The 230686-nt window shown below is 76.2% G+C and carries 199 protein-coding genes, 4 tRNA genes, 4 pseudogenes and 1 riboswitch (1 of these 208 running past the window's edge); of the genes and pseudogenes, 103 read left to right on the forward strand and 104 right to left on the reverse strand.

What is annotated here, in order from left to right; genetic code table 11:
- Positions 1 to 2392: right-handed parallel beta-helix repeat-containing protein (locus tag WDV86_RS00015; RefSeq protein WP_339565540.1), on the forward strand; the 2392-nt coding region annotated here is incomplete at its 5' end.
- A 13-nt stretch (positions 2393 to 2405) separates the two neighbouring features.
- Here the strand turns inward: WDV86_RS00015 and WDV86_RS00020 are convergent.
- From WDV86_RS00020 to WDV86_RS00050, 7 genes are all read right to left on the reverse strand, one after another.
- A complete protein-coding gene (locus WDV86_RS00020) occupies positions 2406 to 3563 on the reverse strand; it encodes a glycosyltransferase family 4 protein (RefSeq protein ID WP_339565541.1) in 1158 nt (385 codons plus the stop codon).
- Positions 3556 to 4890, reverse strand: a complete 1335-nt coding sequence (locus WDV86_RS00025; protein ID WP_339565542.1) for an O-antigen ligase family protein — start codon at positions 4888 to 4890, stop codon at positions 3556 to 3558. The genes WDV86_RS00020 and WDV86_RS00025 overlap by 8 nt, the downstream gene beginning before the upstream one ends.
- Positions 4887 to 6224, reverse strand: coding sequence for a hypothetical protein (locus WDV86_RS00030; RefSeq protein ID WP_339565543.1), 1338 nt, complete (start codon positions 6222 to 6224; stop codon positions 4887 to 4889). The genes WDV86_RS00025 and WDV86_RS00030 overlap by 4 nt, the downstream gene beginning before the upstream one ends.
- Entirely contained in the window at positions 6221 to 6640 is a 420-nt protein-coding gene (locus tag WDV86_RS00035; protein WP_339565544.1) for an adenylyltransferase/cytidyltransferase family protein, read from the reverse strand. Before WDV86_RS00035 ends, WDV86_RS00030 begins: the two co-directional genes overlap by 4 nt.
- A gap of 158 nt (positions 6641 to 6798) precedes the next feature.
- A complete protein-coding gene (locus tag WDV86_RS00040) occupies positions 6799 to 7188 on the reverse strand; it encodes a DUF4232 domain-containing protein (protein WP_339565545.1) in 390 nt (129 codons plus the stop codon).
- A gap of 284 nt (positions 7189 to 7472) precedes the next feature.
- Positions 7473 to 8240: a CDP-alcohol phosphatidyltransferase family protein gene (locus WDV86_RS00045; RefSeq protein ID WP_339565546.1), complete on the reverse strand. Its 768-nt coding sequence runs from the start codon at positions 8238 to 8240 to the stop codon at positions 7473 to 7475.
- Positions 8241 to 8245: 5 nt separating this feature from the next.
- The gene (locus WDV86_RS00050; RefSeq protein ID WP_339565547.1) at positions 8246 to 9424 is read right to left on the reverse strand and encodes a DUF1972 domain-containing protein; all 1179 of its coding nucleotides are present in this window, start codon (positions 9422 to 9424) and stop codon (positions 8246 to 8248) included.
- Positions 9425 to 9772: 348 nt separating this feature from the next.
- Here WDV86_RS00050 and cysC point away from each other — a divergent pair, with 348 nt between their 5' ends.
- Positions 9773 to 11137, forward strand: a complete 1365-nt coding sequence (gene cysC, locus WDV86_RS00055; RefSeq protein ID WP_339565548.1) for an adenylyl-sulfate kinase — start codon at positions 9773 to 9775, stop codon at positions 11135 to 11137.
- Here the strand turns inward: cysC and WDV86_RS00060 are convergent.
- Both WDV86_RS00060 and cysD read right to left on the reverse strand, forming a co-directional pair.
- Positions 11121 to 12425 (reverse strand): sulfate adenylyltransferase subunit 1, encoded by a 1305-nt coding sequence (locus WDV86_RS00060; protein WP_339565549.1) that lies wholly within the window; start codon positions 12423 to 12425, stop codon positions 11121 to 11123. The genes cysC and WDV86_RS00060 overlap by 17 nt on opposite strands.
- Positions 12425 to 13333: a sulfate adenylyltransferase subunit CysD gene (gene cysD, locus WDV86_RS00065; protein WP_445262883.1), complete on the reverse strand. Its 909-nt coding sequence runs from the start codon at positions 13331 to 13333 to the stop codon at positions 12425 to 12427. The genes WDV86_RS00060 and cysD overlap by 1 nt, the downstream gene beginning before the upstream one ends.
- A 183-nt stretch (positions 13334 to 13516) precedes the next feature.
- Here cysD and WDV86_RS00070 point away from each other — a divergent pair.
- Positions 13517 to 13873 (forward strand): annotated as a pseudogene (locus WDV86_RS00070) (sugar phosphate nucleotidyltransferase); the annotation flags it as partial.
- A 16-nt stretch (positions 13874 to 13889) separates the two neighbouring features.
- Positions 13890 to 14339, forward strand: a pseudogene (locus WDV86_RS00075) (dTDP-4-dehydrorhamnose 3,5-epimerase family protein); the annotation flags it as partial.
- A gap of 40 nt (positions 14340 to 14379) precedes the next feature.
- On the opposite strand, the gene WDV86_RS00080 reads toward WDV86_RS00075, so the two are convergent.
- The 8 genes from WDV86_RS00080 to WDV86_RS00115 form a co-directional block, all read right to left on the reverse strand.
- On the reverse strand, positions 14380 to 15966 hold the full coding sequence (locus tag WDV86_RS00080) for a sugar transferase (protein ID WP_339565551.1): 1587 nt from the start codon (positions 15964 to 15966) through the stop codon (positions 14380 to 14382).
- A 182-nt stretch (positions 15967 to 16148) separates the two neighbouring features.
- Positions 16149 to 16727, reverse strand: coding sequence for an aminoacyl-tRNA hydrolase (pth, locus tag WDV86_RS00085; protein ID WP_339565552.1), 579 nt, complete (start codon positions 16725 to 16727; stop codon positions 16149 to 16151).
- Positions 16728 to 16849: 122 nt separating this feature from the next.
- The gene (locus tag WDV86_RS00090; RefSeq protein WP_339565553.1) at positions 16850 to 17497 is read right to left on the reverse strand and encodes a 50S ribosomal protein L25/general stress protein Ctc; all 648 of its coding nucleotides are present in this window, start codon (positions 17495 to 17497) and stop codon (positions 16850 to 16852) included.
- A 263-nt stretch (positions 17498 to 17760) separates the two neighbouring features.
- Positions 17761 to 18690, reverse strand: coding sequence for a sulfite exporter TauE/SafE family protein (locus WDV86_RS00095; RefSeq protein ID WP_339565554.1), 930 nt, complete (start codon positions 18688 to 18690; stop codon positions 17761 to 17763).
- Between the two features lie 139 nt (positions 18691 to 18829).
- Complete coding sequence (locus tag WDV86_RS00100) at positions 18830 to 19294, reverse strand: RrF2 family transcriptional regulator (RefSeq protein WP_339565555.1); 465 nt, start codon at positions 19292 to 19294, stop codon at positions 18830 to 18832.
- A gap of 31 nt (positions 19295 to 19325) precedes the next feature.
- Positions 19326 to 20303 carry a ribose-phosphate diphosphokinase gene (locus WDV86_RS00105; RefSeq protein WP_339565556.1) on the reverse strand — a complete coding sequence of 326 codons (978 nt, stop codon included), beginning with the start codon at positions 20301 to 20303 and terminating at the stop codon, positions 19326 to 19328.
- On the reverse strand, positions 20300 to 21820 hold the full coding sequence (glmU, locus tag WDV86_RS00110; RefSeq protein ID WP_339565557.1) for a bifunctional UDP-N-acetylglucosamine diphosphorylase/glucosamine-1-phosphate N-acetyltransferase GlmU: 1521 nt from the start codon (positions 21818 to 21820) through the stop codon (positions 20300 to 20302). The genes WDV86_RS00105 and glmU overlap by 4 nt, the downstream gene beginning before the upstream one ends.
- A gap of 114 nt (positions 21821 to 21934) precedes the next feature.
- Positions 21935 to 22006, reverse strand: a tRNA-Gln gene (locus tag WDV86_RS00115).
- Positions 22007 to 22173: 167 nt separating this feature from the next.
- Here WDV86_RS00115 and WDV86_RS00120 point away from each other — a divergent pair.
- Positions 22174 to 23133, forward strand: coding sequence for an acyl-ACP desaturase (locus tag WDV86_RS00120; protein ID WP_339565558.1), 960 nt, complete (start codon positions 22174 to 22176; stop codon positions 23131 to 23133).
- A gap of 116 nt (positions 23134 to 23249) precedes the next feature.
- Positions 23250 to 23888 (forward strand): TetR/AcrR family transcriptional regulator, encoded by a 639-nt coding sequence (locus WDV86_RS00125; RefSeq protein WP_445262884.1) that lies wholly within the window; start codon positions 23250 to 23252, stop codon positions 23886 to 23888.
- Here the strand turns inward: WDV86_RS00125 and WDV86_RS00130 are convergent.
- Complete coding sequence (locus tag WDV86_RS00130; protein ID WP_339565560.1) at positions 23858 to 25198, reverse strand: acetyl-CoA C-acetyltransferase; 1341 nt, start codon at positions 25196 to 25198, stop codon at positions 23858 to 23860. The genes WDV86_RS00125 and WDV86_RS00130 overlap by 31 nt on opposite strands.
- Positions 25199 to 25277: 79 nt before the next feature.
- Between WDV86_RS00130 and WDV86_RS00135 the strand changes: the two genes are divergently transcribed.
- The 6 genes from WDV86_RS00135 to WDV86_RS00160 all read left to right on the forward strand — a co-directional run bounded on the left by WDV86_RS00135 (position 25278) and on the right by WDV86_RS00160 (position 30043).
- Positions 25278 to 26762 (forward strand): 3-oxoacyl-ACP reductase, encoded by a 1485-nt coding sequence (locus tag WDV86_RS00135; protein ID WP_339565561.1) that lies wholly within the window; start codon positions 25278 to 25280, stop codon positions 26760 to 26762.
- Positions 26759 to 27685: a MaoC family dehydratase gene (locus WDV86_RS00140; protein WP_339565562.1), complete on the forward strand. Its 927-nt coding sequence runs from the start codon at positions 26759 to 26761 to the stop codon at positions 27683 to 27685. The genes WDV86_RS00135 and WDV86_RS00140 overlap by 4 nt, the downstream gene beginning before the upstream one ends.
- Positions 27686 to 27844: 159 nt before the next feature.
- Positions 27845 to 28570 (forward strand): hypothetical protein, encoded by a 726-nt coding sequence (locus tag WDV86_RS00145; protein ID WP_339565563.1) that lies wholly within the window; start codon positions 27845 to 27847, stop codon positions 28568 to 28570.
- 8 nt (positions 28571 to 28578) lie between these two features.
- Positions 28579 to 28752: a hypothetical protein gene (locus WDV86_RS00150; protein ID WP_339565564.1), complete on the forward strand. Its 174-nt coding sequence runs from the start codon at positions 28579 to 28581 to the stop codon at positions 28750 to 28752.
- Positions 28753 to 28811: 59 nt separating this feature from the next.
- The gene (locus WDV86_RS00155) at positions 28812 to 29363 is read left to right on the forward strand and encodes a MarR family winged helix-turn-helix transcriptional regulator (protein WP_339565565.1); all 552 of its coding nucleotides are present in this window, start codon (positions 28812 to 28814) and stop codon (positions 29361 to 29363) included.
- A 155-nt stretch (positions 29364 to 29518) separates the two neighbouring features.
- Positions 29519 to 30043: an antibiotic biosynthesis monooxygenase gene (locus WDV86_RS00160; protein WP_445262885.1), complete on the forward strand. Its 525-nt coding sequence runs from the start codon at positions 29519 to 29521 to the stop codon at positions 30041 to 30043.
- Between the two features lie 54 nt (positions 30044 to 30097).
- Here WDV86_RS00160 and WDV86_RS00165 read toward each other — a convergent pair whose 3' ends face one another.
- From WDV86_RS00165 to metG, 7 genes are all read right to left on the reverse strand, one after another.
- Entirely contained in the window at positions 30098 to 31933 is a 1836-nt protein-coding gene (locus tag WDV86_RS00165; protein WP_339565567.1) for an ABC-F family ATP-binding cassette domain-containing protein, read from the reverse strand.
- Positions 31934 to 32057: 124 nt separating this feature from the next.
- A complete protein-coding gene (locus tag WDV86_RS00170; protein WP_339565568.1) occupies positions 32058 to 32837 on the reverse strand; it encodes a MerR family transcriptional regulator in 780 nt (259 codons plus the stop codon).
- A 190-nt stretch (positions 32838 to 33027) separates the two neighbouring features.
- Positions 33028 to 33990, reverse strand: a complete 963-nt coding sequence (locus tag WDV86_RS00175; protein WP_339565569.1) for a 4-(cytidine 5'-diphospho)-2-C-methyl-D-erythritol kinase — start codon at positions 33988 to 33990, stop codon at positions 33028 to 33030.
- 9 nt (positions 33991 to 33999) lie between these two features.
- Complete coding sequence (gene rsmA / locus WDV86_RS00180) at positions 34000 to 35016, reverse strand: 16S rRNA (adenine(1518)-N(6)/adenine(1519)-N(6))-dimethyltransferase RsmA (protein ID WP_339565570.1); 1017 nt, start codon at positions 35014 to 35016, stop codon at positions 34000 to 34002.
- A gap of 114 nt (positions 35017 to 35130) precedes the next feature.
- The gene (locus WDV86_RS00185; RefSeq protein WP_339565571.1) at positions 35131 to 36495 is read right to left on the reverse strand and encodes a transglycosylase family protein; all 1365 of its coding nucleotides are present in this window, start codon (positions 36493 to 36495) and stop codon (positions 35131 to 35133) included.
- Positions 36496 to 36789: 294 nt separating this feature from the next.
- Entirely contained in the window at positions 36790 to 37794 is a 1005-nt protein-coding gene (locus WDV86_RS00190) for a TatD family hydrolase (RefSeq protein ID WP_339565572.1), read from the reverse strand.
- Positions 37787 to 39595, reverse strand: coding sequence for a methionine--tRNA ligase (gene metG / locus WDV86_RS00195; protein WP_339565573.1), 1809 nt, complete (start codon positions 39593 to 39595; stop codon positions 37787 to 37789). Before metG ends, WDV86_RS00190 begins: the two co-directional genes overlap by 8 nt.
- A 77-nt stretch (positions 39596 to 39672) precedes the next feature.
- Between metG and WDV86_RS00200 the strand changes: the two genes are divergently transcribed.
- The 3 genes from WDV86_RS00200 to WDV86_RS00210 are packed head-to-tail and all read left to right on the forward strand — an operon-like array spanning position 39673 to position 41750.
- Entirely contained in the window at positions 39673 to 40122 is a 450-nt protein-coding gene (locus WDV86_RS00200) for a PadR family transcriptional regulator (protein ID WP_339565574.1), read from the forward strand.
- Positions 40109 to 40816 (forward strand): hypothetical protein, encoded by a 708-nt coding sequence (locus WDV86_RS00205; RefSeq protein ID WP_339565575.1) that lies wholly within the window; start codon positions 40109 to 40111, stop codon positions 40814 to 40816. The genes WDV86_RS00200 and WDV86_RS00205 overlap by 14 nt, the downstream gene beginning before the upstream one ends.
- Before the next feature lie 46 nt (positions 40817 to 40862).
- Positions 40863 to 41750 carry an alpha/beta fold hydrolase gene (locus WDV86_RS00210; protein WP_339565576.1) on the forward strand — a complete coding sequence of 296 codons (888 nt, stop codon included), beginning with the start codon at positions 40863 to 40865 and terminating at the stop codon, positions 41748 to 41750.
- Between the two features lie 33 nt (positions 41751 to 41783).
- Here WDV86_RS00210 and WDV86_RS00215 read toward each other — a convergent pair whose 3' ends face one another.
- The 3 genes from WDV86_RS00215 to rsmI all read right to left on the reverse strand — a co-directional run bounded on the left by WDV86_RS00215 (position 41784) and on the right by rsmI (position 47389).
- Positions 41784 to 45137: a DEAD/DEAH box helicase gene (locus WDV86_RS00215; RefSeq protein ID WP_339565577.1), complete on the reverse strand. Its 3354-nt coding sequence runs from the start codon at positions 45135 to 45137 to the stop codon at positions 41784 to 41786.
- Between the two features lie 80 nt (positions 45138 to 45217).
- Positions 45218 to 46408 carry an aminotransferase class I/II-fold pyridoxal phosphate-dependent enzyme gene (locus tag WDV86_RS00220; protein WP_339565578.1) on the reverse strand — a complete coding sequence of 397 codons (1191 nt, stop codon included), beginning with the start codon at positions 46406 to 46408 and terminating at the stop codon, positions 45218 to 45220.
- 126 nt (positions 46409 to 46534) lie between these two features.
- Positions 46535 to 47389 (reverse strand): 16S rRNA (cytidine(1402)-2'-O)-methyltransferase, encoded by an 855-nt coding sequence (rsmI, locus tag WDV86_RS00225; protein WP_445262886.1) that lies wholly within the window; start codon positions 47387 to 47389, stop codon positions 46535 to 46537.
- Between the two features lie 180 nt (positions 47390 to 47569).
- On the opposite strand from rsmI, the gene WDV86_RS00230 reads away from it, so the two are divergent.
- Complete coding sequence (locus tag WDV86_RS00230) at positions 47570 to 49177, forward strand: dolichyl-phosphate-mannose--protein mannosyltransferase (protein WP_339565580.1); 1608 nt, start codon at positions 47570 to 47572, stop codon at positions 49175 to 49177.
- A 100-nt stretch (positions 49178 to 49277) separates the two neighbouring features.
- Here WDV86_RS00230 and WDV86_RS00235 read toward each other — a convergent pair whose 3' ends face one another.
- The 8 genes from WDV86_RS00235 to galU form a co-directional block, all read right to left on the reverse strand.
- Positions 49278 to 50072, reverse strand: coding sequence for an aldo/keto reductase (locus tag WDV86_RS00235; protein ID WP_339565581.1), 795 nt, complete (start codon positions 50070 to 50072; stop codon positions 49278 to 49280).
- A 217-nt stretch (positions 50073 to 50289) separates the two neighbouring features.
- Positions 50290 to 50362, reverse strand: a tRNA-Ala gene (locus tag WDV86_RS00240).
- Between the two features lie 82 nt (positions 50363 to 50444).
- Complete coding sequence (locus WDV86_RS00245; RefSeq protein ID WP_339565582.1) at positions 50445 to 51692, reverse strand: hypothetical protein; 1248 nt, start codon at positions 51690 to 51692, stop codon at positions 50445 to 50447.
- Between the two features lie 159 nt (positions 51693 to 51851).
- On the reverse strand, positions 51852 to 52445 hold the full coding sequence (locus WDV86_RS00250; protein ID WP_339565583.1) for a GNAT family N-acetyltransferase: 594 nt from the start codon (positions 52443 to 52445) through the stop codon (positions 51852 to 51854).
- An 88-nt stretch (positions 52446 to 52533) separates the two neighbouring features.
- On the reverse strand, positions 52534 to 53058 hold the full coding sequence (locus WDV86_RS00255) for a MogA/MoaB family molybdenum cofactor biosynthesis protein (RefSeq protein WP_339565584.1): 525 nt from the start codon (positions 53056 to 53058) through the stop codon (positions 52534 to 52536).
- Positions 53051 to 53521, reverse strand: a complete 471-nt coding sequence (gene moaC, locus WDV86_RS00260) for a cyclic pyranopterin monophosphate synthase MoaC (protein ID WP_339565585.1) — start codon at positions 53519 to 53521, stop codon at positions 53051 to 53053. The genes WDV86_RS00255 and moaC overlap by 8 nt, the downstream gene beginning before the upstream one ends.
- Complete coding sequence (locus WDV86_RS00265) at positions 53518 to 54999, reverse strand: molybdopterin molybdotransferase MoeA (RefSeq protein ID WP_339565890.1); 1482 nt, start codon at positions 54997 to 54999, stop codon at positions 53518 to 53520. Before WDV86_RS00265 ends, moaC begins: the two co-directional genes overlap by 4 nt.
- Positions 54909 to 55832, reverse strand: a complete 924-nt coding sequence (gene galU / locus WDV86_RS00270) for a UTP--glucose-1-phosphate uridylyltransferase GalU (protein WP_339565586.1) — start codon at positions 55830 to 55832, stop codon at positions 54909 to 54911. The genes WDV86_RS00265 and galU overlap by 91 nt, the downstream gene beginning before the upstream one ends.
- Positions 55833 to 55934: 102 nt before the next feature.
- Here galU and WDV86_RS00275 point away from each other — a divergent pair, with 102 nt between their 5' ends.
- On the forward strand, positions 55935 to 56567 hold the full coding sequence (locus WDV86_RS00275; RefSeq protein WP_339565587.1) for a 5-formyltetrahydrofolate cyclo-ligase: 633 nt from the start codon (positions 55935 to 55937) through the stop codon (positions 56565 to 56567).
- A 37-nt stretch (positions 56568 to 56604) separates the two neighbouring features.
- Here WDV86_RS00275 and WDV86_RS00280 read toward each other — a convergent pair whose 3' ends face one another.
- Positions 56605 to 59280 (reverse strand): penicillin acylase family protein, encoded by a 2676-nt coding sequence (locus WDV86_RS00280; RefSeq protein ID WP_339565588.1) that lies wholly within the window; start codon positions 59278 to 59280, stop codon positions 56605 to 56607.
- A gap of 158 nt (positions 59281 to 59438) precedes the next feature.
- Between WDV86_RS00280 and WDV86_RS00285 the strand changes: the two genes are divergently transcribed.
- From WDV86_RS00285 to mscL, 3 genes are all read left to right on the forward strand, one after another.
- Positions 59439 to 59837, forward strand: a complete 399-nt coding sequence (locus WDV86_RS00285) for an FmdB family zinc ribbon protein (protein ID WP_339565589.1) — start codon at positions 59439 to 59441, stop codon at positions 59835 to 59837.
- Positions 59838 to 59972: 135 nt separating this feature from the next.
- A complete protein-coding gene (locus WDV86_RS00290) occupies positions 59973 to 60674 on the forward strand; it encodes an SAF domain-containing protein (RefSeq protein ID WP_339565590.1) in 702 nt (233 codons plus the stop codon).
- 183 nt (positions 60675 to 60857) lie between these two features.
- Positions 60858 to 61313 carry a large conductance mechanosensitive channel protein MscL gene (gene mscL, locus WDV86_RS00295; RefSeq protein WP_339565591.1) on the forward strand — a complete coding sequence of 152 codons (456 nt, stop codon included), beginning with the start codon at positions 60858 to 60860 and terminating at the stop codon, positions 61311 to 61313.
- Between the two features lie 369 nt (positions 61314 to 61682).
- Here mscL and WDV86_RS00300 read toward each other — a convergent pair whose 3' ends face one another.
- Together WDV86_RS00300 and WDV86_RS00305 are read right to left on the reverse strand one after the other, a co-directional pair.
- The gene (locus tag WDV86_RS00300; RefSeq protein ID WP_339565592.1) at positions 61683 to 65717 is read right to left on the reverse strand and encodes a hypothetical protein; all 4035 of its coding nucleotides are present in this window, start codon (positions 65715 to 65717) and stop codon (positions 61683 to 61685) included.
- Between the two features lie 305 nt (positions 65718 to 66022).
- Positions 66023 to 67276: a baeRF2 domain-containing protein gene (locus WDV86_RS00305; RefSeq protein WP_339565593.1), complete on the reverse strand. Its 1254-nt coding sequence runs from the start codon at positions 67274 to 67276 to the stop codon at positions 66023 to 66025.
- Between the two features lie 130 nt (positions 67277 to 67406).
- Between WDV86_RS00305 and WDV86_RS00310 the strand changes: the two genes are divergently transcribed.
- The 4 genes from WDV86_RS00310 (at position 67407) to WDV86_RS00325 (ending at position 70112) form a co-directional block, all read left to right on the forward strand.
- Positions 67407 to 67479, forward strand: a tRNA-Arg gene (locus tag WDV86_RS00310).
- Positions 67480 to 67555: 76 nt separating this feature from the next.
- The gene (locus WDV86_RS00315; protein WP_445262887.1) at positions 67556 to 68548 is read left to right on the forward strand and encodes an aldo/keto reductase; all 993 of its coding nucleotides are present in this window, start codon (positions 67556 to 67558) and stop codon (positions 68546 to 68548) included.
- Between the two features lie 30 nt (positions 68549 to 68578).
- On the forward strand, positions 68579 to 68824 hold the full coding sequence (locus WDV86_RS00320; protein ID WP_339565595.1) for a DUF6343 family protein: 246 nt from the start codon (positions 68579 to 68581) through the stop codon (positions 68822 to 68824).
- 22 nt (positions 68825 to 68846) lie between these two features.
- Positions 68847 to 70112 carry an MFS transporter gene (locus WDV86_RS00325; RefSeq protein WP_339565596.1) on the forward strand — a complete coding sequence of 422 codons (1266 nt, stop codon included), beginning with the start codon at positions 68847 to 68849 and terminating at the stop codon, positions 70110 to 70112.
- Positions 70113 to 70127: 15 nt separating this feature from the next.
- On the opposite strand, the gene WDV86_RS00330 is transcribed toward WDV86_RS00325, so the two are convergent.
- From WDV86_RS00330 to WDV86_RS00345, 4 genes are all read right to left on the reverse strand, one after another.
- Entirely contained in the window at positions 70128 to 71204 is a 1077-nt protein-coding gene (locus WDV86_RS00330; RefSeq protein ID WP_339565597.1) for a glutathione S-transferase family protein, read from the reverse strand.
- A 94-nt stretch (positions 71205 to 71298) separates the two neighbouring features.
- Positions 71299 to 72000 carry an SDR family NAD(P)-dependent oxidoreductase gene (locus WDV86_RS00335; RefSeq protein WP_339565598.1) on the reverse strand — a complete coding sequence of 234 codons (702 nt, stop codon included), beginning with the start codon at positions 71998 to 72000 and terminating at the stop codon, positions 71299 to 71301.
- Between the two features lie 127 nt (positions 72001 to 72127).
- Positions 72128 to 73486 carry a cryptochrome/photolyase family protein gene (locus tag WDV86_RS00340; RefSeq protein ID WP_339565599.1) on the reverse strand — a complete coding sequence of 453 codons (1359 nt, stop codon included), beginning with the start codon at positions 73484 to 73486 and terminating at the stop codon, positions 72128 to 72130.
- A gap of 94 nt (positions 73487 to 73580) precedes the next feature.
- On the reverse strand, positions 73581 to 73787 hold the full coding sequence (locus tag WDV86_RS00345; RefSeq protein ID WP_339565600.1) for a hypothetical protein: 207 nt from the start codon (positions 73785 to 73787) through the stop codon (positions 73581 to 73583).
- 180 nt (positions 73788 to 73967) lie between these two features.
- Here WDV86_RS00345 and WDV86_RS00350 point away from each other — a divergent pair, with 180 nt between their 5' ends.
- The gene (locus tag WDV86_RS00350; RefSeq protein ID WP_339565601.1) at positions 73968 to 74150 is read left to right on the forward strand and encodes a hypothetical protein; all 183 of its coding nucleotides are present in this window, start codon (positions 73968 to 73970) and stop codon (positions 74148 to 74150) included.
- A 46-nt stretch (positions 74151 to 74196) separates the two neighbouring features.
- Here WDV86_RS00350 and WDV86_RS00355 read toward each other — a convergent pair whose 3' ends face one another.
- A complete protein-coding gene (locus tag WDV86_RS00355) occupies positions 74197 to 75243 on the reverse strand; it encodes an App1 family protein (RefSeq protein WP_339565602.1) in 1047 nt (348 codons plus the stop codon).
- A gap of 193 nt (positions 75244 to 75436) precedes the next feature.
- On the opposite strand from WDV86_RS00355, the gene WDV86_RS00360 reads away from it, so the two are divergent.
- The gene (locus WDV86_RS00360) at positions 75437 to 76327 is read left to right on the forward strand and encodes an alpha/beta fold hydrolase (protein WP_339565603.1); all 891 of its coding nucleotides are present in this window, start codon (positions 75437 to 75439) and stop codon (positions 76325 to 76327) included.
- A 13-nt stretch (positions 76328 to 76340) separates the two neighbouring features.
- Here the strand turns inward: WDV86_RS00360 and ku are convergent, their stop codons facing one another.
- Positions 76341 to 77414, reverse strand: a complete 1074-nt coding sequence (gene ku / locus WDV86_RS00365; protein ID WP_339565604.1) for a non-homologous end joining protein Ku — start codon at positions 77412 to 77414, stop codon at positions 76341 to 76343.
- Between the two features lie 94 nt (positions 77415 to 77508).
- Here ku and ligD (WDV86_RS00370) point away from each other — a divergent pair, with 94 nt between their 5' ends.
- Both ligD (WDV86_RS00370) and ligD (WDV86_RS00375) read left to right on the forward strand, forming a co-directional pair.
- Positions 77509 to 78525, forward strand: a complete 1017-nt coding sequence (ligD, locus tag WDV86_RS00370; RefSeq protein ID WP_339565605.1) for a non-homologous end-joining DNA ligase — start codon at positions 77509 to 77511, stop codon at positions 78523 to 78525.
- Entirely contained in the window at positions 78522 to 79493 is a 972-nt protein-coding gene (gene ligD / locus WDV86_RS00375; RefSeq protein WP_339565606.1) for a non-homologous end-joining DNA ligase, read from the forward strand. Before ligD (WDV86_RS00370) ends, ligD (WDV86_RS00375) begins: the two co-directional genes overlap by 4 nt.
- Positions 79494 to 79525: 32 nt before the next feature.
- Here the strand turns inward: ligD (WDV86_RS00375) and WDV86_RS00380 are convergent, their stop codons facing one another.
- The 4 genes from WDV86_RS00380 to pdxH all read right to left on the reverse strand — a co-directional run bounded on the left by WDV86_RS00380 (position 79526) and on the right by pdxH (position 85179).
- Complete coding sequence (locus tag WDV86_RS00380; protein WP_339565607.1) at positions 79526 to 80044, reverse strand: HNH endonuclease; 519 nt, start codon at positions 80042 to 80044, stop codon at positions 79526 to 79528.
- A gap of 491 nt (positions 80045 to 80535) precedes the next feature.
- The gene (locus tag WDV86_RS00385) at positions 80536 to 81309 is read right to left on the reverse strand and encodes a C40 family peptidase (protein WP_339565608.1); all 774 of its coding nucleotides are present in this window, start codon (positions 81307 to 81309) and stop codon (positions 80536 to 80538) included.
- Positions 81310 to 81440: 131 nt separating this feature from the next.
- Positions 81441 to 81621: riboswitch (cyclic di-AMP (ydaO/yuaA leader) on the reverse strand.
- A 201-nt stretch (positions 81622 to 81822) separates the two neighbouring features.
- On the reverse strand, positions 81823 to 82563 hold the full coding sequence (locus WDV86_RS00390) for a metal-dependent transcriptional regulator (protein WP_339565609.1): 741 nt from the start codon (positions 82561 to 82563) through the stop codon (positions 81823 to 81825).
- Positions 82564 to 83184: 621 nt separating this feature from the next.
- On the reverse strand, positions 83185 to 85179 hold the full coding sequence (pdxH, locus tag WDV86_RS00395) for a pyridoxamine 5'-phosphate oxidase (protein ID WP_339565610.1): 1995 nt from the start codon (positions 85177 to 85179) through the stop codon (positions 83185 to 83187).
- Between the two features lie 183 nt (positions 85180 to 85362).
- Here pdxH and WDV86_RS00400 point away from each other — a divergent pair, with 183 nt between their 5' ends.
- The 4 genes from WDV86_RS00400 (at position 85363) to WDV86_RS00415 (ending at position 89825) form a co-directional block, all read left to right on the forward strand.
- On the forward strand, positions 85363 to 86298 hold the full coding sequence (locus tag WDV86_RS00400) for an ABC transporter substrate-binding protein (protein WP_339565611.1): 936 nt from the start codon (positions 85363 to 85365) through the stop codon (positions 86296 to 86298).
- Positions 86295 to 87404, forward strand: a complete 1110-nt coding sequence (locus tag WDV86_RS00405) for a FecCD family ABC transporter permease (protein WP_339565612.1) — start codon at positions 86295 to 86297, stop codon at positions 87402 to 87404. The genes WDV86_RS00400 and WDV86_RS00405 overlap by 4 nt, the downstream gene beginning before the upstream one ends.
- A 5-nt stretch (positions 87405 to 87409) precedes the next feature.
- Positions 87410 to 88522 carry a FecCD family ABC transporter permease gene (locus WDV86_RS00410; protein ID WP_339565891.1) on the forward strand — a complete coding sequence of 371 codons (1113 nt, stop codon included), beginning with the start codon at positions 87410 to 87412 and terminating at the stop codon, positions 88520 to 88522.
- 121 nt (positions 88523 to 88643) lie between these two features.
- Complete coding sequence (locus WDV86_RS00415; protein WP_339565613.1) at positions 88644 to 89825, forward strand: Fic family protein; 1182 nt, start codon at positions 88644 to 88646, stop codon at positions 89823 to 89825.
- 103 nt (positions 89826 to 89928) lie between these two features.
- Here the strand turns inward: WDV86_RS00415 and WDV86_RS00420 are convergent, their stop codons facing one another.
- Positions 89929 to 90504, reverse strand: coding sequence for a PIN domain-containing protein (locus tag WDV86_RS00420; RefSeq protein ID WP_339565614.1), 576 nt, complete (start codon positions 90502 to 90504; stop codon positions 89929 to 89931).
- Positions 90505 to 90542: 38 nt separating this feature from the next.
- Positions 90543 to 91094 (reverse strand): helix-turn-helix domain-containing protein, encoded by a 552-nt coding sequence (locus tag WDV86_RS00425; RefSeq protein WP_339565615.1) that lies wholly within the window; start codon positions 91092 to 91094, stop codon positions 90543 to 90545.
- Positions 91095 to 91755: 661 nt separating this feature from the next.
- Here WDV86_RS00425 and WDV86_RS00430 point away from each other — a divergent pair.
- From WDV86_RS00430 to WDV86_RS00450, 5 genes are all read left to right on the forward strand, one after another.
- The gene (locus tag WDV86_RS00430) at positions 91756 to 92769 is read left to right on the forward strand and encodes a Fic family protein (protein ID WP_339565616.1); all 1014 of its coding nucleotides are present in this window, start codon (positions 91756 to 91758) and stop codon (positions 92767 to 92769) included.
- Entirely contained in the window at positions 92766 to 94310 is a 1545-nt protein-coding gene (locus tag WDV86_RS00435; protein WP_339565617.1) for a type I restriction-modification system subunit M, read from the forward strand. The genes WDV86_RS00430 and WDV86_RS00435 overlap by 4 nt, the downstream gene beginning before the upstream one ends.
- Positions 94311 to 94362: 52 nt before the next feature.
- The gene (gene serC / locus WDV86_RS00440) at positions 94363 to 95511 is read left to right on the forward strand and encodes a phosphoserine transaminase (protein WP_445262876.1); all 1149 of its coding nucleotides are present in this window, start codon (positions 94363 to 94365) and stop codon (positions 95509 to 95511) included.
- Positions 95512 to 95618: 107 nt separating this feature from the next.
- Positions 95619 to 96434: a lysophospholipid acyltransferase family protein gene (locus tag WDV86_RS00445; protein WP_339565619.1), complete on the forward strand. Its 816-nt coding sequence runs from the start codon at positions 95619 to 95621 to the stop codon at positions 96432 to 96434.
- 5 nt (positions 96435 to 96439) lie between these two features.
- Positions 96440 to 98200, forward strand: a complete 1761-nt coding sequence (locus tag WDV86_RS00450; protein WP_339565620.1) for an FAD-binding oxidoreductase — start codon at positions 96440 to 96442, stop codon at positions 98198 to 98200.
- A 46-nt stretch (positions 98201 to 98246) separates the two neighbouring features.
- On the opposite strand, the gene cydD is transcribed toward WDV86_RS00450, so the two are convergent.
- The 3 genes from cydD to WDV86_RS00465 all read right to left on the reverse strand — a co-directional run bounded on the left by cydD (position 98247) and on the right by WDV86_RS00465 (position 104459).
- Entirely contained in the window at positions 98247 to 101798 is a 3552-nt protein-coding gene (cydD, locus tag WDV86_RS00455) for a thiol reductant ABC exporter subunit CydD (protein WP_339565621.1), read from the reverse strand.
- A complete protein-coding gene (gene cydB / locus WDV86_RS00460; protein WP_339565622.1) occupies positions 101795 to 102820 on the reverse strand; it encodes a cytochrome d ubiquinol oxidase subunit II in 1026 nt (341 codons plus the stop codon). Before cydB ends, cydD begins: the two co-directional genes overlap by 4 nt.
- Positions 102821 to 102893: 73 nt before the next feature.
- On the reverse strand, positions 102894 to 104459 hold the full coding sequence (locus tag WDV86_RS00465; RefSeq protein WP_339565623.1) for a cytochrome ubiquinol oxidase subunit I: 1566 nt from the start codon (positions 104457 to 104459) through the stop codon (positions 102894 to 102896).
- 145 nt (positions 104460 to 104604) lie between these two features.
- On the opposite strand from WDV86_RS00465, the gene WDV86_RS00470 reads away from it, so the two are divergent.
- Together WDV86_RS00470 and WDV86_RS00475 are read left to right on the forward strand one after the other, a co-directional pair.
- Complete coding sequence (locus WDV86_RS00470) at positions 104605 to 104982, forward strand: BlaI/MecI/CopY family transcriptional regulator (protein ID WP_339565624.1); 378 nt, start codon at positions 104605 to 104607, stop codon at positions 104980 to 104982.
- 19 nt (positions 104983 to 105001) lie between these two features.
- Positions 105002 to 105940 (forward strand): M48 family metalloprotease, encoded by a 939-nt coding sequence (locus WDV86_RS00475; protein ID WP_339565625.1) that lies wholly within the window; start codon positions 105002 to 105004, stop codon positions 105938 to 105940.
- A 60-nt stretch (positions 105941 to 106000) separates the two neighbouring features.
- Here WDV86_RS00475 and WDV86_RS00480 read toward each other — a convergent pair whose 3' ends face one another.
- Positions 106001 to 107332, reverse strand: coding sequence for an MFS transporter (locus tag WDV86_RS00480; RefSeq protein WP_339565626.1), 1332 nt, complete (start codon positions 107330 to 107332; stop codon positions 106001 to 106003).
- Positions 107329 to 107784 carry a MarR family winged helix-turn-helix transcriptional regulator gene (locus WDV86_RS00485; protein ID WP_339565627.1) on the reverse strand — a complete coding sequence of 152 codons (456 nt, stop codon included), beginning with the start codon at positions 107782 to 107784 and terminating at the stop codon, positions 107329 to 107331. Before WDV86_RS00485 ends, WDV86_RS00480 begins: the two co-directional genes overlap by 4 nt.
- Positions 107785 to 107852: 68 nt before the next feature.
- On the opposite strand from WDV86_RS00485, the gene WDV86_RS00490 reads away from it, so the two are divergent.
- Together WDV86_RS00490 and WDV86_RS00495 are read left to right on the forward strand one after the other, a co-directional pair.
- Entirely contained in the window at positions 107853 to 108152 is a 300-nt protein-coding gene (locus WDV86_RS00490) for a DUF2530 domain-containing protein (RefSeq protein WP_339565628.1), read from the forward strand.
- A complete protein-coding gene (locus tag WDV86_RS00495) occupies positions 108149 to 109021 on the forward strand; it encodes an LLM class flavin-dependent oxidoreductase (RefSeq protein ID WP_339565629.1) in 873 nt (290 codons plus the stop codon). The genes WDV86_RS00490 and WDV86_RS00495 overlap by 4 nt, the downstream gene beginning before the upstream one ends.
- Positions 109022 to 109046: 25 nt before the next feature.
- On the opposite strand, the gene WDV86_RS00500 is transcribed toward WDV86_RS00495, so the two are convergent.
- The gene (locus WDV86_RS00500) at positions 109047 to 110330 is read right to left on the reverse strand and encodes an acyltransferase family protein (RefSeq protein WP_339565630.1); all 1284 of its coding nucleotides are present in this window, start codon (positions 110328 to 110330) and stop codon (positions 109047 to 109049) included.
- Between the two features lie 251 nt (positions 110331 to 110581).
- Between WDV86_RS00500 and WDV86_RS00505 the strand changes: the two genes are divergently transcribed.
- On the forward strand, positions 110582 to 112216 hold the full coding sequence (locus WDV86_RS00505) for a peptide chain release factor 3 (protein ID WP_339565631.1): 1635 nt from the start codon (positions 110582 to 110584) through the stop codon (positions 112214 to 112216).
- 175 nt (positions 112217 to 112391) lie between these two features.
- Entirely contained in the window at positions 112392 to 112754 is a 363-nt protein-coding gene (locus WDV86_RS00510; RefSeq protein ID WP_339565632.1) for an SdpI family protein, read from the forward strand.
- A 93-nt stretch (positions 112755 to 112847) separates the two neighbouring features.
- On the opposite strand, the gene WDV86_RS00515 is transcribed toward WDV86_RS00510, so the two are convergent.
- Positions 112848 to 114242, reverse strand: a complete 1395-nt coding sequence (locus WDV86_RS00515) for a hypothetical protein (RefSeq protein ID WP_339565633.1) — start codon at positions 114240 to 114242, stop codon at positions 112848 to 112850.
- Positions 114243 to 114427: 185 nt separating this feature from the next.
- On the opposite strand from WDV86_RS00515, the gene WDV86_RS00520 reads away from it, so the two are divergent.
- Complete coding sequence (locus WDV86_RS00520; RefSeq protein WP_339565634.1) at positions 114428 to 114697, forward strand: alpha/beta fold hydrolase; 270 nt, start codon at positions 114428 to 114430, stop codon at positions 114695 to 114697.
- Positions 114698 to 114772: 75 nt separating this feature from the next.
- On the opposite strand, the gene WDV86_RS00525 is transcribed toward WDV86_RS00520, so the two are convergent.
- The 3 genes from WDV86_RS00525 to WDV86_RS00535 form a co-directional block, all read right to left on the reverse strand.
- Positions 114773 to 118294, reverse strand: coding sequence for a hypothetical protein (locus WDV86_RS00525; protein WP_339565635.1), 3522 nt, complete (start codon positions 118292 to 118294; stop codon positions 114773 to 114775).
- Positions 118295 to 118467: 173 nt separating this feature from the next.
- Positions 118468 to 119241, reverse strand: a complete 774-nt coding sequence (locus WDV86_RS00530; RefSeq protein WP_339565636.1) for a DUF3027 domain-containing protein — start codon at positions 119239 to 119241, stop codon at positions 118468 to 118470.
- Between the two features lie 3 nt (positions 119242 to 119244).
- The gene (locus WDV86_RS00535) at positions 119245 to 119625 is read right to left on the reverse strand and encodes a cold-shock protein (RefSeq protein WP_339565637.1); all 381 of its coding nucleotides are present in this window, start codon (positions 119623 to 119625) and stop codon (positions 119245 to 119247) included.
- 317 nt (positions 119626 to 119942) lie between these two features.
- Here WDV86_RS00535 and WDV86_RS00540 point away from each other — a divergent pair, with 317 nt between their 5' ends.
- The 3 genes from WDV86_RS00540 (at position 119943) to WDV86_RS00550 (ending at position 122579) form a co-directional block, all read left to right on the forward strand.
- Complete coding sequence (locus WDV86_RS00540; RefSeq protein ID WP_339565638.1) at positions 119943 to 120224, forward strand: hypothetical protein; 282 nt, start codon at positions 119943 to 119945, stop codon at positions 120222 to 120224.
- A 157-nt stretch (positions 120225 to 120381) separates the two neighbouring features.
- A complete protein-coding gene (locus WDV86_RS00545) occupies positions 120382 to 121743 on the forward strand; it encodes a carboxylate--amine ligase (protein WP_339565639.1) in 1362 nt (453 codons plus the stop codon).
- Positions 121740 to 122579: an aspartate/glutamate racemase family protein gene (locus WDV86_RS00550; protein ID WP_339565640.1), complete on the forward strand. Its 840-nt coding sequence runs from the start codon at positions 121740 to 121742 to the stop codon at positions 122577 to 122579. The genes WDV86_RS00545 and WDV86_RS00550 overlap by 4 nt, the downstream gene beginning before the upstream one ends.
- A 10-nt stretch (positions 122580 to 122589) precedes the next feature.
- On the opposite strand, the pseudogene WDV86_RS00555 reads toward WDV86_RS00550, so the two are convergent.
- A pseudogene (locus WDV86_RS00555) lies at positions 122590 to 123231 on the reverse strand (HAD family hydrolase); the annotation flags it as partial.
- A 250-nt stretch (positions 123232 to 123481) separates the two neighbouring features.
- Between WDV86_RS00555 and WDV86_RS00560 the strand changes: the two are divergent.
- The 13 genes from WDV86_RS00560 to WDV86_RS00620 all read left to right on the forward strand — a co-directional run bounded on the left by WDV86_RS00560 (position 123482) and on the right by WDV86_RS00620 (position 141025).
- Complete coding sequence (locus WDV86_RS00560) at positions 123482 to 126505, forward strand: S8 family serine peptidase (RefSeq protein ID WP_339565641.1); 3024 nt, start codon at positions 123482 to 123484, stop codon at positions 126503 to 126505.
- A 738-nt stretch (positions 126506 to 127243) separates the two neighbouring features.
- Positions 127244 to 127480, forward strand: a complete 237-nt coding sequence (locus tag WDV86_RS00565; protein ID WP_339565642.1) for a hypothetical protein — start codon at positions 127244 to 127246, stop codon at positions 127478 to 127480.
- Positions 127481 to 127694: 214 nt separating this feature from the next.
- Complete coding sequence (locus WDV86_RS00570) at positions 127695 to 130187, forward strand: helicase-associated domain-containing protein (RefSeq protein WP_339565643.1); 2493 nt, start codon at positions 127695 to 127697, stop codon at positions 130185 to 130187.
- Between the two features lie 122 nt (positions 130188 to 130309).
- Positions 130310 to 131152: a hypothetical protein gene (locus WDV86_RS00575; RefSeq protein ID WP_339565644.1), complete on the forward strand. Its 843-nt coding sequence runs from the start codon at positions 130310 to 130312 to the stop codon at positions 131150 to 131152.
- A gap of 94 nt (positions 131153 to 131246) precedes the next feature.
- Positions 131247 to 132911 (forward strand): DNA repair helicase XPB, encoded by a 1665-nt coding sequence (locus WDV86_RS00580; protein ID WP_339565645.1) that lies wholly within the window; start codon positions 131247 to 131249, stop codon positions 132909 to 132911.
- A 288-nt stretch (positions 132912 to 133199) separates the two neighbouring features.
- Positions 133200 to 134138 (forward strand): hypothetical protein, encoded by a 939-nt coding sequence (locus WDV86_RS00585; protein WP_339565646.1) that lies wholly within the window; start codon positions 133200 to 133202, stop codon positions 134136 to 134138.
- Between the two features lie 269 nt (positions 134139 to 134407).
- Entirely contained in the window at positions 134408 to 135139 is a 732-nt protein-coding gene (locus WDV86_RS00590; protein WP_339565647.1) for a response regulator transcription factor, read from the forward strand.
- Positions 135136 to 136842: a sensor histidine kinase gene (locus tag WDV86_RS00595; protein ID WP_339565648.1), complete on the forward strand. Its 1707-nt coding sequence runs from the start codon at positions 135136 to 135138 to the stop codon at positions 136840 to 136842. Before WDV86_RS00590 ends, WDV86_RS00595 begins: the two co-directional genes overlap by 4 nt.
- 103 nt (positions 136843 to 136945) lie before the next feature.
- Positions 136946 to 138364 (forward strand): S1C family serine protease, encoded by a 1419-nt coding sequence (locus tag WDV86_RS00600; protein ID WP_339565649.1) that lies wholly within the window; start codon positions 136946 to 136948, stop codon positions 138362 to 138364.
- Between the two features lie 188 nt (positions 138365 to 138552).
- Positions 138553 to 138843, forward strand: coding sequence for a WXG100 family type VII secretion target (locus tag WDV86_RS00605; protein WP_339565650.1), 291 nt, complete (start codon positions 138553 to 138555; stop codon positions 138841 to 138843).
- Between the two features lie 139 nt (positions 138844 to 138982).
- Positions 138983 to 140161 carry a GTP 3',8-cyclase MoaA gene (gene moaA, locus WDV86_RS00610; RefSeq protein ID WP_339565651.1) on the forward strand — a complete coding sequence of 393 codons (1179 nt, stop codon included), beginning with the start codon at positions 138983 to 138985 and terminating at the stop codon, positions 140159 to 140161.
- Entirely contained in the window at positions 140158 to 140529 is a 372-nt protein-coding gene (locus tag WDV86_RS00615; RefSeq protein WP_339565652.1) for a MoaD/ThiS family protein, read from the forward strand. Before moaA ends, WDV86_RS00615 begins: the two co-directional genes overlap by 4 nt.
- Positions 140522 to 141025: a GNAT family N-acetyltransferase gene (locus WDV86_RS00620; protein ID WP_339565653.1), complete on the forward strand. Its 504-nt coding sequence runs from the start codon at positions 140522 to 140524 to the stop codon at positions 141023 to 141025. The genes WDV86_RS00615 and WDV86_RS00620 overlap by 8 nt, the downstream gene beginning before the upstream one ends.
- Before the next feature lie 100 nt (positions 141026 to 141125).
- Here WDV86_RS00620 and WDV86_RS00625 read toward each other — a convergent pair whose 3' ends face one another.
- Entirely contained in the window at positions 141126 to 141716 is a 591-nt protein-coding gene (locus WDV86_RS00625; RefSeq protein ID WP_339565654.1) for a maleylpyruvate isomerase family mycothiol-dependent enzyme, read from the reverse strand.
- A 38-nt stretch (positions 141717 to 141754) separates the two neighbouring features.
- On the opposite strand from WDV86_RS00625, the gene WDV86_RS00630 reads away from it, so the two are divergent.
- Positions 141755 to 142642: a helix-turn-helix domain-containing protein gene (locus WDV86_RS00630; protein ID WP_339565892.1), complete on the forward strand. Its 888-nt coding sequence runs from the start codon at positions 141755 to 141757 to the stop codon at positions 142640 to 142642.
- Between the two features lie 96 nt (positions 142643 to 142738).
- Here the strand turns inward: WDV86_RS00630 and WDV86_RS00635 are convergent, their stop codons facing one another.
- The 6 genes from WDV86_RS00635 to WDV86_RS00660 form a co-directional block, all read right to left on the reverse strand.
- On the reverse strand, positions 142739 to 143230 hold the full coding sequence (locus WDV86_RS00635) for a molybdenum cofactor biosynthesis protein MoaE (protein ID WP_339565655.1): 492 nt from the start codon (positions 143228 to 143230) through the stop codon (positions 142739 to 142741).
- Positions 143231 to 143261: 31 nt separating this feature from the next.
- Positions 143262 to 143990 carry a DUF4031 domain-containing protein gene (locus tag WDV86_RS00640; RefSeq protein ID WP_339565656.1) on the reverse strand — a complete coding sequence of 243 codons (729 nt, stop codon included), beginning with the start codon at positions 143988 to 143990 and terminating at the stop codon, positions 143262 to 143264.
- Positions 143991 to 144291: 301 nt separating this feature from the next.
- A complete protein-coding gene (gene groL / locus WDV86_RS00645) occupies positions 144292 to 145923 on the reverse strand; it encodes a chaperonin GroEL (RefSeq protein ID WP_339565893.1) in 1632 nt (543 codons plus the stop codon).
- Between the two features lie 364 nt (positions 145924 to 146287).
- A complete protein-coding gene (locus WDV86_RS00650) occupies positions 146288 to 146491 on the reverse strand; it encodes a cold-shock protein (protein WP_339565657.1) in 204 nt (67 codons plus the stop codon).
- Positions 146492 to 146731: 240 nt separating this feature from the next.
- Positions 146732 to 146908, reverse strand: coding sequence for a hypothetical protein (locus tag WDV86_RS00655; RefSeq protein ID WP_339565658.1), 177 nt, complete (start codon positions 146906 to 146908; stop codon positions 146732 to 146734).
- On the reverse strand, positions 146905 to 147243 hold the full coding sequence (locus WDV86_RS00660; RefSeq protein WP_445262888.1) for a DUF3263 domain-containing protein: 339 nt from the start codon (positions 147241 to 147243) through the stop codon (positions 146905 to 146907). The genes WDV86_RS00655 and WDV86_RS00660 overlap by 4 nt, the downstream gene beginning before the upstream one ends.
- 174 nt (positions 147244 to 147417) lie before the next feature.
- Here WDV86_RS00660 and WDV86_RS00665 point away from each other — a divergent pair, with 174 nt between their 5' ends.
- Positions 147418 to 148137, forward strand: a complete 720-nt coding sequence (locus WDV86_RS00665; protein ID WP_339565660.1) for a uracil-DNA glycosylase — start codon at positions 147418 to 147420, stop codon at positions 148135 to 148137.
- A 30-nt stretch (positions 148138 to 148167) separates the two neighbouring features.
- Here WDV86_RS00665 and WDV86_RS00670 read toward each other — a convergent pair whose 3' ends face one another.
- From WDV86_RS00670 to WDV86_RS00685, 4 genes are all read right to left on the reverse strand, one after another.
- On the reverse strand, positions 148168 to 149847 hold the full coding sequence (locus tag WDV86_RS00670; protein WP_339565661.1) for a threonine/serine exporter family protein: 1680 nt from the start codon (positions 149845 to 149847) through the stop codon (positions 148168 to 148170).
- 34 nt (positions 149848 to 149881) lie between these two features.
- Positions 149882 to 150949 (reverse strand): VWA domain-containing protein, encoded by a 1068-nt coding sequence (locus WDV86_RS00675; protein WP_339565662.1) that lies wholly within the window; start codon positions 150947 to 150949, stop codon positions 149882 to 149884.
- A complete protein-coding gene (locus WDV86_RS00680; RefSeq protein WP_445262889.1) occupies positions 150946 to 151992 on the reverse strand; it encodes a DUF58 domain-containing protein in 1047 nt (348 codons plus the stop codon). The genes WDV86_RS00675 and WDV86_RS00680 overlap by 4 nt, the downstream gene beginning before the upstream one ends.
- An 86-nt stretch (positions 151993 to 152078) precedes the next feature.
- On the reverse strand, positions 152079 to 153137 hold the full coding sequence (locus WDV86_RS00685; RefSeq protein ID WP_339565664.1) for an AAA family ATPase: 1059 nt from the start codon (positions 153135 to 153137) through the stop codon (positions 152079 to 152081).
- 102 nt (positions 153138 to 153239) lie between these two features.
- Here WDV86_RS00685 and WDV86_RS00690 point away from each other — a divergent pair, with 102 nt between their 5' ends.
- A complete protein-coding gene (locus WDV86_RS00690) occupies positions 153240 to 154526 on the forward strand; it encodes a hypothetical protein (RefSeq protein WP_339565665.1) in 1287 nt (428 codons plus the stop codon).
- 158 nt (positions 154527 to 154684) lie between these two features.
- The gene (locus WDV86_RS00695; protein ID WP_339565666.1) at positions 154685 to 156982 is read left to right on the forward strand and encodes an EAL domain-containing protein; all 2298 of its coding nucleotides are present in this window, start codon (positions 154685 to 154687) and stop codon (positions 156980 to 156982) included.
- 126 nt (positions 156983 to 157108) lie between these two features.
- Here the strand turns inward: WDV86_RS00695 and WDV86_RS00700 are convergent, their stop codons facing one another.
- A complete protein-coding gene (locus tag WDV86_RS00700) occupies positions 157109 to 157429 on the reverse strand; it encodes a hypothetical protein (protein ID WP_339565667.1) in 321 nt (106 codons plus the stop codon).
- A 111-nt stretch (positions 157430 to 157540) separates the two neighbouring features.
- Here WDV86_RS00700 and WDV86_RS00705 point away from each other — a divergent pair, with 111 nt between their 5' ends.
- From WDV86_RS00705 to WDV86_RS00715, 3 genes are all read left to right on the forward strand, one after another.
- Complete coding sequence (locus WDV86_RS00705) at positions 157541 to 158164, forward strand: RsiG family protein (RefSeq protein ID WP_339565668.1); 624 nt, start codon at positions 157541 to 157543, stop codon at positions 158162 to 158164.
- Positions 158165 to 158380: 216 nt separating this feature from the next.
- A complete protein-coding gene (locus WDV86_RS00710) occupies positions 158381 to 158788 on the forward strand; it encodes a helix-turn-helix domain-containing protein (protein ID WP_445262890.1) in 408 nt (135 codons plus the stop codon).
- Between the two features lie 104 nt (positions 158789 to 158892).
- Positions 158893 to 159957, forward strand: a complete 1065-nt coding sequence (locus tag WDV86_RS00715; RefSeq protein ID WP_339565670.1) for a hypothetical protein — start codon at positions 158893 to 158895, stop codon at positions 159955 to 159957.
- Positions 159958 to 160052: 95 nt separating this feature from the next.
- On the opposite strand, the gene WDV86_RS00720 is transcribed toward WDV86_RS00715, so the two are convergent.
- The 10 genes from WDV86_RS00720 to WDV86_RS00765 form a co-directional block, all read right to left on the reverse strand.
- Entirely contained in the window at positions 160053 to 160829 is a 777-nt protein-coding gene (locus WDV86_RS00720; RefSeq protein WP_339565671.1) for a hypothetical protein, read from the reverse strand.
- Positions 160829 to 161338 carry an FABP family protein gene (locus tag WDV86_RS00725; RefSeq protein ID WP_339565672.1) on the reverse strand — a complete coding sequence of 170 codons (510 nt, stop codon included), beginning with the start codon at positions 161336 to 161338 and terminating at the stop codon, positions 160829 to 160831. The genes WDV86_RS00720 and WDV86_RS00725 overlap by 1 nt, the downstream gene beginning before the upstream one ends.
- Positions 161339 to 161415: 77 nt before the next feature.
- Positions 161416 to 161544 carry a hypothetical protein gene (locus tag WDV86_RS00730; RefSeq protein ID WP_339565673.1) on the reverse strand — a complete coding sequence of 43 codons (129 nt, stop codon included), beginning with the start codon at positions 161542 to 161544 and terminating at the stop codon, positions 161416 to 161418.
- A gap of 9 nt (positions 161545 to 161553) precedes the next feature.
- Entirely contained in the window at positions 161554 to 161844 is a 291-nt protein-coding gene (locus WDV86_RS00735; RefSeq protein ID WP_339565674.1) for a hypothetical protein, read from the reverse strand.
- A 75-nt stretch (positions 161845 to 161919) separates the two neighbouring features.
- Positions 161920 to 163044 carry a CAF17-like 4Fe-4S cluster assembly/insertion protein YgfZ gene (ygfZ, locus tag WDV86_RS00740; RefSeq protein WP_339565675.1) on the reverse strand — a complete coding sequence of 375 codons (1125 nt, stop codon included), beginning with the start codon at positions 163042 to 163044 and terminating at the stop codon, positions 161920 to 161922.
- A gap of 88 nt (positions 163045 to 163132) precedes the next feature.
- On the reverse strand, positions 163133 to 163819 hold the full coding sequence (locus WDV86_RS00745; RefSeq protein ID WP_339565676.1) for a response regulator transcription factor: 687 nt from the start codon (positions 163817 to 163819) through the stop codon (positions 163133 to 163135).
- Positions 163816 to 165075: a hypothetical protein gene (locus WDV86_RS00750; RefSeq protein WP_339565677.1), complete on the reverse strand. Its 1260-nt coding sequence runs from the start codon at positions 165073 to 165075 to the stop codon at positions 163816 to 163818. The genes WDV86_RS00745 and WDV86_RS00750 overlap by 4 nt, the downstream gene beginning before the upstream one ends.
- Complete coding sequence (locus tag WDV86_RS00755) at positions 165072 to 166499, reverse strand: sensor histidine kinase (protein WP_339565678.1); 1428 nt, start codon at positions 166497 to 166499, stop codon at positions 165072 to 165074. The genes WDV86_RS00750 and WDV86_RS00755 overlap by 4 nt, the downstream gene beginning before the upstream one ends.
- Before the next feature lie 3 nt (positions 166500 to 166502).
- The gene (locus WDV86_RS00760; RefSeq protein WP_339565679.1) at positions 166503 to 167168 is read right to left on the reverse strand and encodes an arsenate reductase/protein-tyrosine-phosphatase family protein; all 666 of its coding nucleotides are present in this window, start codon (positions 167166 to 167168) and stop codon (positions 166503 to 166505) included.
- Positions 167165 to 167920, reverse strand: a complete 756-nt coding sequence (locus WDV86_RS00765; protein ID WP_339565680.1) for a hypothetical protein — start codon at positions 167918 to 167920, stop codon at positions 167165 to 167167. Before WDV86_RS00765 ends, WDV86_RS00760 begins: the two co-directional genes overlap by 4 nt.
- 275 nt (positions 167921 to 168195) lie before the next feature.
- Between WDV86_RS00765 and WDV86_RS00770 the strand changes: the two genes are divergently transcribed.
- The 8 genes from WDV86_RS00770 (at position 168196) to pstB (ending at position 178035) form a co-directional block, all read left to right on the forward strand.
- Positions 168196 to 168906, forward strand: a complete 711-nt coding sequence (locus WDV86_RS00770; protein ID WP_339565681.1) for a winged helix-turn-helix transcriptional regulator — start codon at positions 168196 to 168198, stop codon at positions 168904 to 168906.
- Positions 168907 to 168977: 71 nt separating this feature from the next.
- Positions 168978 to 169946, forward strand: coding sequence for a mycothiol synthase (mshD, locus tag WDV86_RS00775; RefSeq protein ID WP_339565682.1), 969 nt, complete (start codon positions 168978 to 168980; stop codon positions 169944 to 169946).
- Positions 169947 to 170062: 116 nt separating this feature from the next.
- Positions 170063 to 172429 (forward strand): RNA degradosome polyphosphate kinase, encoded by a 2367-nt coding sequence (locus WDV86_RS00780; RefSeq protein ID WP_445262877.1) that lies wholly within the window; start codon positions 170063 to 170065, stop codon positions 172427 to 172429.
- Between the two features lie 146 nt (positions 172430 to 172575).
- On the forward strand, positions 172576 to 173700 hold the full coding sequence (locus WDV86_RS00785; RefSeq protein WP_339565684.1) for an NUDIX hydrolase: 1125 nt from the start codon (positions 172576 to 172578) through the stop codon (positions 173698 to 173700).
- 243 nt (positions 173701 to 173943) lie between these two features.
- Positions 173944 to 175071, forward strand: a complete 1128-nt coding sequence (pstS, locus tag WDV86_RS00790; RefSeq protein WP_339565685.1) for a phosphate ABC transporter substrate-binding protein PstS — start codon at positions 173944 to 173946, stop codon at positions 175069 to 175071.
- A gap of 14 nt (positions 175072 to 175085) precedes the next feature.
- The gene (gene pstC, locus WDV86_RS00795) at positions 175086 to 176021 is read left to right on the forward strand and encodes a phosphate ABC transporter permease subunit PstC (protein WP_339565686.1); all 936 of its coding nucleotides are present in this window, start codon (positions 175086 to 175088) and stop codon (positions 176019 to 176021) included.
- Positions 176021 to 177160, forward strand: coding sequence for a phosphate ABC transporter permease PstA (gene pstA, locus WDV86_RS00800; protein ID WP_339565687.1), 1140 nt, complete (start codon positions 176021 to 176023; stop codon positions 177158 to 177160). Before pstC ends, pstA begins: the two co-directional genes overlap by 1 nt.
- 95 nt (positions 177161 to 177255) lie before the next feature.
- Positions 177256 to 178035 carry a phosphate ABC transporter ATP-binding protein PstB gene (gene pstB, locus WDV86_RS00805; RefSeq protein ID WP_339565688.1) on the forward strand — a complete coding sequence of 260 codons (780 nt, stop codon included), beginning with the start codon at positions 177256 to 177258 and terminating at the stop codon, positions 178033 to 178035.
- Positions 178036 to 178054: 19 nt separating this feature from the next.
- On the opposite strand, the gene WDV86_RS00810 is transcribed toward pstB, so the two are convergent.
- The 3 genes from WDV86_RS00810 to WDV86_RS00820 all read right to left on the reverse strand — a co-directional run bounded on the left by WDV86_RS00810 (position 178055) and on the right by WDV86_RS00820 (position 180206).
- The gene (locus tag WDV86_RS00810) at positions 178055 to 179092 is read right to left on the reverse strand and encodes an inorganic phosphate transporter (RefSeq protein WP_339565689.1); all 1038 of its coding nucleotides are present in this window, start codon (positions 179090 to 179092) and stop codon (positions 178055 to 178057) included.
- On the reverse strand, positions 179093 to 179710 hold the full coding sequence (locus tag WDV86_RS00815; RefSeq protein WP_339565690.1) for a DUF47 domain-containing protein: 618 nt from the start codon (positions 179708 to 179710) through the stop codon (positions 179093 to 179095).
- Positions 179711 to 179894: 184 nt separating this feature from the next.
- A complete protein-coding gene (locus WDV86_RS00820) occupies positions 179895 to 180206 on the reverse strand; it encodes a hypothetical protein (RefSeq protein WP_339565691.1) in 312 nt (103 codons plus the stop codon).
- 273 nt (positions 180207 to 180479) lie between these two features.
- Here WDV86_RS00820 and WDV86_RS00825 point away from each other — a divergent pair, with 273 nt between their 5' ends.
- Positions 180480 to 181643, forward strand: a complete 1164-nt coding sequence (locus WDV86_RS00825; RefSeq protein ID WP_339565692.1) for a PHP domain-containing protein — start codon at positions 180480 to 180482, stop codon at positions 181641 to 181643.
- Between the two features lie 84 nt (positions 181644 to 181727).
- Here WDV86_RS00825 and WDV86_RS00830 read toward each other — a convergent pair whose 3' ends face one another.
- Entirely contained in the window at positions 181728 to 183164 is a 1437-nt protein-coding gene (locus WDV86_RS00830; RefSeq protein WP_339565693.1) for a mechanosensitive ion channel family protein, read from the reverse strand.
- 195 nt (positions 183165 to 183359) lie between these two features.
- Between WDV86_RS00830 and WDV86_RS00835 the strand changes: the two genes are divergently transcribed.
- Complete coding sequence (locus WDV86_RS00835) at positions 183360 to 184325, forward strand: glycosyltransferase family 2 protein (protein ID WP_339565694.1); 966 nt, start codon at positions 183360 to 183362, stop codon at positions 184323 to 184325.
- Between the two features lie 9 nt (positions 184326 to 184334).
- Here WDV86_RS00835 and WDV86_RS00840 read toward each other — a convergent pair whose 3' ends face one another.
- Complete coding sequence (locus WDV86_RS00840) at positions 184335 to 186035, reverse strand: PP2C family protein-serine/threonine phosphatase (RefSeq protein WP_339565695.1); 1701 nt, start codon at positions 186033 to 186035, stop codon at positions 184335 to 184337.
- Positions 186036 to 186406: 371 nt separating this feature from the next.
- Here WDV86_RS00840 and WDV86_RS00845 point away from each other — a divergent pair, with 371 nt between their 5' ends.
- Genes WDV86_RS00845 through mnhG form a run of 6 tightly spaced genes read left to right on the forward strand, consistent with a single transcriptional unit; the run spans position 186407 to position 192585 of the window.
- Positions 186407 to 189427: a DUF4040 family protein gene (locus tag WDV86_RS00845; protein ID WP_339565696.1), complete on the forward strand. Its 3021-nt coding sequence runs from the start codon at positions 186407 to 186409 to the stop codon at positions 189425 to 189427.
- Positions 189424 to 189897, forward strand: a complete 474-nt coding sequence (locus tag WDV86_RS00850) for a sodium:proton antiporter (protein WP_339565697.1) — start codon at positions 189424 to 189426, stop codon at positions 189895 to 189897. The genes WDV86_RS00845 and WDV86_RS00850 overlap by 4 nt, the downstream gene beginning before the upstream one ends.
- Positions 189894 to 191483 (forward strand): monovalent cation/H+ antiporter subunit D family protein, encoded by a 1590-nt coding sequence (locus WDV86_RS00855; RefSeq protein ID WP_339565698.1) that lies wholly within the window; start codon positions 189894 to 189896, stop codon positions 191481 to 191483. Before WDV86_RS00850 ends, WDV86_RS00855 begins: the two co-directional genes overlap by 4 nt.
- Positions 191480 to 191938, forward strand: a complete 459-nt coding sequence (locus WDV86_RS00860) for a Na+/H+ antiporter subunit E (RefSeq protein ID WP_339565699.1) — start codon at positions 191480 to 191482, stop codon at positions 191936 to 191938. Before WDV86_RS00855 ends, WDV86_RS00860 begins: the two co-directional genes overlap by 4 nt.
- Positions 191935 to 192228, forward strand: a complete 294-nt coding sequence (locus WDV86_RS00865; RefSeq protein WP_339565700.1) for a monovalent cation/H+ antiporter complex subunit F — start codon at positions 191935 to 191937, stop codon at positions 192226 to 192228. Before WDV86_RS00860 ends, WDV86_RS00865 begins: the two co-directional genes overlap by 4 nt.
- A gap of 3 nt (positions 192229 to 192231) precedes the next feature.
- Entirely contained in the window at positions 192232 to 192585 is a 354-nt protein-coding gene (gene mnhG / locus WDV86_RS00870) for a monovalent cation/H(+) antiporter subunit G (protein WP_339565701.1), read from the forward strand.
- Positions 192586 to 192610: 25 nt separating this feature from the next.
- Here mnhG and WDV86_RS00875 read toward each other — a convergent pair whose 3' ends face one another.
- Positions 192611 to 194245 carry a carboxylesterase/lipase family protein gene (locus tag WDV86_RS00875; protein ID WP_339565702.1) on the reverse strand — a complete coding sequence of 545 codons (1635 nt, stop codon included), beginning with the start codon at positions 194243 to 194245 and terminating at the stop codon, positions 192611 to 192613.
- Positions 194246 to 194502: 257 nt separating this feature from the next.
- Between WDV86_RS00875 and WDV86_RS00880 the strand changes: the two genes are divergently transcribed.
- A complete protein-coding gene (locus WDV86_RS00880; protein WP_339565703.1) occupies positions 194503 to 194874 on the forward strand; it encodes a DUF3817 domain-containing protein in 372 nt (123 codons plus the stop codon).
- A gap of 130 nt (positions 194875 to 195004) precedes the next feature.
- Here the strand turns inward: WDV86_RS00880 and WDV86_RS00885 are convergent, their stop codons facing one another.
- Positions 195005 to 196780: a DEAD/DEAH box helicase gene (locus WDV86_RS00885; RefSeq protein WP_445262891.1), complete on the reverse strand. Its 1776-nt coding sequence runs from the start codon at positions 196778 to 196780 to the stop codon at positions 195005 to 195007.
- A gap of 399 nt (positions 196781 to 197179) precedes the next feature.
- Here WDV86_RS00885 and WDV86_RS00890 point away from each other — a divergent pair, with 399 nt between their 5' ends.
- The 6 genes from WDV86_RS00890 (at position 197180) to WDV86_RS00915 (ending at position 201727) form a co-directional block, all read left to right on the forward strand.
- The gene (locus WDV86_RS00890) at positions 197180 to 197383 is read left to right on the forward strand and encodes a hypothetical protein (protein WP_339565705.1); all 204 of its coding nucleotides are present in this window, start codon (positions 197180 to 197182) and stop codon (positions 197381 to 197383) included.
- A 77-nt stretch (positions 197384 to 197460) separates the two neighbouring features.
- Positions 197461 to 198855, forward strand: a complete 1395-nt coding sequence (locus WDV86_RS00895; RefSeq protein ID WP_339565706.1) for a 5'-3' exonuclease — start codon at positions 197461 to 197463, stop codon at positions 198853 to 198855.
- 100 nt (positions 198856 to 198955) lie between these two features.
- Positions 198956 to 199603 (forward strand): hypothetical protein, encoded by a 648-nt coding sequence (locus WDV86_RS00900; RefSeq protein WP_339565707.1) that lies wholly within the window; start codon positions 198956 to 198958, stop codon positions 199601 to 199603.
- Positions 199600 to 199944: a transcriptional regulator gene (locus tag WDV86_RS00905; RefSeq protein ID WP_339565708.1), complete on the forward strand. Its 345-nt coding sequence runs from the start codon at positions 199600 to 199602 to the stop codon at positions 199942 to 199944. Before WDV86_RS00900 ends, WDV86_RS00905 begins: the two co-directional genes overlap by 4 nt.
- Positions 199941 to 200927 carry an ABC transporter ATP-binding protein gene (locus WDV86_RS00910; protein WP_339565709.1) on the forward strand — a complete coding sequence of 329 codons (987 nt, stop codon included), beginning with the start codon at positions 199941 to 199943 and terminating at the stop codon, positions 200925 to 200927. Before WDV86_RS00905 ends, WDV86_RS00910 begins: the two co-directional genes overlap by 4 nt.
- Positions 200924 to 201727, forward strand: coding sequence for an ABC transporter permease (locus WDV86_RS00915; protein WP_339565710.1), 804 nt, complete (start codon positions 200924 to 200926; stop codon positions 201725 to 201727). Before WDV86_RS00910 ends, WDV86_RS00915 begins: the two co-directional genes overlap by 4 nt.
- Here WDV86_RS00915 and WDV86_RS00920 read toward each other — a convergent pair.
- Together WDV86_RS00920 and WDV86_RS00925 are read right to left on the reverse strand one after the other, a co-directional pair.
- Complete coding sequence (locus tag WDV86_RS00920; protein ID WP_339565711.1) at positions 201694 to 203013, reverse strand: hypothetical protein; 1320 nt, start codon at positions 203011 to 203013, stop codon at positions 201694 to 201696. The two genes, WDV86_RS00915 and WDV86_RS00920, sit on opposite strands and share 34 nt — an antisense overlap.
- Positions 203014 to 203098: 85 nt before the next feature.
- Entirely contained in the window at positions 203099 to 203317 is a 219-nt protein-coding gene (locus WDV86_RS00925; protein ID WP_339565712.1) for a hypothetical protein, read from the reverse strand.
- A gap of 260 nt (positions 203318 to 203577) precedes the next feature.
- Between WDV86_RS00925 and WDV86_RS00930 the strand changes: the two genes are divergently transcribed.
- From WDV86_RS00930 to WDV86_RS16145, 3 genes and pseudogenes are all read left to right on the forward strand, one after another.
- A complete protein-coding gene (locus tag WDV86_RS00930; RefSeq protein ID WP_339565713.1) occupies positions 203578 to 204897 on the forward strand; it encodes a polysaccharide pyruvyl transferase family protein in 1320 nt (439 codons plus the stop codon).
- A 63-nt stretch (positions 204898 to 204960) separates the two neighbouring features.
- Positions 204961 to 205033, forward strand: a tRNA-Lys gene (locus tag WDV86_RS00935).
- Positions 205034 to 205162: 129 nt separating this feature from the next.
- A pseudogene (locus WDV86_RS16145) lies at positions 205163 to 207177 on the forward strand (BCCT family transporter).
- A 117-nt stretch (positions 207178 to 207294) separates the two neighbouring features.
- On the opposite strand, the gene WDV86_RS00950 reads toward WDV86_RS16145, so the two are convergent.
- Positions 207295 to 208200: an SUMF1/EgtB/PvdO family nonheme iron enzyme gene (locus WDV86_RS00950; protein WP_339565895.1), complete on the reverse strand. Its 906-nt coding sequence runs from the start codon at positions 208198 to 208200 to the stop codon at positions 207295 to 207297.
- A 61-nt stretch (positions 208201 to 208261) separates the two neighbouring features.
- On the opposite strand from WDV86_RS00950, the gene betC reads away from it, so the two are divergent.
- Positions 208262 to 209797 carry a choline-sulfatase gene (gene betC / locus WDV86_RS00955; RefSeq protein ID WP_445262892.1) on the forward strand — a complete coding sequence of 512 codons (1536 nt, stop codon included), beginning with the start codon at positions 208262 to 208264 and terminating at the stop codon, positions 209795 to 209797.
- A 16-nt stretch (positions 209798 to 209813) separates the two neighbouring features.
- On the opposite strand, the gene WDV86_RS00960 is transcribed toward betC, so the two are convergent.
- The gene (locus WDV86_RS00960) at positions 209814 to 209939 is read right to left on the reverse strand and encodes a hypothetical protein (RefSeq protein WP_339565715.1); all 126 of its coding nucleotides are present in this window, start codon (positions 209937 to 209939) and stop codon (positions 209814 to 209816) included.
- 230 nt (positions 209940 to 210169) lie between these two features.
- On the opposite strand from WDV86_RS00960, the gene WDV86_RS00965 reads away from it, so the two are divergent.
- Both WDV86_RS00965 and WDV86_RS00970 read left to right on the forward strand, forming a co-directional pair.
- Entirely contained in the window at positions 210170 to 210985 is an 816-nt protein-coding gene (locus tag WDV86_RS00965; protein ID WP_339565716.1) for a class I SAM-dependent methyltransferase, read from the forward strand.
- 192 nt (positions 210986 to 211177) lie between these two features.
- Positions 211178 to 211786: a GNAT family N-acetyltransferase gene (locus WDV86_RS00970; RefSeq protein WP_339565717.1), complete on the forward strand. Its 609-nt coding sequence runs from the start codon at positions 211178 to 211180 to the stop codon at positions 211784 to 211786.
- A gap of 130 nt (positions 211787 to 211916) precedes the next feature.
- Here the strand turns inward: WDV86_RS00970 and WDV86_RS00975 are convergent, their stop codons facing one another.
- Positions 211917 to 213149 carry an oxidoreductase gene (locus WDV86_RS00975; protein ID WP_339565718.1) on the reverse strand — a complete coding sequence of 411 codons (1233 nt, stop codon included), beginning with the start codon at positions 213147 to 213149 and terminating at the stop codon, positions 211917 to 211919.
- A 209-nt stretch (positions 213150 to 213358) separates the two neighbouring features.
- On the opposite strand from WDV86_RS00975, the gene WDV86_RS00980 reads away from it, so the two are divergent.
- The 4 genes from WDV86_RS00980 (at position 213359) to WDV86_RS00995 (ending at position 217703) form a co-directional block, all read left to right on the forward strand.
- Positions 213359 to 214099 (forward strand): FadR/GntR family transcriptional regulator, encoded by a 741-nt coding sequence (locus WDV86_RS00980; RefSeq protein WP_339565719.1) that lies wholly within the window; start codon positions 213359 to 213361, stop codon positions 214097 to 214099.
- Positions 214100 to 214213: 114 nt separating this feature from the next.
- Positions 214214 to 215701 (forward strand): four-carbon acid sugar kinase family protein, encoded by a 1488-nt coding sequence (locus tag WDV86_RS00985; RefSeq protein ID WP_339565720.1) that lies wholly within the window; start codon positions 214214 to 214216, stop codon positions 215699 to 215701.
- 120 nt (positions 215702 to 215821) lie between these two features.
- A complete protein-coding gene (locus tag WDV86_RS00990) occupies positions 215822 to 216775 on the forward strand; it encodes an NAD(P)-dependent oxidoreductase (RefSeq protein WP_339565721.1) in 954 nt (317 codons plus the stop codon).
- A 103-nt stretch (positions 216776 to 216878) separates the two neighbouring features.
- The gene (locus WDV86_RS00995; RefSeq protein WP_339565722.1) at positions 216879 to 217703 is read left to right on the forward strand and encodes a class F sortase; all 825 of its coding nucleotides are present in this window, start codon (positions 216879 to 216881) and stop codon (positions 217701 to 217703) included.
- Positions 217704 to 217747: 44 nt separating this feature from the next.
- Here the strand turns inward: WDV86_RS00995 and WDV86_RS01000 are convergent, their stop codons facing one another.
- Positions 217748 to 219643, reverse strand: a complete 1896-nt coding sequence (locus WDV86_RS01000; protein WP_339565723.1) for a glycoside hydrolase family 15 protein — start codon at positions 219641 to 219643, stop codon at positions 217748 to 217750.
- Positions 219644 to 219828: 185 nt separating this feature from the next.
- Between WDV86_RS01000 and WDV86_RS01005 the strand changes: the two genes are divergently transcribed.
- The gene (locus tag WDV86_RS01005; RefSeq protein ID WP_339565724.1) at positions 219829 to 221352 is read left to right on the forward strand and encodes a methyl-accepting chemotaxis protein; all 1524 of its coding nucleotides are present in this window, start codon (positions 219829 to 219831) and stop codon (positions 221350 to 221352) included.
- A gap of 87 nt (positions 221353 to 221439) precedes the next feature.
- Here the strand turns inward: WDV86_RS01005 and WDV86_RS01010 are convergent, their stop codons facing one another.
- Positions 221440 to 222429 (reverse strand): LLM class flavin-dependent oxidoreductase, encoded by a 990-nt coding sequence (locus tag WDV86_RS01010; RefSeq protein WP_339565725.1) that lies wholly within the window; start codon positions 222427 to 222429, stop codon positions 221440 to 221442.
- 261 nt (positions 222430 to 222690) lie between these two features.
- Between WDV86_RS01010 and WDV86_RS01015 the strand changes: the two genes are divergently transcribed.
- Positions 222691 to 223926 (forward strand): MFS transporter, encoded by a 1236-nt coding sequence (locus WDV86_RS01015; protein WP_339565726.1) that lies wholly within the window; start codon positions 222691 to 222693, stop codon positions 223924 to 223926.
- A gap of 15 nt (positions 223927 to 223941) precedes the next feature.
- On the opposite strand, the gene WDV86_RS01020 is transcribed toward WDV86_RS01015, so the two are convergent.
- From WDV86_RS01020 to WDV86_RS01035, 4 genes are all read right to left on the reverse strand, one after another.
- Positions 223942 to 224457: a GNAT family N-acetyltransferase gene (locus WDV86_RS01020; RefSeq protein WP_339565727.1), complete on the reverse strand. Its 516-nt coding sequence runs from the start codon at positions 224455 to 224457 to the stop codon at positions 223942 to 223944.
- A 98-nt stretch (positions 224458 to 224555) separates the two neighbouring features.
- Positions 224556 to 226193 (reverse strand): catalase, encoded by a 1638-nt coding sequence (locus tag WDV86_RS01025; protein ID WP_339565728.1) that lies wholly within the window; start codon positions 226191 to 226193, stop codon positions 224556 to 224558.
- Between the two features lie 151 nt (positions 226194 to 226344).
- Entirely contained in the window at positions 226345 to 226851 is a 507-nt protein-coding gene (locus tag WDV86_RS01030; protein WP_339565729.1) for an ankyrin repeat domain-containing protein, read from the reverse strand.
- A gap of 94 nt (positions 226852 to 226945) precedes the next feature.
- Complete coding sequence (locus WDV86_RS01035; protein WP_339565730.1) at positions 226946 to 229009, reverse strand: PhoX family protein; 2064 nt, start codon at positions 229007 to 229009, stop codon at positions 226946 to 226948.
- A 135-nt stretch (positions 229010 to 229144) separates the two neighbouring features.
- Between WDV86_RS01035 and WDV86_RS01040 the strand changes: the two genes are divergently transcribed.
- Complete coding sequence (locus WDV86_RS01040; RefSeq protein ID WP_339565731.1) at positions 229145 to 229504, forward strand: hypothetical protein; 360 nt, start codon at positions 229145 to 229147, stop codon at positions 229502 to 229504.
- An 18-nt stretch (positions 229505 to 229522) separates the two neighbouring features.
- Here the strand turns inward: WDV86_RS01040 and WDV86_RS01045 are convergent, their stop codons facing one another.
- Positions 229523 to 230071 carry a glyoxalase superfamily protein gene (locus WDV86_RS01045; protein WP_339565732.1) on the reverse strand — a complete coding sequence of 183 codons (549 nt, stop codon included), beginning with the start codon at positions 230069 to 230071 and terminating at the stop codon, positions 229523 to 229525.
- Positions 230072 to 230292: 221 nt separating this feature from the next.
- A protein-coding gene (locus WDV86_RS01050) for an SDR family oxidoreductase (protein ID WP_339565733.1) crosses the window boundary here: on the reverse strand, positions 230293 to 230686 show its final stretch. The gene runs 602 nt beyond the window's last position; only the last 394 of its 996 coding nucleotides appear in the window; its start codon lies off the right edge, out of view; it ends in the stop codon at positions 230293 to 230295.

A 230686-nucleotide genomic window follows, 5' to 3' on the forward strand; every position in this document is an offset into this window, starting at 1 on the left:
CACCTCCCCCGTCGGCGGCGCCTACACCCTCGGAACTCCCAAGGACTTCCGCGTCGGCCCGGAGGTCGCCACCGTGTCCCTCCCCTTCGGGGGGGCGACGCGCTCGGCGTGGTTGCAGGAGGCGACGTCCGTCGACACCGTCGTCGGCACGACCTTCGCCGTCCCGGCCCTCCCGACCCGCGGTCGCCTCACCACCGCCGTCGTCCTGCGCCAGACGAGCACGATGGCCTCTTACCAGGCCCGCGTGCACGTCTCTCCCGACGGGGCCGCCGTCCTCGAGCTGGTCCGCCGGGCCGCCGACGGCACCCTCACCCAGCTGGCGCCCCCGACCTCCGTCGGCCGCCTCAGCGCCGGCCAGTGGTACCGCGTCGAGAGCCGGGTGACCGGCTCCGACCCCGTCACGCTGCGGGCGAGGTCCTGGGTCCGCGGCGCCGCCGTGCCGGACTGGCAGGTCTCCACCAAGGACTCCAGCGGCGCCCGGCTCACCGGGGCCGGCTCGGTCGGCTTCTCGACCCTCTCCACCCGAGACGCCGCGAAGGCCGAGGTGCTCGCCGACAACTTCGCCGCCACCTGCCTGGACGTCCAGGCACCTGCCCCGGCGCCGCCGGCCCCCGCCCCCGAGCCGGCGCCCGCCCCGGTCCCAGCCCCGGTCCCGCCGGCCCCCGCCCCGGTCCCGCCGGCCCCCGCACCCGAGCCGGCCCCGCCGGCCCCGGCCCCCACCGAGGGGCGCGAGGCGGCGAGCGCCGGCACGGAGGTCGGCTCCACCCGGTACCCCGTGCCCGCCAACGCCGTCGTCGTGGCCCCGAACGGCGACGACTCGGCCGCCGGGACCGCGAGCGCCCCCTTCAGGACGGTCGCCCGCGCGATCGCCGCGGCACCCTCGGGCGCCACAGTCGTCCTGCGCGCAGGCAGCTACCACGAGTCCGTCGCCATCCGCAAGCAGCTGACCATCCAGTCCTGGCCCGGTGAGCAGGTGTGGTTCGACGGCAGCCGGGTCGTGTCGAGCTGGAGCCAGCGCGGCAGCGCCTGGACCGCGCCGTGGACGCCCGACTTCGACGCCTCCCCCACCTACACCTGGGGCGCGAGCGAGGCTGGCGCCGCGTCGGGCTGGCGCTTCGTCGACCCGAGCTACCCGATGGCTGCCCACCCCGACCAGGTGTGGGTCGACGGGGTCGCCCAGAAGCAGGTCGGGTCCCTCTCCCAGGTGACACCCGGCTCCTTCTACCTCGACCGGGCGGGTGACGTGATGCACCTCGGCACCGACCCGCGCGGGAAGGAGGTCCGCGTCAGCGACCTGCAGCAGGTCATCAACGTCCGGTCGGCCGGCACCGTGCTCCGCGGCTTCGGCGTCCGTCGCTACGCACCGTCCGTCCCCCACATGGGAGCCCTCACGGTCGAGCAGCCCAAGGTGACGCTGGAGAACCTCGCGGTGCTCGACTCGGCGACCACCGGGATCGCGATCGCCTCGACCGCGGCGAACGTCCGGGACGTGACGATCGCCCGCAGCGGCCTGCTCGGCATGACGGCCACCTACTCCGACGGACTCGTCGTCGACGGGCTCCGCTCGGAGGGCAACAACGTCGAGCGGTTCAACATGTCGCCCGTCTCGGGCGGTCTGAAGATCGCCCGCAGCCGGGGCATCACGGTGAAGAACAGCGCCTTCCTCGGCAACCGAGGACCTGGCCTGTGGCTCGACGAGTCCGTGTACGACGTCAAGGTCGTGAGCAATGACATGCGGGACAACGTCGGCCACGGGACCTCGCTCGAGCTGTCCGCCAAGGCGGTCTTCGCGGACAACGTCGTGGCGAACAACGGCCGCGACGGCGTCAAGGTCAACAACACCAGCGACGTCAAGATCTGGAACAACACCTTCACCGGCAACGGTCGGAGCATCAACCTGGTGCAGGACGGCCGGCGCGCCAGCCAGCGCAGCACGCCCGGGCACAACCCGCGCCGGCCCTACCCGGACCCGACGATGACCTGGGTGCTCGGGCCCGTCAGCGTGCACAACAACGTCGTGGCCAACCCCCGGTCGGGCAACTGCCTGCTGTGCGTCGAGGACTACTCCAAGGAGCGCAGCGCCGAGCAGATCGGCGTGACGGCTGACGCCAACGTCTACAACCGGGCGAGCAGGACCGCCCCGACGTGGGCCGTCGTGTGGTCGCGCGGCCCGGGGAACCCGCAGGTCTTCACCGAGCTCGGGCCCTTCACGTCCGCGACGGGCCGCGAGAAGGGCGGTGTCCTGATGACCGGCGCGGCCGTCGTCGACGCCAAGGGCACCCCGACCGCGACCCTGCCGAGCCACAGCCGGGCCGTCGGCCTGCCGTCCGACATCGCGGGCCTGGTCAACCAGCCCACGTCGGCCAAGCGGCTGGGCGCCTTCGACAGCTGAGAGGCTCAGCCGGTCATGCGCGCCGGTGCGGTGGCACGCACGCCGCCACCGCACCGGCCACCGCCGTCCGGTACGCCGCAGGCGAGAACGCCTCGGCGTACCGGACGGCGTCGTCCGCGGCCAGCTGCCGCTGCGCCGACCAGTCGGTGACGACCTCGTGCACCGCACCCGCCAGCGCCTCCACGTCGCCGGGGGGCACGCGGTGGGCCGAGCGTGCGAGCGCGGACGCCTCCAGGAGCCCGCTGGTCGCGGTGACCACCAGCGGCCTGGCGGCGAGCAGCGCCTCGACGGCCGTGTTGCCGAAGGGCTCGTCGAGCCGCGAGGGGACGACGGCGACGTCCGCGCGTGCGAGGTGCGGCCAGACGTCGGGGTCGAAGCCGCAGAAGGTGACCCGCGCCTGCAGGCCTGCGCCCTCGACCGCGCGGCGCAGCTCCTCGTCGTAGGACTCGTTGCCCGCGAAGGACGCACCGACGAGGCGGAGGTGGGCGTCGACCCCTCGCGAGGCGAGGACGGCCACGGCGTCCACGACGTCACGGACCCCCTTGCGGGCCGACAGCCGACCCACGTAGAGGAGCTGGACCTGCCCGTCGAGCTGCTCGCGCGCCGCCGTCACCACCGGCGGCCCCGCGACCCCGTTGTAGACGACCTCGCAGCGACGGCCGAGCGAGGGCACGCTCCCCTGCACCACGCCCAGGGCGAACTGGCTGTTCACGAGGACCCGGCGCGCCAGCAGCAGGGGGGCGCTCAGCCCGGTGCGCACCAGCCGCGGGACCGACGACTCCGCCTCGTGGACGTGGGCCACGACGGGTACCCGCGCGAGCCGCGCGAGGAGGAGCCAGGCCGGCGTCGTGACGGTGCTGACGTAGACGACGTCGGGCCGGACCCGCCGCAGCAGGGCCGTCGCCGGTCGCAGCGACCTGAGCGCGACGCGCGCCAGGCCTACCGCACCCCGGGGGGAGAGGACGGCCCGCCGCAGCACCGGGGTCGGGCACACCGTGACCTCGTCCGCGCCCGCGTCCACCAGGGCTGCCGCGAGAGGTCCCGGTGCGGGCAGGGTGACGACGACGCGCCAGCCCCGTCCGGCGAAGGCCCGCACGCTCTCCACGAGCATCCGGTCGGAGCCGTAGAGCTCTGCCCCCGGGTTGGTGACCAGGACGGTGACCTCAGCCACGTGCGCTCCGGGAGGGTGTCGGCCAGGGCCGGTCGCCGGCGGCGGCGGGCGTGCCGGTGCGGGCCTCGCGCTCGGCGGCCACGGACCAGCCGACGCAGAGGACGAGCCACGTGATGGCGACGTTGGCCACGGCCCCGGCGCCCTCGTAGACGACGCCGTCGACCATGAGGAAGGCCACGACGCCGAGGACCACGGAGCGGTCGACGGACAGCCCGCGCCCGGCGGCGCGGGGCAGGGCACGCACGCGCAGGACGAGCACGACGACCAGCGCGGCCCACACGAGCAGACCCACGACGCCGAGCTCGACGAGCACGTTGACGACGGCGTTGTGCCCGCCGCCGAGCCCCGTCTCCTCGTAGAAGATCATCCGTGAGGCCGTCGTGCCGTAGCCCCACAGAGGTTGCTCGCGGACCGCGGCCAGGGCCACCTCCCAGAGCATGGTCCGCGAGTTGAGCGTCGCCAGCTGGGAAGCATCTTCTCCCCGGGCGAGGTAGTCGGCGGCGACGGCGCTGCCGGCCAGGAGGAGGCCGCTGCCGAGCACGACGGCCGCGAGCAGCCAGTCCACGAGCGCCCGCCCGGTCTGCAGCGAGACGGTGACGACGACACCGGCGGCCAGGGCCCCGAGGACGGCACCGCGGGTCTGGGTACCGAGCAGGGCACCACCGACCACGAGCAGCAGGAGCGCATACACCGGGATCGGCCACTGCGGCCCTCCGCGAGGGCGCCGCCCGGCGCTGAGGTAGGCGACGGCGACGACGACGGCGAGCCCGGAGAGCACGCCCGAGACCGTCGGGTGGATGGCGAGCCAGGTGAAGCGCCCCTCCTGCAGGCGGTTCGCGGGCGGTGAGGGCACGAGCACGCCGTAGACCGTCGACAGGGCGACGAGCACGAGGAAGGCGTGGGCGAAGCGGTGCGCGTGCGCCGTGCTCGCCCGCGTCGCCAGGGCGAGGCCCAGGCCGACCAGCACGAGCATCTGCACGGCGCGCACACCGGCGTACAGCACGTAGGGGGTGTAGCTGACGGACAGGACGACGAGGCCGGCGTAGCCGAGGAGCAGCCCGAGCTGCAGGGGCAGCCGCACGATCCTCGGCGGGTCGGCGTGGACGAGCACGAGGTAGGCGCCGACCGCCCCGTACACGGCGATCTCCACCAGCACGGCGAGGTCGAGGGCCCCGCCGGTGGCCTCGCCCGGTGGGCGCGTCCTCCAGTCGTAGTCGCTGGCGAGGACGAGGGCGACGCCGCAGGTGGCGACCCACCAGCGGGCCCACCAGGAGGTCACCGCGTCGGCCGGCGTCCGCCGGCGACGGTCGACGACGGGGGCCCTCATCCGACGGCCCCCCGCGAGGTCTGCTCTGCCGCCTCGCGCCGCTGCGCGGCGACGAGCGGCAGCAGGAGCCGTTGCCGAGCCACCACGGCGCTGCCCACCGCACCGCCGACGAGGGCCAGCGGCATCCACGCGGCACCGACGCCGACGGCGAAGAGCAGGACGGCGACGGCACCGAGCGTGAGGAGCATCTCGCCCAGCCGCAGGACGAGGACCGCGACGTGCCGACCCCGCACGGCCGCGAGGCTTGCGTAGGGGGTGAGGCTGGCCGACGCCGCCGCGTACAAGCACCAGCCGGCGACGGCGGCGACGTCGAGGGAGAACTGGCTCGCGGTCAGCAGTGGCCCCACCGAGGGCACCAGCAGCACGGCCACCGCACCGGCTCCCAGCGCGGAGAGCACCAGCGCCGCGGCACCCCGGTCGGCCGCGGCGAGCAGCCGGTCGAGACCGACGGAGCGCCGTGAGGCGTAGGAGGCGAAGAGGAACGAGGCGGCACCGGCGAGGACCAGCATCGCGGGTGCTGCGTAGAGCCGCGCGGCCTCCAGCTGCCCGACGGCCGCCGTCCCCAGCGCTGCGACCACGAGGACGCGCACGAGCATGAGCGTCCCCGGACGCACCGCCTGCTGCGCAGCCCGCCAGGCGCCGAAGCGCAGGACACCGGCGACGTCGGCGGTGCGCCACGCGAGCGGGCCGCTCCGCTCGTGCCGAGGCAGGCAGAGGAGGGCGACGAGGAGCCCGCTGAGCTGCCCGAGCGCGAGCGCTGCGAAGAGGTCTGCCATCACGAGGTCCTCGGAGCGCACGACGAGCCATGCGACGGCGACCACGAGGCTGGCCGCGTCGACGGCGACGACGCGCCAGAACAGCAGGGCCGCCATGAGCCAGCGCCTGCCCAGGTCCTCCAGGAGGAAGAGCAGCACCGCGGCGGCGGCGACGATCGCGGGCCCCGGCTCCAGCAGGCCGGCAGGTCTGACCACGAGGACGGTCAGGGCGGCGCTGCCGACGGCGACGACGAGGGCGACGACCAGCAGCCCCGAGCGCACCCTCGGGTCACGACGGTCCAGGACCGTCAGCGAGTCGCCGACGAGGCCGCTGGAGAGCGCCGTCACGAGCACGAGCCCGCTGTAGACGAGGGCGAAGACGGCGAGGCCCTCGGCGCCGAGCGCACGCAGGGCCACGACCTGCAGCACGAGGCTGGCGGCCGCCTGGGCGAGCTGCGCCACGACGGCGCCCGAGGCGCTGCGCCCCGTGCGGACCAGCCGGCGCAGGCGAGCGGGAGCGGGCCTGCCCTGCTCGCGGACCGTCGCGGCGGAGCCTCCGTCTGTCGAGGTCGAGCTCACGAGTCAGCGGCGATGTACCGGCGCAGCAGGGTGCTGGAGGTCTGGGTCGTGTAGGGGAAGTACACGACCTCGACGCCCAGGGCCGCCATGTCTCCCTCCAGCCGGTCGCCCTTCGGCGTGCCCTTCCAGTCGTCGCCCTTGAACAGGACGTCGAAAGGGCTCTTGCGCCAGGCGACGGTCTTGTCGCTGGAGGTGTCGGCGACGGCGGCGTCGACGCCCGTGATGCTCTGCACGATCTCCAGGCGCTCCTCGAAGGGGATGACAGGCGCCTTGCCCTTGGAGGCGACCATGACGTCGTCGGTCACGACGCCCACCACGAGCCGGGTGCAGGCCGAGCGAGCCCTCCGCAGGATCGTCAGGTGCCCGATGTGGAACATGTCGAAGGCGCCGGGCAGGTATCCCACGACCTCGCGCATGGCAGTGGCCTCTCGTCGGCGCCCCGGACGGGGCTGCGGCTCCCCCCGCACCCGGTGCGGGCGCAGGGGCACTGATGAGGCTAGCCACAGGTGCCCTACGGCTAGCCGGTCTGCCTCAGGTCCGCACCGGGCTCACCCAGGCGGACCAGACCATCGTCCTACTGCTCCACCACGGCGATGTCGGGCTGGGCGTTCTGGGAGATCTCCAGGCGTAGCGGCACGTCCGGTGGCGTGGTGAAGGCGTAGGTGCCGCTGGCGCTCTCCCCCGGCGCGAGGACGCCCTGGACCGGGTCCGTCGGGCGTCCCGAGATCGGGGACACCGAGGAGCCGTCCTCCCCGAAGGCGAGGACGGTGACACCGGCGAGGTCGACGTCACCGGCGGAGCCGTTCTCCAGCTCCAGCCGGACCAGCCGGCCCGGTCCCGAGGTCTCCCCGGGACCCCGGGCCTCGACGTCGGCCTCCTCGACAGCCGTGACACGTGCCACCAGACCGCTGCGGAAGGGCGCGTCCTGCCCGACCGGCACGGACGGGAGCGTCTCCGTGGCCACGGGATCCGGCAGGTCCTCGGCGGGCGGAGGAGCCCCCCCGGGGTCTGCTGCCCCGGGGCCCGCCGTGCCCTGCGCGGAGCCCCCGGCGTCACCGCTGCCGGCGGCCCCGGAGCCACCTGTCCCGCCGGACGCCGTCGAGCCCTGGTCGGGCGTGCCATGCCCGGAGACACCCGCTGACGCGCCGTCCGTGGGCGACTCCGCCGGCTCCTGCCCGGCGGAGCATCCGGCGAGCAGCGCGCCGACGAGCGTGGCCGCGGCCAGCCGGCCGAGGAGCCGTGTCGGCGTCAACGGACCGCTCGCTCGGCGTCGTAGGAGCGCATCTCCCGGTACCACCGGCCCAGGGCGAGGGCGAGGTACCCGGCGCTCGCGAGCGCCAGCAGCGAGTAGGCGACGGCGAAGACCTGCACGGCCCCGAGCAGCAGCAGCACGCCGCACAGGACGCCGAAGTCGGTGGGCGCCTTGAGCAGCGAGACCAGCGGTGACGCGCTCGAGCGGCTCGTGCCCGAGCCGCTCGCGGCACGGCGCAACTGCTCGTTGAGGATCTGGGCGAAGAAGGAGACGGCGGCCACGACCGTGAAGAGCAGCGGAGCGAGGAGCCAGGCCTGCGCCAACGCCCCCTCCGGCCCGGCGACGTGGTGCAGGTGCACGAGCACGGCCAGGTGCAGCGCGGAGATCTTCACGGAGTCGACGACGTGGTCGAGCCACTCCCCCGCCAGCGTCCCGCCCCCTTGGAGGCGGGCGAGCTGGCCGTCAGCGGCGTCGAGCGCGTACCCGAGGACGAGCAGCGCCGTCACGACGACACCCGTCCACCATGCGTTCGGGCCGAGGGCGAGGACGGCGATGCCCGACCCGGTGGCGACCGCGCTGACGGCGGTCACCTGCGTCGGCGTCCGGCCCGTGAGGTAGGCCGCCGCGGCGAGGTGACGCCCCAGCCGACGGTTGACGTAGCGCGAGTAGGCCGGGGCTCCGCGGCCGCTCTTCTGCGCGGCGGCGAGACGGGCGACGACGTCCCTGTAGCTCTCGCGCGGTGAGGTCCGGGGCCTGGTGTCCACGCCGCTCACACCACCACCTTCTCCTCGCGCTTGCTGGCGTCGGCGGCGACCCGGCGTCGTCCGCTGGGGCGGTCGGTCGAGAAGTCGCGGGTCGCGAGCCGCCGGCACAGCATCTCGTAGGAGTCGGCCACCGAGTCCCAGTCGTAGTCGCGGGCCCGCTCCCGCGCGGCCTCGCCCCGGGCGCGTGTGCGGTCCGCCCCGGCCTCGCCGGCCTCGAGCAGGTGGGTGAGCTCCTCCGCGTCGGCGAAGTACTCCCCGGCGCCGCGCAGCACCTCACGGTTGAAGGACACGTCGAAGGCCGTCGTCGGCGCTCCCGCGCCCATGGCGCGCAGCAGGGAGGGGTTGGTCCCCCCGACGGAGTGGCCGTGCAGGTAGGTGAAGGCACCGGCGTAGAGCTGGTCGAGCAGGTCCTGGTCCCAGACCCCGCCCAGCAGCCGGACCCGGTCGTCGGCCGACGCGCTCACCGACGCCGTGTAGGCGTCGGCGTAGGGGGCGGACCCGACGACGACGAGAGGGCGTCGGGCCGCGCTGGCCACGTAGGCACGCACGACCAGCTCGACGTGGTTCTCCGGCTCGAAGCGCGCCACGACGAGGTGGTAGCCACGGGCCTCCAGGCCGAGCGGCCCGAGGAGCTCCGGTCGCCTGTCCGCGAGGAGAGGAGCCCCGTACGCGATCTGGTGCGTGGCCGCGCCGAACTCGGCGGCGTAGTAGTCGCTGATGCCCTGGGCGTCGGCGATGAGAGCGTCGGACCAGCGCACGGCGAGGGACTCGGCGCGGCGGTAGTACTCGCGTCCGGCGCCGCCCCACTTGGCGCGCTTCCACTCCAGCCCGTCGACGTGGGTCGCGACGGGGATGCCCCGGGCGCGCAGCACGGGCAGGAGCGGGGAGTTCGCGGCGTTGAAGACCAGGGCGGCGTCGGCGCCCTTCCTCGCGACGAGGTGGCCGACCGACAGGGCGCTGTGGCTGAGCGTCTCCAGGCTCCGTCGCTTCAGGGCGGGCAGGTGCACGAGGTCCATGCCGAGGTGCTCGACCGGGTCAGGCCCCTGCGCGTCCGCTGGCCGCCGGCAGTAGACGACGACCTGGTGGCCGCGTTCGACCAGGCGTGCGCCAACTTCCTCCACGCAGGTCTCGAACCCTCCGTACCGCGCGGGCACCCCACGGGTGCCCACCATCGCGATGCGCATGCGACGACCCAACCTCCTTCGCACGTCGTCCGGACACCGGCGGACACCGGCCGTTCGGCGCCCCCCCGCCTTCGGTCTACCAGACCGTAACCCGGCATCCTCAGAGCCGTCTCCTCTTTCGGCGCCTCGTGACCTCAGGTGCACCCGTGTGGCCCAACTGTGACCTGGAGGGTCGCGCGGCATCACCGTCCGTGAGGCCGCAGGCCGCAGGGCTCCGGGCGGCGGCCGGTCGGCGCACCGGCCACTGCCACCATGGGCACGTCCGACGCGCGCGCGTCGCCCAGACGCGACAGGCAGCCGAGGCGGCACGAGACGAGCTCCGGACGACCGAGCGGCGAGAGGGACGACATGGCAAGAACCACCGCTCCAGCGGGGGACGAGACGAGGCGAGCGGCCGCCCCGCAGACGCTTCCCGTCCTCCTGGCGCCGGCCGCGCTGGCCGACCTGCGCCTGGTGTCCGCAGGTCTGCTGCCCGACGACGTCGTGCTCGGCGGCGACGCGCAGTGCTCGGCGACCGGCGGGACCGGAGTCCTCGTCGGCACCGGGGCGACGCCGGAGGACAGACCGGAGGTGCTCACCCTCGTCGACGTGGAGGGCACCCCGGTGGGGGCGCTGGAAGACCTTCGAGCGGACGACCGGCGCGGAGAGGTCCTTCGCGGGCAGCTCCGGGTGACCTCGCCCCCTCTTGGGGCGGCACCGACGGCGTCGGGCCGCAGGCTCGTCGTCCTGCGTCGTCCGCCGACCGCCGGGCTGCTGGCGGCCCTGCGCACGGTCGAGGGCCCACCGCTCGTCCTCCTCCCCAGCGGCTCGGCCACGCCCGACGACCTGCCGGCCCACCTGCTTCGAGCCCTCGCGGAGGACGCCGGGGTGCGGCCCGAGGACCTCGTGCCCCTCCCCCTGGCCTGGCGGGACGCCCGCTCTGACGTGCGCCTGCTGCGCCACGTCACGAGTGCGCTGGGCGCCCGCGACGTCGTCGTCCTGCCGGCCGCTGCCGACGACCCGGGCAGCTGGCGCGACAGCACGCTCGGGTGGACGGTGCCGGCAGCCGAGACGCACGAGCAGTGGGTCTCGGCAGTGGCCGACCTGCGCGCCGGGCACGTCCAGGCCGCTGCGGGCACGACGCCGTCCGCCCTGGCCCTGCTCCGACGGCGGTGGCCAGCACGGTCGGAGCGCGGTCTCGTCGTGCTCCTCACCGGCCTCTCGGGCTCGGGCAAGTCCACGCTCGCCCGAGGCCTGCGGGACAGGCTGGTGGCGGCGGGCGAGCGCACCGTGAGCCTGCTCGACGGCGACGTCGTGCGCCGGCTCCTCTCCTCGGGGCTCGGCTTCGACGCCGAGGCCCGGCATCTCAACGTGCAGCGCATCGGCTATGTCGCGGCCGAGGTGGCCCGGCACGGCGGGGTCGCCGTCTGCGCACCCATCGCTCCCTACGCCCGCAGCCGCGCCGCCGTCCGCGCGATGGTCGAGGAGGTGGGCGACCTGCTCCTCGTCCACGTCAGCACGCCGCTGGAGGTGTGCGAGGCCCGCGACGTCAAGGGCCTGTACGCGCGGGCGCGCTCGGGCGAGCTGCCCGCCTTCACGGGCGTCAGCGACCCCTACGAGGTGCCGACCGACGCCGACCTCGTGCTCGACACCTCGCAGGTGCCGCTCACGGAGGCCCTCGACGCCCTCGTCGAGCACCTCGAGCGGGGTGGGTGGGTCACCCCGTCGCGGTGATCATCCCGCCGGCGACCGTCTTGTGGGTGCTCTCGTCGACGAGGACGAAGCCGCCGGTCGCGCGGTTGCGCCGGTAGGTGTCGGCCAGCAGCGGCGTCGTCGTCCGCAGCCGCACCCGCCCGATCTCGTTGAGCGAGAGCCGGTCGGCGTCCTCGTCCCGGTGCAGGGTGTTGACGTCGAGCCGGTACTGCAGCTCCTTGACCACGGCCCGGGCGTTGCGCGTCGTGTGCTTGAGGGCGTACTTGCGCCCCGGGACGAGCGCGGAGGTCTCGTCGAGCCAGCACACCATCGCGTCGACGTCCTGGCTGGGCGTGGGCGCGTTGTGCGGACGGCAGATCATGTCGCCGCGGCTGACGTCGAGCTCGTCCTCCAGGCGGACGGTGACCGACATCGGGGGGAAGGCCTCCTCGACCGGCCCGTCGGCGGTCTCCACCGAGGCGATCCGGGTCGTGAGCCCCGACGGCAGCACCATGACCTCGTCCCCGGGCTTGAGCACCCCGCCGCAGACCTGGCCGGCGTAGCCGCGGTAGTCGCGGTGGCGCTCGGACTGGGGCCGGATGACGAGCTGCACGGGCAGGCGGACGTCGACGAGGTTGCGGTCGCTGGCCACGTGCACGTGCTCGAGGTGGTGCAGCAGGCTCGGGCCGTCGTACCAGGGCGTGCGCGCCGAGCGGGAGGCGACGTTGTCCCCGGTCAGCGCCGAGACCGGGACCACCGTGAGGTCGGGGACCTCCAGCTTGGCCGCGAAGTCGGTGAACTCGGCGCGGATGGACTCGAAGACGTCCTCGGAGAAGTCGACGAGGTCCATCTTGTTGACCGCGAGCACGAGGTGGGGCACGCCCAGCAGCGAGGCCAGGAAGGCGTGCCGCCGCGACTGCTCCACCAAGCCCTTGCGCGCGTCGACGAGGACGAGCGCGAGGTCGGCGGTCGACGCGCCCGTGACCATGTTGCGCGTGTACTGGGTGTGGCCGGGGGTGTCGGCGATGATGAACTTGCGCCGCGGCGTCGCGAAGTAGCGGTAGGCCACGTCGATGGTGATGCCCTGCTCGCGCTCGGCGCGCAGGCCGTCGGTGAGCAGGGCGAGATTGACGTACTCGTCCCCACGCGCGCGGCTGGCCCGCTCGACGGCCTCGATCTGGTCCTCGAAGACCGTCTTGGTGTCGTAGAGGAGACGGCCGATCAGGGTGCTCTTGCCGTCGTCGACCGAGCCCGCCGTCGCCAGGCGCAGCAGGTCGGCCTCGCGCCGCATCACGGGGCCGGTCGAGGTCTGCTCGTCGGTGCTGGTCATCAGAAGTACCCCTCCCGCTTGCGGTCCTCCATGGCGGCCTCGCTGAACTTGTCGTCGCCGCGGGTGGCGCCCCGCTCGGTGATCCGGGTCGTGGCGACCTCCTGGAGGACCTTCTCCACCGTGTCGGCGTCGGAGCGGACGGCGGCGGTCAGGCTCGCGTCCCCGACGGTCCGGTAGCGCACCCGGGCGGTGAAGACCTCCTCGCCCTCACGCGGGCGGCAGACCTCGTGGACGCCGAAGAGCATCCCGCCCCGCTCGAAGACCTCGCGCTCGTGGGCGAAGTAGATACTCGGCAGCTCGATCTGCTCGGCGGCGACGTAGGACCAGATGTCGAGCTCGGTCCAGTTGCTCAGGGGGAAGACGCGGATGCTCTCGCCCGGGTGGATACGGCCGTTGTAGAGGCCCCACAGCTCCGGGCGCTGGTTCTTGGGGTCCCACTGGCCGAAGTCGTCGCGGAAGCTGAAGATCCGCTCCTTGGCGCGCGCCTTGTCCTCGTCCCGCCGGGCCCCGCCGAAGACGGCCGTGTAGCCGCCCTTCTCCAGGGCGTCGAGGAGGACGGGCGTCTGGATGCGATTGCGCGTGCCGTCGGGCGGCTCGGTGACCAGGCCTCGCTCGAGCGCCTCGGGCACGCTCGCGACGTGCAGCGCCACGCCGAGCTGGGCGGCGCGCCGGTCCCGCAGCGCCAGCACCTCGGCGAAGTTGTGCCCCGTGTCCACGTGCAGCACCGGGAAGGGCACGGGCGCCGGCGCGAAGGCCTTCTCCGCCAGCCGCAGCATGACGATCGAGTCCTTGCCGCCGGAGAAGAGCAGCACCGGCCGCTCCAGCTCCGCGACGACCTCGCGGATGATGAAGATCGCCTCGGCCTCGAGCGCCTGCAGCTGCGTCAGCTGGTAGCGGCCCGCGGGCATGGGCTGCGCACGGTCGGTCATCAGGTCCTCTCGCGCTCCGGCGGCGGTTCGTGCGGTCGGCACGGCCCTCGGCGGGGCCATGACACCCTAGGCACTCGACCGGGATGGTCGGACTTGCGTCTCAGGCGCTGGCCCGGGCGCCGGGCGCTCCCCCACCGAGGGCGCTCCGGCATGATCGCCAGCATGAAGGGCATCCTCCTCGCCGGGGGCACGGGCAGCAGGCTCCACCCGATCACCGCGGGGGTCAGCAAGTCGCTGGTGCCGATCTACGACAAGCCGATGATCTGCTAACCGCTTTCCACCCTCATGCTCGCCGGCATCGACGGGGTGCTCGTCATCACGACGCGCCATGACGCGGCGAGCTTCCGACGGGCCCTCGGGGACGGCGAGCGCTTCGGCATCACGCTCACCTACGCCGTCCAGCCCGAGCCCGGCGGACCGGCGCAGGCCCTCCTCATCGGCGAGGCCTTCCTCGACGGCGGGCCGGTCGGGCTGGCTCTCGGCGACAAGGTCTTCTACGGGCCCGACCCCGGGGGGCGACGACCCCCTCGCCGGCTTCGAGACCCGGCAGGCCAACCTCTCGGTGTCGGCCGCCGGCGTCCACTTCGCCGACGTCCCGCCGGGCCAGGCCAAGCACGTGACGTGCGTGCGCGGGGCCGTGCTCGACGTCGTCGTGGACCTGCGGGTGGGCTCGCCCACGTTCGGCCAGTGCGACGCCGTGCTGCCGGACGAGCGCGACCGGCGCGTCGTCCGTCTCGACGTCGGCCTCGGCCACGCCTTCTGCGCCCTCGAGGACGACAGCACGGTCGTCTACCTGTGCTCGCAGCCCTACCGGCCCGGCGCCGAGCACGGCGTGCACCCGCTGGACCCCGAGCTCGCCTTGCCGTGGCCGACACGCTCGCCCGGGGGCGAGCCGCTCTCCCTGCGGCTGTCGGACAAGGACGCCGCAGCCCCGACCGTGGCGCAGGCGCGCGAGCGGGGGCTGCTGCCCACCTGGGCGGGCTGAGCCCGCCACGCCGACCCGTTCTCCTGCTCGGCGAGCAGGGCTAGTAGGCCCCGGAGCTCTTCAGCACGGCCCGGGCGGTCTTCCACAAGATGGTGGCGTCCATCGCCAGGGACCAGTTGTCGACGTAGCGCAGGTCCAGGCGCATCGACTCCTCCCAGGAGAGGTCGGCGCGCCCGCTCACCTGCCAGAGCCCCGTGAGCCCCGGGCGCACCCGCATCCGCAGGTGCACCTCGTCGTGGTAATCGACGTACTCGCGCGGCAGGGGCGGGCGAGGGCCGACGAGCGACATGTCGCCGCGGACGACGTTCCACAGCTGGGGCAGCTCGTCGAGGGAGAAGCGGCGCAGCCAGCGACCGACGGGGGTCACCCGGGGGTCCTCGCGCATCTTGAACATGAGGCCGTCACGGTCGCTGAGCCCCGTCATCTGGTCGACCATCCGGTCGGCGCCGACGACCATCGTCCGCAGCTTGTGGAGGGTGAACAGCGAGCCGTCGAGACCCACCCGCTGCTGGGCGAAGAAGGCCGGGCCGCGGGTGGTCACGCGGACGAGCAGCGCCGCCCCCAGCAGGACGGGCAGGGCGCCCAGCAGCAGCAGGCTGCCGACGACCCGGTCGAGCACGGCCTTGCCGAGCAGGCGTCCGGCGCGCGAGGAGGGCCGCTCGACGTGCAGCAGCGACAGCCCGGCGGCGGGCCGCAGGTGGATCGCCGGCCCCGCCACCTCGACGAGCCCCGGGGCGACGACGAGGTCGGCCCCGGTCGGCTCCAGGGCCCAGGACAGCCGTCGCAGCGACTCCCCGGACAGGTGCGAGCCGACGACGATGACGACGTCGACGTGGTGGTCCACGACCGTCTGGGGCACCTCGGCCACGACCCCCAGCACGGGCGGCGCGTCCGGTCCTGAGGACGCCTGGGCCTCCCGGTCCCCGGTGGACGGGACCGCGACGCCGACGACGCCCATGCCGTGCTCGGGCGCGCGCCGCATCTCCTCGCAGACCCGGGCGACGGCCGCGGCGTCGCCGACGACGAGAGTCCGCAGGGGCGGCGTGGAACCGGCTCGCCGCCGGGCCCTCAGCCAGCTCCGCAGCCGGTAGCGGTGCAGGACCGTCAGCACGGCCACGAGCGGCACGACCACGAGCACCATGCGGCGCGGCAGCAGCAGCTGGGCGCTGACGGCGACGACCCCCGTGGCGGCGACGACCACGAGCGCCGCCCGCAGGACGGAGGTGAACTCCTCAGGGCCGTCACCGACGCGGCGCCACTCGTACGCCCGAGAGGCGGCGAGCATCCCCACCCAGAGGGCGGCGGCGGCCAGGGCGGCGGCGACCACGATGGCCGGTGCGAGCAGGACGCCGAGGTCCCGCAGCGAGACCAGGGCGGCGGCGACGACCACGGCGGCGACGAGGGCGTCACCGAGGGCCGCGCGGCGCAGCAGCGGGACGACCCAGGCGGCCCGGCGGCGGCCGGCGGCGGCCACGGCGTCGCCGCCGTCCACCCCCGAGGGGTCGAAGGGGTGCCGGTCGGTCCACGCCCGCCGGCCCGGGCCGGAGTGGCCCCTGCGCTCGGTCTCCTCGTCGCGGTGTCGTGCCTGCTGCGGGACGCCGAAGCGAGGATCCGCCTCTGCGCTCATCAGGAGCCTCCGGGGTGTGGTCGGGTGCGGCGTGCCGGAAGGGGCCGCACGTGCCGGGACGACGCTACCCAGACCGACCACCCTCTGTAAGCGCTTCTGCCACATCAGCACTCGAAGGGAGCACTCGCCTCTCCCCCACGGGTGACGACGGCCGCCCTCGTGCCGCCGGACGGGTGGGGCGCTCAGCGCGGGGCGTGCACCTGCTGCTGCGCCGCCTCGAGCCCGCGGGTGATGACCAGCTCGACGGCGTCGGCGGCCTCCTCCAGCAGGACGGGCAGCTGCCGGCGCTCGACGCTCCCGAAGGGCTTCAGCACGTAGTCGGCCGGGTCCATCCGCCCGGGCGGGCGCCCGATGCCGACGCGGACGCGCACGTAGTCCTTCGTCCCCAGCGCCTTGGAGGTGTCGCGCAGCCCGTTGTGGCCGCCCTCCCCCCCGCCGCGCTTGAGGCGGACGACGTCGCCGGGCAGGTCGAGCTCGTCGTGGACGAGGACGACCCGCTCGGGAGGCACGGAGAAGAAGCGAGCGAGACCCGCCACCGGGCCGCCGGAGACGTTCATGTATGTCGTCGGCTTGGCGAGGACGACGGCCGGGCCCGGGCGTCCACCCGCCAGCACGCCGAGGCGCCCCTGCGCGACGGCCGCCCGGGCCTTGTGCGAGCGGAAGCCGCTGCCCGTCCGCCCCGCGAGGACGTCGAGGACCATCTGCCCGACGTTGTGCCGGGTCCCGGCGTACTCCGGCCCGGGGTTGCCCAGCCCGACCACGAGCCAGGGCCCGTCGTCCGCCGCCGGGCCCGGCGCGGCAGCCGCAGCCGGGTCGGGGCGAGGAGACGCCGAGGGCTCCCCCGCCGCGGCGGAGGAGCCCCGGGAGCGCGAGGGCGCCAGCGTCAGTCCTGCGCGGCGACGGGCTCGGCGCCGGCCTCGGTGTCGGGCGCCTCACGCTCGATGCCGAGCTCGCCCTCGGCCTCGCTCAGCTCCTCCTCCAGCTCCTCGGCGGTGCGCGCCTGCGTCACGTTGACGACGAGCGTCTCGGCGTCGGTGACGAGCGCGGCGCCCGCCGGGAGGGTGACGTCGGCGGCGCTCACCAGGGTGCCGGCCTCGGCGCCCTCGACCGAGACGGTGACGCTCTCGGGGATGGCGAGGGCGTCGACCTCGAGCAGGAGGGTCTGGGAGTCGAGCGTGACGACGGTCTCGGCGGCGGCCTCCCCCTCGAGGTGGACGGCGACCTCGACCTCGACCTTCTCGCCGCGGCGCACGACGACGAGGTCCACGTGCTCGATCTCGCGGCGGCGGTGCTCGCGCTGGACGTCCTTGACGAGGGCGAGGACCTCCGTGCCGGCCACGTCGAGGGTCAGGACGGCGTTCTCGCGCTTGACCGCGAGCATCGTCGCGTGACCCGGCAGCGAGAGGTGCTGCGGCGCCTGCCCGTGGCCGTAGACGACGGCGGGGATCTTGTCGGCGCGGCGGATGCGGCGGGCGGCGCCCTTGCCGAACTCGGTGCGCTCCTCGGCGGCAAGGCGGATCTGGTCGGCCATGGGGGTGCTCCTGGGATCTCGGGGGACGACGCGGTGCGCCGCCGCTGCGGTGGCGTCCGGCGCACGGGCCCGAGGGAACCCGGGCCCGCACGCGGCCCCGGCGGCGCGCATGGTCGACGGGGCGACCACCGCGTCGAGTGCGGGCCGAGCGCGACCTGGGGTCGGCGCCGGTCCCTCGCCGAGGCAACCGCACGAGCATAGCCGCCGTGCCGCGGGCCCCGCGCCCGCGCCAGGGGCGCCCGGCGGGCCACCTCACGACCACCTCAGGACCGGGCGCCCACCTCCGCACGCTCGAGGTCGTCGCCCTCGGGGCCCGGCCAGCCCGGGTCGGTGCCGGCCGCCTTCTCGCGCCGGTAGCGGCGTACGGCGTAGGCGACGGCGCCGAACCACAGCAGGAGGAGCACCGGGTAGACGACGGCGCCCACCGCTGCCTCGACGTCGAAGGCCCGCAGAAGGGTGCGGGAGTTCGTCACGACGATGACGCCGCCGACGGCCGCGCCGAGCACGCGGGCGGGCAGGTACCGGACGATCCACGCCGCGAAGGGCGCCGCGACGACGCCGCCGACGAGCAGGGCGGAGACGATGGCGAGGTCGATGCCGGCGGTCCCCAGCCCGAGGAGGAAGCCGACGCTGGCCGAGACGGCGACGATGAACTCGGAGGTGTCGACCGAGCCGACGACCTTGCGCGGCTCGACCCGGCCGGAGCCGAGGAGCGCCGGGGTCGCGACGGGGCCCCAGCCCCCGCCGCCGCTGGCGTCGAGGAAGCCGCCGAAGAGGCCGACCGGGGCGAGGAAGCGCGAGCGCAGCCGGCCCGGGCGCCGCACCAGCGAGCCGGTCGTGAAGCGGACGCCCACGTAGACGCCGAGGGCGAGCAGGACGCCGGCGACGTAGGGGCCGGCGGCGTCCGTCGCGAGGTTGCTCAGCAGCGTCGCCCCGAGGAAGGCGCCGACGGCGCCCGGCACGGCGAGGCGGCCGACGATCTTCCAGTCGACGTTGCCGAACTTCCAGTGCGAGACGCCCGAGGCGAGCGTCGTGCCGATCTCCGCCAGGTGCACCGACGCCGAGGCCAGCGCCGGCGAGGTGCCCGAGGCGATGAGCAGCGTCGTCGACGTGACGCCGTAGGCCATGCCGAGGCTGCCGTCGACGAGCTGGGCAGCAAGACCGACGAGGGCCAGGACGATCCATCCGCGCACGATGACTCCACAAAGTCGACCAGGTCTGTCGGGAATGCAGCGTGGAGCATCCCAGAGGTGGCGTCAAGGGGTCCTCGACCAGCACGGCACCTCGGGTGGGCCGCACCCGGCGCCCGCGCGCCGGCCCGTGCGCGGGCTGCTAGATGTCGAGGCCCATCTCGTACGGCGGCCGGCGCTGGGGCAGGTGGTCGAGGACGACGTCGGGCAGCTCGTCGCGCACGACCATCGCCACGGTCGTCGCCTCGAGGATGGCGCGCTCGCTGGCGCGCAGGGCCACCCACACGTCGGCGAGCGCCACCGAGGCGCCCTGGTAGTCCAGCTGCTCGGGGCGCAGGTTGCGTACGAGGGCCAGCGGACCGTCGATCGCGCGGATGACGTCGGCCACGGTGAGGGTCTCGGGGTCGACGGCCAGGGCGTGCCCGCCGTCGGGGCCCCGCCGGCTCGTCACGAGCCCCGCCCGGCGCAGGTCGCGCAGGATCGCCTCGAGGAAGCGCTGAGGGATGCCCTCGGCGGAGGAGATGCGGTCGCTCGTCGCCCCGCCCGTACGGGAGGCGAGGTGGCAGACCGAGCGCAGCGCGTAGTCCGTCTTGGCCGTCAGGCGCACCGCGCCCCTCCCTCCTCGCCCGGACCCGGGCTCAGCTGTTGCCGTCGAAGAGGCTCGTCACCGAGCCCTCGTCGAAGACGGCGCGGATGGCCATCGCCAGCAGCGGGGCGATGGACAGGACGGTCAGCCCGGGGAAGCGGTGGTCGTCGTCGAAGGGCAGGGTGTTGGTCGTCACGAGCTCGCTGACGGGGCTGTCCTGCAGCCGCTGGACGGCCGGGCCGGACAGGACGGCGTGCGTGGCCGCGACGAGCACCTCCGCGGCGCCGTTGTCGACCAGCGCCTGGGCGGCCTGCACGATGGTCCCGCCGGTGTCGATCATGTCGTCGACGAGCACGCAGGTGCGCCCCTGCACCTCGCCGACCAGCTCGTGCACCTTCACCTGGTTGGGCACCGTGGGGTCGCGCCGCTTGTGGATGATCGCGAGCGGGGCGCCGAGGCGGTCCGACCACTGGTCGGCCAGCCGCACGCGCCCTGCGTCGGGCGAGACGACGGTCAGCCGGTCGCGGTCGACGCGCGAGGCCACGTGGTCGGCGAGCAGCGGCATGGCCCACAGGTGGTCGACCGGCCCGTCGAAGAAGCCCTGGATCTGCGCCGTGTGCAGGTCGACGCTCATGAGCCGGTCGGCGCCCGCCGTCTTGAACATGTCCGAGACCAGGCGCGAGGAGATCGGCTCGCGACCGCGGTGCTTTTTGTCCTGGCGGGCGTAGGGGAAGAACGGGGCGACGACGGTCGTGCGCTTGGCCGAGGCCCGCTTGAGCGCGTCGACCATGAGCAGCTGCTCCATGAGCCAGTGGTTGATCGGCGCGCAGTGGCTCTGCAGCACGAAGGCGTCGGCGCCGCGCACGGACTCCCCGAAGCGCACGTAGATCTCGCCGTTGGCGAAGTCGTAGGCCGACGTCGGCACGAGCTCGACGCCCAGCTCTTGCGCGACCTCGTCCGCCAGCTCGGGGTGGGCCCGCCCGCTGACGAGCACCAGCCGCTTCTGGCCGGTGGCCTGGATGCCCGTCATCGATGCTCTCCCTCGGTGGTGGTGCTACGTCCCTGCCCGCCGACCGGGTGGTCGGCGGTGGTCTCGCGGCCGGCGGCGACCTCGCGAGCCCGGGCGGCGGCCAGCGCCGCGGGGCTGCCGGCGCGGCGGCGCTCGACCCAGCCCTCGACGACCCGCTGGCGCGCGCGGGCGACGGCGATGGCCCCGGGCGGCACGTCGGCGTCGATGACGGAGCCGGCGGCCGTGTAGGCGCCGTCGCCGATCTCGACGGGCGCGACGAGCATGGTGTCGCTGCCGATGCGCACGTGGTCGCCGACGCGGCTGCGGTGCTTGGCGACGCCGTCGTAGTTGACGAAGACCGTCGCCGCGCCGACGTTGCTGTGCTCGCCGATCTCGGCGTCGCCGACGTAGGACAGGTGCGGCACCTTCGAGCCGGCGCCGATGACGGCGTTCTTCGTCTCGACGTAGGCGCCGATGCGGCCCTGCGCCCCGAGCCGGGTGCCGGGCCGCAGGTAGCTGAAGGGCCCGACCGTGGCGCCCTCGCCGATCTCGGCGTCGGTGCCGTGGGTGCGGACGACGCTCGCGCCGGCGCCGACGACGCAGCCCCGCAGCGTGGTGCCGGGGCCGACGACGGCGCCCGCCCCGACCTGGGTGCCGGCCAGCAGCTGGGTGCCCGGCTCCAGGCGGACGTCCTGGCCGAGCTCGACGTCGACGTCGACCCACGTGGTCGGGGGGTCGACGACGGTGACGCCGTCGCGCATCCACCGCTCCAGCAGGCGGCGGTTCAGCTCGGCGCCGGCGCGGGCCAGCTGCACCCGGTCGTTGACGCCGTCGGCCTGGGCGGCGTCGGCCACCGGCAGGGCGGCGACCGCGAGGCCGTCGCCGCGGGCCACGGCGAGGACGTCGGTCAGGTAGACCTCACCCTGGGCGTTGTCGCGGCCCACCCGGGCCAGCGCGCCCGCGAGCACCTCGGCGTCGAAGGCGTAGATCCCGGTGTTGACCTCGCCGACGGCGCGCTCGGACTCGTCGGCGTCCTTGTGCTCGACGATGCGCTCGACCCCCCCGTCGGCGCCGCGCAGGACGCGGCCGAGCCCGGTCGGGTCGGCCGGCTCCGCCGTCAGGACGGTGACGGCGCTGCCCCGGGACTCATGCTCGGCGACGAGGCCCGAGAGCGTCGCCGGCTCCAGCAGCGGGACGTCGCCGTAGGTGACGAGCACCGTGCCGCGCGGGCTCTCGCCGAGCTCGGCGGCCAGCGCGTCAAGCCCGCACGCGACGGCGCGGCCGGTGCCGGGGACGTCGTCCTGGTCGGCGACGAGGACGTCGGCGTCGGCCTCCCGCGCCGCCTGCGCCACCAGGTCACGCTCGTGCCGGACGACGACGACGAGCCGCTCCGGCCGCGCGCCGCGCGCCGCCGCCAGCGCGTGGCCGAGCAGCGTGCGGCCGGCGAGGGCGTGGAGGACCTTGGGGGTGGCCGAGCGCATCCGGGTGCCCCCGCCCGCGGCGAGGACGATCACGGCGCTGGGCCTGGGGCGGCTCACTGAGCAGGCTCCTCGCGGCGGGCTGGGCGGGACGCCGCGACCCTACCCGCCCCCCGAGGAGCCCCGGGCCGCCTCGTCGACGCCCTCCCCGGGCTCCCCGGCGAGAGCTCGACGCTCCCCCGCGAGGACTCGAACCTCGACCTCACGCTTCCAAAGAGCGGCGTCCTGCCGTTGGACCACGGGGGACCACCCGGCGCGCGCCGGGAGGTGCCCCGGCGGCGTCGCGGCGACGCCCGGGCACCGGGTCCCCGGTGCCCGGCGGGGCCCGGCCGACGCTACCCGGCAGCCGTCCCAGGGGACTATCAACCGGCTCGGGCAGGCAACTTACGGGACCGTAGGTTACGGTTCCGTAGGTGACCACCTCGGAGGACCCGGACACCGTCGCCGCACTGCAGTCGCGGCTCCTGCGCGACCTCGAGCCCGTCGTCGAGGAGAACCTCGAGCGGCACATCAAGGCGACGCAGGAGTGGCACCCGCACGACTACGTGCCGTGGAGCGAGGGGCAGAACTTCGCCTACCTCGGCGGCAGCGACTGGGAGCCCGGCGACTCCAAGCTGGACCCCGTCGCGCGGACGTCGATGGTGGTCAACCTCCTCACCGAGGACAACCTCCCCAGCTACCACCGCGAGATCGCCACGAGCTTCGGCCGCGACGGCGCGTGGGGGCAGTGGGTCGGGCGCTGGACGGCCGAGGAGGGCCGCCACGGCATCGCGCTGCGCGACTACCTCGTCGTCACCCGCGGCACCGACCCGGTCGAGCTCGAGCGGCTGCGGATGGAGCACATGGCCGCCGGCTACGACAACGGCGACAAGTCGATGCTCCAGACGATCGCCTACGTCTCCTTCCAGGAGCTGGCGACGCGCGTGAGCCACCGCAACACGGGCAAGGCGACCGGCTGCCCCGTCGCCGAGGGCCTGCTGGCCCGGGTGGCGAAGGACGAGAACCTCCACATGGTCTTCTACCGCAACCTCCTCGCGGCGGCCTTCGACCAGGCGCCGGACGCCACGATGGAGGCGGTGCGCGACGAGGTGCTGCAGTTCGCCATGCCGGGGGCAGGCATGAGTGGGTTCGCCCGCTCGTCCATGATGATCGCCAAGGCCGGGATCTACGACCTCAAGCTCCACCACGACGACGTGCTCATGCCGGTGCTGCGGTTCTGGAAGGTCTTCGAGCGCACCGACCTCGGCCCGCGCGGCGAGGCGGCGCGCACCGACCTCGCCCAGTTCCTCGCGAAGCTGGACGAGCAGGCGACGAAGTTCGTCACCCGCCGCGAGGAGGCCGCGGCGCGGCGCGCGGCGCGCACGTCCGCCTGAGCGCCGCGCGAGGGCCCGCCCGGGAGGCCGCGAGCACGCTCCCGCCCCGTCGCCGGCGCTCCGCGGGGGATGATCGAGGGGTGCCCGCGTCCGCCCCCGCCCCGCGTCGCGTGCGCATGACGGGTGCGGCCCGGCGCGCGCAGCTGCTCGACGTCGGCCGCGCGCTCTTCGCCGAGCGCGGCCTGGAGGGGGCGAGCGTCGAGGAGGTCGCCGCACGGGCCCACGTGTCCAAGCCGGTGGTCTACGAGCACTTCCGCCGGGGCAAGGAGGAGCTCTACGAGGTCGTCGCCGACCGGGAGGTCCAGCGCCTGCTCAGCGCCGTCACCGCCGCCCTGGACGTCACCGGCGTGCATCCGCGCGAGGTGCTGGAGCGGGCGGCGCTGGCCCTGCTCGACTACGTGGAGACCTCCAGCGAGGGCTTCCGGATCCTCGTCCGCGACTCCCCCGTCGCCTCCTCCGGCGGCACCTTCGCGACGCTGATGTCCGACGTCGCCCGCCAGGTCGAGCACCTCATGGTGCGGGAGATGGACCGCCGCGGGCTGCCGGCGCAGACGGCGCCGATGTACGCGCAGATGCTCGTCGGCATGGTCGCCCTCACCGGGCAGTGGTGGCTGGACACGCGCGAGCCCGACAAGGCCACCGTCGCCGCCCACCTCGTGAACCTGTCGTGGAACGGCCTGTCGGGCATGGAGGCCGAGCCCCGGCTTCGTCGCGACGGACGACCTCAGCGCTCCAGGACCGCGACCACGCCCTGACCACCGGCGGCGCAGACGGACACGAGCGCGCGTCCGCCGCCGCGGACGGCCAGGGCCTTGGCGGCCGAGGCCAGCACGCGGGCGCCGGTCGCGGCGAAGGGGTGGCCGGCGGCCAGCGAGCCGCCATGGGGGTTGAGGCGGTCGCGGTCGACGGCGCCCATCGGCTCCTCGCGCCCGAGCCGCACCTTGCAGAACAGCGGGTCCTCCCAGGCGGCCAGCGTGCAGAGCACCTGGCTGGCGAAGGCCTCGTGGATCTCCACGACGTCGAAGTCACCGAGGGACAGGCCCCGGCGGGCCAGCAGCCGGGAGGCGGCGTAGACGGGTGCCATGAGCAGCCCCTCCGCGCCGCTCACGTGGTCGACCGACGCGGTCTCGGCGTCGACGAGGTAGGCCATCGGCTCCAGGCCGCGCTCACCCGCCCACTCCGGCGTCGCGAGCAGGACGGCGCTGGCGCCGTCGGACAGCGGCGTCGAGGAGCCGGCGGTCATGGTCGCCGAGTCGCCCCGGCCGAAGACGGTCTTGAGCCGGGCGAGCTGCTCGAGCGTCAGGCCCGGCCGCAGGAACGTGTCGCGCTCGAGGCCCCGGTGGGGGACGACGAGGTCGTCGAGGAAGCCGCTCTCGTAGGCCCGCTCGAGCCGGTGGTGGCTGGCCAGCGCCAGCTCGTCCTGCGCCTGCCGGGTGATGCCCCACTCCAGCGTGGTGCGGGCCTGGTGCTCGCCCATCGTCAGCCCGGTGCGGGGCTCGACGACGCTCGGCGCCACAGGCACGAGGTCACGAGGACGCACGGTGGCGAAGGCCCTGGCGCGACCCGTCGCGGTCTTCTGGGCGTTGGCCGCCAGCAGCGCTCGCCGGAGCCCCTCGGAGACGACGACGGGCGCGTCCGACGTCGTGTCCGCGCCGCCGGCGATCGCGGCGTCGACCTGGCCGAGGGCGATCTTGCCGGCGACGGAGAGCGCCGCCTGCAGGCCCGTGCCGCAGGCCTGCCCGACGTCGTAGGCCGTCGTCGTCGGGTCCAGCACCGAGCCGAGCACGGCCTCGCGGGTGAGGTTGATGTCCCGGCTGTGCTTGACGACGGCGCCGGCGACGACCTCGCCGACGCGCTCGCCCTCCAGCCCGGCGCGGCGGGCGAGCCCGTCGAGGGCGGCGGTGAGCATCTCCTGGTTCGAGGCGCTCGCGTAGACGGTGCCCGCGCGGGCGAAGGGGATGCGCGAGCCCGCCACGACGGCGACGGGGCGCGGGGAGGACGCCGGCCCGAACGGGCTGGGCCCGCGGGAGACGGCAGCGGCGGTGCGGACGTCGGCGTCGGCCATGCCGACCACTGTGCCACGGCCGGCCGAAGGGTGTTACCCGTGGGTAACTTGCGCCGCTCGGTCGGGGTAGCGTCGACACATGGCACCGACGCCCCCGCCCGCGGCCGCGACGTCCGGCGACGACGGCCCCGGCCCTGGCGGAGGCCCGGGTGCGGCGAGTCCCGCCGACGTCGCCGAGCCGGCCGTCGCCGACCGCTACGCCTCCTTCGCCCGCTCCCCGCTCGGGCACCGCCTGGTCAGCGGCCTGGGGCTGCCCGACCCGGTGCCGCTGCGCCGCGGCGTCCCGGGTGCGCCGCTGGCGCCCGGGCCCGTGCTCGTCACCGGGCTCGTCGGCGTCGACGGGCGCGAGCACCGCGGGGAGGCCGCGGGGGTCGCCGCCGCCGAGCTGGCCGCGGCGGGCGTCGACGTCGTGGACGCCGGGTCACCGGGCAGCGACCGGCTGGGCGGGCTGGTCGTCGACGCGACGACGGCGTCGTCCCCGGCCGACCTCGTGGGCCTCGTCGGGGCCTGCACGCCCGTGCTGCGCCGGCTGGCGCGCGGGGCGCACGTCGTCGTCGTCGGGCTGGACCCCGACCGGCTGCCCGAGGGGGCGCCCCCGTCGGCGCGGGTGGCGCAGCGGGGCCTGGAGGGCTTCACCCGCTCGCTCGGCAAGGAGGTCGGCGGCGGGCGCACCGTCCAGCTCGTGCTGCTCTCCGGCCGCGGGGTGCAGGCCATGGGCGGGACGCTGCGCTTCCTGCTCTCGGGCCGCTCGGCCTTCGTCAGCGGCCAGGTGGTGCGGGTGCAGGACCCGGTGCACGACCTGCCCCTGCCGGCGCAGGCCCGCGGCCCGCAGCCGCTGGCCGGGCAGCGCGCCGTCGTCACCGGGGCCGCGCGCGGCATCGGCGCGTCCGTCGTCGCGCTGCTCGCGGCCCGCGGCGCCGAGGTGGTCCTCGTCGACGTCCCGGCCGCCGCCGACGCCCTCGCCGCGACGGCGCGGACGGTCGGCGGGGAGCCGCTGCTGCTCGACATCACCTCCGACCTGGCGCCCGGGCGCCTCGCCGAGCACTGCGAGCGCGCCGGCGGCGTCGACGTCGTCGTCCACAACGCCGGCATCACCCGCGACCGGCGGCTTCGCAACATGCGCCCCGACGCCTTCGCCTCCGTGGTCGACGTCAACGTCGGTGCGCCGCTGCGGATCACCGAGCACCTGCTGGGCGCGGGGCTGGTCGGCCGGGGCGGGCGGGTGGTCGGCGTCTCCTCGCTCGCGGGCATCGCGGGCAACGACGGCCAGACGAGCTACGCGACGAGCAAGGCCGGCGTCATCGGGCTCGTCGACGCCCTCGCGGGGTGCGCGGGGGCGGCGGGCGCGACCGTCAACGCCGTCGCCCCGGGCTTCATCGAGACGCGGATGACCGAGACGATCCCGCCGCTGCCCCGCCAGCTCGGCCGGCGGCTCGCCTCGCTCGGCCAGGGCGGGCTGCCTGTCGACGTCGCGGAGGCCATCGCCTGGCTCGCCGAGCCGGCGAGCGCCGGCGTCCACGGCCAGGTGCTGCGGGTCTGCGGGCAGAACCTGCTGGGGGCGTGAGGGTGCCGCGCACGGCGTCGCACCGGTCGTCACCGCCCGTGCCGCTCGCGCCGTCGAGGCGCGAGCTGGCGGCCGCGCTGCTGCCGCGCCCACGGCCGGCGGGGCTGCCCGAGCGGGTCGTCGAGGCCTCCGGCGTCCGCACCGACCGGGCGCACCTGGACGCGTGGGCGCGCGTGAGCACGCCGCGGCCCGGGGTTCCCCTGCCGACGTCCTTGCCGGCGGCCTACCTGCACGTCCTGGCGGGCGGCGCGTCGATGCGGCTGCTGCTCGACCCGGCCTTCCCCCTGCCGCTGCTGGGGCTCGTGCACGTCGGCCAGCGCCTCGAGCTGCGCCGCGAGGTCGACCCGCGGGAGCCGCTCGACCTCGCCGTGCGGGCCCAGGACCTGCGCCCGCACCGGCGCGGCCGCCAGCTCGACGTCGTCGCCAGCGCGAGCGTCGCGGGCGAGGAGGTCTGGCGCGGGGTGAGCACGTACCTGCACCGGGAGGGCTCGTCGTCGGGCGGGTCTGGCGAGCTGCCGGGCGGGTCGGGCGGCTCGGGCGGGTCGGGCGAGCCGCGGCGCGAGCTGCCGGCCGGGTCGGTGCGCTGGGTGGTGCCGACGTCGACGGGGCGGGCGTACGCGCGCGTCTCGGGCGACCCCAACCCGATCCACCTGTCGCGGCCGACCGCGCGGCTGCTGGGCTTCCGGCGTCCCATCGCCCACGGCATGTGGACCCTCGCGCGCGCCCTCGGCGACCTCGAGGGCCGCCTGCCCGCCGCGCACGTCGTCTCCGCGCGCTTCCTGCGCCCCCTGGCGATGCCCGGCCACGCGGTCTGCGGCTGGGGCCCGCTGGAGGGCGCCCCGGACGGCTCGCTGCTGCTCGCCGTCCGCCGCGAGCGCGACGGCGAGCCGCACCTCGTCGCCGAGGTCACGCCGGCGACCTGAGTCGGTCCAGGCCGAGATGGAGGTCGTGGTCGCTCCTCCGCGGATATCGCGACCACGACGTCCATCTCGACGTCGCAGTCGACCTACCCCGGCTGCCTGTGGACGACGCCGGCACGCAGGGGGCCTCCGCGCCACGCTCGGGGTACGGATGAGGCGACCGTGCGCCGGCTGCTCGACGCCGCGGCACGGCAGGACGCCGTCGTGACGACCCTGGATCTCGACCGTGCCGGCGCGAGGAGAGGGCAGGTCCGCACCCTCGTCCGCTGCGGCACATGGGTGCCGCTGCTGCGCGGGACGTTCCTCGTCATGCCCGACCGGACCGGGAATCGGCTGCTGCGGTCGTGGGCCCGGGCGGCCACGCTCACGGTCCCGGACGCCGTCGCCGGCTTCGGGACGGCGGTCGCCCTCCACGGGCTGGACGTCCCGGCCGAGCCGGTGCCTGTGCAGGTCCTCGTGCCGCCTCCTCTGCGCAGGCGTGGGCGTGACCACCTCGAGGTCCACCACGACCTGCTGACACCGGGCGACGTCGTCGACCTGCGTGGGCTGCCGACGACGACGGTGGCGAGGACGCTCGTCGACGAGGTGCCGCGCCGACCACGCGGAGACGCCCTGGCGCTCCTCGACGCCGCCCTGGCCTCGGGGCAGGTCACCCAGGACGACCTCGCGCGAGCACGTGCCCTGACGGCGGGACGGCGCGGCTGCCGCGCCGTCGAGGACCTCTGGCTGCTCGCGGATGGCCGTGCCGAGAGCCCCTCGAGAGCCGAGCCCGCCTCGACTGCATCGACGGCGGTGTCCCGCCGGACGACCTGCACGTGCCGCTGCGCGGCGACACCGGGCGCGTCGTCGCCCGTGCCGACATGGTCTTCCGGCGGCGACGGCGGCTAGGGCGCGGATTGCTCCTCCTCGAGGCCGACGGACGGCAGTTCCACGACCCCCTCACCGCTCTCTACCGCGACCGCGAGCGGGCCAACGCCCTCGTCGGCCTGGGGCACGACGTCGTCCGGTGCACCTGGGCCGACACGTGCGTGCCGGGGCGGGTCGCCGCCATCGTGCGCGCGGCGCTGTGACCGTGATGCCCGGGCGTCGAGAATCTCGACGTCGAGACGTCAGGCGTACTCTCGCCGCCGTGGACCTCGAGGGCGCGGGACGGCGCCCCGGTGCGCCGCGGGACGAGGTCGACCGCATCGTGGAGGCCTGGCGCCGGGAGCGGCCGGACCTCGACGTCTCGCCGCTGGAGGTGCTCTCGCGGGTCAGCCGGCTCGCGCGGCACCTCGACCTGGCCCGCCGGGCGGCCTTCGCCGAGCACGGGCTGGAGGCGTGGGCCTTCGACGTCCTCTCCGCGCTGCGCCGGGCCGGCGCGCCGTACCAGCTGACGCCGGGACGGCTCGTGACGTCGACGCTCGTGACGAGCGGCACCATGACCAACCGCGTGGACCGGCTGCTCGCCCTCGGCCTCGTGGAGCGCCACCCCGCCCCCGGTGACCGTCGCGGCGTCCTCGTGCGGCTCACCCCGGCGGGCGCGCAGCGGGTCGACTCCGCGATGGCCGACCTCCTCGACCGCGAGCGGGCCCTGCTCGCCAGGTTGGCGCCGGAGCAGCGGACGGCGCTCGCCGACGTCCTGCGCGCGCTGACCAGCGGCTTCGACGACCCGAGGACGAGCGACCCGGCCGAGCCCTGACCGGCCGTCAGCCTCGTGCCGGCCCCGTGCCGGCCAGACTCCGCCACACTGCCCGGGTGAGCGCCCCACCCTCCGCCGACCGGCCCTCCGCCTCCGCCCCGCCCTACGTCACCGTGGCCTCGACGCGCATCGCCGACCCGGGTCAGCGCCTGGAGATGCTCACCTGGGTGAGCGCGGGGGCCCGTCTGGCGGAGTCCTTCCCGGGCTTCCTCGGCGCGGGGTGGGTGCGCGGGGGCGTCGACTCGCGCGAGTGGCACATGCTCTACCGCTTCGTCGACGACGACGCGCTGGCCGGCTGGGAGGGCTCCAGCGAGCGGCGCTGGTGGCTCGACGGTGCACCCGGGACCGTGCGTCAGGGTCAGACGGAGAAGCGCACCGGCATCGAGGGCTGGTTCGACGCGGCCGCCGGCAGCGTCGTCGGGCCGCCGCCGAGGCCCGCACCGCCGCGGTGGCGCCAGGCGATCGTCATCTTCACGGTGTTCCTGCCGCTGTCGCTGCTCATGAACAGCACGCTGGGGCTCCTGCTGACCGACGTCGTGCCGCTCGTCGTCCGCGTGGCCGCGGTGACCACGGCGCTGACGCCGATCATGACGTACTTCGGGTTGCCCTGGGCCACCAAGACCTTCGCGTGGTTCCTGCACTCCGAGCCGCCGCCCTGGCGCCGTCGCCGCACCTCCTGACGCCAGCCCGGCGCCGCCCTCCCCTCGCGGCGGGCGGCGGGGCGGCGGGTGCGGTCAGCCGGCGAGCTCGGCGGCCTCGAGCCAAGCCTCCTCGACCTGGTCGCGCTCGTCGCGGACCCCGCGCAGCTCGGCGTCCAGCGCGCTGACCGCCGTGTGGTCGGTGGCCGACGCCGCCATCCGGTCGAGCAGGTCCGCCTCGGTGGACTGCAGCTTCTCCAGGCGACGCTCAAGCCTCGCCGCCTCCTTGCGCGCCGTGCGCACCTCGGCCGCCGACGGGCCCGACGTCGGCGCGGACCCTGGGGACGACGTCGCCGCACCCGGCAGCGCCGCCCCCTGGCCCGACGACCGCGCCTGGGCGCGCAGCGCCAGGTACTGCTCGACGCCGCCCGGCAGGTCCCGCAGCCGGCCGTCGCCGAGGAGGGCGACCTGGTGGTCGGTGGTGCGCTCCAGCAGGTACCGGTCGTGGGAGACGACGACGAGCGTGCCGGCGAAGCCGTCGAGGACGTCCTCGACCGAGGCCAGGACGTCGGTGTCGAGGTCGTTCGTCGGCTCGTCGAGCAGCAGCACGTTGGGCTCGTGCACGAGCAGGCGCAGCAGCTGCAGCCGCCGCCGCTCACCGCCGGAGAGCTCGCCGACCGGCGTCCAGGCCCGGTCCTTGGTGAAGCCCAGCCGCTCGACGAGGCTGCTCGCGCTGACCGGCTTGCCGTCGACGACGAGCTCGCGGCGCTCCCGCTCGACGGCCTCCAGCGCCCGCAGCCCGGCGACCTCCTCCAGCTCGCGCAGCGACTGGCTCAGCACCGCGACCTGCACGGTCTTGCCGCGGCGCACCCGCCCGGCGTCGGGTTCCAGCTCGCCGGTCAGCAACCGCAGCACCGTCGTCTTGCCCGCGCCGTTGACGCCGACGACGCCCACGCGCTCCCCCGGCGCGAGCCGCCACGTGACGTCGTCCAGCAGCGTCCGCGGCGCGTCCCCCTCGGCCGCAGGGACGGCGTAGGTGACCTCCTCGAGGTCGAGCACGTCCTTGCCGAGGCGGGCGCTCGCCGTCGCGGTGATCGTGACGTCCTCGCGCGGGGGCGGCTCGCTCGCGACGAGCGCGGCCGCGGCGTCGAGGCGGAACTTGGGCTTGCTCGTGCGCGCCGGCGCCCCGCGGCGCAGCCACGCGAGCTCCTTGCGCAGGAGGTTGGCCTGCCGGTCGGCGGTCACCGCGGCGACGCGCGCGCGCTCGGCCCGCGCGAGCACGTAGGCGGCGTACCCGCCGTCGTACTTCTCGACGCCGCCGCCCGTGACCTCCCAGGTCTGCGTGCAGCAGGCGTCGAGGAACCACCGGTCGTGCGTGACGACGAGCAGCGCGCCGCGCCCGGCCGGCCACCGCGTGCGCAGGTGCTCGGCGAGCCAGGCGACGCCCTCGACGTCGAGGTGGTTGGTCGGCTCGTCGAGGACGACGACGTCGTGGTCGCCCACGAGCACGGCCGCGAGCGCCGCCCGTCGTCGCTGCCCGCCCGAGAGCGCCGAGAGCGGGGCGTCGATGCCGCCGGGCACGGAGGTCTGGACGTCGTCGAGCAGCCCGGAGACGACGTCGCGCACCCGGGCGTCGGAGGCCCACTCGTGGTCGGCGGCGTCCCCGACGACGAGCTGGCGCACCGACCCGCCGGCGCGGGGGTCGTCGGCCTGCGGCAGGACGCCGACCCGCAGCCCCCGTGACTGCGTGACCCGGCCGTCGTCCGGTGCGTGCTCGCCCGTGAGGACGCGCAGGAGCGTCGACTTGCCGTCGCCGTTGCGCCCGACGACGCCGATCCGGTCACCGTCGTCGAGCCCGAGGGAGACGCCCGCGAGCACGTCGCGGGCGCCGAGGACCACGGAGACCGACTCCGCGTTCAGCAGGTGCGCCACGCGCCCAGCCTGCCACCGGGAGCGACGTCGCCCGTCCGGCGTCCACGGCCTCCGTCCGACGCGGAGGAAGGCTACGAAGTCCGCCCCCAGCGCCCCTGACGGCGGAGAAAGGCCACGAAGTCCGTCAGGTGCGGGTGCAGGTGGCGGCCTGGAGCGTCACCGAGCCGTCGGCGGCGTGGACGTGCCGGTGGACACCCCAGGTCCGCAGTCCGGCGGCCTCGAGGTGGTGGTCGACGAGCACCCAGGCGTCGGAGGCGTCGCGGGGCAGCTCGTCGAACCGGACGCTCACGCCCTGCTCGGCCTCGTCGACCGTGAGCGGCACCAGCCCCCGGGCGGACGCACCGACGTCGTCCGGGACGCCGGCCGAGACGACGACGACGTCGTCATCCGTCCCGTCGAAGGCGAGGACGAGTCGACCCTCGACGTCCCCGAGCACGGTGCGCAGCCGGGCGCGGAGGTCGGTCGCGGCCGCGGGGATCTCCGTCTCGTCGAGGACTTGGGTGTGCAGACCGACGAGCCGGAGGGCGGGCAGCGACTGGTGGACGAGCGTGGACATGGCAGAGCTCCCTCTCTCGATGGCGCTCAGGCGCTCTCGCACCCGGGCCAGGCGGGTGGCGGCGGCGGAGACCTGCTCCTCGAGGGCGCGCTCGTGCGCCCGGAGGACCTCCACGAGAGAGCCGCGTCCGAGCGACGGGTCGAGCAGGACGGCGATGTCGCCCAGCCCGAGCCCGAGCTCTCGCAGCGCCGCGACGGCCCGGACCCGCCCGACCTGCGTCGGCGCGTACGAGCGGTAGCGCGTGACCGGGTCGACGTCGGCCGGCTCGAGCAGGCCGAGGTCCTCCCAGTGCCGCAGCATGCGCCGAGACACTCCTGTGCTGCCGGCGATCTCTCCGATGCTCACCACGCCGCCCACCTCAGGCCTTCCCATGGTGTGAGGGTCAAGCCCGGCCGGAAGAACCTCCCTGACTACGGAGAAGGGCGACGAAGTCCGCCCTGAACGCCCCTGACGAGGGAGAGAGGCTACGAAGTCCGCACTGGGGGCCTCGTCGGAGGGAGAAGGGCTACGAAGTCCGAGACGGGTGAGCCGGCCGGCGCTACCGCTCGCCCGTCATCACCCGGGCGCCGGGCGCGGGGCTGGTGACGCGGCGGACGTCGGCGGCCACCCCCGAGGCGGTGAGGGCGACGGCGACGGCGAGACCCTGCTCTCGGCCGTCGACGAGGAAGGCGACCGTCGGGCCCGAGCCCGAGACGACGCCGGCGACGGCGCCCGCCTCCAGGCCCACGTCGAGCGTGCGGCGCAGGTGCGGCGCGAGCGCCAGCGCCGGTTCCTGCAGGTCGTTGACGAGCGCGGCGCCCACGTCGGCGACGTCACCGGAGCGCAGGGCCGCCAGCAGCTCGACCACCTGCTCCTCGGCGACGTCGACCTCGGCGTCCTCGACCCCGCTGGCGACCCGCGAGCGGTCCAGCTCGCCGTAGACGGCCGGCGTGGAGAGCCCCGTCGCCGACAGGGCGAGCACCCACGAGCGCTCTCCCCGCGCGAGCGCCGGCACGACCTGCTCGCCGCGGCCGGTGCCGACGGCGGTGCCGCCCAGCAGCGCGAAGGGGACATCGGCGCCGAGCTCGCCGCCGAGGACGGCCAGCTCCTCGCGCGTCAGGCCGGTGCCCCACAGCGCGTCGCACGCGACGAGCGCCGCCGCCGCGTCCGCGCTGCCGCCGGCCATGCCGCCCGCGACGGGCACCTCCTTGACGACGTCCAGCCGCACCCGCGGCGGCACGCCGGCGCGCTCGGCGAGCAGCAGCGCGGCCCGGACGGCGAGGTTGCGCTCGTCGACGGGCACGTCGCCGGCCCCCTCGCCGGAGACGGTGCAGCGCAGCCGGGACGAGGGCGACGCGCGCACCTGCTCACCGAGCGAGACGGCCTCGAAGACGGTCACGAGCTCGTGCGAGCCGTCCTCGCGCAGCCCGCCGACCCGCAGCGCGAGGTTGATCTTGCCGGGCGCGCGGACGACGACGGGCGCGCCCGTGCCGCCCACCACGCGCAACCCCCCGCTGCCCACACGGCGACCCTAGGCGACCGGGTCCGACCCCTCTCGGCGGCTCACGTCCCCGTGACCACCCGGGCGCGGGCGCCCCCGGCCCCCCGTCGAGAGCGCCCCGCGGGCCGCCGGCTCGGCCAGGCCCAGCACGTCCCTGCCGGCGTCGGCGACGGCGACGAAGCCCGCGACGTCGAGCCGCTCCCCGCGCAGCGCCGGGTCCACCCTCGCCGCCCGCAGCGCCTCCTCGGCACGGGCCCCGCTGCCCGCCCAGCCGGCGAGGGCGGCGCGCAGCGTCTTGCGCCGCTGGGCGAAGGCGGCGTCGACGACCGCGAAGACCGCCCGCCGCCCGGCCCGGCTGGCCGGCGGCTCCCGCCGCTGCACGTCGACGAGCCCGGAGTCGACGTTGGGCGCCGGCCAGAAGACGGTGCGCCCCACCGCCCCGGCCCGGCTGACGCGCCCGTACCAGGCCGCCTTCACCGACGGGACGCCGTACGCGCGGCTGCCCGGGGCGGCCGCGAGCCGCTCGGCCACCTCGGCCTGCACCATGACGAGCGCCGACATGAGCTCGGGCAGCTCTTCCAGCAGTCCCAGCAGCACGGGCACGGCGACGTTGTACGGAAGGTTGGCGACGAGCCGCGTCGGCGTGCCCGCACCCGCCCCGCGGACGTCGTCGCCGCGGACCCGCAGCGCGTCGGCGCCGAGCACGGCGAGCCGCGGGGGCACGGCGTCGTCCTCGCCGCGGAGCCGGGCGACGGTGCGCGGCAGCTCGGCCGCGAGCACCGGGTCGACCTCGACGGCGACGACGCCGGCCGCCTGCTCCAGCAGCGCGAGCGTCAGCGACCCGAGCCCCGGGCCGACCTCCAGGACGACGTCGCCGGACCCGACCTCGGCCCGGCGGACGACGCGGCGCACCGTCCCGGCGTCGGTGACGAAGTTCTGGCCCAGGGTCTTGGTGGGGCGCAGCCCGAGCCGGGCGGCGAGCGCACGCACGTCGGAGGGGCCCAGGAGCGTCTGCTCCTGGGCCCCTCCGACGTCGGGGAAGGCCACGTCGCTCAGCGGACGCCCCTCACCGAGGCGGTGCGGCTCATGCGGCGATCCTCGCAGGGACGACCCCGAGCCGTCGCGCACCAGGCCAGCGCAGGCCCGTCAGCGCACGCCCGGTCAGCGCAGGCCGAGCTTGCGCGAGCACGCCGGCCAGGCGCCGTAGCCGCCGCGGCTGTCGCGCAGCTTCTCGGCGATGGCGATCTGCTGCTCGCGGCTGTTCTCGCTCGGCAGGCCGGAGCCGCCGTAGGCGCGCCAGGTCTGCAGGTTGAACTGCAGGCCGCCGTAGTAGCCGTTGCCGGTGTTGATGGACCAGTTGCCGCCGGACTCGCACTGCGCGAGCTGGTCCCAGACGCTGCCGCTCGGCGCCGGGGTCGACGGCGTCTCGGGCGCCGGTGCCGGCGCGGGCGCGGGGGCGGGCGCCGGGGCGGAGCCACCCGAGGAGGACCCGCTCGAGGACGAGCCCCCCGACGACGAGCCGCCCGACGACGACGAGCCGGAGGACGACGAGCCGGAGGAGGAGCTGGTGGCCGTCGGCGCCGGCGCCGGACGCTGCGCGGTGCCGACGAGGACCACGCGGGCCTCGGCCTCGCGCACGACCTCCTGGCCGACCTCCTCGCGGGAGACGACCTCGCCGTCGGCGGTGGTCTGGCGGAAGGTGGTCCGCTGCACGCCCTCGACGCCCTCGCTGCGCACGCGCGTCTGCCCGACGTACAGGTCGTCGGTCTCCTCCTGCGTCGTGGCGAAGGGCACGCCGCTCTCCTCCGCGACGTCCTCGACGGCGACGCGGGTGACGGCGACGACGAGGCCCGGGGTCAGCGGCGAGGTGGCGTCGACCGAGACGGTGTCGTCCTCGTCGACGGCGACGCCGGCCTCGGACAGCAGCGACCCGACCGACGTGGCGGTGCTCGTGAGCGCCCGGGCGCTGCCGTCGGCGACGACGGTGACGTCCTTCGGCGTGGTCATGCGGACTGACTCGCCCTCACGGCCCAGCGCCATCGAGCGCGAGGCGGACAGGACGGCACCCTCGGAGCGGACGTCGAGGTCCTCCAGCGCCTCGTCGAGCGTGAGCGCCGTCGTCCAGTGGGTGCTCGTCTCGCCGTCGACGGTGAGCTCCAGCTCGCGGGCGTGCCGGACGACGACGGTGCCCCCGTCGGCGACCTCGTCCCCGACCGCGGGGCTGACGAGGTCACGGGCGCCGACCTGGACGCCGCCCTTGTCGAGGACGTCCTCGACGTCCCCGCCGAAGAGGCGCACGTCCTGGCTGACGCCGTCGACGTCGAGCTCGACCGTGGTGGAGCCGGCCGCGTACAGCGCCGCACCGCCGAGGAGGGCGACGAGCGCTCCCCCCTGCACGACGCGGGCGGCGACGCTGCGACCACGACGACGGCGCACCTGCGCCGGGGCCTCGGTCTCACCGGCATGGCTGGCGGGGTCGGGCTGGGCGGCCTCGGGGCCGGGCTGGGGGCTGTCCGCAGAGCTCAAGAGGGTCCTGACGTCGGGCGGTCCCGGGCTCGGCGAGGAGGCAGGCGCGTCCAGGCAGCACCCGACAGGCCCCCTGCCGGTCCGCCCACCAGAGGTGGGCGCGTCCTCGCGGACGCTGACCAGGGGCCGCGACGGTGCTGGGAGACGTCACCCGAGGCCTTCCCCAGCCCCGGCTGTCGGCGCGACCGTAACCGATTCGAGATCTGGTGTCACGCCCCGGTGGCCAGCCCGGGCCGGAAGGCGCCCCGGCCGGACCTGAGGCGTCACCGTGCGTCATCACCCGGTCGGCCGCGCTCACCAGGGGCCGTAGAGGTCCTCCGCGGTCTGGGACGTCCTCTCGCACAACGTCTCCAGGGGCACCTGCAGCACGTCGGCGACGACGCGGGCCGTCAGCGGCACGAGGTAGCCGGCGTTCGGCCGCCCCCGGTGCGGCGCGGGGGTCAGGAAGGGGGCGTCGGTCTCCAGCTGCACGAGCTCGGGAGGCACCACCGACAGCGCCGTCCGCAGCCCACCGGCGTTGCGGAAGGTGACCGTCCCGGCGAAGGACAGGACGTAGCCGCGACGCACGCACTCGCGGGCCATGTCGACGTCGCCGGAGAAGCAGTGCAGGACGACGCGCTCGGCGCGCTCCTGCGCGAGCAGCTGCAGGACCCGCTCGTGCGCCTCACGGTCGTGCACCTGCACCGGCAGGCCGAGCTCCTTCGCGAGCCGGACGTGGGCCCGGAAGGACTCCTCCTGGGCGCGCACCGCGGCGGCGTCGTCGCCGTCGGTGCGGACGGTGTCGAGACCTGTCTCGCCGACGACGCGGACGCGGTCGGCGCGCGCCAGGAGGGCGATCTCCTCGAGGGCCGCGTCGAGCTCACCGCGGGCGGCGAGGACCGGCGCCTCGTTGGGGTGGATCGCGACGCCGCCCACCAGCTCGGGGTGGCGCTGCACGGCCTCCACGGTCCAGCGGGCCGCCGGCAGGTCGCAGCCGATCTGCACCGAGCGGGTGACGCCGGCGGCGCTCGCCAGCGCCAGCAGGTCGGCGACGGATCGGCGCTCGCCGCCGTCTCCGCCGTCCCCGCCGTCCTCACCTCCACCCTGACCACCATCGGGCCCGTCGGCGATGTCGAGGTGGGTGTGGTCGTCCACGACGGGCACCGGGAGCGGCTCGGGCGCCGGTGGCCAGGAGCGGTCACGCCGGCGACCGTCGGCACCCGTGGACGAGCGCGCCCGGGGTGGGTCGGCCGCCGCGCCCCGGGTCGCGGTGACCGGCGCGCCGCCCGCCCCGCCGGCGCGCGCCTCGTCGTCAGGCACCGGAGGAGCCCTCCCGCAGCCGCTCCAGCTCGGTCTCGACGACGTCGTCGTCGAGCTTGGTGAAGACGGGCGTCGGCTTGCCGACCGGCGTCCCGGGCACCACGGGCACCGAGGCCCACCCAGGGGCGCCGGCGTCGCCGCGCGGCGTCTGCAGGACGGGGTAGGGCGCGCCGCCGTCGAGGTCCTCGACCTCGGAGAGGACCGGCATGGGCGAGACGGTGCCGGTACCGCCCATCACCTCGTGCACGGCCTGCGCGCTGTGCGGCAGGTAGGGCGCGAGCAGCGTGCGGCAGTCCGAGACGCCCTGCGCGGCGACGTGCAGCACGGTGCGCATCCGCTCGGGGTCGCTGGTGCGCAGCGCCCACGGCGCCGTCTCGGACAGGTAGCGGTTGACCTCGCCGACCGTGCGCATCGCCTCGCCGAGGCCCTGGCGCTGGCGGTGGGTGGCCACGAGGTCCCCCACCGTGGCGAAGGCGGCAGACGTCGTCGCCAGCAGCTCGTGGTCGCGGGGCTGCAGGTCGCCCGCCTCGGGGATCGCGCCGACGTTCTTGGCGATGAGGCTGGCCGTGCGGTTGACGAGGTTGCCCCAGCCGGCGACGAGCTCGTCGTTGGTGCGGCGCACGAGCTCTCGCCAGGTGAAGTCGGTGTCGTGCGCCTCGGGCCCGGCGGCGGAGAGGAAGTACCGCAGCGCGTCCGGCTGGTAGCGCGCCAGCACGTCGCGCACGTAGATGACGACGCCCCGGCTGGAGGAGAACTGGCGTCCCTCCATGGTGAGGAACTCGCTGGCGACGACCTCCGACGGCAGCGCGAGGTCGCCGTAGGGCCCCGGCTGGCCGCCGCGGGCGCCGCGGCCGGCGTAGCCGAGCAGCTCGGCGGGCCAGATCAGGGAGTGGAAGACGATGTTGTCCTTGCCCATGAAGTACGAGCCGCGCGCGTCGGGCCCCCAGAAGGGCCGCCAGGCCTCGGGGTCGCCGCTGCGCCGGGCCCACTCGATGCTCGCCGAGAGGTAGCCGACGACGGCGTCGAACCACACGTAGAGCCGCTTCGTGGGGTTCTCCTGCCACCCGGGCAGCGGCACGGGGATGCCCCAGTCGATGTCGCGGGTGATGGCGCGGGGGCGGATCTCGCCCAGCAGGTTCTGGCTGAAGCCGAGCACGTTGGGCCGCCACGACGACGACCCCGTCTTCGTCTCCAGCCACGCCCCGACGGCCTCGGCGAGCGCGGGCAGGTCGAGGAAGAAGTGCTGGCTCTCGACGAAGTCGGGCCGCTCCCCGTTGATCCGGCTGCGGGGGTCCTTGAGGTCGACGGGGTCGAGCTGGTTGCCGCAGCTGTCGCACTGGTCGCCGCGGGCGCCGTCGAAGCCGCAGATCGGGCACGTGCCCTCGATGTAGCGGTCGGGCAGCGTGCGCCCCGTCGACGGGGAGACGGCGCCCTTCGTCGTCTGCTCGACGAGGTAGCCGTTGCGGTGGACCGTGCGGAACATCTCCTGCACGACGGCGTGGTGGTTGCGCGTCGTGGTGCGCGTGAAGAGGTCGTAGGACAGGCCCAGGCCCTGCAGGTCCTCGGCGATGACGCGGTGGTACCGGTCGGCCAGCGCCTGCGGGCTCACGCCCTCGCGCTCGGCCTGGACGAGGATCGGCGTCCCGTGCTCGTCGCTGCCCGAGACCATCAGCACGTCGTGGCCCGCCATCCGCTGCTGGCGCGCGAAGACGTCGGAGGGGACGCCGAAGCCGGCGACGTGGCCGAGGTGCCGGGGGCCGTTGGCGTAGGGCCAGGCGACCGCGGCGAGGACGTGGTTCATGCCCGCAGCGTAGTGATCGCGCCTGCTCATCACGCCGGTACTTGGCGTCACCCATTACCGGCGCTACTGTGCGTCGCATGACAGCGGACGCCGACCGTCGGACCCAGCTGCTGCGCGGCACCGTGGACATGTGCCTTCTCGCGGCGCTGGCCCGCCGCCCCACGCACGCCTACGACCTCGTCCAGCAGCTGGAGCGGCTCGGGCTGACGGGCGTCGGCTACGGCACCGTCTACCCGCTCGTGGGGCGGCTCCGGCGGCTGGGCCTCGTCAGCGAGCGCGCCGAGCCGAGCCCGAGCGGCCCGCCGCGGAAGGTCTTCGAGGTGACCCCCGAGGGGGCGCGCACGCTCGCCACCTGGACCAGCCAGTGGCTGGAGACCAGCGCCGCCGTCACCGGGCTCCTGGCCACGGCCGGGGCCCTGGGGGCGACCTCGCCCCCGAGCCCTCCTCCGACGACCCGGACGACCGACTGCACGACCGGCCCGACGCCCGACCCGACGACCTCCGAGGTGACCGATGCCCGCACCTGAGACCGCCCCTCCCCTGGCCGCCGAGGTCGACGCCGCGACGAGATCGCTCGACCGCAGCCTGCGCCGCCTGCACCTGACCCGCACCGACCGGCGCGCCGTCGTCGCCGACGTCCGCGCCGACCTCCTCGAGGCCGCCACGCAGCGGGTGCCGCCGGAGGCCCTCCTCGGCCCCGACGTGGACGCCTTCGCGCGCGAGGCGGTGGCCTCGGGCGGGTACGTGGCGCAGCCGCGCGACTCGGCGCGCTCCGTGGTCGCGGGCCTCCTCGGCCTGGGCGTCGGTCTCGCGCTGGGCTTCTGGCTCGTCTTCTGGGTCGCCTGGCCCTTCTTCACGAGCCGCTTCGACCTCGTGGGGCACCACCCCGAGGCCGGCCTCACGGTCGCCGTCTCCGGTCTCACGCTCGCCGCCCTCCTGGGCGCGGTGGTCACGCTCGCCGTCGCGCTCCGCGGACGTCCGGCGGCGGGGGCCACCCTGGTGCGGGTGGTCCCGATGCTCGTCCTGGTGTCCGTCGGCGTCGTCGGCGTCGGCGTGCCGCTCCTGGGCGCCGAGGTCGCGTGGCCCGTCTCGGACGAGGTCGTCGTCGCCACCGCCGCCCTCGTCCTCGTGCTGCTCGTGACGGCCCCCGTCGTGGCCGCGCGACGATGGGCGCTCGCGGCATCGGCGGCCCGTGGCTCGACGTCGACCGCGACAGCCTGAGCCTCGAGAAGGGCGCACCTCGTCGGGCCCGTGGTGGGATCGCCCCATGGCCCAGCCGACCTCCACGGAGCCCACCTCTGCGCAGCGCCTGGCCAGCACGACGGTCGGCGAGGAGGGGCCCCGCGTCGTCTTCGTGCACGGGCTCTTCGGGCAGGGCAAGAACTGGACGAGCGTCGCCCGGCACCTCGCCCACGGCCCGCGCCGGGTCACGACCCTCGACCTGCCCGACCACGGCCGCTCGCCGCGCACCGAGCGGGTGGACTACCTCGCCATGGCGCAGACCCTGGCCGCCGAGCTGGAGGCGCTCGGGGAGCCGGTCCTGCTCGTCGGGCACTCGATGGGCGGCAAGGTCGCCATGCACCTCGCGCTGGGCCGGCCCGAGCTGCTCACCGGGCTCGTCGTCGTCGACATCGCGCCCGTGGAGTACCCGACGTCGGGCGGACGCACCGACGACCCCGACGAGGAGCCGACGCCCTTCGCCGACTTCGTCGCCGCGATGCGGGCGATGGACCTCGGCGCCCTCACCTCGCGCGAGGACGCCCACGACGCCCTGCGCCCCGCCGTCCCGAGCGACATGGTCCGCGGCTTCCTCCTGCAGAGCCTCGTCCGCGAGCGCCCGTCCCGTCCGGAGGGGGCCACGGACGACCCGACATGGCGCTGGCTGCTCAACCTGGACGTGATCGGCGAGGGGCTGGAGACGCTGCGCGGCTTCCCTGACCCGCCGCCCGGCGCGACGTACGACGGCCCGGTGCTGTGGGTCGCCGGCGCGACGTCGACGTACGTCCTCGACGAGGACCGCCCCGCCATGGACGCCCTCTTCCCCCGCACCCAGCTGCTGCGCGTCAAGGACGCCGGCCACTGGGTCCACGCCGAGCAGCCCGCGGTGTTCACCGCCGCGCTGGAGCGGTTCTGCCGGCGCGTGGAGGACGGGTAGCCGGGCGCGCCGCGCCGCCCGCGCGTCGAGGGCTCAGGGCGCGAAGAGGCTGCCGAGGTCCTCGGCGGTCATCGGCCCGCTCAGCGCGCCGCCGTCCTCGACGACCCGTGCGAAGAGGTCGGCCTTGCGCTCCTTGAGGGCCATGACCTTCTCCTCGATCGTCCCGGCCGAGACCAGCCGGTAGACCATGACGTTCTTGTCCTGGCCGATGCGGTGCGCCCGGTCGACGGCCTGCGCCTCGACCGCGGGGTTCCACCACGGGTCCATGACGAAGACGTAGTCGGCCTCGGTGAGGGTGAGGCCCGACCCGCCCGCCTTGAGGCTGATGAGGAAGGCCGTCGCGTCGCCGCCGCGGAACTCCTCGATGCGCCGTCCCCGGTCACGGGTGCGCCCGTCGAGGTAGCAGTGCGTGAGGCCCTCCGCCGCCAGCCGGGTGCGGATCCGGCGCAGGAAGCCGGTGAACTGGCTGAAGACGAGCGCCCGGTGGCCCTCGACGGCGAGCTCGCGCAGGTGCTCCACGAGCACCTCGACCTTGCGGGCCTGGACCTTCTCGTGGGCCTCGTCGACGAGCGCCGGGTGCAGGCTCATCTGCCGCAGCAGGGTGAGCGAGCGGAAGATCGCGAAGCGGTTCTTCTCGACGTCGTCGAGCATCCCCAGCACCTTCTGCCGCTCCCGCTGCAGCTGTCGGTCGTAGACCGCGCGGTGCGCGGGGCTCATCTCGACGGCGAGCACCTGCTCCTGCTTGGGCGGCAGCTCGGTCACCACCTCCTCCTTGGTCCGCCGGCGCATGAGGGGCCGGACGCGGCGGCGCAGGGCCTCCAGCGCCTGCGTCCCCTCGCCGCTCTCGACGGGCCTGCGGTAGACCTCGGTGAACCGCTCGGGGCTCGGGAAGAGGCCCGGCGCCGTGATCGAGAGCAGCGACCACAGGTCCATGAGGCTGTTCTCCAGCGGCGTGCCCGTGATGGCGAGCGCGGAGGGGGCGGACAGCCGGCGGACGCAGGAGTAGGTCCGCGAGTGGTGGTTCTTGACGTTCTGGGCCTCGTCGAGGACGAGCAGGCTCCACGGCAGCGCCTGGTAGTCCTCGTCCTCGTGCCGCAGCAGCGCGTACGACGTCACGACGACGTCGGCACCCGCGACGTGCTGCGCCAGCGGCGTCCCGCGGCGACGCCCGGTCTCGGTGACGGTGACGACGGCGAGGCCCGGGGCGAAGCGCTGCGCCTCGGCGGCCCACCCCGGGACGACGGACGTCGGCGCGACGACGAGCACGGGCGCGGGCAGACGACCGGTCTCCTGCATCCGGCACACGACGGCCAGGGTCTGCAGCGTCTTGCCCAGGCCCATGTCGTCGGCGAGGACGCCGCCGAGCCCGTGCTCGACGAGCACGGCGAGCCACTGGTACCCCTCGACCTGGTAGGGCCGCAGCTCGGCCAGCAGCCCGCTCGGCACGGGCGGCGGTGCGACGTCGCCGTCCTCACGCAGCGCGGCGACGCCGGCCTGCCAGCGGGCGCTCTGGGTGCGCACGACCCCGAGCGCGGCCAGCTCCTCCCACAGGCTCACCTGGAACCGGCTGATCCTCAGGCCCTCGGAGGCCCTGTCCTGCAGGCCACGGGCCTCCTCGATGAGACGCCGCAGCTGGTCCAGCTCGGGCCGGTCGACGCGGAAGTAGGCGCCCGACGGCAGCAGCAGGTGCCGCTCGTCCGCGGCCAGGGCCCGGAACAGCGGCTCGAAGCGCACGTCCTCGCCGTCGACGGAGATCGTGACGCCGAGGTCGAACCAGTCCTGGTCGACCGTGCCGGGCGTGCTGCCGGGCAGGGCGCGGTCCTGCGCGCTCAGCTCGACGACCGGGGCGCTGTCGGTGCGCCGGAAGTCCGGCAGCTCGCCGTGGACCTCCACGAGGACGTCGTCGCGGCCGGCCAGCGCGGGCAGCAGCTCCTCGACGACGGCGACGGCGTCCATGCCCTCCACCTCTGCCTCGGGCCGCAGCGCCCGCTCGGGCTGGGGTCCCCGCAGCCGCTCCTCGAGCGCGTCCGGCAGCACGAGCGAGTCGAGCAGCGCCCGCTCGGCGCCGGCGTCCCGGCGGGGTCGCCCCGCGCCGCTGCCCTGCAGGGGGACGCGGTGGACGTCGGCACCCACCGGGTAGCCGAAGGACCACGCGAGCGCGAGCCGGTGCCCCGCGCCGCACGTGACGTCGAGCGCGAGCCGCGGCGGAGCTACCTCGGGCAGGTCCACGGAGGCGTCCGAGGACGCGACGGCCGCGACGGAGCGCAGGTCGGGGTAGACCTGCTGCAGGAAGCGGTCGACGTCGGCCGCGGGGACGTCTACCTGGTCCCCGCCGGGCAGGAGCCGCGCCAGCGGCGGCGGCACCGGCCGGTCGAGCGGCACGAGCAGCAGGGACCTGCCGCGAGCGGGCCTCTCGCCCGACCTGTCGGAGACGACGAGGACGCCGTGCGCGGGCTCCCCGACGAGCGCCGTGGGCACGAGGACCCGGCCGTCGAGGACGACCTGCGGCGCCAGCACGAGGTCGCCGCCGGGGGCCCGCCGCACGTCGACGCCGAGCCGGGCGGGAGGCGCGAGGCTGACCGCGGCGAGGCCGGCGGCGGGCACGAGGGGCACGCCGGCCTCGCGCACCTGCCGCAGCAGGTGCCACAGGAGGGGGCCGAAGTCGTCCAGGTGGACGGGGACGTCCTGGTAGCCGAAGCCGTAGGGGGTGCGGCTCGGCGGGTGCACCTGCTGCAGGGCCAGCAGCGCGGCGCGCTCGGCGGGGCGCCACTGGTGGGCCCAGCTGTGCTGCAGGTCCCGCCAGGCCGCTCCGGTACGGACCCAGGTGCCCGGCCGCCGGCCCGGCAGGACCGGGCGCAGGCGCACCCGCACGTCGGGGCCGGCCGGGCGGCGCACCGGGGCCTGAGGGCGACGACCCCCTCCCCGACCACCCTGGCCCCGATGACCCTGGCCCGGACGCCCCTGGGCCGGCTGGCCGTCGAGGAGCTCGACCTGCAGGCCGAGCGGCGTGCCGCGCCCGTGGTCCTCGTCGCCGGGCACCAGACCGGCGAGCGCGCTCTCCCACCCCGCCAGGCCCGGCTCCGGGGGCGCCGGTGCGGGCGCCCCGCCCTGGGTCTGCCCCCGGGCCGCCACGAGCAGGGCGGCGGTGTGCTTGCAGTCCGAGCCGACGGGGCACGAGCACCGACCCGACCAGCTCCCGTCGTCGTCGCGGCGGACGAGGGTGCTGTAGGAGCGCTCGCCGACCACCGTGCCGAGCAGCACGTCACCGCGGCGGTGCACGGCCGTCACCCGGCCGTCGCGCACGTAGGCCCGACCCCGCTGCAACCCGGCGGCACCGACCACGCCGCGTAGGTCGGCGTCGCTCAGGCACTGGACCCAGTCACCCATGCCGTCATCCTCACGCCGGGCACCGACGACGACCCGGAGGCGTCACCGCCGGCCGATCTCCTCGGCGTCGCCGGGCGCGGTCAGCCCAGCTTGACGAGGCCCTTGCGCAGCTGGCGGGCGGCCTGGCCGATGCGCTGCTCGTTCTCGATGAGGGCGAAGCGCACGTAGTCGTCGCCCTCGGGGCCGAAGCCGACGCCGGGAGAGACCGCGACGTCGCACTCGGTGATGACGTGCTTGGCGAACTCGATGGAGCGCATCTCGAGGTAGGGCTCGGGGATCTTGGCCCAGGCGAACATCGTCCCGCGCGGCGGCTCCAGCGGCCATCCCGCCCGGTTGAGGCCTTCCACGAGGGCGTTGCGCCGCGACTCGTAGATGTCGCTGACCTCCTGCGGGTAGTCAGCGGCCTCGTTGAGGGTGACGGTCGCGGCGATCTGGATGGGCTGGAAGGTGCCGTAGTCCAGGTAGCTCTTGAGCTTGGCCAGCGCGCCGACGACCTCGCGGTTGCCGACGAGGAAGGCCACCCGCCACCCGGCCATGGAGAAGGACTTCGTCATCGAGTAGAGCTCGACGGCGCACTCCTTGGCGCCGTCGCACTGCAGGATCGACGGCGGCCGCCACCCGTCGAACGTCGTGTCGGCGTAGGCGAAGTCGTGCACGAGGACGACGTCGCGCTCGCGCGCCCAGTCGACGAGGCGCTGCAGGTCGACCAGCTCGATCGTCGCCGTCGTCGGGTTGTGCGGGAAGGACAGGACCACGACCCGCGGCTTGGGCCAGCCCAGCTCCCACGCCTCCATGACGTTGTCCACGTAGGCCGCCCCGTCGGGGCCGTCGGGCCCGTTGAGGGAGACCTGGCGGGCGTCGGCGCCGGCGAAGTAGGGCCCCCAGATGTGGATGGGGTAGCTCGGCGAGGGCACCAGGGCGACGTCGCCGGACTGCAGCAGCACCCACATGAGGTGGCTGAAGCCCTCCTTCGCGCCGATGGTGTTGATGACCTCGGTGTCCGGGTCGACGACGACGTCGAAGCGGCGCCGGTACAGGTCGGAGACCGCCTGGCGCAGCTTCGGCAGCCCCCGGGAGGAGGAGTACCGGTGGTTGCGCGTGTTGTGCGCGGCCTCGGCGAGCTTCTCGACGGTCAGCTCCGGGGAGGGGATGTCGGGGTTGCCGAAGCCGAGGTCGACCACGTCGCGCCCGGCTCGCCGCGCCTCGATCTTCAGCGAGTCGATGATCGTGAAGACGTAGGGCGGCAGGCCCGGGATGCGGCGGAACTCCATCTGCCCACGGTATCTCCGCGACCGGTGCGGGCCGAGGACGGCTCGCCACGCGGACGGCCCCCGGCCGGGCCCTGCGCCGGCCCCCGCGGGCCGGCCCGGTGCGCCCGCCGTGCGGCGGGCCCCGGCTCAGCCCTTCCGGGCGGCCACGGCCGCGGCGTAGAGGTCCCGGCTGGTCGCGCCGTGCTCGGCGGCGACGGCGCGGGCCGCGTCCTTGAGCCGCTCCCCGGCCTGCGTGCGGGCCAGCACGAGGTCGAGCAGCTCCTGCGCGCCCGGCCGGCGCGGGCGGGCACCGGCGACGACGAGGGTGATCTCGCCCAGCAGCGTGCGGTCCGACCAGGCCAGCAGGCCGTCGAGGTCGTCCCGCACGACCTCCTCGTAGGTCTTGGTCAGCTCCCGGCACACGGCGGCGCGCCGGTCGCCGCCGAAGGTCTCGGCCATGACGGCCAGCGAGGCGCCGAGCCGGTGCGGGGACTCGAAGAAGACCATCGTGCGCCGCTCGTCCGCGAGCTCGCCGAGCACGGTGCGGCGCTCGCCGTCCTTGCGGGGCAGGAAGCCCTCGAAGGTGAACCGGTCGGTCGGCAGCCCCGAGACGGCGAGCGCCGCGAGCACCGCCGACGGCCCGGGCACGGCGCTGACGGGCAGGTCCGCCGCGACCATCGCCTGCACGAGCCGGTAGCCGGGGTCGGAGACCGACGGCATCCCGGCGTCGCTGACGAGCACGGCGGTGCCGCCGGCCCGCACGACGGCGACGACGTCCTCGGCGCGCGCGCTCTCGTTGTGCTCGTGGCAGGAGACGACGCGCCCGCGCGGCTCGACGTCGAGGGCCCGCAGCAGACGGCGCAGCCGGCGGGTGTCCTCGGCGGCGACGAGGTCGGCCGTCGCGAGCACGTGCGCCAGGCGCGGCGGGGCGTCACGGGCGTCGCCGATGGGCGTGGCCGCCAGCAGCAGCCGCCCGCCGGCGCGGGGCGTGACGGGGGCCAGCGGCGGCAGGTCGTCCTCGTCGTCGGCCGCGGCGACGTGCGGCGGGCCGTCGACGTCGCTCGGGAGCTGCTCGTGGTGCGGCACCCGAGCAGTCTCCCAGCGCCGGCGCCCGGCGCCGGTCGCGCAGTCCCTGTGCAGGACACGTCCGTCCCGGGCGGGCACCCACCTAGCATCGCCCGCGTGAGCACCACCTCGGCCGCCCGCGCGGGGAGCTCCCCCGTCGTCGACGCGTCCGGGGAGCCTGGCGCCGACGTCGCCGCGCTGCGCGGGCGCCTCGTCGGCCGCCGACCCACCGACGTGCTGTGGGGCTGGGTGGGCCCGCTGCTCGTCACGGTGCTCGCCGGCGTCATGCGGCTCGTGCACCTCGGCCGCCCCGAGCAGCTGGTCTTCGACGAGACCTACTACGTCAAGCAGGCGTACTCCCTCCTCGTCGCCGGCTACGAGCTCGAGTGGCCCGACGGCGCCGACGCGGACTTCGCGGCCGGCGACCCCTCGCCGCTGGAGCAGGCCGACTTCCCCGTCCACCCGCCCGTCGGCAAGTGGATGCTCGCGCTGGGGCAGCTGCTGCTCGGCCAGGACAGCTCGGCCGGCTGGCGGCTCGGGGCGGCGCTCGCGGGGACGCTGTCGGTCCTCCTGCTGGCCCGCATCGCCCGGCGGCTGTTCTCCTCCACGCTGCTCGGCGTCGTCGCCGGGCTGCTGCTGGCGGTCGACGGGCAGCACCTCGTGCACTCGCGCACCGGGCTCCTCGACGTCTTCGTCATGTTCTGGGTGCTCGCCGCCTTCGGGGCGCTGCTGCTGGACCGCGACGCGAGCCGCGCCCGCCTCGCGCAGGTGGTCGGCGCCCGCGACGCCGCCCGCGCCCGCCTCGACGGCCTCGGCCCGTGGCTGCTGGCGCGCCCGTGGCGGCTGGTCGCCGCGGTCTGCCTCGGCCTCGCGGTCGGGACGAAGTGGTCGGGGCTCTACGCCTTCGCCGTCCTCGGGCTGATGACCGTCCTCTGGGACTGCGGGACGCGGCGCGCGGCCGGCGTCCGGCACTGGTTCGCCGGAGGTCTCCTCAAGGACGGCGTCCCGGCGGGCGTCGGCATGGTGCTCGTGGCGCTGGCGGCCTACCTCGCCTCGTGGGCCGGCTGGTTCGTCTCGACGACCGGTCACCTCCGCCAGTTCGCCGCCGAGCGGCCGGACTACCTGCCCTGGTCGCCCGACGCGCTGGCCTCGCTGTGGCACTACCACGTGGAGATGTACAGCTTCCACGTCGGGCTGAGCACCGGGCACCCCTACGAGTCGAGCCCGGAGTCCTGGCTCGTGCAGTCCCGGCCGACGTCCTTCTACTACCAGGGCCAGGGCGACGGGCTCAACGGCTGCGGCGTCGACTCGTGCTCGCAGGCCATCACCGCGCTGGGCAACCCTGTGGTCTGGTGGGGCGGGGCGGCCTCGCTCGTCGTGCTGCTCGGCGTGTGGGCGCTGCGGCGGGACTGGCGGGCCGGGGCGGTGCTGGCGCCCGTCGCGGGGCTGTACCTGCCGTGGTTCCTCTACCCCGACCGCACGATCTACACCTTCTACACGGTGGCCTTCGTGCCCTACGTGGTCCTCGCCCTGACGATGGTCCTCGGGATGGCGCTCGGGCCGCCGGACGCCAGCCGGCGCCGCCGGGGCTGGGGCGCTGCGGCGGCGGGTGCGGTCGTCGTCGCCGCGGTGCTCGCCGCCGCCTTCTTCTGGCCGGTGTGGACCGGCGACGTCATCCCCTACGAGCAGTGGCGCGACCGGATGTGGTTCCGCAGCTGGATCTGACCGCTCCCGCGTCGCCCCGGCACCTCGTCGTCGACGCACCGAGGAGGGGGCGGGACGTCCCGCCCCCTCCCGGTGGCCGGGCCTGACGGCCTGCGGGTGCTCAGCCGGCGAGGCCGTCGACCCGGCGGACCTCCTCGGCGCTGAGCTCGAAGCCGAAGACGTCGGCGTTGGCCGTGATGCGCTCGGGCGTCACCGACTTCGGGATGACGACGACGCCGTGCTCCAGGTGCCAGCGCAGCACGACCTGGCGCGGCGTGACGCCGTGCGCCGCGGCGACCTCGGCGAGCACTGGGTCGTCGAGGTCGGTCTTCTTGAAGGGGCTGTAGCCCTCGACGACGACGCCGCGCTCGGCGCACGCGGCGAGGAAGCCGGCGTCGTGCAGCGCCGGCGCCCACGGGACCTGGTCGACGGCGGGCGCCTCACCGGTGGCCGAGACGAGCTCGTCCATCTGGGCGGTGCTGTAGTTGCTGACGCCGACGTCGCGGGAGAGGCCGTCGGCCTTGGCGCCGAGCACCGTCTCCCACACGTCGGGGCGGGCCTGGCCGTCCGGCGGCCAGTGGACGAGCCACAGGTCGACGTGGTCGAGACCGAGCAGGTCCAGCGAACGGGCGATGACGTCGCGGGCCTGGTCGACCTGGGTCGGCGGCACCTTCGTCGTCACGAAGATCTCCTCGCGCGGCACGCCGGACTCGGCGATGGCGCGGCCCACCTGGTCCTCGTTGCCGTAGCCGGTGGCCGTGTCGACGTGGCGGTAGCCGACCTGCAGCGCGTGGAGGACGGAGCGGTAGGCGTCGTCGCCCTCGGACTGCCAGGTGCCGAAGCCGAGCAGCGGCATCGCGCCGCCACCGGGCAGGCTGACGGTGGGGCTGGGCAAGGACGTCGTCGGTGTCGTCATCCCGCCACCTTCCCGCGACCGGTGCGCAGCCGCACGGCGGCGGACCCGGTCTCCTGGCACGGTGCCGGCGGCGTCAGGCGAGCCGGTGGGCCAGCCCGCGACCCGGAGCAGCGCACCTGCTCGGCAGGAGGGACGGCAGCGGCGCCGTCGAGGACGTCGTCACCAGGGTCGTCACGTCGCAGACCAGACCGCGACGTCGCGGGCCAGACCCTCAGGGTGGAGCTGAGGGGACTCGAACCCCTGACCCCCTCGTTGCGAACGAGGTGCGCTACCAGCTGCGCCACAGCCCCTTGGACGCCCAGGAGCCTACCAGCGGCCGCACGCCCCCCAGGCACGACGAGGCGCCAGGCACGAGCCGGCGGCGCTGGACGCTCAGGCGCTGCGACGACGCCGGGCGCGACCGACGGCCGGCGCCGGCGGCTGCTCGGCCGGCGGCTGCTCCACCGGCGGGGCCAGGACCGACGGGCCGCGCACGCCCTCGGCGGCCTCGGCCGCGGCGGCGGCGCGCAGGTCGGTGAGCGACGTCAGCGGACCCGTGACGACGCCGCCCGCGGTCGTCGGACGCCGGGGGCGCTCGACCGGGACGTCGAGGTCGAAGAAGACCGGGCGGTCCCGCTCGGCGAGGCGTGCTTCCTCCGCCCTGCTCTCGGCCGCTGCCGCTGCCGCAGCCGCCACCCGGGCTGCCCGGGACGCGGCGGCGGCCCGACGGTGCTGCTGGCGGGCGGTCCGACGGCGGGCGACGGCGGCCCGGCGCAGGAGCACGAGGTGGACGGCCACCAGGGCCGGGGCGAGCGCCGCCACGACGAGCGGGACGTGCCCCGCGACGGCCAGCCCGACGACGGCCAGGGCGGTCGCCAGGAGCGCGGCGAGGACGAGCGTGTGCCCGCGACGAGCGGCGGGCCGACGTCCCGGAGCGCGCCCGTCGCGGCGCCGGCTGCGCTGGCGCGGGACGTCGGCGGAGGAGCTCCGCCCGCGGTCCTGCGTCGGCGTCCCGGCCCCCCCGACGACCGGCAACTCACGCGTGGGGCAGGAGCCGGCGCCGGCGTCCGACGGAGGCGGCACAGGGGACGTCGCTGGGGACGTCGAGGAGGACGTCGCCGGGGACGTGACCGCCAGGGCCGCGGTGGGAGCCTCGCGCAGCGCCCGGGCGACCCGCGCGCGCGTCGCACGCTCCTCGGCGGCATCCCGCGCCCGCGTTCCCGGGTCGGCCAGCTCGTCGGCCAGCTCCGGCGTCGCCGACGACGTCGCCGGCGGCACCTGGCCCCGCACGAGGAGGGGTGCCCGGGAGGCGCTCCCGCCGGCGCACCGCGGACGGGGCACGCCCTGGCGCCGGTCCAGCACGCGCGCCGCACCCGGCTCCCGGCGGGGCACGCTCGAGAGGGGCGGCACGGACGCGAGCGGCGAGAGCGTGGTGACGACGCGCGCGCCGAGCTGCTCCGCGGGGCGTCCCACGGACGCCCGCGCCGGCGCGGCGGCGCGGTGAGCACCGCTCGGGCGCGACGTCGTCGCCCGGGCCCCGACGTGCCACGCACCGAGCTCCGCACGACGGCGGGCCAGTGCGGGCACTCCCCCGAGGAGGACCGCGACGACGAGCACGGCGACCAGCACCCCTCCACCCACAGCCAGGACGCTAGGCGCCGGCCGTCCTGCCGCCCGGAAGGCGCGCCGCGACACCACCTCGCACGCCCCTCCGCGCCGGAGAAGGGCTACGAAGTCCGACGGCAGGAGCCCCTGCGGCGGAAAAGGGCTACGAAGTCCGCCAGAGGGGCGGGGCGGCGCTCAGGACGGCGCGGGCGCGTCCCCGCGGGCGGCGAGCCACCGCGCGAGCAGCCCGTCGGGAGCCTCCTCGGCGGTGAGGGCGAAGGTGCGGTGGTCGCGCCAGGCGCCGTCGATGTGCAGGTAGCCGCGCCGCAGGCCCTCGTCGCGGAAGCCCAGCTTCTCGACGACGCGCAGGCTGGCGACGTTCTCGGGGCGGATGTTGATCTCGACCCGGTGCAGGCCGACCGGGCCGAAGCAGTGGTCGGTCGTCATCGCGACGGCCGTGGGGGTGATGCCGCGGCCGGCCAGGCGCTGGTCCACCCAGTACCCGATGGTCCCCGAGCGCAGCGAGCCCCACGACATCCCCGCCACCGTGAGCTGCCCGGCCATCCGCCGGCGGTGCTCGACGACGAAGGGCATCGACTGCCCCAGCCGCGCCTGCTGGCGCAGCTCGCGGACCATCGCGGGGAACGACGGCGGCGGCAGGGTGCCGGCCGGGGGCGTCGCCTCCCACGGGGCCAGCCATGCCGCGTTCGCCGCGCGCAGCCGCCCCCAGGCGGCCCGGTCGCGGCGGTGGATGGGTCGCAGCGTGACGTCGCCGGAGCGCAGCTCCACCGGCCACCCGTTCACCGACGGCCCCGCGGCGGCCTGCGAGGTCCGTGGACCGCCAGGACGCCGTCGGTCTCGACGTGGCCCCGCGTGCTCACGGCCGGGCGTGGTCGCCGCCGGCGACCTGGTCCAGCGCGTGCGGCAGCACGTCGGCCAGCACCGCGAGCCCGTCGCGGCAGGCACCGGGAGACCCGGGCAGGTTGACGACGAGCGCGGTCCCGACCGTGCCGGCCAGCCCGCGCGACAGCGACGCCGTCGCCACGCCCTTCTCCCGGCCCTGCGCCCGCAACGCCTCGGCGAGGCCGGGCAGCTCGCGGTCCAGCAGCGGCGCCGTCTGCTCCGGGGTGAGGTCCTGCGGCGTCAGGCCCGTCCCCCCGGTGGACACGACGACCGCCGCCCCGGCGTCCAGCGCCGCCCGCAGCGCCCGCCCCACCGGCTCGCCGTCCTCGACGACGACGGCGTCCTCGACGGCCAGCCCCATCTGCCGCAGCCCCTCGACGAGCAGCGGACCGGTCTCGTCGACGTAGACCCCGCGCGCGGCACGGGTCGAGGCGACGACGACGGCCGCCGTCCGCGGGCCGGCTGGCACACCGCGTGGCGCGCCCCCCGGGTCACCCACGCGCCCACGTCCCCGAGCGCCCGCCGGACTTGGCGGTGACCCGCACGTCGGTGATGACGGCGCCCCGGTCCAGCGCCTTGACCATGTCCACGAGCGCCAGCCCGGCGACGGCCACGCAGGTCAGCGCCTCCATCTCGACGCCTGTCCGGTCGGCCGTGCGCACGGTCGCGGTGATCTCCACGCCCTCGTCGACGACCTCCACCTCCACCTCCACGGCGTGCACGGCCACCGGGTGGGCCAGCGGCACGAGGTCGGGCGTGCGCTTGGCGGCCTGCAGCCCGGCGATGCGCGCGACGGCGAGGGCGTCCCCCTTGGGCACGCCGCCCCCGCGCAGCGCCTCGACGACGACGGGCGCGCACAGCACCCGGCCCGCGGCCGACGCCGTCCGGACCGTCACGTCCTTGCCCGAGACGTCGACGACCCGCGCCTGGCCCCGCTCGTCGAGGTGCGTCAGCCCGCTCACGCGTGGCTCCCAGACGTGGCGGGCCCAGCGTCGGCGGGCACGGCGGCAGGCGTCGTCAGCGCGGGCCCTCCCCGCTCCAGGAGCATGCACGACAGCCTCGCACCGGGGCGGACGTCCGTCACGTCCTCGGGGACGACCGCGAGGGCCGTCGCCGTGACGAGGTCGGCGACGAGGTGGCTGCCCGGCCCGCCGATGGCGCCGACGTGGGCGACGCCGTCCGCGTCCCGCTCCAGGCGGACCCGGTAGAGCTGGCGCTTGCCGGGCACGGAGGTCCACCCGCGGTCCACGACCGCCTCGACGAGCGGCCGCTGCAGCTCCTCCTCGCCCAGGGCCAGGCGCAGCCACGGCCGCACGAAGGCCTCGTAGGACACGTACGCGCTGACAGGGTTGCCCGGCAGGGCCAGCACCCGCACCGGCCGGCCGGCGTCGTCCAGCCAGCCCTCCCCCTGCGGGCCCCCGGGCTGCATCGCCACGCGCACGAAGCGCACGGCCCCACCCGCCGAGAAGGCCTCCTTGACCACCTCGTAGGCGCCCGCGCTGACCCCGCCCGTCGTCAGGACGAGGTCGGCGCCCGCCAGCTCGGGGGCGAGCACGGCGAGCAGGCGCGCCGGGTCGTCCTCGACCGCCCGCACCCGCCGCGCGAGCGCGCCGGCCTCCCGGCAGGCGGCCACGAGCGTCATCGAGTTCGAGTCGTGGATCTGCCCGTCGCCCAGCGCCTCCCCGGGCTCGACGACCTCGGTGCCCGTCGAGAGCACGAGGACGCGCGGGCGGGGGTAGACCAGCACGTCGGCCCGGCCGAGCGAGGCCAGCAACCCCAGGTGCCGCGGTGAGAGCCGCTCCCCCGCCCGCAGGACCCTCTCGCCGAGCTCGACGTCCTCGCCCGCCCGGCGGATGTTGCGACCGGCCTCGACGGGGCGGCGCACCTGCACGCGCGCCGGCGGCGGGCCGGTCTGCGCCGCGTCGGTCCACTCCACCTGCACGACGGCCACGTCCGCCGTCCCAACCACGTCGTCCGCCCCGTCCGGTCCGGCCGCGACCGGGACCGGGGCGCCCGTCATCACCCGCACCGCCGCACCGGCCCGCAGCGGCGCGACGACGGCAGCCCCCGCCGGCACGTCGCCGACGACGTCCAGGACCGCCGGCTCCTGCGCCGAGGCGCCGGCGACGTCCGCCGCCAGGACGGCGTACCCGTCCATCGACGAGCCGTCGAAGCGCGGGAGGGACATCCCGGCGACGACGTCCTCGGCGAGCACGAGGTCGAGCGCCTCCAGCAGCGGCAGCCGCTGCGGCGCGAGCGGGCCCGCGCCGTCGAGCACGACCGCGAGGTGCTCCTCCAGCGAGCGCGGCCCCGTCGACGACGTGGGCGCGGGGCCGGGCAGACCCGCGCTCAGGACGCCGGGGCCGGCTCGGCCGTGAGCTCGTCGACGCTGGTCCGCAGCCAGTCCCGCAGCTCGGGGCCGAGGTCCTCGCGCTCGCAGGCGAGCCGGACGACGGCCTTGATGTAGTCGAGCTTGTCCCCCGTGTCGTACCGGCGGCCCCGGAAGACGACACCGGTGACGCCGCCGCCCTCCTCGGCGGGCATGCCGGCGAGGGTCTGCAGCGCGTCGGTGAGCTGGATCTCCCCGCCCTTGCCCGGCGGCGTGCGCTCCAGGACCTCGAAGACCGCCGGGTGCAGCACGTACCGGCCGATGATGGCGAGGTTGGAGGGCGCGTCCTCGACCTTCGGCTTCTCCACCATGCCGGTGATCCGGACGACGTCCTCGTCCAGCTCCTGCGACGCCGCCTCGTCCAGCGTCGCGCAGCCGTAGAGGTAGACCTGGTCCTCCGGGACCTCCAGGAGCGCGACGACGCTGCCGCCCAGGCGCTCCTGCACCGCCGTCATCGTCGAGAGCAGCGGGTCGCGGGGGTCGATGAGGTCGTCGCCGAGCAGGACGGCGAAGGGCTCCTGGCCGACGTGGGCCTTGGCGACGAGGACGGCGTGGCCGAGCCCCTTCGGGTCGCCCTGGCGCACGTAGTGCACCTGCGCCAGGTCGGTGGAGCTGCGGACCTTGCTCAGCTTGGAGTCGTCGCCCTTGGCCTCCAGGCCCGCCTCCAGCTCGACGTTGCGGTCGAAGTGGTCCTCCAGGGCCCGCTTGCCCCGCCCGGTCACCATGAGGATGTCGGCCAGGCCCGCGTCGACCGCCTCCCGCACCACGTACTCGATGGCCGGCACGTCGACCACGGGCAGCATCTCCTTCGGCGACGCCTTGGTCGCCGGCAGGAAGCGGGTGCCCTGTCCCGCCGCGGGGATCACGGCCTTGTGGATGCTCATGCGCCGCAGGCTAGCGGCGACGTCACGGCGTCGGGCGCCGACCGCAGGACGACCTGACGCCGCCGCCTGGTGCCGGCAGGGACGCTGCCGCACACTCCTGCCATGGGGGTCGGGCTGCGCGCCCCGGAGGGCTGCGAGCGGTCGAAGGCGACCATGCGGCGCGCCCTGCTGGCCGGACGCCGGGCCCGGGGGCCGGGCGAGCGGGCCGAGGTCGCCGAGCGGCTGCGCGACGTCGTCCTGTCCGCCGGGGTCCTGCCGAGGGCGGGCGGCGTCGTCGCGTGCTACTCCTCCTTCGGCACCGAGCCGGGCACCTGGCCGCTCGTCGCGGCGATGAGCGCGCGCGGGACGCGGGTCCTGCTGCCGCACACCTGCTCCGGCGAGGACGGGGCCGGCGTCCGGCTCGGGTGGGGCGAGGCCCACCTGGGCGAGGTCCCCGACGCCGAGCCCCCGAGCCCGGGGCCGGACCTGGGTCCGGGCGCCCTCGCCGAGGCCTGCGTCGTCCTGGTTCCCGCCCTCGCCGTCGACACCGCAGGCCGCCGCCTCGGCCGCGGCGGCGGCTACTACGACCGCGCCCTGGAGGGCCTGCGCGAGCGCCGCGGCACCCTGCCCCCCGTGGTCGCGCTGGTGCACGACGAGGAGGTGCTCGACGCCGGCGTCGAGCCGGTGCCGGCGCTCGAGCACGACGTCCGCGTCGGCCACGTCGCCACGCCCACGCGCTGGCGGCGGCTGGACTGACCGCGAGGGTGGGAGCGCGGCCCAGGCCTCGGCGGCCTCAGCCCGGCGCCGGCGCCCTCGGCCGCAGCACCAGCTCGTCGGTCGCGGCCTCCTGCACCGCGCCGGGGGTCGAGGGCCAGGGGAAGGAGCCGCCCTCGGCCCAGGTGCTCAGCTGGTCGCTCTGGTGGCCGCTCCACGGGTGCTCGCTGACGCCGGCGAGGTCGACCCAGCGCGAGGCGTCAGGGTCGGCGAGGTCGGCGACCAGCCGCATGGAGGGGACGGACGTGACCTCGTAGCCCTCCCGGGCGTCCCAGGACGTCGACCGGACCAGCGACGTCCCGCCGCCGAGCTCGACCGGCCCGACCGACCACAGCTCGCGCACCGGCCACGGCAGGCCCGGGTCGCCGAGCGGCTGCTGGCGCAGCTCCAGCCGGTGCAGCCGGCCCCACTGCCAGCCCTGGGGGTCGGCGCCGAGGCTCGCCGTCAGCTCCAGCCGGGCGTCGGTGAGGGCCCGGCCGAGCACCTGGTCGCGCGTCTCGACGACGGTCGTCGTCGTGGCGTCGTCCCACCAGGGGTTGTCGGGGTCGTCGAGGAGGTCGGCGACGACGGCGAACCAGCGGCCGCCGCCGACCGGCTGGGCCTGCTCGGGCAGCTGGTCGGCGAAGGTCAGGCGCAGCAGGTTCGCCCAGACGGCGTTGTAGTAGGCCGCCGGGGCCGAGTCCGCCGTCGTCGAGCCGTCCCAGCCGCGCAGCAGCGCGACGGCCTCGCGGGTGAAGGCCCGGCTCTCCGGCGTGGAGTCCCCGCCCTCGGGCAGCGGCGCGGCGAGCAGGTGCGGCACGAGCACCTCGGCGAAGGGGTCCTGCACGTCCTGCTGCAGGGACTCCATGTCCGCCGCGGTGATGCGCCGCCCCTCCTCGACCCACCCCAGCAGCACCTCGCGGACCCGCTCGGAGCGGTACCCCTGGGCGAGGTCGGCGGACAGGAAGGGCAGGAAGGCGTCGGACGGGCGCTGGTTGGCGCTGACGACCACGCCGTCCGGCGGGTCGAGCACCGAGGGGAGGTCCTCGAAGGGCACCTCCCCGGCCCAGTCGTAGGCCGGGTCCCAGCCGAGCCGCGGCCAGGTGCCCTGGGACTGGCCGAGGCCGCCTCCGAGCTGGCGCACCGGGACCCGCCCGGAGGCCTGGTAGCCGATGCTGCCGTCGGTCCCGGCGTAGACGACGCCCTGCCCGGGCGAGTCCAGGAGCCGTGCGGCGCCACGCACGTCGGCCCAGCTGCTCGCCCGGTCCAGGGCCAGGAGGGCGTCCATGGTCCGGCCGGGCGTCAGCGCCGTCCACTGCAGCGCGACGGCGTAGCCGCCGAGGCCGGAGGGCGGCGCGAGGTCCGGGACGGGCGCGGCCCGCCCCGCCGCCGCCACCTCGGCGAGGACGTCGGAGACGAGCGGGCCGTGCTCGGTGCTGCGCACGGTGAAGGTGACCGGGTCCGCGCCGGCGACCTCGACGGTCTCGGTGCGGGTGACGAGCGGCACCTCCTCGCCGTCGCGCAGGTACGTCTCACCGCGGATGCGCTCCAGGAACAGGTCGGTGACGTCGGCGCCGAGGTTGGTCAGACCCCAGGCCACCTGGGGCGTGCGCCCGACGACGACGCCGGGCAGGCCGGCGTAGGAGAAGCCGCTGACGTCGTAGGGGCACTCGTCGTCGACCTCGGTGCAGTGCAGGCCGACCTGGGACCACGTGCTGGGCAGCTCGGCGTCCAGGTGGACGTCGTTCGCGAGCAGCGGCGCGCCCGTCGCGGTGTGCTCGCCGGACACGGCCCAGGCGTTGGAGCCGATGCCCGCCTCCAGCGCCCCGCGGGCCCCGAGCAGGTCGGGGACGGCGTCGAGCGCCTCCTGCGCGGCGCCCAGCGGGTCGCCGTCGGCACCCAGGGCCTCCGCGAGCGCGTCGGCGGCCGCCTGCTCCTCGGCGGCGACCTCGTCCGGGACGTCGGTGGGCGAGGGCTCGCCGCCCGTGCTCCCCGCCGTGGGCGAGAAGGCGTCCACCGTCGAGACCACCGGTGAGCTGCCGGCGGCCGACGGGGCCGGGTAGAGCTGCTCGACGAGACCGACGTCCCCGACGGCGCCGTAGGCGACGGCGCGGCCCAGCTCGGCGTCGTAGTTCGCGCGCAAGGACCAGGCGACGGCCTTGAGCCAGGCGAGGGAGTCCGCCGGCGTCCAGGGCTCGACCGCGCCGAGGTCGACCTGCGCGCCGAGCACCGTGTAGGCCGCCGAGAGCTCGCTCGGCGAGCGGCCGTCGAGGTAGGCGTTGACGCCGTCCGCGTAGGCCGCCAGGGCGGCCTGGGTCTCCGGGTCCAGCAGCGTCAGCTCCTGCTCGGCCACCTGGCGCCACCCGAGCGTGCGCACGACGACGTCGGAGCGGACGACCTCGGGCACGTCGCCGAGCAGCTCGGCGAGGCGGCCGGCGGTGGCGTGGCGGCGCAGGTCCATCTGGAAGAAGCGGTCCTGGGCGTGGACGAAGCCCTGCGCGAAGAAGAGGTCGTCGGCGTCGTCGGCGTAGACCTGCGGCACGCCACGGGCGTCGCGCAGCACGCGCACCTCGGCCTGCAGACCCGTGAGGACGACCTCGCCCGAGACGGTCGGCAGGGGGCGGCGGACCAGGACGACCGCCGCGGCCGCCGCCACGAGGGCCGTGACGAGAAGGGCAGCCAGGGCCACGGTGCCGATCGAGCGGAGGCGTGCCACGCCGCGAGACTAACCGGCGCTCGGCGCCGGTCCGGGCTGCCCGGCCCGGGGGTAGGGTTGGCACTCGTGACCGGCGAGTGCCAGTCACCGGGCGGCCTTCGCGGGCCCGCCCGCGCCCCGCCCCGCCGCACGTCGGCGCGCCCTGCCGTGGAGGCCTCGTGCCCGTCTACTCCTACCGCTGCACCGAGTGCGACACGCCGCTGGAGGTGCAGCAGTCCTTCAGCGACCCGAGCCTCACCGAGTGCCCCACCTGCTCCGGGCGCCTGCGCAAGGTCTTCAGCACGGTGGGCATCGTCTTCAAGGGCTCGGGCTTCTACCGCAACGACTCCCGCAGCGAGGGGCGCTCCGGGGGCAGCAGCGGCTCCGGCGACTCGGGCGCCACGGGCAAGGAGTCCGGGGCTGCAGGCAAGGACGGCGGCAAGAGCTCTGGCGGCTCTGGCGAGAAGAGCTCCGGCGGCGCGAAGGAGTCGAGCTCGTCGGGGTCCGGCTCGTCGGGGTCAGGCTCGTCGGGGTCCGGCTCGTCCTCCGGCAGCAGCTCGAAGGGGTCGGCCGCCTGACGGCCCAGGCAGCAGACCGGCCTCGGGCGACGCCCGCACCGGTCCGGCGCCCACAGCCGCCCGGGAGGTGCCGCCGTCCACAGGCGGGCCGCGCAGCCCCGCGCTGCGGCGGGGGTCCTCCCTAGCGTGCGGGGCGTGCGGCGACCAGGACGGGCGGACGAGCGGGGCGAGCAGGGCGTGCTCGTCCCCTGGCGGCGTCCGTGGCGCGGGGGCGCCCGTCGGCTGCGGCACGGCGCCGCGGCGCTCCTGCTGGCGGTCGCCGCCGGCCTGGCCGTCCATGCGCTGCAGCCGGGTGGCGCCGAGGGTGGTCCGCTGCTCGTCTCGGCCGTCACCGACCTGCCGGCCGGGCACGTCCTCGGCCCGGACGACGTCCACCCGCTCTCGGTCCCGGACGTCGTCGCCCCGGACGCCGCCGTGGCGGCCGGGCGCACCGACGACGTCGTGGGGCGCCGGCTCGCGAGCCCGGTGCGGGCCGGCGAGGTCCTCACCGACGTCCGGCTCGCCGGGAGCGACCTGCTGGCCGGCCAGCCGCCGGGCTCGGTGGCGCTGGCCCTCACCGTCCTGCCGGCGTCGGCGGCGCTCGTCCGCCCCGGTGACGCCGTCCTCGTGCTGACGGCGGACGTCGACCCGCTGGGCGGGGACGTCGGCCGGGCCACCGGACGCCCGCCGCGCGCCGTCGTGGTCGACGTGCCGGCGGTCGCAGCACCGGGCCTCGGGCTGGGCGACGCCGCTCCCCCGACGGGCGACGTGGTCGTGCTGGCGCTCGACGAGGCCGACGCCGCCGACCTCGCCGCCGCCGCGAGCGGCGCCCCCGTCGTCCTGGCGCTGCTGCCCTGACCCCGTCTCGACCGAGCCCCCCCTGCGAGGCAACCCGGACGCGCGCCCGCCCGGTCCGCCGAGCACGGTCGACGGGCGCAGGAGCGGCAGGGACGGCACCTACAGTCCCGCGTGGCCTGCAGCCGCGGGTCCTCGCGAGGGGCCGAGCCCCCGTGCAGCCAGCAGACAGCTCAGGGGAGCGCCGTGATCTCGGGTTTCAAGGACTTCATCCTGCGCGGCAACGTCATCGACCTCGCCGTCGCCGTCGTCGTCGGCTCGGCCTTCACCGCCATCGTGACCGCCATCAGCACCGACGTCTTCGGCAACCTCATCGCCGTCTTCTTCGAGGCGAGCGACTACACCGGCCTGGGCGTCACCGTCCCGAGCCTGGACGGCGAGGGGCCCGGCACCAGGGTCGTCTTCGGGACGACCGTGGCAGCGGTCATCAACTTCCTCGTCGTCGCCGCCGTCCTCTACTTCCTCGTCGTCATGCCGATGAACCGCTTCTTCTCGCTGCGCAAGGACGGCGAGAAGCCCGAGCCGGCGGCACCGAGCGAGGACGTCCTGCTGCTGCAGGAGATCCGTGACCTGCTCCGTGCACAGCAGCAGCCCGGGGCGACGCCGTCGACGACGACCGACGTCCCGCCGTCCTCGCACTGATCAACGGTCGCGGCGGACAGCCGTCCGGCGCCCCGGAGCCACGGCAGCTGGGCGGGGCCAGCGCGTCGTCGTCCGTGCTGCGCCCCGCGCGCCAGGACGCCGCACCACGACGGTGCGGGCCCCTCCCGCGTGAGGAGGTCGCGAGGGCTCACCAGTGGGGCGGGCGCTCGCGCAGGTAGCGCTCGTCGTCGCCCTCGTCCGGCCGCTCGCCCCAGCTCTCGGCGCGGTCCTCGGCGGCACGGTCGGGCAGCACCGGGTCGTCGTCGGCGTCGGACCGTCGCCGCCGAGCCTGCTGCGGCCGCTGCCTCTCGTCGGGACGCCGGTCCGCCTGCCCCGGACGGCCCGGGGCGCCGTCGGACCCGGCCGGCCTCATGCCCCGGCCGGCGTGGGGTGGCGGGCGGCAGCCAGCACGCGCGCCGCCTCGCCCGCGGGGTCCACGAGCAGCCCGAGGGTCGTGACGTGCACGACCGCCCAGCCGCGGGCCGCCAGGGCCGCCGCCTCGACGCCACGCTCCAGCGGGTCCGCGGCGACGACGCCCTCGGGACCGCTCGACGCCCGCACGTCGGGAAGCACGGCGACGGCCGCGCCGTCGGCCCGCACCACGCAGAGGTCGGGGTCACCGGCGCGACCGGCCGCGCGGACGCGCGCTCCCGCCGCCTCCAGCCGCTGGACCAGGGCGGGGACGAGCGGGTCGCCCGCCGCAGCACCGCCCGCCGCCGCACCGCCTGACGCCGCACCGCCCGGGGGCACCGCGCTGGCGTGGGCGGCGAGGGCCCGGGCGGCGGCGTCCCCGGGGGCGGGCAGGTCGACGTCCGCGACGCCCGGCAGGACGACGTCGACCGCTCCCGCGCCGCTGACCCCCGCGGGCGACGCAGAGCCCTCCTCCCCGGCCGCCTGCTCGACGGCCGCGAGGAGGGCTCGCAGCGCCCGGGCCCCGGGGGTCCTCAGCCGCTCGGGCTCCAGCTCCACGGACGTCAGGCAGGTGACCACCTCGAGCCGGCGGCGCGCCCCCGCGGCGGCCTCGGCGAGCGCGGCTGCCCCGCCCGCGGCGTCGAGCGGGCCGAAGGAGGAGAGCACCCGCCCCCGCTCGGTCGGCGCGAAGGCCGTCGCCAGGACCACGACGTCGCGCACGCACCCGGCGGCGCGGGCCACGTCCGTGACCACGAGCGGCTCCCCCTGCCGGCTCGCCCGCGCCATCGAGGCCGCCAGCGCCGGCTCGCCGGCCACCGCCTCCCGCAGCGCGTCGGCGACCCGGCGGGCGTGGCCGCGCGTCAGGGCGACGACGGCGAGCGAGGCGTCCGCGTCGGCCCGCAGGTGCTCGAGCACCGACCCGACGACGGCGTGGACCTCCACGTCGAGGGAGCGCACGGACCCCTCGGGCCCGGCCTGCCCGCGGCCCTCGACGTGTCGCAGCACCACCGGGCGGGCGCCGGGGGGCGCCGGGCTGCCGACGAGCGACGCGCTGCCGTCCCGGCCGACGACCTCGGACGTCGCCGCGGTGCCGGGCCCGGCGCTGCCGCCGACGTGGTCGGCGCCCTGCTCGCGGACCGCGGCGAGCACCGGCTCCAGCTGCCGCGGCAGCCGGTGGCGGCGCCGGAGCACGTGCTCCTCCAGCACCCCCTCCGTCGCGCTCCAGGCGTCGAGCCGCGCGCTCGCGCCGGGCACCTCCGGCGACGGGGCACCGACGGCACCGGTGGCCGGCGGGGGGCCCGCCGGGTCGCCGACGACCAGCACCTGCCGGCCGCAGGCCAGGGCCAGCGCGGCCTCCGGCACGGCCGCCGCGGAGGCGTCGAGCAGGACGACGAGGTCGGCCGGGGACGAGCGCAGGCGGGAGCGGTCCACCCGCCGGGGCAGCGCGAGCAGGCTCGAGCACTGGACCAGCCGGCCCGCGTCGCCGCCGGCCGAGGCCCTGCGGGCCGTCTCGACGAGGCCGGCGGCCTCCGCGGCTCGCTCGCGCGCCAGCGCCCCCGCGTGCTCGCCGCGCAGCGCGTCACCCGCACCCGGCAGGACGTCGTCGAGGACGCCGCGCCGTCGCGCCTCCTCCAGCGCCGACGCCCGCACGCACAGCTCGGCCTCTGCGGCCGCCGCCTCGGCGTCCAGGCCCCGCGACCGCACGTCGGCCACCAGCGGTGCGAGTCCCAGCGAGGCGAGGTGCACGAGGACGTCGACCCGCGCGGGCAGGTCCCCGCGCACGTCCGGGTCGTCGGCGAGGCCGCGCAGCCGCGCCTGCAGCTCCTCGAGCCCGGCCTGGCGCAGGCGCCCGCCGGCGCGCGTCGGTCGCAGCACCGGCTCGATCCGGTCGAGCTCGGCCAGGACGGCACCGAGGGCCCGGCGCGCCCCCGTCAGCCCGGCGGGCACCCGCGGTCGGCCACCGTCGAGCGTCTCGGTCGTCCACGCGCGGCGCTCGGCGTCGGCCCGGCGGAGCGCGGTCCGCAGGTCGCTCGGCCTGGCGCCGGGCCGGACCACCTCGGCGACGACCTTCTGCGCCGTCCGCCGGGTGCGCCACGCGGCGTCGTCGCCGAGCGAGCGCACGAGGTCGGCCAGCGGACGCTCGTAGACGCCGGGCAGGAAGTCCTCGAGGGTGCCACGCACCCCCTCCAGCAGCGCCAGGCGCTGCTCGGCCTCCGCGGGCGTCGCCGGGGGCCGCAGACCGGTCTTCTCCCCCAGCGCCGCCAGCTGCTCGACCAGGCGCGGCAGCAGCTCGGTGGCGAGCCGGTCCGCCCGGTCGCGGGCCTGGCGGACCTCACCGGCGTCTCCCGCGGCCGCCGCCTCCCACGGCCCCTCGGCGAGCTCGGGGCGGAACGCGCCCAGCCGGGCGGCGGTCCGCACCGCCTCGAGCACCGCCGGCAGCCCCAGGGCGGTGACCGCCGACGTCGCCGCGGCGTCCAGCCGCACCGGGGTCCGCGGGGGGCGGGGCCCCTGGGCCAGGCGCGCCAGGGCGTGGGCCGTCTGGAGGACGCCGGCGTCGAGCCCGTCCCCGGGAGGCCGCTCCAGCGCCTGCACCGCAGCGGCGGCGCGTGCGACCAGGGCCGACGCCGTCGCCGCCTCCTCGCCGGAGGACGCCCCACCGGCGGCGGCGCGGTCGTCCTCGAGCGGCAGCGGCACCGGGAGCGACGCACCCGCGGGCACGTCGCCGCGGTCGACGAGGTCGGCCAGCCCCGCCCGCGCGAGGCGGTCGGTGACGGCGAGGGCCTCGCCCAGGGCGGGGGCGACGACGAGGCACCGCCGGCCGCTGCTCGCCGCCGTCGCGACGGCCTGGGCCACGAGCTGGGTCGCCCCCGTGCCCGGCAGCGCCCGCAGGCGCACCGAGCGCCCGGCGGCGAGAGCCACGAGGGCCCGCTCCTGGTCCTCGTCGAGGTCGAGGACCGGCGGGCGAGCACCCTCCTCCCACGCCCGGACGGGTGCCGGCGCGCCTCCGCGGCCGCCGGGCGTGACGCGCTGCCCGGCGCTCGCGGCCGCCAGCGCGGTGACGAGCGGCGGGAGACCAGCCACCGCGGGGCCCTCACCCGGCTCTCCCCCCGCGGACTCGGCGGCCCCGGCGGTGAGGCTCGCGAGCGCGTCGGCGAGCCCACCGGCGAGGTCGGGGTAGACGCCGACGAGCGTCCGCTCGGAGTGCGTCAGCCCCTGGACGTCCGCCGTCTGCGCCGCCAGCTCGCCGCGGGCCCGGCGGTGGGCGTCGCCCCGGCCGTCGGCGAAGGGGGCCAGCACCGCGGCGACGTCGACGGCGTGGCCGCGGGAGGTCAGCAGCCGCACCAGCGCCGGGTTGACGACGGGGCCGGGCTGCAGGTCGAGCTCCTCGTCGAGGGCGCCGGCGCCACGGGGCCGCAGCACCAGCGGCTGCAGCAGCGCCGGGGCGTGGACCTCCACGGCGGGCAGCCCGCGACCGGGGTCGGCGGGCGCGCTCCAGCGGACGAGGCCGACGGCGAGCGCGCCGGGCCAGGCGGCGTGCTCGGTCTCGACCTCCTGGGCGGCGGTGCGCAGCGCCCGGACCCGCTCGCGGGCGGCGGTGTGGGCACCCCGCTCGCGCACGAGCGTGGACAGCCGCGTCGCCCGTCCGGCCCAGAAGGCGGCGAGCCCGGAGGGGTGGGCGCCGCCCAGGTCCAGCGGTGCGACGAGGTCGGCCCCCGCCCTGCGGTCGTCGAGGAGGAGCGAGCCGCCGGAGGCCTCCGCGAGGGAGACGGCCCACTGCGCCAGGACGTCGGCGAGAGGCGTCGTCAGGGGCTCCGGCTCGGCCGGTCCGGCCGCAGGCGCGGGAGGTGCTGACGGGGTCCGCGCGGGCTCCGACGACGGCGCCGGCGCGGCGTCCCGCGGCGCCGGGTCGCCCGAGGCGCCCTCGCGACCGAGCAGTCGCGACCAGAGGGTGCGACGGCGCCCGAGGCGCTCGGAGCGGGTCGCGTCGGGCACCCGCGCACGCTAGCCGAGGGCCCAGGCCGGGAGCCGCACGCGAGCCTCGCGCGCCAGACGACGACGCCCCGCACACCGGGGGTGTGCGGGGCGTCGTGAGGCGGCGCCTCAGGTCGTGGAGGCAGTGCGCACCGCGCGGGGGGGGCCAGCGGTGCGCACTGCAGCGCGCATCTTGGTGAGCAGACGCTTCAACCGTCAACTTCCGCGCAGGGGTGCGGCGTGTCGTCCCGACACGCCCGGTACGCGCCCTCCAGGCGGGGGCGTGGTCGCCGCCACGGGTGCAGAGGTGCGGTGCAGGCTCCTCCTCAGGCTCCGACCTCGCGCAGTCGCTCGGAGTCACCGGTCATGGTCGGCGCACCGCTGCTCGGGGTGCCACCGTCGGACCAGCGCAGCAGGGCCCCGACGCCGTCGGCCAGCTCCAGCTCGTCGGTCTCGTCCGGCCCGGCGCCCGGCACGAGCACGAGCCCGGCCGCACCACCGACGGCGGCCCGCACGAGCGCCGCGTCGGCGCGCACCTCGACGGGCTCCTCCACGCCCATCTCCACGAGCTCCGTGCGGGTCGAGGCCAGCTCCAGCGCCTGCGGCCCGACCCACAGCGTCCAGGTGGAGCTGGGGTCGTCGCGCAGGAGCACGTCCTGGACCTGGCCGCGCTGGAGCATGGTGACCACGGCCTCGAGCCCGTCGGCGGCGTCGGCGTCCTGGCCGCGGGCCTGCGCGAAGCTCTCGGTGGTCTCGCGCAGGAGCCGCTCCTGCACCCCGGCGAGCACCTCGCCGAGGGTCTGCGCGAAGGCGTCGGAGCGGATGCCGTCCGCGCGGCCGCCGCCCTGGACGACCTCCGCGATCGGGGCGGCCGAGCCGCCGAGGCGCTCCTTGACGAGGGAGACCGCCGTGTCGTCGCCCGTGAGGACGACGACGTGCGGCTTGTGCCGGTTGACCAGCTCGTCGACCTCCGAGGCGACGGCGGCCGCGTCCTTCTCCCAGGTGTCCTCGACGCGACGCTCCTGGGTGTGCTCGCCGAGACCGCCGACCGGGACCTTGTGGACGACGTCGTCGTCGGCTCCCGCCGAGCGGGACTCCTCGACGTCGCTGGAGGCGCCGACGACGGCGTCGCCGCCCTCGGGCCGCGCGGCGGTGACGCCGGACCCGACCGCGACCGTGAGGTCGGCGCCGTTGCGGTCGGTCGCCACGAGCAGGTAGCGCGTGGCCCCGGACGCCGCGCGGACCGCCGGGAGCAGGTGCGGCAGGGCACCCCACAGGCCCTCGCTCTGCGCCGGGGCGCTCGGCAGCACCAGGTCGAGCACGACGCCGCCCGCGCCCGCGACCACGGTGCGGCCGGAGCCGCTCCCGGTGTCGGCGCGGCCGCTGGGCGCGGTGGCCCGCTCGGCGAGGACGTCGAGGACGTCCTCGGGCGCCCCCTGCTCCTCCAGGCTGCGGCGCACCTCGCGCCAGCGGAGCTCGACCTCGTGCTCGCCGGACGCGTCGGCCCGGGAGATGTCGAGCGTCACGCTCGCGAGCGGGCCCTCGGCCTCGAACGCCGGTGCCAGCCACTGCAGGTCCATCGTTTCCTCCTGAGATCACGGGTGTCCGCGATCCACCCTGGCCGCTCGCGCCCGGGCGTGCGACCCGGCGCCACCCGTCGCTCCTCGCCCCCGGCCACGGCACGGGCCCGCGCTAGGCTCGCCGCACCTGGCCCCCGTAGCTCAGGGGATAGAGCATCGGTTTCCTAAACCGTGTGTCGGAGGTTCGAATCCTCTCGGGGGCACCCGGCCCGCGCCGGCGGCCTGCCTGGGCCGGCGTCGGTCCCGGTGGCTAGCGTCGCCGCCGTGGGCACGCAGACGATGGAGAGCAGGCGCCTGGGGCGCACCGGCCGTGACGTGGGTGTCGTCGGCCTCGGCACCTGGCAGATCGGCGGCGGCTGGACCGCCGTCGGCGACGACGACGCCGTCGCGCTCGTGCACGCCGCGCTGGAGCGCGGTGTCACGCTGCTCGACACGGCCGACGTCTACGGCGACGGCCGCAGCGAGCAGCTGGTCGCCCGGGCCCTCGCGGACGTCCCGACCGGCGAGCGGCCGTTCGTCGCCACGAAGGCCGGGCGCCGCGCCGACCCCTTCGAGGCGGCCCAGTACACGCCCGACAACCTCCGCGGCTGGGTGCAGCGAAGCCTGGGCAACCTGCGCGTGGAGCGCCTGGACCTCGTGCAGCTGCACTGCCCGCCGCCGACCGTCTACGGGGACGACGGCGTCTACGACGCCCTCGACGCGCTGGTCGAGGAGGGCCTGCTCGCCGCCTACGGGGTGTCGGTGGAGACGTGCGAGGAGGCGCTGACGGCGATCGCCCGGCCTGGTATCGCGACCGTCCAGATCATCCTCAACGCCTTCCGCCGCAAGCCGATCGAGCAGGTGCTGCCCGCGGCGGCCGCTGCCGGCGTCGGCGTCCTGGCGCGCGTGCCGCTGGCCAGCGGGCTGCTCACCGGGAAGTTCGACGAGAGCACCACCTTCGGCGAGGACGACCACCGCCACTTCAACCGCGACGGCGCCGTCTTCGACGTCGGCGAGACCTTCTCGGGCGTGCCGTACGAGCTGGGGCTGCGCGCCGCCGCCGAGGTGGGCGCCGTCGCCGCCGGGCGGGGCGCGTCGACGGCGACCTTCGCGCTGCGGTGGGTCCTCGACCAGCCGGGCGTCACGTGCGTCATCCCCGGCGCCAGCTCCGCCGCCCAGGTGCGCTCCAACGTCGCCGCGGCGCAGCTGGAGCCGCTGACCGCGGACGAGCTCGCCGCCGTCGAGCGGGTCTACGACGAGCACCTGCGCGACGTCGTCCACCACCGCTGGTGATGCAGCCCACCTCCCGATGAGTGAGCCCCGATGAGCGAGCCTCCGACGGATGAGTCCCGCCACGGCGTCGGCGGCGCGCCCCCGGCGCGCAGCGCCCTCACCCTGCGGGCGGTCCTGGCGGTCTTCGGGCTGCTCGTCTGCGCGTTGGGAGCGGGGTGGGTGCTCGCCGCGGACGGACCGACGTGGATCGTCGTCCTGCTCGCCGTCCTCGGCGTCGTCGCCGCGGTCGACCTCGTCGTCATCGGTCGTCGCCTGGCCCGCGGCGAGCGGGGCTGAGGGGTCGACCTAGGGTCCCGGGGTGCTGCGCGGCGTCCTCCTCGACACGAGACCGCTGCGCATCCCGGCGTACCGGCGGCTGCTGACCTCGACGGCCGTCTCCGCCGTCGGTAGCCAGCTGACCGCCGTCGCGGTGCCGTACGAGGTCTTCCGCATCACCGGGTCCTCGGCGTGGGTCGGGATCGCCTCCGGCGCAGGGCTCGTCCCGCTGGTCGTCTTCTCGCTGTGGGGCGGCAGCGTCGCCGACGTGCTCGACCGGCGGCGGCTCATGGCCGTGAGCCTCGGCGGCATCGTCGCGGCCTCGGCCCTGCTCGCGGTGCACGCCGCCTCCGGGCTGGAGTCCGTGGCGGCTCTCATCGCCCTGGTCGTGGTGCAGCAGGCCTTCTTCGGCCTGTACGCCCCGGCCCGCGGAGCCGCCGTCCCCCGGCTCGTGCCCGCCTCCCAGCTGGCGGCGGCGATGGCCTTGTCCACCACCGTCTTCGGCGTCGGGGCCGTCGCCGGGCCGCTCGCCGCGGGGGCGCTCATCCCGCTCGTCGGCCTGCCGACGCTGTACGCGGTCGACGCGGTCGGGCTGCTGCTCGCCGTCCTGCTCGTGCTGCGGCTGCCGGCCATGCCGGCCGGCGGCGCTCCCGGACGGCGGGCCGGACCGGGCAGCGTGGTCGAGGGCTTCCGCTACATCGCCGCCCGCCAGGTGCTCCTGGTCTCCTTCGTCGCCGACGTCCTCGCCATGGTGCTGGGGATGCCCCGCGCGCTCTTCCCCGAGATGGCCCGGGACGTCTACGGCGGGCCGGCCGACGGCGGCCTGGCCCTCGGCGTGCTCTACGCCGCCATCCCCGTCGGCGCGCTGCTCGGCGGCCTCTTCTCCGGCCGGGTCGTGCGGATGCGGCGCCACGGCCTGCTCGTGCTCGTCAGCGTCGCGGCCTGGGGCGTCGCCGTCGCCCTCGTCGGGCTGACCACGTCGCTGTGGGTCGCCGCCGTGCTCCTCGCCGCCGCCGGCGCCGCCGACCTCGCCAGCATGGTCTTCCGCGGCGCCATCCTGCAGACCGCGGCCCCCGACGAGATGCGGGGCCGGATGCAGGGGGTGTTCACCGTCGTCGTGGTCGGCGGGCCACGGCTGGCCGACCTCGTCCACGGTGCCGCTGGCGAGGTGCTCGGTCCACGCCTCGCCGTCGGCCTGGGCGGGGTGCTGGTGGTCCTCGCCGTCGGCGTCCTGGCCCTGCGGGCGACCGAGTTCCGCCGCTACGTCGCCCCGGCCGACGCCGACTCCCCCGTCGACCGGACGCCGTAGCCCCTCGGCAGGCCCTCAGCGCAGCGGCGTGTGCGCGGAGGGGACCTCCTCGCCCCGGGCCACCGGACCGGGGGCGGTGCCGGTGCCGAAGGGGCTCCCGCCGAGGGCTTCCCGGCCGTGCTCGGTCAGCAGCCCCGACAGGTCGGGCCCCTTCGGGACGACGCCGGTCGGGTTGATGTCCTCGTGCACCACGTAGTAGTGCGCCTTGATGTGGGCGAAGTCCGTGGTGTCGCCGAAGCCCGGCGTCTGGAAGAGGTCACGCAGGTAGCCCCACAGCGCCGGCATCTCGGTCAGCTTGTTCCGGTTGCACTTGAAGTGGCCGTGGTAGACGGCGTCGAAGCGGACGAGCGTCGTGAACAGCCGGACGTCGGCCTCGGTGATGGTCTCGCCCACCAGGTACCGGCGGTCGGTGAGCCGCTCCTCCAGCCAGTCCAGCGCCGTGAAGAGGCGGTCGTAGGCGTCGTCGTAGGCGTCCTGCGAGCCGGCGAAGCCGCACCGGTACACGCCGTTGTTGACCTCGGTGTAGACCCGCTGCATCACCTCGTCGATCTCGCCCCGCAGCGACTGCGGGTAGAGGTCGGGAGCGCCGGGGCGGTGGTGCTCGGCCCACTCCCCCGACAGGTCGAGGGTGATCTGGGGGAAGTCGTTCGTGACGACCTGGCCCGTGCGCTCCTCGACGAGCGCCGGCACGGTGATGCCCTTGGGGTAGTCGGGGAAGCGCGCGAAGTAGGCCTGCTGCAGCCGCTCGTAGCCGAGGACCGGGTCGACGCCCCCGGGGTCGAGGTCGAAGGTCCAGCTCCGCGCGTCGTGCGTCGGGCCGACGACGCCCTGGGAGATCACGTGCTCGAGCCCCAGCAGGCGCCGCACGATGATCGAGCGGTGCGCCCACGGGCACGCGCGGGCGGCGACCAGCCGGTAGCGGTCGGGCTCCACGGGGTAGCCGTCGCGCCCGTCCACCGTGATGCGCGTCTCGATGTACGCCGTGTCGCGCTCGAAGGACTCACCACCGGTGACGTAGGCGCCCTTCGTGCTCCGGCTCTCGTCGGCGCCCTGCGGCTCGTCGGTCGCCTGCTCGGTCTCGGTCGCGCTCATCGGTCCTCCCGAGGTACGACGGGCCGCCCCGCCGGGTCGTTGCGTCGTCAACCATCGTCCCAGACGGGCGCGCGACCCGCCGGGCGAGGAGCCGTCAGCTCCCGAACGCCGAGGACGGCAGGTCGCGCTCGTCCTCCTCGACGGCGCGCAGCACCCGCTCGACGACGTCTTGCGGGCGCAGCCCCTGCGGCATCCTCGGCGCCGTACCGGCGACGGGCCGGTCGGCCAGCCCCGTCTCGGTGTGCGGCGGCCGGACGTCGAGCACCCGCACCTTGTCCCGGCGCAGCTCCTTGGCCACGGCGGCGTCGAAGGCCGTCAGCGCCGCCTTGGCCGCCGAGTACGCCGCCATCCCGGCCACCGGCTGCTCGGCGACGACGGCGCTGAGCATGACGGCGACCGACCCGCCGCGCTCGGACGCCGAGGAGCGCAGGTGCGGGTGCGCCGCCCGCAGCAGCCGCACCGGGGCGAGGTAGTGCAGCAGGAGCATCTCGTCGAGCAGGTCGTCGTCCGCCTCGACGGCCGGCCCGAAGGCGACGGCGCCCGCCGCGTGCACGAGGGCGTCGAGCCCGCCCAGGGCCTCGACGGCGGCGTCGACCAGCTCCTGCGGCATACCAGGCTGGCGCAGGTCCGCGGGCAGGTGGGCCGCCGCGTCGACGTCCAGCCCCTCCAGCCGCCCCGCGTCGCGCCCGGAGACCGCCACGCGGGCCCCCCGCGCCACCATCCCCGCCGCGAGCAGCGAGCCGAGCCCGCCGCTCGCCCCCGTCACCAGCACCCGTGCGCCGTCCAGATCGGTCATGGCCCGACGCTAGGCGGGCACCCCGCGGGCCGCCCGCCGGACGACGACGGAGGCCGGGGCGCAGCAGTGGTGCGCAGAGGTGACCGTGCACGGTCAGACCTGCGCACCGCCTCGCCCGCCGGGCTGCTCAGCCGCGCACCGACTCGTACCGCTCGAGGGCGACCTTGCGCTCGGCGGCGTGGTCGACGACACGCTCGGGGTAGCCCTCGGGGACGCCGCCCGGCAGGTCCCAGGGCTCGTGGACGCCTCCGCCCTCGACGTCGCGCAGCTCGGGCACCCAGCGGCGCACGTAGTCCCCGTCGGGGTCGAAGCGCCGCCCCTGCGTGATCGGGTTGAAGACCCGGAAGTACGGGGAGGCGTCGGTGCCCGTGCCCGCGACCCACTGCCAGCCGTGGTTGTTCGAGGCCAGGTCGCCGTCGACGAGGTGGCGCAGGAAGAAGCGCGCACCGCCCTGCCACGGCTGGTGCAGGTCCTTGACGTAGAAGGAGGCGACGAGCATCCGCATCCGGTTGTGCATCCAGCCCTGCCCGAGCAGCTGGCGCATCGCGGCGTCGACGACCGGGAAGCCGGTGCGCCCCTCCTCCCACGCCTGCACCCGGCGACGCGCCTGCTTCCCGCTGTCGTGCTCGATGCCCGCCAGGTCGTCCTTGTAGAGCTCCCAGGCCGAGTCGGGGCGGTGCCACAGGACGTCGGCGTAGAAGTCGCGGAAGCAGAGCTCGCGGACGAAGGCGTCGGCCCCGTTCCCGCCGCGGTCGCGGGCCTCCTTGACCAGCGTCCGCGGGTGGATGCACCCCAGGTGCAGGTACGGCGACATCCGGCTGGTCGAGTCGAGGTCGGGGCGGTCGCGCTCGTCGCCGTAGCGGTCGAGACGCCCGTCGCGGAAGGCCTTCCACGCCGCCTTCGCGGCGTCCTCGCCCGGCTCGGGGAGCTCGTGCTCGACGTCGGGGGCGTCGGGGAGGTCGTCGGCGCCCGTCGCCCGTGCCCAGGTCAGCGCCCGCGGGTCGAGCGCCGGGTCAGGGACGCCGCGCTCGCCCCACGCCCGGGAGAAGGGCGTGAACACCTTGAAGGGCGACCCGTCGTCCTTGGTGACCAGGCCCGGGCCGACGGCGTAGGAGGTGCCGTCCTCGACGAGGTCGACGTCGTCGCCCAGCGCCGCGCGGACCTTCTCGTCGCGCTGGCGGCCGTAGGGCCCGGTGTCGCGCGCCACGTGCACCGACGCCGCCCCCACCTCGCGGGCGAGCGCGGGGACGACGTCGACCGGGTCGCCGCGCCGCACGACCAGCGCGCCGTCGGTGGCCTCCCGCAGCGCCTCCAGGCACCCGACGAGGAAGCGCCGCCGGGGGGCCCCGGCGGCGTCCCACACCTTCGGGTCGAGCACGAAGAGCGGCAGGACCCCGTCGTCGCCGCTGCGCCCACGGGCGGCGAGGAGAGCCGGGTTGTCGGCGAGGCGGAGGTCACGGCGGAACCACATGACGGCGGTGCTCACGCCTCAGAGCGTGCGTGGGAGGTGCTGGCGGCGCCACCGGGCGGGCGCCCGCGGCGGCCGCCGGCGGGCCTGGTCGGGGCCAGGCCCCCTCCGCTCAGGCGCCGGGGGGCGAGGTGTCCTCGTCGAGGACCTTGTCGAGCGCCTCGCGCACCGCCTGTCGCGTGGCCAGGCGCACGGACGCCGCCTGCTGCTCCTGGGCGTTGTCGGAGGCGTCGGCGATGCGCTGGCGCTCCTCCTTCTCGGCCTCGAGCGAGAAGTCGCGTGCGGTACGGATCCTGTCCCAGATGTCTGCGTCGGCCATGACGACAGCAGATCACGAGGCGGGGCGCGACGCTCGTCGTTACCAGACCGTGCCGTGGCCGGGGGCGCGTTGAGGGTGCGAGGAGACCCGACGTCGACCACCCTCGTCGATCGCGGGCAGAGCCCGCGCGGCTGGTGCGCGGGGACGCACGGCCGTCACCGCCGCACGGAAGCGCAGCCCATGGCCTATCTCGCCCTGCTCGTCCCGGTCCTCGTCCTGCCCGTCCTCATCGCCATGGCGGCCTTCGAGGCCCGGTGCAGCGACGGGTCGCCGCTGCTGCGCCGGCGCGTGCCCGCGCAGCGGACGGCGCCGCTGGCCCTGCCCGCGGCCACGACGTCCGAGCAGGCCTCGCGCTCCGTGTGACGCCCGGGCGGGACCGCCACGCGTCCCGGCGCGCGCCACCCCTCCCCTAGAGCAGCCCACCCTGGCGAAGGAGCCGGGCGAGGCCGGCGCCGTCGGGCGCCGAGACCCACAGGTGCTCCCGGTCGCCGGGGGCGTGCAGGCCCTGCGGCCCGGGCAGGCCCTGCGCGAGGACCGACTCCGTCGGTGACAGGTGCCGGATCGCGACGGCGGCCACGCTGCCCGGCCGCTCGCGGGCGAACGCCGCGTAGACGGACTCGTCGCGCTGGCCGTCGTCGCCCACCAGCAGCCACCTGACGTGGGGGAACTCCTCGGCGAGACGGCGCAGCGTCCGCTCCTTGTGCAGGCGCCCGTTGCGGAACCAGCGGTCCGGCGTCGGCCCCCAGTCGGTGAGCAGCAGCGGCCCGCGCGGGTAGAGGTGGCGGTGCAGGAAGCGGGTCAGCGCGGGGGCGACGTTCCACGCGCCCGTCGACAGGTAGAGCACGGGCGCGTCGGTGTGCCGGCGCACCAGCCGCTCGTAGAGCACCGCCATGCCCGGCACGGGCGCCCGCGCGTGCTCGTCGAGGACGAAGGTGTTCCAGGCGGCGAGCAGCGGCCGGGGCAGCGCCGTGACCATCACCGTGTCGTCGATGTCGCTGACGATCCCGACCTCGACGTCGTCGCCGATGACCCGGACCTGCCCCGTCACCGGCTCGGCCCCCTCGGCCCGCAGGGTGACCGGCCGCCAGCCGGGCTCCAGCGCGGCCGGCAGCGTGGCGTCGACGAAGCCGCCACGGTCGGTGGTGACGACGTGCTCGACGCCGCCCACCTCGACGACGACGGAGGCGTCGCGCACCGGCACCGTGAGGAAGCTGCGCCAGCCGCGCACCACCTCCGGCCGGTCGCCCCGCTCGCGCCCGTCCGGTGCCGTGAGCAGCAGCCGGCCCAGGACCCGGACGCTGCGCGGCGAGCCGTAGCCCGGGTAGACGGTCGTCGACGGCTGCCAGCCCTCGTCCAGCGCCCTGCGCACCGCACGGCGGTGCAGGGCGTCGGAGAGCCGGACCGTCCGGGCGTGCAAGGGCCGCAGTGCCGGCGGCGCCTCCTCGCTGATGGCCACGTGTGAACCCTGCCACAGCCGCCCGACGACGCAGACGGGGGCGGCCTGCGCGGTGAGCGCCCCACCCGCGGGGGCCGGCCGCCCCCCGCGCGCAGGACCTCGGCGCCCGACGACGCCGGGCCCGACGACGCGGTCGGGTCACGATCGCCCGACCACCCTCCCCACCGGGGCCCGCCTCGCCCACGATGGCCCGGTGACCCCGCCGAGCCGACGCCGACGCTGGCGCCGACGGGTCGTCGTCCTCGCCGCTGCCGCGCTGCTCGTCGTCCTGCCCGCCTCCGGCCTCCTGTGGCCGGCCCTGCCGGGCCGCTCGGGCGGCGCCACCGCCGGCCCCGCCGACGGACCGCGGCCGGCCCCGGCGCCCGACCCCCTGGTCGAGGACGTCCCCGCCGACCAGCGGCCCCTGCTCGTCGTCGCGCCGGACGCGGGCGGCGCGCTCACCACGTCGACCGTGGCGACGTCGGGCGACCTCCCGGCGACGGTGCCCGAGACCGCCGTCCTCCTCCTGCACGGGTACACGAGCAGCGCCGCCGGCGTCGCCGACCGCCTGCAGGCCGAGGCGCTGGCCGCCGCGCTGGACGCCGTCGTCGTCGCCCCGACCGGCCTCGGCGCGCGGACGAGCTGGGACGCCGGCGGCTGCTGCGGCTCCGCCGCGCGCTCCGGCGTGGACGACGTCGGCTTCCTGCGGCACCTGCTCGTCCGGCTGCGCGCGCGCGGGGCCGAGCGGGCCTACGTCGTGGGCTACTCCAACGGGGGCATGCTCGCCTACCGCCTCGCCTGCGAGCACCCGGACGACGTCGACGCCATCGCCGTCGTCAACGGCTCGATCACCGTCCCGCGGTGCCCCGGCGCCTTCACCGCCCTGCACCTGGCGGGGGCGGACGACGCCGCCGTGCCGGTCGACGGCGCCGAGCGGGTCCCCTACCTGTTCACGGGCTTCCCCGCGCTGGAAGACCTCCGGACGATCGCGCCGGCCGCCGACCTCGACCTGCGCGTGCTGCCCGACGTGGGGCACGAGGTCGCACCGCAGGTGCCCGCCACCATCCGCGCCTGGCTGCGGACGGCGCCGACGGCGCCCTCGTGAACCGGCTGGCCGGCTAGGCCGACTTCTTGCTGCGGGTGCGGCGCGGCGGCGTGGCGCCAGCGTCGGGCGCCTCCTCCTTCTCCTGCTTCGCCGACCTCTTCGAGCTCGTGGACGACGCGCGCCCGGAGCTCTTGGCCTTCGGCGAGGACCCACTCCCCGACGAGCCCTTCGCCGCCGTGCCCTTCGCCCGCGAGCTCTTGGCCGGCGTGCTCTTCGCCGCCGTGTCCTCCGTCGCCGGCCCCTCTGCCGACGCGCTGCCCGGCTCGGCGTCCCCGCCCTCGTCACCGGCCTCGCCGCGGTCCTGCCGGGCGCGGGCGACGCTGCGCTGCAGCGCCGAGAGCAGGTCGACGACCTGGGCGCCCCCGCCCTCGCCGTCCGCGTCGTCCTGCGCCGGCGGCCGGCTGACCTCCCCGGCGCTGATCTTCGCCTCGACCATCTCCGCCACCGCCGTCGCGTAGTCGTCGGTGAAGGCGTCGGGGTCGAAGTCGGCGGCCAGGCTCTCCACCAGCGAGGCGGCCATCTGCCGCTCCTGCGGGCGCAGCTCGACCTCCCCGCCGAGGACGTCGAAGGAGGCCTCGCGCACCTCGTCGGGCCACAGCAGCGTCTGCAGGCAGATGACGTCGTCGCGCACCCGCAGCAGCGCGAGCGACTCCCGCTGCCGCAGCGCCACCTTGACGACGGCGACCCGGTCGGTCTCGGCGAGCGCCTCGCGCAGCAGCGTGTACGGCTTGAGCGCCGTCTTCTCCGGCTCGAGGTAGTAGGCCTTGTTGTAGAGGACGGGGTCCACCTGCTCGCGCGGCACGAACTCGACGACGCCGATCTCCCGGCTCGTCGAGAGCGGCAGCTCGTCCAGGTCGCCGTCGGACAGGACGACCTGCTCGCCGTCCGCCGTCTCGTACGCCTTGGCGATCTCGGGGTAGGAGACCTCCTCGCCGTCCACGCTGCACACGCGCTTGTAGCGGATGCGCCCGCCGTCGGCCTCGTGGACCTGGTGGAAGCGCAGGTCCTTGGTGCCGGTGGCCGCGTAGACCTTGACAGGGACCGACACGAGCCCGAAGGAGACGGCGCCCTTCCAGATGGCCCTCATGCGACGCCTCCTCCGGCGGTCGCCCGGTGCCGGGAGGCCGGGCACCCGCCCGGCGCGTGTCCGCCTGCCGCGCCATGATCGACCGGTGCGGCCCATGCTCGCCACTCCCACCGCCGACCCGGGGTCGTTGCCGGCCACGCGCGGCGCCGCGCCCGACGCCCCCGACCCGGTGTGGTCCTACGAGGTCAAGTGGGACGGCATGCGGCTGCTGGCCGACGTCGGCGCGGGCGGGCTGCGTCTGTCCAGCCGCACCGAGCGCGACGTCGGCGGCGCCTTCCCCGACCTGGCCGGCCTGCCCGCCGCGGCCGCTGCCGTGGGCGGCGACCTGCTGCTGGACGGCGAGGTCGTCGCCCTCGACCCGGCCGGCCGGCCCTCCTTCGGCGTGCTCGCCCCGCGGCTCGGCCTGTCGGGCGGGGCCGCCCGGCGGGCGGCGCGGGCGGTGCCGCTGGTCTACGTCGTCTTCGACGTGCTGCGCGCGGGCGGCCAGGACCTGGTGCCCGAGCCGCTGCGCGTGCGCCGCGAGGTCCTGGAGGGGCTCGGCGCGCAGTGGCTCGCCGACCCTCCCGTCGTCGGCGGTGCGGCGCTCCAGGTCTCCCCCGGGTTCGGCTCGGGCGCCGACGTCCTCGCCGCCACGCGGGCCCAGGGCCTGGAGGGCGGCGTCGCCAAGCGGTGGGACTCCCCCTACCGGCCGGGCGTGCGCAGCCGTACCTGGGTCAAGGCCACGCACCGGACCCGGCGCACGGTCGTCGTCGGCGGCTGGCGCCCGCAGGAGGGCACGACCACCCGGGTCGGAGCCCTCCTCGTCGGCGCCCCGGACGCGGACGGGTGCCTGCGCTACCTCGGCCGGGTCGGCAGCGGCGTCGGCCCCCGCGCCGCCGCGCAGCTGGCCCCCGTGCTGGCCCCGCTGCACCGCAGCACCTCCCCCTTCGGCACGGACGTGCCACGGGAGGACGCCCGGGGGGCGACGTGGGTCGAGCCGCACCTGCGGGCGGAGGTCGAGTCGCTGGGCTCGACGTCGGGCGGCCGGCTGCGCCAGCCCTCCTTCCTCGGTCTGCGCGCGGACGCCGAGCCGGAGGTCGTGGACCCGGCCGACCTCCCCGGTGCCCCGTGAGCCCTCCGACGACGAGGCCGGGGGCCACCGTCCAGGTCGTCGAGGTCGGCGGCCGCCGGCTGCGGCTGACGTCGCTGGAGAAGGTGCTCTACCCGGCGACCGGGACGACGAAGGCCGAGGTGCTCGACTACGTCGTCCGTGCCGCCGAGCCGTTGCTGCGCCAGCTGCGCGACCGGCCGGTCACCCGGGTGCGCTGGCCGCACGGCGTCGCGCAGGAGTCCTTCTTCGAGAAGAACGCCCCGGGCGGCGCGCCGTCGTGGGTGCGGACGGCGCACGTGGCCCTGCACGGCAGCGACGGCGGGACCGCCGGCGACGCCCCGCCCGCGGCCGGCACCGAGACGCTGACCTACCCGCTGCTGGACGACGTGGCCGGCCTGGCGTGGGCCACGAACCTCGCCGCGCTGGAGCTGCACACCCCGCAGTGGCGGGTGCAGGGCGCCGGTCGGTCCGGGGCGCCGGCGCCGACGGCGCACCCCGACCGGCTCGTCGTCGACCTCGACCCCGGGCCCGGCACCGGGCTCGCCGAGTGCGCGGCGCTGGCGCACGTCGTCGCCGAGCGCCTCGTCGACGACGGCCTCGACCCGCGGCCGGTCACGAGCGGCAGCAAGGGCCTGCAGCTGTACGCCGCGCTGGCCGGCGAGCAGGACGCGGGCGAGGTCCGTGACTACGTCCGCCGCCTCGCCGAGGGCCTGGCCCGGGACCGCCCGCGCGAGGTCGTCGCGACGATGGCGAAGGCGGCCCGGCGGGGCAGGGTCTTCCTCGACTGGTCGCAGAACACGTGGTCCAAGACGACCATCACGCCGTACTCGCTGCGCGGGCGCGAGCAGCCCCGCGTCGCCGCCCCCCGCGGCTGGGACGAGCTCGACGAGGACCTCGCCCAGCTGTCCCCGGCCGAGGTGCTGCACCGCCTGGACACCGAGGGCGACCTCCTCGACGACGTCGAGGACGGCCCGCGCCTGCCGACGTGAGGCGCTGGACCGGCGGCCGCGAGGAGCCGCTGTCAGGCCACCTCGACGACCGCGGCGGGCACCGCGCCGGGCAGGTAGTCGGTCCAGCCGGGGTGGGTCCCCTCGGCGCCCTGGGCGACCCACGCCGGCCCGGCCGGGGCGACGGGCCGCACGCGCAGCACCCAGCCCATCTCCTCCGGGGTCCGGTCACCCTTCTGGCCGTTGCAGCGCAGGCAGCACGCGACGAGGTTCTCCCAGCTGTCGCGCCCGCCGCGGCTGCGCGGCAGCACGTGGTCGACCGTGGTCGCCGAGCGCTTGCAGTAGGCGCAGCGCCCGCCGTCGCGCCGCAGCACCCCCCGTCGGGAGACGGCCACGGACCGCAGGTGGGGCACCCGCACGTAGCGGGTCAGCAGGATGACCGACGGGCGCGGCAGGCTCAGCGTGGCCGCGACGACGGGCACCTCGTCGGCCGCCAGGACGACGGCCTTGCCGGCCAGGACGAGCACGACGGCCCTCTTGAAGGAGACGACCCCGAGGGGCTCGTACCCGGCGTTGAGGACGAGAGTGCGCATGACGACCCCGATCTGCCCGTGCCGCCGCCGCCTGGGGCGTGCCGTCGGGCGCTCTCACCGCGGCTGGAGCGCACGCGGAGGGTGGGAGACGCACGACGGCGCCGACCAGTGGTCGACGCCGTGGGGTGCGCGAGGTCCGGGGGCCGGGGGCGGCCGGGTGGCCGCTGCCGACCCCGAGGTCCTCGGTGGTCGCCCGCCGAGGCCGCTGCGGCGGCGCGCGCGCACGAACCGGCCCTGGAGCGGGCGGGACGCGCGGGCACCGACGTCACGGGACCTCCTCGTGCGGGTCGCCGGCCGCTGACGCGCCCGGCGAGGTCACGGTAAGGCCCCGGGCCCGTGCCGTCACCGGAGAATCCGGACTCCACCGGGTCGAGACCTCGGCGACGCCGGGGCGACGCCCGGACGACGACGGCCCGTCACCTCCCGTGGAGGTGACGGGCCGTCGTCACGAGCGCCTCGCCGTCAGCTGCTGGGGCTGCCAGGTGGGGTCGTCAGTAGCGGACGAAGTAGACGTCCGACGTCCAGATCGCGCGCTTGGACACCGACTTGCCCGGGCGGGGCGAGTCGTACCACTCGTTGCCGCCGGCGTAGATGCCGACGTGCGAGCCGTCCGAGACGACGGCCAGGTCACCCGGGCGGGCCTCGGAGCGGGAGACCCGCTGGCCGCCGGCGCCCTGGGCGGCCGCCGTGCGGGGCAGGGAGATGCCGACCTGGGCGAAGACGTACTGGGTGAAGCCCGAGCAGTCGAAGCCCGACGGGCTCGTCCCGCCGTAGGCGTACGGCGTGCCGACGTACTGCGCGGCGACGTCCAGCACGGAGGAGCCGGCGCTGGAGTCCGGCGCGGGCGCAGACGCCGGCTCGGTCTCGGTCTCGGTCTCGGTCTCTGCGGCCGAGCTGGTGGGCTGGCTGGCGGTGGTCGGCTCGGCGGCCGCGCCCGCGGAGCTCTGCGAGGAGCCGGACGCCGTCCGCTCGGCGGAGCGGGAGACGCTGGCCTCGGCGCGGGTGGCGGCGACGGGCTCGACGACGACCGGCGGCGGGGGCGGCGGCGGCGGGGTCACGGTCGGGGCCTCGCTCGCCGCGAAGGTCAGGGGCACGTCCGCGGCGACGGTCACCGCCTCGTTCAGCGCAGGCCCGGTCGGGACCGAGGCGCTCTCGACGGCCTGGGCCACGCGGGCGGGGCTCGGGGCGTCGGCGGGCTCGGCGACGGCGGACGTCGTGACGCCCGTCGTCAGGACGAGGCCGGTGGCGGCGGCGGCCACGGCCACGCGGCGACCGGTGCGGCGGGCACCCGCGGCACGGGCGGCGACGGCGGCGCTGAGGTCGGTGAGGGGTGTGCGGACCTGACCGGGGGCCGCATGACGCGGCGCAGGACGTGCGGGGGCGCGCAAGAGCACTGTGTGCCTCTCCCAGCGCCTACGAGGTGAGCTGTCGGGTTCGGGTGGGAGCCACCCGGCCGGCTCGTCGCGAGACCGGCTTCACCCCGAGGTCCGCACGCCACCACCCCTCGTGGGGCCGTGCGTGCGGGACCGGAAGTGGGTCCCCCGTCCCTGCCACGTCGTGCTCGGTGGGACCTGGTCTCCGGTGGCAGGGCTCGGCGTCCGGAGATCAGGGCTGGCCCGGTGTGCCGGGCAGCGGCCGGGAACGTACCTCAGAGGTCACGAGTGCGTCACATCGCGATAACGGGCCCGGCGTGTCGTCGTCACCTCGGGTACAGGCCGTCACCACGACTCACTCTGCGCATCCATCCAGTGGCGTCGGAGCACGGACGGGCGCAGGGGTCAGGCGGTCGCGGACGGCGCGACGAAGACGTGCGAGGCGACGCCGTCGACGAGCTCCAGCCCCACCTCGGCGCCGTCGGCGATCACGACGACGGAGCCCTCGCTGCCCCGCCGGGGCGACGGGCGCCGCTCCAGCGTCACGGCGCTGCCGGGGCGCACGGCCGCGGCGGCGAGCTGGGCCATGACGGCGTGGTCGTACTGCACGGGCTCGCCGAGGCGGCGGACGACGAAGGGCCCGGGGCCGCCCTCGCTGGCCTCGACGAGGGTGACGACGCCGTCGAGGAAGGACGTCGAGGCGTCGCCCGCGCTGTCGGGGGCGCCGCCCTCCAGCTCGCCGAGGCCGGGGATGGGGGTGCCGTAGGGCGACTCGGTGGGGTGCTCGAGGAGCTCGACGAGCCGCTTCTCGACCCGGTCGCTCATGACGTGCTCCCAGCGGCACGCCTCCTCGTGCACGTACTCCCAGTCGAGCCCGATGACGTCGGTCAGCAGCCGCTCGGCGATGCGGTGCTTGCGCATGACGCGGGTGGCGAGGGTGCGGCCGTGGTCGGTGAGCTCGAGGTGGCGGTCACCGCTGACGACGACGAGCCCGTCGCGCTCCATGCGCGCCACGGTCTGCGAGACGGTCGGCCCGCTCTGGGAGAGCCGCTCGGCGATCCGCGCCCGGAGGGGGACGATGCCCTCCTCCTCCAGCTCGAAGATCGTGCGCAGGTACATCTCCGTGGTGTCGATGAGGTCGCTCACGCGACTCGTCCTCCTCCGTCTCGTCCCGCGCCCGGGAGCCGCTCTCGTCGCCGGGGGCCCTGGCGACGACGACCGCTCGGGGCTCGGCACCGGGTGTCGGCACCGTCGCCGTCCGGCCGGTCGTTCCTGGAACGATCCTAGAGTGGAGCGACGTCCCGCGTCCTCCTCCCGCAGGGCCACGACGCCACCCCCTGCCAGCACCCTGGTCCGACACGACCTCGACGCGCGCGGTGGGCCGCGGCCGCGCGAGGCGCCGCCGCCGCGGGGGGCGCCCCACCTCGCCGTGCCCCTGACCTCGCCGAAATGCCTGGCGCCCTCGCGGCGGCGGACGTACGGTCCGCGGACACGAGAGAGGAGGTGGTCCGACACGTGAGTGACCTACGGACGCGTGAGGTGGCTGCCCGCTAGCCGCCCGAGCACATCGGACGACGCTGTCGCGCTCGTCCGGACCGCCCGCCAGGGCACGACCTGGCGCGAGAGAGGCGGACCGGCGACACCACGGCAGCCACCGCAGCCCCCGGGTGCCGTGCCCGTCCAGCACGGCGACGACGTCTCGGCGTCGAGCCCGGGGGCTGTCCCACGCCCGGGGAGCGCCACCACCGAGCCCGTCCGGGTGACGCCCTACGGCTGCAGCCGCTCCAGCCGCCACGCCGCGGCGTCGTCCAGGCGCGCCGGGCCGCCGGTGCGCGAGGTCCACACCGCCCGGTCGTGCAGCCGGGACGCACGCCCGGCCCACAGCTCGACCGACGTCGGCAGCACCCGGACGCCGCCCCACCCGTCGGGCAGCGGCACCTCGCGCCCCGCGAAGCGCTCCTCCAGCTCGGCGACCCGACGCTCCAGCTCCGCCCGGCCCGCCACCGGCTGCGACTGCGCCGACGCCCACGCCGCCAGCTGGGAGCCACGCGGGCGGGAGGCGAAGTAGGCCTGCGACTGCGCCCGGGTCGTCCGCTCGACGTGCCCCCGCAGCCGCACCTGGCGCGACGCCTCCTGCCACGGCAGCACCAGCGCGGCCCGCGGGACGGCGTCCAGCTGCCGCCCCTTCGCCGAGCCGAGGTTCGTGTAGACGACGGCGCCGCGCCCGTCCAGCTCCTTCAGCAGCACCGTGCGCGCGTCGGGCGCCCCGTCGGCGTCGACGGTGGCGAGGACGACGGCGCCGGGCTCGGTCACCCGCTCGTCCGCCGCGACCTCGGCGTACCAGGCCTCGAGCAGCTCCAGCGGGGCGAGCGGCGGGTCGGCGTGCCACAGCGGCGCGTCGTCGTCCAGGCCCGCACCGGTGTAGGTGATGCGCGCCCGGGGGTCGACGACGGACCCGGCCGCACCCGGGCCGGGCGTCGGGCCAGCCCCTTCCCGTGCGCCGGCGTCCGTGCCGTCGCCCGTCCGTCCACCTGTGCCCGACATGGGCGTCACCGTAGGGCGGGGCTGGGGCGACCCGGTCGGCGAAGGGCCACCAAGGTCGCCGGACGGGGCGGGCCAGGAGGACCCGTGCGGGCGCGGGTCGCCGTCACCGGCGCTCGCGACGGCGTTGCGCAGCACCTTGGCGAGGTAGAGCTGGTCGTCGGCGGCCAGCACCAGGCCCACCGGCGCGGCGGTCGTCCCGTGCGCCACCGCGACGCCGAGGGAGCAGGTCACCCTCAGGTCGGGGTGGGTGGGCAGCCGCAGCGCCTCGACCTGCCGGCGCACCTGCTCGGCGGCCGTCTCGGCACGCTCCCGCTCTCCGCCGGGCATCAGCAGGGCCAGCTCGTCGCCGCCCAGGCGGGCGACGACGTCGCCGGGCTCCGCCACCGCGCGCAGCAGGTCCGCGGTCCGCCGGAGCACCTCGTCCCCACCGGCGTGCCCCGCCCGGTCGTTGACGGACTTGAAGTGGTCGACGTCCAGGAGCACGAGGGCGACGCCGCTGCCGGAGGTGGCCGCCCGGGCGCAGGCGGCGGACAGCTCGTGGTCCCACTGCCGCCGGTTCAGCAGCCCGGTCAACGGGTCCTCGGTGCTGAGGCGCCGCAGCTCCCGCAGCAGCCGGCGGCTGGCGAGCTGCTCGAGCTCCAGCTCGCGGCGCGAGGTCAGCTCGGCCCGGGAGGACCGGTAGCGCAGCGTCTGACCGACGACCCCGACGACGCCGGCGGTCCCGAGGTAGAAGGTCGTGAGCACGAGGTCGGCTCCCCCGAGGCCCGCACCGGCGGAGGACCCCCACAGCGTCCCGACGACCGTGGGGAGCAGCAGGCCCGCCGTCCACAGCGGCCTCGTGGCGAGCACGCTCCCCGCGGCGTAGAAGACCAGGCTGGCGCCGAGCAGGTAGGCCCCGAGCGTCTGGACCTGCGGGAGCATCCAGCCGATCTCGAGCTGGAGGACGCCGAGACCCGCCGCGGTGGTCGCCCCGGGCCAGCGGCGACCGAGGGGCGTGCGCCACAGCAGGAGAAGCGCTGCCGCCATCGGCAGCAGGGCGAGCAGGCGGACCGGGAGGAAGGAGTCCGCGAGCGCCTGCCCCTCCAGCACCCTGTCGACCAACGACCACGTCGGCGAGATGACGACGGCGGCGGCGAGGACGGAGATCCCGCTCGCCCGCCCCCGGGCGCGCAGGCGTTCCTGCACCCACGTCGACGTCGCACCACCCCCGCCCCCCATGCCCCCGGTGTCGGCCGGCCGTCCCTGATCTTGACGGAGGACGCCGGACATCCCCTGTCCGCTTGCGGACGTGCGCCCGGGTGGCCGACGGCCGCAGCGGGACGGCGGGACCGGCTATCAGATGAGGTTAGGCTCCCCTGTGTGACCGAATCGCTCTCACTCTCTCGACCCCACAGCCGCCCGGTGGCCGTCGCCCTCGCTGCGGTGCTGCCCCTCGCCCTCACGGCGGGGTGCGCGACAGGCGTCGGCACCACCGCTGGAGGCAGCCCGAGCACGACGAGCACGACCGACGGCGTGCTCGTCCCGGACCCGACCTCCGTGGTGGTGCTGGAGGGTCGTCGGGACCTCGACGTCGTCCTGTCCCTCGGCCTGCCGCTGCGCGGCTTCCCCTACGAGGAGGACGGCGCCCTCGACCTCCCGTCCCCGCTGGCCGAGGAGCTCGCCGCGGTCCGGCAGGAGGGCGCCGAGCCGCTCTTCCTCGCCGACGAGGTGAACGTCGAGGCGATCGCCGCCGCCGCCCCGGACCTCGTCGTCGGTCGCGCCGAGGACGCAGAGCCGGTGACGCCGCAGCTCGAGGCCTTCACCACCGTCCTGCCCATCGGCGACCAGACGTCCTCCACCTGGCAGGAGGACCTGCGGCTGGTCGCCGCGGCCACGGGGGCGCCGGAGCGGGCCGAGCTCCTCGTCGACGCCTACGAGGAGCGGGTCGCCGACATCGCCGAGGAGTACGCCGACGTCCTCGCGGAGACGACCGTCGCGCCCGTCAGCATCAACGAGGAGGGGTCCGAGATCGGCGTCGACCGCCTGCTGACCACCGTCCTGCTCGACGTCGGCGTCACCCCCTCAGAGGCTTTCGCCGAGGCCCTGGAGGAGGACGAGGACGTGTCCTTCGGCCCCGAGCAGCTGCTGCAGGCCTTCGGCGACGCCGACGCCCTGGTCGTGCTGGTCAACCAGCCCGGGACCTGGGACGGCGTCCAGGCCGACCCGCTGTACCAGCAGCTCCCGGCCGTGCAGCAGGGCCACGTCGTGCGCTCGGACAAGCAGACGCACGAGGGCGCCGCCCTCACGGCCATGCAGTCCCTCGACGTGCTCGAGCAGCTGCTCAGCACCGTGCGGTGAGGCCGCAGGACGTCCGGGGCGTCCCCTCCTCGACCGTGCCCCCGCCGCTGGCCCCCGCCGCCGACGCCCAGGACCGGGCGCGGGCCCGGCCCCGCGGCACGGTCCTCGTGGCCGCGCTGGTCGCGGTGGCCGTCGCGGGCGTGGCGAGCCTGATGGTCGGCACCCGTGGCCTCGACCCCTTCACGGTGCTGGCGTCGCTGGCGGGCGGAGGTGACGCGGAGAGCCGCGCCATCGTCCTCGACCAGCGGCTGCCGCGCACCGTCGTCGGCCTGCTCGGCGGCGCGGCGCTGGCCGTCGCGGGCGCCGTCGTGCAGGGGCACACCCGCAACCCGCTGGCCGACCCCGGCCTGCTCGGCATCACGGCGGGTGCCGCCGCCGCCGTGGTCGTCGGCGGCTCCCTGCTCGGCCTCGCCACCGCGGGGGCCCAGCTGGGCGCCGCGCTGCTGGGCGCCGCCCTCGGCACCGCCGCCACCGTCGCCGTCGGGCTGGCCGCCGGCCGCGCCCGCGACGCCTCGCCGGCCTCGCTCGTCCTGGCGGGCACGGCCGTGTCGGCGGCGCTCGGCGCGGTGACGGGGCTGGTGCTGCTGCTGGACGCCAGCACCCTGGACAGCTACCGGTTCTGGACGGTGGGCTCGCTCGCCGGCGGCCGCGACCTGGGCGTGGTCCTCGACGTGCTCCCGGTGCTGGCGCTGGGGCTGCTGCTCGCCCTCGCGCAGGCACCGGCGCTCGACGCGCTCGCGCTCGGCGACGACGTCGCCCGCTCGCTCGGCCGGCGCCTGCTGCCGACGCGCGTGGTCGGTCTCCTCGCCGTCACCGCCCTGGCGGGCGGTGCGACGGCGCTGGTCGGCTCGCTGGGCTTCGTCGGGCTGGTGGCCCCTCACCTCGTGCGCATGAGCCGCCCCCGCGGGCACGCGAGCGCGCTGCCGCTGTGCGCGCTCGTCGGGGCCGCGCTCGTCGTGGCCGCCGACGTGCTCGGGCGCCTGCTCGTCGCCCCGAGCGAGCTGCCGGTCGGCGTCGTGCTCGGCGTCGCCGGCGGGCCCGCCCTGCTGGTGGTGGTCCTGCGCCTGGCCCGCGCGCGGCGAGGCCTGGTCAGGACCACCCGGTGAGCACCATGACGCGCGCGCCGGCCGCACCCAGCGCGCCCACGCGGGCGCCGTCGCCGTCCTGGCGCAGCCTGCGGCTGGGCCCGCTCTCGGCGCGCTGGCACCCCCGCCACGTGGCCGTCGCCGGTGCGCTGGTGGTCCTCGGCGTCGCGCTCGTCGTCGCCGGCGTCGCCGCGGGGGACCTGCGCCTGCCGGCCGGGCGGGTCCTGGCCGTCCTCCTCGGCGGGGGCGAGGCGGCCGAGCGCGTCGTCGTGCTCGGCCTGCGGCTGCCGCGCACGCTGCTCGCCGTCCTCGTCGGGGCGCTCCTCGCCCTCTCGGGGGCGCTCGTGCAGACGACGACGCGCAACGGGCTGGCGAGCCCGGACCTGCTCGGGGTCACGGGCGGGGCCGGGGCGGCGGCCACGGCCGTCCTCGTCCTGGGCGGCGGGGCCGCCCGGGGCCTGGGCGGGCTGGACCTGCTGGGCGGTCTCGCCGTGCCCGTGGCCGCGCTCGCCGGCGGCCTCGCGGCCGCCGTGCTCGTGGCCCTGGTCCTGCGGGTCACCGGGGCCGCCGGTCTGCAGCCGCTGCTCGTCGGGGTCGCGGTGGCCGCGCTCATGGGTGGGCTCACGAGCTGGATGCTGGTGGCCGCCGACCTCGAGGACGCCGAGCGCGCCTCGGCGTGGCTCGCAGGCTCTCTCGGCGGCCGCGGCTGGGCGGAGGTGCTGACGGCCGGCGTGACCCTCGCGCTGGTGGCGCCGTGGCTCCCGCTGGTGGCGACCCGCCTGCTGGCGCTGGAGCTGGGCGCCGCGACGGCGTCGTCGCTCGGCCAGGACGTGCGCCGCTCGGCGGCCGGCGTCGTGCTGGCCGCCGTCGCGCTCGCGTCCGTGGCCGCGGCGGTCGCGGGACCGATCGCCTTCGTCGCGCTGGTGGCGCCGCACCTGGCCCGGATGGCCTGCCGCGCGCCCCGCCCGCCGCTGGCCGTCACCGCGCTGACGGGGGCGGTGCTGCTGCTGCTCAGCGACCTCGCTGCGCGGACCGTGGCCGCGCCCGTGCTGCTGCCGACCGGCCTGGTCACCGCGCTGGTGGGCGCGCCCTTCCTCGTGTGGCTGCTCGTGCGCAGCCGCCGCGCGGGCATGTGGTGAGCGACGAGGAGCGGTCTGGGCGGACGAGGGGATGGGATGGACGACCGTGTCGCTATGTCTTTATCTTCTCGACATCGACCCGGTAGCCGGGCTCGTGTCTCGATGACGAGGGCATAGCGCCATGCCCCACCTCTACCGGACCCCTGACCCGGACCTCGACGACGACCGCGTGCTCGGCGAGATCCACGCCATGCGGTCGGCGCTCGCCAGCGTCCTGCGGGTGCCGCGGCGCTGGACGGGCGGACTCCGGCGCTCGGCCCAGGCGCAGGCCATCCGCGGCTCGAACAGCATCGAGGGCTACGTCGTGTCGGAGCAGGACGCCCTCGCGGCGGTCGACGACGACGAACCGCTGAGCGCCGACCAGCGGACCTGGGCGGAGGTCGTCGGCTACCGCCGTGTGCTCACGTACGTGATCCAGCTCGCGTCGACGCCCGGCTTCCGCGTCGACACGATGACCCTGCGCTCGATGCACTTCATGCTGCTCGAGCACGACCTGGGCAAGAGCCCCGGCCAGTACCGCCGGGGCGCCGTCGACGTGCAGGACGAGGCGACCGGCGAGACGGTCTACGAGGCACCCGACAGCGACGACGTGCCCGCCCTCGTCGACGCGCTCGGCGAAGGGCTGGAGGCCAACCGGGGCGCGGACCCCCTCGTGCGTGGCGCCATGGCGCACCTCGACCTCGTGATGATCCACCCCTTCCGGGACGGCAACGGTCGGATGGCGAGGGCGCTGCAGACGCTCGTGCTGGCCGAGGACGCCGTCCTGGAGCCGAGCTTCGCCAGCATCGAGGAGTGGCTGGGCCGCAACACGGAGGACTACTACCGCGTGCTCGCGGCGACGGGGCAGGGAGCGTGGCGGCCTGAGCGCGACGCCCACCTCTGGGTGAAGTTCTGCCTGCGGGCCCACCACATGCAGGCCCAGACGCAGACCCGACGCTTCCGGGAGGCAGAGGAGGCCTGGACGACGATCGACCGGCTCGTCGGCGAGCACGCCCTGCCCGAGCGCACCGCCGACCTCCTCTTCGACGCCGTCCGCGGGGTCCGCGTCCGCCGGCCGTCGTATGCCCGACGCGCAGACCTCGAGGACCGGACCGCCACGCGCGACCTCGGCCGCCTCGTCGACGTCGGGCTCCTGGAGCCCCGCGGGCAGACCCGTGGCCGCTACTACCGGGCCACCCAGCAGCTGATGGACCCCTTCCTCGCCGTCCGGTCCAGGCGGGGGCCGCTGCAGGACCCCTTCCCCGACCTCATGGACGAGATTCGCCGCGCGTCGCCGCCCGTCACCGACGCGCGGACCGTCTGACCGCGTGGGCCCGAGGCGCGCGGCCGCGGCCGGATCGACCACCCCTCGTGTCGGCTCGACGAGATCGCCTGCCCCGCGCAGCCCGCGGGCGTGGCCGCCGGGCTCACAGACCGAGCAGGTCCATGGCGTCACCCATGCCGTAGAGGCGGCGCAGGCTCGCGCCGATCTCCGCCTCGGTACGACGCGGCCCGTGGCGTCCGAAGCGGCTGGCGATCTGCGAGACGGCCGCCCGTGCACGTCGAGGACTCACCGCGACGGTGTTGAAGGCGAAGTCGCCCACGCGCAGCACCTGCACCGGCTCGGGGACAAGCCGTGGCGGCAGGTCGCGGACGTTCTCGGTGACGACCGCTTCGGCACCGCTGACCACGGCCACGGCGAGGAGGTGCTCGTCGGCGGCGTCCGGCAAGCCGAAGACGCCTTCCAGGCGCTGCCACCCGTCGACGTCGGCGTCCACGAAGGCGGTCCGCATCTGGTCGATCAGATGGTCGGCGCGACGCCCCGCGTCATCGGCACTACCTCCTCCTCGGTCGAGGTGCTTGGCGTTCTCCGTCTCCCAGAGCTCGTCGAGGACGGCACTGCTCCACACAGGCCGGTACAAGCCCTCGGCGGCCAGCGAGAGCAGGAAGTCGCGCTGCAGGCTCGGCCAGAGGACACACGTGTCGAGCACGGCGGTGTACACCCCGACATCCTGGCGAGGTCACCGTCAGGGGGTGCACGTCAGGCCTCGGCCCGAGCCTCCCGGCGTCGACCCGCCGCCGCGCGCCGTGCGGAGCGCAACCGGTCGAGCACGACCTCCACGTCCTCCTCGTCGTCGAGGTCACCGGAGGTCTCCGCCAGCGCGGCGTACTGCCGCTCCCGCATCCGCTCCCGGTAGTCGAGCAGGTCACGCAGCCGGATGCGGCGGTGGGCGCCAGGACGCTCGAAGGGCAGCTTCCCGTCATCGCAGAGGCGCACGAGCGTCGGCCTGCTCACCCCCAGCAGGTCCGCCGCCTGCTGGGTCGTCAGCGTCTGCGTCGTGGGCACCACCGTGACGGCGAGGTTCTGGGCCATGGCGTCGACGACCTGTCGCAGCACCCGGTAGACCTCAGGTGGCAGCTCGACCTGCTCACCCCCCTCGGACTCGGAGAGGAGCAGGTACCGCGCGGGCGGCCGCTCACGGCCCGACTCGAGCTGGGCCATCAGGTCATGGACGGGTGCGAGGGCAGCCACCGGGTCCGGCAGGTAGGTGTGCTGGTCCAGGTCGGCGGTCGCACTGGCGACGGTGCCCATCGGTTGCCTCCTCGAGTGGGGAACGCAGGAAACGTAAGACCATACGTTTCGTTCGTCTAGGCGGGGGCTCGACCTCGTGCGCACCATCACCCGCGGGGACGCAGCCAGTCGGTGGTCCGGCCGACCGCGCCACCGGTGTGGCCGTCACAAAGGGTGACGGGGCTGAGGCCACTCAGTGCGGCCAGACCGCATCGGCCTGACCGCGATGAGGGCGGGGCTTGCGACTGCCGCGCCGTGCTTGCAGCTCGACGAGCACGAGGCGCTCCGCCGGCGGCGCGACGACGCCTTCGCCGCGGTGGGTCGCCGCGCTGACCGCCCGCGCGGCCGCGCCCGGACGCACGGCCGAGCCGACGGGCGGGCCGCGACGGCTCGCCGCCCAGCGCGGGGGCTGGATCGCCGTGCCGGTGGTGCGCGTGGAGCGTCTCCCCAAGGGGGCCAGCTCGTGATCGAGGCGGATCCATGGCCAGGTCTTGGTATGAACAATTGACCCGCTCGGACCTGTACCAACTTCATCTCGCGGGCCCAGGCGCCCTCCGCGGACACCATGCCCCGAGTCCTGGACACCGACGCCCGAAGTCGTGGTCACCGACGCCCGTCATGCCGTCCTGGTACGGTCAATTGACTGAGCGAGGCCTGTACCAACTAGACACCGGAGGTGTCGGTGGCGCGAGGACGTCCCACGCGCGCGACGGTCTACGCAAGACTCGACAGGTCGATCACTGAGCTGCGGGAGCGGCTCGGCGGCCTTCCCTCGGCTGCCGAGGCGCGCGCCGTCTGGGACGACATATGGCACCTCGAGGCACACCACTCGACCGCGCTGGAGGGCAACACCCTCGTCCTACGCGAGGTCGAGCAGCTCCTCGAGCAGCAGCGACCTGTCGGCCGCAAGCCACTCAAGGACTACCTCGAGGTCCAGGGGTACGGGGAAGCGGCCCGATGGGTCTACGCGCAGGCGCTCGAGCCGTCGCATGCGGGCCCGGACGACCTGCTGACGATCATGGAGCTGCGTCACATCCACCACCTGGCGATGGGACCTGTCTGGACGGTCGCCCCGCACGAGCACGCCGGCGCCGACGAGGGCCCCGGCGACTTCCGTCGGCACGACATCCAGCCCTTCGGCAGCGGGATGACGCCGCCCGCATGGCCGACGGTGGACGCCGAGGTGAGGGCCTGGGTCACGAGCGCCTGCTCGCTCGCGGACGGCGGCGACGTGCCCTGGCCGGAGCGTGTCGCTCGGGTGCACGCGTCCTTCGAGCGGGTGCATCCCTTCATCGACGGGAACGGACGGACGGGTCGCCTCGCCCTCAACCTGCTCCTCGTGCGGCTCGGCTACCCGCCCGCCATCGTCCTCAAGCAGCAGCGCCCCACCTACCTGGCGTCGCTGGCGAAGGCGGACCAGGGTGACGACGGCCCGCTCGGGGAGATCGTCGCCCGCGCCATCACGGACAACCTCCACCGGTTCATCATCCCCAGCGTCGCGGGCCCGGCCCGCCTCGTGCCCCTCCAGGCTCTTGTGACGAGCGACGTGTCCCTCGCGGCTCTCCGGCACGCGGCCCGACGGGGACGCCTCGACGCCTACCAGGAGGTCGACGGCACGTGGCGCAGCTCGCGCCACGCCGTCGACGAGTACCTCCACTCCCGCCACGCCCGATCGACCGCGAGGACCACCTCATGACCGACGCCCGCCGCCTCGTCGACAAGCTGTGGTCCTACTGCAACGTCCTGCGCGACGACGGCGTCGGCACGATCGAGTACACCGAGCAGCTGACGTACCTGCTGTTCCTCAAGATGGCCTCCGAGCGCGACGACCGCGTGAGCCCCTTCGCCAGCCGCGACAGCGCCCCTCGGCCACGGATCGTGCCGAAGGAGCTGTCCTGGCAGCGGCTCCTGGACGCCGAGGGGCAGGAGCTGGAGGAGACCTACTCCTACGTCCTGCGCGAGCTGGCGCACGAGAAGGGTGTCCTCGGCACCGTCTTCCGCAAGGCGCAGAACCGCATCCAGGACCCGGCCAAGCTCCGCCGCCTCATCGTCGACTTCATCGACAAGGAGGCGTGGTCGGGCACAGGCACCGACATCAAGGGCGACGCCTACGAGCAGCTGCTCTCCCGGGGTGCCGAGGACGTGAAGTCCGGCGCGGGGCAGTACTTCACCCCGCGCCCGCTCATCGAGGCCATCGTCGACTGCGTCGACCCCACCGTGGCGGACACAGTCATCGACCCGGCGGCCGGTACCGGCGGCTTCCTGCTCGCTGCCCACGAGCACGTCGCCCACGCCTCTCGCGACTACACGCCGCCAGAGCGGGTGCACCTGCAGCACACCCTCGTCTCCGGTGTCGAGCTCGTCGACGGCACCGCCCGGCTGGCCGCGATGAACCTGCTACTGCACGGCATCGGCGACCCGGCCGGGGCCAGTCCCATCGACGTCCGCGACTCCCTCCTCGCCCCGCCGTCGAAGCGGGCGACCGTCGTCCTGTCCAACCCGCCGTTCGGCCGCAAGTCCTCGTTGACGATGGTCGGCGCCGACGGCCGGGGGGTGCGCGAGGACCGGGAGATCGAGCGGCAGGACTTCGTCGCGACGACGTCCAACAAGCAGCTCAACTTCATCCAGCACATCATGTCGCTGCTGGAGATCCACGGCCGCGCCGCCGTCGTCCTGCCCGACAACGTGCTCTTCGAGGGCGGCGCCGGCGAGGTGCTGCGGCGCAGGCTCCTGCGCGACTTCGACCTGCACACCATGCTGCGGCTGCCGACCGGCATCTTCTACGCCCAGGGCGTCAAGGCCAACGTCCTGTTCTTCGACCGCCGCCCCGGCCGGGACACCGGCCAGCCGTGGACCGAGCAGCTCTGGGTCTACGACCTGCGCACCAACCAGCACTTCACGCTGAAGCAGAACCCGATGCGCGCCCAGCACCTGGAGGACTTCGTCACCTCCTACGCCCCGGGACGCCCGCGCACCGAGCGGCGGGAGAACGAGCGGTTCCGCGCCTTCAGCTACGACGAGCTCGTCGCCCGCGACAAGGCGAACCTCGACATCACCTGGCTGCGCGACGCCTCCCTGGAGGACCTCGACTCCCTGCCCGCGCCCGAGGTCATCGCCCGGGAGATCGTCGAGGACCTCACCGCCGCCCTCGCCGAGTTCGAGGCTGTCGCCGCGGCGCTGGAGGCCTCGGCGGCCGAGCGCGAGCAGGAGTCGGTGGTGGCTCCAGCGGCGCCGTGACGTCAGCCCGCCGGGGCCGACGCCACGGGCCTCACCCGCGCGGTGCGGGAGGATGCCCGTCGTGAGCCCCGCCCCCACCCGTCCCGGCGACCTGCGCCTGCCGAGCTCGTTGCTGCCTGCGGACGGGCGCTTCGGGTCTGGCCCGAGCAAGGTGCGGCCCGCGCAGGTCGAGGCGTTGGCGGGCATCGCGAGCACCGTCGTCGGCACCTCGCACCGGCAGGCGCCGGTGAAGGACCTCGTCGCCCGCGCGCGCGCCGGTCTCGCCCAGCTGCTCGGGGCGCCGCAGGGGTACGAGGTGGTCCTCGGCAACGGCGGGTCGACGCTCTTCTGGGACGTGCTGACCGTCGGCCTCGTCCGCGAGCGCGCCCAGGCGTGCGTCTACGGGGAGTTCACGGCCAAGCTGGCCGCGGCGCTGGCCGCGGCTCCGTTCCTCGCCGAGCCCGACGTCGTCCGTGCGCCCTACGGGTCCCTCGCGGTGCCGACCGGGAGCGTCGACGTCGACGTCGTCGCGTACGCCCACAACGAGACGTCGACGGGCGTCGTGGCGCCCGTGCGGCGACCCGCGGGCTCCAGCGACGCGCTCGTCGTCGTCGACGCCACGTCGGCGGCGGGCGGTGTGCCGGTGGACCTCTCGCAGGCCGACGTCTACTACTTCGCCCCGCAGAAGGCGCTCGCCTCCGACGGGGGGCTGTGGTTCGCCGTCTGCTCGCCCGCGGCCCTCGCGCGCGCCGAGGAGGTCGCAGGCCTCGGGCGCTGGGTGCCAGCGTCGCTGTCCTTCCCGCTCGCGCTGGCGAGCAGCCGGCAGGACCAGACCCTCAACACCCCCGCTGTGCTGACGCTCGCGCTGCTCGTCGACCAGGTCGAGTGGCTGCTGTCGCAGGGAGGGCTCGCCTGGGCGGCCGAGCGAACGCAGGCGTCCTCGACGCACCTGTACTCCTGGGCGCAGGAGCGGCCGTGGGCGCAGCCCTTCGTCGCCGACCCCGCCCACCGCTCCCCCGTCGTCGGGACGATCGACCTCTCGGGCGACGTCGAAGCCGCGGCGGTCCGGGACGTCCTGCGCGCCAACGGCATCGTCGACGTCGACCCCTACCGGGCGCTGGGCCGCAACCAGCTGCGCGTCGGCATGTTCCCCGCCGTCGAGCCGGCCGACGTGCAGGCGCTGACGGCGTGCGTCGACTGGGTCGTGGAGCACCTGGCGTGAGGGGCCCCCACGACAGCCGCCGCGGGGGCCGCCGCGCCGCACCGGGAGGCCGGGCCCGCACGGGCGCGCCCGCGGTGCCAGGCGCACGCGCCCCTAGGCTGCCGGCCATGTCGCGCACGTCGGCGTGGGCCTCAGGCAGCGCCCGCCGCCTCCTCCAGCGCCTCGTGCTGCGCCCGGTCGTGCGCAGCCAGGTCTCGGTCGAGGTCCGGGGGGCCGAGCACGTCCGCGACCTGCCGGGCCCCTACGTCGTCGTCGCCAACCACTCCAGCCACCTCGACGCGCCGCTCGTCCTGGGGGCCCTGCCGCCGCGGGTGAGCCAGGACCTGGCCGTCGCCGCGGCCGCGGACTACTTCTTCGACGCGCGCTGGCGCGCAGCCCTCACGGGCCTGGTCTTCAACGCCTTCCCCGTCGACCGCGGCGGCACGCGCGGCAACCGTGGGCTCGCCGCGCAGCTGCTCGACGAGGGCACCTCGCTGCTGCTCTTCCCCGAGGGCACCCGCTCCAAGGACGGCACGATGGCGCCCTTCAAGGTCGGCGCCGCGGCCCTCGCCGTCACCCGCGGCGTCCCCGTCGTGCCCATCGGCCTCGTGGGCGCCTACGACGCGATGCCGCGTGGGCGCAGCTGGCCGGTGCCGGGGCGCCCACGGGTGCGCGTCGTCGTCGGCGAGCCGCTCATGCCCGGCCCGGAGGAGAACGCGCGGGCCTTCACCCAGCGCATCGCCCTGGCCGTCGAGCGCCTCGTCCGCGGGGAGGACGAGGCCGACGGCGTAGGCGAGGGCGGGCCGGGCGTCGTCCCCGTCGTCGAGACCGAGCCGGTGGAGCACCCGCACCCGACCGAGGCCACCGCGGCGGGCAGCCGTGAGCCCGCCGAGGCTCCCCCGCGCGGCCGCGAGGAGGACGAGCCGCCGGCGAGGGCATCATGACCCCCATGGACGACGACGTCGCGGCGACGCAGCACACCCCTCTCGACGCGCCCGGCCGCTCGCCGCGCACGGACCAGGCGGTCCAGGACGACGCCGAGGGCGACCACGGCGTCGCCCACATGAAGTGGTGGGGCTGGGGGCGCGAGGGCGTCGGCTTCGACCACCGCGACAAGCCGCGGCTGCGGCCCTTCGTCCTGGAGCAGGTCGACGTCGACCTCGACACCCCCGGCGGGGCGGTGCTCGACTTCGCCGACCTGCCGGTGCCGGCCAGCCGCGCGCCGCGCGAGCTCCTGGACGCCCTCGCGAGCGTCGTCGGGGCCCGCTACGTGCTGACGAGCGCGATGGAGCGTGTCGTCCACACCTACGGCAAGAGCCTCACCGACCTGCTGCGGCTGCGCGCTGGGGACCTGCCGCGCACGCCCGACGTCGTCGTCTACCCCGGCGACGAGGACGACGTGCGCGGGGTGCTCGACGCCGTCGTCGCGGCCGGCGCCGTGCTCGTGCCCTTCGGCGGCGGCAGCAGCATCTCCGGCAGCCTGCACCCGCCGGCGCAGGAGGAGCGCCCCGTCGTCTCCCTCGACCTCGGCCGGATGAACCGGGTGCTGGAGATCGACGAGGAGTCGCGCCTGGCGCGGGTCCAGGGCGGCGTCCTCGGGCCCGACCTGGAGGAGCAGCTGGGCGCGCGCGGCTTCACGATGGGCCACACGCCCGACTCCTTCACCCACTCCACCCTCGGCGGGTGGATCGCGACCCGCTCCTCGGGCGCGCAGTCGGACAAGTACGGCGACATCTCCGACCTCACGCGGGCGCTGCGGGTCGTCCAGCCGGGACGCACCGTCGTCACCCGGCCCGTGCCCAGCCAGGCGACGGGGCCGAGCGTGCGCGAGATGCTCATCGGCTCCGAGGGACGCCTCGGCGTCATCACCGAGGCGTGGGTGCAGGTGCACCGGCTGCCGGAGAAGCGGGAGATCCTCGGCTACTTCTTCCCCACCTTCGACGCGGGTGTCGCCGCGATGCGTGACATCGCCGAGAGCGACGCCGCGACGACGCTCACCCGCGTCTCCGACGCGCGCGAGACCGCGTTCTCCTTCGCCACCCGCAAGAAGAGCCGCGGCGTCTCCAAGCTCGTGAGCAAGGGCCTCATGGCGGTGCTGCGGCGCAAGGGCTGGGACCTGGAGGAGGTCTGCCTGTCCTTCGTCGGCTTCGAGGGCGGCCCGGCGTCGGTGAAGGCCGACCAGGCCGTCGTCAAGGACCTCGTCAAGCGCCACGGCGGCGTCGTCGTCGGCAAGGGACCGGGCCAGCTCTACGACCAGAAGAAGTTCGACACCCCCTACATCCGCGACTTCCTGCTCGACCGCGGCGCGCTCGCGGACGTCTCGGACACGGCGGCGAGGTGGTCGCAGCTGCTGCCGCTGTACCGGCACGTGCGCGAGGAGGCCGACCGGGCCTTCGCCCGCGTCGGGGTCAAGGGCTGGATCATGTGCCACCTCTCGCACAGCTACCACGGCGGCGCGTGCCTGTACTTCACCTTCGCCTTCCGGCAGACCAGCGACACCCCGCTCGTGGAGTACGGGGTGGTCAAGAGCGCCGTCCAGCAGGCCTTCGTGGACGCCGGCGGCACCCTCAGCCACCACCACGCCGTCGGCGTCGAGCACGCCCCGTGGCTGGCGCAGGACATCTCCCCCGCCGGCCGGGAGATGCTCGGCGAGGTCTTCGCCGCGGTGGACCCGGACGGGCAGCTCAACCCTGGGTCGGTCGTCGGCTGACGGCGGCGCAGCAGCCTGTCGGCTGCTGGGCGGGGCACCCCGGGACTCAGCCCCGGGGTGCCGCGCCGGCCAGCACGTCGGCGCCCGGCCGCCCGTCCGGACCCGGCCGGTCGGCCCCCGGCAGGTCCGGCCCCACCCGGTGGACGACGTCGACCCGGTCCAGCCCCTCGGGGCGGTGGGTGAGCAGCAGGACACCCCGGCCCGAGGCGGCGTCCATGAGGTCGGCGACGAGCGCCTGCGCCGTCTCCTCGTCGAGGCCCTCGGTGGGCTCGTCGAGCACGAGCAGCGCCGGGTCGACGAGCAGCGCCCGCGCGGCGGCGAGCCGGCGCCGCTCGCCGCCCGAGACGAGGCCCTCGCCGAGCCAGGTGTCGAGGCCGGCCGGGAGCCGGGACAGCCACGGCCCCAGCCGGACCTGCCCGAGGACGGCGACGAGCTCGGCGTCCGTCGCGGCGGGCCGCGCCAGGCGCAGGTTCTCCCGCAGGGTCGAGGCGAGCAGGTGGTCGCCGTGGTCGCCGACGACGGCCACCCGGCGGCGGACGTCGTCGCCCGCGAGGCGCGTGACGTCGACCCCGCCGAGGCGCACCTGCCCGGCGCGGGGGTCGAGCAGGCGGGTGAGGACGGCGACGAGCGTGGACTTGCCCGAGCCCGAGGGGCCGAGCAGCGCCACCCGCCCGCCCTCGGGGACCTCCAGGTCCAGCCCGCTCAGCGCGGCGGGGCGGCCCGGGTCCCAGCCGGCGACGAGGCCGCAGACCGTGAGGGCGGAGGAGGACGGCAGCGGCAGCGGCGCCGCCGGCTCGGCGACGACGGGCGCCGCCGCCGCGAGGGCGTCGAGCCGGGCCCGGGCCTGCCGGGCGCGCCGGGTGGCGAGGGCGGCGTCGACGACCTGCTGGGCGGGCTCGGTGAGCGCGAGCACGACGAGCACGAGCACGGCGGCGGCCTCGGGCCCGAGCGCGCCGGCCCGCAGCGCCGCCGCCGCGGCGACGCCGACGCCGACGACGCCCACGCCCACGCCGACGTGCCCCAGCGCCGTCGCGAGGCCGGCCCAGCGAGCGCTGCGCAGCTCGGCCGCGGCCAGCGCGGAGCTGCGGCGCGCGGGCAGCACCAGGGCCGTCCCTAGGCCGCGGGCGGCGAGCTCCTCGGCGCCGTCGAGGGTCTCGGTGACGGCGTCGACGACCCGCGCCCGCGCGAGCGCGACGGCGGCCTCGCGGTGGCCGGCGACGCGACCGGCGACGGCGGGGGCCAGGACGCCGGCGACCACCGCCCCGAGCAGGACGGCCGCCCCGGCCGCCGGGAGCGAGGCCGTGACGACGCCCAGGGCGACGAGCGCCGGCACGAGCGCGGCCAGCGCCGGCAGCCGCCCCCGCAGGAGCCCGTCGACCCGCGCGTCGACGTCGTCGACGACCCGCGTGAGCAGCGCACCGCGCCGCAGCGGCCCGGGCCCGGGGACCCGGGGGACGAGCGCGGCGTACACCTGCGCGCGCCAGGCGCCGAGCCGGGCGAAGGCCACCTCGTGGCTGACCAGCCGCTCCAGGTAGCGCAGCAGCGGCCGGGCCACCGCCGAGCCGCGGACCAGCACGACGGCCGTCGAGAGGGTCAGCACCGGCGGCAGCGCGGACGCCCGCACGAGCAGCCACGCGGCCGCCCCGGTGAGGACGAGCCCGGCGAGCCACGACGAGGCACCCAGCGCGACCGCGGTGCCCGGCCGTGCCGACGCCCGCCGCCACAGCCGGCCGGCACGTCCGCCGTCGCCCACCCGGCCGCGGACGCCCGGACGGCCCGGGGCGTCCTGGGCGGCGGCGGCGACCTGGCGCCCCGAGGGCCCCGGCGCACCCGGAGAAGGGTGCGCCGCAGCGGGGTCGGCCGGAGCGACGACGTCGACGGCGCGGTCGGCGGCGGCGAGCACCGCGCGGCGGTGGGAGACGACGACGACGGCGCAGCCGCGGTCGGCGGCCTCGCGCAGCCGGGCGACGACGAGCCGCTCGGCGTCGGCGTCGAGGTGGGCGGTCGGCTCGTCGAGCAGCAGGACGACGCGCGTGCGGGCGGCGAGGGCGAGCGCCCGGGCCAGGGCCAGGCGCTGGCGCTGCCCGGAGGACAGGCCGGCGCCGCCCTCCCCGAGCGGCGTGGCGAGGGCCTGCGGGAGGGCGGCCACCTCGGCGGCCAGCCCGACGTCGGCGAGGGCGGCCCACTGCTCCTCCTCGCTCGTGAGCGGCGCCAGGGCGTCCGCGACGGTGCGGGCGTGCGGCAGGGTCGGGCGCTGCGGCACGTGGACGACGACCGGCTCCGCGGGACCGGCCACGGCCGCCGTCCCGGCGGTGACCGGCTGCACCCCGGCGAGCACGCGCAGCGCCGTCGTCTTGCCGGCGCCGGACGGGCCGCGCAGCGCGACCACCTCCCCGCCGCCCACGGCGAGGTGCGGGAGGTCGAGGGCGTCGACGACGGCCCCGGGGTGCCGCACCCGCACGCCCGCGGCGGCGACCGAGACGGCCGCCCCGGCGGTCGTCGGCACGGGGCCGGCCGGGGCGGCGGTGTCCCCGGCCAGGACCTCCTCAACCTCGTCGACGACCGCGGTGGCGTCCGCGGCGGCGTGGTAGCGGGCGCCCACCTCGCGCAGCGGCCGGTAGGCCTCCGGCGCGAGGAGGATGACGAGCAGCGCGGGCAGCAGGTCGAGGGAGCCGGCGGCCACCCGCAGCCCCGCCTCCACGGCGACGAGGCCGACCGAGAGGGTGCCCACGAGGTCCAGCGCCGTCGAGGACAGGAACGCCAGCCGCAGCACCCGGGTGGTCTCGGCGGCCTCGCGGCGCGTCATCGCCGCGACGACGTCGACCTGCCGCTGCGCCCGCCCGAAGAGCCGCAGCGTGGGCAGGCCCTGGACGACGTCGAGGAAGTGCCCGGCCAGGCGCTGCGTCGCGGCCCAGCGCTGGCGCGCGCGCTCCTGCGTCGCCCACCCGACGAGCGCGGCGAAGAGGGGCACGAGCGGCAGCGTGAGGAGGACGACGAGCGCGGACCCCGGGTCCACCAGCAGCATCGCGACGACGACGAGCGGCGGCACCACCGCGGCCACGACGAGCGCGGGCAGGTACCCGTCGAACCACGGCCGCAGCGCGTCGACCCCACCGGTCAGGAGCGCGCCGAGCCGCCCCGGCCCGTGCTGGGCGACCCACGCCGGGCCGCGGTGCAGCGCCGCGGCGAGGACGGCGCGGCGCACCTCGTCGACGGCGACCGCTCCCGTGCGGGCGGTCAGCACGCGCTCGCCCCACGCGAGCAGCGCCCGCAGCGTCAGGGCGGCGGCGAGCAGGGCGAGCCAGCCCTCGGCCGGCACCGACGGCCGCTCCCCCGCCCGACCCGGGTCGGCGAGGGCGACCAGGGAGGTGAGCAGCCCGGCGAGGACGCCGGCGAGGGCCACCGTGAGGGCGGCCTGCAGCCCGGAGGCCAGGACGACGCCCGCCACCCACGGGCGCGCGCCCGGCGCCCGCCGCAGCAGCCGCGGGTCCAGGGGCCCGCGCGGCCTCGGCCGCGCCGTCGCGCGCGGCGCCGGCGGGCGGTCGGCGGCAGCGGCGTCCGCAGGGGGACGTGCGTCCGCACGGGCGCCGGGACTCACGTGGGCACCCGCTCGCTGGCGACCCGCTGCCGCAGCACCCAGTAGGAGAAGGCCTGGTAGCCGAGCACCCCCGGCAGCACCAGGACGCCGGCCCAGCTGATGAGGCGCAGCGTCGAGCCCGTCGCCGACGCCGACGCCAAGCTGAGGGAGTGCGCCGGGTCCAGCGTGCTGGCCAGGACGACGCCGTCGGCCAGGCCCGCGGTCAGCGCGGCCACGACCGCCGCGGCCACGACGACCCCGGCCCCCGCGAAGGCGAGGGCCTCGTGCCGGCGGGCGGCGAGGACGCCGACGACGGCGAGCACGCCGGCGGCCCCGACCGCGAGCAGGGCGGGACCGGCGCCGGAGAGCGCCCCGGCCAGCGCCGCGAGGGCGGCCCCGACCGCGCCCGCGGCAGCGACGACGACGGCCACCCGCCGCGCCCGGACCCGCAGCGGCCCCGTCGTCCGCAGGCCGATGAACGTCGCGCCCAGCAGCAGCGCCGCGAGGACGGCGGCGCCCGCCCCGACCAGCGCCGTCCACGAGGCCAGCGGTGCCAGGGTGCGGGCCAGCCCCGCGCCGAGCCCGGGCGAGGAGGTCACCTCGCCGTCCGCGCCGAGGGCGAGCCCGCGCGCGAAGACGGTGAGCAGCGCGCCGAAGAGGGCGACGACGCCGAGCGAGGTGGCGGCCAGCGCCCGGTCGCAGCGCCGGCGCCACGAGGGGCTGGAGTGCTTGCCGCGGAACTCCAGCGCGACGCCGCGCCCCGCCAGCAGCAGCAGCACGAGGACGAAGGGCAGGAACAGCCCCGACATCAGCGCGGCGTACCAGTCGGGGAAGGCCGCGAAGGTGACGCCGACCGCGGCGACCAGCCAGACCTCGTTGCCGTCCCAGAAGGGCCCGATCGTGCGGACGGCCGCCGAGCGCTCGTGGTCGTCGCGCCCGAGCAGGGGCGCCAGCGCCCCGACCCCGAAGTCGAAGCCCTCGAGGACGAAGAACAGCACCCAGCACAGCACGACGAGGCCGAACCAGACGGTCACGAGGTCCACGGGGCACTCCTCCAGCAGGCGGTGGTCGGGTCGGTAGGAGCTGGTCGGGGTCGGCCGGTTGGCGTGGTCGGCGTCAGTACGTGGGGGCCCGGGCGCCGTCGCGGCGCCGCTCGGCGCCGGTGGCGGGCAGGCCGTGGCTGCCGTCGCCGGGGTCGTCGCCCGGCCAGGGACCGGTGGGGGCGTCGTCGCCCGCGTCGTCGCGCTCGCCGGCGGCGAGCGACCCGGCGTCGAGGTCCTGGCGGACGACGTGCAGGACGAGCCGGCCCCACACGACCGCGATGAGCCCGTAGACGAGGGTGAAGGCGGCCAGCGCGGCGAGCGCCTCCCCGGCGGTGAGCCCGGGTGAGATGCCGTCCTCGGTCCGGGTGAGCCCGAAGGCGAGCCAGGGCTGGCGGGCGGTCTCGGTGAAGACCCACCCGGCCGTCCCGGCGGCGGCGGGCAGCAGGGGCAGCACCGGCAGGGCACGCAGCGCCCGCCGCACCAGCGGCCGGCGCACGGGCAGCTCGCGGCCGCGGCGGGTGGACCAGAGGTAGGCCGCGGCGACCGCGGCCGCCAGCATCCCGATGCCGATCATGGCCCGGAAGGACCAGTAGGCCAGCCACACGACGGGCACGTAGTCGCCCGGGCCGTGCTGGGCGACGTACTGGGCCTGGAGGTCGTCGATGCCCTGGACGGTCGCGCCGGGGTCGCCGACGGCGAGCACCGAGAGCAGGTACGGGACGTCGAGGCTGAAGAACGGCTCGCCCCCGCCCGGGCGGCCGACGGCGAAGAGAGAGAAGGGAGCGCCCGTCGTCGTCGTGTAGAGGGCCTCGGCCGCCGCCATCTTCATGGGCTGCACCCGGGTCATGACCTTGCCGAGGACGTCCCCCGTCAGGGCCGTGAGCACCCCGCCGGAGAGGGTCAGCCAGGCGCCGACGCGGGCGAGGGTCCCGAAGGCGAGGCGCTGCTCGTGGTCGGCCTGCCCCTCCGGCTCGCCGGGCGCACCCAGGCCGCCGGCGACCGGCACGTGCACCCACCGCCGCCACGCCCCGACCGCCAGCAGGAGCGCGCCCCCGAGCATCGCCGCTCCGGCGATGGTGTGCGGGAAGGCCGCGAGGTTGACGGGGTTGGTCATGAGCTCGGCGAAGCTGTCGAGGCGGGCACGCCCGCGCTCGGCGTCCCAGGTGTAGGCCACGGGGTTCTGCATGAAGGCGTTGGCGGCGAGGATGACGAAGGCCGAGATCAGCGTGCCGACGGCGACGACCCAGATGGTCGCGAGGTGCGCCAGCCGCGGGAGCCGCCCCCAGCCGAAGTACCAGAGGCCGAGGAACGTCGCCTCGAGGAAGAACGCGAGCATCCCCTCGATGGCCAGGACGGGCCCGAAGACGTCGCCGTAGGCGCGGGCGAAGTCGCTCCACCCGAGGCCGAACTGGAACTCCTGGACGAGCCCGGTGACGACGCCGACCGCGAAGGTGACGAGCAGCAGCTTGCCCACGAGCAGCGTGAGCCGGCGGTACCGCTCGCGCCCCGTGCGGTACCACGCGGTGTGCAGGCCGGCCGTGACGGCCGCGAGCGTGATGGACAGCGGCACGAAGAGGTAGTGGTAGATCGTCACCACCGCGAACTGCAGCCGGGTGATGTCGAGCACGTCGAGCGCCATGGCCGGTCCCGTCCCGCACGTCGTCGGTGGTGGTCGACCTCGATACTACGCCCCGTCGTACGTGTGCCGTCGTACGTGCCGGACGTACGACCATCTACGTACGACACCACGTCGTGGGCAGTCGGGATCGAGGTACCCTCGGCCCGTGGCGGGCACAGGACTGGGAGACCTCGAGCGCGAGGTCATGGCGCGGCTGTGGGCGGCCGGCGCCCCGATGACGGTGCGGCAGGTGCACGAGGACCTGGCGCCGGGCCGCTCCCTGGCGTACACGACGGTCATGACGGTGCTGGACCGCCTCGCCAAGAAGGGCGTCGTCCGGCAGGAGAAGGCCGACCGCGCCTACCGCTACGCGCCGGTGCAGACCCGCGAGGAGATGACGGCGGCCCTCATGCTCGACGCGCTGGGCGCCGCCCCCGACGGCGCGGCGCGCGACGCGGCGCTCGTGCACTTCGTCGGGCAGGTGGGGCCCGAGGGGGCGGCGGCGCTGCGCGCGGCGCTCGAGGGCACCTCCCCGGCACCCTGACCCGCCGGCAGACCCGGCCGTGACCTCCCTGGCGCTCGGCACCCTCGGCCTGGCCCTCTCCCTCCTCGTCCCGGAGGCGCTCGCCCGGGCCCGCTGGTGCGCCCGCGTCCCCCGCGCGTCGGTCGTGCTGTGGCAGGCGGTGACGCTCGCGTCGGTGCTCTCCGCGGTCGGCGTCGTGCTCGTCGGGCCCGAGGAGCTGGTGCGCGCCCTCGGCAGCGGGCCGGCGGTGGAGGCGGGCGCCCTCGTCGGGGCGCTGCTCGTGGCGGCGCTCATCACCGCGCGGCTGCTCGTCTCCCTCGCCGGGGTCATGGTGCGCTCGCGGCGTCGGCGGGCCCGGCACGCCCAGCTCGTCGACCTGCTGGACCGGGCCGAGCAGCGCACGGGCCTGCAGGCGCCGGGCGCCGCTCCCCTGCGGGTCCTCGACGGGCCGCTGCCCCTGGCCTACTGCCTGCCCGGGCGCTCCCCGCGCGTCGTCCTCAGCGGCGCCGCGCTCACCACGCTGTCGCCCCCGCAGGTGGCCGCCGTCCTCGCCCACGAGCAGGCGCACCTGCAGGCCCGGCACGACCTCGTGCTCGAGTCCTTCACGGCGGTCTACCGCGCCGTGCCCGCTCCGCTGCGCAGCCGCACGCCGCTGGACGCCGTGCACCTGCTGCTGGAGATGGCGGCCGACGACGCCGCCCGGGCCCGCTGCGGCGCCGCCCCGCTCCACGCGGCGCTGCGCGCCATGTCCACCGCGGGCGACCTGGCCGCCGGCACCGCCGACGGCTCCCGGCCCCCGAGGGCCGAGGACCGCGACCGCCGGCTCGCGCGCCTCGCCGTCCCGGCGGAGCCGACGCGGCTGCTGCGCTCGGCCGTGCTCGTCCTGGCCGTCGCCGTCCTCGTGCTGCCGACCGTCTTCCTCGTCTGGCCCTGGCTGACGCAGGCCCTCCTCGACCTCCCGGCCCTCCCCCGCCCGTGACCTGCCCCGTGACCTGCCCCGTGACCGGCCTCGTCACCGGCCCGTGACCCTGCCCGGCGCTCAGGCGGCGGTGCGGGCGGCCTTGCCGCCGTCGGCGTCCAGGGCCTCGCGGGCGGCGTCCCGCTCGGCGCGGTCGAGCGGGTTGAGCACCTGCAGGTGCGGCTGCTCGTGGAGGCGGTAGCGGATCTGCAGGGAGTCCCGGCGCGCCACCCACGCCACCGCGCCGGCGGCGACGAGCAGCGCGGCGATGCCGCCGATGTAGATCGTCCAGCGCGGACCGAGGACGTCGCCCACGAGCCCGATGAGCGGCGCCCCCACCGGCGTGCCGCCCATGAAGATCATCATGTACAGCGCCATGACGCGCCCGCGCATCGCCGGGTCGGTGGTCGACTGCACGTAGGCGTTGGCGGCCGTCATCATCGTCAGCGCGGTGAGCCCGACGGGCACCAGCGCGACGGCGAAAGACGTGTACGTCGGCATGCTGGCCGCGACGACGGCCGCCAGGCCGAAGGCGCCAGCCGCGCCGAAGACGAGCCGCAGGCGCGGCTGCTCCCGCCGGGCGGCCAGCAGCGCCCCCGTCAGCGAGCCGATGGCGATGATGGAGCCGAGGACCCCGAACTCGGCGGCTCCCCGGCCGAAGGTCTGCGTCGCCATGAGCGCCGTCGTCAGCTGGAAGTTCATCCCCAGCATCCCGATGACGCCGACGACGACGAGGATGACGACGACGTCGGGCCGGCCGCGCACGTACCGCACGCCCTCGCGCACCTGCCCCTTGCCGCGCTTGGCCGCCGGCATGGGCAGCAGCTCGCCCGTGCGCATGAGCAGCAGCGCCACCACCGTCGCGGCGAAGGACGCCGCGTTGATGAGGAACACCGGCCCGGTGCCGAAGGCGGCGATGAGCAGGCCGGCGAGCCCTGGCCCGACGAGCCGCGCCGAGTTGAAGGAGGCGCTGTTGAGGCCGACGGCGTTGGGCAGGTGGTCGGCGGGCACGAGCTGGGCGACGAAGGTCTGCCGCGCGGGGGCGTCGAACGCCGTCGTGACGCCGAGCAGCGCCGCGAGCGCGTACACGTGCCACAGCTCCGCCTGGTCGGTGACGACGAGCAGGCCCAGCACGAGCCCCCACAGGCCGGACAGGCCCTGGGTGACCATGAGCAGCCGGCGCTTGTCGACCCGGTCGGCCACCAGGCCGGCGTACGGCCCGAGCAGCAGCATGGGCAGGAACTGCAGACCGGTCGTGACGCCGACGGCGACGCCCGAGCCGGCGGTGAGCACCTGCAGCACCAGCCAGTCCTGGGCGACGCGCTGCATCCACGTGCCGACGTTGCTGACGAGCGCGCCGGCGAACCAGACGCGGTAGTTGGGGACGGCGAGGGAACGGAAGGTCGCGCTCACGGGGCGACCACCCGTCGCAGGATCTCGGCGGCCTCGGCGAGCACGGACCGCTCGTGCGGGCTCAGCGTGGCCAGGCGGCGGGTCAGCCACTGGTCGCGACGACGCCTGGTCGCACGCAGCAGGTCCTTGCCGGCGGGCGTCGTCTCGAGAAGCACCTGCCGGCGGTCACCCGGGTGCTCGCGGCGGACGACGACGCCGGCCTCCACGAGCGCGGCGAGCGTGCGCGTCATCGACGGCGGCTGCACGTGCTCGGCCTCGGCGAGCGCACCGGGCGTCGTCGGCTCGAGGTGCTCGAGCATCGCGAGGGTGGAGTACTGGCTGTCGGGCAGCGCGCCCTCGGCCTTCTCGGCGCGGATGCGGCGCACCGAGCGCATGAGCGCGACGCGCAGGTCGGCGGCGAGCGCCGAGGCGCCTGGCGCGCGGCGGGGAGGGGCGGGGGCGTGCGGTTCCATTAGTTCGCCTAACGACCTGTCCGGAGACGGCATTCCCGCCAGCGGCTCCCGCGGCTACGGTGCTCCGCATGAGGTTCGCGCGGCTGCCGATGGAGAGTCGCCCGACGCCTCCGGCTCCCCGCACCGACGACCGCCGCGCGGCCCTCGCCGGGCTCGGCGTGTGGTCGGTCGCGACGGTCGTCGTCCTCCTCCAGCGCGGCTCCCTCGCGGCCGACGACCGGGGCTGGTGGGTGTGGGCGTGCGTCGCCGGGCTGGTGCTCGGGCTCGTCGGCCTCGTCCACCTGCAGCGCCGGGAGATCGCCCGCCGCACCGCCGAGCGCCGCGCCCGGCGGGAGGCCCGGCGCGCGAGCCAGGAGGGTGCTCGATGACCGCCCTGGGCGCCGTCTTCCTGCCCCAGCTGCCGCCGGAGCGGCTCCGGGAGGTGGCGCTGGCCGCCGACACCTCGGGCCTGGACGAGCTGTGGCTGTGGGAGGACTGCTTCTTCGAGGGCGGCGTGGCCACCGCCGCCGCGGCGCTCGCGTGGACGCAGCGGGTCCGCGTCGGCATCGGGCTGCTGCCGGTGCCGCTGCGCAACGCGGCGCTGGCCGCCATGGAGATGGCCGTGCTGCACCGCACCTTCCCGGGCCGCGCCGAGGTCGCCGTCGGCCACGGCGTCCAGTCCTGGATGGGCCAGGTCGGCGCCCGCGTCGCCTCCCCGCTCACGCTGCTCGAGGAGCACCTGCTCGCGCTGCGGGCCCTGCTCGCCGGGCAGGAGGTGACGACGTCGGGCCGGTACGTGCACCTCGACGGCGTCCGGCTGGACTGGCCGCCGCCCGCCCCGGTGCGGGTGCTCACCGGCGCCGAGGGGGCCAAGACGCTGGGGCTGGCCGGACGCGCGGCCGACGGCACGGTGCTCGTCGCGGGCACGACGCCGGCGCGGCTGCGCGAGGTGCGCGCGCGGGTGGACGCCGGCCGCGAGACCGCCGGGCGCACCGACGACCACCGCGTCGTCGTCTACCTGCTCGCCGCCACCGGGCCGGACGGGCCCGAGCGCCTCGCCCGTGCACGAGAGGCCATGGCGCTGCCCGAGGGCGACGACGTCGCGGTCGCCGGGTCGCGCGAGCAGGTCGCCGACGCCGTCCGGGCGCTCGCGGCCGCCGGCGCCGACGTCGTCGTGCTGCAGCCGACGTCGGACGAGCCCGACCCGGCCGGCTTCGCGGCCTTCGCCGGCGAGCAGGTGCAGCCGCTGCTGCGGTGAGGCTCGCCGTCCCTGTCCCCGTGGGCTACCCGCGCACGCCGACCCGCCCGGCCGCGCGCCCGACCCGCCGCGAGAGCAGGTGCGCGGGGTGCTCGACGGCGCGGAAGAACAGGTCCGAGAGCACCAGCCCCCCGACGAGCCCGACGACGACGTGCACGGCCACGGGCGCGCCGGGCCACAGGGCCGCCGAGGAGACCACCACCGGCTCGTGCACGAGGTAGAGGCTGAACGAGCGCAGCGCGACCCACTGCACCCGGCGCCCCGACAGCCAGCGCACCGCCGGCGCCCAGTGCGCGGCGAGCAGCACCGCCAGGCACGCGCCGAGCAGCTGCAGCGAGAGCGCCACGCCCCGCAGCTCGTCCCGGAGCACCTCGACGCCGTCGCCGACGAGGAACAACGACGCCTCGACCGTCAGCAGCAGCACCGCGACCACCGCGACGAGGACACCCGGCGCCCAGCCGAGCCGGTGCCCGGCCACACGGGCGACGCGCCGGGCGAGGTCGACGACGCGCTCGTGCTCCAGGGCCAGGACGGCGCCGAGCGCGAACATCGTCAGGTAGGTCAGGCGGTCCATCCCGAGGGCCTCGGCGACGCCCACGACGACCAGCAGCGCGACGAGCTTCGGGGCCCACAGCCCCCGCAGCAGCACCGCCCCGAGGACGTACAGCGGCAGCAGGAGCGAGAACAGCACCTCGTAGCGCAGCGACCACAGCGGGCTGTTGAGCCAGTCGGTGCCGAGGACGAGGACGGCGTCCTGGAGCGTCGTCTGCCAGTCCTGGACCGGGGCGTGCGCGTTGTACCAGCCGCTGAGACCCGGCTGGGGTGTCCGGGGGACGAGCGCGGCGAAGGCCAGGGCGAGCACGATCGAGCCCCACACCGGCACGTAGAGGCGCAGGAGGCGCTGCGGGAAGTAGCTGCGCCAACGGATCCCTCGCCCGGTCGCGACCGGCAGCAGCAGCACGAAGCCGCTGAGCACGAAGAAGACGAAGACGGCCTGCGGGCCCGACCACAGCAGGCTCAGCGGCGTGTGGGTGATCCACCACGACGGCTGCTGCGGGCCGGCACCGGCGTCGACGTCGTCGAGCACGGGTGACAGCAGCAGCGCGTGGAAGACGACGACGACGAGCGCCGCCACCCCCCGCAGCCCGTCCAGGCCCGGGAAGCGCACCTGCTGCTGCTGGGGCGGGGCGTGCGGGCGGCGACGCCGCGCGTCCCGGGGCTCGCTGACCTGGGGCTCGCGGGCGACGGTGGGTCGCGCGACGTCGCCCTCGGGCTGCGCGGGGCGCGGGCGGTGCGGTGGTCCTGCCATGCCGTCCTCTCGGGGTCGACGACCGTCACGGAGAGTCAGTGCCAGAGATGCGGCCAGAGATGCGGCCAGAGGTGCGGGCCCCCCGACCCGTCGCCCAGCCCGACCCTCGGGTCTGCCGAGGGTCGCGCCGGAGCAGCCCCATGGTGACCCGGGATGTGCCCGTCGCGGTGAGGTCCACCCGAAGGGGGCACGGTCGTCGGCCGCCCGCGGAGCGGGAGAGGATGGGCGGGAAGGACGAGGACAGGAAGGTCATGACCACCGCGCCGACCACCACCGCACCCGCGAGCGCCCCGCCGACCGACGGCGACGACAGCCCGAGCCGCCAGGCGGCGGTCCGGCGCACGTTCGCCGTCATCAGCCACCCCGACGCGGGCAAGTCGACGCTTACCGAGGCGCTCGCCCTGCACACGGGCGCCGTCACCCGGGCCGGGCACGTCAAGGGCAAGGCGGGCCGGGCCGGCGTCGTCTCGGACTGGCAGGAGATGGAGCAGCAGCGCGGCATCTCGATCTCCTCGGCCGTGCTGCAGCTGGACCACGCCGGCCACGTGCTCAACCTCGTCGACACCCCCGGCCACGCCGACTTCTCCGAGGACACCTACCGGGTCCTCGCCGCCGTCGACTGCGCGATCATGCTCGTCGACGCCTCGCGCGGCATGGAGCGCCAGACCCGCAAGCTCTTCGACGTCTGCAAGCACCGCGGGCTGCCCGTCATCACGGTCATCAACAAGTGGGACCGGCCGGGGCGCGAGGCCCTCGACCTCATGGACGAGGTCGCGCAGGTCACCGGCATGACGCCGACCCCGCTGACGTGGCCGGTCGGCGTCGCCGGGGACTTCCGGGGGCTCGTGGACCGGCGCTCCGGCGGGTACACGCGGTACACGCGCACCCCCGGCGGTGCGACGGTCGCCGAGCAGGAGCACCTGTCCGCGCAGGACGCGCTGGCGCGCGAGGGCGAGACGTGGACGACGGCCGTCGAGGAGGCCGAGCTGCTCGCCGTCGAGAACGGCGACCACGACGAGGAGGCCTTCCTCGCCGGCCGGACGACGCCCGTCCTGTTCGCCGCCGCGGTGCTCAACTTCGGCGTCGACCACCTGCTGGCGACGCTGCTGGAGCACGCGCCCGCGCCGGGGCCCCGCCCGTCCGTCGACGGCGAGCGCCGGCCGCTGGACACGGGCTTCTCCGGGCAGGTCTTCAAGATCCAGTCGGGCACCGACCGGGCCCACCGCGACCGGGTGGCCCTCGTGCGGGTGTGCTCGGGCAAGTTCGAGCGCGGGACGCCGCTGACGATCTCCCGGACCGGCCGGACGCTCACCACCAAGCACGCCCAGCACCTGCAGGGCGCCGCGCGCACGAGCATCGAGGAGAGCTGGCCGGGCGACGTCGTCGGACTCGTCGGCGCCGCGGGCATCGAGGTCGGCGACACGCTGCACGCGCGCGGCGCCGTCACCTACCCGCCGATCCCCTCCTTCGCGCCCGAGCACTTCGTCGTCGCCAGGCCGGCGGACCTCTCGCGGAGCAAGCAGTTCCACAAGGGCATCGCCGAGCTCGACGCCGAGGGCGTCGTCCAGGTGCTGCGCTCGGACCTGCGCGGGGAGCAGGCGCCCGTGCTCGCCGCCGTCGGCCCGCTGCAGCTGGAGGTCGCGAGCCACCGGATGGCCGGCGACTTCAGCTGCCCCATCAAGACCGAGCACCTGTCCTTCAGCGTCGCCCGCCGCACCCGCCGCGAGGACGTCGCGGCCCTGACCCGCCAGCGCGGCACCGAGGTGCTCGAGCGTCGCGACGGCGACCTGCTCGCCGTCTTCACCGACGTCTGGCGGATGAACGGCGTCGTCCGCGACCTGCCCGACGTCGTCCTGGAGCCGCTCGTCGCCGACACGACGGGCTGAGGCGGTCCCCACCCACCCCTCCCGGACTTCGTCGCCTTCCTCCGCCGCCCGGGCCTCTTGGTGCGGACTTCGTAGCCCTTCTCCGCCGTCGGGGGCCTTCACGGCGGACTTCGTAGCCCTTCTCCGCCGCGTCGTCCGAGGTGTCGGTCGCCGTACCTGCTGCGAGGGTCGAGGCGTGGCCCTCGGACTCGTGACCCTCACGCTCGTCGCTGCTGCCGTCGTCCTCGTGCTGGTGCTCGCCCGGCCGGCGGCGATGGAGGCGCGGGGGCGCAACGCCTGGGTCGGCATCCGCATCCCCTCGACGATGGCGTCGGACGAGGCCTGGGTGGCCGGGCACCGCGCGGCGTGGCCGCTGCTGCGGGCCGGCTCGGTCGGCGCGCTGGTGCTCGTCGCCGGGCTCGCCGTGCTCTGGTGGACGACCGGCCGGGACGACGGTCTCCTCGCCCTCGGGGTCGTCGGCGTCACCACGCTCTGGGGCGTCGCGGTCTGCGCCTCGGCCGTGCCCGCCTCGCGGGCCGCGCGCGAGGTCGGGCCCTGACGTCACCCGCGCCCTCGACCTCGCCGTGCGCAGGCCGGGCCCCAGGACCGCGCCGGTCGCCCCACCGCGACCGCCGCCAGCGGCACGGCTCCGTCAGCGGACGGTGCGTCGCCGCTGCGAGAGCAGCCACTGCCAGACGTCGGGGCTGTTGAAGGCGAGGTCCCAGCTGTTGTGCGCCGAGTCGTTGACGATGCCGCTGTCGCCACGCTGCTCGTAGCCCAGCTCGGTGGAGCGCAGCGAGGGGTGCCCGAGCCCGCGCAGGAGGTCGACGTTGACGCGCGTGCCCTCGACCGGCGACACCGCGTCCTGCACGGCGTGGAAGAACCACAGCGGCGTGCCCGTCGCGGGCCGCAGGAGGTCGGGCGTGGCGCGCCCGGACATCCACTCGACGGTGCCGGCCTCCCGGCCGCTGAGCAGCACCGCGCCGGCGACGAGCTGCGGCTCGTCGAGCACCAGGCCCAGGGCGCCCTCGGCGCCCCGGGAGAGCCCCACGACGTAGACCCGGCGCCGGTCGACGCGCGTCTCCTCCTCGACGACGCGCCGCACCAGCCCGGCCAGCAGGCGCCGCCGGTTCGCGGACTGCCAGTGGATGCCGCCCCCGCGGCCGCTCGCCTCGTCGTAGGGGTCGAAGGGGTCGAAGACCGAGGGCAGCTGGGGGGCGAGCACGTAGGGGTCGTCGTGCTCGAGCGCACCGACGGCCCCGCGGCTGGAGAGCAGGTGCGCCAGGTTGTCGGTGCCGACCTGCCCGGAGCCGTGGAGGAAGAGGACGAGCGGGGCAGGCCGTGAGGTGCGGGACGGTCGCCGGATGCGGTAGGCGAGGGTGTTGCCCTCCTGCGGCCCGGCCAGCACCCCCTCGTCGAACTGGCCGAGCTCGGGCTCGCGCACCGACCGACCGGTGACCTGCCGCGACCTCTCGCGCACCTGGGCGCCGTCGGCCCCGACGAGCGTCCTCAGCTCGACCGTCAGCACGAGCTCCTCGCCCAGGGGGACGGGCGTGGAGGTGGCCTGGACCCGGGGGCGCGTGACGATGCTGCCGTCGGCGGCGTGCTCGCGGAAGAGCATCGGCTCGGTGTTGCCCCGGACGAGGCGGTACGGCTGCGGCAGCTGCTCGGGCGGTCCCGCCAGCTCCAGGAGGACGTAGCGCCCACCGGCCGGCTCCCCCGGCGAGGGCTCGTCCCGCGTGAGCGCGCGGGCGACCGGCACGGGCGCCGTCCCGTCGGGGCCCTGGACGGTCACGGCCACGGCCCGGGTGAGGTCCGCGCAGGCCAGCAGGGGAACCCCGACGTCCACGACGAGCGTCGTGATGCGCGCGCCGACAGGGGTGATGGCGGCGATGGCCGACGAGCCCGTCGCCGCGTCCGTCGGCGCCTGCCGCTGCCGCTGGACGGACCGGTAGGCCACCGCCGAGGGGGCCGCCGAGGCCGCCGCCGGGGGCGCCCCGGCGAGCAGCAGGGACGCCGCCACTCCCGTCACCCCGGAGGCCAGCACAGATCGACGGTCGAGGGGCATCATCGCTCCAGGAGAAGGCGAGGGAGCACCCGGCCCCGGCTGGGACCGCGCACTCCGTCGTGGGCCCAGGGAACCTAGCACCGCCGCCACCTGCCCGAGACCCCCTCCGCCGGTGCCGGTCTCCCGCGTGCCCCCGTGGCCCGCTCCGTGGTCGAGACTGGGGCATGACCGAGCCGGGGGTCCGCGAGGTGGTGCTCCACCGCGCCGGGTCGCCGGCGCACGCCTGGGTCCACGGGCACGAGGGCGGGCCGCTCGTCGTCTGCACGCACGGCGCGACGATGGACGGGCGGATGTTCGACGCCCAGGTCGGCCCGCTCGTCGCCGCCGGCTACCAGGTGCTCACGTGGGACCTGCGCGGCCACGGCCCGCCCGAGGCCTTCACCCGGCTGCTGCTGGCCTTCCTCGCCGAGCACCTGCCGGTCCTGGGCCGCTGACACTCCGCCGAGATGGAGGTCGTGGTCGTCCCAGCGGGTGCATCGACGACCACGACCTCCATCTCGACGACGCGCTCAGGCGCGGACGTCGAGCGCGGCGTCGACGAGGGATGACCAGGCGGGGAGCGGCGCGGACGGCGCGGGGATCCCGGCCGCGAGCAGGGCGTCGGTGACGGCGGCCCGCGCGGACCAGACGTCACCGGCCCAGGCGAGCGCCCGGCCGGCATTGCGGGCGTCGCTCGCGTGCGCGACCGGGTCCTCGCGGTCGGGGTGGTCGAGGCCCTCGACCCAGGCGCCCGTGACCTGGCCGTCGACGCGCAGCTCCCCGTGCAGGACCAGCCGGGGCCGACGTCGGCAGCCCGCGACGGCCAGCACGTCGCGCACCGGCGCGGGCAGGTCCACGGCGCGCCCGGTGCCCTCGACGGTGCCAGGCACCTCGTCGGCCGCCGCCGCCACGTCGAGGGCACGGGCGACCGCGGCGGCTGCCCCCCGCGGGACGACGACGAGCGGCTCGTCGGCGAGCAGCGCTGCACGGCACGGGTCGTCGACGACGAGGACGTCGTCGGCCGGCGCCCGGGCGACGCGACCGGCCTGCAGGACGGCGAGGTGCTCGACCAGCTCGGTCGACGCCGTCGCGGCCGGTACCCGCCCGGTCACCCGGGCCGCGAGCTCCGCCCACACCCGCAGGAGCGCAGCCACCGACGGCTCGCCGGGCGGGTCGAGGACGCCCACCCAGGTGCGCGGGCCGGCGGGCCCGAGCGGGTCGGCAAGGTCGTCCCAGCTCGCGACGACGCCGGCGCTCGACGCCCATCCCGGCGGCAGCTCGCGGGCCCACGCCGGCGCGGGCGGCAGGAGGTCGTCGAGCGGCGGCTCGGCGTCCGGGACGGCGGTCAGCGCAGGCTCGCGGTCGCCGCCAGGGCGGTCGTGGCCGAGCGCACCGGCGAGGACGACGGCCGTGGGCGAGGCCACCTCGACGCTCTCGCCCGCCGGACCACGCAGCCGCGTCCGCGGACGCAGGAGGCGGCCCGCTCGCGAGTCGTCGAGCGCCGCCTGGAGGACGGCGACCGCGGCGACTCCGCCACCGGCGCGGTCGCCACCGGCGCCGACGTCGGCCGCCTCGTCGCGGACGAGGTCGAGGTCGCGCACCAGCGCCAGCTCGTCGGCGACCCACCCACCGGCCGCCCCCAGCTCGGCCAGAGCCCCCTCGACGAGGTCGCACCACGCGGGGGCTGCCTCGACCAGCTCCTCGGGCAGGTCGTCGAGGTCGACCTCGTCCGCGAGCAGGACGCTCGCCGACGCCGTCACGCCCGCCGCGACGAGGACGCCCGCGCCCCACCGGTCGAGCAGGTCGGCGGAGACCTCGTCGAGGTCGCCGTCCGGCCCGACGGCGAAGGTCTCGGTCGCGGGCGACCTCGGGACGACCAGCGACCCCGCCGGGGCGAGCTCCCCGTCGCGGTCGCGCAGCGGCAGGTCGAGCAGCCACGCCCGGCGAAGAGGCACGACGCCGACCGGCCAGCGGCTCCGCCCGGCGACGTGCCCGTGCGGCCCTGCGGCCGGAGCGGCGGCGAGGTCGGCGGCGACCCAGCCGAGGACGGCCGCGGCCAGGGCGTCGACGACGTCGTCGGGGTCCGCGTCGCTCCCGGCCCAGGCGCCGCCCGGCCGCTCCTCGCCCGCACCCTCGACCAGGTCCTCCAGCTCGTCGTCGGCGAGCGCGTCGGCGACCAGCCGCACCACCGCCAGGACCGCCGGGTCGTCCAGCAGCACCCCCGCACCGGCCGGCTGCGCGCCGAGCCGCTCGAGCAGCGCGGCGGCCGCCGGGTCGGCGGCGGCGCGGGGGTCCACGAGCCGCAGGCCCTGGCCGGCGAGGAGCGCGGCGACGACGCCCGCGGCAGGCTCCCCGTCACGGACGTCATCGGGTCGGTCGGGCGAGCCGCCCCCTGCGTCGGCTGCCCCGCCCGGGAGGAGGACGCCCCGGCCGCCGCGCGCCCACCGTCCGCCCGCGAGCGGCACGGGCAGCCCGGCGAGGGCCTCGCGCGCCCGCTGGTCCAGCGCCAGCGGGGCCAGGGCCCGCGCCGCCGCGCGCCACCGGGGCAGGCCAGCCGGCTCACCCTCCTCGCCGTCGAGGTCGGCGTCAGGCTCGATCGCGAGGCGGAGGTCGTGGTCGTCGAGGGGAGCAGGCGCCGCCCAGCCGTCTGCCTGGCCGTCCCCCAGGTCCGCCCCGGGCGCCGGCAGCGGCCAGCCGTCGACGAGGTCGGCCAGGGCGAGCCGCGCGACCCCGAGGACCTCCAGCGCCGCCCGGTGCCGCCGGGGTGCCGCGACGAGCGCGGGCTCGGCGAGCGACAGCGCCTGCAGCGCAGCGGCGTCCGGCTCGACGCCGCCGTCCTCCAGCGCGAGCGCCCGCTCCCCCGCCAGCAGCGGACCGCCTCTGGCCGGACGCAGCAGCGGCACGCCGGGCAGGACGTCGTCGAGCCCCCGGCGCAGCGCCGCGTCCACCCAGCCGGCGGCGGGGCCGACGGGGACGAGGTCGAGCGGGTCCGGCTCGTGCGCGCCATCCGCCGCCTCGTCCGCGACGAGCGCGAGCAGCTCGCCGTAGGCCGCGCTGGCCGCCGCGAGCACCGCGTCGGTGGCCGGACCGGCCTCGACGTGGCGCCGCGTCGGCTCCAGCAGCAGCCCGGCGACGAGCACGGCCGGCCACGGCAGGGGCTCGTCGGTCGGCGTCGGGGCGTGCAGCACCCCGCCCCCGGGGGCGCCCGGGCGCCCGCCGAGGGCGGCGAGCAGCGGGTCCGCCACCACCACCGGGCGACGCGGCAACGCCCACGCGAGCGACCACCGCGCGTCCGCCTGCTCCTCGGCCGGACGCCCGGCCAGGGCCGCGGAGTCGTGGGCGCCGCTGCGGCGCACGACGAGCCAGCGCTCGGCGACGTCGCGGAGGACCCGGCGGTCGGCACCCGGCCGCTCGAGCACCACCTCGCCCAGCGCTGGCAGCGAGAGCAGCAGCAGGTCGTCGACGCCGTCGAGCAGGCCCTGCACGAGCGCCTGGGCGTCTGGACGCAGCGGCAGCACGACGACGGTCGCGGCGCCCTCGGCCAGCAGCCCCGCCGCCTCGGCACCCGCCGGCAGGTCCCCCGCGGTCGCGGCGAACGGCGTCCGCAGCACCGGCAACGAGGTCCCCCGCCGGGCCACCTCCGCGCTCAGCGCCGGGTCGTCGTCCCCCGCGGCGCGCAGCAGCGCCGCGGCCTCGGCCCGGTCGAAGCGGGCACCGCCGTCCGCCGTCAGCAGGGCGGGGGCGTCGCTGACGGCGAGCACCGCCGTGAACCCGACGCCGAAGCGCCCGACCACCCCGTCGAGCCCGTCCGCCGCCCTCGGACCCCCGCCCGTGGAGGGGGGTCGACCGGTCTGCGGCTCGGCGCGCTTCGTCGACGCCCGCAGCCCGGCCAGCGCGCGGACGCCGGCGGCGTCGAGCGGCTGGCCCGTCCCGGCCGCGAGCAGCACGGGCACGCCCCGGTCCTCGGTGAGCCTCAGCAGCAGCCGTCCGCGCCCGGCCAGCCCGCCGCGGACGGCGGCGTCGGCGGCGTTCTGCGCGAGCTCGACGAGCACGCGGTCGCGGTAGCCGCCGCGCGCCAGCTCCTCCTCGGCGTTGGCGTCCTCGCGGAGCCGGTCCGGGGCCGCCGCCCACGCCGCCAGCGCCCGCCGCGTGACCTCGGCGCAGCCGAGGGCGTCAGGCAGCTCGCCCCCGGTCGGGGCCGCCCCGCCGGAGGCCGCCGTCCCGCTCAGGCGACCGGGACGACGTCGAGCACCTGGTCGTCGACGAGCGGTGAGGGCAGCTGCTCGCGGCGGACCTCGACGTCGGTCTCGCTGTGGGCGCCGCAGCCGTGGTCGACGCTGACGACGGTGCCGTCCGAGGGCGACCAGCCGTTGGCGCAGACCCCGAAGACCTGCCGCATCGCACCCGGCAGCGGCAGGTAGAACCCGCAGGAGCCGCAGCCGGCGGCCGACGCGCGGGCGCTCTCGGCCTTCGGGCCGTGGTCGCCGTCGTACCAGCGCTGCGCGGCGTCGGCCCGGCCGTCCCGGGAGAGCACGCGCCGGCGACCGAGCCCGAGCTCGCGCTCGGCGAGGGCGTCGACGTCCTCCTCGCCCGTCGCGGCGAAGCCGGGCACGAGGCGCTCGTCGTCCTCCAGGCGCGGCAGGACGTCGTTCGCCCCGACGTCGCCGGGCCGCAGCCGCTGCGCCCACGGCAGCCACTCGGGGGCGAGCACGGCCTCCTCGCCGGCGAGCAGCTCGGCCTCGCACACGGTGACGGCCTTCGCCCGCGGCGCCCGCGCGACCGTGACGGCCCACCGCCAGCCCTGGTACCCGGCTGCGGTGCAGGCGAAGTCGTGCGTCATGAGGCGCTCGCCCTCGACCCGCACCCCGAGGTGGTCACCGACGAGGGCCTCCCCGCGGGGCCCGACCCCGGCGACGCCCTCGGCCGCCTCCCGCGCGAGGTCGACGGCACCGCTCAGGACGGCGTCCGCGGCGGGACGGCGACGACGGGCGGGGGGCACGCCTCAGCCCTCCAGGTCGTCGGCGACGCGGCGGAGCACGGTGGCGACCTTGCGGCCCGCGCTGCGGTCGGGGTAGCGCCCGCGGTGCAGCTGGGTGGAGACGCCGTCGAGCAGTCGGATGAGGTCCTCGACGACCGGCGCCATGTCCTCGGGCTTGCGGCGCGTGCCGGCCGTCACCGTGGCCGGGGCCTCCTGCACGCGCACCGACAGCGCCTGCTTGCCGCGGCGGCCGTCGGCGACGCCGAACTCGACCTTCGCGCCGGGCGAGACGCTCGTCCCCGCCGGCAGCGCCGAGGCGTGGAGGAACACCTCCTCACCGCCCTCGGCGGCGATGAAGCCGAACCCGCGGTCGGCGTCGAACCACTTGACCCTGCCTGTCGGCACCCTCGTCCGTCCTCGCGTCGTCTCCGACCGGCTGCCCACCGCCTCCTCGTGCGCCGGCCAGCAGGCTGCGCGCGGGCGGTCGGGCCACACCGGCATACGTCCCCAGGCTAACCGCCGCGCCTTGCGCCGAGCCGCCGCCTTTTCGTCGCCGCCCGACGACGCAGGCTCGCGTCGTCGGCCCTGCTGGCCGAGCCTGTCACCGTGCAGGTCACCGAGCTCCTCGCGGTCGCGGTCCCGCCCGGCGCCCGCCCTCGCGAGCCGGCGCACCAGCGGCTCCCCCGTGCCGCGCCGAGCAGCTCCTCGCCCGAGGTCGCGAGGTGAGGGGTGGCGGGCCGGCGGGTCCAGGCAGCGACGGCAGAGGCGGTGACGGCAGAGGCGGTGACGACGGCGAGGCACGGCCCTCGTACGCCCGCTCGGCCGGCTACGCAGCCCTCACCACGCTCGTGGTCCTCGCCGTCGACGAGCAGCGTCTGCGGGGCGACGCGGTGCCCGCGCTCCTGGCCGTCGTCCTCGCCGCGCTCCTCGCCTTCCTCTGGTGGCACGGCGTCTTCACCGTCGCGGCCCTCTGGCGTCGTCGGCGCGGGGCGCGAGGGTCGTGAGGAGGCCCCCACCGACGCACGCCGTACCTCCGGCCGCACCGGCGGGCCGCACGTCCAGGGGGTCGCCCGGCCGACGCACTAGCCTCGACCGGCGGCCCGAGCCCCGGTCACCCCCCGCCGCCCGCCCCCGCCGTCGACCCGACACCGGAGTCCGAAGATGCGCCGCCCACCCCCGCCCGCCCCGCCGGCGCCCCCCGTGCAGCCCGTGGTCCTGGGCGGCGACATCGGCGCCTACAGCCTGGCCCGCGCGGCGCACGAGGCCTACGGGGTGCGCTCGACGCTCGTCTCGGCCGTGGCGGCCGGCCCGGTGGCGCACTCGCGGGCCGTCGAGCACGTCGCCCAGGAGGGCATGAAGGACCCGCAGGTCGCCGTCGCCGCCCTGCGCCGGGTCGCCGACGACCACGAGGCGCGCGGCAGCGGCCCGCTGCTGCTGCTCGGCAGCACCGACGGCGACGTCCGGCTGCTCGTCGAGCACCGCGAGCAGCTGGAGGACCGCTTCCTCCTGCCCTACGTCGGCCGCGAGCTGCTCGACCGGATGACGGCGAAGGAGAGCTTCGGCGCCGTCTGCGCCGAGCTCGGCATCCCCACCCCGCGCACCGTCGTCGTCGACGTGCAGAAGGAGGCCCGCGCGGCCGGCGGCCCGGGCGTGGACGTCGGGCGCACGGTCGACGGCGGCCCGCCCATCACCTTCCCCGCCATCGCCAAGACGGCGAGCACCGTCGCCTACGCCACGGTCTCCTTCCCCGGCAAGCTCAAGGTCTTCACCGTCCGCGACCAGGCCGAGCTCGACGACCTCATGGACGTCCTGGCCCGCGCCGGCTACGACGGCAGCTTCCTCGTCCAGGACCTGGTCCCGGGTGACGACGCCGGCATGCGGGTGCTCACCTGCTACTGCGACACCGGCTCCCGCGTGCGCTTCGCCGCCCACGGCCACGTGCTGCTGGAGGAGCACACGCCCGGGACGCTCGGCAACCCCGCCGCGATCCTCACCGGCGCGGGCCCAGAGGCCGCGGAGGCGACCGAGCAGGCGACCCGGCTGCTGGAGCACGTCGGCTGGACCGGCTACGCCAACTTCGACCTCAAGATGGACCCGCGCACCGGCCGCGCCGTCTTCTTCGAGCTCAACCCGCGGCTCGGGCGCACCAACCACTACGTGACCGCGGCCGGCCAGAACCCGCTGGAGCTCTACGTCCGCGAGCTCGTCCAGGGCCTGGACCCGCTGCCGCCGGGCGCCCCCGCGCTCGCGGCCGAGGAGCGGCTCTTCACCGTCCTGCCGCCGCAGCTGCTGCTGCGCTACGTCGGCGACCCCGAGCTGCGCGAGCGCGTGCGCGGCCTCGTCAAGGCCGGCCACGTCGCCGACCCGCTGCGCTACGGGCCCGACCGCGACCCCCGCCGCTGGGCCTACCGCGCCGCCTACCAGCTCAACCAGGTGCGCAAGTACCGCACCCACTACCCCCTGGAGCAGGCGCGTTCGGCGCGCGCGCAGGCCGAGGCGCTCGTCCGCGGGACGGGCGCGTGAACGTCCCGGGACCGTCGACGGCGGAGAGCCCCGGCCACCCGCTCGTCGGCGTCGTCGGCGGCGTCGGCCCGCTGGCCACGGTGTCCTTCCTCGACGCCGTCGTGCGGCTCACCGCGGCCGAGCGCGACCAGGACCACGTCGACCTCGTGGTCCTGCAGCACGCGACCATCCCCGACCGCACGGCGCACATCCTCGGCGCCTCGGACGAGGACCCGGGCCCGGTCATGGCGGCGGACGCGCGGCGGCTGGAGCGCTGGGGCGCCGGCTTCGTCGTCGTCCCCTGCAACACGGCGCACCACTACACCCAGCAGATTGTGGACGCCGTCGGGGTGCCGGTGCTCAGCATCGTCGGCGAGACCGCCGCGGCCGCCGTGGCCCGCCGGCCCGGGCTGCGCACGGCCGGCGTGCTCGCGACCGAGGGGACGATCGCGGCCGGGGTCTACCAGCGGGCGCTGGAGGAGCGGGGGGTGGAGGTCCTCGTGCCCGACGCCGTGGGGCAGGCCGTCGTCACCTCCGTCATCTACGACGGCGTGAAGGCCGGCGCCGACGTGGACCTGCCGGGGCTGCTGCACGTCGCCGACCAGCTGCTGGGGCGCGGCGCGGAGGTGGTGCTGCTCGGCTGCACCGAGCTGTCGGTCGTCGCCGAGAGCGCCGGGCTGCTCGACGACGCCCGCTTCGTCGACTCCCTCGACTCCCTCGCCCGCAGCACGGTCACGCGGTCGGGGCACCGCCTGCGCGAGCGGCGCTCACCGGCGCCGGGGGCGGTGCCCCTGCCTGCCGGCGGCCTGCCGGCCGGGCCTCCTGCCAGGCCCTCCGCCACGCCGGGAAGCCGCTGAGGTCGGCCAGCACCACGTCGGCGCCGAGGGCGTCGAGCTCGGCGAGGGCGTGCGCGCCGGTCGCGACGAGGACGCCGGCCGACCCCGCCGCCCGCGCGGCCTGCAGGTCGGCCGGGTGGTCGCCCACGTAGGCGCCCGCGCCCTCGGCGAGCAGCGCGCCGGCCTTCGCGACGCCGAAGCGGTCGCCCTGCACGGCGCTCACGAGGTCCTCGAGCCCGGCCCAGGCGAGCACCCGCCCGACGGCCTCGCCCCGCTTGGCGCTGACGACGACGACGCGCCCGCCCGCGGCGACGACGTCCTCCAGCGCCGCCCGGGCGTGCGGCATCGGCCCGACGAGCGGGTGCCCGCCCCCGCCGTCCCGGCCGCCGTCACGCCGGTCCTGCGCGCGGTAGCGGGCAGCCACGTCGGTGAGGAGCTCGGGCGTCGCGACGTCGACGGGCACGAGCGCGGCGAGCGTGCCCTCCAGGGGCAGCCCGCGAGAGGCCTCGGCGACCGCGGCGTCGAAGGCAAGCCCCACCTCGGCCAGCGCCGCGCGCAGGCAGGAGCTGATGCGCGGGCCGGAGTCCACGAGCGTCTGGTCGAGGTCGAAGCCGACGACAAGCGCGCTCACGGGCGTGGCGCTCTCGTCCGGCGGGGTCGTGTCGTCGCTCACGCGGGCACGGTAGGCGGCGCGTCAGACCGCCGCCGCACCCCTCGGACGTCACGCACGGTCATCGCGCGCCGCCTAGCGCGAGGACGAACCTGGGCAGAACCTGCCGAGAGCCTTGACGTGTGCCGGGAGCCACGGTCGACTGACCCGGCTGGGTGACGGGGCGTGCAGCCCCGCTCACCCCGTGTGCCGGCTGCCTCGCCGGTGCGACCACCGGCCGGACCGGCCGACCGCCACTCCTGGAGGACCCTCCGTGCACCCAACCCCCTCGCCCGGCACGCGCGCACGACGCGCCGCCGCGGCCCTGACCGGCCTCGGGCTGCTCGCCGCCACCGTCGGCGCGATCGCCCCCGCCGGGGCGACGACGACGTCACCCGTCACCGCCGTCGCCCCGGAGGCCTTCGAGGACGGCCGCTACGTCGTCACGCTCCTGCAGGAGCCCGCCGCCACCTACGAGGGCGGCGTCGCCGGCCTCGAGGCCACCGCCCCCGCCGAGGGTGAGAAGCTCGACGCCGGCAGCCCGCAGGTCCAGGCCTACCAGGAGTACCTGGAAGGCGAGCAGGCCGAGGTCGCCGCCGTCGCGGACGCCGAGCCGGCGTCCAGCTACACCGCCGCCATCAACGGCTTCGCCGCCGAGCTCACGGGTGAGCAGGCCGCGACGCTCGCCGCCCAGCGCGAGGTGCTCTCGGTCGAGCGGGACCTGCCGATGCAGCTCAACACCATCGACAGCCCCGAGTTCCTCGGGCTCACCGGCGAGGACGGCGTCTGGGAGGAGGTCGGCGGCGTCGACGCGGCCGGCGAGGGCGTCGTCGTCGGCGTCCTCGACACCGGCATCTGGCCCGAGAACCCCTCGTTCGCGGGCGAGCCGGTCACGAGCACCCAGCCGGGCGACATCGGCAGCACCTTCCTCACCGGCGACGGCATCGGCGTCGTCAAGGCCGACGGAGAGGTCTTCGAGGGCGAGTGCGAGGAGGGCGAGGACTTCTCCGCAGACCTCTGCAACGACAAGCTCGTCTCGGCCAAGGCGTTCTCCGAGGGCTTCCAGGCCAACGTGCCGCCGACGTCCTTCAGCCCGACGACGACCTTCTCCCCGCGCGACGACGACGGCCACGGCTCGCACACCGCCGGCACCGCCGTCGGCAACGACGGGGTCGACATGACCGTCGACGGCATCGACTTCGGCACCGGCTCGGGCATGGCGCCCGCCGCCAAGCTCGCCGTCTACAAGGTCTGCTTCTCCAACGTCGACCCGACCGTCGGCGGCTGCTACACCTCCGACTCGGTGGCCGCCATCAACCAGGCGGTCCTGGACGGCGTCGACGTCCTGAACTTCTCGATCTCCGGCTCCACCACGACGTCGCTGTCCCCCGTCGAGATCGCCTTCCTCGGCGCCGCCTCGGCGGGCGTCTTCGTCGCCGCGTCCGCCGGCAACTCCGGCCCGACGCCCTCGACCGTGGCGCACAACAGCCCCTGGCTGACCACGGTGGCGGCGAGCACGCACCACTACTTCTACGGAACCGTCGAGACGGGCACCGGGGACCTGTACCGCGGCATCTCGATCACGGCGCCGCTGCCCGAGCAGACCACCGCGGTGCTCTCCACCGACGTCGGCCTGCCCGACGCGGACCCGCAGGAGGTGCGCCTCTGCTACCCGGGGACGCTGGACCCGGCGCTCGTGGCCGGCACGGTCGTCGTCTGCGACCGCGGCGCCATCGCCCGCGTCGACAAGTCCCTCGCCGTGGCGCAGGCCGACGGCGTCGGCATGGTGCTCGCCAACGTGGCGCCGAACAGCCTCGACGCCGACACGCACTCGGTGCCGACGGTGCACGTCGACGAGGTCGCCGGCGCGGCGATCAAGGAGTACGTCGGCTCGGCGGACGAGCCGACGATCGCGCTGCTGGCGGGTGACCAGACCGGTGAGGAGCCCGACCCGGCGCCGGTCATCGCCGGCTTCTCCAGCCGCGGCCCGGCCCTCGCGCACAGCGGTGACCTGCTCAAGCCGGACATCTCCGGGCCGGGCGTCAGCGTGCTCGCGGCCGTCGCCCCGACCTCCAACGGCGGGCGCGACTTCGCCTTCTACTCGGGCACCTCGATGTCCAGCCCGCACATCGCCGGGCTCGGCGCGCTGATCATGGGCGAGTACCCCGACTGGAGCCCCATGGCCGTGAAGTCGGCCATGATGACGACCGCCTACGACCTGTTCGACGAGGACGGCGGCCGGGACACCGACCGCTTCAACGCCGGCGCCGGGCACGTCGACCCGACCCGCTTCCTCGACCCGGGCCTGGTCTACGACTCCGACGTCGACGACTGGCTGGCATTCCTCGAGGTCAGCGAGCAGGCCGAGATCCCCGACGACGTCGAGCCGCTAGGCGACACCTCGGACTTCAACGGCCCCTCCATCGCCATCGGCGCCCTCGCCGGCCGCCAGAGCGTGACCCGCACGGTCACCGCCACGCAGCCGGGCTTCTACCGGGTGCAGACGGACATGCCGGGGTTCAACGTCCGCGTGACGCCGCGGGTGCTCTACTTCAGCGAGGCGGGCCAGAGCGCGGACTTCACCGTCCGCGTCCAGCGCACCAACGCCCCGCTGGACGAGTACGGCCAGGGCTCGCTCACCTGGGTCGGCAGCGGGGTGGCGGCGCGCTCGCCGATCGTCGCCCAGCCGGTCAACGTGGCCGCCCAGACCGAGGTCCGGGCCGACGTCGCCGACGGCGAGGTCACCTTCGACGTCACGCCGGGCACGGCCTCGCCCGTCGACATCACGGTCAACGGCTTCGTCCCGGCCACGACCGAGAGCGGTGAGGTCACCTCCGGCTCTCCGGTGGTGCCGGGCGTGACGAACCCCTCGACGGACATCTACGAGGTCGAGGTGCCCGAGGGCACGTCGGTGGTCCGCTTCGACCTGCTGGCCGGGCAGGGGGCCGACGACCTCGACATGTACGTCACCGACGCGGCGCTGACCTACTTCGCCGGGGTCAGCGCGACCGGCGACGCCAGCGAGCAGGTCACGCTGCGCGACCCGGAGCCCGGCACCTACCTGGTGCACGTCCACGCGTTCTCCACCGCCAGCACCGGCGGGGCGTACGAGCTGGACGAGTACCTGGTCGCCGGCCCCGAGGGCAACGCCTCGGCGACGCCCGACCCGCTGGTCAACCGGCCGTCGTTCCCGCGGCCGCTGACCGTGAGCTGGGACGGACTCGAGGAGGGCACCCGCTACCTCGGCGTCGTGGAGTACCAGGGCTCCTCGATCCAGACGGTGGTCACGCTCAGCTGATACTGACGCGACGCCGGCCGGCGCCCGCCCCGCGGCGGGCGCCGGCACCCCACGGCCCGGTCCGAGCAACCGCTCGGGCCGGGCCGTCGGCGTCTGGTGCACGGTCGAGCGTCGACGGGGACGCCAGCGGGAGGCGGACACCACGTGGGAGCCTGCCGACGACCGCTCCTACCGCTGACGCACTCCCCACATCTCTTGACCGATGCCACCCGGGAGACCGCAGGGGCCGGCACGTCATGACGTCGCGCTCTCGTAGCCGACCAAGCTGGCGCCGATGTGGCTGACGCAGCCTCGGAGCCACCGCTGGCCTCAACTTGCAGACGCCGGTCGGCGGCGCGCACCCGAGCTCTCCCGGAGAGCCCTCCGGTTGGAGGCACCATGCATCGTCGGGGTGTGGGAGCTGTGGTCTCCAGGAGACAACGGGGGTCTATGCGCCCAACGGGAGGCCCGACGGCTGCACCTGATTCTTGGACAGGTGGGAAAGGTCACTTTCACACCTAGCCGCGACCGGCACGACATCTGCTGTGGGTCGAGGAGTCGGACGAACAGGCACGACTGTGACAGGAACCTTCTCCGCAGTCGTATCGGCGCCTGCGCAGCCACTTGCCCATGTCAGAGCGTCAAGGGCACGGCCTGCGCGGTAGTCGTCACCGACTGCTGCACGGCCGTCCGAGGGCTCGGGCGGGCGCGCTGCACTGGGAAAGGGAAGAACACGTGACAAGGTCAAGCGCGACGATCGTGAGGACCTCCTCCATCCTGCTCCTCGTAGGAGGCCCTGCATCCACCGGACTGCTGCTGTGGATGACGCTGCCTTCTGCGGCGGACGGAGCCAACATCGGCCTTGGAGCCTTGTGGCTGCTCGCGGTGCTGGTGCTGGTGCTGGGTCTCGTCCTTGGCCTGGTGGGGGCCGTCCTGCGCGCCAGCGAGAACAGGTCTCAAGCGGTCAGGATTGCCGAGTCGTCACCTCCCTCGTGACCGAGCTCCCGGCCTCCCCGCCCCCCGCGAATGGCCACAGGAGCTGATGCAGAGGAGCTGACCAGTCCTCTCACCGTGGCGGAGCGACTCGTCAACCTGCACCGGGAGGCCCAGTCCGAGCGGATGCCCGGACCGGGTCTTCGGGGTCCGGCGCCCGGCACGGCCTGCCGCGCCGACAGCGCCGGAGGCGGCCGCGTCGCCTAGCGTTGAGCGGATGCCTCCCCCGCCTGCCGCCCGCGCCGGCGCGTCGACGTCCGGCCCGGGCGGCGGACGTGCCCCCACTCCCCGCTCGCTCGCCGACGACCTGCGGGGGCGGCCCGAGGCGTCGCTCGTGGCCCTGCTCCGCGGCCGGCCCGACCTGTCGGTGCCCGTGCCGGCCGACACGGGGGCCCTGGCCGTCCGCGCGAGCACCCGGCACAGCGTGCAGCGCGCCGTCGACGCCCGAAGCCGCGGCGAGCTCGACGTGCTGGCCGCCGTCGTCGTGCTCGCCGCCCGCGGCGGCGGATCCGCGACGACCGCCGACGTCGCCGCGGCGTGCGGCCTGCCGCAGACCCGCACCCGCGAGGTCCTCGGCCGGCTGCGAGACCTCGGGCTGCTGTGGGGCACCGCCACGGAGCACCACCCCGTCGCCGTCCTCGGCGACGCGCTCGGCGCGCAGCCGGCGGGGCTCGGCCCCTCGCTCGCCGACCTGCTCGACACCTCTGCGCCGGTCCGGCCTCGCGCCGGCGCCCTCGGCCGGCTGCTCCAGGTGCCGGCCGCCGAGGGCGTCGACGGCGTGCTCGCGCGCCTCGCGGACCCCCCCGCGCTCGCCGCCCTGCTGGAGGACGCCCCCGAGGGCACCCGCGACCTGCTGGCACGCCTGGACGCCGGCGGCCCGCTGGGCCAGGTCGCCCGCGCGCGGCGCGAGGTCGACGTCGACCGCGAGGGCGGCGACGGCACCGACGGCGCCCCCACGCCGCTGGACTGGTCGCTCGCGCGGGCGCTGCTCGTGCCGGTCGCGGACGACCGCGTCGTCCTGCCGCGGGAGCTGGGCCTGGCGCTGCGGGACGGGCGGGTGCACCGCGAGCCGGTCGCCCTCGACCCGCCGCCCCTGCCGTCCCGGCCCGTGCCCGCCGCCCGTCGTGACGGGCTGGCGAGCGGGGCTGCGGCCGAGGCGGTGCGCCTCGTCGACGCGCTCGGACGGGCGCTCGGCGAGCGGTCGGCGCCCGTGCTGCGCGCCGGCGGCCTCGGCGTGCGCGAGCTGGGCCGGCTGTCGACCGAGCTGGAGGTCGACACCGGGACGGCCGCGCTCGTCGTCGAGCTGGCGGCGGCGGCCGGGCTGGTCGCCCAGGACGGCGAGGCCGACGCGGCGTGGGCACCGACGCCGCGCTACGACGACTGGGCCGAGGGCAGCACGGGCGAGCGGTGGGCGGCGCTCGCGGCGACGTGGCTGGCCCTCCCCCGGCTGCCCTCGCTCGTCGGCGGGCGCGACGACCGGGGCAGCGCCGTCGCCGCCCTCTCCGACGCCGCCGCCCGACCGCAGGCGCCGATGGTGCGCTCGCTGCTGCTGACCGCCGTCATGACCGTCGCCGACGGCGAGGGCGTGGCCACGGGCGACCTCGCCGAACGGCTGGCCTGGCTGCGGCCGCGCTGGGCGCCGGCGCGGGACACGCGGCTGCTGGAGGCGCTCGTCGGCGAGGCGTCGTGGCTCGGCGTCCTGGCCTCGGGCGCGCTGGGGGCGGCCGGACGGGCGCTGCTGACCGACGACGCCGGGGCGCTGAGCCTCCCCGAAGAGGACGACGAGGGCGCGCGCCGCCGAGCCGCAGCCGCCGCCGTCCTGGACGCCGCTCTGCCCGAGCCGGTCTCGGAGGTGCTGCTGCAGGCCGACCTGACCGCCGTCGCGCCCGGGCCGCTGGAGCGTGACGTCGAGATGGAGCTGTCCCTGGCGGCCGACGTCGACTCCCGGGGCGGCGCGACGGTCTACCGCTTCGACGGGGGCACCGTCCGCCGGGCGCTGGACGCCGGGCGGACCGCCGACGACGTCCTCGCCTTCCTCGCGCGGGTCTCGGCGACGCCGGTGCCGCAGCCGCTGGAGTACCTCGTGCGTGACGTCGCGCGCCGGCACGGGCGGGTGCGGGTCGGGTCGGCCGGGGCCTACCTGCGCAGCGACGACGAGGCGGTGCTCACCGAGCTGCTCGCCGAGCGCCGCGCGGCCGGGCTGGGGCTGCGCCGGCTCGCGCCGACGGTCCTCGTGGCCACCGCGGACCCCTCCGAGGTGCTGCGGGTGGTGCGCGGGCTGGGGCTCGCGCCCGCCGCCGAGGCCGCCGACGGGGGGCTCGTCCTCGACCGGCCGGTCGTGCGGCGCACGCCTCCGCGGCGCGCACCGCAGCGGGTGCCGGGGCAGACGCCGCCCAGCGAGCAGGTGGCCCGCAGCGTCGTCGCCGCCCTGCGCGCCGGGGACGAGGCCGTGGCGGCCGCGCCGCCGTCGCCGTCGGGGGCCCCGCTCGTGCCGCCCGCCGACCCGGCGCTCTCCCTGGCCGAGCTGCGCCGGGCCGCCGACGAGCGCCGCCCGCTGTGGGTGGGGTACGTCGACACCGCCGGAGGGCCCCGCCGGGTGCACGCGCTGCCGCTGGGCGTCGACGGCGGGCGGATCAGCGTGCGCGACCTCACGAGCGGGGAGGACCGGGTGCTCTCGGTCCACCGGGTCACGGGGACGGCGCCCGGCTGAGCGCTGCGGGCCGGTGGCCGCGCGCCCTCGTCGTCGCGGTGACCGGCGGTCGTCGGGGCTCCCCAGTAGCGTCGCCGGCAGGGTCCGCGGCAGGTGGCGGCGGCGAGGCGAGGAGGAGCGACGTGGACGAGCGCGAGCCCGAGCGGGTCGGGGAGCACGGGACGTCCGCCGACGAGGGCGTGGCCCAGGCCGGCGGGGAGGCCGCCCCGCAGGGGGCCCGTGCGGACGGCGACGCGTCCACCGACGAGCAGGCCTGGCTCGCCGGATCCCAGGGCGACGCGACGTCGGCCTACCCCTACGGCCCGACCGCGGAGCCGCCAGGACGTCGGGGCGACCAGGGGGCGCGGGCGGCCGCGCCCACCCCTGCGGCCCCCTCCCCCGCGGGGGCGAGCCCGTGGCCCGACAGCGCCCCGTCCCGGCCGGAGCCGCCCCCCTCATGGGGCGCGAACAGCGCTCCGACGTCGACGGCGGGCCAGCCGTGGGCGGCGCCCGCGTCGTCGTGGGGCCCCTCGTCGCCGGGTGCCTCGTCGCCGGCTGCCGGTGGGCGGTACGAGGGCGGGCTGGAGCCGGATGCTCCTGTCGCCGACGGCGGGCACGCCAGGGGCGGTGACGCGCTCACGACGCCCCCGGGCGGCGACGGCCAGGCCGTGCCGACGTACCCGCCGGGCGGCGGCGCGGTGCCGACGTCGACGGTCGTGCTGCTCGTGGTCTCCGCGGTCGCCTTCTTCACCGGTGCGCTGACCATCCCGTCGGTGCCCTCGGGCATCCTCGCGGTCGTGGCGGCCACCTCGGCGTCCCGCGACCTCGACCGCGCCGAGCGGCTCACCCGGCTGGGGTGGATCCTGCTCGTGGGGCTGACCGTCGCCGGCCTCCTCCTGCTCGTCCTGGTCTTCGTCGTCCTCCTCGTGCTGGTCCCGGCGGCGATCTCCACGGCGGGCTCCTTCCCGCTGCGGCTGCCCGGCTGAGGGCTGCGGCGCCCGCGGGGAAGGACGGCGTCCGTCGGGTGGTTGGTGCCGGGCAGATCAACCTGGCACCGCACCACCTCCCGGAAGGACCCGCGTGAGCGACGGCCCCCTCATCGTCCAGAGCGACAAGACGCTGCTGCTGGAGGTCGACCACCCGAGCGCACCGGCCTGCCGGAAGGCGATCGCCCCCTTCGCCGAGCTGGAGCGGGCGCCCGAGCACGTGCACACCTACCGGCTCACCCCGCTGGGTCTGTGGAACGCCCGGGCCGCCGGGCACGACGCCGAGCAGGTCGTCGACGTCCTGCTGGAGCACTCGCGCTACCCGGTGCCGCACGCGCTGCTCGTCGACGTCGCCGAGACGATGGACCGCTACGGGCGCCTCCAGCTCGCCGACTCCCCCGGGCACGGGCTCGTGCTGCAGGCCACCGACGTGCCGGTGCTCGAGGAGGTCCTGCGCAGCAAGAAGGTGGCGCCGCTCGTCGGCGAGCGCATCGACGAGGCGACCGTCGCGGTCCACCCCAGCGAGCGCGGCAACCTCAAGCAGGTGCTGCTCAAGCTCGGCTGGCCGGCAGAGGACCTCGCCGGGTACGTCGACGGCGAGGCGCACCCCATCGACCTCGACACGGACGGGTGGGAGCTGCGCCCGTACCAGGCCCAGGCCGTCGACGGCTTCTGGGACGGCGGGTCCGGCGTCGTCGTCCTCCCGTGCGGCGCGGGCAAGACGCTCGTGGGCGCCGGCGCCATGGCCAAGGCGCGCGCGACGACGCTCATCCTCGTGACGAACACCGTCTCGGCGCGGCAGTGGAAGGACGAGCTGGTCCGGCGGACCTCCCTCACCGAGGACGAGATCGGCGAGTACTCGGGCACCCGCAAGGAGGTCCGACCCGTCACCATCGCGACCTACCAGGTGATGACGACGCGCCGGAAGGGCACCTACCCGCACCTGGAGCTGCTCGACGCCCGTGACTGGGGCCTCATCGTCTACGACGAGGTCCACCTGCTGCCCGCGCCGATCTTCCGCATGACGGCGGACCTGCAGGCCCGCCGTCGGCTCGGGCTGACGGCGACGCTCGTGCGCGAGGACGGCCGCGAGGGCGAGGTCTTCTCCCTCATCGGGCCCAAGCGGTACGACGCGCCGTGGAAGGACATCGAGTCCCAGGGCTACATCGCGCCGGCCGACTGCGTCGAGGTACGGGTGACGCTGCCCGAGAGCGAGCGGCTGCTCTACGCGACGGCCGAGCCCGACGAGCGGTACCGGCTGTGCGCGACGACGGAGTCCAAGACGCGCGTCGTCCAGCGGGTGGTGGAGGCCAGCAAGGGCGAGCAGGTGCTCGTCATCGGGCAGTACATCGACCAGCTCGACGAGCTCGGCGAGCGCCTGGACGCGCCCGTCATCAAGGGCGAGACGTCGGTGGCCGAGCGGCAGCGGCTGTTCCAGGCCTTCCGGGAGGGCGCCATCTCCGTGCTGGTGGTCAGCAAGGTGGCCAACTTCTCCATCGACCTGCCCGAGGCGTCGGTCGCGGTGCAGGTGAGCGGCTCCTTCGGCTCCCGCCAGGAGGAGGCGCAGCGGCTCGGGCGCCTGCTGCGACCCAAGGGCGACGGCCGGACGGCGCGCTTCTACACGGTCGTCTCCCGCGACACCCTCGACCAGGACTTCGCCGCCCACCGGCAGCGCTTCCTGGCCGAGCAGGGCTACGCCTACCGCATCCTCGACGGCGACGACGTCCTCGCCGGCTCGCTGGAGGCCGAGGGCAGCTGACGGCGGGCTCCCGCGCCCGTCACCACCCAGCCCGACAACTCCGCGCACCGCGGAGCTTGCGGGGCGACGCACCGTCCCGCCTCACGGACGCGGACCTCACGGGACGACACGCCGCCCACCGGCCCGCGACGTCCGCGCCCGTCACCACCCAGCCCCACGAGTCCGCGCACCGCGGACCTTCCGGGGCGACACACCGTCCCGGCGCGCACAGGCGAGGCGTCGACGCCGCTGTCCACAGGGACGACGGAGCCGCCCGCCGGGCTCGGCCGCGGCGGCCACGGTGCAGCCATGGACGTCCGGTCGCTCGCACCCCCGCACCTGGAGGCGCTGCGACGCCTCACCGACGTGGCCGCGCGGCAGGACGGCGTCCTGTGCCGCGCGGACGTCCTGCGGGCGGGCGCGTCCGGCCAGCTGCCGCGGACGATGGTGGCCCGCGGGGAGTGGCTCCCGCTGCTGCGCGGGACGGTGCTGGCCGAGCCGTGGCGGACCGGCGTCGCCCTGCAGAGGTCCTGGGCGCGGGGGGCGAGCCTGCTCCTGCCGGGCGCCGTCGTCGCCGAGAGGACGGCAGCGGTGCTCCACGGGCTGCCGACCGGGCCGCGGGACGGGCGCGTCCACGTCGCGAGCGGCCGAGAGGTGCAGGTGGGCAGTCGGCCGCTCGCGGTGCACCGGTGGGACGTCCCGCCCGAGCACCTCGTGGACCTCTCCGGGCTCACGGTCACCTCGCGGGTACGGACGACGGCCGACCTGTCGCTCGCCCTCGACCGTCCGGACGCCCTGGCGCTGCTCGACGCGCTCGCCCGCTCCGACGGTGCGGAGGCGCTCGCGGAGGCCCGAGCCCTCGCGGCCGGACGCCGGGGCAGCCCCGCGGTCGCCGACCTCTGGGGCCTGGCGGACGCGCGCGCGGAGACGCCGCTGGAGAGCCGGGCGCGGCTGCGGTGCATCGACGGCGGGCTCGCCCCCGACGACCTGCAGGTGGAGGTGGTCGACGACGACGGCGAGCTGCTGGCGCGCAGCGACATGGTCTTCCGCCACCGGCGGCCGAGCCGTCCCGGCCTGCTGCTCCTCGAAGCGGACGGGCAGGAGCCGCACTCCGCGCCCGAGCCGCTCTTCCGCGACCGATCGCGTCAGAACCGCCTGGTCGCCCTCGGCCACGACGTCGTCCGCTGCACGTGGCGCGACACGCTCAGCCGCGGCGCCGTCCCGGCCATGGTGCGGGCCGCGCTGTGAGGTGCCGCGGCCGTGGCGCGCCGACGCAGAGGCAGCGGGCCCGACCCCGGACCGGCGCGGACCTGCCGGGACGACACCCCGCCGCCACACCCGCAAAGTCCGCACCCGTCACCCCCCAGCCCCCCAACTCCGCGCACCGCGGAGTTCTCGGGCCGACACACCCCGCGCCGCACCGGCACCCCCAGCCCGACGACGCCGTCAGCCAGCACCCAGCCGGCGCCCAGGAGAGGGCCAGCCGAGGGCCAGGACCTGGGCGCACACTGGGTGCCATGAGTGCCGCACCGGCCGAGGCCACCCTCCTCGTCGTCGACGACGAGCCGAACATCCGCGAGCTGCTGTCGACGTCGTTGCGCTTCGCGGGCTTCGAGGTGCACACGGCGCAGGACGGGCAGGAGGCGCTGCGGCAGGCCGAGCGGGTGCGCCCGGACCTCCTCGTGCTCGACGTGATGATGCCGGACCTCGACGGCTTCACCGTCACCCGGCGGCTGCGGGAGCGCGGCCGGGACACCCCCGTCCTCTTCCTGACGGCCAAGGACGACCTCGCCGACCGGGTGCAGGGACTCACGGTCGGCGGCGACGACTACGTGACGAAGCCCTTCAGCCTCGAGGAGGTCGTCGCGCGGATCCGGGCCATCCTGCGCCGCACCGGTGGCGGCGCGGCGGCGGCGCCGGGCCACCTCGTCTTCTCCGACCTCACCATGGACGAGGACGGGCACGAGGTGCGCCGCGGCGGGCGCGACATCGAGCTGTCCCCCACCGAGTTCAAGCTGCTGCGCTACCTCATGCTCAACCCCAACCGGGTGCTGTCGAAGGCGCAGATCCTCGACCACGTGTGGAACTACGACTTCAACGGCGAGGCCGGCATCGTCGAGTCCTACATCTCCTACCTGCGGCGCAAGGTCGACACCGGGACGGGTCTCGACGGCGCGCCCGTGCCGGCCCTGATCCACACCAAGCGCGGTGTCGGCTACGTGCTCCGCCTGCCTCCCGAGACGGCGTGAGCCCCACCCGCTACGAGCGCCTGGTCGAGCGCCTGCCCGGTCCGCTCCGGCGGCGCGTGCCCGCCGTCCCGCCGGAGCCGGTGCTCGGTGCGGACGGCGTCGCGCGCCGTCCACCCGCCGCCCGGTGGGCCGACCAGGTGCCGCTGAGCACCAAGCTCTCCGTCCTCGTGGGCGTCCTCCTGCTCGGGGCGCTGGCCGTGACGGGCGGGGTGACGACGGCGCTGCTGCGCGGGGTGCTCGTCGGCAACGTCGACGAGCAGCTCCTCGCCCAGGCGGCCTCCGCCGACCAGCTCAGCGAGCTGCTGGACCGGCAGGCGGGTCCCGAGGTGCCCACCGACTACGCCGTCGTCATCGGCGACGCGGACGGCCGGCTCGTGCGCGTCATCGCCGAGGACCCCGACGCCGTCCCCGCCGTCGGCGTCGACATGGCGGAGGTGCTCGCCCACGGCGGCGAGCCGTGGAGCGCCACGGACCCCGGCGGCGACGTCTGGCGGGTGGTCTCCGGCACGGTCGAGCTCGTCGACACGAGCACCGGCCAGACCACCAGCGGCGTCGTGTCGATCGCCTACCCCCTGGACCAGGTCGGCTCCGCCGTCCGCACCGTCCAGGTGCTCCTGTGGGCCGTGGCCCTGGCCGTCCTCGTCGTCGCCGTCCTCGCCGGGCGGGTGGCGGTGCGGCGCTCCCTGCGGCCGCTGCGCGAGGTGGAGGCGGTCGCGGCCGCCTACGGGGCCGGCGACTCCAGCCGGCGGGTCGCCGACGCGTGGCCCGGCACGGAGGTCGGCCGGCTCGGCTCGACCTTCAACGTCATGCTCGACCGGGTCGAGACCTCCCTGGCCGCCCGCGAGGCCTCCGAGGCGCGGATGCGACGTTTCGTCGCCGACGCCAGCCACGAGCTGCGGACGCCGCTCGCCACCATCCGCGGCTTCGCCGAGCTGCACCGCCAGGGGGCGGTCCGCGAGCGCGAGCAGGTCGAGGCCGCCTTCGGGCGCATCGAGACGGAGTCGACCCGGCTCGGCGGCCTCGTCGAGGACCTCCTCGCCCTCACCCGCCTCGACGAGCAGCGCCCGCTGCGCACCGAGCCCGTGGACCTCCTCGTGCTCGCCGCGGACGCCGTCCACGACCTCGCCGCCCTCGCGCCCGGGCGCACCACCCGGCTGGTGGGCCTGGACGGCGCACCGGCGCCGGCTCCTGCCCCCGTCGTGGGGGACGACGCCCGCCTGCGCCAGGTGCTCACCAACCTCGTCGGCAACGCCGTGCGGCACACGCCCGACGGCAGCCCGCTCGAGGTCGGCGTCGGCGTGCGCCGGCACGCCGGCGGCGCCTGGGCCACGTGGCAGGTGGTCGACCACGGCGCCGGCATCGCCCCCGAGGACGCCGAGCGCGTCTTCGAGCGCTTCTACCGCGCCGACGTCTCCCGCACCCGCGGCGCGGGCGGCGGGAGCGGGCTGGGGCTGGCCATCGTCGCCGCCATCGTCGCCGCGCACGGCGGGGCCGTGCGGGTCGTCCCGACGCCGGGGGGCGGCGCGACCGTCGAGGTCGCCGTGCCCGCCGCCGAGAGCCCGGGGGCGCAGGACGAGCCCTACGACGACGGCGGGGACGCCGTCGACCTCCCCGGCGAGGCCGGGCCCGCTGCGGCGCCCTCGTCGACGGCAGGCGACGTCGGCCCTCGTCACCCCGGCACCCCCATCACCCGGCGTTCATAGGGAACGTCCAGGTCACGCTCGGGGAGCGCGCATCGGCCCGGTGTGTCCTGGTGGTGAAGAGCCCGGGAGCACCTCCCGGGCGACGCACCAGGGGAGGACACCCGTGACCCAGCAGACGACCGAGCCGACCGCCGCAGCCACCGCGCAGGGCGACGGCCAGCAGCCGTGGTCGCGGCCCGAGCCCACGGACGGCCGGTACCGGGGCGTCCCGGCCGGCGGCACCGGGCAGCAGCGCACCGGGGGCGCCCCGTGGCCGGCCGACCCCTGGGGCGCGCCCGCCGGCAGCCAGGCCGCAGGCCCCGCCTGGTACGGCGCCTCGACGCCGCCTCCAGGCTCGGGCGGACAGGGACCCGCCGACCCCGCGCCACAGCCGGCGCGTCCGCCCCGCAGGAACCGGGGGACCCTCGTCGCGGTCGCCCTCGTCGCCGCGCTCGTCGGCGGCGGCACCGCGCTGGGCGTCGGCGCGCTGACGCAGCAGACCCCGGCCACCACCACGGCGACGGCCCCCTCGAGCAGCGCGGCGGGAGGCGCGGCGCCCGCACCGGTCGGCGCCGTCGACTGGCCGGCCGTCGCCGGGCAGGTGGCGCCGAGCGTCGTCGCCATCCAGGTGGCCAGCCAGTCCGGCTCGGGCGAGGGCTCCGGCGTCGTCCTGGACGCCGAGGGCCACGTCCTCACGAACTACCACGTCGCGGCGGGGGCGGGCGCGGACGCCCAGATGCGCGTCGTGCTGGCCGACGGGCGGGTCTTCGACGTGGAGGTGGTCGGCGAGGACGCCGCGACCGACCTCGCGGTGCTGCAGGTCGTCGACCCGCCGGCGGACCTGGTGCCCGCCACGTTCGGGGAGTCCTCGGCGGTCGAGGTCGGCCAGCCCGTCATGGCCGTCGGGAACCCGCTCGGTCTCTCCGACACCGTGACGACCGGCATCGTCTCGGCGCTCGACCGGCCCGTGACGACGACGCAGGTCACCGCGCCCGAGTCCTCCACCCAGCTGGGCTTCGCCCCGCAGCAGCAGGCCGCCGAGCAGGTCGTCACCAATGCCATCCAGACCGACGCCGCCGTCAACCCGGGCAACTCCGGCGGCCCGCTCGTCGACGCGAACGGCGCCGTCATCGGCATCAACTCCTCGATCGCCAGCACCGGCGAGCAGGCAGGCTCCATCGGCCTCGGCTTCGCCATCCCCTCGGACGAGGCGAGCCGCATCGCCTCAGAGCTGATCGCCACGGGGGCGGCGCAGCACGCCTGGCTCGGCGTGAGCCTCACCGACACCACGGCGACCGCCGACGGGACGACGCGCCTGGCGGCCGGCGTCGCCGACGTCGTCGCGAGCACCCCGGCGGAGGAGGCGGGGCTGGAGGCCGAGGACGCCGTCGTCGCCGTCGACGGGCAGCCGGTCGACGGCGCCGAGTCGCTGACGGCGCAGGTGCGCGAGCGCGCGCCGGGCACGGAGGTCGAGCTGACCGTCGTGCGCGGCGGGCAGGAGGTCTCGGTGCCGGTGACCCTGGGGACGCGGCAGGAGGGCTGAGCCGCGCCGTCCCGCCTGAGCTCGCGAGCGCCAGCGTCCGCCGCCGCGACGTGGCCGGCGTCCACAGGCACCGGTGACGCCCCTGCGGGCAGGGTGCCTGTGGACGACGCCGGCCGGCGTCGTCACCCGCCCCTAGCGTCCTCGACGTGCGGGACCGACGGGGTCCCGCCGCACCGGAGGAGACGTCCATGAGCAGGTTCGAGGTCGACAGCGCGCAGGTCCAGCAGGCGAGCGGGGCGGTGCGGGCCAGCTCGGCGGCGCTGTCCGCCGAGGTCGACCGCATGATGCGCTCGCTGCTGGACCTGCAGAACAGCTGGAAGGGCCAGGCGTCCAGCCAGTTCCAGGCGGTCGTCGCCGACTGGCGCGGCACCCAGGAGCGGGTGCGGGAGTCGCTCGACCAGGTCAACACCGCGCTGGCCGCGGCCGGGGACTCCTACGCGGAGGTGGAGGAGCGCAACGCGCGGATGTTCGCGCTCTGATCCTCACCCTTCGAGACGTGCCGCGGCGGGGACCGGCGGCCGGCGGGCTCGGCGCGCGCCGTCTGGCCGACGGTGGTGCGGCGGCGCCGGCGGCGGGCGGCGGGCGGCGCTCCCGAGGAGCGCACGTACTCTGGTCGGGATGAGCGCACTGCAGGCAGCGACGGCCCCGCGGGGCGCCGTCGCGCTGGGGATGCCGCCGGTGCGCCGGCCGCCGCGGGACGCCACGGACGCCGCCGCCGTCGCCGCCGCGACGGCGGGCCGCCCGGGGGTGCCGGGGCTGCTGGACCCCTCCGGCCGGACGGCGACGGACCTGCGCGTCTCGCTGACCGACCGCTGCACGCTGCGCTGCGGCTACTGCATGCCGCCCGAGGGCCTGGACTGGATGCCCGAGGGGGAGATGCTGACCGACGACGAGGTCGTGCGCCTGGTCACCCTCGCCGTCGAGCGGCTGGGGGTGCGCGAGGTGCGCTACACCGGCGGCGAGCCCCTGCTGCGGCGGGGATTGGAACGCGTCGTCGCCGCGACGACCGCGCTGCGGACGGCCGACGGCGCCCCCGTCGAGGCCTCGATGACGACCAATGCCCTGGGGCTGGACAAGCGCGCCGCCGGCCTGGCGGCCGCGGGTCTGCGACGCATCAACGTCTCGCTCGACACGCTGGACCCTCGGCGCTTCGCCACCATCACCCACCGGGACCGGCACGTCGACGTCCTGCGCGGGGTCGAGGCGGCCGCGGCCGCCGGCATCGGGCCGGTCAAGGTCAACGCCGTGCTGCTGCCCGGGGTCAACGACGACGAGGCGCCTGCCCTCCTGGCGTGGGCGCTCGAGCGCGGGTACGAGCTGCGGGTCATCGAGCAGATGCCCATCGACGCCCAGGGTGCCTGGGCGCGCGAGGGGCTCGTGACCGCCGACGACGTCCTGGCCAGCCTGCGGGGCCGCTTCGACCTCGAGCCCGACGACCCGGCCGCCCGTGGGGGCGCGCCGGCGCAGACCTACCGCGTCCGCGCAACCGGCGCGGACCCGACCTCCGCGCCGCTCGGGCGCGTGGGCGTCATCGCCTCGGTCACCCGCCCGTTCTGCGAGGCGTGCGACCGCACCCGGCTCACCGCCGACGGCCAGGTGCGCAGCTGCCTGTTCTCGACGTCGGAGACCGACCTGCGGGGCCTGCTGCGCGGGGGTGCGAGCGACGACGAGGTCGCCGACGTCTGGCGCGCCGCCATGTGGGGCAAGGCCCCGGCGCACGGCATCGGCGAGGCCGAGCCGCTGACGACGAGCGGCTTCGCCACGCCGTCGCGGTCGATGAGCGCGATCGGCGGATGAGCGTGGGCGCGAGCGCGGCGGCCTCGGCCGGCGGCGGGACGGCACGGACGACGGGGAGGCCGGCTGGCGCGCCGTCCTCAGGTGGCGTCAGCGTGCGGGTGCGCCTGTTCGCCGGTGCTGCCGCGGCAGCCGGCACGGAGGAGGACACCCTCGAGGTGACCCCGGCTCGCGCGGGCGACGTCCCGGTGGTCGCCGACCTGCGACGCGCGCTCGCCGTCCGTCATCCCGGTCTGGGGCCGGTGCTGGAGGTCGCCACCGTGCTCGTCGGCGAGGTCGCGGCCGGCCCGGACGACCCGGTGCTCCCGTCCGGCTCGACCGACGGGCCGGCGCCGGTCGTCGACGTCCTCCCGCCCTTCGCCGGTGGCTGAGCCAGCGAGGACGCCCGAGCCGGTCGCCCTCGCGCGGGTGCTCGTCGTCGGCGCCGACGACGCCCGCCACCGCGCCCTCGTGCGCTCGGCCGAGGAAGAGCTGCTCGTCCGCTACGGCGGCCCGGGCGACACGCTCGAGACGGTCTCCGGCGCCCCGCTCCCCGAGGACGCGCTGCGGCTGCTCGCCGTCGCCGACGAGACCGCGGTGGGCTGCGTCGCCGTGACGGACCGGCCCGAGGCGGGCCCGGCCGTCGGTGAGGTCAAGCGGCTGTGGGTCCACCCGTCGGCCCGTCGGCGCGGCCTCGCGCTGGCGCTGCTGACGGCGGCCGAGGACGCCGCCCGCAGCCGCGGCCACGAGGAGCTGCATCTCGTCACGGGCACGCTGCAGCCGGAGGCCCTCGCCCTGTACGAGCGCGAGGGGTGGCGCCCGATCCCGGCGTACGCCTGGGCCGACGACCCGATGACCCGCTGCTTCGCCAAGCCTCTGCGCCCCTGACCACGTCTTGGCACCGCGAGCCGTCCCGCAACGAGCGCAGAGGCGCCTCGTCGCCGCGGCACGGTCGCCAGGTCGGGAGGAGTGCTCGAGCAGCCGGGACTCAGGCGCGGCGTCCCAACCGGCCCAGGACCTTCTGCTCGCGTGTCGCGGTCTCGCCGACGTCGAGGGCCGGCGCGCAGATGCCTTCCATGTGCAGCGCCTCGCCGAAGCCGTCCGCCCCCGTCTCGACCTGCGCCAGCTCGACGGCCGTGAGCCCGGCGTCGAGGCCCGCGGCGCGGGCGACGTCCCAGCGGTGGACGACCATGTCCCAGACGTAGAACCGCACGAGCGTCTCCCCCACCGTCGTCGGCCCGAAGAAGCCGTCGAAGGTCGTCGCGGGCAGCTCGGGGTCGCCCAGCGCCGCGAGCACGCGGTCGGCGTGCACGGACCACGCGCCCGCCGGGTCGACGTCGAGGTCGGGCGCCTCCCCGAGGTCCGCCCCGTGGCCGGTGAGCAGGTCGCGCTGGGTCGTCACCAGGTGGGCGACGACGTCGGCCGCCGTCCACCCCTCACAGGGCGAGGGAGCGCGCCACCCGTCGTCGGGGACGGCGGCGAGCACCGCCCGCAGCGGTCCGTCCGCCGCCGCGTAGGAGGTCTTCGTCGCGTCGCCGGGGTGGGTCACGTCACCAGGGCCAGAGCTGCTCGTCGTCATGCCCCGGACGCTAGGGAGTGCGGCACGCTCGGGTCTTGATGGAACCCGACAGCGCGCGGCACGCCGAGGCAGCCCCGCCGCCGGCGGCCGAGCCCGTGGCGCCCGACGCCCTCGACCTCGTGGAGCGCGCGCACCTGCGCCGTCCCGACGACACCTCCCACACGCTGGCGCGCTACCCGCCACCGCCCGGGCTGGCGCACCTCGTCCAGCGGTCCTGGTTCCCCGTGTGGTCCGTGCCGCCGGGTGAGGAGTCCGTGCAGGAGGTGCTGCAGCACCCGGTCTGCCTGCTCGTCGTCACACCGACCTACGACCGCTTCTACCGCGTCACCTCGGGGCTCTCGCGCACGGTGCTCACGGGCGACGGCTGGGCGGCCGGCGTCATGCTCACCCCGGCAGCGGGCTACCTGTTGGCGCGCCGTCCGCTCACCGAGCTGGCCGACCGGCACGTCCCGCTGGTCGACGTGCTGCCGCGCACCGCCGCTCGGCTCGTCCAGGCCGTCCGCTCGGCGATGGCCGACGACCCGGCCGCGCCCTCGTCGCACGCCGCGGCGGCGAGGGCGTACGCCGAGGCGCTCGCCGACGTCGGACCGGTCGACGCCGAGGGCGAGGTCGTCGAGCGGGTGGTCGCCGTCGCCGCGGGACGCCGCGACCTCACCCGCGTCGACGACCTGTGCGCCGCGGTCGACCTGCCCGAGCGGGCGTTGCAGCGCCTCACCCGTCGCCGGGTCGGGCTGAGCCCGAAGTGGCTCGTGCAGCGACGCCGCCTGCACGAGGCCGCCGAGCTCGTCCGCGCGGGGACGACGCCGCACGCCGAGATCGCGGCGATGCTCGGCTACGCCGACCAGGCGCACTTCGTCCGCGACTTCTCCCACGTCACCGGGCGCACCCCCGGGGCGCTCGCTGCGCAGCACCGGGCGTCGCCGTGACGTGGGGAGGGCCGGCCGACCCGACGAGGTCGCCGGTCCTGGAGACGATGGCGACCGGGAGGCGCAGGGCGGCTCGGCACCGAGAGGCGCCGCGCCTCAGGGCATCCCGACCCACTCGTCGCCGCCGCCCTCGAAACGCTGGTGCTTCCAGACGGGCAGGCGCGCCTTGACCTCCTCCACCACCGCCTCGCACGCCGCGAAGGCCTCGCGGCGGTGGGCGGCAGAGACGGCGACGGCGAAGGCGACGTCGCCGACGGCCAGCCCGCCCGTGCGGTGGCTGACGGCGAGGGCGTCGACGGGGTGCGCGTCGAGGACCTCGCGGGCGACCTGCTCGACGACCGCCGCGGCCGTGGGGTGGGCGGAGTACTCCAGGCGGCTGACGCGCGCCCCGTGGTCGTGGTCGCGGACGACCCCGCCGAAGGTGACGACGGCGCCGGCGGCCGGGTCCGCCACCGCGGCAGCGTGCTCGCTGACGTCGAGGACGTCCTCGGTGACGACCGCGCGGACCAGCCGGCGCGCAGGCGGGGCCACGCGGCTCGTGTCACGCGGGGCACCTGGCTCGGCCGTGGAGGTGACGTCGCTGCTCACCGCGCCACGGTAGGCGAGGCGGGCGGGGGGCTCACGGCCGGACGGTCGCCGCCTCCAGGCAGGCCTCGACGAGCGGCCACCAGGTCGGTGCGCCGCAGGCACGTGCGGCTGACGTCGCCGGCAGCAGGACCAGCTCCTCCCCCGCGGCGGCGACGGCGTCGGCCGGGGCCAGCGCGACGAGCGCCAGGTGCCGCCACCGGCTGGCGGGAGGACGGCCACCGCCGCCGTCGGCGCACGGGCGCAGCCGGGAGAAGCCGAGGGGCCGCCCCATCCCGAGCGGCGCGTGCGGCAGCGAGCAGAGCCCTGCGGGCGCAGGGCCCCGCGTCCCGGCGCCCGCAGCACCGGAACGGCGCAGCAGCAGCCGCCCCTCGCCGTCCAGCGCGAGGACGCGGGTCCCGCGCGTCGTGCCCGGCGGAGGCGGGGACGAGCAGACGACGAGGTCGACGTGCGCCTGGGTGCCATCGGGCCTCAGCTCGAGCCGGCTCGCGACGACCTGCTGGCCGCGCTGCTTGGGCACTCGCAGCCCGCTGGCCACGAGCCGGCGCAGCAGCTCGCCGGCAGGGACGAGGCACGCCCCGGCGGCCAGGAGGTCCGCGAGCCGGTCACCGGGGACGTCGTAGTGGTCGCCCTCGAACCCGCGCCGAGGGATCCCGACGCCCGCGGCGAAGGCGTGCAGCTCCTCCAGGGAGGTGTCGCTCACGAGGTGGGACCACTGCCGGCCGTGCGCGGGCCACCGCGGCGGGTCCACGAGCACGGCCACGGCCACGACCCTACGTCGCCCTCGCGCCACGACATCGCCGGAGAAGGGCTACGAAGTCCGCCCCCAGGGCCCCCTCATGCGGAGAAAGGCTACGAAGTCCACCCCCAGGTCCCCCTCAGGCGGAGAAAGGCTACGAAGTCCGCCCCTCGGGGCCCCTCAGGCGGAGAAGGGCTACGAAGTCCGGCGTCACGGCGCCGGGGACGCCGCGAGGGCGGCACCCCGGTGGGGTGCCGCCCTCGTGGACGTGCTGTGCCGGGAGACCCGGCGGTGGTGCCCAGAGCTGACGCTCAGGCCGCGTGGATCAGAAGTCCATGCCGCCCATGCCGCCGTCGGCACCGGCGCCGGCGCCCGCGGGCTGCTTCTCCGGCTTGTCGGCGATGACGGCCTCGGTGGTGAGGAACAGGGCCGCGATGGACGCCGCGTTCTGCAGCGCCGAGCGGGTGACCTTCACCGGGTCGTTGATGCCGGCCGCCAGCATGTCGACGTACTCGCCCGTGGCGGCGTTGAGGCCGTGGCCGACCTCGAGGTTGCGCACCTTCTCCGCCACGACGCCGCCCTCGAGACCGGCGTTGACCGCGATCTGCTTGAGCGGGGCCTCGACGGCGACCTTGACGATGTTCGCGCCGGTGGCCTCGTCGCCCGAGAGCGAGAGGGACGCGAACGCGCCCTTGCCGGCCTGGATGAGAGCCACGCCACCACCGGCGACGATGCCCTCCTCGACGGCCGCCTTGGCGTTGCGGACGGCGTCCTCGATGCGGTGCTTGCGCTCCTTGAGCTCGACCTCGGTGGCCGCGCCCGCCTTGATGACGGCGACGCCGCCGGCGAGCTTCGCGAGGCGCTCCTGGAGCTTCTCGCGGTCGTAGTCGGAGTCGCTGCGCTCGATCTCGGCGCGGATCTCGTTGACCCGGCCCTGGATCTGGTCGGTGTCGCCCGCACCCTCGACGATGGTCGTCTCGTCCTTGGTGATGGTGACCTTGCGGGCCTGGCCGAGCAGCTCCAGGCCGGTGTTCTCCAGCTTGAGGCCGACCGTCTCGGAGATGACCTGGCCGCCGGTGAGGATGGCCATGTCCTGCAGCATCGCCTTGCGGCGGTCGCCGAACCCGGGCGCCTTGACGGCGGCCGAGCGGAAGATGCCACGGATCTTGTTGACGACCAGCGTGGCCAGGGCCTCGCCGTCGACGTCCTCGGAGATGATGACGAGCGGCTTGCCCGACTGGGTGACCTTCTCCAGCAGCGGGAGCAGGTCCTTGATCGAGGAGACCTTGCCCTCGTTGAAGAGGATGTAGGCGTCCTCGAGCACGGCCTCCATGCGCTCGGAGTCGGTGACGAAGTAGGGCGAGATGTAGCCCTTGTCGAAGCGCATGCCCTCGGTGAGCTCGAGCTCCAGGCCGAAGGTGTTGCTCTCCTCGACCGTGATCACGCCCTCCTTGCCGACCTTGTCCATCGCCTCGGCGATGAGCTCGCCGATGGCGGGGTCGCCGGCGGAGATGCCCGCGGTCGCCGCGATCTGCTCGCGGGTCTCGACCTCGGTGGCGGAGTCGAGCAGCTGGCTGCTGACGGCCTCGACGGCCTGCTCGATGCCGCGCTTGAGCGCCATCGGGTTGGCCCCGGCGGCGACGTTGCGCAGGCCCTCGCGGACCATGGCCTGGGCCAGGACGGTGGCGGTCGTCGTGCCATCGCCGGCGACGTCGTCCGTCTTCTTGGCGACCTCCTTGACGAGCTCGGCCCCGATCTTCTCGTAGGGCTCCTCGAGCTCGATCTCCTTGGCGATGGAGACGCCGTCGTTCGTGATCGTGGGCGCGCCCCACTTCTTCTCGAGCACGACGTTGCGGCCCCGGGGGCCGAGGGTGACCTTGACGGCGTCGGCGAGCTGGTTCATGCCGCGCTCGAGGCCGCGACGGGCGTCCTCGTCGAACGAGATGATCTTGGCCATGCTGGGGATGTCCTCCCGGTGACGGGTGGGGTCGTCCGCCAGGTGCCCGCGACGGACGAGCAGCGGCGCGGCGGTCACGTCCCGCCTCGCGCGCGGCCCTCACCTGACGACCGAGGTCCGTTGTCACTCTCGTGCGAGAGTGCCAGCCCCCATGATGAGCACTCCCGCCCCTGGAGTGCAAACGGCAGGGCCCTGCGCAGCGACCTGGAGCGGGCGCGAGGACAGGGGGACGCGGGGGCCGGGGACGGGCAGGGCGCCGTCGGCACGGCGAGGCCTCGACGCGACGACGCCGCCGCCCCGGGCGGGGCGACGGCGTCGCGGGCAGCACGCCCCGGCGGGGGCGGCGGTCAGGCGGGGGCGGTGGTCAGGCGGGGCGGACGGACTCGGCCTGCGGGCCCTTCTGGCCCTGGCCGACCTCGAACTGGACCTGCTGGCCCTCCTCGAGGGAGCGGTAGCCCTCCATCTCGATGGCCGACCAGTGGACGAAGACGTCCGGGCCGCCGCCGTCGACGGTGATGAAGCCGTAGCCCTTCTCGGCGTTGAACCACTTCACGGTTCCCTGGACCATGTGTGCTGCTCCTGTGTCGCTGCGTGACGGGTGCGGGGCAGCCGGCGCGGCCCCGGGTCTCACGCCCGCGGTGATGCCGGCGTGCGGCGCTCCGCCCAGCTGAGCGCCCCGTCCCACGGGGGCAGGGGACCGCTGCTCGTCGAAGTGCGCGACCGGCGCCGAGCGTAGCCACACCGCGCCCGGCGTGGGGAGGATCGAGACCGCGCGGCCGGTGCCGTGTGGTCGGGCCGACGGGAGCGGTCAGCCGGTCTGGGCGAACCAGAGGGTGACGACGAGGACAGCCAGCGCGGCGAGGGCCAGGACGACGCCGACCGGGGCGAGCCGCTGGACCGGCGTGGGGGACGCGCGGTGGGCCCCGGCGCGACGCGGCTCGCCGCCTCCGGGGGGCAGCAGGTCCTCGTCCGGGCCGGCGCTCACGGCAGCTGCCGTGCGTCGGCGCCGCCCGACCCCGGACGGTCACCGAGCCGTCGCTGCGTCCGCGAGCGCTGCCGCTGCTCCCGCATCCGCCGCAGGCGCTTGACGAGCATCGGGTCGTGGGCCATCGCGGCCGGGGAGTCCAGCAGGGCGTTGAGCACCTGGTAGTAGCTCGTGGCCGACAGCCCGAAGAGCTCGCGGACCGCCTGCTCCTTCGCGCCGGCGTACCGCCACCACTGGCGCTCGAAGGCGAGCACCTGCTGGTCGCGCTCGGGCAGCGCCGCCGACGTCCCCGGCTCGGCGCCGTGCGCCGTGCGCCCCGGCTCGTCGGCGCTCACGGCGCCGGTGGCTGCGCTGTCCACGCGGTGCTCCCCTCGGGTGTCCTCGCCGTCCTGCCCGGCCGGCCGACCCTGCCCGGCTGACCTCGGGTCCTCCGGAAGCCTACGCCGGGATGACACGCGTGTGGTTCGTCCGCGCGCGGCGCCGGCCCCGCTGGGCCTAGCGTGGAGCGCGTGCCGGGTCCCTCCAGCGACGTCGCCGCCGCCGCAGCGGCTGCCGGCGTCGACCTCGACGTGGTGCACCCCGGCTGGTGGCCGGCCCTGGAGCCCGCGTCGGTGCACCTGCGCCGTGCCCTGGAGGCGACGGCGCGCGACGTCGCCGCCGGCGCCGAGGTCCTGCCCCGCGGCGACCGGGTGCTGCGGGCCCTCGGCCAGGACCCGGCGGGGGTGCGCGTCCTCGTCGTGGGCCAGGACCCCTACCCGCGGCCGGGCCACGCGGTCGGGCTGTCCTTCGCCGTCGAGCCGGACGTGCGCCCGCTGCCGCCGACGCTGCGCAACCTCCTCGCCGAGCGGGACGCCGACACGGGCCTGCCCCCGGCCGCCACCGGGGACCTCTCGCCGTGGGCGGGGCGGGGGGTCCTGCTGCTCAACCGGGTGCTCACCGTGGCCGCCGGCAGCTCGGGGTCCCACCGGCGTCGGGGGTGGGAGGAGGTCACCGAGCAGGTCGTCGGCGCGCTCGCCCGGCGCGGCGGGCCGCTCGTCGCGGTGCTCTGGGGCCAGGACGCGCAGGCGCTGGCGCCCACGCTCGGCGGCGTCGCCGTCGTGGCGAGCGCCCACCCGAGCCCGCTGTCGGCGCGCCGCGGCTTCTTCGGCTCGCGGCCCTTCTCGGCGGTCGACGCGGCGCTGGCCGCCCAGGGCGCGGGCCCCGTCGACTGGTCGCTGCCGCCGGCCTGACCGGGGCAGGGCCGACGGCACCGACCCGGCTCAGGTGCGCAGCGGCGGCTCGCGGCGTCGACGTCGGCGCCGCCCGGCGCCGTCGAGGCCTCGCTCCAGGGGCGCGGCCACCGAGTCGCCGAGGGAGACGCCCGCACCGATCGCCAGGGCGACGACCGCCGCCTCGCCGAGCAGGATGAGCCCGGTGACGACGGTGCCGCCCGTCAGCTCGGCGAGGGCAGTGTAGATGGTCAGCCCGGGCAGCAGCATCACCGTGCCGGGGACGACGACGGCCAGCGGCGTCGCCCGTCGCCGCAGCGCCGCCACCCGGCCGACCCCGCCGATGACGGCGGCCGCCGCGAGCGTGCCCAGCGCCCGGGGGCCGTCGGCGTCGTCGAGGACCTCGAGCGCCAGCTGCCCCGACGCCGCGGCCGCCGCCGTGACGAGGACCAGGCGGGGCGGGGTCCGGTAGGCCACCGCGGCCGCGGCGGCCCCGAGCGCGGTGGCCCCGAGGGCGACCAGGCCGGGGGTGAGCGCACCCCCGACGGCCTCCCCGACCGCCTCGACGTCGACGCCCGGCACCCCGGCGCGGCGGGCGGTCTCCAGGGCCAGGACGACGCCCCCGATGATCGCGGCGGTCGTCATGACGACCGTGACGATCCGGGCCGCCGCCGTCACCGGGAAGCCGCGCAGGGCGTCCTCGACGGCCGCGACGAGCGTGCCGCCGGGCAGGAGCACGACGATGCCGCTGGCGACGACGAGCGCCGACGACGGCACCTCGCCGGCCAGCGAGGGCGGCAGGACGTCGGTGAGCAGCGCCAGGGTCGAGGAGAAGGCCCCCGCGACGAAGGCGCCGGCGCCGACGACGAAGAAGGCGGGCGCACCGGCGCGCGACATGGCCCGTGCCCCGGCGTCGACGGCGACCGCGAGCGCGAAGCCGGTGACCATGGCGACCGGGCCGCCGCCGAAGCGGGCGACCACGGCGACGGCGAGCAGGCCCCACGCCACGCGGATCATCCACCGGCGGTAGGGCCGCGGCATCGTCTCGGCCTCGCGCAGCCGCAGGGCGACGTCCTCGCGCTCCAGCCGGCCCTCGACGAGGTCCACGACGAGGGAGTGGGCCGCCGACAGGCGTGCGTACTCGGTGCTCGTCGAGCGCACCACCTGCAGGCGCGCGACGGGCGCGGCCCCCGGGGGCGCGTAGGCGAGGGTCACGGAGGAGTAGGTGACGTCGATCTCCAGCTCGTCCTCGTCCAGGCCGAGCGCGACGGCGGTGGCGACGACGGCGGACTCGATCTCGGCCGTCCCCGAGCCCGAGCGCAGCAGGAGCACCGCGAGGCGCATGACGTGGTCCAGCGCGCGCGTCGCGTCGCTCGGTGCGGCCATGCGCAGCGGCTGGGAGAAGGGGGTGCCCTTGAGCCGCTCGACGACCGTCAGCGGGCGGGTCTGCTCCTCCGTGCCGACGACGCGGCGCCGCCAGCCGGCCGTGCGTGGCTGCGCCGGGTCTCGGGCGACGTGCCCGGAGCCGTGGCCGGCGCCGTAGGCGGAGGAGGACCCCGACGACGGCTGCCCGGAGCTGTAGGCGGCCGGCCCGGTGGTCGGCCCGGTCGTCGGCCCCGGGGTCGCTCCGGTGGTCGCCCCCGTGGTCGGTCCCGTCGCGGCGCCGCTGGTGAGCCCCGTGGCGCCGGGGAGCGCCTCGCCCTGGGGGCGGGCGTCCTGGTCGGCGCTCACGGCAGGCCCGCGCCGGGCGCGCTCGTCGTCCGGCTCACTGGGAGATCCGCCCGAACCACAGCAGGGAGCCGAGCGTGGAGAGGACGACGAGCAGCAGCGCGGCACCGGTCCACGCGGCGGTCGTCTCCTCCTCCTCCAGCTCGGTGCCGATGGAGGAGCCGATGTCCTCGTAGACCTCGGTGAGCTCGGTGGCGCTCTCGGCCTCGTAGGCGACGCCGCCGGTCGTCTCGGCGATGGCGGCCAGCTCGGCCTCGTTGACGGGCACGGGGGTGAGCACCCCCTCGGAGACGATCGTGCCGCCGGGGGTGCCGAAGGCGATGGTCGAGACCGGCACGCCTGCCTCGGCGGCGGCCTGCGCGGCGTCGGCGTTGGTGCGCCCGACGGTCGTCTCCCCGTCCGAGAGCAGGACGATCGCGGCCGGCACGGGCGCGGCGGGGTCCTCCGGGTCCGGCGGCGCCTGCTCTACGGCGGCCAGCGCCGTGTAGAGACCCTCCCCGATGCCGGTGTAGGAGGTCAGCCGCAGGCCGTCGACGCCCCGCTCGACGAGCGACCGGTCCGTCGTCGGGGGGACGAGGATCTGGCCGGACCCGGCGAAGGCGACGAGGCCGACGTTGAAGCGCGGCGGCAGCTCCTCGACGAAGCGGACGGCGGCCTGCTGGGCCGCGGTCAGCCGGTCGGGCGCGACGTCGGTGGCCCGCATGGAGATGGAGACGTCGACGGCGAGGACGACGGTGGCCCGCTCGCGCGGCACCTCGACCACCCCGAGCGGGCGGGCGAACCCGACGACGGCCGCGGCGACGCCGGCGACGAGCCCGGCGGCCACGACGTGGCGGCGCCAGGCCCGCCGCCGGGGCACGGCGCCGCTGAGCAGCGGCACGGCGGAGAAGCGCAGCGCGTTGGTGCGCCGGCGGCGCTGGACGAGGACGTGCGCCGCCACGAGGGCCGGCACGAGCAGCAGCAGCCAGAGGCGCTCGGGGGCGAGGAAGCCGGTGGGCAGGACCGCGAGGCCCTCGCGGGAGGCCTGGGCGAGAGAAGCCTGGGCGTCGGGGTCGGCCGGCGTGGCGGCGGCGGCGAGCGCCGTGACGGGCAGCAGGAGGCTCACGCGCGGCCCACCATCCGCTCCACGGCCCGCGCGGTGCGGCGCTGGGCGAGGACGAAGCGCGCCGTCGCGGCGACCCAGTCCTCGTCGGTGGCGAGCCGCAGGTGGGCGGCGCCGCAGCGCCGCAGCGCGGCGGCGACGGCCTGGCGGTGCCGATCGCCGGCGGCGGCGAAGGCCTCGCGCACGCCCGCCCGGCCGGTGTCGACCTCGACGACCTCTCCCGACTCCGGGTCGACGAGCTCGACGACGCCGACGTCGGGCAGCTCGTGCTCGCGCCGGTCCACGACCTCGACGGCGACGACCTGGTGGCGCGCGGCGAGCCGGCGCACCGACCGCTCCCACGGGAAGGCGCCGACCGACGCCGCGGGCCCCCCGCCGTCGTGCCCCCCGCCGTCGAGCCCCCCGCCGTCGAGCCCCCCGCCGTCCAGGAAGTCCGAGACGACGACCCGCAGGCCGCGGCGGCGGTGCGCGGCGCCGAGGCGCTCCACGGCCGCGGCGAGGTCCAGCCGCTGCGGCGGGCCGGCGTCGGCGGCGGGCGGGCGACGCCGGCCCCGCCGCGGCCGGTCGGGCACGGCCGAGGGCTCGGCGAGGCTGCGCTCGAGCAGCTCGCGCAGCGCGGCGTGCAGCGCCGTGCGCCCCGTGCGCGAGGGCCGCCGGACCACACCGGTCTCGTCGAGCACCCAGGCGCCGAAGCGGTCGCCCAGCCGCGTCGTGAGGTGCCCGACGACGGCGGCCGCGGTGACGGCGAGGTGCCGCTTGTCGGTGGCCGTGCTGCCGAAGGCCATGGACGGGGAGAGGTCGACGAGCACCCACGTCTCCAGCTCCCGGTCGGCGACGACCTCGCGCACGTGCGGCTCGCCCGTGCGCGCGGTGAGCGGCCAGTCCATCCAGCGCACGTCGTCCTCGCCGGGGCGGTAGCCGCGGCTGTCGGCCGGCTCGCTGCCGGGGCCGGTGCGCAGGCCGAGGTGCTCCCCGCGCAGGAAGCCCTCCAGGCGCCGGACGACCGCCAACTCCAGGCCGCGCAGGGCCCGGGCGCGCCCGAGCACCGCGCTCGCGGCGCCCGCCGCGGCGGCGGGCGCGACCGGGCCGGGGACGGGCCCGGAGACAGGCCCTGGGAGGACGGCGGCCGGCGTCACCGCTCGTCCCCGCCGACGGGCACGGGCGGCGGGACCGCCTGCAGCAGCCGCCGGACGACGCCCTGGGCGAGCACGCCGTCGGCGAGCGCGTCGAGGGAGAGCACGAGGCGGTGGGCGACGACCTCGACCGCGAGCTCACGGACGTCGTCGGGCAGCACGTGGTCGCGCCCGCGCACGAGCGCCAGCGCCCGCGAGGCCGCGAGCAGCCCGAGGGAGGCCCGGGGGCTGGCGCCGGCTTCCAGCAGGGGGGCCACGTCGGGAGCGCCGTAGGCGGCCGGCTGGCGCGTGGCCATGACCAGCCGGACGACGTAGTCGCTGACGAGCGGGTGCACGTACACGGCGTCGGCCGCGTCCTGCAGCGCCAGGACGCGCGCGGGGTCCAGCACGGGGCGCGCCCGGGGCGGGGCCACGCTCATCCGGCGCAGGATCTCCGCCTCGTCGGCCGCGCCCGGCAGCGGGACGTCGACCTGCAGGAGGAAGCGGTCGCGCTGCGCCTCCGGCAGGGGGTAGACGCCCTCGGACTCGACGGGGTTCTGCGTCGCGATGACGGTGAAGGGCGAGGGCACCGCGTGCGTGCGCCCGGCGAGGGAGACCTGCCCCTCCCCCATCAGCTCCAGCATGGCCGACTGCACCTTCGCAGGCGCCCGGTTGATCTCGTCGGCGAGGACCACGTTGGTGAACACCGGGCCCAGCTCGACGCTGAAGGTCTCGCTCGACGGCGACCAGATCCGCGTGCCCACGATGTCGGACGGCACGAGGTCGGGCGTGAACTGGACGCGGGCGAAGCCGCCGCCGAGGACCGTCGCGAACGAGCGCGCCGCGAGGGTCTTGGCCGTCCCGGGCACCCCTTCCAGCAGCACGTGCCCGCGCGCGAGGACGGCGACGGCGAGCCGCTCCACCATCTGCTGCTGGCCGACGACGACCCGGCGGGCCTCGGCGACGGCGCGGGCGGCGTCCTGCGGCCCCACGCCACCGGCTCCGGCCGAGACGTCCGGGCCGACCCCTGGGCCGACTCCTGGGCCGTCGCCGCCGGTGGCGGGCGTCGCTGCAGTCACGGGCTCGCTCGTCGGCACCCCCCTATTGCACCACCGCCGCCCCCGGGCCCTCGGCGACGTCCAGCTCGCTGCGCAGCCACGGCGCTGTGGTGTCATGGCGGCGTGAGCGCGGAGCCGGACGCATCGCCGTCGGGCGGCTCACCGGGCTCCGGCGGGCGCCCCGGTGCCGCCGCGGGCGACGTCCTGCCGCTGCAGCCGGGCGACCCCTCGCGCCTCGGGCCCTTCGCGCTCGTCGGCCGGCTCGGGGACGACGGCGCCTCGGAGGCCGGCGCCGCCCGCGGGCCGCGCATGGCGCCGGCCGCCGACCCCGGCGAGGCCGCTGCCGTGTTCGCCGCCTCCGCCCCGGACGGCTCGCCCGTCCGGGTGGTGCTGCTCGGCCCGGGCCCGTCCGGGGACGCCGCCGCACGGGACCGCTTCGGGGCCGCCGTGCACGAGGCGGGCGGCCGCGGGCGTGTCCTGACCGCCGACCTCGACGGCCCCTGGCCGTGGGCGGCGACCGCGGCCCGGGACGCGAGGACAGCCGCCGGGCTGGCCCGCTCGCCCCTCGTCCCGGCCGGTGACGACGCCCGCGGGCCGGCCTTCTCCCCGCACTGGCGCGCCAGTGCCCGCCCGGTCGCCCCCGTCGGCCCCACCACGGCGGGCGGGCGTCGGTCCGACCGGCGCGACCGGCGCCCGTGGGTCGTGTCGGCGGTGCTCGCGCTGCTCCTGCTGGTCGTGCTCCTCCTCCTGCTCACCGGTGCCTGCCAGCCCGAGCAGCAGGCCCAGCCGGCGCCTGCCCCCACCTCCGAGCCGCAGCCCCAGCCGGCACCCGAGCCGACACCCCAGCCGACGCCCGAGCCGGGGCCTGGTACCGACGACGCACCGGGCGGGTCCGAGCCGGCTCCGGGCGAGGAGGGCTCGTCGCTGCTGCTCGGGCCCGGCGTCGTGGGCCCGGGGTTCGGCGTCGACGACGACGTCGAGGTCCTGACGCTGGAGGACCTGCCCTTCTCCTTCCGGGTGCCGACGGGCTGGACCTGCGAGCGGGCGCCGCTCACCGGCGTCGTCCGCTACGACTGCCTCTCCGCCGACGAGACCTCGGGCGGCTTCGTCCAGCTGCAGGACTGCCCCGCGCCCTGCGGCGAGCAGGCGTGGATCGCGCTGCAGGACCTCCTCGCCCCCGGGGCGACCTGGTTCACCGTCGACGTGACGACGGTCGCCGCGGAGGACGCGGCCCCCGGGCGCGACGCCAGCTACCGGCTGCGGATGAGCCACCTGCTCGTCGCGGGCGAGCGGGAGGCGTCCGCGCTGGAGGAGCTCGACGCCCACCTCTACGCCGAGTTCTGGTCCCCGGCGCAGGACCGCCGCGACGTCCAGCGCATCGTCAACGACCTGCGGGCCAACACGCCCTGAGCGGCCCGCCCCGACCTACCTCGACCGGCCCGACCGGCCCGGCCCCCACGCCCGGGCCCTCGCCCGGGCTCACCCCTTCGGGGGACAGCTCGCCCGCAGCGCCCGGTGCCCGTCGTCGACGCCCTCATGACGGCGGGGCGGCGCCCTACCATGCCCGCATGGGCGGAGGCGGTCGGCGGGTCGCCGGGACCGCCGTCGCCGTCGGGCTGCTGCTGGTGGTCATCCTCCTGCTCGTGCCGAGGGCTGCCGCCGACTGGGTCGTGCTCGCGGCCCTGGCGCCCGGCGGGCCCCTGGTCGCGCTCGCCGTGCGCCGTCACCGGCCCGAGCGCCGGGCCCAGTGGCTGCTCGTCGCCGCAGCCGGCCTCGCGCTCGCCCTGGCCCGGCTCGGCACCCTGCTGGGCTCGGAGGTCCTCGTCACCTCGGCCCTGGTGGCCTTCTACGTCTGCCTGGGCACCTCGGCGCACCTCGCCCTCGGCCCCGGGCGGGGACGGCGCCTCGTCCTCGCCGTCGACATCGCCGCCGTCGCCGTCGTGGGCCTCGCGGCCGGCGTCTGGGTCGCCGGAACCATGGCCGTGCCGCCGCCGTCGTGGGCCGTGGTGCTGACGGCGGGCGACCTCGTCCTGCTCGCCTACCTCGTGGCGCTGCTGCACGCGCGGGCCCGGGTGACGCCCTCGGTGGTCACCCTCATGGCCGCGCTCGCCGCCCTCACCGTCCACCACACCTCCGTGTGGCTGGCGGCGCCGGAGAGCCTGGGCGGCCAGGTGGCGCTCGTCCTGGTCTCGCCGCTGGCCGTCGCCGCGGCCTGGCACCCGACCATGGCCGCCTTCGGTGACGTCGCGAGCCCGCTCGTCGCGCTGCGGCGGCAGGCCCTCGTCGTCCTGCCCGCCGTCCTCGCGCTCCCGAGCGCCGGGGCGCTCGCGGCGTTCGGCGTCCTGCCCTGGCCGCCGCCTGACGCCCTGCCCGTCGTGACGGTCGGCACCCTTCTCGCCGTGGCGCTCATGACGGCCAGCTTCTCGATCTCCGCCGCCGTGGACCGCACCGCGCTGGAGACCGACCCGGTGACGCGCACGGGCAGCCGGCTGGCGCTCGAGCGCGTCCTGTCCGCCCAGATCCACTCGGGCACGGCTCCCGTGCACCTCGTCGTCGTCGAGCTGGACGAGGTCTCGGCCCTGGCCACCCGGCAGGGCCGCCAGGCCGCCGACGACCTGCTGCGCGCCCGGGCCGCGGCGCTGGTGCAGCGGATGCCGGACGCCGCGGTGTGCCGGACCGGGCCGCAGACGCTCGCCGTCGTCGCCCCCGAGGATCCGGAGGTCGGCGAGCAGGAACGCCCCCTGCAGCTCGTGGCGGCGGTGCGCAGCGAGCTGCTGCGGCAGGCCCAGGACTCTCGTGGCGGCGGCGGTCACCTGCTGCCCGCGGCCGTGCTCACCGTCCGGCCCCGCGCCCAGGGGATGGACCGGGCGCTGGCCACGCACGAGATCGTCGAGCTCCTCCTGCGCCTCGCCGAGCTGTCCTTGCTCGAGGCCCGTGACCGGGGCGTCCCGGTGGAGGCCGACGTCACCCGTGAGGGCGAGTACGAGCGCGCCCGGCGCCTGGACAGCGACCTCGCCGCGGCGCTCGCCGACGGCGACCAGATCGCCGTGCACTACCAGCCGCAGGTCGAGCCCCGCTCGGGCGCCGTGCGCTCCGTCGAGGCGCTCGTGCGCTGGGACCACCCCGAGCTCGGGTCCGTGGCACCGGACGACTTCCTCACCGCCGCGTCCCTGCAGCGCCTCTCGCGCGACCTCGACGACGTCGCCCGGCGCCAGGCCCTCGCCGACTTCGCCCGGTGGCGGGCCGCGGGCCTCCACCTGGAGCACGTGGCGGTCAACCTCTCCGCCGCGAGCCTGGAGTCCCCCGACCTCGTCGAGCGTGTCGTCGAGGACCTCGCCGAGAGCGGGCTCGCCCCGACCTGCCTGGTGCTCGAGGTCGTCGAGCAGGAGCCCCTGCGGGACCTGCGCGCCGTCGCCCGACGGCTCTCCCGGCTCGCCGGCCTCGGCGTCGGCGTGGCCGTCGACGACTTCGGCGTCGGCCACGCCGCCCTGCAGTACCTCCTGCACCTGCCCGTGACGGCCGTCAAGCTCGACCGCTCCCTCGTCGCCGAGGTGACGACGCCGGACGGCCGGGCGCTGCTCGGGTCGGCCGTCGCCCTCGCCTCCTCCCTCGGCGCCACCGCCATCGCGGAGGGCGTCGAGTCCGCCGAGCAGATGCGGGCCGTGGGCGAGATCGGCTTCGCCCTCGCCCAGGGCTTCTACTGCGGTCGGCCCCGGCCCGCGGCCGAGACGGCGCTGCTCCTGGCCACCACGCCGCGCGCCCCTGCCGCCGTCACCCCCGCCGCCGTCGCCCCGTCCGCCGTCGCCCCGTCCGCCGTCGCCCCCGTCCTGCCCGCCGGCCCGGGGCTGCCGAGCGGCCGGGCCTGACCCGGGGCGCAGCACCACCCACGGCCGCCGGCCGGCCCAGCCGTCGTCGGCCCAGCCGTCGTCGGCCCAGCCGTCGTCGGCCCAGCAGTCGTCGGCCCAGCAGTCGTCGGCCCAGCAGTCGGCGCCCTACAGGTCGTAGGCCGCCGTGGCCCGCACGGAGTCGAGGCGTGCGGCCTGCGCCGACCACGCGCTGCCCGCCAGCGCCTCGCCCACGGCCGCCTCGACCACCTCCAGAGCACCGCGGTCGGTCTCGGCCTCGACGAGCAGCACGACGTCCGCGCTGCGCCCGCCCTGGTCGACCTGCACCTCGGTGCCCAGCGGGTCGGGGCGCCCGTCCGCCAGGGTCGGCGACGGCACCTCGAGGCTGCCCGCGAGGGCGGCGACCTCCTCGGGCGAGGCCGGCTCGGCGAAGGTGAGGACGGCGTCGACGCGGAAGAGGGTCGCCATGGCGCCAGGATCCCCCGGCCGCCGCGCGCGCGCCCCCGGGGGTGCCCGCGGGACTACCCTTGCGGCAGGCCGGGAGACGGCCGTCGGCACGCGAGGGCAGGCGGGAGCCACGTGAGCACCACGAGCAGCACGGGCGCGCAGGGGACGGTCGCGGGCGAGCCCGCTCCCACCGCCTACCGGGAGGGTGGGTCACGGCGGATCGACACCGTGCTGCACCCGACCTTCACGCAGGGCCTGCCCGACCTGCCCGACGAGGCGCTGCGCGAGCGGCGCGAGCTCGCCGTCGCCGAGGAGGCCGACCTCGCCTACACCCGGAGGCTGGTCGACGGACGGCTGGACCTCCTCCTCGCCGAGCGGGCCCGCCGCGAGCGCTCCGAGCGCGCCACCAGCCTGGGCGAGCGCTCCGACGACGAGATCGTGGCCGGCCTCGTCGAGGCGCTGCTGCGCTCCGAGCCGCAGGACTCCCCGAGCCAGCAGGACGCCGTCGCCCGGGCCGTCGTCGACGCCAAGGAGATGCCGGTCGTCCCGAGCAACGTGGGCAGCTACCACCGCGACGCCGAGCGCGCCTTCGCCGACATCCGCTTCAGCGACCTCGGCTCCCTCGCCGACGAGGAGCTCGACGAGCACGCGGACCTCCTCGCGAGGTTGGAGCAGCGCCTCAGCGCCGACCGCGCCCGCGTCCTGGAGGTCCTCGGCCTGCTGCGTCGGGAGTCGCACGCCCGCGTCGCCGACTGACCCGGCAGGCCGACTGACCCGGCAGGCCGGCGGGCCGACCGCCCTGCTTGCGAACTGCTTGCCACAGCAAGCGGCGAGGGGCACGATGGGCGCGTGAGCAAGCTCCTCGGCGTCGACGTCGGCTCGGTCCGCGAGCGCGTCGCCGCGCGGTCCAGCCGGGGCGAGGGCGCCCGGGCCGGTGAGGCAGCCGATGGTGCCGGCGGGACGGTCGGCGACCTGGGTGCCTTCCTGCGCGAGCAGCGCCAGCTCGCCCAGCTCTCCCTGCGGCAGCTGGCGGCCGCCGCCGGCGTCAGCAACCCCTACCTCAGCCAGGTCGAGCGGGGTCTGCGGCGGCCGAGCGCCGAGGTCCTGCAGCAGATCGCGCGGGGCCTGCGCATCTCGGCCGAGGCGCTGTACGTGCGCGCCGGCATCCTCCAGGAGCACCCGGGTGAGGGCGACGTCCGTGCCGCGCTCCTGGCCGACCCCCACCTCTCCGAGCGGCAGCGCCAGGTCGTCCTGGAGATCTACGCGACCTTCCGGGCCGAGAACGCCCGCGCCGAGGTGCCCCCGGCGTCCGGGGCGGGCACCCCCGGAGCCGAGCGCGACCCACCCGACCTCCGCCGACCGGACCCGACGCCGGCCTGACCTCGGGGCTCGCAGCCCCGCCCTGACCAGTCCCACCTCGACCGTCCTGCCCCGACCAGCCCCTCCCCCCTGACCGGCCCAGCCGCACCTCGGAAGGACCCGCCGTGGCTCTCACCCACGACCTGCGCAAGACCGCCACCGACCTCGGCTACACCCTGGTCGGTGCCGCCGACGCCGCGGCCGAGCAGGCCAAGGACCTGCACGCCAGGGCCCGCACCCGTCGCGAGGAGGTGCTCGGCCGCGACTACCTCGGGGAGGTCCGCGCCGCGGCCAACCGTCTGCAGGCGGCCCCGACGACGGCCGTCGCGAAGGGCCTGGAGGCGGCCAGCCGCACCCAGGGCGTCGTCGACGGCCTCACCGCCCGGGGGCGCCGCGTCGTCGAGCGGTCCTCGGCGGGAGACGTCGCGGCGGGCGTCGCCGAACAGGCGGGGGTCACCCTGGACAAGGGTCGGCGCGCTGCTCGCACGGCCCGGGCCGGCGCCGAGGACACCGCCGGCGCCGCTGCCCGGCAGGCGCGGGCCGCGGCGGCCGAAGCCGTCGCCCCGGAGCCGCCAGAGGCGGAGGCGAGCCGCCGCCCGACGTCCACGGCGGGGGGTGGTACGAGCAGCAGCCCCGGCACGGCCGGGACCTCTGGCGCGAGGGGCGGCGGTGCCCGCGCGACGGGCTCGACCCGGACGACGGCCGGCACCGCCCGGCGGCGGACGGGCACCGGCAGTGACTCCAAGGGCACCAGCAGCGCCACCAAGGGCTCCGGGGGCGCGACCGGGGACACCGGCAGCGCGGCCAAGGGCACCGGCAGCGCGGCCAAGGGCACCAGCGGCACGACGAAGGGCACCAGCGGCACGGCGAAGGGCTCGGGCAGCAGTCGCGGCACCAAGGACGCCAGCACGTCCGGCACCCCCGACAACGACCCCGAGAGCGCCGGGACCGCCGCGGGCTCGACGTCGGGCACGGCCGAGCAGGCCCCTCGTGCCGGCTCGGCCCGGCGCCGGTCGCCGTCGGGGTCGGCCCGGGCGACGACGAGCGTGGCCCGGCGTCGCGCCGAGGCAGCCCGCGCAGCAGCCGCCGAGAGCGCCGAGAGCGCCGGTGAGACCGCGCAGGCGGCGGGCGAGGCGGTCCGCACCCTCGCCGACGAGGCCGGGACCGGCGGGTCGTCCGACCGCTCCTGAGCGGCGCCGGCAGCGCTGGTCCCCCGAGCGGGCGCGTGCCGGCTCGTCAGGTCGCTGACGGCCGGTGCGTGCTGACCGTCGGCCCGCGCCGGCCGTCAGCCCTCGCCGGGCAGCACCCGGTCGAGCAGCCCCTCGGGCAGGACGTCGTCGGGCAGCTGCCCGGCCAGCTCCCGCAGCCGCCGCTCGACCTCGTCCGGCACCAGGTCGCCCTCGGCGCCGCGGAGGTCCTCCAGCGAGGGCACGCGGCCACCGCCGAGGTCGGCGAGCGCGCCGGCGCCGGGCAGCTCGACCTGGCCGAGGAGGTCCTCGGCCTGCTGCACCAGGTCGAGGGAGCGGGCCAGCTCGTCGCGGCCGGCCTCGACCTGGGGCAGCAGGTGCTCGCCGTCGATGCCCTCGATCTGGGCCCTGGCGTCGTCGAAGGCGTCGCGGGCGGCCTCGAGCGACGTGACCGCCGAGCGCAGGGCGCCCAGGTCGAGACCGCCGCCGGAGGTGAGGGCGTCGCGGACGTCGTCGACGTCCTCCACGAGGGCGCCGAGGGCACCGAGGCCCTGCTGGGCGAGGTCGTCGGTCGCCCGGGACGCCGTCGTCAGGGCCGCCAGGTTCTCCCCGCCCCACGGGAAGCGTGCGGCCAGCTGCCACAGCGGGTCCTCGGTGGCCTCGCGCGCCCGCCGGGCGTCCGCACGGACCTCGGCCGCGGCGGCGTCGAGCCGCTCGGGGTCTGCGCGCACGACGGCGTCCGCCACCGCCGGCACGCCGTCCCGCACGTCGCGCAGCGCCGTGTAGGCGACGTACCCGCGGGAGTACACCCACAGCCCCGCCGCCAGCAGGGCGAGGACACCGAGCAGGACCACCCACCCGACGACCCGGCGCATCAGACCTTCTTGAGCCTCGCCGAGGCGACCGAGCGCATGGTCCCCGTGCCGGTGGCGACGTCCAGCGCCCACAGCAGGTCGCCCTCGACCTGGCCGTAGATCCGCTGGGCGCTGGAGTAGCTGCCGGTCGACGTCGACGTGCGGGCCACGAGGTCGGTGGCCAGCTCGATCTTGGTACCCGTGGCGCGGCCGAGGTAGATCTCGACGGCGCCCTCGGGCTGGGCCAGCAGCAGCTCGACCTGGACGCCACCGCTGCCGTCCTCACCCGTCCGCCAGACGCCGAGCTCGGCGCCCATCGGCTCGGTGGGCGACCCGTCCTCGTCGAGCAGCCACGTCTGCGAGCGGTAGGTCAGCCCGCCGTCGCCGTCGTGCTCGAGCACGACCTCCTGGCCGAAACGACGCTCGGGGGCGCCGGGGTGGCCGGCGACGCCGGCGCCCTCCCACCGCCCCTCCATCCAGGCGATCGGGACGAGCGAGGCCGGCAGGTCGGCGCGGATCTCGTAGGGCACGGTCGAGGCCTCCAGCGGTCGGACGGGCCGACCAGGTCAGAGCCGCGGCGACGGGGGCCGCGGCGACGTGGGCCGCCTCAGCGCTGGCCGGTGAAGAGCTTGTACAGGACGTAGACGGAGAACCAGCCGATGACGACCGACGAGAGGACCAGCAGCGAGGTGAAGAACACCTCGAGGGCCACGAGGTTGATGTTCTCGACGTCCATGGGCGAAGGCTACCTGCGCGTCAGCGGCACGCCACGTCGGCGTCCTCCGCGGTCGTGGGACCGGCGGTCGACGACGGCGGCGGCGACCGCCACGGCCAGCAGCGGAGGCACGAGGAGGTCGGCGACGGTCAACCCGTTGGTGCGCGTGACGACGAGGAGGACGGCGCCCTCGACCGGGCCGTTGACGAGCCACCAGGCCACCCCGGCGGCCGCCACCACGAGCACGGCCAGCGCCCCGGGGCGCAGCAGGGACAGGACGGTCGCCGCCACCAGCGCCGAGAGCACCACGGCGATGACCACGGGGTGACGATAGGGCGAGCAGCGCGTGCACACGGGGTCCTCGGCGCAGGACGGCCCCGGGTGCCCCGCGGCGGGTCAGGGCCGGACGACGACCTCCTGGGCCGCGGTGACGGCACCGCCGGAGGGCACCTCGGCCAGCAGCACGTCCCCCGGGGGCGTCGACCGCTTGACGACGGCGAGAGCGACCGGCCCGAGCTCGTGGTGGCGCGCCGACGACGTGACCGCCCCCACCGACCGCCCGGGCGTGCCGTCCTCGCCCCGCACGTGGAGGGCGGCGCCGGCCGGCGGCAGCTCGTGCCCCGAGCCGTCGAGGTGCAGCGCGACCAGCCGCCGCGGGGGCCGGCCGAGATTGTGCACCCGTGCGACGGTCTCCTGGCCCCGGTAGCAGCCCTTGCGCAGGTGGACGGCCGTCCGCAGCCAGTCGAGCTCGTGGGGGATGGTGCGGTGGTCGGTCTCGGCGCCGGCCCGCGGCCGCCACGCCTCCACCCGCAGCGCCTCGGCCGCCCACGTGCCGGCGAGGTCGCGGTCGGCGACGAACGTCGCGAGCTCCTGACGCGGCACGAGCACCTCCCGCCACGGGCGGCCCGCGCCGGGGTGCTCGTCGTCGGCGACGTCGGCGTAGGCGACGCCGCCGGGCGCCGTCGCCGGCCACGTGTCCACCCACGCCAGCGGCTCGCCGTCCACGCTCTCGCGGGCGACGGGCTCGCCGACGACGGCCACGGCGTCGGTGACGTCCGCCACCTCGACGCGCAGCATGAAGCGCATCCGGTCCAGGAAGGCGAGGACCTCCTGCTGCGCGCCCGGCTCGACGGTGACCCACGTGGCCTCGCCGTCGTCGACCAGGTGCAGGGCGTGCTCGACGTGCCCCTTGGGGCTCAGCAGCAGGGACTCGGCGCTCGTGCGCGGCGGGAGGTCGCCGAGCGACTGCGTCGTCAGCGAGTGCAGCCACGTGCGCCGGTCCGCCCCCTCGACCCGGAGCACCCCGCGGGTGGAGAGGTCGACGAGCGCGAGGCCCTGGGCGAGCAGCCGCTGCTCGCGGACGGGGTCTCCGTAGTGCCACGCCGTGCCGGCGTCGACGCCCTCGGCCGCGACCGCGCCGGGCCGCTGCAGCAGAGGTGAGGGCGGCGCCGCCGGGACGTCGGCCGTCGCCGTGCCGGCCGACGGCTGCGCCTGCAGGCCCTGCCCCGTGGTCGCCGTCATGCCCGGGGCAGCGTCCCCGCCTCCCCCGGTGTTCCCTCCCCGGGCCCCTTCTGGCCCCCTGGCCCCACTCCTGGCCCCACTCCTGGCCTCACCCCTGGCCGGGAGGCCCCACCTCGCGGACCCACCCGTCACGCTGGCCCACCTCGTACCAGTCGACGCGGCCCTCGATCCGCACGCCGCGCTCGGCGTACTTGCGTCGCGCCCGCTGCAGGTAGGTGCGCACGGTCGGCTCGCCCACGCCCATCTGCCGCGCCACGGTGCGCAGCAGCAGGCCCGAGCCGAACAGGACCAGCGCGCGGCTCTCCTGCGGGCTCAGCGCCGGTCGCCACCCGTCCCCGCCCGCGAGCACCTCCGCCAGCTCGGGCGTCACGTGGGACTCCCCGCGGGCGGCCGCCCGCACCGCCGCGATCAGGTCGGCGCGGCCGCTGACCTTCGGCACGTAGGACAGCGCCCCCGCCTCGACGGCCCCCTTGACCGACACGGGCTCGGCGTCGGCGCTCATGACGACCACGGCGCACCCCTCGGCGACCAGCCCGGCCACCGTGGCCGGGGGCGAGGACTCGTCGTCCAGGCGCAGGTCGAGGACGACCACGTCCACCGGGTGCTCGGGGTCGGCCCGCAAGGACGCGACGTCGAGGTAGGTGCCGACCAGCCGGACGTCCTCGCCGGCAGAGGCGCACCAGGCGGCCACGCCGTCGAGGATGACGGGGTGGTCGTCGACGACCGCGACGCGGACGCGGCCGCCGGGGCGCGGGGGCCCGATGGGTGGGCTCACGGCGTCCTCGCCGTCGCGTCCGGCGCCTCGGCCAGGTCACCGACGACCTCCAGGACGCTCACGCCGTCCCCCTCGCGGATCCAGCCGGCGGCCGCCAGGTCGAGCACGAGCTGCTCGGCGAGCGGGTCCTGCAGCAGGGGGCCGGCGTCGCGCACCGCGAGCACCGCGCTGCCGGGCAGCAACGTCACCGTCACCTCGCCGCCGTGGGCCCGGCACAGCCGCACGAGGGCCAGCAGCGCCTCCCGGCGGCCCGCCCCGAGCCCGTCGGGGGCGGCGGCCCCGGCGGGCGCGCCCTCCACGGGCCCCGCGACGGCGCGCACGACGGCCGGCGGGGCCGGCAGGCGCGCGCCCGGCGCCCCGGCGGGGACGGCGTCGACCGGGTCGTCCGCCAGGGCCTCGTCGAGCCACGTGCGGCTCGTGCGGCGGAGCAGGTGGGCCCGCAGCCGGCGCGAGGCGGCCGCCGCGCGCTCGGCGTCGGCGGCACCCAGCGGCAGGGCGGCCCCCGCGACGACGCGCTCCAGCAGCGGGCCGACCTCCCGGCGCGCGGCGGCGAGCCGGGCGACCCGCTCGACCTCCTCGGCGGCGGTGGCCCGCCGCTCCACCTCCTCGGCCTCGGCCTGCTTCCTCGCCAGGCGCCGGGCCTGGGTGAGCTGTGCCACGAGGAGGAGGTAGGCGGCGGAGGCGACCACCGGGGCGGCGGCCGCCAGCGCGACCTCCAGCCCTCGGGCCAGGGACAGCACCGGCACCTGCGGGGAGTGCACGAAGGAGCCGGCGAGCACCAGCAGCGTGTGCAGGGCACCGACGCCCACGACGACGCCCAGCGGCCGGACGGCCGCGAGGGCGAGGACGGCGAGCCCGCCGCCGGTGACGGTGAACAGGCCCTCGCCGTACACCTGCGAGCCGGCTGTCAGGGCGAGCACCAGCACGTCGGCGCCCAGGACGGCGCTCGCCGTGGCGACCACGGCGAGCCCGGAGGACGCCGCGCGCGTCCGCCCGCTGGCGAGGACGAGCGCACCGGGCACGACCACGAGGAGGGCCACCGCCAGCCACGCCGCGGGGCGGGAGCTGAAGGTCCCCGGCGCGGCGAGGGCGACCCGCAGGCCCGCCTGCACCGCCAGGAGGGCGACGACGACGAGCAGCAGGCGGCGGCCGTCGAAGACGGCGTCGCCGAGGCCGACGCGCCACCACGGCACGGAGGAGGGCAGAGCGGACCCCACCTCGTCCGCGGCGGGCCGGGCCGCCGGCAGCACGCTCACGCCGTCCCCGCGCCGGTCCGCGCGCCCGGCACCGCACCGGTCCCGCTCCCGCTCCCGGGCACGGACAGCGCGAGCAGGGTCCCGCGACCAGGCCGCGAGCGGAGGTAGGAGGTGCCGCCGACCTCGGCCAGCCGCTCGTGCACCGAGCGCTCCAGCCCGAAGGAGCTGGGGGCCACGGCCTGCGGGTCGAAGCCGGCGCCCGCGTCGACCACGAGCACCCGGGCCCCGTCCGGCCCGAGGGACCAGACGACGAGGGCTGAGTCGGTGCGGGCGTGCCGGACGACGTTGCGCAGCGCCTCGCCCGCCGCGCCCAGCAGCGCCTCCAGCTGGTGGGCGCCGAGGACGGCGACCGCCTCCACCGTCGGGCCGGCGTCGACCGCGCGGCTGCGGGCGGCCGCCCGACGGAGCTCGACGCGCACGCCTTCGCCCCCGATGCGCGTGGCGAGCCGCCGCAGCCCTTCCCGCAGCTCGCACGCCGGGTCGGCCCCGGTCGGCGCGAGACCGGCCCCCGGGCCGGTGCCCACGACCGGCGGCCCTGGCACGGACGACCCAGGCACCGGCGGCCCAGGCACCGGCACCCCAGGCACGGGCGACCCAGGCACGGGCCCCGTCCCGCGGGCTCGCGAGCCGGCGGGCTCGGACTCGACGAGGTGGGCCAGGGCCTCGGCGGCGAGCTCGCGGACGGCGGGGGCGCGAGCCGCGTCGGCGTCGACGAGGGCGGCCAGGGCGCCCAGCACGACGTCGTGCAGGCGGGCGTCCAGCCGGCGCCGGGCCGCGGCGGCCCGGCGGGCCACCTGCAGGTCCACCGACGCCGCGCGCCGCAGCTGCACGGCCTGCTCGGCCTGGGCGGCGCTGCGCTCGGCGACGACGAGCGTGCCGACGGCGAGCAGCGCGGTCACCGCCGGCCCGACGAGGTCGAGGGCGCCGACGCCCGCGAGGGCGGCGGACGCCGACGCCAGCCCCAGCCCCAGCGCCCCGGCGGCCGCGGCCCGCACCAGGACACGACCCACCGGCCCGCGGGTGCCCGCGACGAGCCAGAGCGTCGCCGAGGCGGGGGTCGGGAGCACGCGCAGCGACCCCTCGAGCTGCTCGGGGGACCCCTGCGCCACGAGAGCCGGCAGGGCGACGCAGGTGAGCAACGAGGCCCAGAGCGGCACCGCCACCGGCAGGCGCGCGAGCAGGTGCCCGAGCACCAGGGCGAGCAGCACCGCGACGAGCACGGCGCCGGCGAGCGGCCACGCGGCGGTCGGCGACGGCGTCAGGGCCGACGCGGCGAGGGCGAACAGCACGCCGCCGAGCAGCACGAGCGCGACGCAGCCGGTGAAGACGCGCCGACCGCGCTCGAGGAGACGGCGCAGCGACGGCTCCGGCCCGACCCCCGGCCCAGGGGCGGTGGCCGCGGGCGTCCCCGCGACGGCGCGCACCGCTCAGCTGCTCCGCGGCCGGGGCCGACCGGCGTCGGTGATGGTGCCGGTCGTGGTGGGGGCGATCGGGGTGGGGGCGGTGGTGGCGGCGGACCTGGCCGGGGCCGGCCCGAGCACCCGGGCCAGCACGGCGACGGCACTGGCGACGACGGCGGCGCTGTCGGCGAAGCCGCCCGCGGGGCCGTCGGAGGGGTCGGGGACGTCCTCGTCCTCGGGGCGGCGGGGCGGCCCGACGTCGGCGCGGCGGCGGGCGGCCGTGCCCGCGGCGGCCCGGACCCGGGCGGCGGGGTCGCGGCCGGCCACCCTGGCGCCCTCCAGCAGCCGGGCGAGCTCGCGCAGGGTGAAGGTCCACCGGGCCGCGCGGGGCGCCGTCCGCACGACGTCGGCGGCGTGCGCGCGCGAGAGCGCCAGCACGAGGTCGGCGCCGAGGGCGTCGGCGGGGACGAGGCGGCGGGCGGCGAAGCCGTCGACCGAGCCGCCGTGCTCCAGCACCGGCCCGACGGCCCCGGGCGTGATGGCGGCCCCGGGGGCGGCCCGCAGGCCGACCGCGACGACCTCGACGCCTGGGCCCAGAGCCGGCGCGAGGAGCCGCTCGAGCGTCGCCGCCCGGCAGGTCCCGTCGCCGCAGACGGCGAGGACCCGGGCGGTCCCGGTCAGCGTGGGGCTCACGGCCCGAGCACCAGGGCCAGCAGGTGCACGGGGACGGCGACCAGGGCGACCGCCGCGAGGCCGACGACGGCCGCGCGCCGCCTGGTGGCCGCGCGCGGCAGCGCCACGAGCAGCCGGTCGACGGCGGCGACGACCGCTCCGACCGCGAGACCGGCGAGGGCACCGGCGAGGGCGGACACCCCCTCGAGCAGGCCCGCGACGAGCGCCCCGGCGGCGGCCGCCGCCGGCAGCCCCACCGCGGCCGTGAGGCGCTGCGGCCAGGGCAGGGCGCACGCCGCGAGCGCGGCGGTGGTCGCCGCGGCGCCGACGAGCACGGCCGCCGGCTGCAGGAGCCCCGCCGCGAGCCAGCCGGAGGCCAGGACGGCGAGGGCCGACCCGGCGACGGTGGCGGCGACCGACTCCGCCAGCCGAGGACGCCCGTCCGAGCGCAGCACCTGGTGGCCGAAGGCCGCGACCACGGCGAGGCCCAGCACCGCGAGGACCCCGGCACCCGCGGGCAGCAGGCCGGGCCCCAGAAGGCCGTCGGCCCGGTCGCCCACCACGACGGCGGCCACGGCCCCGAGCGCGCAGACGGCGACGACGACGCTCGTGCCCTGCTCGGCGGGCACGGCGAGCAGCCGCGGCCAGCCCCACGCCAGCGTGAGCCCCGTCACGGCGACGACGGGGGCCAGGAGCACCGGGAGGCCGAGGGCGGCGGCGGCGAGCAGCACGCACGAGGCCGTCCCCGCCGCGGCGGGCACGACCCGGCTCACGACCGACGTCTCCTCACCTCTCCCATCCTGGCAGAAGGGACCCGCCCGCCCGTGCGGTCGCCGGCCCTCGCCCTCGGCCCTCGTCGTCGGCCCTCGTCGTCGAGCGGGCGCCGCGCGCACAGTCCTCGGGCCCGGGCACCGGCTCCCCTATCCTCTGCGCAGCGCTCACCCCGCCGTGCTGCCGCTGGCCGGGGCCGGGCGTCGACCGCCTGCGGCAGAGGCAGGGGCAACCAGTCCGGGGCAGACCGTCCGGACGGCGCGAGGGGAGGTCGACGGTGGCGCAGCTGCTGCTCCTGACGAACGCCCTCGCGCCCTCCTCGGAGGTGCTGCCCGCCCTCGGCCTGCTCGCCCACCACGTGCGCGTGCTGCCGGCCGAGCCCGCCGTGCTCGTCGACGCCCCCGCGGCGGACGCCGTCCTCGTCGACGGGCGGCGCGAGCTCGCCGCCGCCCGCTCCCTGACGCGGCTGCTGCGCAGCACCGGCGTGTCCTGCCCCCTGCTCCTCGTGCTCACCGAGGGTGGCCTGGCGGCCGTCGCCGCCGACTGGGGCGCCGACGACGTCGTCCTCGACCTCGCCGGCCCCGCCGAGGTCGAGGCACGGCTGCGCCTGGCGGCCGGGCGGGCGCGCCTGGCCGACGTGTCCACCGACGAGACCGAGGAGATCCGCGCCGGGGACGTCGTCATCGAGGAGGCCACCTACACCGCGCGGGTCCGCGGCCGGGTGCTCGACCTCACCTACAAGGAGTTCGAGCTGCTCAAGCACCTGGCGCAGCACCCCGGTCGGGTCTTCACCCGGGCCCAGCTGCTGCAGGAGGTCTGGGGGTACGACTACTTCGGCGGGACCCGGACCGTCGACGTCCACGTCCGCCGTCTGCGCGCCAAGCTGGGCGCCGACCACGAGCAGCTCATCGGCACGGTCCGCAACGTCGGCTACCGCTTCGTCCCGCCCTCCCGCGAGCGCCGAGAGGACGAGCCCGTCGAGGCGTGAGCCGCCCCGCACCAGGCCGCAGGGCCGCGTCGCCGGGCCTCCGCGGGCCGCCCGCCCCTAGGGTCGCGGGCGTGCCCAGCCCCCGCCGACCCGACCACCGAGGGCCAGCGGTCGTCGAGCGACGTCCGCGGCTGACGCCGGCGGAGACGACGCAGGTCCGAGGGCTCCTGGCCGCCGCCGAGCGGGCGGACGGGACGCCGCCGGTCTCCGAGCAGGGCGTGCTGCAGCTCACGGCGGGCGCCGCGGCGCAGACGCACCTGCTCGCCGTCGCGGACGAGCAGGTCGTCGGCTACGGCAGCCTCGTGCCGTCGGACGACCCCGCGGGAGCCGCGGCCCTGGTCGGCGAGCTCGTCGTCGCCCCGGACGCCCGCGGCCGGGGGAGCGGGCGGGCGCTCGTCGAGGCGGCGCTCGCGGCGCGCGGGCCCCGCGCGCTGCGGCTCTGGATGCACGGCGACCTGCCGGCGGCCCGCCACCTCGCCGAGGACCTGGGCCTGCGCCGCGTCCGCGAGCTGCTCACCCTGCACACGAGGCTGGGCACGCTGCCGGCCCTGCCCGAGGTGCCCGGCACGCGGGTGCGCGCCTTCCGGCCCGGCGAGGACGAGGAGGCCTGGCTCGCCGTCAACGCCCGCGCCTTCGCGAGCCACCCGGAGCAGGGCTCCATGACCCTCGACGACGTCCTCGCCCGCGAGCGCGAGCCGTGGTTCGACCCGGCGGGCCTCCTGCTCGTCGAGGACACCTCGAGCGGGGAGCTCCTCGCCTCGCACTGGACCAAGACGACGCCGTCGCCGCGCCCCGAGGAGGCCGGCCCGCGCGGGGAGGTCTACGTCGTCGCCGTCGACCCCCCGGCGCAGGGCCGCGGCCTCGGCCACCTCGTCACCCTGGCCGGTCTGCACCACCTGGCCGGCCGCGGGGTGCGCGACGTCGACCTCTACGTCGAGTCCGACAACGTCCGCGCCGTGGCGACCTACCGCCGCCTCGGCTTCGAGCGTTCCGGCGCCGACGTCCTCGTCGAGGCACCCGCGCGCGGCCCCGGCTCGTGAGCGCCGGTCGGCGCGAGCGACGACGTCGCCGTCAGCGCCGCGACAACCTCTCTCCCGCAGCGCCCGTCGCCGAGCCTCGACGCTCGGTCACCTCTGCGACGCCGCACGGTGGCACCATGACGGGGGTGACGACGTCCACAGCCCCGGGCAGCGCACCGACCGACACCTCCGGCGCCCCGGCGCCCGAGCACGAGACCCCCTCCCCGGGCCGCCCCGCCGAGAGCCCCGGCGGCGACCACGAGGGCGAGGAGACACCGGAGGTCGCCGTCGCCCCCGGCGTCACGCTGGACGAGGGGCCGACGGCGGCCCTGGCCACCGAGACGGCCGCCCACCTCGGGGAGCCGACGCCGCTGCCGGTGCCCGGTGCCGCGGCCGGCGACGACGACCCGCTGCCCGACGACCGCTTCCTGGACCGAGAGCTGTCCTGGCTGGCCTTCAACGACCGGGTGCTGCAGCTGGCGGAGGACGACGCCGTGCCGCTGCTGGAGCGGGCCCGCTTCCTCGCCATCTTCGCCTCCAACCTCGACGAGTTCTTCATGGTCCGGGTGGCGGGGCTCAAGCGACGCATCGCCACCGGCCTCGCCGTCACGGCCGCCTCGGGGCTGCAGCCGCGCGAGGTGCTCTCGGCCATCTCCCGGCGTGCGCACGAGCTGATGGCCCGCCACGCCGCCGTCTACGCCGAGGTGCTGGGGCCGCAGCTCGCGGACGCGGGCATCCGGGTCGTCGGCTGGGCCGACCTGGAGGAGGACGAGCAGGAGCGCCTGGGGGACTTCTTCTCCCGGCAGGTCTTCCCCGTCCTGACCCCGCTGGCCGTCGACCCCGCGCACCCCTTCCCCTACATCTCGGGGCTCTCGCTCAACCTGGCCGTCGTCGCCCGCAACCCCGCGACCGGCACGGAGCACTTCGCCCGGGTCAAGGTCCCCCCGCTGCTGCCGCGCCTGGTGCAGGTCGACGACGAGGACGCCGTCGACGTCGCTCCGGGCTCGGTGCGCTTCCTGCCGCTCGAGACGCTCATCGCCACCCACCTCGACCAGCTCTTCCCCGGCATGCGCGTGGTCGCGACGTCGGCCTTCCGCGTGACGCGCAACGAGGACCTGGAGGTCGAGGAGGACGACGCGGAGAACATCCTCCAGGCGCTGGAGAAGGAGCTGCTGCGGCGGCGCTTCGGCCCGCCGGTCCGCCTGGAGGTGGCGAAGGACACCGACGCCCACGTCCGCGAGCTCCTCGTGCGCGAGCTGGGCGTGCGCGGCAGCGAGGTCTACGAGCTGCCCGCGCCGCTGGACCTGCGGTGCCTCAACGCCGTCGCCGACCTCGACCGGCCCGAGCTGCACTACCCGAAGGCCGTCTCCCGCACCCACCACCTGCTCACGGACGGGCGCGAGACCGCCACCCCCGGGGACTTCTTCACCGCCATCCGCAAGCACGACATCCTGCTGCACCATCCCTACGACGCCTTCTCCACGAGCGTCCAGGAGTTCGTCCAGCAGGCGGCGGGCGACCCGGACGTGCTCGCGATCAAGCAGACGCTGTACCGCACGAGCGGGGACTCCCCCATCGTCGACGCGCTCATCGACGCCGCCGACGCCGGGAAGCAGGTCGTCGCCCTCGTGGAGATCAAGGCGCGCTTCGACGAGCAGGCCAACATCTCCTGGGCACGCAAGCTGGAGGAGTCGGGCGTCCACGTCGTCTACGGCATCGTCGGGCTCAAGACGCACGCCAAGCTGTGCCTGGTGGTGCGCCAGGAGCGCGAGGGCCTGCGCCGCTACGTGCACATCGGCACGGGCAACTACAACCCCAAGACGGCCCGCCTCTACGAGGACATGGGGCTGCTGACGGCGGACGAGACGGTCGGCGAGGACGTCACCAAGCTGTTCAACCAGCTCTCCGGCTACGCCCCGCGGACGACCTTCTCCCGCCTCCTCGTGGCGCCGCGGTCCCTGCGGGCCGGCCTCGTCGAGCGGGTCGAGCGCGAGGTCGAGCACCACCGCGCGGGCCGCCCCGCCAGCGTCGCCATCAAGGTCAACTCGATGGTCGACGAGACCATCATCGACGCGCTGTACCGCGCGTCCCGCGCGGGCGTGCCGGTCACGGTGGTCGTGCGCGGCATCTGCGCGCTGCGCCCGGGCATCCCCGGCCTGTCGGAGACCATCCAGGTGCGCTCGCTCCTGGGGCGCTACCTCGAGCACAGCCGCATCTTCGCCTTCGCCGCGGGCGGCAACCCCGAGGTGTGGATCGGCAGCGCCGACATGATGCACCGCAACCTCGACCGGCGGGTCGAGGCCCTGGTCAAGGTCGACGACGGCGCCGAGGTGGCCGAGCTGCTGGAGTACATCGACCTCCAGGCCGACGACGCGACGTCGTCCTGGCACCTGGGCCCCGACGGCGCATGGACCCGGCACGCACGCGACGCCGAAGGCCGGCCGCTGCTGGACGCCCAGCAGCACCTGCTGGAGCGGCGGCACAGCTCCGCCGCGCTGACCTGAGCGGCAGCGGGCCCCGTCCGCGACCCCCCTCGCGCGAGAGCGAGGTCGACGGGCCCTCCCCCCGCCCTGGCTCGGCGCGCGCCGTGCCGCGCCCGCCGCCCGGACGCCGGCCCGCCCCGCGGGCGCCGGGCTGGCACGCTGCCCCCGTGGCCGACGACGCACCACGACCCGAGCCGCTCCTCGGCACCTCCGCGCTCCTGCTGGGCACGGGCACGCCTGCCGACGACGGCAGGCCGGGCGCGAGCGCCGACGACGACGCCCCGGGCGGTGAGCGGCACGGCGAGCGGGAGGTCCCCGGCGGGCCGGGGGCCGACCGCGGCCCGCGCGGCGCCGACCCGGTCCGGGCGGCCGGTGCGCTGTGCTGGCGGGTCCGGGGCGGTGAGCTGCAGGTGCTGCTCGTGCACCGGCCGCGCTACGGCGACTGGTCCTACCCGAAGGGCAAGCTCGACCCGGGCGAGCACACCGTCGTCGCGGCGCGGCGCGAGGTCGCCGAGGAGACCGGGCTGCAGGTCACCCTCGGCCCGCCGCTGCCGTCCGCGCGCTACGTGCTGGGCACCACCGCCGCCGACAAGGTGGTCAAGACCGTGGCGTATTGGGCCTCGCCCTCGCCCGTCGACACGCTGCCCCGGCCTCCGCGCCCGCGCGAGGTCGACCGCACCGCCTGGTTCGACGTCGAGGAGGCGCAGCGGCGGCTGACCCGGCGGGGGGACCAGGTCCAGCTGCGGGCGCTGGCCGCGATGCACGCCGACGCGGCCCTGGACACGTGGGCCTTCGTCGTCGTCCGGCACGGGCACGCCCGGCCGACGACGGTGTGGGCGCATGACGAGGCCGACCGGCCCCTCGTGGCCGCCGGGCGCCGCGAGGCCGCCCAGCTCTCGCCGTTGCTGGCGGCCTGGGCACCCCGTCGCGTGGTCTCCAGCCCGTGGCGGCGGTGCCTGCAGACGGTCCGGCCATTCGCGGACGCCACGGGGACCAAGCTCGTCACGAAGGGGCGGCTCACCGAGTCCGCGCACCGCAAGGACCCCGACAAGGTCGCCCGCTACGTCGGCCACCTCGTCGACAAGGCCCGCCCGGTCGTCCTGTGCACCCACCGGCCCGTCCTGGGCACCGTGCTGGGCGCCCTCGCCGGCCGGACCGCGGGCGGCGGCGGCGTCGGCGCGGACATCCCCGCCCACGACCCCTTCCTGGCCCCGGGCGAGGCGCTCGTCGCGCACGTGTCCCACCGGACCGGCCGCGTCGTCGCGGTCGAGCGGCACAGCGTCCTGCCGTGAGGGCGACCAGCCCTGACGTCGTCACCGAGAGTGCCGATCTCCTGACTCTCGGTCTTCGTCGCGGCGGCGTGCTCGCCGCTGGGTGAGCCACCGGCGCGAGCCGACGCGACCCGTTCATCTCTCGTTCACCCTGGCCCGCCGGGCGGGACACCTCGGCTCCCTACCGTCGCCCCCGACGGCGCGCAGGACGGCGCCGCCCGACGGCCGCTCCCGGCCGCCCTACGACGAGAGGCAACCCCACTGATGCGCAGCACCACCTCGCGCGCGGCCCGCGCCGCCCTGGCGACGACCTCCGCCGCGGCCCTGGCCCTGGTCCTCGCCTCCTGCGGCGCCACGAACGAGACCGACGGCAGCACGGGCACGGACACCGGCACCGGCACCGGCACCGCCGACGGCGACCTCGCCGACACGCTCGTCGGGGCCGGCGCCAGCTCCATGCAGGCGGCCATGCAGGCCTGGGCGGTCAACTTCCAGACCGAGAGCGGCACGACGGTCAACTACGACCCGGTCGGGTCGGGCTCGGGCCGCACCCAGTTCCTGTCCGGCGGCGTCTCCTTCGCCGGGTCGGACGCCTACCTCACCGACGAGGAGCTGACGCAAGCCGAGTCGCGCTGCGTCGACGGGGCCGTCGACCTCCCCGTCTACGTCTCCCCCATCGCCATCGCCTACAACCTGCCCGGCGTCGAGGACCTGCAGCTGAGCCCCGCGGCCCTCGCCGGGATCATGGCGCAGGAGATCACCACCTGGGACGACCCGGCCATCGCCGAGACCAACGAGGGCGTCGAGCTGCCGTCGACGACCATCACGCCCGTCAACCGCTCCGACGACTCGGGCACGACGGAGAACTTCACCGAGTACCTCGACGCCGTCGCCCCCGACGCGTGGACCTACGGCGTCGTCGAGACGTGGCCCATCGCCGGCGGCGAGGCCGCGCAGGGCACCTCGGGCGTCGTCCAGGCCATCACCAACGGCGAGGGCACCATCGGCTACGCCGACGCGAGCCAGGTCGGCGACCTGTCGGTCGCCCAGGTCGGCGTCGGCGGGGAGTTCGTCGGCCCCACGCCCGAGGCCGCCGCCGCCATCCTCGACAACTCCGAGCGGGTCGAGGGCCGCCCCGAGGGCGACCTCGCCATCGAGCTCGCGCGGGACACCACCGCCTCGGGCACCTACCCGATCGTCCTCATCAGCTACATGGTCGCGTGCAAGGGCTACGAGGACCAGACCGAGGCCGACACCGTCGCCGCCTTCATCGAGTACGTCGCGTCGGAGGACGGCCAGCAGGCCGCCGCCGAGCAGGCCGGCAGCGCCCCGATCTCTGACACCCTGCGCGAGGACATCGGGACCTCGCTCGAGCTCGTCCGCGGCAGCTGAGGAGACACCAGCGCGTGAGCACGACCCGCAGCCCCCTCACGACGGGTCGCCGTCGTCGTCCCGGGGACAAGGTCTTCTCCGGGACGGCGACGGCGAGCGCCGTCCTCATCCTCGTCGTCCTCGCCGGGGTCGGCCTCTTCCTCCTGGCGGAGGCCTTCCCGGCGCTCACCGCACCGGCCGAGGACATCGAGGGCGGCGAGGGGCTCGTCCTCTACCTGTGGCCGCTGCTCTTCGGCACCCTGCTCACCGCGGTCATCGCGATGGTCGTCGCCGTCCCGATCGCCGTCGGGATCGCCCTGTTCATCTCCCACTACGCCCCCCGGCGCCTCTCGCAGGGGCTCGGGTACGCCGTCGACCTCCTCGCCGCCGTGCCGAGCATCGTCTACGGCTTCTGGGGTCTGCAGGTGTTCTCGGTCTCCCTCGTCCCGATGTACGTGTGGCTCGAGGACAACCTCGGCTTCCTGCCGTTCTTCGCAGGGCCCGCCTCGGCGACCGGCCGCACCATCCTCACGGCGTCCCTGGTCCTGGCCGTGATGATCCTGCCGATCATCTCGGCGCTCTCGCGCGAGGTCTTCCTCCAGACGCCCCGCCTGCACGAGGAGGCGGCCATGGCGCTGGGCGCCACGCGGTGGGAGATGATCAAGTACGCCGTCATCCCCTACGGCCGCTCGGGCGTGATCAGCGCCTCGATGCTCGGGCTCGGCCGCGCCCTCGGGGAGACGATGGCGGTCGCGCTCGTCCTGTCCGTCTCGGGCGGGGTGTCGTTCAACCTCATCAACTCGGGCAACCCGGCCACGCTCGCCGCCGAGATCGCCCTGCAGTTCCCCGAGGCCACGGGCCTGCGGCTGTCGACGCTCATCGCCGCGGGGCTGCTGCTGTTCCTCGTCACCTTCGTCGTCAACTTCGGCGCCCGCGCGCTCGTCACCCGGCAGAAGGGCGGCTCCCTCTGATGGCCCAGAGCACCCAGCAGGGCTCGCCCGCGGGCGAGCCGCCGGAGCCGGGCACCAGCCCGGAGAAGCCCGACTTCGGCACGCTGACGAAGTTCCAGCCGGCGTCGCTCGCGGACTCCATGCACGACTCCCTCCCCCGGTGGGCGCCGCTGGCGGCCACCGGCCTGGGGGCGCTCGTCGCCGCCGCGCTGCTCGCGGTGACGGACCTGCACGTCGCGCTCGCCGTCATCGCCGGGACGGTCGTCGCCATCGCGGCCTTCACCATCGCCTCCCGGGCCGTGGAGGGCGAGCGGGCGGCGACGGACCGCTTCGTCACCAGCCTGGTCACGGTGGCGTTCGTCCTGGCGATGCTCCCGCTCGTCTCGGTCGTGTGGACGACCGTCTCCCGGGGTCTCGCCCGCTTCGACTACGCCTTCTTCACCCAGTCCCAGGCCGGCATCATCGGGGAGGGCGGCGGCGCCTACCACGCCATCATGGGCACGCTCATCGTCACCGGCATCGCGACCATCATCTCGGTGCCGATCGGCACGATGACGGCGATCTACCTCGTGGAGTACGGCGGGGACAACAAGCTGTCGCGCGTCGTGACCTTCCTCGTCGACGTCATGACCGGCATCCCCTCGATCGTCGCCGGGCTGTTCTCCCTCGCGCTCTTCACGCTGCTGTTCGGGCCTGGCCTGCGGATCGGGATCATGGGCTCGATCGCCCTGTCGGTGCTGATGATCCCCATCGTCGTGCGCGCCGTCGAGGAGATGCTGCGGATCGTGCCCGCCCGGCTCCGGGAGTCGAGCTACGCCCTCGGCGTGCCCAAGTGGCGCACCATCGTCAAGGTCGTGCTGCCGACCGCGGCCTCCGGCATCGCCAGCGGCGTCGTCATCGCCGTGGCGCGCGTCATGGGGGAGACGGCCCCGCTGCTGGTCACGGTGGGTCTGGCCACATCCACCAACCTCAACCCCTTCGAGGGTCGGATGGCGACCCTGCCGGTCTTCGCCTACTACCAGATCGCCTTCCCCGGCATCCCGCCGCAGGCGTTCATCGACCGGGCGTGGACCTCCGCCCTGCTCCTCATCCTCTTCGTCATGACGCTGAACGTCGGCGCCCGCGTCCTCGCCAAGGCCCTGGCGCCCAAGACCCGCTGAGAGGCAGCATGAGCATCCCCACGCGCACCCGCCGCGACCCCTCCGCCGGTCGAGGGGACCAGCGCCACACCCCGTCCCCCGGAGCAGGAGCCGTCATGAGCCGCCAGATTGACGTCTCGGACCTCGACATCTACTACGGCTCCTTCCTCGCGGTCGAGAAGGTCACGATGGAGATCCGGCCGCGGAGCATCACCGCGCTCATCGGCCCCTCGGGGTGCGGCAAGTCGACGTTCCTGCGCTCGCTGAACCGGATGCACGAGGTCATCCCGGGCGCGCGGGTGGAGGGCAAGGTCGTGCTCGACGGGCAGGACCTCTACGGCTCAGGGGTGGACCCGGTCGCCGTGCGGCGCTCGGTCGGGATGGTGTTCCAGAACCCCAACCCCTTCCCGACGATGTCGATCTACGACAACGTGCTCGCCGGCATGCGCCTCAACAACAAGCGCATGAAGAAGTCCGAGGCGGACGACGTCGTCGAGCAGGCGCTGCGCGGCGCCAACCTCTGGAAGGAGGTCAACGACCGGCTGGGCCGCCCCGGCGCCGGCCTCTCCGGCGGCCAGCAGCAGCGCCTGTGCATCGCCCGCGCCATCGCCGTCCAGCCGCAGGTGCTCCTCATGGACGAGCCGTGCTCCGCCCTCGACCCCATCTCGACGCTCGCGATCGAGGACCTCATGGGCAAGCTCAAGGAGGAGTACACGATCGTCATCGTCACGCACAACATGCAGCAGGCCTCGCGCGTCTCCGACCGCACGGGCTTCTTCAACATCGAGGGCACCGGCAAGCCGGGCAAGCTCGTCGAGATGGACGCGACCGACACGATCTTCTCCAACCCGTCGGTGAAGGCGACCGAGGACTACGTCAGCGGCCGCTTCGGCTGACCCACCCGGGGCCGGGCGCTCAGGTCAGACGGGCGAGGGCGGCGTAGGTCCCGGCGGCGAGGGCCCCGGCGGCCAGCGGCGTCAGCAGCCAGGCCAGGACGACGCGTCGCAGCACCCCCCAGCGCACCCTGCTGGGTGCGGGCGTCCCGCCGGCCGCGACGACGGCCGAGGTGATGGCGAGCGACGTCGACACGGGCGTGCCGGCCACGACGGCCGCCGAGTGCAGCGCCAGCGCCGCCGACGTCTGCGCCGCGAAGGCCTGGGGGGCGTCCAGCGGCACGAGGCTCTCGCCGACCGTCCGGGAGATGCGCCACCCGCCCGTCGTCGTGCCGGCGGCCAGCGCCACGGCGACGACGAGGACCGTCCACTTCGGCGGCCCGTCCACCCCCGCGCCGGCGCCCCCCGCCCCGGTCCCGAGCGTCGCGCCGCCCTGCGCGGCCACGAGCCCGGAGACGACGACGGCGGCCGTCCGCTGGGCGTCGACGACCCCGTGCCCCACGGCCGTCGCGGCGGCCGCCAGCGCCTGCGCCGTCCGCAGACGTCGGTGCGTGCGCGCCGGCATGGCCCCGCGCAGCAGCCACAGCATGGCGAGCAGCAGCACCACGGACAGCAGCCCCGCCCCGACGACGACGGCCAGCGCGGGCAGCAGCACGCCGTCGACGACGGCGTCCCACCGCACGGACGAGGCCGCCGAGACGAGCGCGGCGCCGGCGAGGGCGCCGAACAGCGCCTGGGTCGTGGACGTCGGCAGCCCCCACCGCCAGGTCAGGACGTTCCAGGCCGTCGCGCCGGCGAGCGCGGCGGCCAGCAGCTGCAGTCCTGCGTCGCCCGGGGGGACGAGCGCCACGTCGGGGACCCCGATCGAGACGAAGGCGCCGCCGACGACACCGCCGACGAGCACCGACCCCCCGGCCAGCAGCACCGCGGGGCGCGGCCGCAGCGCGCGCGTGGCGACGGAGGTCGCGACGACGCCCGCCGCGCCGTGGACGCCGTTGGTGACGGCGAAGGCGAGGGCGAGCACGACGACGACGACGAGCCCGGGGGTGGAGGTCTCCACCTACGGCTCCACGAGCGCGATGACCTCGACGTGGTGCGCCAGCCGCTCGAAGGCGCCGGCGCCGGCCTCGAGGTGGTCCAGGACGTCGCGCACCCGGATCGCCCGGCGGAGGTCGGCGTCGGCGAGCGCCTCGGCCCGCAGGGGCAGCAGCAGCCCGACCGCTCGGTTGTGCAGGCGGTTGACCTCGACCCAGTACTCCGCGAGGCCGTCGGCCGCCTCGACGGAGGCCATGGCCGTCCGGGTGATCTCCGCGAGCCGCTGGAGCAGGTGGACGACGTCGACGACCGCGGGCGGGAACCCGTCGACCCGGTGCTCGCGCGCCAGCGTGGCCGCGGCGAGCATCTCGTCGAGGCAGCGGTCGAGCGCCTGGGCGAGGGTGTGGACGTCACGGCGCGCGAAGGGCGGCGCGAAGGTCGACGTCAGGCGGCGCACGACGAGGTGCACCCGGTCGTCGGCGGCCCGCTCGACGTCCTGCAGCGCGGCCAGGGGGGCGTCGCGCTGCCCCGGGGGTGCGGACAGCACCTCGCCGAGCAGGACGCTGCCGGCGTGCACCTGCTCGGCGACGTCGACGAAGAGCGCCGCGAAGGACGGCTCGCGGGGCAGGAGACGCAGCCGCACCCGCTCCTCCCTCCACCCCGCCGCAGGCACACGCCCGGACGAAGGACGCCGGCGCCGGCGCGCTCGCGCCGGCCGCTCGCCCCGCCCGGGCGGCGGACAGGCTAGGGCACGCGGCCCGGGCGCCGGCGCGGACGTCGCAGGTCCGAGGAGAGGCCTGCGACGTGCCCGTCGGCGAGGCCGGACGTCAGGTCTCCTCCGCAGCGGCGGCAGCGCCCGGGGCCCGGGGGACGCCGAGGGCGTCGTCGATCTCGGCGGTGCTCATCTGCCCGTCGGTGGCCGAGGCTGCGGCGACCACCGCGCCGTACAGCTCGATCTCGTCGGCGAGGTCGTCGTCGCCGAGCGGGCGACCGGGCGTGGGGCCGGGCTCGCCGCCGGAGGGCGGGGGCAGCGGCCCGTCGGCCACCCGGGCGCTCGCCCGGGAGGGACGACGCGCTCCCGTCACCTCCGGGGCGCTCGCCCCCCGGGGGGTCGGCGCGGGGCCGGGGTCGTGCGGCACGTCCGTGGTCCTCTCCCCGGGCCCTCGTCCCGGTCCGCTGTCGCATGGTCGTCGGTGACGTCGCGGTCCGCCGGTCCACGCCACCGCCGAGCCCCGTCGAGCTCCACCGTCGATCTCTGCCGTCGATCCCTGCCGTCGACGTCAGTCGCCGAGCACCGCTGCCGATCCCGTCGTCGGGTGGGGCGGGGCACCCGACGACGACCCCCGCGGCGCACGGTACGCCGCCGGACGTCCCGCGTGCCGGGTCCGGGACGCTGTCCTACGGTCGTCGGCGTGGAAGGGGCCGGGACGGGTGCCGCCGGGCAGACCGGGAGCCCCGCGCAGCTGCACGCCGACGTCCTCGCGGCGCTGCGGCGCGTCGCCTTCCTGCTGGAGCGGGAGCTGGCCAGCACCCACCGGGTCAAGGCGTTCCGCGGGGCCGCGACGACGGTCGCCGGGACCTCTCCCGAGGAGCTCGCCCGGCACGTGGCGGGCCAGGACCTCCAGCGGCTGCCAGGTGTGGGGCGCACGACGGCGGCGCTCGTCGACGACGTCGCCGCCGGGCGCCGGCCGGCGTACCTCGTCGAGCTGGAGGCACGCGCCGCCCCGGTGGTGGACCCGTCGGAGGAGGGCGCGGCGGGAGGTGCCGCGCTGCGGGCCGCCCTGCGGGGTGACCTGCACCTGCACTCGGACTGGAGCGACGGCGGCAGCCCGGTCGAGGACATGGCGGTCACCGCCGTCGAGCTGGGGCACTCCTACGCCGCGCTCACCGACCACTCGCCGCGGCTGCGGGTGGCGAACGGGCTCACCCCGGCGCGGCTGCGGCGCCAGCTGGAGCTGCTGGAGCAGCTCGCCGCGCCGCTGGCGCCGTTCCGGCTGCTGTCGGGGATCGAGTGCGACGTCCTCGCCGACGGGACCCTCGACCAGGAGCCGGACCTGCTGGACCAGCTCGACGTCGTCGTCGCCTCGGTGCACTCCGACCTGCGGATGGAGCGCGGAGCCATGACCCGCCGGATGGTGCGCGCGGTGCAGGACCCGCGCACCGACGTCCTCGGGCACTGCACGGGCCGCTACGTGCAGCCGCGCCCGAGGGTGGGTGGAGGGAGCAGCAGAGGGGTGGGTGGAGGGAGCAGCAGGAACGGGGGCAGGACGCGGCCCGAGAGCGAGTTCGACGCCGACGTCGTCTTCGCGGCGTGCGCGGAGGCCGGCGTGGCGGTGGAGATCAACAGCCGGCCGGAGCGCCTCGACCCGCCCCTGCGGCTGCTCCGCCAGGCCGAGCAGGCCGGGTGCCTGTTCAGCGTCGACACCGACGCCCACGCCCCCGGCCAGCTCGACTGGCAGGAGCGCGGCTGCGCCCGCGCCGCCCGCTGCGGCGTGCCGGCCGAGCGCGTCGTCAACACCTGGCCGGTCGAGGACCTCCTCGCCTGGACCGCCGACCACACCCACCGGCCGGGGTGAGCCGCTGCGGGCCCGCCCCGGCCTGACGTCGACCTCGCCCGCCCGCGCCCACCTCGGGCAGGGGCGTCGAGCGAGGCCGAGGGCTCAGCGGTCCCCGGCCCGCGCCCCGTCGAGCTCGTCCCGCCAGCCCCGGGGGCTCGGCGGCGGGTCGCCGCCGTCGTCGTCCCGCCCGTCGACGCTCTCGGTCTCCCCCGAGCGCGCCTCGTCGGCGCGGCGCCGCTCCTCCATGTCGCCCTCGCTGGGGCCGGAGAACTTCTGGGCCCGGGCGATGGCCTCCAGGCTCCCGGTGAACAGCCCGGTGTCGTAGCGGCGGGGCGGGGCCGGCTCCTCGTCGGCCGCCGGCCGCCCGGCGCCGCCGCGAGGCTGCTCGGGCAGCACGTCACGGCGGCGAACGGCCTGCGAGCCGGGAGAGCCGGGGGCGCCCGTCTCGTCCTCGACCGACGTGGAGACCCGGGTGCGCGGCAGCGCACCCGGGGCGTTCTTCTGCAGCCACACGACGAGCGCCTCGCGCAGGCCCGTGCGCAGGTCCCACAGCGTGGCGCCGTCGACGGCGGACACGAGGGCCCGCAGGCTCACCGACCCGCCGACGGCGTCGACGACGGTGAGGTTGACGACGCGGCCGTCCCAGTTGGGCGTGCCCTCGACGTAACGGTGCATCTCCTCGCGGAGACCGTCCAGGGGCACGTCCCAGTCGACGTCGAGCATGACCGCGCCCATCACCTGGGAGTCCTTGCGCGTCCAGTTCTCGATGGGCGTCGTCGTGAAGTACGTCGACGGCAGCACGAGACGGCGGTCGTCCCAGATGTGCACGACGACGTAGGTGAGCGTGATCTCCTCGATCCGACCCCACTCGCCCTCGACGACGACGACGTCGTCGACGCGGATGGCGTCGGTGAAGGTGATCTGCAGGCCCGCGAAGAGGTTGGCGAGCGACGTCTGCGCCGCCAGACCGGCGACGAGGCCGACGACCCCGGCCGAGGCGAAGACGGTGGCGCCCCACTCGCGCGCCGCGGGGATGGTCAGCAGCATCGCGCCGACGGCGAGGACGACCACGACCGCGACCGTCAGGCGGCGCAGCAGGGAGACCTGCGTGCGCACGCGGCGCGCGCGGCGGTTGTCCTCCACGTCGAGCCGGTACTTGTCGAGCGTGAGGTCCTCGAGGACGAACGCGACGGCGCAGACGAGCCAGGCGACCATCGCGATGATCGCGAGGTTGACGACGTACGCCACCGAGCCGGCCCACGACTGCAGGGTCGCCGCCTCCAGGACCACCCGCGCGGCGACCAGGACGAGCACCACGCGGAAGGGGCGGCGGCCACGGGCCTCGACGTCGGCGACGACGCTCGAGCGCCGGCCGATGCGCCGCAGCACCGCGGTGACGACCAGGCCGACGACGAAGGCGATGGCGACGGCGACGCCCAGGTAGAGCAGCACGGTCGACGCCGAGGCGTAGCTGACGTCCTCCGGCAGCGCCGCCGTGGCGGCGCTCTGCGAGGACGACGGGAGCAGCAGGTCGAGCACGAGGGGGACCTCCGAGAGGTGGCGAGCGGAGCGGCGACACCAGCGGCGCCCGGCCAGCCGTCAAGGATGCCTGCGGGCCGGGGGCGCCTGCAAGCTCCCCGAGGCTGGCGAGAGGTCCTGTGCCGGGTGTGGCAGGAGGCTGCGAGGAGACCGTGCGAGGACGGCGCGAGGACGGCGTGGCTAGGGTCGCTGCCCGTGCCCGACGCCGCCTCGCCCCAGCCCGGGCCGCACCACCCGGGGCCGCGCGCGTCGGGGGACCCGCGCGTGGCCGTCGTCGTCATCACCCACCGGCGGCGGGAGGAGGTCCTGGTCGCCCTCGAGCGGCTGCGGGACCTGCCGGAGCAGCCCGCGGTCGCCGTCGTCGACAACGGCTCCGACGACGGCACGGCGGCAGCCGTCGCGGAGCAGCACCCGTGGGCGCTGCTCGTGGCGAGCCCCGACAACCTCGGTGCTCCCGGGCGCGGCGTCGGCGTCGCGGCGCTGGAGCGGACGCTCGACCCGCCGCCGGAGGTCATCGCCTTCTGCGACGACGACACGTGGTGGGAGCCGGGCTCGCTGGCCCGGGTGGCCGACCTCTTCGCCGAGCACCCGGCGCTGGCCTGCGTCAACGCGCGCATCCTCGTGGAGCCGGGGGCGCGCGAGGACGCCATCGTCGCCGAGCTGCGGGACTCCCCCGTGCCCGGGCCGCCCTGGCTGCCCGGCCCGGCGCTCGGCTCCTTCCTCGCCGGCGCCTCCGCCGTGCGCCGCAGCGCCTTCGGCGAGGCCGGCGGCTTCTCGCGCCGCCTCTGGCTGGGCGGTGAGGAGGAGATCATGGGGGCCGACCTCGCCGCCGCCGGGTGGGAGCTCTGCTACGCCGCCGACGCCGTCGTCCACCACGAGCCGTCCCGCCGGCGGGAGTGGCGGCGTCGCCGTCGGGACGGCGTCCGCAACACCCTGTGGTTCATCTGGCTGCGCCGGCCGCTGCCGGCGGCGCTGCGCCGCACCCGTGACGTGCTCGCGAGCCTGCCCCGGGACCGCACGAGCGTGGTCGGCGTCGCGCGCGCCCTGGCCGGACTGCCGTGGGTCGTCCGTGAGCGCCGCGTCCTGCCGCCCCCGGCCGAGGCCCGCTTCCTCGCCCTGGAGGACAGCCAGCGCCGCTCGACGGCCCGCCACTACGGCTGAGGCGCCGCGTCAGTCGCGCACGAGGTCGTCGGGACCGATCTCGGGGCCGGCCTCGGGCGGGCGGGGACGGTCCTCGGGGTGGGCGCGGACGGCGAGCACGACGACGTCGTCGTCGACCTGCGCGCCCACCTCCGCCAGCAGCGTGTCGATGACACCGGCCAGCGGGCGACCGCCGGCGGCGAGCCGCTCCACGGACGCCCGCAGCCACTCCAGCCCCTCGGACAGGTGCGCCCGGCGACGCTCGACGAGACCGTCGGTGTAGAGGACGAGCGTCGCCCCCGGCGGCAGCGCGGCGGTGTGGTCGCTGCGCCGGGCGGCGGGGGCGAGCCCGAGCAGCAGGTCGCTGCGCCGGCTCAGCAGCTCGGCACGGCCGTCGGGGTGCACCAGCACGGCGGGGGGGTGACCGGCCGCAGACCAGGTGATCGTGTGCTCACCCGCCCCCTGCGGGCCTCGGCCGCCCCTCCCGCCGGCGTCGTCCGCCCGGCCGACCCGCACGAGCACCGCGGTGGCCAGCGCACCCACGGCCAGGTCGTGCATGGCCTGGTCCAGCGCCGAGAGCGTCGCCGCGGGCGAGCCGCCCAGGACGTGCCCGATGCCCCGCAGCACCCCACGCACCTGCGACATCGCGACGGCCGCACCGACGTCGTGCCCGCTGACGTCGCCGACGACGAGCGAGAGGCCGCCGTCGGCCGTAGGGAAGGCGTCGTACCAGTCGCCGCCGACGGCCAGCTCGGAGGCCGCCGGCTGGTAGCGGGCGACGAGCTCGAGGTGGTCCGGCTGCGGCAGCGCGGTCAGCAGCCCGCGCTGCAGCGCCTCCGAGGCCGAGCGGGCGCGCTCGCCGGCGGCCCGCTCGTCGGCGGTCGCGAGCGCCCGCTGGTAGGCGGTCCCGAGGACGCCCGCGAGCAGCACGAGGAACTGCAGGTAGACGTCGTCCGCCGGGATCTCGGGGTCCACGCCGGTCACCAGGACCGGGCGCTCGGCCCGGGGCCGGACGCCGGGCAGCCGCAGCAGCGCCCGGCGCCGGGACGGGTCGGCAGGGTCGCCCTCCAGCACGACGTCGCGACCGACGGGCATCCGCTGGGCGTCCGAGGCCAGGAGGTCGACGTCCGGCAGGTCGCGCACCGCCGTCCGCAGGACCGGCAGCGCCAGCTCCGCCAGCCGGGCGGGGTCGTCGAGGTCGCTGAGGCGGTCGGTCAGGCGGGCGAGGAGCTCCAGCCGGCGGCGGTCGACGACGCGGCGGGTGGTCTCCGCGGTGATGTCGACGACGCCGACGACGCTCCCGTCGTCACCGCGGACCGGGGAGTAGGAGAAGGTGAAGTAGCACTCCTCCCGCCGGCCGCCGGCGCGCGCCAGCGGCATCCGCACGTCCTCGGTCCACGTCGGGCCGGCGCCGCCGAGCACCCCGTGCAGCATGGGGCCGATGACGTCCCACGCCTCGGGGAAGACGTCCTGGGCCCGGGCGCCCAGCGCGGCGGGGTGCTTGTCGCCGATGAGGTCGACGTAGGACTCGTTGTAGACGAGCACGAGCTCCGGGCCCCACAGCAGCGTGACCGGGAAGCGGGTGGCGAGCGCGAGGTCGACGGTGCGGCGCAGCGTGGCGTCCCAGCCCGCCGGGTCCCCGAGCGGCGTCGCCGCCCAGTCGACCGCGGCGTAGGCCTCGGACAGGGCGCCGGCCCGGGCGGGCAGCCCGTCGACCCATCGCTGCCCCATGCCGTGACCCTAGACGGGCGTGCGGCGCCCCGACCGCTCGCACGAGCCGGTGAGCCGGGGCGGTCGCGCCCCGGCGCCGCGGGACCGCACGTCCCCACCCGCACGTCCCCGCGCCGCTCGCCCACGGACCGGTCGGGACGTCCGGGGTGGCTGCTACGTTGCCGGGCGTGCGAGGTCACCGGTCCGACGCGGCGTCTGGACGCCTCGTGCCGCCGCCGGCTCGCCGGGCCGCGGGCACGAACGGCTACACCTCCCAGTGGGGCGCGCCCCAGGCAGGCACCGCTCCGTCCGCCCGTGCCTGACCGAGGGGGTCGTGCGCGCACCGCCGCGGCCCGTCCCGCTCGCCCGACGCCCGCTGAGGTGCCCCCGCCGTGATCCTGCTCGTCCTCGTGGTGCTGACCGCCGCCCTGGCCGCGGCCGCGCCCGCGCTCGCCCGCGCCATGGGCCGTGACGCCGGTCTCGTGCTCGCCGGCGGGCTGCTCGCGCTGGGGCTGACCCTCGGCATCAGCGCCCCCTGGACCCTCGGGGAGACCGTCGACTTCTCCGTGCCGTGGCTGCCGGTGCTCGACGTCGCGCTGCGGCTGCGCCTGGACGGGCTGTCCCTGGCCTTCGGCCTGCTCGTGCTGCTCGTCGGCGCGCTCGTCATGGCCTACTCGGCGCGCTACCTGGGCTCGGGGCCGTGCTCGGCCTTCTACGGGCTCATGGTCTTCTTCGCGGCCGCCATGCTCGTGCTGGTCCTCGCCGACGACCTCGTGCTGCTCTTCGTCGCCTGGGAGGCGACGACGCTGTGCTCGTTCTTCCTCATCACCCTCTCCGGCCCGGCCGGCCAGCAGCCGGCCGTGCGCACGCTGCTGCTGACGGCGGGCGGCGGCCTGGCGCTGCTCGCGGCGGTCGCGACGACGGTCGTCGCGACGGGCACGACGCAGCTGAGCCAGGCGCTCGCGTCCCCGGTGTGGAGCGAGGACCCGCTGCTCGCCAGCACGGTGGCGCTGCTCGTCATGGTCGCGGCCTTCACGAAGTCGGCCCAGTTCCCGTTCCACTCGTGGCTGCCCGACGCGATGGCCGCCTCGACGCCGGTCAGCGCCTACCTGCACGCGGCGGCCATGGTGAAGGCCGGCATCTACCTGCTGCTGCGCTTCTCCTCGACCTTCGCCGACGTGCCCGTCTGGTACGTCGGCCTCGTGGGCGTCGGCCTGCTGACGGCGCTCATGGGCGCGCTCTACGCGATGCAGCGCACCGACCTCAAGGCCCTGCTGGCCTACTCGACGGTCAGCCAGCTGGGGTTCCTCGTCGCGACGACGGGCATCGGCACCAGCTACGCCGTCACGGCCGCCGTCGCGCACACCGTGGCGCACGCCCTGTTCAAGTCGGCCCTGTTCATGCTGGTCGGCGTCGTCGACCACCAGGCCGGGACCCGCGAGATCCCCCGGCTGCGCGGGCTGCGCCGGGCCATGCCCGTGACGGGCGTGGCGATGGCCGTGGCGGCGCTGTCCATGGCCGGCGTCCCGCCGCTGCTCGGGTTCATCAGCAAGGAGAAGATGTTCGCCGCGCTGCTGGAGTTCCCCGGCCCGACGTGGGCGGGGGTCCTCGCGGGCGGCGTCGGCGTCGCCGCAGCCGTCCTCACCTTCGCCTACAGCGGCCGGCTCGTGCTCGGCGCCTTCGGCGGCCCCGCCGAGGAGGAGCCCGCCGAGGGGCTGCGCCGGCCCCGGGAGGCGGCGCCGTCCTTCCTGGTGCCGGCGCTGGTCCCCGCGGCGGCCGGTGTCGTCCTCGGCCTGTGGGGCTCGGCGGTCGCGCCGCTCGTGACGACGGGCGCCGACGCCGCCGCCGGGGCGACGACGACGGGGCGCGGCAGCGTCACCGACGCCGACCTCTCGCTGTGGCACGGCCTCAACCCCGAGCTCCTCATGTCGGCCACCGCCATCGCCCTCGGCACCGTGCTCGTGCTGGCGCGCCACCGCGTCGACCGGGCACTCGTCGGCCGGCGGCTGTTCCCCCTCACCGGCGTCGGCGTCGTCGAGGGCTTCCGCACCGGCTCCATCGCCGCGGGCGCCCGGGTCAGCGCGCTCACCGGCTCCGACGCCCCGCGCCGTCACCTCGCCGTGCCGCTGGTCGTGCTCCTGGTGCTCGCCGGGGTGGGCCTGACCCAGCTCGACGGCCTGCCGACTCCGCAGGCCGACCTCACGCGCGGCGTCGACTGGCTGCTGCTCGCCCTGGTGGTCGTCGGCGTCGTCGTCGTCGTCCGGGCGACGTCCCGGCTGGGGGCGCTCGTCGTGGTCGGGCTCGTCGGCTTCGTCGTGGCGCTGTGGTTCGTGGTGCTCGGGGCCATGGACGTGGCGCTGACGCAGCTGCTCGTCGAGGTGCTCACCGTCGTCGTCGGCGTCCTGGTGCTGCGGCGCCTGCCGCGGCACTTCGCCCCGGCCCCGCGCCACCGGACGGTCGGGGCCGCGGCGCTCGCGGTGGGCGCCGGGGCCGCCGCCACGGCCGCCGTGCTGGCCATGACCGGACGGCGCGGCCTGTCCCCCGCCGGCGAGTTCTTCCTCGCCCGCGCGGAGGAGGAGACGGGCGGCACCAACGTCGTCAACACGATCCTCGTGGACTTCCGTGCGCTGGACACCTTCGGCGAGCTCACCGTCCTCGGGATCGCGGGCGTCGCCGTCGTCGCCGCGCTGAGCTCGCGCCGCCTCCTGCCCGACCGCGCCCCCCGCACCTGGCGGGAGGGCTCGCCCGTCGTCTCCCCCGGGGAGTCGGCCGTCGTGGCCCGCACCCTGGCCCGGGTCCTGGCCCCCCTGACCCTCGTCGTGTCGCTCTGGCTGCTGTGGCGTGGGCACGACGCCCCCGGCGGCGGCTTCATCGGCGCCCTCGTGGGGGCCGCGACCCTGGCGCTGCTCTTCCTCGTCGCGCGCTCGGACTCCTCCGCCCCCGTCAAGGTCCCCGCGGCGCTGCTCATCGGCGCCGGGGTCGTCCTCTGCGTCGCGGTCGGCCTCGCCGGGCTGGTCGTCGAGGGCTCCTTCCTCGAGCCCTTCTTCATCGACGTGGGCGACAGCTACGTCACGACGGCGCTCGTCTTCGACGTCGGCGTCTACCTCACCGTCGTCGGCGTCGTCGTCGTCGCGCTCCAGCAGCTCGGCGGGGTGCTCTTGCCCGGCACCGGGCCGGGCGAGGACGAGCCCGAGCACCGCATGGCGCTGGAGGAGGTGCTCGACCGCAAGGAGTCCGCGGCCCTCGCGCCTTCCTCCGAGGGGGCCGGGCCGGGCCAGGAGCAGTCGGGCCAGGAGCGGTCGGGCCTGGAAAGGTCGGGCCTGGAAAGGTCGGGCCAGGAGAGGTCAGGACCACCGGGCGGGGCCGACGGCAGCGCAGGACGCGAGAGGACGACGGGAGGTGCGGCGCGATGACCCTGGCCCTCACCGTCGGCGTCCTCGTGGCCGGCGCCGTCTACCTGATGATGCAGCGGGGCCTCGTCCGCGTCGTCCTCGGCTTCGTGCTCGTCGCGCACGCCGCCAACCTCACGCTCATGGCGGCCGGCGGCACCGACCGCCGCGGCGAGCCGCTCGGCCAGCAGCCCGACCCGGCGACGACCGCCGACGCGCTGCCGCAGGCGTTCGTCCTGACCGCCATCGTCATCGCCTTCGCCATCACCATCTACCTCCTCGTGCTGGCCGCGGCCGGGCGCGAGGACGACGACACCGACGGCCCCACCGGCGGCGACATGGGCGGCACCGACGTCGGGCCGCACCTCGGCGAGGTCTCGACGGTCGGCGCAGGGACGTCGCGCGGCGCGGCCGACGCGGAGGACCCGCACGAGGGCGAGGACCCCGACGAAGAGATGCGCCACCGCGACGACGTCACGGGGGTGCCGTCATGACCGACGTCGCCGCGCTCCTGCCCCTCTTCGTCGCCGGGCCGATCGTCGTCGCCGGCGCGCTCGTGGCGCTCGGCACCCGGGCGGCCCGGGCGGCCCAGGCCGTGCTGGTCCTCGTGACGGCGGCGTCCACCGCCGGGGCCGTGGCGCTCGTCGTCTCCCAGCTGGACGGGCCGGTGCTCGCGCACGGCGTCGGCGGCTGGCCCGGTGGCGTCGCCATCCCCTTCGTCGCCGACATGTTCACGGCGCTCATGCTCACGGTCACGGGCCTGCTGAGCGTGGTCTGCGCCTGGTTCGCCATCGCCTCGGGCGAGGCGGCGACGCGCTCCTACTCCCCGCTCGTGCTCGTGCTGCTCGGCGGCGTCAACGGGGCCCTGCTCACCGGCGACCTGTTCAACCTCTTCGTCTTCATCGAGGTCATGCTGCTGCCCTCCTACGGGCTGCTGCTGATGGCCGCTCCCGGCGGCGCGACGACGCGGCGCCTGGCCGGGGTACGGCTGTACGTCCTGGTGAACCTGCTGACCTCGACAATCTTCCTCGTCGGCGTGGGCCTCATCTACGGCGTCACGGGCACCGTGAACATCGCCGAGCTGGCCGGCGCCGCCCAGGAGTCGACGCTCGTGGCCGCCGCCGCCGCGGTGTGCCTCGTCGCCCTCGGAATCAAGGCCGCCGTCGTGCCGGTGCACGGGTGGCTGGCCCGGGCCTACCCCTCGACGTCGCCGTCGGTGACGGCGCTGTTCTCCGGGCTGCACACCAAGGTCGCCATCTACGCCATCTACCGCATCTACGCGACGATCTACGACGGCGACGAGGCCTACCTGTGGGTGGGGCTTCTCGTCTTCTCGGCGACGATGGTCGTCGGCGTCCTCGGGGCCGTCGGCGAGCGGTCGACCCGCTCGATCCTCGCCTTCCACATGGTCAGCCAGATCGGCTACATCCTCCTCGGCGTCGCCCTCTTCGGGCCGCTGGGGCTGACGGCGGGCATCTTCTACCTGCTCCACCACATGATCGTGAAGGCCTCGCTGTTCCTGTCCACCGGCGCCGTCGAGATCCGGTACGGCACGCGCCCGCTCGGCCAGGTGACCGGCATCGCGCGCACCGAGCCGCTCGTCGCCGTGGCCTTCTTCGCCGCAGCGCTCTCCCTGGCGGGCCTGCCGCCCTTCTCCGGCTTCGTCGCCAAGCTGAGCCTCGTGCTGGCGGCGCTGGACGCCGGGCAGGTGGCCGTGGCGGCCACGGCGGTCGCCGTGAGCCTCTTCACGCTGCTCTCGATGCTGAAGATCTGGTCGGGCATGTTCTGGGGCCGGCCCACGACGCCGGGCGCGCTGGAGGAGGCGCCCGCCGGCATGCGGCTGGCGCTGGCGCGCCTCGCCGGCGACCACCGCGAGCAGGCGACCGTGCTGGAGGCCCAGCGCGCCGACACCGCGCCGCGACGCCGCATCGGCGTCGCGCTGCTCGGGCCGGGGCTGGTGCTGGCCCTGGTCACCCTGTCCCTCGGCCTCGGCGGCCAGCTCCTGCTCGACCTCGCCTCGACGGCGGCCGCCGGGCTGCTCGACACCACCGGCTACGTCGAGGCGGTGCTGGCCCCGTGAGCGCGTCGACGTCGCAGGCGGGACGCCCGGGCGACCGTCGACCGGCGGGCGCGGGCCCGGCGTCCCCGCTGACCTGGCCGCTGCGGCTGGCCGCCTTCGTGGGCTGGTACCTCGTCGCGCTGCTGAGGTCCTACGCCTCGCTCATCGCCGACGTCACGACGCCCGGCAGCCGGAGCACGCCGGGGTTCGTGCGGCTGCCGACGCGCTGCCGGAGCGAGTGGGAGGCCTCCCTGCTGTCCGGGCTCATCTCGCTGACCCCGGGCACGCTGACCATGGGCGACCGGCTCGTCGACGTCACCGACCTGCCCGGTGCCCCCGAGGGGCCGGGCTCCGCGTGGTGGGTCCTGTACGTCCACGGGATGTTCGCGCCGGACGCCGACACCCTGCGCGCCGAGCTGCACGAGATGGAGGAGCGGATGCTGCACGGGATCCGCCCGCGGGGGGTCGCCCGATGACCGCTGGGCTGCCTGGCTCTCTGCTGGGCCCCTACCCCGGCCTCGACGTGGCGCTCGTGCTCGTGCTCGTGGCGCTGGCCGCGGCCGTCGTCCGCCTGCTGCGCAGCGACGACGACGCCGGCCGCGTGCTCGCCGGCGACCTCGTCTACTTCTGCGTGCTGGGCCTCATCGCCCTGCTCGGGGTACGGGTCGCCAGCACGGCGACCTTCGACCTCGTGCTCGTCGGCACGCTCGTGGGGCTGCTGTCGTCGGTGTCCCTGGCCCGGCTGCTCACCCGTGGGAGGCGATGAGCGGTGGACCCCACCTCGGTGCTCCCGCTGCTCGGCCAGGGCCTGGCCGTCCTCGGCGGGCTGATCTTCCTCTCGGCCGCCCTCGGCGTCCTGCGCCTGCCCGACCTCTACACGCGGACGTCGGCGGTGGCGACCGCCGCCGGCCTGGGCATCACCTTCGTCGTCGTCGGGTGCCTGCTCGTGGCCCCGACCGTCGACGACACCGTCAAGGTGGTGCTGGCGGTCCTGCTGCAGCTCGCGACGTCGGTGGTCGGCAGCATGGTCATCGCCCGCTCGGCCCACCTCACCGGGACGGCGGCGACGTCGCGCACGCGCTTCGACGAGATGGACGAGCCGGCCGAGGGTCCCTGGCGCTGAGCCCGCTCCCGCACGACGGGGCGGCTCAGCGGACGAGGACGTCCTGGCCGGCCCACGCCCGGCGGTGGCGGGCCTCGGGGTCGCGCACGACCCGGTCCTGCAGGTCGAGGACCAGGGTGGTGCGGTCGCGGGCGTCGTAGCCCGGCCAGTCGCCGACGGCCGGGTCGGGGCGGCCGTGGGTGACGAAGTGCAGCCAGTGCCGTTGGAGGCGGTCGGCGAGCGCGGCGACGCGGCCGTCCCGGTCGAGCCGGTGCAGCGAGCGGCGCAGCGGTGCGTAGGGCCACAAGAGGTAGAGCTCCACGCCGTGGGTGGCGCCGAGGCCGAAGCTCGACGGGCCCCAGTCCACGCGGTAGCGCCAGACCGGGCTGTGCTCGGCGTGCGCCTCGCTGTGGTGGATGCTCGGCATCGTGAAGATGAGGTGCGAGCCGAGGTCGGTGAGGCCGCGCTCGTCGTCGGGGTAGGCGGCGAGGACGCGGTCGACGTCCGCGGCGGGTGCGGCGGCGTCGAGCGCGACGGCCAGGCGTGCGCGGTCCTCGGGCAGGACGTCGCGGGCGAAGCGCCGGAAGAGGGTGTGCTCGTCGCGGTTGGTGCCTGCCAGCAGGGGGACCGGCGGCGTGCGGGTGGCGTGGGCGGCCGGCAGGGACGCGGGCAGCAGGTCGCCGTCGAACCACGGGCGCGTGACGAGGGCCTGCGGGCGGCTCTGGGACAGCGCCGCCGTCGCCTGCAGGAGGTCGCGGGTGGAGGCGCGCCAGAGCCCGTCGGGCTGCTCGCGGCTGACGCCGAGGCGGGCGCAGAGCTCGCGGGCCAGACGCGCGGAGTCCTCGCGGTCGGTGGCGATGGACAGCGCTCCGCTCTGGCAGATCGCCGCGGAGAAGAGGCCCCGGGCGGCAGGGCTCGCCATGAGCAGCGTCACCGAGGCCGCGCCGGCCGACTCCCCGGCCAGGGTGACGCGGGCGGGGTCGCCGCCGAAGGCCTCGACGGTCTCGCGCACCCACTCCAGGGCGCGCACCTGGTCGCGCAGCCCGACGTTGCTCGGGACCCGCTCGGGGTCGACGCCGAGCCGCCCCGCCGCGGGTCGGGCGACGGCGTCGGCGAGGTTCATGAAGCCGAAGGCGCCGAGGCGGTAGGCCACGCACACGACGACGACGTCGCCGCGCGCGGCGAGCACCCCGCCGTCGTACTCCCCGGGGCTGCCGGTGACGAACGCGCCGCCGTGCACCCAGACCAGGACGGGCCGGCGGCGGCCGTCGGTCGCCGCGCCGGCGGGGGCGTGGACGTCGACGGTGAGGCAGTCCTCGGTGCGCCGACCGGTCGCGCCGAGGACGAGCCCGAGGTGGCGGGGCAGGACGGGGACGGCCTGGGCGCACGCCGGACCGGGTCTGGTCGCGTCGCGCACGCCGGTCCACGGCTCGTGCGGGACCGGCGCGGCGAAGCGGTGCTCGGCGACCGGCGGCCGGGCGTAGGGGACGCCGCGCCAGCTGTCGACGTCGCCGAAGGCGGTGCTGCGGCGGATGCCCCGCACGGCGCCGGTCGTCGTCTGCGCGACGACGTCCGCTCCCGAGACCTGCGACCCGGGCAGCAGGGCCCGACCGGGTGCGCCCGTGCCCTGCAGCGTCGCGGCACCTGCCGGCTCGTGCCCCTCGTCCACACCCACGTCCACGGTAAGAGCCTCTCCGCCACCGCCCCGGCCCACCACCCGACGCCCTTCCGCCGTCACCGCCGCCTCCCCAGCACCTCGACGACGACGTGCCGCCTTGTCCCCCCTCCCCCGCACTTCGACGACGACGTGCCGCCTTGCCGCCCCGTCTCCTGGCACGTCGACGACGAAGTGCCATGGTCGGCGTCGCGGGTCTGAGGTGGTGCACCAGCGACGTGGGCCCTGACGGGTAGACCTCGAGCGCCTGGGACCCTGGTGCCATGCCCGCGCTCCCCGTCCCGCCGACCTCTGCCCGCACCCGCGCCCGGATCCGCCGGGTCTTCGTCGTCCTGGCCTTCGTCGAGGCGGTGACGTGGGCGGGGCTGCTCGCCGGGATGGGGTGGCACCACCTGCTGGACGGCAGCCGCGCCGGCATCGAGGTCTTCGGCGCCCTCCACGGCGGAGCCTTCCTGCTCTACGGCGCCCTGGCGGTGCTGACCTGGGCGGTGCAGCGGTGGCCCTGGAAGGTCGGCCTGCTCAGCCTGGTCGCCGCCGTGCCGCCGTTCGGGACCGTCGTGTTCGAGGTGGTGGCCCGGCGCCGCGGGCTGCTCGCCGACGTCGAGACGCCGTCCCGCCGCGCCGCGCCGGTCTGACCCTGGCCCGGCGCGCACGACGACGCCGACAGGTGCTCCCGGCCGGCACGCAAGCACCCGGACGCGACGACGCCCGCCCTCCGCAGGGGAGGACGGGCGCCGTCAGCAGCGGGTCGTCAGCGCTCGGTCGTCAGCGCGCGGCGACGTCGCGGTCCAGGCGGACCTGGGCGCGGCGGCCCTTGATGGTGCTGCCGCGCAGGGCGCTCACGACGTCGTCGGCGGCACCGGCGGGCACCTCGACGAGCGAGAAGCGCTCGGTGATCTCGATGGCGCCGATGTCCTTGCCGCGCACCGAGGACTCGTTCGCGATGGCGCCCACCAGGTCACCCGGGCGCACCCCGGCCGCGCGACCGACGCCGACGAACAGGCGCGTGTTGCCCGGTGCGGTGGCCTTGCTCACCGGACGGCCGCCGCGGACAGCCGGGCCACGACCGGGACGCTCGCCGTCCCGCCCGCGAGGGCCGTCGGTGCGGCTGCGCTGCGGGCGCAGCTCGGGGGCCGGGATCTCCTGGTCGTCCACGGCGCCCTGGGCGGCGTGCGCCAGCGCCAGCGCCGCGAGGGCGACGTCCTCGGCGCTGTGCTCGGAGAGCAGGGCGTCCAGCGCCCCACGCACCCGCTCGAGGTCCTCGCGCCCGTCCGCCAGGGCTCCGGCGACGGCCGTCTGCGTCACGCTGAGGCGGTGGGCCCGCAGGTCCGCCACGCTCGGCAGCGGCGCGACGGTGATCGGCACGCCCGTGAGCCGCTCGACGTTGGAGAGCTGGCGGCGCTCGCGCGGCTCGGCCAGCGTCAGCGCCACGCCCTCACGCCCGGCCCGGCCCACGCGCCCGATGCGGTGCACGTAGGACTCCGCCGCCGCCGGCACGTCGAAGTTGACGACGTGGGAGAGCTGGTCGATGTCGAGCCCGCGGGCGGCGACGTCGGTCGCGACGATCAGCTGGGCCGCTCCGGCGCGCAGCCGGGAGACGACCTTGTCGCGCTGCTCCTGGCTGATGCCGCCGTGCAGCGCCTCGGCCCGGTAGCCGCGGGCGCCGAGCCGCTCGGTGATGGTGTCGACGTCCTCGCGGGTGCGGCAGAACACGATCGCGGCGGTCGGCTGCTCGAGGTCGAGCACCCGCCCGAGCGCCGCGACCTTGTGGGGCCGGCCGACGAGGTAGGCGGTCTGCCGCACGCGCGGCGCCTCGCCCTCGGGCGTCGCCTCCTTGGCGATGCGGATGCGCACCGGCTCGCGCTGGTGCTGGCGGGCGATCCGCTCGATCCGCGACGGCATGGTCGCCGAGAACAGCACCGTCTGACGCTCCGCCGGCGCCGCCGAGAGGATCTCCTCGATGTCCTCGGTGAAGCCCATGTCGAGCATCTCGTCGGCCTCGTCGAGGACGACGGTGCGGACGTCGTCCAGGCGCAGCGCGCCGCGCCCGATGAGGTCGAGCGCCCGGCCGGGCGTCGCGACGACGACGTCGACGCCCCGCTCGAGGTCGCGCAGCTGGCGCCCGATCGGCGTCCCGCCGTACACCGCGAGGACCTTGGCCCCGACGTGCTGGCCGTAACGGGTGACGGCGCGTGCGACCTGCAGCGCCAGCTCACGAGTCGGGACGACGACGAGCGCCACCGGCGTCCGGCCACCGCCCGCGGGCACGTGCTCCAGCAGCGGCAGCGCGAACGCGGCCGTCTTGCCCGTGCCCGTCGCGGCCTGGCCGAGCAGGTCGGCGCCGGCGAGCAGCGGGCGGATGGACTCCGCCTGGATGGGCGTGGGCGCCTCGTAGCCGAGACCGTCGAGCGCGCGCAGCACCTCGGCGCGCAGACCGAGGTCGGCGAAGGTCGGGCCCGTCGGCTCGTCGGTGCCCACCTCGTCGGTGCCCACCTCGTCGGTGCCCGGCTCGTCGAGGTCTGTGGCGACGTCGTCGAGCAGGTCGGAGGTGGCGTCGGGTCGGTCGTCGACGGGTCGGTCCAGGACAGGGGCAGTCACAACGTTCTCCTCGGGAGGGTCGGCGCGTCGGAGCGCCTGGCGTCAGGTCAGCGGCCGCCGGTGCGGCTGCTGCGGAGGGGACCTGTCGGCCGTGGACCCTGTGGAGATCGCGCCTTCGATGCGTGTGCTCACGAGCCCCCGCTGAGGGCTCACCTGGCGTCTCGACCTGCGTCGGACCGTCCGGGCGCCACGTGCGCCCGCTCCTCCGGTGGGCACAAGCATGCCTCATGCGCCGGCATTCCCCGGCCGGCCGCGGGCCGGTGCCCCTCGAGAGCTCCGGGCGGGACCCCCGGGCGGGGCCTACGGATGGCCGCCTGCGCCCGGTCGTGCTGCGCTTGGTCCATGCCCGAGCCGCGACGCCGTCCCGTGGCCCGCGCCTCGCCGCAGCGGCGCCTGGCCCTGGCCGCGGGGGCGCTCGGCGCAGGGCTGCTGGCGACCGGCGTCCTCGCCGTCTCCGCCGGCCGGCCGTCGGTCGCCGGCCTCGTGCTCGTCCTCGTCGGCCTGGTCGCCGGCGGTCGGGCGGTGCTCGACCTGCGCCGGCGCTGAGCCGGCGCACGCCCGACCGGCCGGGCTACGGCGAGGCGGCTCCCTCGGACGCCTGCGCAGGGGGCACCCTGGTGCCCGTGACCCCTGCCGCGCTCGACGCCGACCCGGCGCTCGAGGCCCTCCGCGCGGCGGGCCTGCTGGGCCCGGAGGTCGAGCCGGAGGTCGAGCCGCCGACGGACGGGCTCCCGGCTGAGCCGTCGCCCGGCGAGGCGCTCGATGCCCGTGACCAGCCCGTCGGCGACGACGAGGGGACCTCTCCGACCACGCCGCTCCTGCTCGCGGTCGACGGCAACAGCCTGCTGCACCGCGCCTTCCACGCCCACGCCGCGGGCCAGCACCGCGACGCCGCGGGGCGGCCCGTCTGGGGCCTGCGCGGTGTCGTGACGCTCATCGCCGGTGCGGCAGCGCGCCTGACGCCGGACGCCCTCGTCGTCGGCTTCGACTGCCCGACCTCCTCGCGACGCCGCGACGAGCACCCGGCCTACAAGGCCCACCGCCCCGAGAAGCACCCCGACCTGCGCGCCCAGCTGGACGACGCCCCGGCCCTGCTCGCCGCCGCTGGCCTCCCCGTCGTCGTCCACGAGGGCTTCGAGGCCGACGACGTCCTCGCCTCCGCGGCCGCCCTGGCCCGCCGCGAGGGGTGGCGCTGCACGGCCGTCACCAGCGACCGGGACTCCTTCGCCCTCGTCGACGGCACCACGTCCGTGCTGCGCGTCCTGAACGGCGGCATGGCCGGCTCGCCCGTGCTCACCCCGCGGACCATCCCGCTCGTCACGGGTGTGCGGGCCGAGCAGTACCGCTGCCTCGCGGCCCTGCGCGGCGACACCTCCGACAATCTTCCCGGCGCGCCGGGCATCGGCCCGAAGACGGCAGCCCGGCTGCTGCAGACCTTCGCGTGCGTCGACGACGTCTACGCGGCCCTCGACGACGGCCGGGAGGCCGAGGTCCTCGCCGCCGTCGGCGCGGGTGCCCTCGCCCGGCTGCGTGCCCCGACGGCGCGGGCCAACGTCGTCCGCAACCAGCGCCTCATGGCGATGCACGAGGACCTGCCGCTGCCGGTGCTGGACGACCTTCGCCTCCCCCTGGACCTGGTGCGCCTCCAGCACGCCCTCGGCGAGCGCGACGTCCGCCTCGGCCCCTCGCTGTGGGCGCTCGTCGGCGGCGCCCCACCCGCCGACCTCGGCCCGGTCCTGCCCAGCTGGGTCGACGACGTACCCCTGCTCGACGCGCCGCCGCTCGACCACCTGCTGCCCGACGGCCCGCCGCCGGAGGACGACGCGCCGGACGGTGCCTCGCCGGACGGTGCCGTCGGCAGCCTCCCGGGTGGTCCGGGGCCCGCCGTCGCGACGGCAGCCACGGCCCCGGCCACGACCGCCGCCGGGGACCGCCCGGCGGCGGAGCCGATGGGTCGCCGTGGCCTGGCCCGCGCCCGGCGCGAGGTCGCCGAGGAGCAGCTCGACCTCTTCGGCTGAGCCCAGACGTCGTCCCCCGCTCCATCTCTTGCCGTCCCAGAGCGCTCTGCGCTACAAAGCAGGTGCGCGCTCTGCACGGCAGACCACTCTGGAGGCAGCGATGACGAGCCCAGCGCACGACGACCAGCCCACGGCGCAGCCCGACCCGCGCGAGTCGCTCGCGCTGCTCGAGGCCGAGCGGAGCCGCACCGCTCGGGCGCTCGAGCCCGACGTCCGGCTCGTCTACGGCGTCTGGGGCGTCGCCTGGCTCGTCGGCTTCCTCGCGCTGTGGTCGTCGGCGACCGGCACCGGCCCGCTCGTGCTGCCCGGCCCGGTCGCCGGCGGCGTCTTCGGCGGGCTGCTCCTGCTCGCGGTGGTCGTCACGGGCGTCCACATCAGCCGACGCGTCTCCGGCGTCGTCGGGACCACGAGCACGCAGGGAGCCATGTACGGGTGGGCCTGGCTGCTCGGTTTCGGCGGCGTGGGTGCGCTCACGGCCTCGGTGGCCATGGCGGGTGCCTCGCCAGAGGTGTTGGGTGTCCTCTCCCCCGCCCTGTCCGGGCTCGTCGTCGGCCTGCTGTACCTCGCCGGCGGGACCCTGTGGCAGGACCGTGCGCAGTACTCCCTCGGCGTGTGGATCCTCGGGACGAGCGCAGCCGGCGCCCTCGCCGGGTACCCGACCAACTACCTCGTCATGGGCCTGCTCGGTGGAGGTGGCTTCCTCGTCGCGGCGCTCGTCGTCGCGCTGCACCACCGGACGCCGCGATGACCGCCGTCGACGAGGTCCCCGAGCTCGACCCCCTGATCCACGCGCCCGCGCGGCTGCGGCTCGTCGCCAGCCTCGCCGCGCTCGAGGACGGCGACCGCATCTCCTTCCCCCGCCTGCAGAAGCTGCAGGACCTGACCGCCGGCAACCTCGGCGCCCACCTGCGCAAGCTCGAGGACGCCGGGTACGTCGACGTCGAGAAGACCCACCGGGGCCGGACGCCGGTGACCTACGTCTGCCTCAGCCCCCGCGGCCGCCAGGCGCTGGCCGACCACACCGCGGCGCTGCGCGCGCTGCTGGAGCCCGTCACCCGCACATCCGCCGACCGGGAGGTCTCCCGATGACCGCGCCCGTCGCCCCCGACGTCCTCGCCCGGGCCGTCGGCGCCACCCGCCGCTACGGCGACGTCGTGGCCCTGGTCGACGTCTCCCTCGACGTCCCTGCCGGCCAGCTGCTCGGCCTGCTCGGCCCCAACGGCGCCGGCAAGTCGACGCTGCTGCAGCTGCTCTGCGGGCTGCGCCGGCCGACGTCCGGCCGCGTCGAGCTCTTCGGCCGCGCGCCGACCGACCCGGTGGCCCGCACCGGTCTCGGCGTGACGCCGCAGGAGAGCGGCCTGCCGCCCACGCTGCGCGTCGGCGAGGTCGTCGACGTCGTCGCCGGCCACTACCCCGACCCGGTGCCGACGCCGGAGGTCCTCGACCGCTTCGGCCTCGCCGACCTGCGGCGACGCCAGACGGGTGGCCTGTCCGGCGGGCAGAAGCGCCGGCTCGCCGTGGCGCTCGCGTTCGTCGGGCGACCGCGGCTCGTGCTGCTCGACGAGCCGACGACGGGCCTGGACGTCGACGCCCGCCACGACCTGTGGGACGCCGTCCGCGAGTACCACGCCGCCGGCGGGACCGTGGTGCTCACCAGCCACTACCTGGAGGAGGTGCAGGCGCTCGCCGAGCGGGTCGTCGTCGTCGACGGCGGCCGGGTGCTCGTCGACGGCTCGCTGGAGGAGGTCCGCTCGGCGGTGCCGTCCCGGCGCGTGCGCCTGCACGCGCCCCACGTCCCCGACCTGGGGCGCGCCCTCGTGAGCCGCTCGACCCACGAGGGCGACGTCCACGAGCTGTGGACCACCGACGCCGACGCCCTCGTGCGCCGTCTCGTCCGCGACGACGTCGCCTTCACCGGCCTGGAGGTCGCCTCGCCGTCGCTGGAGGAGGCGTTCCTCGCCGTGACGGCCACCGGCGGGGCCGCGCCGGCCCGGAGCGCCGCCGGCGGGTCCACCACCTCGACGCCCTCTGCCGCCGGTGCCGGCGCCCACGCCCAGGAGGTCCTGCGATGAGCACCCTGCACCCGACCCGCCCGCCGGCCGGCCGCGGCAGCACCGAGGGCCGCGGCGTCCTGCGGCTGTCCTGGCTGCACACGCGGTCGCTCTTCGTCGAGACCGTGCGCGTGCCCATCGCCGTCGTGGGCACGGTCGTCTTCCCGGCACTGACGCTGCTCTTCTTCGTCGTGCCGCAACCCTTCGCGCAGGACCCCGCGCAGGCGACCGCGGCGGCGGCCCAGATCTCGTTGTTCGCCGTCGTCAGCGTGTGCCTGTTCACCTACGGCGTCGGCGTCGCCGAGGACCGGGCGCTGCCCTACGACTCCTACCTGCGCACGCTGCCCGTCGGGGCGGCACCGCGCCTGGCGGGTCGGGTGCTCAACGGCCTGGGCTTCGCGCTGGTCGCGCTCGTGCCCGTCGTCGTCCTGGCGACGCTGCTCACGGCCGCCACCCTGCCGGCGAGCCGGCTGCTCCTCACCGGCGGGGCGTTGGCGCTCGCGGCGCTGCCGATGCTCGGGCTGGGACTCGCCATCGGCTACGGCCTGCCGACCAAGGCGGCGCTGGCCGTGGCGCAGCTGCTGCTCCTGCCGCTGGCCTTCGGCGGCGGGCTCTTCCTCCCGCCCGAGACCTTCCCGTCCTGGCTCGACGCCCTCTCCACGTGGTTGCCGACCCGAGCCGGCCGCGACCTCGTGGTGTCCGCGGCGACCGGCGTCGACCTGCCCGTGACGGCGCTCCCGGTGCTCGCCGGCTGGGTCCTGCTCACCGCGGCGCTCGCCGTCCTCGCCTACCGGCGCGACGAAGGGCGGCGGTTCCGGTGACGGCCGGAGAAGCGCACCGAGATGGTGACCGAGCTCCACGGTGAACGGCCCTCGTCCTCGACAGGCTCGTTCGATGCCGACGTCTTACCTGCCGGTTCTCCCTCCATGCATCTCTCCTGCTCAGACCCGTCGACCGAGGGTGCTGCGCGTGCCGTAGCAGCGGCTTCCTGAGACCTCGACAGGGCCGCCTGAAGTCGCCTCTGGTACCTGATGGCCCACCAGAGAGTCAGGTGATCTCGGCCGCCTCGCCTCAGCCGGACCCACCAGCGATAAACGGCGCCCGGGCCGACGGCGCCGACGAGCAGCAGCAGCGCCGCCACGGGCGTAAGGACACCCTGGACGAGGACGAGCAGAAGGAGGTAGGTGGAGGAGAAGACCACAAGGGTGGCGTCTATGAACGTGCCGACTCGATCTCCCTCGAGCCGGACCTTGCGCATGTAAGCCGGCACGACGACGGTCGCCAGGGCCACGCCCACGCTGATGGCTGGCAGCGCAGGAAAGGCCACCTGGGCCGGCGGCATGGCGGCACGAGCCAGCAGGGCTGCCGTACCAGAACTCGCGAGGACGAGCGCGAGGGGAAGCACGAGCTCTCGGGCATCAAGAAGTCGACCCGCCGCTCTCACCCTCTCCTTGTCCTCCTTGCGTCCGAGGAAAGTACCGACCGCTTCGCGCCGGCGGGCCAAGAGTGCCTGCCGGTGCTGCCTCTCGTCCGCGGTCGGGAGCCTGCGGCACCCTGCGGCGGCGATCGCGGTGAGCAGGCTGAGCGACACGAGCACCATGCCAGTGGCTCTCAGCGGAGCGGACGTCAGCTGGTCCATCGTGAGAGCGACCGACAGGGCCCCCGTCGCGACAGCTACGAGGGTGACGAGATCGGAGCCGGAGCGCATGGACTTCGTCGTGTCGTCCGCACCCTCCAGCTGTCGGAGCAGCGAGACGACCGCTACCGTCAACGTCCCCACGAAGACGAGAAGAGTCGAGCTGACGGCCACGGCGAGCTCTCGTGGCAGGTCGGTCTCGTTGTCCGCCCAGATGGCACGGAAGGGCGTCTCCGGGTCACCGGTGAACGCGACGACAATACTTCTGGTGAAGAAGAAGAGGCCCCCTCCCAAGAGGATGACGACGGCGACGGACGACACCATCCTCTGGACGTCGCCGGCGACCGCCGGCCCCTCCTCGCGACCGACGTCGCCACGCGCCTTCTGCGCTACCTCACCCATCTCGTCCCACCTCACCGTGCCGATGCAGGCACCGGTCGGCACCCGCGCCGGCACCATCGCAGCGACCACCGACGACGGGGCAGCAGCGGCCGGAGCCTCACGTGCAGCAGGGCAAAGCTGGGGGTCTTGGCGACACGTGCGTGGTCCCGGGCCGTCAGCGCCCTGCGACCGGCCGCTGCGCGTAGGCGACCTCGGGGTACTCGATGCCGCAGCCGGTGCAGCGGTACCAGTCCATGCCGCTGACGACGACGCGCAGCTCGGCCGGGGCGCCGCAGTGCGGGAGGTAGCAGACCCGCTGGGCGAGCGAGGCGGTGCGCTGGGCGGGGATAGCGGCCGCGGCACGGACCGCGATGGGCGAACGGGTGACGGTCATGACGGGTCCTCGTCTGGGAGGCGCCGGAGACCTTCCCCCCGGCGATGAGGTGGTATCGGCAGGTGGGTCGACGTCCTCAAGCACTCTTCCGTCCCGTCCGGTGACACGATGACGCGGCCGCACCCCGGGGCACCCGACCGGCCTGCCACCCCGGGGCGACGCCCGAGAGGTGTGGTCGTACCCGGCACCTGTACCCGTCCTGGGCGCCCGCGGGTCCGAAGGAGACGACGGACACACCCGCACGAGCTGGGAGCACCCCCATGACCGCGCCCACCCCGACGCACCGGAACACCCGACCAGGGCGGACCACGGCGACGCGGCGACGGGTCCGCGCCCTGGCGGCGTCCTCGCGCGAGCGCGTCTTCGACGTCTACGCGAGCCCTCGTCTGCTGCACCCACTGGACCGCCTGGTGCTGGCACGGGCCTCGCGCCGGCGGACCGGGACGACGTTCGAGGACGACGCCCCGCACCTGCTGGTGTGCCCGCCGGGGGCCGGCAACGTCGGTGACCAGGCGATGGTCGAGGCCTTCCTGCGCGGGACGGTCGGGCCGGTGGTCCTGCTCGTGCGCGACGTCGACGACGTCGAGGTGCCGAGCGAGCACGCCGCCCGGGTGCGGGTGCTCGGGCTGCGCGACCTCGTCTACGGCGGCGGGCCTGCTCACGTGCGCGACGTCGCCCGCTTCGCCGCGCTGCTGGGGACCGCCCGCTCGGTCTCCGTCGTCGGCGCCGACCTCATGGACGGCGGCTACGGCCACCGGCCGGCGTCCCACCTGGCGTTCCTCGTCGACGTCGCGGCGCGCCGGGGTCTGCCCTCGCGCGTCCTCGGCTTCAGCTGGAGCGCCACCCCGCACCGGGCGTGCGTCCGCGCGCTCGCCCGCGCAGGCCACCGGGGCACCCGGCTGCTGGCACGAGACCCGCAGTCGGCGCAGCGGATGCGCGACGCCGGCATGAGCGGCGTCGAGGACGTCGTCGACACGGTCTTCTCGGCGGCCGACGACCTCGACCCCTCGCTCACCGACGGCCTCCTCGACGGCGCCGGCGACGCACCGGTCGTCGTCGTCAACGCCAGCGGCCTCGTCGGCGCGCGGATGGAGCAGCTGGGCGACTACGTCGTCGCGGTGGAGCACCTGCGTCGTCGCGGCGCGCTCGTCGTCCTGCTGCCGCACGTGCAGCGCCCCGGCGGGGACGACGTCGCCGAGGTCCGGCGCCTGGCCGACCGCTTCGCCGGCGACCCCGGTGTCCTGCTCGTCGACGGCCTCCCGCACCCGGCGCAGGTCCGTGGCCTCGTCGACCGCGCCGACGCCGTCCTCACCGGTCGCATGCACCTGGCGGTGATGGCGCTCTCCCGCGGCGTCCCGGCCGTGTGCCTGTCGACGCAGGGCAAGGTCGACGGCCTCATGGAGGTCTTCGGGACGCCGACGCTCTCGGTCCCCCCGCGCCCCGGCATGGGCGCGGAGCTCGCGCGCCTGCTCGACGACGTCCTCGACGGCCGCGTCGGGGCGAGCACCGACCTCCGAGCCCGAGCCGCCCACGCGCGGACGCTCTCCGGCGTCAACTTCACCGGCCTCGACGCCGCCTGACCTGGCGCGGCCCGACGCCCGCCGCAGCGCCGTACGGTGGCCCCGGCGACAGGCAGGTCGCACGGGCCTCTAGCTCAACTGGCAGAGCAGCGGACTTTTAATCCGCGGGTTGTGGGTTCGAGCCCCACGGGGCCCACCCGGGGCGGGTCAGCCGCACCGTCGCCTGCCCCTCCCGGAGCGCCCCGGGCCGGCTGGACCCCCTGTACCCGACGGCGGGCGGAGGCTACGGTCCGCGCACCCTGTCGACTCGCGAAAGGTGCACGTCATGTCAGCTGACGCGAGAGACCTTCCGCCGGCGGCGGAGACCCGGACGGGCCGCGGCGGTGCCCTGCGCCGGTCCGTGCGTCGCACGGAGGACGCGCTCGGGAGCCTCGACTACCGGTACCCGCACAACACCCACCCCGCCCTGGTGCCGGGCATCGGCATCGACGAGCAGCGCCGCCGCTACTCGGTGTCGAGGTTCGTGCTGGTCGTCGCCGGGTCCTTGACCGTCGCCTTCGTCGTCTGGGGCATCGCCTCCCCCGAGTCGGTGGCCAGCGCCGCCCAGGCTGCCTACGACTGGTCGACGACGTCGCTCGGCTGGATGTTCAACCTCGTCGCCGTCGTGGTGCTCGTGGCTCTCGTGGCCGTCGCGCTGTCCCCGTACGGCAAGATCCCGCTCGGCAAGGACGGCGAGAAGCCGGAGTTCGGCACCTTCTCGTGGACCGCGATGCTCTTCGCCGCCGGGCTGGGCGTCGCCGTCCTGTTCTGGGGCCCGGCGGAGCCGCTGACGTACTTCATCACCCCGCCGCCGTTGACCAACGAGGCTGAGAGCGTCGACGCGCTGCACCACGCCTTCGCGCAGACGTTCTTCCACTGGGGCTTCCACGCCTGGGCCATCTACGCCGTCATCGGCGGGGCCGTCGGCTACGTCGCCTACCGCCGCGGACTTCCTCTGCTCGTCTCCTCGATCTTCCGCAGCCTCTTCGGCTCGGGGCCACCGACGGCGTCGTCGGCAAGCTCATCGACATCTTCGCCATCGTCGCGACGCTCTTCGGCACCGCCGCGGCGCTCGGCATCGCCGCCCTGCAGATCGGCGCCGGCGTCAGCATCGTGTCGGGCGGCGGGGAGACGACCAACACCGTCCTCGTCCTCATCATCGGAGTGCTGACCGCGTGCTTCGTCGTCTCGGCGGTCTCGGGCGTCGCGCGGGGCATCCGCTACCTGTCGAACACCAACATCGTGCTGACGGTGGCGATGCTGCTGGTCATGCTGACGCTCGGCCCGACCCTCTTCCTGCTCAACCTCGTCCCGTCGGCGATCATGGAGTACCTCGGGTCGTTGTTCGACATGATGAGCAGGTCGCTGTCCTGGGGCGAGGACACGCAGGAGTTCCAGTCGGCCTGGACCGTCTACTACTGGGCGTGGTGGATCTCCTGGGCGCCCTTCGTCGGCATCTTCATCGCCCGCATCTCCCGCGGCCGCAGCATCCGGCAGTTCCTCCTGGGCACGATCTTCATCCCCTCGACGCTCATCTTCGTCGCGTACGGGATCATGGGCGGCACGGCCATCTCGATGTACCGCGACGGCGCGCCCGGCTTCTCCGACGACATGGCGGCCCCCGAGGTGCTCTTCGCCATGATCGACAACCTGCCCCTGGTCGCCACGTGGCTGCCCTTCGTCGCGATGGCGATCCTGGCGATCTTCTTCGTCACCGCGGCGGACTCCGCCTCGATCGTCATGGGCATGCTCACCACCCAGGGCTCCCAGGACCCCCCACGCCCCGTGGTCGTCTTCTGGGGGCTGGTGATGGCGGGCATCGCCGTCGTCATGCTGACGCTGGGGGACGGCCTCGCGCTGCAGGGCCTGCAGCAGCTCGTCATCGTCACCGCCGTGCCGTTCGCGCTCGTCCTCCTGCTGGCCGTGTTCGCCTGGGTCCGCGAGCTGCGCACCGACCCGATCGCCCTGCGGCAGCGCTACACCCGCCAGGCCGTGGACAACGCCGTGACCGAGGGCATCGGGCGCTACGGGGACGACTTCGGGATGCAGGTCGGCCGGACCGAGAGCGACCGCGGTGCCGGCGCGGGCGTCGACTCCCGCAGCGCGGAGTACACCGAGTGGTACCAGCGCCGCAACGAGGACGGCGAGCCCGTCGACTACGACTTCGCGACCGGCAGGTGGGCCGACGGCTATGCCAGCGGGACCGGCCCGGCCCCGGAGAGCCGGCCAGGCTCCCCGCCGGACCCGGCGGCCGACGAGAGCGCCGCGGGGCGAGCCCCGTCCCGCGCGGCGGACCGCTGAAGCCTGCCGGCCCGGGCGCCCCGTGGACGAGCACGAGGACGGCGTCGCGGCCCGCGTCGTCCTGGCCGAGACGGCCCGGCGGGCTGGGGCGGCGGGTGGGGTGCTGAGCCGCGCCGGTCAGGCCCGGTCCACCGCCAGGCGGAAGCCCGTGTGCCCGAGAGCGGTGTCCGAGGTGGCCGCGACCCTCGCGGACGTGCGGTAGCGCCGGCAGTACGAGTCGTGGCAGAGGTAGGAGCCCCCGCGCAGCACCGGGCGCGCGTCGGTGGGACTGAAGGGGCTGACGGTCCACTCCCAGACGTTGCCGGTGCTGTTGTGCAGCCCGTAGGCGTTAGGGGCGAAGGCGTCGGCCGGGACGGTGCCCACCGGGGCGGCGGGTGCGTCGGGGAAGCGGCCGGCGAAGGTCTTCATCCGCGGGACCCCGCCCGGCTCGCGCTCGGCCCCCCACGGGTAGGGCTGCTGGTCGAGGCCGCCCCGGGCCGCCAGCTCCCACTCCGCCTCGGACGGCAGCCGGGCCCCGAGCCAGCCGGCGTAGGCAAGGGCGTCGTGCTGGGAGACCTGGGTGACGGGGTGGCTCGTGCGCCCCTCCACCGACGAGCCTGGGCCCTCGGGCAGGAACCAGCAGGCCCCCGCGACCCGGCGCCACCACGGCGCCTCGGGGACGACGCGGCTGCTCGCGCGCAGCCGCGCGGGCACCAGTCCCGCGAAGACCGAGGCGTCGCCCAGCCGCTCCGCATCGCTGCGGTACCCGGTGTCCTGGACGAAGGTGGCGAACTGGGCGACGGTGACCGTCGTGGCGCCGATGGCGAAGGGGCCGACCCGCCGCTCGCGGACAGGCCCCTCGCCGTCCCGGGGGTCGACGGCCGCGTCCTCGCTGCCCATCCGGAAGGCGCCGCCGGCGAGCCCGACCATCCGCAGCTCTTCCGGCGCGGCGGCGGCCAGCCGCCCGAGGAGACGGGCGTCCGGACGGGCGAGCGGTCCGTGGACCCCGTCGTCCGGCGCGCGGGCCGGCCCGCAGCACCCCATGAGCACCCCGTTCCTGGTACGACCGCCCTGTGCGCACACCTTCCCACCCGACGGCACGTCCGTGACCGGGCGGCGACCCAACATCGTCGTCGTCCAGGCCGACCAGATGGCCGCGCAGGCGCTGGGCGCCTACGGCGACGAGGCCGCGAGGACGCCGAACATCGACGCCCTCGCCGAGACCGGCGCGGTCTTCGACCGGGCGTACTGCAGCTCGCCGCTGTGCGCGCCGTCGCGGGCGTCGATGATGACGGGGCTGATGCCCTCGCAGGTGGGCTGCCACGACAACGGCGACGACTTCGCCGCGACGGCGCCCACGCTGGCCCACCGGCTGCGCGCGGTCGGCTACCACACGGCACTCGTCGGCCGGATGCACTTCGTCGGGCCTGACCAGCAGCACGGCTTCGAGCAGCGGCTGACCACCGACGTCTACCCCGCCGACCTCGACATGGTCCCGGACTGGGGCCGCCCGCTGGAGCAGCGGCTGCAGTGGTACCACGACGCCGACGCGGTCTTCGCCGCCGGCGTCTCGAAGGCCTCCGTGCAGCAGGACTTCGACGACGAGGTGCTCTTCCGCTCCCTGCGGCACCTCGCCGACCGGGTGCGGGCGGACCAGGCGGCGGAGGAGCCCGTCCCGTTCCTCATGGTGTCGTCGTTCATCCACCCGCACGACCCCTACGAGCCGCCCCGGGAGCACTGGGACCGGTTCGCCGACGTCGAGATCCCCGACCCGGCGCACCCGGAGATCCCGGACCCGGAGCAGGACCCGCACACCCACCGCCTGCGGACGATGAGCGGCTTCGACGTCCGGGAGCCGAGCGCCGACGACGTGCGTCGGGCCCGGCGCGCCTACTACGCGGCCGTCAGCTACGTCGACGACCACGTCGGCCGCATCGTGGGGCGCCTGCACGAGCTCGGCCTGGCGGAGAGCACGGTGGTGGTCGTCCTCAGCGACCACGGCGACATGCTCGGCGAGAAGGGGCTCTGGTTCAAGATGTCCCCCTACGAGCAGTCCGCCCGCGTCCCGCTCATCATCTCCGGGCCAGGGCACCTCGTCCCGACGGGCCGCTTCGCCAACCCGGTGTCCCTGGTGGACCTCCTGCCTACCCTCGTCGAGCTGGCCGGAGCACCGCAGGCCCCGGGTCCGGGCCTGTCGCTGCTCGAGTCCGTCCGCCGGGAGCAGGCGGAGCAGGCTGGACCGGAGGACCGCGACGTCGTCCTGGAGTACCTCGCCGAGGGCACCTACCACCCGCAGCTGACCCTCGTCCGAGGCCCGTACAAGTACGTCCTGTGCCCCGGTGACCCCGACCAGCTCTTCGACCTGGCGACCGACCCCGGCGAGCTGCACAACCGGGCCGCCGACCCCGCCTACGCCGAGACGGCGTGCCGGCTGCGCACGGCCCTCGCCGACCGCTACGACCTCGAGGCGCTGGAGGCCGGCGTCCTCGCCAGCCAGGCCGACCGCCAGCTGGTGGCTGACGCCCTGGGCCGGGGCCGGGTGTCGCACTGGGACCACGAGCCACCGCCGGAGCAGCGGTACGTGCGCGGGGACTTCTGGGACGCCCTCGGCTACGGCACCGTCCCCGACCCGTCACGGTGATCGACGACGTCCCCCGTCACATCAGTGGGCTCTCGTCGTCGAAGAAGGCCGCCCTTGGCAAGACCTGCTTCTCGCGCAGACCTCGCTCGTCCGCCGCCGGCAGACGCGCGTCGAGGGTGACGAGCGGTCCGAGCTGGTCCACCCTCCCGGCCGGCCAGGACAGGCTCGGCCTGACCGGGGAGCCACGTCCAGACGTGGAGCTCAGAAGTCGTCGTCGACGAGCTCACGCCTCGCCACGCGACCTCCTCGAAAGATGCCTTGACTGTTGACCGGCATGTTGTGTCGCAGCGCCCACGGTCCAGCGGGGCCACGAGTCATCGACCGAGCGGACGTCGGCTGCGGCCGTCGGGCCGGCGATGTCACGCTCGCCCCGTGAGCACCGACCCCGTCGCCGCCAACATCCACGCCTGGGACGGGCGCGTCGCCGACCACCTCGTGGCCTACGGCGCCGAGGCCTTCGCCGACGACCCGACCGCGCTGCGCGCCGAGACCGAGGTGCAGCTGCTCGCTCCGCACCTGCCCGGCGGGTCGCTCGAGGGTCTCGACGTCGTCCACCTGCAGTGCCACATCGGCGTCGACACCATCAGCCTGGCCCGTCGCGGCGCGCGGGCCGTCGGCACCGACCTCTCCGGCGAGGCCGTCGCGGCCGCCCGCGCGCTCGCCGCACGGGCCGGCACCTCGGACGTCACCTTCGTGCGGTGCCGCAACGAGGACGCCCCCGACGTCCTCGGCCGGGAGTTCGACGTCGTCCTCACCTCGGTCGGCGTCCTCGCGTGGCTCTCCGACCTCGACTCCTGGGCCCGGGCGGTGGCGCGGCTGCTGCGCCCCGGCGGCGTCTTCCTGGTCTACGACGCCCACCCGATGCTCTACGCGCTGGAGTACGAGCGTGACGACGGCCAGCTGGTGCTCGGCAAGCCCTACTTCGCGCGCGAGACACCCGTCGAGATCTCCGACGGCCTCACCTACGCCGCCCCGGCCCGGGCCGACGTCACCTACGAGTGGCCGCACCACCTCGCTGAGGTCCTCACCGCCGTCCTGCAGGCGGGCCTGCGCATCGAGGCCTTCGGTGAGCACCGCACCATGCCGTGGGCGGCCCTGCCCGGGATGGACCGCACCGAGCGAGGCTTCGCGCTGCCGCCCGGCTCGCCCGAGTGCCCCCTGATGTTCTCCCTCGTCGCGCGGCGGTGAGCGGGCGTCGGCTGGGGTGCCGCGGTGAGCCGTCGGCGAGAGTCGCTCGCCGGGCGCTGCTCCACCGTGAGAGCTTCCTGCCATGACGTCGAGGTGAGCTCTCTCCCACCCGCACCCCCGCGCAGCCGCCGCCGGTGGCCGCCGTCGGTGGCCTCCGTCGCCGACCCTGCGCACTCGACGACGAGGAGTCCCGTGCCTGCTCACCCCACTCCGTCCAACGCCTCCGCACCCGAGGTCTCCGTGCGCCCCTTCGAGCCCCGGGACGAGGCGAGCTGGCTGCGGTGCCGGGTTCTCGCCTTCCTCGGGTCGCAGTACTACGACGACGTCCGACCGAGCCGGGGCCCGCTGCCCGGCCCGTCGGTCGAGCTGGTCGCCATCTCCCCAGCACCGACCGGCGACGTCGTCGTCGGCATCCTCGACGTCGAGGTCGACGGCGACGCCGCGACCATCGACACCGTCTGCGTCCACCCTGACCACCAGGGCCTCGGTGTCGCCACCGCGCTGCTGGAGGCGGCGCTCACGCAGCTCGCCGCCCGCGGCGTCGTCACCCTCGACGCCTGGACCCGGGAGGACCCCGCCGCGCTGGGCTGGTACGCGCGGCACGGCTTCGTCGAGCAGCACCGCTACCCGCAGGTCCACGTGCGGGACGGCGACGACCTCACCGGCTTCGCCACCCCCGCCGGGCTGAGCGAGCCCGTGCACGCCTTCGTGCACGGGCGCCCCGAGGACGAGGCCACGCTCCGCGAGCGCTTCGCCCGCGTCTACACCTGCCGCCAGCTCCTCCGGGCGGTCGGTCGCTAGGGAGTCCGGGAAACGGCTCGCCGTCGCCGGTGGGGAGCGACGACGTGGTCCTCTGAAGGCCTCGACGACGACCACGTCGTCGCCCTCGTCGACCACGTCGTCGCCCTCGCGCCAGCAGGAGACGTCCGCGTCAGGCGGCGCGCTCCTGCGTGACGTCGACGGCGTCCGTCGCGGCCGAGACCCCCGCCGAGGCGAGGTCGGAGTCGACGTCTCCCCCACCGGCGGCGCTCGCCGCGGGGACGACCTCGGGCCAGCCGATGCTCGGGGCGTGGCCGCGGAAGTTCTCCAGCCACCAGCCGTAGTCCTCGGGGACCAGCGAGAAGGGCGCCTCGTGGCCCAGCTCGCGGGCCGCCCAGACCGGCCAGTGCGGGTTGGCCAGCGCCGGGCGGCCGAGCAGCACCAGGTCGAGCCCGGCGCGGACCACCTGGTCGGCGACCTGCGGCCGGCCGAGGTTCCAGCTGACGCCGACGGGGATGCCGACCTCCTCCTTGACCCGCATGGCCCGCGGGACGAAGCCGGCCTCGTCGCCGAAGACGGGGTCGACCATCTCGGTCGTGTTCATGCCGAAGGAGATGTCGGCGAGGTCCAGGCCGTGCTCCTTCATCATCGCGATGGCGGCGACGGCGTCGTCCATCGTCGCCCCGGTGGGGTTGAAGTCGTCGGCGCCCAGCCGCATCGTCAGCGGGATGCGCTCGGGGATGGCGGCTCGGACGGCGTCGAGCGCCTCGGTGTGGAAGCGGACGCGGTTCTCCAGGCTCCCGCCGTAGGCGTCGGTGCGCTGGTTGGAGATCGGGGAGAAGAAGCTGGCCCCCAGGTAGCCGTGGGCGTAGTGCATCTCGATCCACTCGAACCCGGCGTCGACGGCCCGGCGGGCCGCGTCGGCGTAGGAGCGGTGCAGCGCGTGGATCTCCTCGACGCTCAGCTCGTGCACCGGGTGGTCGTGGTCCCCGCCGAAGGGGATGGCGGACGGCGCCCGGGTCTCCCAGCCGTCGGGGTGGTCGGCGGGGAGCTGGTACCCGCCCTCCCACGGCGCGACCTCGCTGCCCTTGCGGCCCGTGTGCCCGAGCTGGATGGCGTTGACGCCGCCCATGGAGGACACGAGGTCGCACACCCGCCGCCAGCCCTCGACCTGGTCGTCGTCGTAGAGCCCGCCGCAGCGCGTCGTCGTGCGCCCGTCGGGGGTGATGGCGATCTGCTCGGGGAACAGCAGCCCGAAGCCGCCCGCGGCGCGGGCGCCCATGTGCATGACGTGGAAGTCGTCGGCGCGGCCGTCCGTCGAGCGGTACATCGTCATGGGCGACATGACGATCCGGTTGCGCAGCGTCACGCCCTTGAGCGTGAAGGGGGAGAAGAGGTCGGCCACGGTGGTCTCCTGGGAGGGGTAGGAGGAGAGCTGTGCTCCGCAGTGAAGAGGGCGTCCGTCACCTCTGCGTGACGCGCAGGCAGCACCGTGTGACGTTGTCCTCACAGCGTCCCCGGACGCACGAGAGCCCGTCGGCCTAGGCTCAGCGCCACGTCGACCACGGTGGTCGACGCGAGCACCGGTGCACCGACGCAGGGGAAGGTGGAGGCGTGGCACGCCAGTCCCTCGTCGAGGCGACCGTGGAGCGGATGTCGGACGACGTCGTCGACGGGCCCTTCCTGCCCGGCTCGGAGCTGCCTCCCGAGGCCGACCTCGCCGAGCGGTACGGCGTCAGCCGGCTGACCGCCCGGGAGGCGCTCAAGGTCCTCCAGGCGCAGGGCGTCGTCCGCGGCGTCCGCGGACGACGCAGCCAGGTGGCCCCCACGTCGGAGTGGACGGGCCTGGAGCTGCTGCTGCGCAGCACCTCTCGACGTCCGGGCGAGGAGTCGGCGTCCCTGCAGCTGGTCGCGGTCCGCCGGATGATCGAGACCGGCGCGGCCGAGCTGGCCGCCGAGCATGCCGTCGAGGCCGACCTCACCGAGATGGCCGCCCACCTGGCCGACATGCGACGTGCGCACGCCAGCAACGACCTCGGGCTCTTCGTCCGCGCCGACATCGCCTTCCACGACGTCGTCCTGCGCGCGAGCGGCAACGTCTTCCTGCGCGTGGTGATGGAGCCGCTCGGCCGGCTCCTGCACGAGGCCAGGACCGAGACCTCCTCGCACGAGCCGGTGCAGCGCAACGCCATCGGCGAGCACGAGGGCGTGCTCGCCGCCCTGCGGACCGGCGACCCGGCCGCCTCCCGGCGTGCCATGGAGTCCCACATGGACCAGACCGAGCGCGACCTGCGCCGGCACGTGCTCCGGCAGCCCGCGGGGGCACCCGCGTCGGAGGCGCCGATGGCCCGTTGAGACACCGCCAAAACCACGGGCCCCGTCGCCCGTCGCCCGACCACGGGTCGGTTTGACCGGTCCCCCGCTGAGCAGTAGACATCAGATATCTGATGTCCCACCGTTAGGAGAGCAATGAAGCTCGAGCACGTGCTCGCGGGCACCGCCCCCGAGACGTCGGTCACCGCTGCCCAGGTCGCCGAGGCCGTCGCCGCTGCCGGCACGACGCTCGTCGTGCTGGACGACGACCCCACCGGCACCCAGTCGGTGGCGAACCTGCCCGTCCTCACCCGCTGGCAGCAGGACGACCTCGCCTGGGCGCTGGAGGGCGGTCCCGCCCTCTACGTCCTCACGAACTCGCGCAGCCTGGACCCGCGGACCACGCGGGCGCGGACGCAGGAGGTGGTGCGCGCGGCCCTGGCCGCCGCGGCCGAGCGAGGCGACCGCGTCACCTTCCTCTCCCGCAGCGACTCCACCCTCCGCGGGCACTTCCCGCTGGAGACCGACGTCATCGCCGAGGAGCTGCAGGCGGCCGGGCAGCCCCGCCCCGACCTCGTCCTCCTCGTGCCGGCCTTCCCCGACGCCGGCCGCGTGACCGTCCACGGCACGCACTGGACCCGCGAGCACGGCGAGCTCGTGCCCGTCGGGACGTCGGAGTTCGCCGCCGACGCGACCTTCGGCTACAAGAGCTCCCACCTGCCGGAGTGGGTGCGGGAGAAGACCGCCGGCGCGGTGCGGGCTGGCGACGTGGTGGTCCTGGACCTCGACCTGGTCCGCCGCGGGCCTGACGCCGTCGTCGACCTCCTCCGCTCGGCCCACCCCGGCGCCGTCGTCGCCGTCGACGCCGCCACCGAGTCCGACCTGCGGACGACCGCGCTGGCCTGCGCCCGTCTCGAGGGCGACGGCCTCTCCCTCCTGTACCGCACCGGGCCCGCCTTCGTGCGGGCCCGCGTGGGCCAGGACGCCCCTCCGGTCGTCGAGGACGTCGAGGTCCCGCCGGCGGTCGCCGAGGGCACCGGGGGCCTGGTCGTCGTCGGCTCGCACACCGGCCTGACCACCCGTCAGCGCGACCGGTTGCTGCAGGCCGAGCCGGACGTCGCGGTGCTGGAGATCTCGGTGCCCGCCGTCGTCGACGACGAGCGGCGCAGCGGGCACCTCGACGACGTCGTCGAGCAGGCCATCAGCGCCCTCGCGAGCGGGCACGTCCTCGTCCAGACCAGCCGCGACCTCGTGACGGCCGACGACGCCGACGCGAGCCTGGCCCTCTCCCGCTCGGTGTCGGCGGCGGTCGTCGAGGTGGTCTCGCGCGTCGTCGCCGCACGCACACCGCGCTTCGTCGTCGCGAAGGGCGGCATCACCTCCCACGACGTCGCGACCCGTGGCCTCGGCATCGACCGCGCCGTCGTGCGCGGGCCGATGCTGCCTGGGCTCGTCTCCCTGTGGCAGCCCGCCGACGGGCCGGCAGCCGGGGTGCCCTACGTCGTCTTCCCCGGCAACGTCGGCGACGACGACGGGCTCGCCGAGGTCGTCGGCCGCCTCGTCCAGGCCTCGACGGCGACGTCCGAGCCGGCGGTGGCGGATCAGCCGCCGACCAGCCAGCCAGCCGCCTCCGTCGTCGGCTGACCCAGACCGGCCGCGGCCGACACCTCCGGCCCCGGCCCCCGATCGCGCCGCCGGCCGCATGCCCCCGCCCTGGGGCCGGCGGCGCCTCCTCGCACCGACCGACCACCTCTGGAGGTCTCCATGGACCAGACACCCGCCCCCACCTCCTCGACCGACGAGCAGGCGCCCGTCCGCAGCGTCGCCGTGCTCGGCCTCGGCGCCATGGGCCTGCCGATGGCCACCCGTCTGTCCACCGGTCTGGAGGTCCGCGGCTTCGACATCGCCGAGGCGCGCCTCGACCTCGCCCGCGAGCGGGGCGTCACGCCCTTCGCCAGCGCCGCCGAGGCCGTCGAGGGCGCCGACGCGCTGCTGCTCGCCGTCCGTGACGGCGCCCAGCTGGAGGACGTGCTGTTCGGCAAGACCGGCGTCGCCGAGCACCTCGCCGAGGGCGCCGTCGTCCTGCTCACGAGCACCGTCGGCGTCAGCGCGCTGGTCGCCGTCGTCGAGCGGCTCGAGGCCCTCGGGGTCGACGTCGTCGACGCCCCGCTGTCCGGAGGCCCCGCCCGGGCCGGGGCGGGCGACCTCCTCGTCGTCGTCGGCGCGACGCCGGCGGCCCGCGCCAAGGCCGCGCCGGTGCTGGACCTGCTCGCCTCGACCCTCACCGTCGTCGGCGACCGCCCCGGTGACGGCCAGGCGCTGAAGACCGTCAACCAGCTGCTGTGCGGCGTCCACGTCGCCGCCGCCGCGGAGGCCCTGGCCCTCGCCGACAGCCTCGGGCTCGACCTGGAGCGCACCCTCGAGGCGCTGACCGCCGGCGCCGCCGACAGCTTCATGCTCGGCAACCGCGGCCCGCGGATGCTGCAGGCGCACTCCGAGGGGGGCGCGGAGGTGCTCAGCCGCCTCGACATCTTCGTCAAGGACCTCGGGATCGTGGGCGACGCCGCCCGCGCCGCCCACGTGGCCGCCCCGACGGCGGCCGCGGCGGAGCAGCTGTTCCTCCTCGGAGCCACCCAGGGCATGGGTGAGCTCGACGACTCCGCGCTCCTGCGGGTGCTGCGGCCGCAGCGCAGCGACGCAGGAGCAGCCGAGGACTGACCCGTCGTCGCCCGTCCGGGTGAGCGGCCCGACGACCGCCAACCGCGGACGCCCCGGCGGCGAAGTACCGTCGAGGACGTCGGTCGGGGTGGAGGGGGGCACGGTGGCACGCGAGCACGCGGCAGGTCGGCCTCGGGGCGGTGCACCGGTGCGCCGGCGCGGGGCCCAGGCCGGCATGGTCGCCTCGATGACCGCCCTGGTGCTCGGCGCGGGCCTCGTCGTCGTCGCCTCCTTCGCGACCCAGCCCGAGGCCCCGGTCGAGCCGCCGGTCGCCGAGGGCCAGGCGTCCGACGGCTCCTTCGTGCGGCCCGGGCAGCCGGCGTCGACGACGCCGGGGCCGTCGCCGGCACCGACGCGACCTGAGGGCCTGCGCAAGTCCGATGTCCTGCCCGAGGACGTCACCGCGCCAGCCGGGGAGATCCCCGGCCTGGTGCGGATGGCGCCGCAGGAGGCGGTCGAGGAGCCCGAGGTCGAGGTCGCCGAGCCGGTGCGGCTGCGCATCCCCGCCATCGGCGTCGAGTCCGACCTCCTCCACCTGGGGCTCGACGAGGCCGGCGCCCTGGAGGTCCCATCCGGCCCCGACGTCGACCGCGCGTCCTGGTACGACGGGTCGCCGCGGCCCGGCCGCACCGGCCCTGCCGTCGTCGCCGGCCACATCGACTCCAGCCGCGGCCCGTCCGTCTTCTGGCGCCTGGGCGAGCTGGCGCCGGGCGACGAGGTCTTCGTCGACCGCGCGGACGGGACGACGGCGACCTTCGTCGTCGACACCTCCGAGCGGTACCCGAAGGACGACTTCCCGACCATGCGCGTGTACGGCAACACCCCCGACGCGCAGATCCGCCTCATCACGTGCGGCGGTGCCTACGACCGCACGGTCGGCTCCTACCTCGACAACACCGTGGTCTACGGCCACCTCGTCGACGGCTGACGCCGGCCGTGGCGAGCCCGGGGACCGGGCTCACCCGGCCCGGCTCACCCGAGCGCGCGGTCCAGGTGGACGGCGGCGCTGATGAGCGCCAGGTGGGACAGTGCCTGGGGGAAGTTGCCGAGCTGGTGGCCCGTGGCGCTGACCTCCTCGGCGAAGAGCCCCAGGTGGTTGGAGAAGCGGAGCGTCTTCTCGAAGACCTCCTCGGCCTCGTCGACGCGGCCGGCGCTGGAGAGGGCCTCGGCGTACCAGAACGAGCAGGTGATGAAGAAGCCCTCGCCGCCGTCGAGCCCGTCCGCGCCGTCGGTGGGGTAGCGACGGACGAGGCAGTCCACGACGAGCTCTCGCTCCAGCTCAGCCAGCGTCGCCGCGAAGCGCGGGTCCGTCGGCCCGGCGAACTTCACGAGCGGCAGCATCAGCAGGCTCGCGTCGAGCTGGTCGCTCTGCGCGCTGACCCGGTAGCCACCGGTCCTCGGGTCCAGCCCCTCGGTCTGGACCCGCCGGTAGGCGGCGTCGGCGCACTCCTCCCACCGCTGCCGGGGAGCGGGCAGGCCCCGCTGGCGCGACAGCCGCAACGCTCGCTCGAAGGCCACCCACACCATGGCCTGGGAGTAGGTGTTGCGGCGCGGCTCCCCGCGGCTCTCCCACAGGCCGGCGTCGGCGTCGGCGGCGTGCTCGGCGAGCCACTCGAGCGTGTCGACGACCTCGGTCCAGATGTCGTAGCTGATCGGCTTGATCTTGTTGTAGAGGTAGATCGAGTCGAGCACCTCGCCGTAGGAGTCCAGCTGGCGCTGGGCGAAGGCCGCGTTGCCCGTGCGCACCGGGCGCGAGCCGCCGAAGCCGGCGAGGTGGTCCAGCTCCTCCTCGTGCGGGGGCACGTCGCCGCGCACGGTGTAGACAGGCAGCAGCCCGTCCTCCCCCGTGGTCGCCATCCGCTGCTCCAGCCAGGCGAGGAACGCGTCGGTCTCCTCGGTGAAGCCGAGCGTCATGAGCGCGAAGGTGGTGAAGGCGGCGTCGCGCAGCCACGCGTACCGGTAGTCCCAGTTGCGCTCCCCGCCCATCTCCTCGGGCAGGCTCGTGGTCCCCGCCGCGACGACGGCGCCGGTCGGGGCGTACGTCAGCAGCTTGAGCGTGATCGCCGAGCGCATGACGGTCTCGCGCCAACGGCCGCGGTAGGTCGACCGGCGCGTCCAGGTCCGCCACCAGGCGTGCGTCGCGTCGAGCAGCCGCTGCACCTCGACGGCGCCGACGTCGCCGCGCTCCCCCGCGGCGAGGTCCCCCCAGTGCAGGACGAGCGCCAGCTCCTCCCCGCGCCGCAGGTGCACCCGCGCGCGGGCCGTGCCGTCCTCGACCTCCAGCGCCGTCGAGGACCGCAGCACGAGCGCGTCGTCGCCGGCGCTGAAGCGGACGCCGACGCCGTCGACCCGCTCGGCCTCGTGCGGGGCGCGTCCCCAGTCGAAGGCGGGCCGGCAGTCGACGACGACGTCCTGCTCGCCGTCGAGCACCCGCACGAGCCGCACGAGCAGCGGGCGGCGGTCGACCCCCTCGGGCAGCGCCTCCTCGGGGACCATGGCGTCGAGCACCTCGAGGCAGCCGCGCTCGCTGCTGAAGCGGGTCGCGAGGACGGCCGAGCTGGGCAGGTAGTACTGGTGGGTGGTGTCCCAGGAGCTCGGGCGCACCGAGAACCCGCCGGCGTCCTCGTCCAGGAGGCGGGCGAAGAGGCCCGGGCTGTCGAAGTCGGGGGCGCAGCCGAAGTCGATCTCGCCGTCGTGCGTGACGAGCATCATCGTCCGCAGGTCACCGATGACGCCGTGGTGCTCGATGGCGCAGGGGCGCTCGACGGCGCGGTCGGCGGGAGGCGCGTCGTCCGGCTCCTGGCCGGTGGTGGCGCCGTCCTGCTGGTCGGCGGGGCGGGCTTGGTCGTGGTCGCGCGCGGTCTGCACCGGCGAAGCATCTCCCGCCGCCGCCCACCCGCGCAGGCCGGGCCCCGCTCCGGCGTCGACCCGGCCACACGGGCGGTGCCCCTGCCAGGGCCCCGCCGACCTCGACCGGCGGCCGAGCCGGCCGACGGCGTGACGCGGCGACGCGCCACCTCACGACGGCCGCGTCGGTGCCGACAAGGAATTCCGTGACCACTGCACCGACAGGCGTCGAGCGGCTGATGGACCCCGGCGAGCTCATCGTCACCAAGACGGACGCCAAGGGGCACATCACCTACGCCAACACGACCTTCCTGCAGATCGGCGCCTTCGAGGAGCACGAGGTCATCGGCAAGCCGCACAACCTGGTCCGCCACCCGGACATGCCGCGCGCCGTCTTCAAGCTGCTCTGGGAGACCATCGCGTCGCGCCAGGAGATCTTCGCCTACGTCCTCAACCTCGCCGCCGACGGCGCCCACTACTGGGTGCTCGCCCACGTCACCCCGTCCTTCGCCGCCGACGGCACCCTGGTCGGCTACCACTCCAACCGACGCAGCCCCGACCGCGGCGCCCTGACGCGCATCAAGCCCCTGTACGCCCAGCTGTGCGCCGAGGAGGCCCAGCACCGCAGCGCGCGCCGCCGCCGAGGCCGGCAGCGCGCTGCTCGCCCGGCTCATCGCCGACAGCGGCGCCGGTGGCTACGACGAGCTGATCTGGTCGCTCGAGCCCGCCGAGGCAGCACCACGATGAGCGCCGTCGGGTCGGCCGGTCGGCGGGGCCGGGGCGCCCGTCGAAAGGAGGCGGCGGCCGCGACCGAGCTCGACGACTACCGCGCCGCCGTCGAGGAGGTGCGTCGCACGCTGCAGGCCGTCATGAGGGGCGACCTCGAGCGGCGCGCCGTGCCGGTCGCGGCGGCGAAGGCCGTCACGGGGGACCAGCTGCACGGCCTGCGCGACGACGTCAACGGGCTGCTCGACGTCGTCGACGCGTTCGTGCGCGAGTCGAGCGCGTCCCTGACCGCCGCCGCGCACGGCCGGTTCCACCGCCGCTTCCTGCGGCGCGGCCTGCACGGCGCCTTCCACGACGCGGCCATCACCATCGACGCCGGTCGCGCGACCGTCGCCCGCGCCACCCAGGAGGTCGCGGCCGCCGGCACCGCACGGGCGCAGCTGGCGTCAGAGTTCGAGGCCTCTGCCGTGTCCACCACCGGTGAGGTCGGCGAGGCGACGCGCGTGCTGAGCGAGGCCGCCCGCGAGGTCGCCGCCTGCTCACGGGAGGCCGCCGAGCAGGCGGAGGCGGCACGGTCGACGATGGCGGAGCTGGTCAGCTCCTCCGACCACATCCGTGAGGTCGTCGCCCTCATCGACGGCATCGCCTCCCAGACCCGCCTGCTGGCGCTCAACGCCACCATCGAGGCCGCCCGTGCCGGCGCCGCGGGCAACGGCTTCGCCGTCGTCGCCGCCGAGGTCAAGGACCTGGCCGACCAGACGGCGCGCGCCACCGAGCAGGTGACGAAGCAGGTCCACGACGTCCAGGCCGCCACCATGTCCGCGGCGGACGTCGTGACGCGCATCAGCGGCGCCGTCGCCACCGCGGGTGACCTCGTGACGGAGATGAGCTGCTCGATCGACGGCGGCCGCAGCGCGCAGGTCGGCCAGGTGCGCGGTCTCGCGGCGACTGCCGAGCAGCTGCGCGAGCAGGTCATGCACCTGCTCGCCGCCATGCGGGCCTGACGCGCGTCCGCCCGAGGACGCCCGCCAGGGGCGGTCTGCGCCCCGTCCTGCGGCGTGTCGCCCCGGTCGGGCCGCCGTGCGGCGGCGTCAGGCCGGCACGGCGCTGACCGCCTGCGCCGTCAGCTCGACCGAGCGGACGCGTGCCGCCGTCGTCGGTGCGGCGTGCGCCGTGACGAGCTCGTCGGCGTCCGCGAGCGCCGCGAAGTCCTCGAGCTGCTCGCGGACCTGCTCGGGCGTGCCGGCGGCGGTGTGGGTGAGCATGGCGTCGACCTGGGCGCCGGCGCCCGCCTCCAGCAGGAGGTCGGCCTCGGCGTCGGTCATCGGCCGGCCACGGCCGAAGATTGCGACGGCGCGCAGGCGGCGGACGGCGGCGAGGTGCTCGGCGACCTCGCCGGCGTCCTCCCCGGCGAGCACGTTGACACCGGCCAGGACGTAGGGGGCGTCGAGCTGCTCCGAGGGCTGGAACTCGCGCCGGTACGTGGCGACCGCGGTGGTGAGGGCCTGCGGCGCGAAGTGGGAGGCGAAGGCGTACGGCAGCCCCAGCGCGGCGGCCAGGTGCGCGCCGAAGAGGGAGGACCCGAGGACGTAGAGGGGCACGTCCGTGCCGGCGCCGGGCACGGCCTGCACGCCCGGGACGAGCGAGCGGCCGGAGAGGTAGCCCTGCAGCTCCTGGACGTCGCGAGGGAAGGTGTCGGCCGCTGCCGGGTCGCGCCGCAGCGCGCGCATCGTCGTCTGGTCGGAGCCGGGCGCGCGGCCGAGGCCTAGGTCGATCCGGCCGGGATGGATGGAGGCGAGCGTCCCGAACTGCTCGGCGACGACCAGCGGGGAGTGGTTCGGGAGCATGACGCCGCCCGCGCCCAGGCGGATGCTGCTCGTGCGCGCCGCGACGTGCGCGATCAGCACCGACGTCGCCGACGAGGCGATGCTCGGCATGTTGTGGTGCTCGGCGTACCAGACCCGTCGGTAGCCGTGCGCCTCCGCGGCCTGCGCGAGGGCGACGCTGCCGGCCACGCTCTCGCCGACGCTGCGGCCGCGGTCGATCGGCGCCAGGTCCAGGACGGACAGCGGGACGGTCATGGGTCACCTCGATGCTCGACGACGCCGACATCAGGTCGTGACGTCGGGCACCGGTCTCAACCGGCGCCACCCGCGGCGTAGTCCCCGCCGGGTCGACCGACGTCAGCACCAGCTCGAGGGAGCCTCGCCACCGGGAGCGCACGTCGCTCACCCCACCCGTCGTGCGCCTCGGTCGGGCAGGGTCCCGGCGCCGCTGAGGCGCTGCGTCCCGCACGCCGGGCGACGGCCCGCCGCACTGGTGGCCTCGGGCACTATGCCGCCGTGACGGGAGCGACGACCGGGCTGCGCTGGCGTGCGCCGGGGCGGGCACCGACCGCCGGGCTCGTCGTCGTCGCCGTGCTCGTCATCTCCCTCAGCCTGCGCGGGCCGGTCGTCGCCGTCGCGCCGGTGCTGGCGCGCATCCAGGCAGACCTCGGCCTGACGGCCGCCACGGCAGGCCTGCTGACGACCGTGCCGGTGGTCTGCTTCGCCGCTGCCGCGCCGTTGGCGTCGGCGCTCGTCGCACGCACCGGGCCCGAGGCCGCCGTGTGGTGGTGCCTCGCCGGCGTCACCGCCGGGACCCTGCTGCGCTCGGCCGGCGGGACGGGCGTCGTGCTGGCTGGCACGGCCGTCATCGGCACCGCCATCACCATCGGCAACATCGTCGTGCCGGTGGTGATCCGCCGGTCCGTGCCGCCGTCGCGGGCGGGCGTCGTCACGGGCGCCTACACGGCCGCGCTCAACGTCGGGTCGATGATCACCTCGCTCGGCACCGAGCCGCTCGCGCAGCTGCTCGGCTGGCGCGCCGCGACCGCCTCCTGGGTGGTCCTGCTCGTCGCCGGCGGGCTGCTGTGGGCCGCCGCGACGACGCGCCGCGAGCGGCTGCCCGCCTCGGCGCCGGCGGAGCGCTCCGGCACCGCGCCACGGGCCCGGGTCCGCGAGCAGCCGCGCTGGGCCCCGTGGGTGCTCATGGTCGGCTTCGGCGGGCAGGCCTTCGCCTACTACGCGCTCACGGCGTGGCTGCCGACGCTGCTGGCCGAGCGGGTCGGGCAGTCGGCCGCCGCGGCGGGGGCGTCGTCCTCGATCTTCCAGGTGCTCGCCGTCGTCGGTGCGCTCGGCGTCCCGCTGCTGCTCTCGCGCACGACACCCGTCGTCGCCCTCGCGGTCGTCGGCGCGTGCTGGCTGTCGCTGCCGCTGGGGCTGCTGCTGGCGCCGGAGCAGTGGCTGCTGTGGTCGGCGCTCGGCGGCGTCGCCCAGGGCGGCGTCTTCACCATCGTCTTCCTGCTGGTGGTGCTCATGTCCGCCGACGACCGCCAGGCCCGGCGCACCTCCGCCCTCGTGCAGGGCGGTGGGTACGCCCTGGCCTCGCTGGGGCCCTCGGTCGTCGGCGCCGTCCGCGCCGCGAGCGGGTCGTGGGACGTCCCGCTGCTCGTCGTCGTCGGCTCCCTCGTCGTGCTCCTGGTCGGCGTCGGCTCCGTGGCCCTGGGCGCGAGCCGGCGCGTGCCCGACGCCGGCTGAGGTGCCGGCGGGTCGTCAGCCGAGGGTCTTGGCGAAGCAGACGCTGATGGGCAGGGCGTCGTACGGCGCGAAGACCGGGACCCGGCGCCACCCCTCGCGCGCGTAGAGCGCGAGGGCCGCGGGCTGGCGGTCGCCGGTGTGCAGGTGCAGCTCGCCGACGCCGCGCTCCCGCGCGCTCGCCTCGACGTGACGCAGGGCCTGCTGGGCCAGCCCGCGGCGTCGCCCCGCCGGTGCCACGTAGACCTTCTTGACCTCGGCCAGACGGCCGGCGCCCTCGCCGAGCCACCGCAGGGCGGCGGTCGCGAGCGGCTGCTCGCCGGAGAGCGCCAGCCAGGTGCTCAGCCAGCGCGTGCCGGGCGGGTCGGCCATCGAGGCCACGAGCCGCGCGTCCAGGACGCCGGCGTAGAGGGCCGCCATCTCGACGTCCATGGCCGACCGCAGCGCGAGGACGCGCGGATCGTCCGGCGTCGTCTGCTCCCAGCGCACGACGTCGGCGCTCTCGGCCGGGGCTCGCTCGGGGGACGCCGTCACGGCCCGAGCATGCCGCAGGCCGCACCGGAACCGGTGCGGCCTGCGGGCGGTGCTGGTCCCGCTCGACGCGGGGCGCCGGTCTCAGCCGGCGGAGGTGCTCAGCGCTCGACGCGCTCGTTGGTGACGCAGTGGGTCATCGACACGCCGGAGACGTCACGCGGGCCGTTCTTGCCGAGGTTGCGGGCCCGCTGGAGCTCCTCCTCGGTCAGGGTCTGCGTGGCGAGCGGGTCCATGCCGCGGACGTCGTCGGCGCTGATGCCGATGCCGTCGCCGACCCGGTTGCCCAGCTCGTCCTCGCACATGAGCAGGTGCCAGACCATCCGCTCCTGGATGGGCCGGTCGCAGCTCGACAGCGCGTCGACGAGGTTGGCGACGAGGTCGTCCTTCTCCCACTGCTGCGAGAGCAGGTAGCGCTGCCCGGCCTGCAGGTAGTCGTTCGTCCGGGCGATGCGCTGCCGGGTGAGCCGGCCGGTGATCTCGGGGCCCTGCTCGTCGTGCGTGGGGTAGGTGCCCTCCTGCAGCCCGCCGAGGATCGAGGGCTCGTAGTTGACATGCGGGTTGACGCCCTCGGGGCGGTCCACCACGTACGCCATGGCGCCGTCGCGCTGGTTGGTCGCCGCGGTGGCGCCCTTGGGCGAGTTCACCGGCAGCTGCAGGTAGTTCGGGCCCACGCGGTAGCGCTGGGTGTCGCTGTAGGAGAACGTGCGCCCCACGAGCATCTTGTCGTCGGAGAAGTCCAGCCCGTCGACGAGGACGCCGGTGCCGAAGGCGATCTGCTCGCTCTCGGTGAAGAAGTCCTGCGGCGTGCCCGTGAGGGTCATCGTGCCGACCTTCTTCAGCGGGAAGTCCTTCTCGTCCCAGACCTTGGTGTCGTCGAGGGGGTCGAAGTCCAGCTCGGGGTGGTCGTGGTCGTCCATCATCTGGACGAAGAGGTCCCACTTGGGGTGGTCACCCGCGTTGATGGCGTCGTAGAGGTCACGCGTGTGCGAGCCGAGGTCGCCGCCCTGCACCACGGCCGCGTCGGCGGCGGTGTAGGACTTCACGCCCTGCTGGGGGACCCAGTGGTACTTGACCAGCTTGGTCTCGCCAGCGGCGTTGACCCACTTGTAGGTGTTGACGCCGAAGCCCTGCATCTGCCGGTAGGAGGCGGGGATGCCGCGCGGGCCGAAGACCAGCGTGACCATGTGCATGGCCTCGGGGCTCTGGCTGATGAAGTCGAAGACCCGGTTGGCGACCTGGCGCTCGAAGTCCACCGGGTCCGGCTTCTGGCTGTGGATGAAGTCGGGGAACTTGATCGCGTCGCGGATGAAGAAGACGGCGAGGTTGTTGCCGACGAGGTCCCAGTTGCCGTCCTCGGTGTAGAACTTCACCGCGAAGCCGCGCGGGTCGCGCGCCACCTCGGAGGAGTCCCGGCCGCCGGCGACGGTGGAGAAGCGGATCGCGAGGTCGGTCTTCTTGCCCTTCTCGCTGAAGAGCTTGGCGCGGGTGTACTTCTCGATCGGCTCGTCGCCCCAGGCACCGTCGGCCTCGAAGTGGCCGAAGGCCGTGGTGCCACGGGCGTGGACGACCCGCTCGGGGACGCGCTCACGGTCGAAGTGGCTGATCTTCTCGAGGAACTGGTAGTTCTCGAGCGTCGCCGGGCCACGGGAGCCGACCGTGCGCTGGTTCTGGTTGTCGTAGACCTGGTGGCCCTGGCGGTTGGTCAGGACCTGGCGGCCCTCGCTCGTCGTCGTCACTGGTGCGTCCTCTCCTCGGTCCTCGCCCTCAGACCTCCGGCTGGTCGCCGTCCGGCCCGGTGGGTGGCGCGCGCCACCCCGGCTTCCTTGTCTGGACTCGTTCCAACCTAGCCCACGCCAGCGGGCCGTGGCACCCCTGCGCGGAGACCTCTCAGGGTGCGGACGGCGCGCTCTCCAGCAGCGCGAGCATCGCCGGCAGCTCGAAGACACGGGCGGTCTCGACGGCCGACTTGGGCCCTCGGTGGGGGTCCGCACCGGCCGCCAGCAGCGCCCGGACGACGTCCTCGTCCTGGCGGAAGACCCCAGCGGCCAGCGCGGACTGGCCCCGGTCGTTGGTGCGCTCGACGTCCGCGCCGCGCTCGAGCAGGACGCGGACGGCCTCCGCCTGCTGGTGGTAGGCCGCGAGCACGAGGAGCGTGTCACCGGAGGAGTTCGTGAGGTCGACCGGCACCCCGGCGTCGACGGCCTCGGCGAGGCGCTGGGCGTCGCCCTCGCGGGCGGCGTCGAAGATCGAGTGCAGGAAGGAGAGCTCCTCGGCGGTGAGGTCGTCGGCCGTCGCCGAGCCCCCCGCCGCCTCGGCCGGGCCGGCGGGTGTCGTGCCCGGCGTCGGCGGGGTCTCGCCGTGCGGGCCGGTGGTCGGGTGCTGTGCCGCGGTCATGCCTCGACGGTAGGACGGCCCGGCCGGCCCAGCCACCGTGCCGGGAGCCGCCCGGGCGCCGGGCGGTGGCGCCCGGGCGGCTCGGTCCGCGAGGTCAGCGCCGCTTCAGCGCCTGGACGACGCCGGGCCGGGGCGTGCGCACCATCCCGTCGTAGGGGAAGCGGGAGACCTGGTTGTCGATGCTCGCGCCGTCGACCTCGCCGGGGTGCTGCACGCACACCATGACGCTGCCCTCGACGGCGTCGACGACGGGGCCGCACGTCTCGGCGCCGACCGGCACCGTGAGGAAGGTCGTGACCTTGCCGCGGTCGGGCCCGTCGGTGGTGACGTGGTGCAGCGCGTCGTTCAGCTGCAGCGAGCCCGGCTGGCCGTCGGTGGAGACCCACAGGCCGCCGTAGCTGTCGAAGGCGACGTTGTCGGGGCACGCGATGGGCATGACCTCCGAGGCGGGCAGCCCCGAGAAGTAGGTGCTCGGGTCGTCCGGGTCGCCGCAGACCACCGGCAGGGACCACGTGAAGGTCGTCGCCGTCTGGTCGCCGTCCTCGGTGAGCTCCACGACGTGGCCGTAGCGGTTGAGGGCGCGCGGGTTGGCCGCGCCGGGCGCCGGGCGGCGCGAGCTGTTGGTGCACGCCATGTAGACCCGGCCGGTGACCGGGTTGCGCTCGACGTCCTCGGGCCGGTCCATCGGCGTCGCCCCCACCGCGGCGGCAGCGGTGCGCGTGAAGGTCAGGACCTCCTCCAGGCTCATGCCCGGCACCGCCGAGCGCCCGCCGCGGGTCAGCGGCACCCACTCCCCCGTGCCGTCGTAGGTCGAGGAGGGGTCGCCCTCGACGGCGAAGCGGGCGGTGTACAGGTCCCCGTGCTCCAGGACGTCGTACTCCCGGCCCTGGCGGGGGCGCTGGCCGACCCGGTCGCGCGAGACGAACTTGTAGAGGTGCTGGTCGGCCTGGTCGTCGCCCATGTAGCAGACGACGCGCCCGTCGGGGGCGATGGACGCGTCGGCGCCCTCGTGCCGGAAGCGGCCCATCGCGGTGTGCTTGCGCGGCGTCGAGAAGGGGTCGTAGGGGTTGAGCTCGACGATCCAGCCGAAGCGGTTGACCTCGTTGGGCTCGCTCGCGGTGTCGAAGCGCGCCTGCCCCAGCTCCCAGCCGCGACCGGTGTTGCTGATGCCGTAGACGCCGTTGCGGGCGTCCAGCCGGTCGGAGTTCTTGAAGTAGCCCTGGAAGTTCTCCTCGCCGGACAGGACGGTGCCCCAGGGCGTCGTCCCCCCGGCGCAGTTGTTGAGCGTGCCGATGACGGCGGTGCCGGTCGGGTCCTCGGAGGTCTTGACGAGGTCCGAGCCGGCGACGGGGCCGGTGAGGCGGAAGGGCGTGCCCGACGCCGTGAGCCGGCGTCCGTAGCGGCCCGGGACGACCCGCCAGGGCGCGCCGACGCCGTCGCGGCGCACCTCGACGACGGACATGCCGTGGGCGGCCATCGACGTCATCCGCTGCTCGACGGTGAGGGAGGCGTCGTCGGTGTAGCCGGGGTACATGATGTTCTCGTTGGTGTACTCGTGGTTGGCCACGAGCAGCGCGCGGTTCCCGCCCCGGCCCAGCGGCACGACCGTGAGGAAGTCGCAGTTGTAGCCGAACTGCTTGGCCTGCGCCTCGGGGGTCTGGGCGTCCAGGTCGAAGGCCGGGGCGTCCCGCTCGACGGCGTCGCCCCAGGCGATGATCGAGTGCCACTCCCACCCCTGCGGCACGACCAGGTCGTCGACGTCCGCGGCGATGGGGCCGACGGGTGCGAAGCCCGCCATCGCGCCGGCGGGGGCGAAGGCGCCGGGCGCGGAGGCGGCCGTCACCGCGCGGGAGCGGCCGGCGGCCTGCGCATCGCGGGGGGCGAGCGCCGCGCCGACGACGACGGCCGCGCCGAGGCCCCCGAGCAGCGCGCGCCGGCCGATGGCGCGCTCGGCGAGGTCGGCGAACCTCGGCGCGGTGGAGGTGCTGGGCATCGGGCTCAGGCACGCGTCGGCGCAGCGGAAGTGGCACGTCTGCGCAGAGCGCGAGCCGAGGGTGTGCCCGGTCATGGGCAGGGCCTGGCGCGGTCCGCGAGCCGGGGCGGCCCGCTCGTCGCGGTCGGGCTGGGCGTCGGTGGCACAACAGCTCGTGGTCGTCATGACCCGAGGGTGAGCAGCACGGACGACCACCAGGCGCGAGCTGAGGGACGCCGGCGTGAACAGCGCGTGACGTCTGCCCCGTCGCTCGGCACCTCCACCGCGCCCCCGGAGGCGTCGCGACCGACGATGGTCTCCGTGACGACCCACCCCGGCCTGGCCCTCGGCCCGGACCTCGCCCGCGCAGGCTGGGGTGCCGTGTGCCTGCTCGCCCCGACGGTCGTGGAGCGGGCGCTCTCCGGCCACGAGCCCGACGACCGGGCCCGCCGCGTGATGCGCGTGCTGGGTGCCCGGCACCTGGTGCAGGCCGGCGCCTCCCGGCTCCTCCCCGCCCGGCTCGCCCTCGCCGGCGGCGCCGCCGTCGACGCGCTGCACGCCGCCACGGCCGTCGTCCTCGCGCTGGCCGACCCGCCGCGACGCCGCGCGTCCCTGCTCGACGCCGTCGTCGCCCTGGCGTGGAGCGCCTGGGGGGTGCGGCGCTACCGGCGCCTGCCCTGACGGAGCCCCGCTCTCGGTCTACCGGGACCCGGCCTCCGGGCGCACCGGGCTCCAGAAGAGGAGGTGGTTGCCGAAGGGGTCGGGCACGTCGAGCTCGTCGGCCCACTCCTCGCGGGTCACCCCGAGCCGGAGCGGGTAGGTGTCGTCCTCGACGAGACGTCGCGCCAGCCGTCCGACGTCGTCGACCCGCAGGCGCACCCTGGCCCCGGGGCAGGCGTCGCCGTGGTGCTCGCTGAGGTGCAGCACGCACCCGCCGAGCGAGACCTGCCGGTACAGCGGCAGTCCTGGCTCGAAACGGTGCTCCCAGTCCACCGCGAACCCCAGCCAGCGCCGGTAGAACCGCTCGGCCTCCTCGCCCGGGAAGACGCGGAGGACGGGGACGACGACGGGCTCCTCGTCGGCCCCGTGGCCGGCCGCCGCGACGGCCGTGCTCCAGTCCCGGTGGCCGAGCTGGTGGGCCACCATCTCGAGGGCCTGCGCGTGGCTCACCTCGGCCCCCAGACCCTGCAGGTCGGCGCGCAGGCGACGTGCCGCCTGCTTGAGGGGGTGGGTCGGGTCGTCGCTCACGTGCATCTCGCCTCGTCCCGCCGACGTCGTGCCACGGCCTCCCCGTTGCCCGCGACCGCCGGCGCGCTGGCCAGATGACGTCGAGTCCGTCCGACCGAGGACTTCACCATCTCGTCAGCGCGAGGGGGAGGGCGGGCGCCTCGCAGCCCGGGGCAGGACGGTACTGCGCCGGCAACCGCTGGTCGGACCTGACTCCGGCGAGGGGTCGACGACCGCCCGCCTCACCGCCGCCGCAGCAGCGCCACCGCCCCGAGCGCGGCGCCGACCCCGGCCACGGCTCCCGCGAGGGCGCCGCGACGCATGGAGGCCTCCGACCACACGTCCCAGCCGATGCTGCGGTCGCCGAAGGGTCCGGAGGCGCCGCGGTCGGCGTCCTCGTCGCGCGGCACCTCGACGTTGGAGCCGTGCCGGGGCAGCTGCTCGGAGGTCTGCTGGCCGTCGACGCCGGTCTTGGCGAGGTAGTAGTCCACGAACCACGGCGCGACCCGCTCGCCGAGGATCGTGTAGACGGTCGGCAGACCCACCCAGATCATGCGGCGCGGGTGGTCGGCGAGGAAGGCGATGGCGCGCGCCGCCACCTCGGGGGCGTAGACCGGCGGCACCGGCTGCGGGTGC

Origin of the sequence: Pseudokineococcus sp. 1T1Z-3, assembly GCF_037482365.1 — a bacterium.
Classification (GTDB): Bacteria; Actinomycetota; Actinomycetes; order Actinomycetales; family Quadrisphaeraceae; genus Pseudokineococcus.

Coding starts and splice junctions, on each gene's coding strand:
- cysC (WP_339565548.1), top strand. CDS start 9,773: ATGGCAAGAACCACCGCTCCAGCGGGGGACGAGACGAGGCGAGCGGCC.
- WDV86_RS00425 (WP_339565615.1), bottom strand. CDS start 91,094: ATGGGCACCGTCGCCAGTGCGACCGCCGACCTGGACCAGCACACCTAC.
- cysD (WP_445262883.1), bottom strand. CDS start 13,333: ATGCCCGCGGGCCGCTACCAGCTGACGCAGCTGCAGGCGCTCGAGGCC.
- WDV86_RS00505 (WP_339565631.1), top strand. CDS start 110,582: ATGACCACCGCGCCGACCACCACCGCACCCGCGAGCGCCCCGCCGACC.
- WDV86_RS00465 (WP_339565623.1), bottom strand. CDS start 104,459: ATGGCGCTCGACGTGCTCGACATCACCCGGCTGCAGTTCGCGGTGGTG.
- WDV86_RS00730 (WP_339565673.1), bottom strand. CDS start 161,544: ATGGACGTCGAGAACATCAACCTCGTGGCCCTCGAGGTGTTCTTCACC.
- WDV86_RS00950 (WP_339565895.1), bottom strand. CDS start 208,200: ATGGGGTGCTGCGGGCCGGCCCGCGCGCCGGACGACGGGGTCCACGGA.
- WDV86_RS00080 (WP_339565551.1), bottom strand. CDS start 15,966: ATGAGCGCAGAGGCGGATCCTCGCTTCGGCGTCCCGCAGCAGGCACGA.
- ligD (WP_339565605.1), top strand. CDS start 77,509: ATGCTCGCCACTCCCACCGCCGACCCGGGGTCGTTGCCGGCCACGCGC.
- WDV86_RS00130 (WP_339565560.1), bottom strand. CDS start 25,198: ATGGCCGACGCCGACGTCCGCACCGCCGCTGCCGTCTCCCGCGGGCCC.
- WDV86_RS00695 (WP_339565666.1), top strand. CDS start 154,685: ATGGGCGGAGGCGGTCGGCGGGTCGCCGGGACCGCCGTCGCCGTCGGG.
- WDV86_RS00220 (WP_339565578.1), bottom strand. CDS start 46,408: ATGGAGTTCCGCCGCATCCCGGGCCTGCCGCCCTACGTCTTCACGATC.
- WDV86_RS00410 (WP_339565891.1), top strand. CDS start 87,410: ATGACGCGCGCGCCGGCCGCACCCAGCGCGCCCACGCGGGCGCCGTCG.
- WDV86_RS00700 (WP_339565667.1), bottom strand. CDS start 157,429: ATGGCGACCCTCTTCCGCGTCGACGCCGTCCTCACCTTCGCCGAGCCG.
- WDV86_RS00630 (WP_339565892.1), top strand. CDS start 141,755: ATGGAACCCGACAGCGCGCGGCACGCCGAGGCAGCCCCGCCGCCGGCG.
- WDV86_RS00780 (WP_445262877.1), top strand. CDS start 170,063: ATGACGGGGGTGACGACGTCCACAGCCCCGGGCAGCGCACCGACCGAC.
- WDV86_RS00855 (WP_339565698.1), top strand. CDS start 189,894: ATGACCGACGTCGCCGCGCTCCTGCCCCTCTTCGTCGCCGGGCCGATC.
- WDV86_RS00520 (WP_339565634.1), top strand. CDS start 114,428: ATGACCGAGCCGGGGGTCCGCGAGGTGGTGCTCCACCGCGCCGGGTCG.
- WDV86_RS00060 (WP_339565549.1), bottom strand. CDS start 12,425: ATGACCAGCACCGACGAGCAGACCTCGACCGGCCCCGTGATGCGGCGC.
- WDV86_RS00050 (WP_339565547.1), bottom strand. CDS start 9,424: ATGCGCATCGCGATGGTGGGCACCCGTGGGGTGCCCGCGCGGTACGGA.
- WDV86_RS00900 (WP_339565707.1), top strand. CDS start 198,956: ATGACGAGCCCAGCGCACGACGACCAGCCCACGGCGCAGCCCGACCCG.
- WDV86_RS00585 (WP_339565646.1), top strand. CDS start 133,200: ATGGACGTCCGGTCGCTCGCACCCCCGCACCTGGAGGCGCTGCGACGC.
- WDV86_RS00035 (WP_339565544.1), bottom strand. CDS start 6,640: ATGCGCGAGGTCGTGGGATACCTGCCCGGCGCCTTCGACATGTTCCAC.
- WDV86_RS00625 (WP_339565654.1), bottom strand. CDS start 141,716: ATGACGACGAGCAGCTCTGGCCCTGGTGACGTGACCCACCCCGGCGAC.
- WDV86_RS00320 (WP_339565595.1), top strand. CDS start 68,579: ATGAGCGAGCCTCCGACGGATGAGTCCCGCCACGGCGTCGGCGGCGCG.
- pstA (WP_339565687.1), top strand. CDS start 176,021: ATGGCCCAGAGCACCCAGCAGGGCTCGCCCGCGGGCGAGCCGCCGGAG.
- WDV86_RS00615 (WP_339565652.1), top strand. CDS start 140,158: ATGAGCGTGGGCGCGAGCGCGGCGGCCTCGGCCGGCGGCGGGACGGCA.
- WDV86_RS00495 (WP_339565629.1), top strand. CDS start 108,149: ATGACCGCCCTGGGCGCCGTCTTCCTGCCCCAGCTGCCGCCGGAGCGG.
- WDV86_RS00215 (WP_339565577.1), bottom strand. CDS start 45,137: ATGGGTGACTGGGTCCAGTGCCTGAGCGACGCCGACCTACGCGGCGTG.
- serC (WP_445262876.1), top strand. CDS start 94,363: ATGCCCGTCGTGAGCCCCGCCCCCACCCGTCCCGGCGACCTGCGCCTG.
- WDV86_RS00570 (WP_339565643.1), top strand. CDS start 127,695: ATGCCTCCCCCGCCTGCCGCCCGCGCCGGCGCGTCGACGTCCGGCCCG.
- WDV86_RS00210 (WP_339565576.1), top strand. CDS start 40,863: ATGGCCCAGCCGACCTCCACGGAGCCCACCTCTGCGCAGCGCCTGGCC.
- WDV86_RS00330 (WP_339565597.1), bottom strand. CDS start 71,204: ATGAGCGCGACCGAGACCGAGCAGGCGACCGACGAGCCGCAGGGCGCC.
- galU (WP_339565586.1), bottom strand. CDS start 55,832: ATGAGCATCCACAAGGCCGTGATCCCCGCGGCGGGACAGGGCACCCGC.
- WDV86_RS00305 (WP_339565593.1), bottom strand. CDS start 67,276: ATGGACCTGCAGTGGCTGGCACCGGCGTTCGAGGCCGAGGGCCCGCTC.
- WDV86_RS00880 (WP_339565703.1), top strand. CDS start 194,503: ATGCCCGCGCTCCCCGTCCCGCCGACCTCTGCCCGCACCCGCGCCCGG.
- WDV86_RS00925 (WP_339565712.1), bottom strand. CDS start 203,317: ATGACCGTCACCCGTTCGCCCATCGCGGTCCGTGCCGCGGCCGCTATC.
- WDV86_RS00840 (WP_339565695.1), bottom strand. CDS start 186,035: ATGGGGCAGCGATGGGTCGACGGGCTGCCCGCCCGGGCCGGCGCCCTG.
- pstS (WP_339565685.1), top strand. CDS start 173,944: ATGCGCAGCACCACCTCGCGCGCGGCCCGCGCCGCCCTGGCGACGACC.
- WDV86_RS00350 (WP_339565601.1), top strand. CDS start 73,968: ATGGCCTATCTCGCCCTGCTCGTCCCGGTCCTCGTCCTGCCCGTCCTC.
- WDV86_RS00025 (WP_339565542.1), bottom strand. CDS start 4,890: ATGAGGGCCCCCGTCGTCGACCGTCGCCGGCGGACGCCGGCCGACGCG.
- WDV86_RS00985 (WP_339565720.1), top strand. CDS start 214,214: ATGAAGCTCGAGCACGTGCTCGCGGGCACCGCCCCCGAGACGTCGGTC.
- WDV86_RS01035 (WP_339565730.1), bottom strand. CDS start 229,009: ATGACGACCACGAGCTGTTGTGCCACCGACGCCCAGCCCGACCGCGAC.
- WDV86_RS00485 (WP_339565627.1), bottom strand. CDS start 107,784: ATGGAACCGCACGCCCCCGCCCCTCCCCGCCGCGCGCCAGGCGCCTCG.
- WDV86_RS00105 (WP_339565556.1), bottom strand. CDS start 20,303: ATGACGGGCATCCAGGCCACCGGCCAGAAGCGGCTGGTGCTCGTCAGC.
- pdxH (WP_339565610.1), bottom strand. CDS start 85,179: ATGGGGGGCGGGGGTGGTGCGACGTCGACGTGGGTGCAGGAACGCCTG.
- WDV86_RS00345 (WP_339565600.1), bottom strand. CDS start 73,787: ATGGCCGACGCAGACATCTGGGACAGGATCCGTACCGCACGCGACTTC.
- groL (WP_339565893.1), bottom strand. CDS start 145,923: ATGGCCAAGATCATCTCGTTCGACGAGGACGCCCGTCGCGGCCTCGAG.
- WDV86_RS00200 (WP_339565574.1), top strand. CDS start 39,673: ATGACAGCGGACGCCGACCGTCGGACCCAGCTGCTGCGCGGCACCGTG.
- moaA (WP_339565651.1), top strand. CDS start 138,983: ATGAGCGCACTGCAGGCAGCGACGGCCCCGCGGGGCGCCGTCGCGCTG.
- WDV86_RS00090 (WP_339565553.1), bottom strand. CDS start 17,497: ATGGCCGACCAGATCCGCCTTGCCGCCGAGGAGCGCACCGAGTTCGGC.
- WDV86_RS00910 (WP_339565709.1), top strand. CDS start 199,941: ATGACCGCGCCCGTCGCCCCCGACGTCCTCGCCCGGGCCGTCGGCGCC.
- WDV86_RS00905 (WP_339565708.1), top strand. CDS start 199,600: ATGACCGCCGTCGACGAGGTCCCCGAGCTCGACCCCCTGATCCACGCG.
- WDV86_RS00415 (WP_339565613.1), top strand. CDS start 88,644: ATGCCCCACCTCTACCGGACCCCTGACCCGGACCTCGACGACGACCGC.
- WDV86_RS00205 (WP_339565575.1), top strand. CDS start 40,109: ATGCCCGCACCTGAGACCGCCCCTCCCCTGGCCGCCGAGGTCGACGCC.
- metG (WP_339565573.1), bottom strand. CDS start 39,595: ATGAACCACGTCCTCGCCGCGGTCGCCTGGCCCTACGCCAACGGCCCC.
- WDV86_RS00450 (WP_339565620.1), top strand. CDS start 96,440: ATGGACGACGACGTCGCGGCGACGCAGCACACCCCTCTCGACGCGCCC.
- WDV86_RS00930 (WP_339565713.1), top strand. CDS start 203,578: ATGACCGCGCCCACCCCGACGCACCGGAACACCCGACCAGGGCGGACC.
- WDV86_RS00490 (WP_339565628.1), top strand. CDS start 107,853: ATGAGGTTCGCGCGGCTGCCGATGGAGAGTCGCCCGACGCCTCCGGCT.
- ku (WP_339565604.1), bottom strand. CDS start 77,414: ATGAGGGCCATCTGGAAGGGCGCCGTCTCCTTCGGGCTCGTGTCGGTC.
- WDV86_RS00545 (WP_339565639.1), top strand. CDS start 120,382: ATGCGCCGCCCACCCCCGCCCGCCCCGCCGGCGCCCCCCGTGCAGCCC.
- WDV86_RS00850 (WP_339565697.1), top strand. CDS start 189,424: ATGACCCTGGCCCTCACCGTCGGCGTCCTCGTGGCCGGCGCCGTCTAC.
- WDV86_RS00235 (WP_339565581.1), bottom strand. CDS start 50,072: ATGACGACACCGACGACGTCCTTGCCCAGCCCCACCGTCAGCCTGCCC.
- WDV86_RS00890 (WP_339565705.1), top strand. CDS start 197,180: ATGCCCGAGCCGCGACGCCGTCCCGTGGCCCGCGCCTCGCCGCAGCGG.
- WDV86_RS00335 (WP_339565598.1), bottom strand. CDS start 72,000: ATGACCGATCTGGACGGCGCACGGGTGCTGGTGACGGGGGCGAGCGGC.
- WDV86_RS00605 (WP_339565650.1), top strand. CDS start 138,553: ATGAGCAGGTTCGAGGTCGACAGCGCGCAGGTCCAGCAGGCGAGCGGG.
- WDV86_RS00650 (WP_339565657.1), bottom strand. CDS start 146,491: ATGGTCCAGGGAACCGTGAAGTGGTTCAACGCCGAGAAGGGCTACGGC.
- WDV86_RS00590 (WP_339565647.1), top strand. CDS start 134,408: ATGAGTGCCGCACCGGCCGAGGCCACCCTCCTCGTCGTCGACGACGAG.
- WDV86_RS00160 (WP_445262885.1), top strand. CDS start 29,519: ATGCTCACCTGGGTGAGCGCGGGGGCCCGTCTGGCGGAGTCCTTCCCG.
- WDV86_RS01030 (WP_339565729.1), bottom strand. CDS start 226,851: ATGACCGCGGCACAGCACCCGACCACCGGCCCGCACGGCGAGACCCCG.
- ygfZ (WP_339565675.1), bottom strand. CDS start 163,044: ATGACGGCGACCACGGGGCAGGGCCTGCAGGCGCAGCCGTCGGCCGGC.
- WDV86_RS00865 (WP_339565700.1), top strand. CDS start 191,935: ATGACCGCTGGGCTGCCTGGCTCTCTGCTGGGCCCCTACCCCGGCCTC.
- WDV86_RS00990 (WP_339565721.1), top strand. CDS start 215,822: ATGGACCAGACACCCGCCCCCACCTCCTCGACCGACGAGCAGGCGCCC.
- WDV86_RS00445 (WP_339565619.1), top strand. CDS start 95,619: ATGTCGCGCACGTCGGCGTGGGCCTCAGGCAGCGCCCGCCGCCTCCTC.
- WDV86_RS00435 (WP_339565617.1), top strand. CDS start 92,766: ATGACCGACGCCCGCCGCCTCGTCGACAAGCTGTGGTCCTACTGCAAC.
- WDV86_RS00720 (WP_339565671.1), bottom strand. CDS start 160,829: ATGCGCCGGGTCGTCGGGTGGGTGGTCCTGCTCGGTGTCCTCGCCCTG.
- WDV86_RS00500 (WP_339565630.1), bottom strand. CDS start 110,330: ATGGCAGGACCACCGCACCGCCCGCGCCCCGCGCAGCCCGAGGGCGAC.
- WDV86_RS00380 (WP_339565607.1), bottom strand. CDS start 80,044: ATGCGCACTCTCGTCCTCAACGCCGGGTACGAGCCCCTCGGGGTCGTC.
- WDV86_RS00135 (WP_339565561.1), top strand. CDS start 25,278: ATGGCACCGACGCCCCCGCCCGCGGCCGCGACGTCCGGCGACGACGGC.
- WDV86_RS00275 (WP_339565587.1), top strand. CDS start 55,935: ATGGGGGTCGGGCTGCGCGCCCCGGAGGGCTGCGAGCGGTCGAAGGCG.
- WDV86_RS00915 (WP_339565710.1), top strand. CDS start 200,924: ATGAGCACCCTGCACCCGACCCGCCCGCCGGCCGGCCGCGGCAGCACC.
- WDV86_RS00125 (WP_445262884.1), top strand. CDS start 23,250: ATGACGGGTGCGGCCCGGCGCGCGCAGCTGCTCGACGTCGGCCGCGCG.
- WDV86_RS01010 (WP_339565725.1), bottom strand. CDS start 222,429: ATGACCGTCCCGCTGTCCGTCCTGGACCTGGCGCCGATCGACCGCGGC.
- WDV86_RS00315 (WP_445262887.1), top strand. CDS start 67,556: ATGGAGAGCAGGCGCCTGGGGCGCACCGGCCGTGACGTGGGTGTCGTC.
- pstB (WP_339565688.1), top strand. CDS start 177,256: ATGAGCCGCCAGATTGACGTCTCGGACCTCGACATCTACTACGGCTCC.